Annotated in this window: 234 protein-coding genes, 1 tRNA gene and 5 pseudogenes (2 of these 240 cut by a window edge); 126 read left to right on the forward strand and 114 right to left on the reverse strand. The window is 66.6% G+C overall.

Features of this window, described 5'->3' with window-relative positions:
* From G6N18_RS02305 to G6N18_RS02325, 5 genes are all read left to right on the forward strand, one after another.
* Positions 1-127: the final stretch of a TetR/AcrR family transcriptional regulator gene (locus tag G6N18_RS02305; RefSeq protein ID WP_179962404.1), read on the forward strand. The gene continues 467 nt to the left of window position 1, outside the view; only the last 127 of its 594 coding nucleotides appear in the window; its start codon lies beyond the left edge, outside the window; the stop codon is at positions 125-127.
* 48 nt (positions 128-175) lie between these two features.
* Positions 176-616 carry a PaaI family thioesterase gene (locus G6N18_RS02310; RefSeq protein WP_083000660.1) on the forward strand — a complete coding sequence of 147 codons (441 nt, stop codon included), beginning with the start codon at positions 176-178 and terminating at the stop codon, positions 614-616.
* Between the two features lie 52 nt (positions 617-668).
* Positions 669-1,568 carry an alpha/beta fold hydrolase gene (locus tag G6N18_RS02315; protein ID WP_083000659.1) on the forward strand — a complete coding sequence of 300 codons (900 nt, stop codon included), beginning with the start codon at positions 669-671 and terminating at the stop codon, positions 1,566-1,568.
* Between the two features lie 436 nt (positions 1,569-2,004).
* Positions 2,005-2,430 carry an MmpS family transport accessory protein gene (locus G6N18_RS02320; RefSeq protein WP_011893906.1) on the forward strand — a complete coding sequence of 142 codons (426 nt, stop codon included), beginning with the start codon at positions 2,005-2,007 and terminating at the stop codon, positions 2,428-2,430.
* Positions 2,427-5,306, forward strand: a complete 2,880-nt coding sequence (locus tag G6N18_RS02325) for an MMPL/RND family transporter (RefSeq protein ID WP_083000656.1) — start codon at positions 2,427-2,429, stop codon at positions 5,304-5,306. The genes G6N18_RS02320 and G6N18_RS02325 overlap by 4 nt, the downstream gene beginning before the upstream one ends.
* A gap of 97 nt (positions 5,307-5,403) precedes the next feature.
* Here G6N18_RS02325 and G6N18_RS02330 read toward each other — a convergent pair.
* A pseudogene (locus G6N18_RS02330) lies at positions 5,404-5,643 on the reverse strand (phage portal protein); the annotation flags it as partial.
* The gene (locus G6N18_RS02335; RefSeq protein WP_083000654.1) at positions 5,640-7,109 is read right to left on the reverse strand and encodes a terminase large subunit domain-containing protein; all 1,470 of its coding nucleotides are present in this window, start codon (positions 7,107-7,109) and stop codon (positions 5,640-5,642) included. The gene G6N18_RS02335 and the pseudogene G6N18_RS02330, both read right to left, overlap by 4 nt.
* Before the next feature lie 14 nt (positions 7,110-7,123).
* Between G6N18_RS02335 and G6N18_RS02340 the strand changes: the two genes are divergently transcribed.
* Entirely contained in the window at positions 7,124-7,336 is a 213-nt protein-coding gene (locus G6N18_RS02340) for a hypothetical protein (protein ID WP_083000652.1), read from the forward strand.
* Positions 7,337-7,338: 2 nt separating this feature from the next.
* Here the strand turns inward: G6N18_RS02340 and G6N18_RS02345 are convergent, their stop codons facing one another.
* From G6N18_RS02345 to G6N18_RS02375, 7 genes are all read right to left on the reverse strand, one after another.
* Complete coding sequence (locus G6N18_RS02345; protein ID WP_083000651.1) at positions 7,339-7,833, reverse strand: HNH endonuclease; 495 nt, start codon at positions 7,831-7,833, stop codon at positions 7,339-7,341.
* Complete coding sequence (locus G6N18_RS02350) at positions 7,830-8,171, reverse strand: hypothetical protein (protein WP_083000649.1); 342 nt, start codon at positions 8,169-8,171, stop codon at positions 7,830-7,832. Before G6N18_RS02350 ends, G6N18_RS02345 begins: the two co-directional genes overlap by 4 nt.
* On the reverse strand, positions 8,168-8,449 hold the full coding sequence (locus G6N18_RS02355; protein WP_083000648.1) for a hypothetical protein: 282 nt from the start codon (positions 8,447-8,449) through the stop codon (positions 8,168-8,170). The genes G6N18_RS02350 and G6N18_RS02355 overlap by 4 nt, the downstream gene beginning before the upstream one ends.
* A 196-nt stretch (positions 8,450-8,645) precedes the next feature.
* Positions 8,646-10,049 (reverse strand): hypothetical protein, encoded by a 1,404-nt coding sequence (locus G6N18_RS02360; protein ID WP_133052444.1) that lies wholly within the window; start codon positions 10,047-10,049, stop codon positions 8,646-8,648.
* Complete coding sequence (locus G6N18_RS02365) at positions 10,046-10,333, reverse strand: hypothetical protein (RefSeq protein ID WP_133052443.1); 288 nt, start codon at positions 10,331-10,333, stop codon at positions 10,046-10,048. Before G6N18_RS02365 ends, G6N18_RS02360 begins: the two co-directional genes overlap by 4 nt.
* Positions 10,326-10,739, reverse strand: coding sequence for a hypothetical protein (locus G6N18_RS02370; RefSeq protein WP_163689785.1), 414 nt, complete (start codon positions 10,737-10,739; stop codon positions 10,326-10,328). Before G6N18_RS02370 ends, G6N18_RS02365 begins: the two co-directional genes overlap by 8 nt.
* A 104-nt stretch (positions 10,740-10,843) precedes the next feature.
* Positions 10,844-11,059 carry a helix-turn-helix transcriptional regulator gene (locus G6N18_RS02375; RefSeq protein ID WP_083000643.1) on the reverse strand — a complete coding sequence of 72 codons (216 nt, stop codon included), beginning with the start codon at positions 11,057-11,059 and terminating at the stop codon, positions 10,844-10,846.
* A 126-nt stretch (positions 11,060-11,185) separates the two neighbouring features.
* Here G6N18_RS02375 and G6N18_RS02380 point away from each other — a divergent pair, with 126 nt between their 5' ends.
* Together G6N18_RS02380 and G6N18_RS02385 are read left to right on the forward strand one after the other, a co-directional pair.
* Positions 11,186-11,713 carry a hypothetical protein gene (locus G6N18_RS02380; protein WP_083000641.1) on the forward strand — a complete coding sequence of 176 codons (528 nt, stop codon included), beginning with the start codon at positions 11,186-11,188 and terminating at the stop codon, positions 11,711-11,713.
* Positions 11,700-12,848, forward strand: a complete 1,149-nt coding sequence (locus G6N18_RS02385; RefSeq protein ID WP_083000640.1) for a site-specific integrase — start codon at positions 11,700-11,702, stop codon at positions 12,846-12,848. The genes G6N18_RS02380 and G6N18_RS02385 overlap by 14 nt, the downstream gene beginning before the upstream one ends.
* A 27-nt stretch (positions 12,849-12,875) precedes the next feature.
* Here the strand turns inward: G6N18_RS02385 and G6N18_RS02390 are convergent.
* Positions 12,876-12,961: transfer RNA gene (locus G6N18_RS02390), tRNA-Leu, on the reverse strand.
* An 80-nt stretch (positions 12,962-13,041) separates the two neighbouring features.
* Here G6N18_RS02390 and G6N18_RS02395 point away from each other — a divergent pair.
* The 3 genes from G6N18_RS02395 to G6N18_RS24710 all read left to right on the forward strand — a co-directional run bounded on the left by G6N18_RS02395 (position 13,042) and on the right by G6N18_RS24710 (position 15,163).
* Positions 13,042-14,376, forward strand: coding sequence for a M20/M25/M40 family metallo-hydrolase (locus G6N18_RS02395; protein ID WP_109749390.1), 1,335 nt, complete (start codon positions 13,042-13,044; stop codon positions 14,374-14,376).
* A 17-nt stretch (positions 14,377-14,393) separates the two neighbouring features.
* Positions 14,394-14,930: a YbhB/YbcL family Raf kinase inhibitor-like protein gene (locus G6N18_RS02400; protein ID WP_083000637.1), complete on the forward strand. Its 537-nt coding sequence runs from the start codon at positions 14,394-14,396 to the stop codon at positions 14,928-14,930.
* 104 nt (positions 14,931-15,034) lie between these two features.
* Positions 15,035-15,163, forward strand: a complete 129-nt coding sequence (locus G6N18_RS24710; protein ID WP_264007154.1) for a hypothetical protein — start codon at positions 15,035-15,037, stop codon at positions 15,161-15,163.
* Here the strand turns inward: G6N18_RS24710 and G6N18_RS02405 are convergent.
* Genes G6N18_RS02405 through G6N18_RS02415 form a run of 3 tightly spaced genes read right to left on the reverse strand, consistent with a single transcriptional unit; the run spans position 15,156 to position 17,522 of the window.
* Positions 15,156-16,217, reverse strand: coding sequence for a quinone-dependent dihydroorotate dehydrogenase (locus tag G6N18_RS02405; protein WP_179962405.1), 1,062 nt, complete (start codon positions 16,215-16,217; stop codon positions 15,156-15,158). The two genes, G6N18_RS24710 and G6N18_RS02405, sit on opposite strands and share 8 nt — an antisense overlap.
* 7 nt (positions 16,218-16,224) lie before the next feature.
* Positions 16,225-16,482, reverse strand: a complete 258-nt coding sequence (locus G6N18_RS02410) for a DUF5703 family protein (RefSeq protein ID WP_067222702.1) — start codon at positions 16,480-16,482, stop codon at positions 16,225-16,227.
* Positions 16,479-17,522, reverse strand: coding sequence for a YncE family protein (locus tag G6N18_RS02415; protein ID WP_179962354.1), 1,044 nt, complete (start codon positions 17,520-17,522; stop codon positions 16,479-16,481). The genes G6N18_RS02410 and G6N18_RS02415 overlap by 4 nt, the downstream gene beginning before the upstream one ends.
* 129 nt (positions 17,523-17,651) lie before the next feature.
* Here G6N18_RS02415 and G6N18_RS02420 point away from each other — a divergent pair, with 129 nt between their 5' ends.
* Genes G6N18_RS02420 through G6N18_RS02455 form a run of 8 tightly spaced genes read left to right on the forward strand, consistent with a single transcriptional unit; the run spans position 17,652 to position 24,014 of the window.
* Complete coding sequence (locus tag G6N18_RS02420) at positions 17,652-17,963, forward strand: hypothetical protein (protein WP_083000633.1); 312 nt, start codon at positions 17,652-17,654, stop codon at positions 17,961-17,963.
* 44 nt (positions 17,964-18,007) lie between these two features.
* On the forward strand, positions 18,008-18,838 hold the full coding sequence (locus G6N18_RS02425) for an undecaprenyl-diphosphate phosphatase (protein WP_067223053.1): 831 nt from the start codon (positions 18,008-18,010) through the stop codon (positions 18,836-18,838).
* Positions 18,835-19,551, forward strand: coding sequence for a histidine phosphatase family protein (locus G6N18_RS02430; protein WP_083000631.1), 717 nt, complete (start codon positions 18,835-18,837; stop codon positions 19,549-19,551). The genes G6N18_RS02425 and G6N18_RS02430 overlap by 4 nt, the downstream gene beginning before the upstream one ends.
* A gap of 46 nt (positions 19,552-19,597) precedes the next feature.
* Complete coding sequence (locus tag G6N18_RS02435; protein ID WP_059164231.1) at positions 19,598-20,185, forward strand: Rv2134c family protein; 588 nt, start codon at positions 19,598-19,600, stop codon at positions 20,183-20,185.
* Entirely contained in the window at positions 20,169-21,002 is an 834-nt protein-coding gene (locus G6N18_RS02440; protein WP_083000629.1) for an Rv2133c family protein, read from the forward strand. The genes G6N18_RS02435 and G6N18_RS02440 overlap by 17 nt, the downstream gene beginning before the upstream one ends.
* A gap of 3 nt (positions 21,003-21,005) precedes the next feature.
* On the forward strand, positions 21,006-21,785 hold the full coding sequence (locus G6N18_RS02445; protein WP_067222723.1) for a 3'(2'),5'-bisphosphate nucleotidase CysQ: 780 nt from the start codon (positions 21,006-21,008) through the stop codon (positions 21,783-21,785).
* 58 nt (positions 21,786-21,843) lie between these two features.
* Positions 21,844-23,082, forward strand: coding sequence for a cysteine--1-D-myo-inosityl 2-amino-2-deoxy-alpha-D-glucopyranoside ligase (mshC, locus tag G6N18_RS02450; protein WP_083000627.1), 1,239 nt, complete (start codon positions 21,844-21,846; stop codon positions 23,080-23,082).
* A 50-nt stretch (positions 23,083-23,132) separates the two neighbouring features.
* Complete coding sequence (locus G6N18_RS02455) at positions 23,133-24,014, forward strand: SDR family oxidoreductase (protein WP_083000626.1); 882 nt, start codon at positions 23,133-23,135, stop codon at positions 24,012-24,014.
* Here the strand turns inward: G6N18_RS02455 and G6N18_RS02460 are convergent.
* Complete coding sequence (locus G6N18_RS02460) at positions 24,011-24,901, reverse strand: PAC2 family protein (RefSeq protein WP_067222733.1); 891 nt, start codon at positions 24,899-24,901, stop codon at positions 24,011-24,013. The genes G6N18_RS02455 and G6N18_RS02460 overlap by 4 nt on opposite strands.
* A gap of 431 nt (positions 24,902-25,332) precedes the next feature.
* Between G6N18_RS02460 and metH the strand changes: the two genes are divergently transcribed.
* The gene (gene metH / locus G6N18_RS02465; protein WP_083000624.1) at positions 25,333-29,073 is read left to right on the forward strand and encodes a methionine synthase; all 3,741 of its coding nucleotides are present in this window, start codon (positions 25,333-25,335) and stop codon (positions 29,071-29,073) included.
* A 107-nt stretch (positions 29,074-29,180) separates the two neighbouring features.
* On the opposite strand, the gene G6N18_RS02470 is transcribed toward metH, so the two are convergent.
* Positions 29,181-29,978 carry an SDR family oxidoreductase gene (locus G6N18_RS02470; protein WP_083000823.1) on the reverse strand — a complete coding sequence of 266 codons (798 nt, stop codon included), beginning with the start codon at positions 29,976-29,978 and terminating at the stop codon, positions 29,181-29,183.
* A 40-nt stretch (positions 29,979-30,018) separates the two neighbouring features.
* Between G6N18_RS02470 and G6N18_RS02475 the strand changes: the two genes are divergently transcribed.
* The 6 genes from G6N18_RS02475 to G6N18_RS02500 are packed head-to-tail and all read left to right on the forward strand — an operon-like array spanning position 30,019 to position 35,323.
* Positions 30,019-30,702, forward strand: coding sequence for an HAD family hydrolase (locus tag G6N18_RS02475; protein ID WP_083000622.1), 684 nt, complete (start codon positions 30,019-30,021; stop codon positions 30,700-30,702).
* A gap of 56 nt (positions 30,703-30,758) precedes the next feature.
* The gene (locus G6N18_RS02480; protein WP_083000620.1) at positions 30,759-32,216 is read left to right on the forward strand and encodes a sugar porter family MFS transporter; all 1,458 of its coding nucleotides are present in this window, start codon (positions 30,759-30,761) and stop codon (positions 32,214-32,216) included.
* Between the two features lie 37 nt (positions 32,217-32,253).
* Entirely contained in the window at positions 32,254-32,535 is a 282-nt protein-coding gene (locus tag G6N18_RS02485) for a phosphoribosyl-ATP diphosphatase (RefSeq protein ID WP_083000619.1), read from the forward strand.
* A gap of 38 nt (positions 32,536-32,573) precedes the next feature.
* On the forward strand, positions 32,574-33,419 hold the full coding sequence (hisG, locus tag G6N18_RS02490; RefSeq protein ID WP_067223060.1) for an ATP phosphoribosyltransferase: 846 nt from the start codon (positions 32,574-32,576) through the stop codon (positions 33,417-33,419).
* Between the two features lie 42 nt (positions 33,420-33,461).
* On the forward strand, positions 33,462-33,944 hold the full coding sequence (locus tag G6N18_RS02495; protein WP_083000617.1) for a DUF4126 family protein: 483 nt from the start codon (positions 33,462-33,464) through the stop codon (positions 33,942-33,944).
* A gap of 8 nt (positions 33,945-33,952) precedes the next feature.
* Positions 33,953-35,323 carry an FAD-containing oxidoreductase gene (locus tag G6N18_RS02500; protein ID WP_083000822.1) on the forward strand — a complete coding sequence of 457 codons (1,371 nt, stop codon included), beginning with the start codon at positions 33,953-33,955 and terminating at the stop codon, positions 35,321-35,323.
* On the opposite strand, the gene G6N18_RS02505 is transcribed toward G6N18_RS02500, so the two are convergent.
* From G6N18_RS02505 to G6N18_RS02530, 6 genes are all read right to left on the reverse strand, one after another.
* Positions 35,320-35,676, reverse strand: coding sequence for a DoxX family protein (locus tag G6N18_RS02505; RefSeq protein WP_407663544.1), 357 nt, complete (start codon positions 35,674-35,676; stop codon positions 35,320-35,322). The two genes, G6N18_RS02500 and G6N18_RS02505, sit on opposite strands and share 4 nt — an antisense overlap.
* Positions 35,676-36,320: a flavodoxin family protein gene (locus G6N18_RS02510; RefSeq protein ID WP_109749389.1), complete on the reverse strand. Its 645-nt coding sequence runs from the start codon at positions 36,318-36,320 to the stop codon at positions 35,676-35,678. The genes G6N18_RS02505 and G6N18_RS02510 overlap by 1 nt, the downstream gene beginning before the upstream one ends.
* Before the next feature lies 1 nt (position 36,321).
* Positions 36,322-36,822, reverse strand: coding sequence for an SRPBCC family protein (locus G6N18_RS02515; RefSeq protein ID WP_083000616.1), 501 nt, complete (start codon positions 36,820-36,822; stop codon positions 36,322-36,324).
* The gene (locus G6N18_RS02520) at positions 36,819-37,130 is read right to left on the reverse strand and encodes an ArsR/SmtB family transcription factor (RefSeq protein ID WP_067222760.1); all 312 of its coding nucleotides are present in this window, start codon (positions 37,128-37,130) and stop codon (positions 36,819-36,821) included. The genes G6N18_RS02515 and G6N18_RS02520 overlap by 4 nt, the downstream gene beginning before the upstream one ends.
* A 115-nt stretch (positions 37,131-37,245) precedes the next feature.
* Positions 37,246-38,043, reverse strand: a complete 798-nt coding sequence (locus tag G6N18_RS02525) for a thioesterase family protein (RefSeq protein WP_067222764.1) — start codon at positions 38,041-38,043, stop codon at positions 37,246-37,248.
* Positions 38,040-38,933, reverse strand: coding sequence for a RecB family exonuclease (locus tag G6N18_RS02530; protein WP_083000614.1), 894 nt, complete (start codon positions 38,931-38,933; stop codon positions 38,040-38,042). Before G6N18_RS02530 ends, G6N18_RS02525 begins: the two co-directional genes overlap by 4 nt.
* Positions 38,934-39,007: 74 nt before the next feature.
* On the opposite strand from G6N18_RS02530, the gene G6N18_RS02535 reads away from it, so the two are divergent.
* Positions 39,008-39,841, forward strand: coding sequence for a tRNA (adenine-N1)-methyltransferase (locus G6N18_RS02535; RefSeq protein WP_083000612.1), 834 nt, complete (start codon positions 39,008-39,010; stop codon positions 39,839-39,841).
* A gap of 81 nt (positions 39,842-39,922) precedes the next feature.
* On the opposite strand, the gene G6N18_RS02540 is transcribed toward G6N18_RS02535, so the two are convergent.
* From G6N18_RS02540 to G6N18_RS02550, 3 genes are read right to left on the reverse strand one after another with little or no spacing between them, the layout of a single operon-like run.
* On the reverse strand, positions 39,923-40,216 hold the full coding sequence (locus tag G6N18_RS02540; protein WP_083000610.1) for a DUF503 domain-containing protein: 294 nt from the start codon (positions 40,214-40,216) through the stop codon (positions 39,923-39,925).
* Between the two features lie 9 nt (positions 40,217-40,225).
* On the reverse strand, positions 40,226-40,768 hold the full coding sequence (locus G6N18_RS02545; protein ID WP_234806113.1) for a lipoprotein LppK: 543 nt from the start codon (positions 40,766-40,768) through the stop codon (positions 40,226-40,228).
* 7 nt (positions 40,769-40,775) lie between these two features.
* The gene (locus G6N18_RS02550) at positions 40,776-41,267 is read right to left on the reverse strand and encodes an MTB12 family secreted protein (RefSeq protein ID WP_083000608.1); all 492 of its coding nucleotides are present in this window, start codon (positions 41,265-41,267) and stop codon (positions 40,776-40,778) included.
* A 146-nt stretch (positions 41,268-41,413) separates the two neighbouring features.
* Here G6N18_RS02550 and arc point away from each other — a divergent pair, with 146 nt between their 5' ends.
* Positions 41,414-43,255 carry a proteasome ATPase gene (gene arc / locus G6N18_RS02555; RefSeq protein ID WP_083000607.1) on the forward strand — a complete coding sequence of 614 codons (1,842 nt, stop codon included), beginning with the start codon at positions 41,414-41,416 and terminating at the stop codon, positions 43,253-43,255.
* Positions 43,256-43,350: 95 nt separating this feature from the next.
* Positions 43,351-43,714, forward strand: a pseudogene (locus G6N18_RS02560) (hypothetical protein); the annotation flags it as partial.
* Between the two features lie 114 nt (positions 43,715-43,828).
* Here G6N18_RS02560 and G6N18_RS02565 read toward each other — a convergent pair.
* On the reverse strand, positions 43,829-44,971 hold the full coding sequence (locus tag G6N18_RS02565; RefSeq protein WP_083000605.1) for a hypothetical protein: 1,143 nt from the start codon (positions 44,969-44,971) through the stop codon (positions 43,829-43,831).
* A gap of 67 nt (positions 44,972-45,038) precedes the next feature.
* On the opposite strand from G6N18_RS02565, the gene dop reads away from it, so the two are divergent.
* The 4 genes from dop to prcA all read left to right on the forward strand — a co-directional run bounded on the left by dop (position 45,039) and on the right by prcA (position 48,472).
* Complete coding sequence (gene dop / locus G6N18_RS02570; protein ID WP_067223077.1) at positions 45,039-46,535, forward strand: pup deamidase/depupylase; 1,497 nt, start codon at positions 45,039-45,041, stop codon at positions 46,533-46,535.
* A 115-nt stretch (positions 46,536-46,650) separates the two neighbouring features.
* Positions 46,651-46,845 carry a ubiquitin-like protein Pup gene (locus G6N18_RS02575; RefSeq protein ID WP_067223081.1) on the forward strand — a complete coding sequence of 65 codons (195 nt, stop codon included), beginning with the start codon at positions 46,651-46,653 and terminating at the stop codon, positions 46,843-46,845.
* Positions 46,842-47,735, forward strand: coding sequence for a proteasome subunit beta (prcB, locus tag G6N18_RS02580; protein ID WP_083000603.1), 894 nt, complete (start codon positions 46,842-46,844; stop codon positions 47,733-47,735). Before G6N18_RS02575 ends, prcB begins: the two co-directional genes overlap by 4 nt.
* Positions 47,732-48,472: a proteasome subunit alpha gene (gene prcA, locus G6N18_RS02585; RefSeq protein WP_083000602.1), complete on the forward strand. Its 741-nt coding sequence runs from the start codon at positions 47,732-47,734 to the stop codon at positions 48,470-48,472. The genes prcB and prcA overlap by 4 nt, the downstream gene beginning before the upstream one ends.
* A 22-nt stretch (positions 48,473-48,494) precedes the next feature.
* Here prcA and G6N18_RS02590 read toward each other — a convergent pair whose 3' ends face one another.
* Genes G6N18_RS02590 through G6N18_RS02600 form a run of 3 tightly spaced genes read right to left on the reverse strand, consistent with a single transcriptional unit; the run spans position 48,495 to position 51,243 of the window.
* On the reverse strand, positions 48,495-49,382 hold the full coding sequence (locus G6N18_RS02590; protein ID WP_083000600.1) for an alpha/beta fold hydrolase: 888 nt from the start codon (positions 49,380-49,382) through the stop codon (positions 48,495-48,497).
* Between the two features lie 20 nt (positions 49,383-49,402).
* Positions 49,403-50,971 (reverse strand): alpha/beta hydrolase, encoded by a 1,569-nt coding sequence (locus G6N18_RS02595; RefSeq protein ID WP_083000598.1) that lies wholly within the window; start codon positions 50,969-50,971, stop codon positions 49,403-49,405.
* The gene (locus G6N18_RS02600) at positions 50,968-51,243 is read right to left on the reverse strand and encodes a DUF7162 family protein (RefSeq protein WP_083000596.1); all 276 of its coding nucleotides are present in this window, start codon (positions 51,241-51,243) and stop codon (positions 50,968-50,970) included. The genes G6N18_RS02595 and G6N18_RS02600 overlap by 4 nt, the downstream gene beginning before the upstream one ends.
* A gap of 157 nt (positions 51,244-51,400) precedes the next feature.
* Here G6N18_RS02600 and pafA point away from each other — a divergent pair, with 157 nt between their 5' ends.
* From pafA to G6N18_RS02640, 8 genes are all read left to right on the forward strand, one after another.
* The gene (pafA, locus tag G6N18_RS02605) at positions 51,401-52,759 is read left to right on the forward strand and encodes a Pup--protein ligase (RefSeq protein ID WP_109749387.1); all 1,359 of its coding nucleotides are present in this window, start codon (positions 51,401-51,403) and stop codon (positions 52,757-52,759) included.
* 132 nt (positions 52,760-52,891) lie between these two features.
* Positions 52,892-53,779, forward strand: coding sequence for an endonuclease domain-containing protein (locus tag G6N18_RS02610; RefSeq protein ID WP_083000595.1), 888 nt, complete (start codon positions 52,892-52,894; stop codon positions 53,777-53,779).
* An 84-nt stretch (positions 53,780-53,863) separates the two neighbouring features.
* A complete protein-coding gene (locus G6N18_RS02615) occupies positions 53,864-54,853 on the forward strand; it encodes a helix-turn-helix transcriptional regulator (RefSeq protein ID WP_083000593.1) in 990 nt (329 codons plus the stop codon).
* Positions 54,850-55,806 carry a helix-turn-helix transcriptional regulator gene (locus G6N18_RS02620; RefSeq protein WP_067222821.1) on the forward strand — a complete coding sequence of 319 codons (957 nt, stop codon included), beginning with the start codon at positions 54,850-54,852 and terminating at the stop codon, positions 55,804-55,806. Before G6N18_RS02615 ends, G6N18_RS02620 begins: the two co-directional genes overlap by 4 nt.
* A gap of 29 nt (positions 55,807-55,835) precedes the next feature.
* A complete protein-coding gene (gene tatA, locus G6N18_RS02625) occupies positions 55,836-56,105 on the forward strand; it encodes a Sec-independent protein translocase subunit TatA (protein ID WP_067223084.1) in 270 nt (89 codons plus the stop codon).
* 51 nt (positions 56,106-56,156) lie between these two features.
* The gene (tatC, locus tag G6N18_RS02630) at positions 56,157-57,107 is read left to right on the forward strand and encodes a twin-arginine translocase subunit TatC (RefSeq protein WP_083000592.1); all 951 of its coding nucleotides are present in this window, start codon (positions 56,157-56,159) and stop codon (positions 57,105-57,107) included.
* Positions 57,091-59,868 carry a DEAD/DEAH box helicase gene (locus G6N18_RS02635; protein WP_083000590.1) on the forward strand — a complete coding sequence of 926 codons (2,778 nt, stop codon included), beginning with the start codon at positions 57,091-57,093 and terminating at the stop codon, positions 59,866-59,868. Before tatC ends, G6N18_RS02635 begins: the two co-directional genes overlap by 17 nt.
* Before the next feature lie 134 nt (positions 59,869-60,002).
* Positions 60,003-60,788 (forward strand): DUF4333 domain-containing protein, encoded by a 786-nt coding sequence (locus G6N18_RS02640; protein WP_083000588.1) that lies wholly within the window; start codon positions 60,003-60,005, stop codon positions 60,786-60,788.
* A gap of 15 nt (positions 60,789-60,803) precedes the next feature.
* Here G6N18_RS02640 and G6N18_RS02645 read toward each other — a convergent pair whose 3' ends face one another.
* Positions 60,804-61,769 carry a 5'-3' exonuclease gene (locus G6N18_RS02645; RefSeq protein WP_083000587.1) on the reverse strand — a complete coding sequence of 322 codons (966 nt, stop codon included), beginning with the start codon at positions 61,767-61,769 and terminating at the stop codon, positions 60,804-60,806.
* 37 nt (positions 61,770-61,806) lie between these two features.
* On the opposite strand from G6N18_RS02645, the gene G6N18_RS02650 reads away from it, so the two are divergent.
* The gene (locus G6N18_RS02650) at positions 61,807-62,937 is read left to right on the forward strand and encodes a M24 family metallopeptidase (RefSeq protein ID WP_083000585.1); all 1,131 of its coding nucleotides are present in this window, start codon (positions 61,807-61,809) and stop codon (positions 62,935-62,937) included.
* Here G6N18_RS02650 and G6N18_RS02655 read toward each other — a convergent pair.
* Positions 62,934-63,347, reverse strand: a complete 414-nt coding sequence (locus G6N18_RS02655) for a F420-dependent biliverdin reductase (RefSeq protein ID WP_067222842.1) — start codon at positions 63,345-63,347, stop codon at positions 62,934-62,936. The genes G6N18_RS02650 and G6N18_RS02655 overlap by 4 nt on opposite strands.
* 35 nt (positions 63,348-63,382) lie before the next feature.
* On the opposite strand from G6N18_RS02655, the gene G6N18_RS02660 reads away from it, so the two are divergent.
* The 4 genes from G6N18_RS02660 to G6N18_RS02675 are packed head-to-tail and all read left to right on the forward strand — an operon-like array spanning position 63,383 to position 66,799.
* The gene (locus G6N18_RS02660; protein WP_083000584.1) at positions 63,383-64,141 is read left to right on the forward strand and encodes an SDR family NAD(P)-dependent oxidoreductase; all 759 of its coding nucleotides are present in this window, start codon (positions 63,383-63,385) and stop codon (positions 64,139-64,141) included.
* Positions 64,138-65,316: a precorrin-6y C5,15-methyltransferase (decarboxylating) subunit CbiE gene (cbiE, locus tag G6N18_RS02665; protein ID WP_083000815.1), complete on the forward strand. Its 1,179-nt coding sequence runs from the start codon at positions 64,138-64,140 to the stop codon at positions 65,314-65,316. The genes G6N18_RS02660 and cbiE overlap by 4 nt, the downstream gene beginning before the upstream one ends.
* Positions 65,313-66,068 (forward strand): precorrin-4 C(11)-methyltransferase, encoded by a 756-nt coding sequence (gene cobM, locus G6N18_RS02670; protein ID WP_067222849.1) that lies wholly within the window; start codon positions 65,313-65,315, stop codon positions 66,066-66,068. Before cbiE ends, cobM begins: the two co-directional genes overlap by 4 nt.
* Positions 66,068-66,799, forward strand: coding sequence for a cobalt-precorrin-6A reductase (locus tag G6N18_RS02675; RefSeq protein ID WP_083000582.1), 732 nt, complete (start codon positions 66,068-66,070; stop codon positions 66,797-66,799). The genes cobM and G6N18_RS02675 overlap by 1 nt, the downstream gene beginning before the upstream one ends.
* Here G6N18_RS02675 and G6N18_RS02680 read toward each other — a convergent pair.
* Both G6N18_RS02680 and G6N18_RS02685 read right to left on the reverse strand, forming a co-directional pair.
* On the reverse strand, positions 66,777-67,844 hold the full coding sequence (locus G6N18_RS02680; protein ID WP_083000581.1) for a phosphotransferase family protein: 1,068 nt from the start codon (positions 67,842-67,844) through the stop codon (positions 66,777-66,779). The genes G6N18_RS02675 and G6N18_RS02680 overlap by 23 nt on opposite strands.
* A gap of 57 nt (positions 67,845-67,901) precedes the next feature.
* Entirely contained in the window at positions 67,902-68,660 is a 759-nt protein-coding gene (locus G6N18_RS02685; protein ID WP_083000813.1) for a DUF2249 domain-containing protein, read from the reverse strand.
* Between the two features lie 58 nt (positions 68,661-68,718).
* On the opposite strand from G6N18_RS02685, the gene G6N18_RS02690 reads away from it, so the two are divergent.
* Both G6N18_RS02690 and G6N18_RS02695 read left to right on the forward strand, forming a co-directional pair.
* Complete coding sequence (locus G6N18_RS02690) at positions 68,719-69,420, forward strand: helix-turn-helix transcriptional regulator (protein WP_083000579.1); 702 nt, start codon at positions 68,719-68,721, stop codon at positions 69,418-69,420.
* Between the two features lie 87 nt (positions 69,421-69,507).
* Positions 69,508-72,063 (forward strand): multicopper oxidase domain-containing protein, encoded by a 2,556-nt coding sequence (locus tag G6N18_RS02695; protein WP_083000578.1) that lies wholly within the window; start codon positions 69,508-69,510, stop codon positions 72,061-72,063.
* Here G6N18_RS02695 and G6N18_RS02700 read toward each other — a convergent pair.
* Genes G6N18_RS02700 through G6N18_RS02715 form a run of 4 tightly spaced genes read right to left on the reverse strand, consistent with a single transcriptional unit; the run spans position 72,051 to position 76,237 of the window.
* Positions 72,051-73,523, reverse strand: a complete 1,473-nt coding sequence (locus G6N18_RS02700; protein WP_083000577.1) for a precorrin-2 C(20)-methyltransferase — start codon at positions 73,521-73,523, stop codon at positions 72,051-72,053. The genes G6N18_RS02695 and G6N18_RS02700 overlap by 13 nt on opposite strands.
* Positions 73,520-74,146, reverse strand: coding sequence for a precorrin-8X methylmutase (locus tag G6N18_RS02705; RefSeq protein WP_083000576.1), 627 nt, complete (start codon positions 74,144-74,146; stop codon positions 73,520-73,522). The genes G6N18_RS02700 and G6N18_RS02705 overlap by 4 nt, the downstream gene beginning before the upstream one ends.
* Before the next feature lie 9 nt (positions 74,147-74,155).
* The gene (gene cobG / locus G6N18_RS02710; RefSeq protein ID WP_083000575.1) at positions 74,156-75,271 is read right to left on the reverse strand and encodes a precorrin-3B synthase; all 1,116 of its coding nucleotides are present in this window, start codon (positions 75,269-75,271) and stop codon (positions 74,156-74,158) included.
* A 42-nt stretch (positions 75,272-75,313) separates the two neighbouring features.
* Positions 75,314-76,237 (reverse strand): TauD/TfdA dioxygenase family protein, encoded by a 924-nt coding sequence (locus tag G6N18_RS02715; RefSeq protein ID WP_067222877.1) that lies wholly within the window; start codon positions 76,235-76,237, stop codon positions 75,314-75,316.
* A gap of 134 nt (positions 76,238-76,371) precedes the next feature.
* Here G6N18_RS02715 and G6N18_RS02720 point away from each other — a divergent pair, with 134 nt between their 5' ends.
* The 8 genes from G6N18_RS02720 to G6N18_RS02755 all read left to right on the forward strand — a co-directional run bounded on the left by G6N18_RS02720 (position 76,372) and on the right by G6N18_RS02755 (position 86,247).
* The gene (locus G6N18_RS02720) at positions 76,372-77,019 is read left to right on the forward strand and encodes an ABC transporter permease (protein WP_083000574.1); all 648 of its coding nucleotides are present in this window, start codon (positions 76,372-76,374) and stop codon (positions 77,017-77,019) included.
* Positions 77,016-78,203, forward strand: coding sequence for an ABC transporter ATP-binding protein (locus G6N18_RS02725; RefSeq protein ID WP_067222884.1), 1,188 nt, complete (start codon positions 77,016-77,018; stop codon positions 78,201-78,203). The genes G6N18_RS02720 and G6N18_RS02725 overlap by 4 nt, the downstream gene beginning before the upstream one ends.
* A complete protein-coding gene (locus tag G6N18_RS02730) occupies positions 78,200-78,970 on the forward strand; it encodes an ABC transporter permease (protein ID WP_067222888.1) in 771 nt (256 codons plus the stop codon). The genes G6N18_RS02725 and G6N18_RS02730 overlap by 4 nt, the downstream gene beginning before the upstream one ends.
* Positions 78,967-79,938 carry a glycine betaine ABC transporter substrate-binding protein gene (locus tag G6N18_RS02735; protein ID WP_083000573.1) on the forward strand — a complete coding sequence of 324 codons (972 nt, stop codon included), beginning with the start codon at positions 78,967-78,969 and terminating at the stop codon, positions 79,936-79,938. Before G6N18_RS02730 ends, G6N18_RS02735 begins: the two co-directional genes overlap by 4 nt.
* Positions 79,939-80,001: 63 nt before the next feature.
* Positions 80,002-81,459: a flavin-containing monooxygenase gene (locus G6N18_RS02740; protein WP_083000572.1), complete on the forward strand. Its 1,458-nt coding sequence runs from the start codon at positions 80,002-80,004 to the stop codon at positions 81,457-81,459.
* Between the two features lie 361 nt (positions 81,460-81,820).
* On the forward strand, positions 81,821-85,426 hold the full coding sequence (cobN, locus tag G6N18_RS02745; RefSeq protein WP_083000570.1) for a cobaltochelatase subunit CobN: 3,606 nt from the start codon (positions 81,821-81,823) through the stop codon (positions 85,424-85,426).
* A 39-nt stretch (positions 85,427-85,465) separates the two neighbouring features.
* Positions 85,466-85,846: a PPOX class F420-dependent oxidoreductase gene (locus tag G6N18_RS02750; RefSeq protein WP_083000568.1), complete on the forward strand. Its 381-nt coding sequence runs from the start codon at positions 85,466-85,468 to the stop codon at positions 85,844-85,846.
* 2 nt (positions 85,847-85,848) lie between these two features.
* Complete coding sequence (locus G6N18_RS02755) at positions 85,849-86,247, forward strand: PPOX class F420-dependent oxidoreductase (RefSeq protein ID WP_083000566.1); 399 nt, start codon at positions 85,849-85,851, stop codon at positions 86,245-86,247.
* Here G6N18_RS02755 and G6N18_RS02760 read toward each other — a convergent pair.
* On the reverse strand, positions 86,231-86,938 hold the full coding sequence (locus G6N18_RS02760; protein ID WP_083000565.1) for a dienelactone hydrolase family protein: 708 nt from the start codon (positions 86,936-86,938) through the stop codon (positions 86,231-86,233). The genes G6N18_RS02755 and G6N18_RS02760 overlap by 17 nt on opposite strands.
* A 47-nt stretch (positions 86,939-86,985) precedes the next feature.
* Between G6N18_RS02760 and G6N18_RS02765 the strand changes: the two genes are divergently transcribed.
* From G6N18_RS02765 to G6N18_RS02780, 4 genes are read left to right on the forward strand one after another with little or no spacing between them, the layout of a single operon-like run.
* The gene (locus tag G6N18_RS02765; RefSeq protein WP_083000563.1) at positions 86,986-87,498 is read left to right on the forward strand and encodes an FxsA family protein; all 513 of its coding nucleotides are present in this window, start codon (positions 86,986-86,988) and stop codon (positions 87,496-87,498) included.
* Complete coding sequence (locus G6N18_RS02770) at positions 87,499-89,085, forward strand: amidohydrolase (RefSeq protein WP_067222915.1); 1,587 nt, start codon at positions 87,499-87,501, stop codon at positions 89,083-89,085. It abuts the gene before it with no gap.
* On the forward strand, positions 89,078-90,718 hold the full coding sequence (gene lnt / locus G6N18_RS02775) for an apolipoprotein N-acyltransferase (protein ID WP_067222920.1): 1,641 nt from the start codon (positions 89,078-89,080) through the stop codon (positions 90,716-90,718). Before G6N18_RS02770 ends, lnt begins: the two co-directional genes overlap by 8 nt.
* Positions 90,715-91,491 carry a polyprenol monophosphomannose synthase gene (locus G6N18_RS02780; protein ID WP_067222923.1) on the forward strand — a complete coding sequence of 259 codons (777 nt, stop codon included), beginning with the start codon at positions 90,715-90,717 and terminating at the stop codon, positions 91,489-91,491. The genes lnt and G6N18_RS02780 overlap by 4 nt, the downstream gene beginning before the upstream one ends.
* A gap of 4 nt (positions 91,492-91,495) precedes the next feature.
* On the opposite strand, the gene rbpA is transcribed toward G6N18_RS02780, so the two are convergent.
* Positions 91,496-91,831: an RNA polymerase-binding protein RbpA gene (gene rbpA / locus G6N18_RS02785; protein WP_059102195.1), complete on the reverse strand. Its 336-nt coding sequence runs from the start codon at positions 91,829-91,831 to the stop codon at positions 91,496-91,498.
* 137 nt (positions 91,832-91,968) lie between these two features.
* On the opposite strand from rbpA, the gene G6N18_RS02790 reads away from it, so the two are divergent.
* Together G6N18_RS02790 and G6N18_RS02795 are read left to right on the forward strand one after the other, a co-directional pair.
* A complete protein-coding gene (locus G6N18_RS02790) occupies positions 91,969-92,298 on the forward strand; it encodes a hypothetical protein (RefSeq protein ID WP_082949374.1) in 330 nt (109 codons plus the stop codon).
* A 95-nt stretch (positions 92,299-92,393) separates the two neighbouring features.
* Positions 92,394-92,771: a hypothetical protein gene (locus G6N18_RS02795; RefSeq protein ID WP_083000561.1), complete on the forward strand. Its 378-nt coding sequence runs from the start codon at positions 92,394-92,396 to the stop codon at positions 92,769-92,771.
* Between the two features lie 24 nt (positions 92,772-92,795).
* Here G6N18_RS02795 and G6N18_RS02800 read toward each other — a convergent pair whose 3' ends face one another.
* A complete protein-coding gene (locus tag G6N18_RS02800; protein ID WP_067222933.1) occupies positions 92,796-93,479 on the reverse strand; it encodes a hypothetical protein in 684 nt (227 codons plus the stop codon).
* A 71-nt stretch (positions 93,480-93,550) separates the two neighbouring features.
* On the opposite strand from G6N18_RS02800, the gene G6N18_RS02805 reads away from it, so the two are divergent.
* Together G6N18_RS02805 and G6N18_RS02810 are read left to right on the forward strand one after the other, a co-directional pair.
* Complete coding sequence (locus G6N18_RS02805) at positions 93,551-95,059, forward strand: carboxylesterase/lipase family protein (protein ID WP_067222936.1); 1,509 nt, start codon at positions 93,551-93,553, stop codon at positions 95,057-95,059.
* A gap of 35 nt (positions 95,060-95,094) precedes the next feature.
* Positions 95,095-97,050 (forward strand): DUF7064 domain-containing protein, encoded by a 1,956-nt coding sequence (locus G6N18_RS02810; protein ID WP_083000560.1) that lies wholly within the window; start codon positions 95,095-95,097, stop codon positions 97,048-97,050.
* A 112-nt stretch (positions 97,051-97,162) separates the two neighbouring features.
* Here G6N18_RS02810 and G6N18_RS02815 read toward each other — a convergent pair whose 3' ends face one another.
* The 3 genes from G6N18_RS02815 to G6N18_RS02825 form a co-directional block, all read right to left on the reverse strand.
* Positions 97,163-97,489 carry a YnfA family protein gene (locus G6N18_RS02815; protein WP_059162743.1) on the reverse strand — a complete coding sequence of 109 codons (327 nt, stop codon included), beginning with the start codon at positions 97,487-97,489 and terminating at the stop codon, positions 97,163-97,165.
* A 115-nt stretch (positions 97,490-97,604) separates the two neighbouring features.
* On the reverse strand, positions 97,605-98,489 hold the full coding sequence (locus G6N18_RS02820) for an SCO6745 family protein (protein WP_067222943.1): 885 nt from the start codon (positions 98,487-98,489) through the stop codon (positions 97,605-97,607).
* A 106-nt stretch (positions 98,490-98,595) separates the two neighbouring features.
* Positions 98,596-99,309 carry a FadR/GntR family transcriptional regulator gene (locus G6N18_RS02825; RefSeq protein ID WP_109749385.1) on the reverse strand — a complete coding sequence of 238 codons (714 nt, stop codon included), beginning with the start codon at positions 99,307-99,309 and terminating at the stop codon, positions 98,596-98,598.
* 125 nt (positions 99,310-99,434) lie between these two features.
* Here G6N18_RS02825 and G6N18_RS02830 point away from each other — a divergent pair, with 125 nt between their 5' ends.
* A complete protein-coding gene (locus tag G6N18_RS02830; protein ID WP_083000556.1) occupies positions 99,435-99,950 on the forward strand; it encodes a gluconokinase in 516 nt (171 codons plus the stop codon).
* Positions 99,947-101,398 carry a GntP family permease gene (locus G6N18_RS02835; RefSeq protein ID WP_083000554.1) on the forward strand — a complete coding sequence of 484 codons (1,452 nt, stop codon included), beginning with the start codon at positions 99,947-99,949 and terminating at the stop codon, positions 101,396-101,398. Before G6N18_RS02830 ends, G6N18_RS02835 begins: the two co-directional genes overlap by 4 nt.
* A 15-nt stretch (positions 101,399-101,413) precedes the next feature.
* Here the strand turns inward: G6N18_RS02835 and G6N18_RS02840 are convergent, their stop codons facing one another.
* The 4 genes from G6N18_RS02840 to G6N18_RS02855 form a co-directional block, all read right to left on the reverse strand.
* Positions 101,414-101,890 carry an RDD family protein gene (locus G6N18_RS02840; RefSeq protein ID WP_083000812.1) on the reverse strand — a complete coding sequence of 159 codons (477 nt, stop codon included), beginning with the start codon at positions 101,888-101,890 and terminating at the stop codon, positions 101,414-101,416.
* A 63-nt stretch (positions 101,891-101,953) separates the two neighbouring features.
* A complete protein-coding gene (locus G6N18_RS02845; RefSeq protein WP_067222956.1) occupies positions 101,954-102,883 on the reverse strand; it encodes a DoxX family protein in 930 nt (309 codons plus the stop codon).
* Positions 102,884-102,905: 22 nt separating this feature from the next.
* Entirely contained in the window at positions 102,906-103,427 is a 522-nt protein-coding gene (locus tag G6N18_RS02850; protein ID WP_083000552.1) for a DUF6328 family protein, read from the reverse strand.
* Positions 103,428-103,487: 60 nt separating this feature from the next.
* Entirely contained in the window at positions 103,488-104,108 is a 621-nt protein-coding gene (locus G6N18_RS02855) for a PaaI family thioesterase (protein WP_083000550.1), read from the reverse strand.
* 98 nt (positions 104,109-104,206) lie between these two features.
* Here G6N18_RS02855 and G6N18_RS02860 point away from each other — a divergent pair, with 98 nt between their 5' ends.
* Positions 104,207-104,872, forward strand: coding sequence for a PadR family transcriptional regulator (locus G6N18_RS02860; protein WP_067222965.1), 666 nt, complete (start codon positions 104,207-104,209; stop codon positions 104,870-104,872).
* On the opposite strand, the gene G6N18_RS02865 is transcribed toward G6N18_RS02860, so the two are convergent.
* Positions 104,873-106,579 carry a 3-ketosteroid-delta-1-dehydrogenase gene (locus tag G6N18_RS02865; RefSeq protein ID WP_083000549.1) on the reverse strand — a complete coding sequence of 569 codons (1,707 nt, stop codon included), beginning with the start codon at positions 106,577-106,579 and terminating at the stop codon, positions 104,873-104,875.
* Positions 106,580-106,678: 99 nt separating this feature from the next.
* Here G6N18_RS02865 and G6N18_RS02870 point away from each other — a divergent pair, with 99 nt between their 5' ends.
* Positions 106,679-107,809: a 3-ketosteroid-9-alpha-monooxygenase, oxygenase component gene (locus tag G6N18_RS02870; protein WP_083000547.1), complete on the forward strand. Its 1,131-nt coding sequence runs from the start codon at positions 106,679-106,681 to the stop codon at positions 107,807-107,809.
* Positions 107,810-107,816: 7 nt separating this feature from the next.
* Entirely contained in the window at positions 107,817-108,095 is a 279-nt protein-coding gene (locus G6N18_RS02875; protein ID WP_083000545.1) for a ferredoxin, read from the forward strand.
* Here the strand turns inward: G6N18_RS02875 and G6N18_RS02880 are convergent.
* The gene (locus tag G6N18_RS02880) at positions 108,092-109,006 is read right to left on the reverse strand and encodes a helix-turn-helix domain-containing protein (RefSeq protein ID WP_083000543.1); all 915 of its coding nucleotides are present in this window, start codon (positions 109,004-109,006) and stop codon (positions 108,092-108,094) included. The two genes, G6N18_RS02875 and G6N18_RS02880, sit on opposite strands and share 4 nt — an antisense overlap.
* 59 nt (positions 109,007-109,065) lie before the next feature.
* Between G6N18_RS02880 and G6N18_RS02885 the strand changes: the two genes are divergently transcribed.
* From G6N18_RS02885 to G6N18_RS02905, 5 genes are read left to right on the forward strand one after another with little or no spacing between them, the layout of a single operon-like run.
* On the forward strand, positions 109,066-110,319 hold the full coding sequence (locus tag G6N18_RS02885; protein WP_083000541.1) for a sulfotransferase family protein: 1,254 nt from the start codon (positions 109,066-109,068) through the stop codon (positions 110,317-110,319).
* A gap of 2 nt (positions 110,320-110,321) precedes the next feature.
* Entirely contained in the window at positions 110,322-111,566 is a 1,245-nt protein-coding gene (locus tag G6N18_RS02890) for an MBL fold metallo-hydrolase (protein ID WP_083000810.1), read from the forward strand.
* Entirely contained in the window at positions 111,563-112,309 is a 747-nt protein-coding gene (locus G6N18_RS02895; RefSeq protein ID WP_083000539.1) for an SDR family NAD(P)-dependent oxidoreductase, read from the forward strand. Before G6N18_RS02890 ends, G6N18_RS02895 begins: the two co-directional genes overlap by 4 nt.
* Before the next feature lie 13 nt (positions 112,310-112,322).
* Positions 112,323-113,330, forward strand: coding sequence for a zinc-dependent alcohol dehydrogenase (locus G6N18_RS02900; RefSeq protein WP_083000537.1), 1,008 nt, complete (start codon positions 112,323-112,325; stop codon positions 113,328-113,330).
* 34 nt (positions 113,331-113,364) lie between these two features.
* Positions 113,365-114,177 (forward strand): SDR family NAD(P)-dependent oxidoreductase, encoded by an 813-nt coding sequence (locus tag G6N18_RS02905; RefSeq protein ID WP_083000535.1) that lies wholly within the window; start codon positions 113,365-113,367, stop codon positions 114,175-114,177.
* Positions 114,178-114,315: 138 nt separating this feature from the next.
* Here the strand turns inward: G6N18_RS02905 and G6N18_RS02910 are convergent, their stop codons facing one another.
* The 5 genes from G6N18_RS02910 to G6N18_RS02930 form a co-directional block, all read right to left on the reverse strand.
* Positions 114,316-115,098 carry an SDR family NAD(P)-dependent oxidoreductase gene (locus G6N18_RS02910; protein ID WP_083000533.1) on the reverse strand — a complete coding sequence of 261 codons (783 nt, stop codon included), beginning with the start codon at positions 115,096-115,098 and terminating at the stop codon, positions 114,316-114,318.
* A gap of 18 nt (positions 115,099-115,116) precedes the next feature.
* On the reverse strand, positions 115,117-116,193 hold the full coding sequence (locus tag G6N18_RS02915) for a hypothetical protein (protein WP_083000531.1): 1,077 nt from the start codon (positions 116,191-116,193) through the stop codon (positions 115,117-115,119).
* Between the two features lie 144 nt (positions 116,194-116,337).
* Entirely contained in the window at positions 116,338-117,282 is a 945-nt protein-coding gene (locus G6N18_RS02920; RefSeq protein ID WP_083000529.1) for an alpha/beta hydrolase, read from the reverse strand.
* Positions 117,279-118,130 carry an SDR family oxidoreductase gene (locus G6N18_RS02925; protein WP_083000527.1) on the reverse strand — a complete coding sequence of 284 codons (852 nt, stop codon included), beginning with the start codon at positions 118,128-118,130 and terminating at the stop codon, positions 117,279-117,281. Before G6N18_RS02925 ends, G6N18_RS02920 begins: the two co-directional genes overlap by 4 nt.
* Positions 118,131-118,134: 4 nt before the next feature.
* Positions 118,135-118,617: a nuclear transport factor 2 family protein gene (locus G6N18_RS02930; RefSeq protein ID WP_083000525.1), complete on the reverse strand. Its 483-nt coding sequence runs from the start codon at positions 118,615-118,617 to the stop codon at positions 118,135-118,137.
* A gap of 187 nt (positions 118,618-118,804) precedes the next feature.
* On the opposite strand from G6N18_RS02930, the gene G6N18_RS02935 reads away from it, so the two are divergent.
* Entirely contained in the window at positions 118,805-120,244 is a 1,440-nt protein-coding gene (locus G6N18_RS02935; protein ID WP_083000524.1) for an HNH endonuclease signature motif containing protein, read from the forward strand.
* Positions 120,245-120,330: 86 nt separating this feature from the next.
* Here G6N18_RS02935 and G6N18_RS02940 read toward each other — a convergent pair whose 3' ends face one another.
* The 4 genes from G6N18_RS02940 to G6N18_RS02955 form a co-directional block, all read right to left on the reverse strand.
* The gene (locus G6N18_RS02940; RefSeq protein ID WP_234806112.1) at positions 120,331-121,347 is read right to left on the reverse strand and encodes an acyl-CoA dehydrogenase family protein; all 1,017 of its coding nucleotides are present in this window, start codon (positions 121,345-121,347) and stop codon (positions 120,331-120,333) included.
* Entirely contained in the window at positions 121,344-122,501 is a 1,158-nt protein-coding gene (locus G6N18_RS02945) for an acyl-CoA dehydrogenase family protein (RefSeq protein WP_234806111.1), read from the reverse strand. Before G6N18_RS02945 ends, G6N18_RS02940 begins: the two co-directional genes overlap by 4 nt.
* A 140-nt stretch (positions 122,502-122,641) precedes the next feature.
* Positions 122,642-123,748 carry a zinc-binding dehydrogenase gene (locus G6N18_RS02950; RefSeq protein ID WP_407663549.1) on the reverse strand — a complete coding sequence of 369 codons (1,107 nt, stop codon included), beginning with the start codon at positions 123,746-123,748 and terminating at the stop codon, positions 122,642-122,644.
* Positions 123,749-123,764: 16 nt separating this feature from the next.
* Positions 123,765-125,342, reverse strand: a complete 1,578-nt coding sequence (locus tag G6N18_RS02955; RefSeq protein ID WP_083000520.1) for an acyl-CoA synthetase — start codon at positions 125,340-125,342, stop codon at positions 123,765-123,767.
* Between the two features lie 100 nt (positions 125,343-125,442).
* Between G6N18_RS02955 and G6N18_RS02960 the strand changes: the two genes are divergently transcribed.
* From G6N18_RS02960 to G6N18_RS02970, 3 genes are all read left to right on the forward strand, one after another.
* Positions 125,443-127,371: a flavin-containing monooxygenase gene (locus tag G6N18_RS02960; RefSeq protein WP_083000519.1), complete on the forward strand. Its 1,929-nt coding sequence runs from the start codon at positions 125,443-125,445 to the stop codon at positions 127,369-127,371.
* Complete coding sequence (locus G6N18_RS02965) at positions 127,368-128,255, forward strand: SDR family NAD(P)-dependent oxidoreductase (RefSeq protein ID WP_083000517.1); 888 nt, start codon at positions 127,368-127,370, stop codon at positions 128,253-128,255. The genes G6N18_RS02960 and G6N18_RS02965 overlap by 4 nt, the downstream gene beginning before the upstream one ends.
* 95 nt (positions 128,256-128,350) lie before the next feature.
* Positions 128,351-129,433: an IS110 family RNA-guided transposase gene (locus G6N18_RS02970; protein WP_456152525.1), complete on the forward strand. Its 1,083-nt coding sequence runs from the start codon at positions 128,351-128,353 to the stop codon at positions 129,431-129,433.
* A 351-nt stretch (positions 129,434-129,784) separates the two neighbouring features.
* On the opposite strand, the gene G6N18_RS02975 is transcribed toward G6N18_RS02970, so the two are convergent.
* The 3 genes from G6N18_RS02975 to G6N18_RS02985 are packed head-to-tail and all read right to left on the reverse strand — an operon-like array spanning position 129,785 to position 131,179.
* Positions 129,785-130,222, reverse strand: a complete 438-nt coding sequence (locus tag G6N18_RS02975; RefSeq protein WP_083007279.1) for a nuclear transport factor 2 family protein — start codon at positions 130,220-130,222, stop codon at positions 129,785-129,787.
* Positions 130,219-130,845 carry a Dabb family protein gene (locus G6N18_RS02980; RefSeq protein ID WP_109749597.1) on the reverse strand — a complete coding sequence of 209 codons (627 nt, stop codon included), beginning with the start codon at positions 130,843-130,845 and terminating at the stop codon, positions 130,219-130,221. The genes G6N18_RS02975 and G6N18_RS02980 overlap by 4 nt, the downstream gene beginning before the upstream one ends.
* Entirely contained in the window at positions 130,838-131,179 is a 342-nt protein-coding gene (locus G6N18_RS02985) for a hypothetical protein (protein WP_067223108.1), read from the reverse strand. Before G6N18_RS02985 ends, G6N18_RS02980 begins: the two co-directional genes overlap by 8 nt.
* A gap of 99 nt (positions 131,180-131,278) precedes the next feature.
* Between G6N18_RS02985 and G6N18_RS02990 the strand changes: the two genes are divergently transcribed.
* Positions 131,279-132,490, forward strand: coding sequence for an NADH:flavin oxidoreductase (locus tag G6N18_RS02990; RefSeq protein WP_083007277.1), 1,212 nt, complete (start codon positions 131,279-131,281; stop codon positions 132,488-132,490).
* Here the strand turns inward: G6N18_RS02990 and G6N18_RS02995 are convergent.
* From G6N18_RS02995 to G6N18_RS03025, 7 genes are all read right to left on the reverse strand, one after another.
* Positions 132,445-133,395, reverse strand: coding sequence for a LipP1 family hormone-sensitive lipase (locus G6N18_RS02995; protein WP_083007275.1), 951 nt, complete (start codon positions 133,393-133,395; stop codon positions 132,445-132,447). The genes G6N18_RS02990 and G6N18_RS02995 overlap by 46 nt on opposite strands.
* Positions 133,392-134,231 carry an IclR family transcriptional regulator gene (locus G6N18_RS03000; RefSeq protein WP_083007272.1) on the reverse strand — a complete coding sequence of 280 codons (840 nt, stop codon included), beginning with the start codon at positions 134,229-134,231 and terminating at the stop codon, positions 133,392-133,394. The genes G6N18_RS02995 and G6N18_RS03000 overlap by 4 nt, the downstream gene beginning before the upstream one ends.
* Before the next feature lie 144 nt (positions 134,232-134,375).
* Positions 134,376-135,533, reverse strand: a complete 1,158-nt coding sequence (locus tag G6N18_RS03005) for a zinc-binding dehydrogenase (RefSeq protein ID WP_083007270.1) — start codon at positions 135,531-135,533, stop codon at positions 134,376-134,378.
* Positions 135,534-135,576: 43 nt separating this feature from the next.
* Positions 135,577-137,040 carry an FAD-dependent oxidoreductase gene (locus tag G6N18_RS03010; RefSeq protein ID WP_083007284.1) on the reverse strand — a complete coding sequence of 488 codons (1,464 nt, stop codon included), beginning with the start codon at positions 137,038-137,040 and terminating at the stop codon, positions 135,577-135,579.
* Positions 137,037-137,945: a biphenyl-2,3-diol 1,2-dioxygenase gene (bphC, locus tag G6N18_RS03015; RefSeq protein ID WP_083007287.1), complete on the reverse strand. Its 909-nt coding sequence runs from the start codon at positions 137,943-137,945 to the stop codon at positions 137,037-137,039. The genes G6N18_RS03010 and bphC overlap by 4 nt, the downstream gene beginning before the upstream one ends.
* Positions 137,946-137,956: 11 nt before the next feature.
* On the reverse strand, positions 137,957-139,138 hold the full coding sequence (locus G6N18_RS03020; RefSeq protein WP_067223034.1) for an acyl-CoA dehydrogenase family protein: 1,182 nt from the start codon (positions 139,136-139,138) through the stop codon (positions 137,957-137,959).
* A gap of 92 nt (positions 139,139-139,230) precedes the next feature.
* Positions 139,231-139,533: a 2Fe-2S iron-sulfur cluster-binding protein gene (locus G6N18_RS03025; RefSeq protein ID WP_083007267.1), complete on the reverse strand. Its 303-nt coding sequence runs from the start codon at positions 139,531-139,533 to the stop codon at positions 139,231-139,233.
* A gap of 129 nt (positions 139,534-139,662) precedes the next feature.
* Here G6N18_RS03025 and G6N18_RS03030 point away from each other — a divergent pair, with 129 nt between their 5' ends.
* Genes G6N18_RS03030 through G6N18_RS03040 form a run of 3 tightly spaced genes read left to right on the forward strand, consistent with a single transcriptional unit; the run spans position 139,663 to position 142,916 of the window.
* Complete coding sequence (locus G6N18_RS03030; protein WP_083007282.1) at positions 139,663-141,279, forward strand: flavin-containing monooxygenase; 1,617 nt, start codon at positions 139,663-139,665, stop codon at positions 141,277-141,279.
* On the forward strand, positions 141,280-142,086 hold the full coding sequence (locus G6N18_RS03035; RefSeq protein WP_083007265.1) for a mycofactocin-coupled SDR family oxidoreductase: 807 nt from the start codon (positions 141,280-141,282) through the stop codon (positions 142,084-142,086). It abuts the gene before it with no gap.
* Positions 142,083-142,916, forward strand: coding sequence for a mycofactocin-coupled SDR family oxidoreductase (locus G6N18_RS03040; protein ID WP_083007262.1), 834 nt, complete (start codon positions 142,083-142,085; stop codon positions 142,914-142,916). Before G6N18_RS03035 ends, G6N18_RS03040 begins: the two co-directional genes overlap by 4 nt.
* Here G6N18_RS03040 and G6N18_RS03045 read toward each other — a convergent pair whose 3' ends face one another.
* Complete coding sequence (locus tag G6N18_RS03045) at positions 142,917-143,789, reverse strand: alpha/beta fold hydrolase (RefSeq protein WP_067223118.1); 873 nt, start codon at positions 143,787-143,789, stop codon at positions 142,917-142,919.
* 233 nt (positions 143,790-144,022) lie between these two features.
* Between G6N18_RS03045 and G6N18_RS03050 the strand changes: the two genes are divergently transcribed.
* The 8 genes from G6N18_RS03050 to G6N18_RS03085 are packed head-to-tail and all read left to right on the forward strand — an operon-like array spanning position 144,023 to position 153,236.
* Positions 144,023-144,766 (forward strand): MlaE family ABC transporter permease, encoded by a 744-nt coding sequence (locus tag G6N18_RS03050; protein WP_228768705.1) that lies wholly within the window; start codon positions 144,023-144,025, stop codon positions 144,764-144,766.
* A 13-nt stretch (positions 144,767-144,779) separates the two neighbouring features.
* A complete protein-coding gene (locus G6N18_RS03055) occupies positions 144,780-145,637 on the forward strand; it encodes an MlaE family ABC transporter permease (protein ID WP_163689771.1) in 858 nt (285 codons plus the stop codon).
* 8 nt (positions 145,638-145,645) lie between these two features.
* Entirely contained in the window at positions 145,646-146,866 is a 1,221-nt protein-coding gene (locus G6N18_RS03060; RefSeq protein ID WP_179962355.1) for an MCE family protein, read from the forward strand.
* Positions 146,863-147,885 (forward strand): MCE family protein, encoded by a 1,023-nt coding sequence (locus G6N18_RS03065; RefSeq protein ID WP_083007006.1) that lies wholly within the window; start codon positions 146,863-146,865, stop codon positions 147,883-147,885. The genes G6N18_RS03060 and G6N18_RS03065 overlap by 4 nt, the downstream gene beginning before the upstream one ends.
* Positions 147,885-148,967: an MCE family protein gene (locus tag G6N18_RS03070; RefSeq protein ID WP_083007041.1), complete on the forward strand. Its 1,083-nt coding sequence runs from the start codon at positions 147,885-147,887 to the stop codon at positions 148,965-148,967. Before G6N18_RS03065 ends, G6N18_RS03070 begins: the two co-directional genes overlap by 1 nt.
* A complete protein-coding gene (locus G6N18_RS03075; protein WP_083007008.1) occupies positions 148,964-150,421 on the forward strand; it encodes an MCE family protein in 1,458 nt (485 codons plus the stop codon). Before G6N18_RS03070 ends, G6N18_RS03075 begins: the two co-directional genes overlap by 4 nt.
* Positions 150,418-151,698 carry an MCE family protein gene (locus G6N18_RS03080; protein WP_082949213.1) on the forward strand — a complete coding sequence of 427 codons (1,281 nt, stop codon included), beginning with the start codon at positions 150,418-150,420 and terminating at the stop codon, positions 151,696-151,698. Before G6N18_RS03075 ends, G6N18_RS03080 begins: the two co-directional genes overlap by 4 nt.
* A complete protein-coding gene (locus G6N18_RS03085; RefSeq protein ID WP_083007010.1) occupies positions 151,698-153,236 on the forward strand; it encodes an MCE family protein in 1,539 nt (512 codons plus the stop codon). The genes G6N18_RS03080 and G6N18_RS03085 overlap by 1 nt, the downstream gene beginning before the upstream one ends.
* Positions 153,237-153,239: 3 nt before the next feature.
* Here the strand turns inward: G6N18_RS03085 and G6N18_RS03090 are convergent, their stop codons facing one another.
* Positions 153,240-153,758 carry an Rv2253/PknI dimerization domain-containing protein gene (locus G6N18_RS03090; RefSeq protein WP_234806270.1) on the reverse strand — a complete coding sequence of 173 codons (519 nt, stop codon included), beginning with the start codon at positions 153,756-153,758 and terminating at the stop codon, positions 153,240-153,242.
* A 302-nt stretch (positions 153,759-154,060) separates the two neighbouring features.
* Between G6N18_RS03090 and G6N18_RS03095 the strand changes: the two genes are divergently transcribed.
* The gene (locus tag G6N18_RS03095) at positions 154,061-154,495 is read left to right on the forward strand and encodes a hypothetical protein (RefSeq protein ID WP_234806271.1); all 435 of its coding nucleotides are present in this window, start codon (positions 154,061-154,063) and stop codon (positions 154,493-154,495) included.
* A 92-nt stretch (positions 154,496-154,587) separates the two neighbouring features.
* On the opposite strand, the gene G6N18_RS03100 is transcribed toward G6N18_RS03095, so the two are convergent.
* From G6N18_RS03100 to G6N18_RS03115, 4 genes are read right to left on the reverse strand one after another with little or no spacing between them, the layout of a single operon-like run.
* The gene (locus G6N18_RS03100; protein WP_083007013.1) at positions 154,588-155,433 is read right to left on the reverse strand and encodes an ABC transporter permease; all 846 of its coding nucleotides are present in this window, start codon (positions 155,431-155,433) and stop codon (positions 154,588-154,590) included.
* Complete coding sequence (locus G6N18_RS03105) at positions 155,430-156,305, reverse strand: ABC transporter permease (protein ID WP_083007015.1); 876 nt, start codon at positions 156,303-156,305, stop codon at positions 155,430-155,432. Before G6N18_RS03105 ends, G6N18_RS03100 begins: the two co-directional genes overlap by 4 nt.
* A 3-nt stretch (positions 156,306-156,308) precedes the next feature.
* The gene (locus G6N18_RS03110; protein WP_083007047.1) at positions 156,309-157,475 is read right to left on the reverse strand and encodes a polyamine ABC transporter substrate-binding protein; all 1,167 of its coding nucleotides are present in this window, start codon (positions 157,473-157,475) and stop codon (positions 156,309-156,311) included.
* Between the two features lie 51 nt (positions 157,476-157,526).
* Positions 157,527-158,642 (reverse strand): ABC transporter ATP-binding protein, encoded by a 1,116-nt coding sequence (locus G6N18_RS03115; protein WP_083007018.1) that lies wholly within the window; start codon positions 158,640-158,642, stop codon positions 157,527-157,529.
* 194 nt (positions 158,643-158,836) lie between these two features.
* Between G6N18_RS03115 and G6N18_RS03120 the strand changes: the two genes are divergently transcribed.
* Positions 158,837-159,265: a type II toxin-antitoxin system Rv0910 family toxin gene (locus G6N18_RS03120; RefSeq protein WP_067217203.1), complete on the forward strand. Its 429-nt coding sequence runs from the start codon at positions 158,837-158,839 to the stop codon at positions 159,263-159,265.
* Between the two features lie 15 nt (positions 159,266-159,280).
* Here the strand turns inward: G6N18_RS03120 and G6N18_RS03125 are convergent, their stop codons facing one another.
* Genes G6N18_RS03125 through G6N18_RS03135 form a run of 3 tightly spaced genes read right to left on the reverse strand, consistent with a single transcriptional unit; the run spans position 159,281 to position 162,168 of the window.
* Positions 159,281-160,753, reverse strand: coding sequence for an MFS transporter (locus G6N18_RS03125; protein WP_083007020.1), 1,473 nt, complete (start codon positions 160,751-160,753; stop codon positions 159,281-159,283).
* A 39-nt stretch (positions 160,754-160,792) separates the two neighbouring features.
* Positions 160,793-161,677, reverse strand: coding sequence for an alpha/beta fold hydrolase (locus G6N18_RS03130; RefSeq protein ID WP_083007023.1), 885 nt, complete (start codon positions 161,675-161,677; stop codon positions 160,793-160,795).
* Positions 161,674-162,168 (reverse strand): MerR family transcriptional regulator, encoded by a 495-nt coding sequence (locus tag G6N18_RS03135; RefSeq protein ID WP_082949215.1) that lies wholly within the window; start codon positions 162,166-162,168, stop codon positions 161,674-161,676. The genes G6N18_RS03130 and G6N18_RS03135 overlap by 4 nt, the downstream gene beginning before the upstream one ends.
* A 46-nt stretch (positions 162,169-162,214) precedes the next feature.
* On the opposite strand from G6N18_RS03135, the gene G6N18_RS03140 reads away from it, so the two are divergent.
* Genes G6N18_RS03140 through G6N18_RS03160 form a run of 5 tightly spaced genes read left to right on the forward strand, consistent with a single transcriptional unit; the run spans position 162,215 to position 166,181 of the window.
* Positions 162,215-162,829, forward strand: a complete 615-nt coding sequence (locus G6N18_RS03140; protein WP_083007025.1) for a class I SAM-dependent methyltransferase — start codon at positions 162,215-162,217, stop codon at positions 162,827-162,829.
* Between the two features lie 18 nt (positions 162,830-162,847).
* Entirely contained in the window at positions 162,848-163,963 is a 1,116-nt protein-coding gene (locus G6N18_RS03145) for a CapA family protein (RefSeq protein WP_083007028.1), read from the forward strand.
* A 53-nt stretch (positions 163,964-164,016) separates the two neighbouring features.
* The gene (locus G6N18_RS03150) at positions 164,017-164,616 is read left to right on the forward strand and encodes a TetR/AcrR family transcriptional regulator (RefSeq protein WP_109749590.1); all 600 of its coding nucleotides are present in this window, start codon (positions 164,017-164,019) and stop codon (positions 164,614-164,616) included.
* Between the two features lie 4 nt (positions 164,617-164,620).
* Positions 164,621-165,322 carry an SDR family NAD(P)-dependent oxidoreductase gene (locus tag G6N18_RS03155; RefSeq protein WP_083007031.1) on the forward strand — a complete coding sequence of 234 codons (702 nt, stop codon included), beginning with the start codon at positions 164,621-164,623 and terminating at the stop codon, positions 165,320-165,322.
* Positions 165,323-165,359: 37 nt separating this feature from the next.
* Positions 165,360-166,181, forward strand: a complete 822-nt coding sequence (locus G6N18_RS03160) for a thioesterase family protein (protein WP_083007034.1) — start codon at positions 165,360-165,362, stop codon at positions 166,179-166,181.
* A 21-nt stretch (positions 166,182-166,202) separates the two neighbouring features.
* Here G6N18_RS03160 and G6N18_RS03165 read toward each other — a convergent pair whose 3' ends face one another.
* The 6 genes and pseudogenes from G6N18_RS03165 to G6N18_RS24850 all read right to left on the reverse strand — a co-directional run.
* Positions 166,203-166,607, reverse strand: a complete 405-nt coding sequence (locus G6N18_RS03165; RefSeq protein WP_083007037.1) for a hypothetical protein — start codon at positions 166,605-166,607, stop codon at positions 166,203-166,205.
* A 204-nt stretch (positions 166,608-166,811) separates the two neighbouring features.
* Positions 166,812-168,431, reverse strand: coding sequence for an FAD-binding oxidoreductase (locus tag G6N18_RS03170; RefSeq protein ID WP_083007053.1), 1,620 nt, complete (start codon positions 168,429-168,431; stop codon positions 166,812-166,814).
* A gap of 125 nt (positions 168,432-168,556) precedes the next feature.
* Entirely contained in the window at positions 168,557-168,913 is a 357-nt protein-coding gene (locus G6N18_RS03175) for a VOC family protein (RefSeq protein ID WP_067217226.1), read from the reverse strand.
* Between the two features lie 2 nt (positions 168,914-168,915).
* Positions 168,916-169,371, reverse strand: a complete 456-nt coding sequence (locus tag G6N18_RS03180; protein ID WP_067217229.1) for an SRPBCC family protein — start codon at positions 169,369-169,371, stop codon at positions 168,916-168,918.
* A gap of 2 nt (positions 169,372-169,373) precedes the next feature.
* Entirely contained in the window at positions 169,374-169,703 is a 330-nt protein-coding gene (locus tag G6N18_RS03185) for an ArsR/SmtB family transcription factor (protein WP_067217233.1), read from the reverse strand.
* 366 nt (positions 169,704-170,069) lie between these two features.
* Positions 170,070-170,153, reverse strand: a pseudogene (locus G6N18_RS24850) (IS21-like element ISAau2 family helper ATPase IstB); the annotation flags it as partial.
* Positions 170,154-170,455: 302 nt separating this feature from the next.
* On the opposite strand from G6N18_RS24850, the gene G6N18_RS03195 reads away from it, so the two are divergent.
* From G6N18_RS03195 to G6N18_RS24480, 4 genes and pseudogenes are all read left to right on the forward strand, one after another.
* Complete coding sequence (locus G6N18_RS03195; RefSeq protein ID WP_244960083.1) at positions 170,456-170,872, forward strand: helix-turn-helix domain-containing protein; 417 nt, start codon at positions 170,456-170,458, stop codon at positions 170,870-170,872.
* Positions 170,869-171,195, forward strand: coding sequence for a hypothetical protein (locus G6N18_RS03200; protein ID WP_083007421.1), 327 nt, complete (start codon positions 170,869-170,871; stop codon positions 171,193-171,195). Before G6N18_RS03195 ends, G6N18_RS03200 begins: the two co-directional genes overlap by 4 nt.
* Positions 171,196-171,215: 20 nt before the next feature.
* A pseudogene (locus G6N18_RS24855) lies at positions 171,216-171,323 on the forward strand (hypothetical protein); the annotation flags it as partial.
* A 52-nt stretch (positions 171,324-171,375) separates the two neighbouring features.
* Positions 171,376-172,029: pseudogene (locus G6N18_RS24480) on the forward strand (recombinase family protein); the annotation flags it as partial.
* A gap of 417 nt (positions 172,030-172,446) precedes the next feature.
* Here the strand turns inward: G6N18_RS24480 and G6N18_RS24860 are convergent.
* The 3 genes from G6N18_RS24860 to istA all read right to left on the reverse strand — a co-directional run bounded on the left by G6N18_RS24860 (position 172,447) and on the right by istA (position 174,800).
* Positions 172,447-172,653, reverse strand: coding sequence for a hypothetical protein (locus G6N18_RS24860; protein ID WP_163689794.1), 207 nt, complete (start codon positions 172,651-172,653; stop codon positions 172,447-172,449).
* A 147-nt stretch (positions 172,654-172,800) separates the two neighbouring features.
* On the reverse strand, positions 172,801-173,559 hold the full coding sequence (gene istB / locus G6N18_RS03215) for an IS21-like element helper ATPase IstB (RefSeq protein ID WP_163689796.1): 759 nt from the start codon (positions 173,557-173,559) through the stop codon (positions 172,801-172,803).
* Positions 173,559-174,800 (reverse strand): IS21 family transposase, encoded by a 1,242-nt coding sequence (gene istA, locus G6N18_RS03220; protein ID WP_163689798.1) that lies wholly within the window; start codon positions 174,798-174,800, stop codon positions 173,559-173,561. Before istA ends, istB begins: the two co-directional genes overlap by 1 nt.
* A 394-nt stretch (positions 174,801-175,194) precedes the next feature.
* Between istA and G6N18_RS03225 the strand changes: the two genes are divergently transcribed.
* Both G6N18_RS03225 and G6N18_RS03230 read left to right on the forward strand, forming a co-directional pair.
* Entirely contained in the window at positions 175,195-175,470 is a 276-nt protein-coding gene (locus G6N18_RS03225) for a type II toxin-antitoxin system Phd/YefM family antitoxin (RefSeq protein ID WP_067217392.1), read from the forward strand.
* Positions 175,467-175,748: a type II toxin-antitoxin system RelE family toxin gene (locus tag G6N18_RS03230; RefSeq protein WP_067217236.1), complete on the forward strand. Its 282-nt coding sequence runs from the start codon at positions 175,467-175,469 to the stop codon at positions 175,746-175,748. Before G6N18_RS03225 ends, G6N18_RS03230 begins: the two co-directional genes overlap by 4 nt.
* A gap of 613 nt (positions 175,749-176,361) precedes the next feature.
* On the opposite strand, the gene G6N18_RS03235 is transcribed toward G6N18_RS03230, so the two are convergent.
* Positions 176,362-177,195, reverse strand: a complete 834-nt coding sequence (locus tag G6N18_RS03235; protein ID WP_083002849.1) for a class I SAM-dependent methyltransferase — start codon at positions 177,193-177,195, stop codon at positions 176,362-176,364.
* A gap of 104 nt (positions 177,196-177,299) precedes the next feature.
* Here G6N18_RS03235 and G6N18_RS03240 point away from each other — a divergent pair, with 104 nt between their 5' ends.
* Positions 177,300-177,611: a VOC family protein gene (locus G6N18_RS03240; protein WP_234806178.1), complete on the forward strand. Its 312-nt coding sequence runs from the start codon at positions 177,300-177,302 to the stop codon at positions 177,609-177,611.
* 250 nt (positions 177,612-177,861) lie between these two features.
* Here G6N18_RS03240 and G6N18_RS03245 read toward each other — a convergent pair whose 3' ends face one another.
* The 3 genes from G6N18_RS03245 to G6N18_RS03255 form a co-directional block, all read right to left on the reverse strand.
* Positions 177,862-179,643, reverse strand: coding sequence for an acyl-CoA dehydrogenase family protein (locus G6N18_RS03245; RefSeq protein ID WP_083002811.1), 1,782 nt, complete (start codon positions 179,641-179,643; stop codon positions 177,862-177,864).
* Between the two features lie 404 nt (positions 179,644-180,047).
* A complete protein-coding gene (locus G6N18_RS03250) occupies positions 180,048-180,518 on the reverse strand; it encodes a nuclear transport factor 2-like protein (protein ID WP_083002807.1) in 471 nt (156 codons plus the stop codon).
* Positions 180,519-180,700: 182 nt separating this feature from the next.
* Positions 180,701-181,435, reverse strand: coding sequence for an SDR family NAD(P)-dependent oxidoreductase (locus tag G6N18_RS03255; protein ID WP_083002846.1), 735 nt, complete (start codon positions 181,433-181,435; stop codon positions 180,701-180,703).
* Between the two features lie 127 nt (positions 181,436-181,562).
* Between G6N18_RS03255 and G6N18_RS03260 the strand changes: the two genes are divergently transcribed.
* Positions 181,563-182,213, forward strand: a complete 651-nt coding sequence (locus G6N18_RS03260) for a TetR/AcrR family transcriptional regulator (RefSeq protein ID WP_083002804.1) — start codon at positions 181,563-181,565, stop codon at positions 182,211-182,213.
* A gap of 206 nt (positions 182,214-182,419) precedes the next feature.
* Here G6N18_RS03260 and G6N18_RS03265 read toward each other — a convergent pair whose 3' ends face one another.
* Together G6N18_RS03265 and G6N18_RS03270 are read right to left on the reverse strand one after the other, a co-directional pair.
* Entirely contained in the window at positions 182,420-183,364 is a 945-nt protein-coding gene (locus G6N18_RS03265; protein ID WP_083002801.1) for an SDR family oxidoreductase, read from the reverse strand.
* 38 nt (positions 183,365-183,402) lie between these two features.
* Positions 183,403-184,035, reverse strand: a complete 633-nt coding sequence (locus G6N18_RS03270) for an NADPH-dependent F420 reductase (protein ID WP_083002797.1) — start codon at positions 184,033-184,035, stop codon at positions 183,403-183,405.
* A 96-nt stretch (positions 184,036-184,131) separates the two neighbouring features.
* Between G6N18_RS03270 and G6N18_RS03275 the strand changes: the two genes are divergently transcribed.
* Entirely contained in the window at positions 184,132-184,614 is a 483-nt protein-coding gene (locus tag G6N18_RS03275; RefSeq protein WP_083002793.1) for a MarR family winged helix-turn-helix transcriptional regulator, read from the forward strand.
* Between the two features lie 141 nt (positions 184,615-184,755).
* Here the strand turns inward: G6N18_RS03275 and G6N18_RS03280 are convergent, their stop codons facing one another.
* Both G6N18_RS03280 and G6N18_RS03285 read right to left on the reverse strand, forming a co-directional pair.
* A complete protein-coding gene (locus tag G6N18_RS03280) occupies positions 184,756-185,085 on the reverse strand; it encodes a carboxymuconolactone decarboxylase family protein (protein WP_083002790.1) in 330 nt (109 codons plus the stop codon).
* Positions 185,086-185,087: 2 nt separating this feature from the next.
* On the reverse strand, positions 185,088-185,714 hold the full coding sequence (locus tag G6N18_RS03285; RefSeq protein ID WP_083002787.1) for a class I SAM-dependent methyltransferase: 627 nt from the start codon (positions 185,712-185,714) through the stop codon (positions 185,088-185,090).
* Between the two features lie 92 nt (positions 185,715-185,806).
* Between G6N18_RS03285 and G6N18_RS03290 the strand changes: the two genes are divergently transcribed.
* The 3 genes from G6N18_RS03290 to G6N18_RS03300 all read left to right on the forward strand — a co-directional run bounded on the left by G6N18_RS03290 (position 185,807) and on the right by G6N18_RS03300 (position 187,385).
* The gene (locus tag G6N18_RS03290; protein WP_083002785.1) at positions 185,807-186,190 is read left to right on the forward strand and encodes a VOC family protein; all 384 of its coding nucleotides are present in this window, start codon (positions 185,807-185,809) and stop codon (positions 186,188-186,190) included.
* A 78-nt stretch (positions 186,191-186,268) separates the two neighbouring features.
* Positions 186,269-186,700, forward strand: a complete 432-nt coding sequence (locus G6N18_RS03295; RefSeq protein WP_083002782.1) for a nitroreductase/quinone reductase family protein — start codon at positions 186,269-186,271, stop codon at positions 186,698-186,700.
* Between the two features lie 37 nt (positions 186,701-186,737).
* Positions 186,738-187,385: an FKBP-type peptidyl-prolyl cis-trans isomerase gene (locus tag G6N18_RS03300; protein WP_179962356.1), complete on the forward strand. Its 648-nt coding sequence runs from the start codon at positions 186,738-186,740 to the stop codon at positions 187,383-187,385.
* A 14-nt stretch (positions 187,386-187,399) separates the two neighbouring features.
* On the opposite strand, the gene G6N18_RS03305 is transcribed toward G6N18_RS03300, so the two are convergent.
* The 4 genes from G6N18_RS03305 to G6N18_RS03320 all read right to left on the reverse strand — a co-directional run bounded on the left by G6N18_RS03305 (position 187,400) and on the right by G6N18_RS03320 (position 190,480).
* A complete protein-coding gene (locus G6N18_RS03305; RefSeq protein WP_083002777.1) occupies positions 187,400-187,729 on the reverse strand; it encodes a hypothetical protein in 330 nt (109 codons plus the stop codon).
* Positions 187,730-187,810: 81 nt separating this feature from the next.
* Positions 187,811-189,388 carry a threonine/serine exporter family protein gene (locus tag G6N18_RS03310; RefSeq protein ID WP_083002773.1) on the reverse strand — a complete coding sequence of 526 codons (1,578 nt, stop codon included), beginning with the start codon at positions 189,386-189,388 and terminating at the stop codon, positions 187,811-187,813.
* A gap of 50 nt (positions 189,389-189,438) precedes the next feature.
* Positions 189,439-189,954 carry a hypothetical protein gene (locus G6N18_RS03315; protein WP_083002770.1) on the reverse strand — a complete coding sequence of 172 codons (516 nt, stop codon included), beginning with the start codon at positions 189,952-189,954 and terminating at the stop codon, positions 189,439-189,441.
* 118 nt (positions 189,955-190,072) lie between these two features.
* Positions 190,073-190,480 (reverse strand): hypothetical protein, encoded by a 408-nt coding sequence (locus G6N18_RS03320; RefSeq protein ID WP_133052461.1) that lies wholly within the window; start codon positions 190,478-190,480, stop codon positions 190,073-190,075.
* A 166-nt stretch (positions 190,481-190,646) separates the two neighbouring features.
* Between G6N18_RS03320 and G6N18_RS03325 the strand changes: the two genes are divergently transcribed.
* Positions 190,647-190,787 (forward strand): hypothetical protein, encoded by a 141-nt coding sequence (locus G6N18_RS03325; RefSeq protein WP_163689800.1) that lies wholly within the window; start codon positions 190,647-190,649, stop codon positions 190,785-190,787.
* A gap of 29 nt (positions 190,788-190,816) precedes the next feature.
* Here the strand turns inward: G6N18_RS03325 and G6N18_RS03330 are convergent, their stop codons facing one another.
* Positions 190,817-191,251 (reverse strand): DUF4383 domain-containing protein, encoded by a 435-nt coding sequence (locus G6N18_RS03330; RefSeq protein WP_083002768.1) that lies wholly within the window; start codon positions 191,249-191,251, stop codon positions 190,817-190,819.
* 127 nt (positions 191,252-191,378) lie between these two features.
* Between G6N18_RS03330 and G6N18_RS03335 the strand changes: the two genes are divergently transcribed.
* The 4 genes from G6N18_RS03335 (at position 191,379) to G6N18_RS03350 (ending at position 195,905) form a co-directional block, all read left to right on the forward strand.
* A complete protein-coding gene (locus tag G6N18_RS03335) occupies positions 191,379-192,026 on the forward strand; it encodes an MOSC domain-containing protein (RefSeq protein ID WP_179962406.1) in 648 nt (215 codons plus the stop codon).
* Between the two features lie 330 nt (positions 192,027-192,356).
* Positions 192,357-193,316 carry an esterase family protein gene (locus G6N18_RS03340; RefSeq protein WP_083002843.1) on the forward strand — a complete coding sequence of 320 codons (960 nt, stop codon included), beginning with the start codon at positions 192,357-192,359 and terminating at the stop codon, positions 193,314-193,316.
* A 67-nt stretch (positions 193,317-193,383) separates the two neighbouring features.
* Complete coding sequence (locus tag G6N18_RS03345; protein WP_109749472.1) at positions 193,384-194,940, forward strand: class I adenylate-forming enzyme family protein; 1,557 nt, start codon at positions 193,384-193,386, stop codon at positions 194,938-194,940.
* Between the two features lie 5 nt (positions 194,941-194,945).
* A complete protein-coding gene (locus G6N18_RS03350; protein ID WP_083002840.1) occupies positions 194,946-195,905 on the forward strand; it encodes a haloalkane dehalogenase in 960 nt (319 codons plus the stop codon).
* Here the strand turns inward: G6N18_RS03350 and G6N18_RS03355 are convergent, their stop codons facing one another.
* Entirely contained in the window at positions 195,906-197,039 is a 1,134-nt protein-coding gene (locus G6N18_RS03355) for an acyl-CoA dehydrogenase family protein (RefSeq protein ID WP_109749478.1), read from the reverse strand.
* Here G6N18_RS03355 and G6N18_RS03360 point away from each other — a divergent pair.
* The 3 genes from G6N18_RS03360 to G6N18_RS03370 all read left to right on the forward strand — a co-directional run bounded on the left by G6N18_RS03360 (position 197,038) and on the right by G6N18_RS03370 (position 199,425).
* Complete coding sequence (locus G6N18_RS03360) at positions 197,038-197,301, forward strand: hypothetical protein (RefSeq protein WP_133052460.1); 264 nt, start codon at positions 197,038-197,040, stop codon at positions 197,299-197,301. The genes G6N18_RS03355 and G6N18_RS03360 overlap by 2 nt on opposite strands.
* 178 nt (positions 197,302-197,479) lie before the next feature.
* Entirely contained in the window at positions 197,480-198,535 is a 1,056-nt protein-coding gene (locus G6N18_RS03365; RefSeq protein ID WP_308215052.1) for an NAD(P)/FAD-dependent oxidoreductase, read from the forward strand.
* Positions 198,532-199,425, forward strand: a complete 894-nt coding sequence (locus tag G6N18_RS03370) for an RNA polymerase sigma-70 factor (protein ID WP_083002838.1) — start codon at positions 198,532-198,534, stop codon at positions 199,423-199,425. Before G6N18_RS03365 ends, G6N18_RS03370 begins: the two co-directional genes overlap by 4 nt.
* Before the next feature lie 11 nt (positions 199,426-199,436).
* Here the strand turns inward: G6N18_RS03370 and ripD are convergent, their stop codons facing one another.
* Positions 199,437-199,979 carry an NlpC/P60 family peptidoglycan-binding protein RipD gene (ripD, locus tag G6N18_RS03375; protein ID WP_067217295.1) on the reverse strand — a complete coding sequence of 181 codons (543 nt, stop codon included), beginning with the start codon at positions 199,977-199,979 and terminating at the stop codon, positions 199,437-199,439.
* A gap of 162 nt (positions 199,980-200,141) precedes the next feature.
* On the opposite strand from ripD, the gene lhgO reads away from it, so the two are divergent.
* Positions 200,142-201,365, forward strand: coding sequence for an L-2-hydroxyglutarate dehydrogenase (lhgO, locus tag G6N18_RS03380; protein WP_083002755.1), 1,224 nt, complete (start codon positions 200,142-200,144; stop codon positions 201,363-201,365).
* Here lhgO and G6N18_RS03385 read toward each other — a convergent pair.
* Positions 201,334-202,011, reverse strand: a complete 678-nt coding sequence (locus G6N18_RS03385; RefSeq protein ID WP_083002752.1) for a class I SAM-dependent methyltransferase — start codon at positions 202,009-202,011, stop codon at positions 201,334-201,336. The genes lhgO and G6N18_RS03385 overlap by 32 nt on opposite strands.
* Positions 202,012-202,425: 414 nt before the next feature.
* On the opposite strand from G6N18_RS03385, the gene G6N18_RS24865 reads away from it, so the two are divergent.
* The 3 genes from G6N18_RS24865 (at position 202,426) to G6N18_RS03400 (ending at position 206,014) form a co-directional block, all read left to right on the forward strand.
* On the forward strand, positions 202,426-202,578 hold the full coding sequence (locus G6N18_RS24865; RefSeq protein ID WP_407663550.1) for a helix-turn-helix domain-containing protein: 153 nt from the start codon (positions 202,426-202,428) through the stop codon (positions 202,576-202,578).
* 41 nt (positions 202,579-202,619) lie between these two features.
* Positions 202,620-204,917, forward strand: coding sequence for an isocitrate lyase ICL2 (gene aceA, locus G6N18_RS03395; protein WP_067217311.1), 2,298 nt, complete (start codon positions 202,620-202,622; stop codon positions 204,915-204,917).
* Positions 204,918-205,024: 107 nt separating this feature from the next.
* A complete protein-coding gene (locus tag G6N18_RS03400; RefSeq protein WP_083002749.1) occupies positions 205,025-206,014 on the forward strand; it encodes an IS481 family transposase in 990 nt (329 codons plus the stop codon).
* A 9-nt stretch (positions 206,015-206,023) separates the two neighbouring features.
* Here the strand turns inward: G6N18_RS03400 and G6N18_RS03405 are convergent, their stop codons facing one another.
* The 5 genes from G6N18_RS03405 to G6N18_RS03425 form a co-directional block, all read right to left on the reverse strand.
* Positions 206,024-207,373 (reverse strand): aldehyde dehydrogenase family protein, encoded by a 1,350-nt coding sequence (locus G6N18_RS03405; RefSeq protein WP_179962357.1) that lies wholly within the window; start codon positions 207,371-207,373, stop codon positions 206,024-206,026.
* 61 nt (positions 207,374-207,434) lie between these two features.
* Positions 207,435-207,866, reverse strand: a complete 432-nt coding sequence (locus G6N18_RS03410) for a type II toxin-antitoxin system Rv0910 family toxin (RefSeq protein WP_067217319.1) — start codon at positions 207,864-207,866, stop codon at positions 207,435-207,437.
* Between the two features lie 18 nt (positions 207,867-207,884).
* Entirely contained in the window at positions 207,885-209,237 is a 1,353-nt protein-coding gene (locus tag G6N18_RS03415) for a sensor histidine kinase (RefSeq protein WP_083002746.1), read from the reverse strand.
* Positions 209,237-209,929, reverse strand: coding sequence for an Rv0518 family GDSL lipase (locus tag G6N18_RS03420; protein WP_067217409.1), 693 nt, complete (start codon positions 209,927-209,929; stop codon positions 209,237-209,239). Before G6N18_RS03420 ends, G6N18_RS03415 begins: the two co-directional genes overlap by 1 nt.
* Before the next feature lie 50 nt (positions 209,930-209,979).
* Positions 209,980-211,191, reverse strand: a complete 1,212-nt coding sequence (locus G6N18_RS03425; RefSeq protein WP_083002742.1) for an acyltransferase family protein — start codon at positions 211,189-211,191, stop codon at positions 209,980-209,982.
* Between the two features lie 287 nt (positions 211,192-211,478).
* On the opposite strand from G6N18_RS03425, the gene G6N18_RS03430 reads away from it, so the two are divergent.
* Both G6N18_RS03430 and katG read left to right on the forward strand, forming a co-directional pair.
* Positions 211,479-211,934, forward strand: coding sequence for a Fur family transcriptional regulator (locus G6N18_RS03430; protein ID WP_067217332.1), 456 nt, complete (start codon positions 211,479-211,481; stop codon positions 211,932-211,934).
* A 33-nt stretch (positions 211,935-211,967) separates the two neighbouring features.
* Complete coding sequence (gene katG, locus G6N18_RS03435; RefSeq protein ID WP_083002739.1) at positions 211,968-214,211, forward strand: catalase/peroxidase HPI; 2,244 nt, start codon at positions 211,968-211,970, stop codon at positions 214,209-214,211.
* A 58-nt stretch (positions 214,212-214,269) separates the two neighbouring features.
* On the opposite strand, the gene G6N18_RS03440 is transcribed toward katG, so the two are convergent.
* Together G6N18_RS03440 and G6N18_RS03445 are read right to left on the reverse strand one after the other, a co-directional pair.
* The gene (locus G6N18_RS03440; RefSeq protein ID WP_067217338.1) at positions 214,270-214,587 is read right to left on the reverse strand and encodes a type II toxin-antitoxin system PemK/MazF family toxin; all 318 of its coding nucleotides are present in this window, start codon (positions 214,585-214,587) and stop codon (positions 214,270-214,272) included.
* Positions 214,577-214,807 (reverse strand): hypothetical protein, encoded by a 231-nt coding sequence (locus G6N18_RS03445; protein ID WP_067217344.1) that lies wholly within the window; start codon positions 214,805-214,807, stop codon positions 214,577-214,579. Before G6N18_RS03445 ends, G6N18_RS03440 begins: the two co-directional genes overlap by 11 nt.
* A gap of 116 nt (positions 214,808-214,923) precedes the next feature.
* Between G6N18_RS03445 and G6N18_RS03450 the strand changes: the two genes are divergently transcribed.
* Together G6N18_RS03450 and G6N18_RS03455 are read left to right on the forward strand one after the other, a co-directional pair.
* Entirely contained in the window at positions 214,924-215,679 is a 756-nt protein-coding gene (locus tag G6N18_RS03450; RefSeq protein WP_083002735.1) for a glutamine amidotransferase, read from the forward strand.
* Between the two features lie 43 nt (positions 215,680-215,722).
* Positions 215,723-216,376: an alpha/beta hydrolase family protein gene (locus G6N18_RS03455; protein ID WP_234806177.1), complete on the forward strand. Its 654-nt coding sequence runs from the start codon at positions 215,723-215,725 to the stop codon at positions 216,374-216,376.
* On the opposite strand, the gene G6N18_RS03460 is transcribed toward G6N18_RS03455, so the two are convergent.
* Positions 216,377-216,751, reverse strand: a complete 375-nt coding sequence (locus G6N18_RS03460; RefSeq protein WP_067217350.1) for a hypothetical protein — start codon at positions 216,749-216,751, stop codon at positions 216,377-216,379.
* An 81-nt stretch (positions 216,752-216,832) separates the two neighbouring features.
* On the opposite strand from G6N18_RS03460, the gene G6N18_RS03465 reads away from it, so the two are divergent.
* Positions 216,833-217,495 (forward strand): MBL fold metallo-hydrolase, encoded by a 663-nt coding sequence (locus G6N18_RS03465; protein ID WP_109749471.1) that lies wholly within the window; start codon positions 216,833-216,835, stop codon positions 217,493-217,495.
* A gap of 102 nt (positions 217,496-217,597) precedes the next feature.
* Here G6N18_RS03465 and G6N18_RS03470 read toward each other — a convergent pair whose 3' ends face one another.
* The 5 genes from G6N18_RS03470 to G6N18_RS03490 all read right to left on the reverse strand — a co-directional run.
* Positions 217,598-218,368: a DUF899 domain-containing protein gene (locus tag G6N18_RS03470; RefSeq protein WP_083002732.1), complete on the reverse strand. Its 771-nt coding sequence runs from the start codon at positions 218,366-218,368 to the stop codon at positions 217,598-217,600.
* Between the two features lie 17 nt (positions 218,369-218,385).
* Positions 218,386-219,102, reverse strand: coding sequence for a DUF899 family protein (locus tag G6N18_RS03475; RefSeq protein ID WP_308215051.1), 717 nt, complete (start codon positions 219,100-219,102; stop codon positions 218,386-218,388).
* Between the two features lie 5 nt (positions 219,103-219,107).
* Positions 219,108-219,878 carry an ArsR/SmtB family transcription factor gene (locus tag G6N18_RS03480; protein ID WP_067225177.1) on the reverse strand — a complete coding sequence of 257 codons (771 nt, stop codon included), beginning with the start codon at positions 219,876-219,878 and terminating at the stop codon, positions 219,108-219,110.
* 133 nt (positions 219,879-220,011) lie between these two features.
* Entirely contained in the window at positions 220,012-220,578 is a 567-nt protein-coding gene (locus G6N18_RS03485; RefSeq protein WP_067225170.1) for a dihydrofolate reductase family protein, read from the reverse strand.
* A gap of 219 nt (positions 220,579-220,797) precedes the next feature.
* On the reverse strand, positions 220,798-225,223 hold the 3' portion of the coding sequence (locus tag G6N18_RS03490) for a BTAD domain-containing putative transcriptional regulator (RefSeq protein WP_234806176.1). Its footprint extends 7,925 nt past the window's final position; 4,426 of the gene's 12,351 nt are visible here — the last part of the coding sequence; the start codon falls outside the window, past its right edge; its stop codon occupies positions 220,798-220,800.

A 225,223-nucleotide genomic window follows, 5' to 3' on the forward strand; every position in this document is an offset into this window, starting at 1 on the left:
CTTGCTGTCGGTTCGCGGCCCCCGGCACCGCAGCCCCGAAGGCCTCGACGCGTTTTTGCGCCGATTCCTGCTTCCCGCTCTACTGGCCGACACCCAGCGTTGCGTCACTGCGACAATTGCGGAGTAGTGTCTCAACCATGGCATCGGTACCGGTGAGCGAAACGAGGCGCTGACCATGGACTTCCCGCACTTCAACCAGGACATTGCCGAGGAGCTCCAACACGCGGCGGGAACCTCGGGAGGGCTGTCCAAGTACCTGGATTTCCGCCACACCGAGTTCTCCGCCGGGCGGCTGGTGGTGGAAATGGATGCCCGGGCCGATTTGTTGACTCCCTTCGGCACCCTGCATGGCGGATGCCTGTCAGCGATGGTCGACCACTGCTTGGGCGTGGTGTTCTATCCGGTGATTCCTCCTGGATCATGGGTCGCCACAACCGAATTCAAACTGAACCTGCTGCAGCCCGTGTCCAGCGGAGTATGCGTTGCCGTCACCGAGATCATCGCGCTGGGTAAGCGCAGCGGCGTCGCCAGGATCGACATCACCAACGCCGGGCGCGCGGTGTGCGCCGCGCAGGGAACAGTGACCGTCGTCGGCCAGAGGGCAGGCACCTCGTGATCAGCGCGCGAAACGAGAGTGCCGTCCGACGTGACCGTCGAGGCCACACCAAATGACCTCTACCTTCGAGCGCGTCCGCACCGAAGACGGAACCGCCCTTGCAGCCGATATCTACCGACACAAAACCGCCCGTGCAGTTGTCATACTGCTGCACGGTGGTGGGCAAAACCGCCACGCCTGGGCGACCACGGCGCGCCGCTTACACGCGCGCGGGTATACCGTCGTCGCCTATGACGCGCGCGGTCACGGCGACAGCGAGTGGGACCCTGATGGTCGATACGATCTCGACCGACTCGCATCCGACCTGCTAGCCGTTCGCAGACATGTCAGCGATGGCCGCCCGCCGGCTGTCGTTGGCGCATCCTTGGGCGGCATGACCGTGTTGGGAACGCATTTGGTGGCGCCCGCCGATCTGTGGGGCGCCGTCGTCCTGGTCGACATCACTCCGCGAATGGAGTTTCACGGAGCACGCCGCGTCGTGTCTTTCATGGCCGCCCATCCCGACGGATTCAAAACGCTCGACGCCGCCGCGGACGTCATCGCCGAGTACAACCGCCATCGCGCCCGTCCCAAAAACCTGGACGGGCTTCGCAAAGTCTTGCGTCAGCGCGATGACGGTCGGTGGATCTGGCGATGGGATCCGGCCTTCATAACCTCCAACTTGGAGTTCCTGCGGGGTGACCGCGCGGTCGGCGCCGAACAGTTCGGCGCCATCAGCGAACTGCTCATCGAAGGGGCCCGCCGCGTGCAAGCGCCAACGCTTGTGGTCCGCGGCGTCCACTCGGATGTGACATCGCAGCAGTCGGTCGAGGAGTTCCTCGAAGTCGTACCGCACGCCCAGGCGGCGGACGTTTCCGGCGCGGGCCACATGGTTGCGGGCGATGACAACGACGCCTTCACCGCGGCGGTCGCCGAATTTCTCGACCGCACGATAAGCAATTCGGCGGATTGACCTGAACGTAGATGATGGAGGCCGGTCACATGAGGGTGTTCCGCAAGCGAGCGCTGGACGGCGGGGGCCGCTTGCTGCACGAATCGCCGAGCCACCCCAACGGCACACTTCTGCTCAATGTCTGGGCTGAAGTGCTGGTTCTTACAATTTGTGCGGCCGGCGACTTCCTGCACAGAGCGACGAAATCCTCGGATCCGAGAGGGCAATCATTTGACCTGACCGTGAGCAAACTCGCGGGGCATCGGGAACGCCTCCGTGCTGCGCGCCGCGTCCTGTGCACCGTCGGACGTGGTTCGTTGTCGGACTGGAACGGGTTGCGGTGAGTGTTTGTCATAGCGGATTGACCCCATCCACTTCACCCGTTTAGGTTGGCTATCTAAATGTAAATGGTTCAGTGCTCCCTTCACTTCCGGCCCGCAAGAAAGCAGGTGTTGGCGTGATCACCGTGGTTAAGCGCGTGTGGCTACCCGTGCTGATCGTGGTGGCGTTGGCGATCGGCTTCGTCAGTATTTCCTACTTGCGGTCGGTCTTCGGATCGAATGGGGCCGTGGTCACGCCGGTGGGCTCGGACACCGCGGAGGATTTCAACCCCACGGTCGTCACCTACGAGGTGTTCGGCACCGGCAGCTTCGCAGTTATCAACTACACGGACCTGGACGGGTTGCCGCAACGCACGGGGCAGGTCAGTTTGCCCTGGACACTGACCCTCGAGACCACCATCCCTTCGGTCAGGCCGGATCTCCTTGCACAGGGCAACGGCCAGTTCATCGGTTGCCGGGTCACCGTCGACGGCGAAGTGGAGGACGAAAGGACCGCTGAGGGCGTGAACGCGGCTACTTACTGCTTGGTGAAGGCGGCATGACGACTCACATCGACGACACGTTAACCGACGACCTTCCTCCTGCGCATAAACTGCATCGGTCGCGGCTGGCACGGTTTATCCGGACCTTCGCCATTCCCATCGTCCTGGCGTGGATTGCGATCGTCGCCATCCTGAACGTCTCCGTGCCGCAGCTCGAAGACGTCGGCGAGATGCGCGCGGTCTCGATGAGCCCCGATGACGCGCCCGCCCTCATCGCCACCAAGCGTGTCGGCGCCGTCTTTGAGGAGTACACCACCAGCAGCTCGGTGATGATCGTGCTCGAGGGTGACGAACCCCTGGGCGCCGACGCGCACACGTTCTACGACGAAATTGTGCGCCAGTTACGCGCCGACGCCGCCCACGTTCAGCACGTCCAGGACTTCTGGGGCGATCCTTTGACCTCGTCAGGCGCCCAGAGCATGGATGGCAAGGCTGCCTACGTGCAGGTCTACATTGCCGGTGACCAAGGCGAGTCACTGGCCAACGAGTCGGTCCAGGCGGTGCGCGACATCATCGCCGGAATCGAGCCGCCCGCCGGTGTGCAGGCCTACGTGACCGGGCCTGCGGCGTCGACGGCGGATCAGCGCGCCGTCGGCGACGCCAGCATGCGGACGATCGAGGCTCTGACGTTCGCCGTCATCATCACCATGTTGCTGCTGGTCTATCGCTCGATCGTCACGATGGTGATCACGATAGGGATGGTGGTCATCGGACTGCTCTCCGCGCGGGGGAGCGTCGCGTTCCTCGGCTATCACGAGGTCTTCGGGCTCACGACGTTCGCCACCAACTTGCTGGTGACGCTGTCAATCGCCGCCGCCACCGACTACGCCATCTTCCTCATTGGGCGATATCAGGAGGCGAGAAGGGCAGGTGAGGATCGAGAGTCGGCCTACTACACCATGTTTCACGGCACCGCGCACGTGGTGCTGGCATCGGGCTTGACGATAGCGGGCGCGGCGGCGTGCCTGCACTTCACCCGCCTGCCGTACTTCAACACCATGGGCTTCCCGTTGTCCATCGGCATGGTGGTCGTGGTGGCCGCTGCGCTGACGCTGGGTCCAGCGGTGATCTCGATCCTGACGCGTTTCGGGCGAGTCCTGGAGCCCAAGGGCATGAAGCGGGCCCGTGGGTGGCGGCGCATCGGAGCGGCCACGGTGCGTTGGCCTGGCGCGGTGCTCGTCATGGCGGTGGTTTTGGCTTTGGTGGGCCTTTTGACGCTGCCCGGCTACCACACCACGTATAACGACCGCATCTTCCAGCCCCCCGACGTGCCGGCCAACGTCGGCTACGCGGCCGCCAATCGGCATTTCTCAGAGGCCAAGATGAATCCCGAACTGGTCATGGTGGAGGCCGATCACGACCTACGCAACCCCGCCGACTTCCTGGTGATCGACAAGATCGCCAAGGCGATGGCCCGTGTGCACGGGATCGCCCAGGTGCAGGCGATCACGCGGCCCGACGGCAAGCCGATCGAGCACGCGTCGCTCCCCTACGTCGTCAGCCAGAGCGGCACGGGCCAGATCATGAGCAACGATTACCAGCAGAAGGTGCTCGAGAACACGCTCAAGCAGGCCGACGACCTGCAGGTCAGCATCGATGCGATGAAGCGGATGCACAGTCTCACTTTGCAGATGGCCGACGTTTCGCGGCGAATGGCCGACAAGATGAGGACGACCTCCGAGCACACCAGCGACGTTCGCGACCATCTGGCCGATTTCGACGACTTCTTCCGGCCGATCCGCAACTACTTCTACTGGGAGCCGCACTGCTACGACATCCCGGTCTGCTGGGCGTTGCGGTCGATCTTCGACAGCCTCGACGGCATCAACACGTTGTCCGACGACTTCCAGGACCTGGTGCCCGACGTCGAAGAGTTGGCGACTTTGACGCCACAGCTGGCCGCCTTGTTGCCTGCGCAGATCCAGACGCTGCAGAACCAGAAGCAGCTGCTGCTCAACCAGTACCAGGCGCAGAAAGCGCAGCAGGATCACACCATGGCGGCGCAGGAGAACGCCACCGCGATGGGCGAGGCGTTCGACGTCGCCATGATCGACGACACCTTCTACCTGCCGCCCGAGGCATTCGAGACGGCGGACTTCCAGCGCGGCATCAAACTGTTCCTCTCGCCAGACGGTCACGCCGTCCGGTTCACGGTGTTCCACCAGGGCGACCCATTGAGCGAGGAGGGCACCTCGCACATTGAACCGTTGCGGGTCGCCGCCGTCGATGCCATCAAGGGCACGCCGTTGGAAGGTTCGACGGTCTACGTCGGTGGCAGCGCCGCCACCTATAAGGACATGCAACAGGGCGCGGACTACGATCTGCTCATCGCGGCGGTCGCCTCGCTGATCCTCATCTTCCTCATCATGGTCGTGCTCACCCGGGCAATCGTCGCCGCAGCAGTCATCGTCGGCACCGTGGTGCTGAGTCTTGGTGCGTCGTTCGGCCTTTCGGTTCTGCTCTGGCAGCACCTCATCGGGATTCCGCTGCACTGGATGGTGCTGCCGATGGCGGTCATCGTCCTGCTCGCCGTCGGCGCGGACTACAACCTGCTTTTGGTCTCGCGGATGAAGGAGGAGATCTACGCCGGCCTGAACACCGGCATCATCCGGTCGATGGCGGGCAGCGGATCGGTGGTCACTGCGGCCGGCATGGTGTTCGCATTCACGATGATCTCCATGGCGGTCAGCAATCTGACCGTCATCGGACAGGTCGGTACCACCATCGGTCTGGGCCTCCTGTTCGACACGTTCGTGGTGCGCTCACTCATGACGCCATCGCTGGCGGCCCTGTTCGGAAAGTGGTTCTGGTGGCCCATGCACGTTCGCCAGCGTCCTCGGGCGCGGCCGTGGCCTACACTTCGATCCCCCCAATAGACATGGGGCCGGTCGGGCATCCAGGCAGTTGACCTCGATACCAGTAAAGAAAGTTCTCACATCGCAGGTCAGCGGTCAGGCGGGCGTTGGTCGCGCCGTAATCCGGCCACACATCGACGCCGGTGAATCCGGTCACCCGTAGCCGTTCGGTGAGGCTGGTCACCGCCACCCTGGGGATGTTGGTGGCCATGCGGCCGAACCTTGTGCCCAGCGCGGCCTTGGACTCCGGCGACAGGAACGCCAAGGCTTGCATTCCGGCGTAATACTGTTCGAGTTCACCGTATTTCGCGGTCGGCTCGTCGAGTTTTTGCAGCAGCAGTGTGAGTGTGTCGGTCATTTGAATCCTCGCGCTTTCTTTCGTGTTTTGTGGGTTGCGCGCCAGGTGGCGCGACTGTGTGCCATGACGAGGCAGGCGGCCAGGTCGATCTTTCGAGCAGCCCGGGAGCGGGATGCTTTCGACAACCGCATACCGCGCGCGTCGTCGATAATCAGCGCAGCCGCAACATGTTCGGCGAGCTGCCTATCTCCGCTGTGGGACATGTGGCCGTTCACCGCAGCGGAATACAGGTCGGTGGTCGCCGCGGTCAACCGGGACGGGCTGTGCGGGAACTCCACGATGGGCAGCCTCTCGGCTTCCAGCGCTTGCAGCGTGCGAGTCCACCGGAACGGGTCGGCGATAATCTCCAGCACCCGCCACCGCTTGCAGCAGGCCCGTATCTCGTCTTCCACCTCGGCGATGGGCACCCGGTAGTTCTCGTCGCCCGGTGGGCGTTGCCACACCCGCACCTTGTCGAAATGCGGCTCCGGCGAGACTGCCCCAACGAGCAGCGCGGTCGTGTCATCGGAAAATGAACCGTCCAGCGCAACCACGACTTCGGCGCCATCAGGCACCGGATGACCGGTCGACAAGCCTTCCCACACACCGGGCGGCAGAAATGCGCCATCGGTGTCCACCGGAAGCTGACACAACCGGGCACGGCGAAACGTCGCCTCACGAGTTTTCGGCGGCAACAGAGCGTGCAGAGCGTCACGGTGCAGAAAGTCGTCCAGCGCAGGATTGCTCAGCTCCCAGCAATGCGGGCAATCAACGTCGTGGTCCTCGAACCCGGCCGCGGAGAACTCACGCCACACCAAACTCTTGTCCTCGGGATGCTCAGCCGCATAGGCGCGTAGGTCCAGCAGCACCTGGTCCTCGAGGTTCGGCCCCGGCGTACCGATACACACCAGCGTCGAGGTCTCCCGCTTGCCCTGCGCCAGCGTCAGCACCTCGTAGCTGTCGCGGTTCGCCACCCCGGCCTCATCGAGGATGGCCAGCGTGTAGTCCAAACCCTCCAGACGCTTCGGCTCAGCCGGTAGGCAATGAAACGAGCTGTCGGTATGCGGGATATACAACCGTTCCTTGAACACCTGACACCGCGAAGCAAGGTCGTCGTCGAGCTCCACCATGCGCCGCGCGATGTTGTACACGACGCCGGCCTGCCGCTCGTCGACCGCCACGACGCACACCACCGAACCCTCACCGCCAGTGAACAGCTCGTAGACACCCCACGCGGCCATCAGCGACGACTTACCGTTACCGCGTCCCAACATCCAGCCCGCGGTACGCGGACGCGGCTGCGAATCGAGCACCGACCCCACCAGCTCGCGCTGCCAATCCCGCAGCCGCAACGGCGTCTTCGCCCCGGTGCCCTTCGGCACCTTCACGAACTTCTGACAGAAGCTGGCGAACCGAGCAGAACCCGACGACCGAGGACGCCACGGCAACGCAGAATCGTCGACAGCACCCTTCGGACCGGCCTTCATGGCAAACTCCCGATATGGCGTTCACAATCCACTACATGCGGGCCGACCGCGTCAGCAGCGACCGCTATGACGATTCGCACTCCCTCGTCGTCAAAGACTGGGGCCTCATCGAGGTCACCAAGGACGGCGAACAAGTCAAGCTCTACAGCCCCAACTACTGGTCCTACGTCACGCCAGGAGAGCCGCCTAAGACGGCTTCTCCGCGCACCGGAGGCACCATCTACTGACATCACGCACACCCCCTACCGGTGTGTATCGCCTCCTGCGCCTTGCCTACCGGTCGGAACGCGGCGGTCAAGGGGTCTATCCCCTGGTGTACGGCTCGCTGGGCGACGTTCACACGCTCTCTGCCTGACTTGGTGGGTCGGCGGTTGTAGGCGCTCTCAAGGCGTCTGAGCACTGCTGCTGCCTCGGTGTGGCTGAACTTGTTGCCGCGCTTGCCGTTACAGGGACGGCACAGCACTCGGCAGTTTTCGGCGGCGTAGGCCAGTTCGGGGTAGTCGTGGACGGGCAGCAGGTGGTCGACGGTCAGGTCGTCGGCGGTGCCGCAGTGCTCGCAGAACGGGGCCAGGCGGCGTAGCCGTTTGGAGAAGGCTTTCCAGCGGGCACCGTTGCGCCAGGCGACGTGCTCGCGGTCGGTGCGGGTGTCTGCGGGTTTGCAGTCGGTGCAGTAGCTTCCGGTCGGGATGACTTCACCGCATCCGATGCAGGGGCGGGCGATCATATGTCGCCGCCGAGGTCTCGGTGTGCGTCGTCGGAGGCTTGGTGCAGGCCGGGGCGTAGGTCGGTGCCGAGTTGGGCGGTGACGTCGAGGGTGGGTGCGAGGACGTGGCGCGTCATCAGCGACAGGGCTGCTGCGCACAGGTAGCCGAAGTAGTCGGGGTCGTGGGTGCTGGCCCACTTGATGCTGACCTGGTCGGTGGCGGTGTCGTTGCCTGCGGCGGCTGCCATTTCGTACATCAGCAGTGTGGCGTCGGCTTGCAGTTGGTCGATGTTGATGTGGCCGAGAGGCAGCCCGTTGTCGCCGACGATGAACGCTTCGGGCGGGGTGTTGGTTGTCACTGGTCGTCTCCGTTGATGGCGTGGGCGCGGTCGCGGAGGGCTGCGAGCTGGTCTGGGGGTAGCGCCATCAGTTCACCGAGGAATCGGTGCAGCCCTTCAATTTGGCTGGGGGCGAGCGCGACTAGGAAGTGGCCGAGAATCTCGTCTCGGAATTGGATGCCGATGCCCAACGTGTTGTTGGGTGCGGCGAATAGGCGGCCTTCGAGATCGTGAGGGGCCAGGACGATCACGTCGTCGGGGAACTCGACGGCGGCCGGGTCGTGGAAGTTAGTTGTCATGTTCGGTCCTTTCCGGTGACGCGGGGGTCGAGGATGTTTTCGATGGCTGGGATGTGCGGGCACTCAGGAAAGGTGAGTTCGTCACACGTACAGGTCCAGTCCTCTCGTGGTCCCCAGCGGACTGCGTAGTCGTCGACGATCGCGAGAACAGTTGGTTGTCGAGATCGGACCCCGAGGACTCGCAGGATTTGTATGTTCATGCGGTTCGTTCTCCTGTTTGCTGGGTGTTGCGGCACTTGCCGCGGGTTCGTTGTCGGCGGCGCGGTCTGCCTGTGGCTGTGATACCGGCGGCCGTTGGTACACCTGTACTTTTGGTACAGGTGTCATCGTCTCTGGTAGATGCCTGTTTTTGAGCCCTGTGCCGTTGGTACACCTGTACCTTCTGTGTTCCGCTCTGTCCTGCGGAAATGGTGATTTCGCCGGCCTCCGCTAGCTCGTCAGCGGCGGCGTCGAAGTAGTCCCGGAGGTCCACCTTCAGTGCCGACCGGAGTCGATTGCGTGGTTGCTGGCGGTCGTCGTCGAGCCTCCGCAAGATCGCCTGTTTCGCCCGCTTGAGTTTCCGATCAGAGACGATTTCCTCACGCTCTGCCGCTGCCAGTGCACGGGCGGTGTTCTGTCTTTGGGACTGCTGGGCCAGCGCTCGGCGACATCGCTCGCGAGTGTCGGCGCTGACGCCCATCACGTAGCCCGACAGTTTCCAGTCGAGATCGTCGACGATCGTGCGGCCGTCGAGCGCCATCAGCGCGACGGCCACCTTCAACCGGCACAACAGACTGTGCCCGTCGAGCGGATCGACGTTCTGATCCTCCCGGAGCACGGCTAGGCGGTAGTTGTCGATCGCTGTGCGGGCCGACTCTGGCACATCGAGATCAGCGTTGCCGCCGACCACGTGGAGGTGGCCCACACCGCGACCCCACGATGGGGTCTGTATCTTCCACACGCCGGGATCTTCGGGGGGATCGTCGGGTGCGTCGGGTTCGGTGACGGGGAGCCACGTAAACCGTTGCGGCAATCCACCATCGGCGGCACCGAGGAGGATCTGCGACCGAAGCGGCTGGACACCTGCGATCAGGCAGGCCCGGTAGCTGTGGGCCTCAACGATGACACGGGTGTCCTTGCCCGCGTTGCCGAATCCGAGTTGTTCCCCGGAGTAGAGCTTGCGGGTCTCTGCTGAGAGGGTGGCACCAGACCGTGCAGCGAGCGCTGCCCACGTGTCGATCTCGGCGCAGGTGAAGATCACGTTGGTGATCGGGTTGGCGTCGTCGGGTTTGGTGCCGACTGGCCGGAAGGTCCGGGCGATGCCCTCTCCGGTGCCGATCGGTACCTGATCGGTGCGGGGGCCGCCGAAGTGGATGCCGGCTGCGGACGCGGCGTCAGCGGCACCCTTACCGGAACCAGACGGGCCAACCGACGCGATGAACAGGTTCAGCGACATACGTCCACCGACCAGGCCCGGAATGGTGATGTTCGGGGGGATCGTGGCGACGGCGCGGGCCATCGCGTTGCCGAGAACGGCCCAAGGGCCGACCCTGCGGGCACGCGCTACGGTGAGCGCGTGTTGCAGGACCGGCCTGGCCGACCAGAAATGGCCGTCAATCAAGCTGCTACCTCCCATCTTTCGGCGACGCGGCGGGCAAGGCGCTGATCATCTCCACCTCGACGCCACATCACGCGCAACGCCAGGACGTTCGGTGCCGGTGTCAGACCTTGATCGAGCAGGTGCTGCGCAGCGTCGCGGTAGCCGTCGACGTACCGATCGGTGATCTCGTCGGGGTTCCAGCAGCGGCAGGTCCACGGGTCGGTGCAGCGCCCGCACGAGATGAATCTGCATGTGTGGGCGTAGGCCCGACGGCGACGCAACTGCACGGCCACCGGTTCAGACATTGGGATACACCTCGTTCGGCCATCGCGACATGAAGTCGTACGTCCAATGGCTGTCCGGGTAGACGTCGGTGATGATCTCCCACTCATGCCTCAGGGAGTTGGCGACGAACGCCAGGCACGCAAGGGAATCGACGTCGAAGGCGACGGCGTCGCAGGTGCCGGCGGAGTCTTCTAGGCCGTCGATGCGGGCCTCGTAGCCCACCTGGCCGTCGCTCGATACCCACCGGACGAGTTGGCCGATGACTGGACCGGCGTCGCTGGTCACCATGACGTGCCAGATGCATTCCTCACCTTCAAATGCGACGTAATCAGGCTTGGGCGCGAAGTGACGCCAGATACCCGGCCGTAGGCATTTCGGTGGAAACAACGTCGCGGGGTCGTTGTCCACAAGGGTTTGTGTCATCATGAGGGTGGATTCCTTCCTTAGTTGGGGTTGGGGTTCGCAGCGGCTCCCGCCCGACGCGGCAACGTCGGGGTAAACGGGGGCCGTTGACGTTTTGAGGGTGTGGGTCATGCAGCACCAGGCCGATCGTCGGTGCGCTGAAAGGTGTTTGACGCGATCCACTGATGCACGTCGTCCCAGTCGTAGAAGACCCTCTTGCCTAGCTTCTTGAACTTGGGACCGGTGCCGCGATAGCGCTCTTGCGCTAGTGCCGCCTCTGATGTGCGGCGGTACACCGCGACCTCTGCCGGTGTGGCCAGCGGTCGAGGCGGGAGATCAGCCATGTGACTGTATCCTTTCTATCTCGGGAGAGATCCAAACGATCGCTCTCGCCATAATCGTGCATCACGATTCCTCACTCTGTCAAGTGAATCGCTTGCGCGATCCAAAAGATCGCCTATGCTGTCGCCATGGCAGCAGACCAAGAGGCTGAGAAAGCGCTGACGAAGAACCCCCTCGGGGCGAGCGGTGAGGCGGTCGCCGCCAACGTCGAGCGCCTGCTGAAGGATCAGAACCTAACGTTTGCGGCTCTGTCGGATCGCCTCGCGAAGATCGGCCGCGCGATCCCACCACTTGGGTTGCGGAAAATCGTCAAGAGAACGCGCCGAGTAGACGCGGATGATCTGATCGGGCTTGCTGTCGCCCTTGGTGTTTCGCCCGTCACGTTGCTGATGCCCGAAACCCACGACGCCGACGAAATGGTGAGTACCACGGGCGCTGATGAGGACCTGACGGCGCAGCAGTTGTGGGACTGGTTGCGCGGTAGCCATCCGCTTCCGGGCGATGAGAGGTTGACCCTCGTATTTAGGGCGGCGGCATGGCCCGGATGGCGCCTAACAGATCAGGTTCAGCAGGATAGGAAAACCCAGGCGGCTTGGCTGGCGGCTCGTCGGGCTCAGCTTCGGGGACAGGAGCCGATGTCCGATGGCGACGATTAAGCGCTACACGACGGCAACTGGGGAACGGTGGGAAGTCCGGTATCGCCAGCCGAACGGGATCACCTCGCGTAAGCGCGGATTCAGCACCAAGCGCGACGCGGCGGCGTGGGCGTCGAAGGTGGAGACCTCCAAGGCCGAGGGTGCGTATGTGTCACCGGCACGGGGCCGGGTCACGGTCGGCGATGTGTCGGTCGGATGGCTGGCCCGCCAGCAGCAAGCGCTTTCGCCGTCGTACTACCGCACGATTTCCTATGCCTACGGCAAACACGTCGCACCCAAGTGGGCACGCGTGCCGGTGGGCAAGGTGGACAGTCTCGATGTGAAAGCGTGGGCCGCTGCGATGACCCGCGACGGTTCTAGCGCCACCGTGGTTAACCGTGCGGTCGGCATCCTGGCGGGCATCCTCGACGACGCGGTCGAGCACCGGGCGCTGGCGTTCAACCCAGCGCGCCGGTTCAAGCGGGGAGAGAAGCCGAGGCCGTCGCCGAAGCGCCACGTCTATCTCACTGAGGCGGATGTGTGCCGATTGGCCGAGGAATCCGGCCGTCACGCCGACCTCGTACTCGTTCTCGGATTCACGGGCCTGCGGTGGGGTGAGGCAATCGCGCTGACCGTCGCCGACCTCGAATTCCTGAAGCGCCGTATCTCGGTTCACCGCAACGCCGTCCAGGTCGGGCAGGAGTTCGAGGTCGGGCAGACGAAGGGCAAAGACAACCGGACAGTGCCGGTGGCGGCGTCGGTGCTGTCCCGGCTTGCGGCACGGTGCGAAGGCCGCGTCGCGGACGATCTGCTGTTTCCAGCGCGCAGCGGCGGATACTTGAAACGCCCGTCGTATGACTCGACGGGGTGGTTCAACCGAGCCGTTGAGCGGGCGAAGGTGCAGACGATCACGCCGCACGATCTGCGGCACACCGCGGCCAGCCTGGCGATCAGCGCTGGCGCGAATGTCCTTGCGGTGTCGCGGATGCTGGGCCATAAGGATCCCAGCGTGACGCTGCGAATCTATGCCGATCTGTTTGACTCAGACCTCGATGCGGTGGCCGTAAGTCTGGACGCGCGGATAGAAAAGTGTGTCCAAAGCGTGTCCAAGGCGCCTGTTGACCGCCGCCGTAAGCGCACCAAAACCGCTATCTAGCTGCGGTGATGCGGTCGCCGGGTGTTGTGTCCGAGGGGGGACTTGAACCCCCACGCCCGTTAATAGGGCACTAGCACCTCAAGCTAGCGCGTCTGCCATTCCGCCACTCGGACCTGTTGTGGGCAGCTAAGGCTATCGGATCACCGAGGCCGGACCCAAACCCAGCAGCCAGGTCAATGGTACGAATGGTGGCGTGACTGGTCCTGTCAATGCCGAGGCGGAGGTCGTCGACCTCGTCAGCGCGCTGATCCGGTTCGACACGTCCAACACCGGCGACCCCGCCACCACGAAGGGCGAGGCAGAATGCGCGCGCTGGGTCGCCGAGCAACTCGAGGAGGTCGGTTACGCGACCGAGTACGTCGAGGCGGGAGCGCCGGGGCGGGGCAATCTGTTCGCCCGGTTGGAGGGCGCCGACCGTTCGCGCGGCGCATTGCTGCTGCACGGGCACCTCGACGTGGTGCCCGCCGAGGCGTCCGACTGGAGCGTGCACCCGTTCTCCGGAGCGGTCACCGACGGTTACGTGTGGGGCCGCGGCGCCGTCGACATGAAGGACATGTGCGGCATGCTGATCGCGATCGCACGGCACTTCAAGCGCGCCGGGATCACCCCGCCGCGCGACCTGGTCTTCGCATTCCTGTCCGACGAGGAGGCCGGGGGCAAGTTCGGATCGCACTGGCTGGTCAACAACCGGCCCGACCTCTTCGAGGGCGTCACCGAGGCGGTCGGCGAGGTCGGCGGCTTCTCGTTGACCGTGCCCCGCAAAGACGGCGGCGAACGACGCCTCTACCTGGTCGAGACGGCCGAGAAGTCGATGATGTGGATGAAACTGACCGCGCGCAGCCACGCCGGCCACGGCTCCATGATCCACGACAGCAACTCCGTCACCGCGGTCGCGGAAGCGGTGGCCAAACTGGGCCGCCACGAATTCCCGCTGGTGATGACTGACGCCGTCGGCCAGTTCCTGCAGGCCGTCACCGAGGAGACCGGGTACTCGTTCGACATCGACTCGCAGGATCTGCCCGGCGCCATCGCCAAGCTGGGCCCGATCGCGCGCGTCGTCGGCGCCACGCTGCGCGACACCGCCAACCCGACGATGCTCAAGGCCGGGTACAAGGCCAATGTCATCCCGGCGTCCGCCGAAGCGGTGGTGGACTGCCGCATCCTGCCGGGCCGCCAGGCCGCCTTCGAGCGGGAGGTCGACGAGCTGATCGGGCCCCACGTCACCCGCGAATGGATCACCGAGCTGCCGTCCTACGAGACCACCTTCGACGGCGACCTGGTCGACGCGATGAACGGCGCGATCCTGTCGGCGGATCCCGACGCCCGCATCGTGCCGTACATGCTCTCCGGAGGCACGGACGCAAAAGCGTTCGCGCAGTTGGGAATCCGTTGCTTCGGCTTCGCGCCGCTGCAGCTGCCGCCGGACTTGGACTTCACCGCGTTGTTCCACGGCGTCGACGAACGGGTACCCGTTGACGCGTTGAAGTTCGGTACCCAGGTTCTCGAGCACTTCCTGTTGCACTGCTGATTACGAAAGGACGAGTCATGGCGTTTGACTACAACCCGTACGAGTTCCTCCCCGAGTTACCGTCGTTCACGCTGAGCTCCGACACATTCAGCGACGGCCAGGCGTGGGGTAACGACCAGGTCAGCGGCATCATGGGCGCCGGAGGCAGCGACGTATCGCCGCACCTGAAGTGGTCCGGCTTCCCCGAGCAGACCCGTAGCTTCGCCGTCACGGTGTACGACCCCGACGCACCGACCGCCTCCGGCTTCTGGCACTGGGCGGTGGCGAACCTGCCCGCCACCGTGACCGAACTGCCCGCCGGTGTGGGCGACGGCAGCAGTAGCGGATTTCCTGGCGATGCGCTCACGCTGCGCAACGACGCCGGGCTCAAGCGCTTCATCGGCGCCGCCCCGCCGCCCGGGCACGGCGTGCACCGCTACTTCGTCGCCGTGCATGCCGTCGACGTCGAAAAGTTGGATCTGCCCGAGGATGCGACGCCGGCCTATCTCGGTTTCAACCTTTTCCAGCACGCCATCGCGCGGGCGTTGATCCACGGCACTTACGAGCAGAAGTAGCGAAATAACCTCTGCCGGAGTCGGTTATCTGCACGGCTGGCTTTTTCCAGGAACTCACGTATGGTCGCGATTGAGTGATTGCCACTTCTGTCCAAGGAGCGACAATGGCTGATAAGAAACCGGGCAAGAACCTGAAGAAGGCCGAACGGTCCCTCAAGGAGCGGCGCGCTGAAAAGCGTCAGCGCGAGGCCGAGGCGGGTGAGTTCATCCGCAAGCGCAAGCGCGTCAGTTAACCGCTGACCCCACCGCGTCGGTCAAGGACGCAAAACCTCCCTCGTGTAGGCGGCGGGCGATGCCGGCGTGGATACGCCTGGCCCACAGCCCGCCGCCGTATACGAAGCCCGTGTAGCCCTGCAGCAGCGAGGCGCCGGAGGTGATGCGGTCCCAGGCGTCGTCGGCGGTTTCGATGCCGCCGACGCTGACCAGCACAAGCCGGTCGCCGACGCGGCGGTAGAGCCTGCGCAGCACCTCCGTCGAGCGGCGCGCGACCGGAGGCCCGGAGATGCCACCGGGGCCGAGTCCGTCGACGCCGGGAGTGGCCAGCCCCTCGCGCGACACCGTGGTGTTGGTGGCGACGATGCCGGCCAGGCCGAGTTCGACTGCCAGATCGGCGATCTCGTCGACGTCCTGGTCGGACAGGTCCGGCGCGATCTTCACCAGAACCGGTGTCGACGTCTCCTTCTGCACGGCGGTCAGGATCGGCCGCAACGCCTCCACCGCCTGCAGGTCGCGCAATCCCGGGGTGTTCGGCGAACTGACGTTGACCACCATGAACGACGCGAGCGGTCCCAGCAGGCGGGCGGACGTGGCGTAGTCCTGCACGGCGTCCTCCGGCGGGGTGACCTTGGTCTTGCCGATGTTCACGCCGATCGGCACGTCGGGGACGTGGCGTGTCAGCTTCACGGCCAGTTCACCGGCGCCGTGGTTGTTGAAACCCATCCGGTTCAGCAGCGCACGGTCCTGTGGCAGCCGGAACATCCGCGGTTCGGCATTGCCGGGCTGGGCCTGCGCAGTCACGGTTCCGATCTCGGCATATCCGAAGCCGAGCGCCCCCCACGTGCACAGGCCGCTGCCGTTCTTGTCGAAGCCGGCGGCCAGGCCGAGCGGCCCGGGAAATCTGACCCCGAACACGGTGGAGGCCAGCACCGGATCCCGCGGCCCCAACCAGCGTTTCAGCGCGCGTCGCGGCCACGGCAGGTAGGTGGCGGCGCGCAACAGGGCGAACACCCATGTGTGAATTCGTTCGGGCGCAACCAGAAACAACGCCCGCCGCAGCGCGCCGTACATCATCGAGTCACTGCGGAAGCTGCTCGGGGACGCCCGCCCGGTCGGCCGCGGTCTTCTTGCGCCGCAGTAAGACCCGCCGTGAGCCGTCGGTGTACAGCCGTACGCGGGTGAGTTCCCAGCCCCGGTACTCGGCCTCGATGGACAACCGGGTTGACGCGCTGACACGGGTCACATCGGGCGGCAGCCGCAACGGAATCCACTCGTAATCCTCGGAGAGGTCCTGATCCCACCCGGCAGGCAGGCGTCCGCGGTGGATGGCACTCACGGGCGCCCACTCGCGGCGTCGGTGATCACCTGCACACCCGCTCCCACTCCGGACACGACATACAGCGTGCCAGAGGATTCGTCATACGCCAGGGAGTTCGGTTGCTGCACGGTTCGATATCGCACCTTCTCGACGGGGATGCCGGTGGCCAGATCGTAGCCAACGACCGTGTTCGCCGCCGTCTGCGACACCCAGGCCAGCGTCGAGGACCCGGCCAGGCCGTAGGGGGCGTCGGGCACCGGGTAGCGCTGCCGAAGGATCAGCGGGTTCGTACCGAAGACCAGCAGCCCGTCGCCGCGGGTGTCGGCGACCAGCACCCGGCCGGCGGGGTCTGCGACCATCGTCGTCGCTCCCTCCCCGGCCCGCAGCGCCTGCTCCTGCTCGGTGCCGCTTTCGGACACCGCCGTCACCGAGGTCTGCCCGCGGTCCAATACGACGGTCGTATTGCCTTGCGTAACAAGGGCATCGACGCGAGCGAAGATCTTCAGCTGGGCGGCGACCGAGCCGTCCGAGCCGAGCGTGTACACCGCGCCGTCCCCGCTGCCGAGGACCAGCCTGCCGTCCGCGCGTCGGGCGATCGCGGTGAACTCGGTGTCGCTTTGTCCGACGACATCGAACTTGGTGGCGGTACCCGTCGAGAGGTCGATGCGAAAATAGCCGCCGCGGGTCGCGGCGTAGGCGTGCCCGTCGTCGTCGCCGGTCAACGCGGTCGCGGCGGCGGGCAGCGGCGCCGTCGCGACGACGTCACCGGCCCTCGAGAACACGGTGAGCTGCGAGTGCCCGGCCGGGCGGGGGGCCAGCACCGCCAACGAGCCGCTCGCCGCGTCGACGATCGCCGCCTGGGCGCGGCCCGCCAGCGGCCGCACGACGCCGTCCGGCCTGCCGGTGACCGGTGGCGAATCAGCGGCCGACGCGGGCGCGATGGTCGGCGGCGCCACCTCCGCGGCCTCGGACGAGCAGCCGCCGACGGTCACGACAATTGCCAGCGACACCACGATCCAGCGAATCAGCTGATTCGAGGCGTTTATGGGCGGCGGCAAGGGGTAGCTCTCGGTCGTGGGTACGGAATATCGACTGAATGGCCAGTCTAGGCAGCCGGCTCGCCAGGAGTTTCCAGCCGCTCGACGTGCCCTCCCAAGCGGCGGGCGGCTCGGAGGTATGGTGCGACCATGACCCTCGCCGCAGACCGAGAACTGGGCAGCCAAGAGTTTGCTATAGAGGACATCACCACTGGTGTGCGCGCCAGCGGGTTTGGCCAAGTCGGCGACGGCCGCAGCTTTTCGTTCCACGTCGAGCGCCAGGCTCTGGTCGTCGAGATCTATCGTCCCCGGCTCGCCGGGCCGGTCCCGGTCGCAGAGGACGTGGTGGCGACGGCCACCCGCAAGCTGACCGACATCGACCTCACCGACCAGCGCAGCGTGGGCGCGGCGGTGCGAGATGCGGTGGCCGACGCCCAGCCGGTGGCGCGAACCGGTCGCTGACAACCGCCCGCGGTACGGTCGTCGTCGTGACGGACGTGCCGGCGATGTCGTGGGTGCAGGTTGTCGTTCTCGCGGTACTGCAGGGGCTGACCGAATTTCTGCCGGTCTCGTCCTCGGGACATCTCGCGATCGCCTCACGCGTGTTCTTCGCCGACGACGCGGGGGCGTCGTTCACCGCCGTGACCCAGCTCGGCACCGAGTTCGCGGTGCTGCTGTACTTCGCCAAAGACATCGGCCGCATCATCAAGGCCTGGCTTCACGGGCTATTCGTCGCCACGCAGCGCAGCGCCGACTACCGGCTCGGTTGGTACGTGATCATCGGCACCATCCCCATCGGGGTGGTCGGGCTGTTGTTCAAGGACGAAATCCGCACGGGCGCACGCAATCTCTGGGCGATCGCGATTGCGTTGATCGCGTTCTCGGCCGTCATCGCCGCCGCCGAGTACTTCGGCAGGCAGACCCGAAACGTCGAGCAGCTGACATGGAAGGACGGCATAGTCGTCGGCCTCACGCAGTGCCTCGCGCTGCTGCCCGGGGTGTCCCGCTCGGGCGCGACGATCAGCGCAGGGCTTTTCCTCGGGCTCAACCGCGAACTCGCGGCCCGGTTCGGATTCCTGCTCGCCATCCCGGCGGTGTTCGCCTCGGGGCTGTATTCGCTACCCGACGCCTTCCATCCCGTCGGTGAGGGGATGAGCGCCAGCGGCCCGCAGTTGCTGGTGGCGACGGTGATCGCGTTCGCCGTCGGATTCGCGGCGGTGGCGTGGTTCCTGCGGTTCCTGGTCCGGCACAGCATGTACTGGTTCGTCGGTTACCGGGTGGTGCTGGGGACGGTGGTGCTGGCCCTGTTGGGCACCGGAGTGGTGGCCGCGACATGACGGTGATCCTGTTGCGGCACGGCCGCTCGACGTCGAACACGGCGCACACCCTCGCGGGCCGCTCCGAGGGCGTCGACCTCGACGACAAGGGGCGCGAACAGGCGCAGTCGGTGGTGGCCAGGGTCGGCTCGCTGCCGATCCGCGCGATCGTGCGCTCGCCGTTGCTGCGGTGCGAACGAACCGTGGAACCGCTGGCCGCCGCGTTGGGGCTGACACCGATCGTCGACGACCGGATCTCGGAGGTCGACTACGGGGCCTGGACCGGCCGCAAGATCGCGGACCTGGTCTCCGAGCCGCTGTGGACGGTGGTGCAACACCAGCCGAGCGCTGCGGTCTTCCCCGACGGCGAGGGCCTGGCGCAGGTGCAGGCCCGCGCGGTCGCCGCGGTACGCGAGCACGACCGCCGGGTGGCGGACGAGCATGACGGCGACGTGCTGTGGCTGGCCTGCACCCACGGCGATGTGATCAAAGCCGTCATCGCCGACGCGCTCGGCACCCATCTGGACAGCTTCCAGCGGATCACCGCCGACCCGGGGTCGATGAGCGTGATCCGGTACACGGCGGTGCGACCGTTCGTGATCCACGTCAACCACACCGGAGACCAACTGACCGCGGGGCTGCTCCCCAAACCGGCCAAGAGCGACGGCCGAGCCGACTCCGAAGACGGGGAGGTGCCGCCGGAGGATGCCGTCGTGGGCGGGTCGACCGGCTAGTCGCGATTACGGCTGACGAGCCCGTACCGGTATTTTGGAAAGTGCCATGGCCCGCGCAATTCACGTCTTCCGCACACCCGACCGCTTCGTGGCCGGGACCGTCGGCCAGCCCGGCAACCGCACGTTCTACCTGCAGGCCGTTCACGACAAGCGCGTGGTGTCGGTGGTGCTGGAGAAGCAGCAGGTTGCCGTGCTCGCCGAGCGGATTGCCGCGCTGCTGCTCGAGATCAACCGCCGGTTCGGCACCCCGATCCCGCCGGACACCGGTGAGATCGAGGATCTCAGCCCGCTGATCACCCCGGTCGACGCGGAGTTCCGGGTGGGGACGATGGGCCTGGGCTGGGACTCCGAGGCGCAGACCGTCGTCGTCGAGTTGCTCGCGGTGTCGGAAACCGAATTCGACGCATCGGTGGTGCTCGACGATGCGGAGGAGGGGCCCGACGCGGTGCGCGTCTTCCTCACGCCCGAGTCCGCCCGCGAGTTCGCGACGCGCTCCAACCGGGTCATCTCGGCAGGCAGACCGCCCTGCCCGTTGTGTGACGAGCCGCTGGACCCCGACGGTCACATCTGCGTGCGCACCAACGGCTACCGGCGCGGCGCCTTCGCCGAGTCCGACGATGACGTCGACATCTGACCCCGGGGCCCACGCCGCTCCCGAAGACGTCCTGCAGCGCGGCGAGCTCATCGTCATCGGCCGCATCCGCTCGGCGAGCAATGCGACGTTCCTGTGCGAGGCGAATCTCGGTGACCAGCAGGTACATTGCGTCTACAAGCCGATCGCCGGCGAGGCGCCGCTGTGGGATTTTCCCGACGGCACGCTGGCCGGCCGTGAACGAAGCGCATATCTGGTGTCGGCGGCCTTGGGTTGGAACCTGGTGCCCCACACCATTATTCGGCACGGGCCTGCCGGCGAGGGCATGGTGCAGTTGTGGGTGGACCAGCCCGGCGACGAGGTCGACGACGAAATGCCGTCCGGGCCCGACCTCATTGATCTGCTGCCCGCCGGGAGAATCCCGCCGGGGTTCCTGCCCATCCTGGCGGCCTACGACTACGCAGGCGACGAGGTCGTGCTGGTCCACGCCGACGACGACCGGTTACGCCGGATGGCGGTGTTCGACGTGCTGGTCAACAACGCCGACCGCAAGGGCGGCCACATCCTGTCCGGGGTGGACGGCCGGGTGTACGGCGTGGACCACGGGGTGACGCTGCACGTCGATGACAAGTTGCGCACTGTGCTGTGGGGCTGGGCCGGTAAACCCGTCGACGACCAGACGCTGGAGGCGGTCACCGCGCTGCGTGATCAACTGTGCGACGGGCTCTCCGACCGGCTGTGCGTTCACATCACCGAACGCGAGGTCGCCGCGCTGCTCGCGAGAACCGTTGCGCTACTCAATGATCCGGTGATGCCGACGCCCGACCGGCACCGCCCTATCCCATGGCCGGCGTTCTGATCGATGACCCAGACCGATGCGGCGCTGGCCGCCGAGGTGGCCGTTGAGGCCGGCGAACTGCTGCTGCAGGTGCGCGAGGAGCTCAGTTTCTACGACCCGTACGACCTCGGTGACGCCGGCGACATGCGGGCCAACAAGCTGATCCTGCAGCGCCTGCGCGAGCGGCGGCCCGACGATGCGGTGCTCTCCGAGGAGGCCGTCGACGACGTGTCGCGGGTGCACGCCGATCGCGTCTGGATCGTCGACCCCGTCGACGGCACCTGGGAGTTCTCCCTGCCGGGTCGCACGGACTGGGCGGTGCACATCGCGCTCTGGCAGCGCGACGGCAGCCCCAACGGTCGCATCACCGACGCGGCCGTCGCGCTGCCGGCGCGCAAGGAGGTCTACCGGACCGACACCGTGAAACCACCGCCGCCGCGCGCCGACGGCCCGATCCTGATCACAGCGAGCGCCAACCGGCCGCCGCCGGTGCTGTGGTGGCTGCGGGAGCGGATGGACATCCAGCTGGTGCGGATCGGCTCCGCGGGAGCCAAGGCGATGGCCGTGGTGCGCGGCGACGTCGACGCCTACCTGCACGCCGGCGGTCAGTGGGAGTGGGATTCGGCGGCCCCGGCCGGGGTGGTGCAGGCGGCCGGCCTGCACGCGTCGCGGCTGGACGGCTCCGAGCTGATCTACAACCGGCGCGACCCATACCTGCCCGACCTGCTGATGTGTCGGCCGGAACTGAGTGAACCGCTGCTCGAGGGGATCCGCTCGGCGTACCAGAGCCGGTGGAGGGATTGAACCGGGAATGAAACAGGCGCCCGCCTTGTCGGTCACCGCGATGCCTAGAGTCGACGCTATGAATTCGTGGCCGGCGCCCGCCGTCCCGGCGCTGCCGGGTCGCGGCCCGCAGCTGCGCCTCTACGACAGCGCCGACCGGCAGGTGCGTCCGGTCAGTGCAGGAGACACCGCCACGATGTACGTGTGCGGCATCACGCCGTACGACGCCACTCACCTCGGCCACGCGGCCACCTACCTCGCGTTCGACCTCGTGCACCGCATCTGGCTGGACGCCGGCCACCGGGTGCACTACGTGCAGAACATCACCGACGTCGACGATCCGCTGTTCGAGCGCGCGCAGCGCGACGGTGTCGACTGGCGTGAGCTCGCCGACCGCGAGACCGACCTGTTCCGCGAGGACATGGCGGCGCTGCGGGTGCTGCCCCCACACGACTACGTCGCGGCCACCGATGCCATCGCCGAGGTCATCGAGGTCGTCGAGAAGCTGCTGGCCTCGGGTGCGGCCTACGTCGTCGAGGACGCCGAGTTCCCCGACGTCTACTTCCGCGCCGACGCCACCGCCCAGTTCGGCTACGAGTCCGGCTACGACCGCGACACCATGCGGCGGCTGTTCGCCGAACGCGGCGGTGACCCCGCCCGTCCCGGGAAGGGCGACGAACTCGACGCGCTGCTGTGGCGGGCGCAACGGCCGGGGGAGCCGAGTTGGCCGTCGCCGTTCGGGCCGGGCCGGCCCGGTTGGCATGTGGAGTGCGCCGCCATCGCGCTCAGCCGGATCGGCACCGGCCTCGACATCCAGGGCGGCGGCAGCGACCTGACCTTCCCGCACCACGAGTTCTCGGCCGCTCACGCCGAATCCCTCACCGGCGAGCGGAGATTCGCCCGCCACTACGTGCATGCCGGGATGATCGGCTGGAACGGCCACAAGATGAGCAAGAGCCGGGGGAACCTGGTGCTGGTGTCGCGGCTGCGCGCCGACGGCGTCGACACCTCGGCGATCCGGCTGGGTCTGTTCGCCGGTCACTACCGCTCCGACAGGTACTGGAGCGACGCGGTGCTCGCCGAGGCCGTCGAGCGGCTGGACCGTTGGCGCACCGCCGTCGCGCTGCCCGCCGCGCCGGACGCGTCCGACGTCGTGGGCCGGGTGCGCCGTTATCTCGCCGACGATCTCGACACCCCGAAAGCGCTTGCGGCTCTGGACGGTTGGAGCACCGACGCGTTGACCTACGGCGGCCACGATCCCGATGCGGGCCGCACGGTGGCGACCGCCGTCGACGCGCTGCTGGGCATCCGGCTGTAGAACTTCGGGACCCCGCCCGCTGCGGCGCCGACCCAGGTACGTTGACCGCCATGGGTTCTGTGAACGGGAAAGTCGCGCTGATCACCGGTGGCGCCAACGGAATCGGCGAAGAGGTGGCCCGGCGCCTGCACGACAAGGGCGCCAAGCTGGTGCTGACCGACCTCGACGGTGACAGGCTGGCGAAGGTCGCCGCCGGGCTCGGCAACGAGGGCGTACTGACCGCAGTCGCCGATGTGCGCGATCTGGCAGCGATGGAATCCGCCGTCGCCAAGGGCGTCGAGCGGTTCGGCGGCATCGACATCGTGATGGCCAATGCGGGCATCGCGACCTACGGTTCGGTGCTGCAGGTCGACCCGCAGGCGTTTCGGACGCTCATCGACGTCAACGTCGTCGGCGTGTTCCACACCGTGCGGGCCGCGCTGGCGTCCGTCATCGACAGACGCGGCTACGTGCTGATCGTGTCCTCGGCGGCGGCCTACGCGGCGTCCGCCGGCATGGCGCCCTACGACGCTTCCAAGGCCGCTGTCGAGCATTTCGCCAACGCACTGCGCCTGGAGGTGGCGCATCGGGGCGTGGACGTCGGGTCGGCGCACATGCTGTGGATCGACACGCCGCTGGTGCAGGAGACCAAGTCGGATCTTGCGAGCGCCCGGGAAATGCTGAACTCGCTGCCCGGACCGCTGGGCAAGACCACCTCGGTGCGCAAGTGCGCGGAGTTGTTCGTCAAGGGCATCGAGGAGCGCAAACGACAGATCAACTGCCCGCGTTTCGTGGGCCTGCTGCGCTTCCTCAAGCCGGTGCTGTCGTCGCGGCTGGGGGAGCGCGCCACGCTCAAGTCGGTGCCCGAGCTGTTGCCGAAAATGGATGCGGAGGTGGCCGCCCTCGGCCGCTCGATGAGCGCACGCACCGAAGCACTGGAAAAGCGCGGTTAGCTGCGGAAGCCGGGACCTCGCCGACGCAGGTAGCGCTCGAACTCCGCGGCCAACGCGTCGCCGTCGATCTTGCCGAGCGCCTCGTGCATGTCGACCTCGGCGTCGCCGCGTTCCTCCAGCGAATGCACGTACTCGGCGATCTCGTCGTCCTCAGCGGTCATCTCCGACACCGCCTGCTCCCACTCCTCGGCCGCCGACGGCAGGTCGGCCAGCGGCACCTCGATGTCGAGCACGTCCTCGACACGGCGCAGCAGCGCCACCGTCGCCTTGGGATTCGGCGGCTGGGAGACGTAATGCGGAACCGCGGCCCAGAACGTCACCGCGGGGATACCCGCCTGCACGCAGGCATCCTGGAACACCCCGGCGATGCCGGTCGGGCCTTCGTATCGCGTCTCCTCCAGTCCGAACACCTTGGCGGTGTCCGATGAGTAGGCCGCTCCCGACACGGGCACCGGGCGGGTGTGCGGCGTGTCGGCCAGCAGCGCGCCGAGGATGACCACCGTCGCCACGTTGAGCTTGTCGGCGATCGCCAACAGCTCGCCGCAGAAGGTGCGCCAGCGCATGTTGGGCTCGACGCCGTGCATCAGCACGATGTCGCGGTCAGACCCGGGTGGGCGGCAGTGCGAAATCCGCATCGACGGCCACACCAGTTCGCGGGTCACCCCGTCGACCAGCCGGATCACCGGCCGGTTCACCTGGTAGTCGTAGTACGCCTCGTCGTCGATCTCGACGATCGTGTCGGCCTCCCAGATGGCGTCCAGGTGCTCCAGAGCGTCGCTGGCCGCGTCACCGGCGTCGTTCCAGCCTTCGAAAGCTGCGACGACGATCGTGTCGTTCAGTTCGGGCAGGTCGGGCGGTTTGAAACCGCTCGCATCCGACAAGGTCACAACGCCAGCGTAAGCCCTGTGCGGCGGGTACGAGCGCCATCGCCACACGGGGTGATTTGATCCGGCGACTACCCTGTATTCGTGGCTGATGGGAAACATCACACGTACGACACCGATTTGCTCGACGACGAGACGCAGCCGGATGTCATCAAGACGAAACACCTTCGGCTGCAATCTGGTTAACCAAGGTGGCTAGAACTTGCCCAAGACATTGCCGACACGATTCGCAAGCTGTCGCTCAACGGCGCCGCGACCGCCAAGCTGGTCGGGTTCGATCGCCGCGTCGAGGCGGGCGTCCAGGCGTCGAGCGGGTGACGACGTAGACTTTTCACCGTCGAGAGGCGTTGCAACGGTTACTGGAGGGGCCGCGTCCCCGGTATCCGCCACGCTCGGCGAAGTCAAGGACGCCTTCCGTTACGGAAGGAGCGCACGTGAACGCCCTTGAATCAAACATCGGGGAACCCAACATCCGCCCTGACTGCACCGACGAGCTGACGGCCGCTCTCGGACAGCGGATCATGGTGATCGACGGCGCGATGGGCACGGCGATCCAGCGGGACCGGCCGGACGAGGCCGGCTACCGCGGCGAGCGGTTCAAGGACTGGCCCAGCGATCTCCAGGGCAACAACGACCTGCTCAACCTGACGCAGCCGCAGATCATCGAGGCGATCCACCGCGAGTACCTCGAGGCGGGCGCCGACATCCTGGAGACCAACACGTTCAACGCGAACGCGATCTCGCTCTCCGATTACGACATGGCGGAGCTGAGCTACGAACTGAACTATGCCGGTGCCGCCCTGGCGCGGGCGGCCTGCGACGAGTTCAGCACACCCGAGAAGCCCCGCTACGTCGCCGGCGCGCTCGGGCCGACGACGCGAACCGCGTCGATCTCGCCGGACGTCAACGACCCCGGAGCCCGCAACGTCGCCTATGACCAGCTGGTCGCCGCTTACCTCGAAGCTGCCAACGGCCTGGTCGACGGTGGTTCGGACCTCATCATCGTCGAGACGATCTTCGACACGCTGAACGCCAAGGCCGCGGTGTTCGCCCTCGAGACGCTGTTCGAGGACCGCGGACGCCGCTGGCCGGTGATCATCTCGGGCACCATCACCGATGCTTCCGGACGGACGCTGTCCGGTCAGGTCACCGAAGCATTCTGGAACTCGATCAGGCACGCGAAGCCGATCGCGGTCGGCCTCAACTGCGCGCTGGGCGCACCGGAGATGAGGCCCTATATCGCCGAGATGGCGAGGATCGCCGACACCTTCGTCTCCTGCTACCCGAACGCCGGCCTGCCCAACGCCTTCGCCGAGTACGACGAGTCCCCGGAGCGTCAGGCCGGTTATATCGCCGAGTTCGCCGAGGCGGGCCTGCTGAACTTGGCGGGGGGTTGCTGCGGAACGACGCCGGCGCACATCGCCGAGATCGCCAAGGTGGTCGACGGCAAACCGCCGCGGAAGGTGCCCGACATTCCGGTGGCCACCCGGCTCTCGGGCCTGGAGCCGCTCAACATCACCGAAGACTCGCTGTTCGTGAACATCGGTGAGCGCACCAACATCACCGGTTCCGCCCGATTCCGCAACCTGATCAAGGCCGAGGACTACGACACCGCGCTGTCGGTCGCCCTGCAGCAGGTCGAGGTCGGGGCGCAGGTCATCGACATCAACATGGACGAGGGCATGATCGACGGCGTCGCCGCGATGGACCGGTTCACCAAGCTGATCGCGTCCGAGCCGGACATCAGCCGCGTCCCGGTGATGATCGACTCCTCCAAGTGGGACGTCATCGAGGCGGGCCTGAAAAACGTGCAGGGCAAGCCGATCGTCAACTCGATCTCCATGAAGGAGGGCGAGGAGAAGTTCATCCGCGAGGCAAGGCTGTGCCGCAAGTACGGCGCCGCCGTGGTCGTGATGGCCTTCGACGAGCAGGGCCAGGCCGACAACCTGCAGCGCCGTAAGGAGATCTGCGGGCGCGCCTACCGGATCCTGACCGAAGAGGTCGGCTTCCCGGCCGAGGACATCATCTTCGACCCGAACTGCTTCGCGCTGGCGACGGGCATCGAGGAGCACGCGACGTATGGGATCGACTTCATCGAGGCCTGCGCCTGGATCAAGGAGAACCTTCCCGGCGTGCACATCTCCGGCGGCATCTCGAACGTGTCGTTTTCGTTCCGGGGCAACAACCCCGTCCGCGAGGCGATCCACGCGGTTTTCCTGTACCACGCCATCAAGGCGGGCCTGGACATGGGCATCGTCAACGCCGGCGCGCTGGTGCCCTACGACTCGATCGACCCCGAGTTGCGGGACCGAATCGAAGACGTCGTCCTGAACCGTCGCGAGGATGCAGCCGAGCGGCTCCTGGAGATCGCGGAACGGTTCAACAAGTCCGAGAAGGGCGAGGATCCCGCGGCGGCCGAATGGCGCAGCCTCCCGGTCCGCGAGCGGATCACCCACGCCCTGGTCAAGGGCATCGACGCCGACGTCGAGGCGGACACCGAGGAATTGCGGGCCGAGATCGCCGCCGCCGGTGGGCGTCCGATCGAGGTGATCGAGGGCCCGCTGATGGACGGTATGAACGTCGTCGGCGATCTCTTCGGCTCGGGCAAGATGTTTTTGCCCCAGGTCGTGAAGTCGGCCCGGGTGATGAAGAAGGCAGTTGCGTACCTGCTGCCGTTCATCGAGGCGGAGAAGCAGCCGGGTGACGTCGAGAGCACCAACGGCACGATCGTGATGGCCACGGTGAAGGGCGACGTCCACGACATCGGCAAGAACATCGTCGGGGTCGTGCTGCAGTGCAACAACTACACCGTGATCGACCTCGGCGTGATGGTGCCTGCCCAGAAGATCCTGGACGCAGCCAAGGAACACGACGCCGACATCATCGGGCTGTCCGGGCTGATCACTCCGTCGCTGGACGAGATGTCCAACTTCGCCGTCGAGATGGAACGCGAGGGACTGGAGATCCCGCTGCTGATCGGTGGCGCGACCACATCGCGCGCTCACACGGCGGTGAAAATATCGCCGCGGCGCAGCGGTCCGGTGGTCTGGGTCAAAGACGCTTCCCGCTCGGTGCCGGTCGCGGCCGCGCTGCTGGACGACAAGCAGCGGCCGGCCTTACTGGAGGCCACCGAGAAGGATTACGCATCTCTTCGCGAACGGCACGCCCAGAAGAACGAGCGGCCGATGCTGACCCTGGAGAAAGCCCGCGCGAACCGCACGCCGATCGAGTGGGACGGCTACACGCCGCCGGCGCCCGCCCAGGGCCTCGGGGTACGGGAGTTTCTCGACTACGACCTCGCCGAGCTGCGCGAGTACATCGACTGGCAGCCGTTCTTCAACGCCTGGGAGATGAAGGGCCGCTTCCCCGACATCCTCAACAACCCGGCCACGGGCGAGACCGCCCGCAAGCTGTACGACGACGCCCAGGAGATGCTCGACACCCTGATCAAGGAGAAGTGGCTGACCGCAAACGGGGTGATCGGTTTCTTCCCGGCGAACGCGGTCGGCGACGATATCGAGGTCTACACCGACGAGACCCGGACCGAGGTGCTGACCACGTTGCACAACCTGCGCCAGCAGGGCGAGCACCGGGCCGGTATCCCGAACCGGAGCCTCGGCGACTACATCGCCCCCAAAGAAACGGGCCTCCGGGACTACGTCGGCGCGTTCGCGGTCACCGCCGGACTCGGCAGCCAGGACAAGATCATGGAGTTCAAGGCAGCCCTCGACGACTACAGCGCCATCCTGCTGGAGTCGATCGCCGACCGGTTGGCAGAGGCGTTCGCCGAACGGATGCACCAACGGGTCCGCACGGAGTTCTGGGGATACCAACCGGACGAGCAGCTGGACAACGAGGCGCTCATCGGGGAGAAGTACGTCGGAATCCGCCCGGCTCCCGGCTACCCGGCGTGCCCGGAGCACACCGAGAAGGCAACGCTCTGGGAGTTGATGGACGTCCATCAGCGGACCGGCATCGAGCTGACCGAGTCAATGGCGATGTGGCCCGGTGCCGCCGTCAGCGGCTGGTACTTCTCGCATCCGCAGTCTCAGTACTTCGTGGTCGGCCGGGTGGCCCAGGACCAGGTCGCCGACTACGCGACCCGCAAGGGCTGGACTCTGCGGGAAGCCGAGCGCTGGCTGGGCTCCAACCTCAGCTACAACCCGGAGGACTGAGCCCCAATGCCAACGCCTAACGGGTTGATTGCCGCCACCAGGTGCGTGCGATCAACCCGTTAACGCACAGCGCCGGTGGGGGCCGCAGTCGGTCACACGGTACTGAGTCAACGGAACAATTCGGCGTTGCGGGCGGCCCACCGGGCGACGGACTCCGCGGGCGTCCCGGTGAGCTCGGCGACCAGTTGGTTGGCCTGCTGCGGCTCGGCGTCCTTCATCAGCTCGAGGTACCAGTCGACCTCATCGCCCATCACCGGCCGCAGTCGGTCACGCGCCTCGTCCAAGCCGCACTTTTCGAACCTGACCTCGGCGCCGATGCCGACCCCTATCTGCTCGGCGATCTGCGCGCGGGTCAGCGCTTCGGGACCGGTGAGCTCGTACATCTGACCGAAGTGCGTTTGCTCCGGTTTGACCAGCAGCGTCGCCGCCACTCTGGCGATGTCGGACATCGAAATCGGCGCCTCGACCATTCCCGGATAGGGCTCTCGCACTGTGCGGCTGGCCATGATCGGTTCGGACCACATGGCGAAGTTCTCCAGGAACTCGCCCGGCCCCAGCTGGGTGTTCACGAGGCCGGATACGGCGATGGTGTCTGTGTACTCCTGCCAATGCGCGCCGCCAGACAGCGCGACGACGTACTGCACGCCGGCTTTCTCGGCCAGCTCGAGAGTGACGTCCAAGGTCGGCGGGAACGGTGCCAGATACATCCGCTCCACCCCCTCCAGGGCGGCGGGCAGCGTTTCCGGGTCGCCGAGATAACCCGTGATCGCCGCCACTTCGTCCGGCAGGTTCGCCTTTGCGGGGTTCTTGGTCAGCGCGCGGATGTCGTTGGCGCCCAATCCGTTCAGATGATCAACAACAAGGCGGCCGATGTTTCCAGTGGCTCCGGTCACAAGAATCGTCATGATTTTCACCGTACGTGCCCCCTCTGACAGAATCGGGGGCATGCGTGCGGTCCTCTTCGATATGGACGGCACCCTCGTCGACACCGAAAAGCTCTGGGACATCTCACTGGCGGCGATGTATGACCACCACGGCGGTCATCTCACCTCCGAGATGCGTGCGTCGCTGGTGGGCAGCTCGGCCGAGAACACCATCACGACGGTGTATGCCGACCTCGGTCTCGATCCGGATCCCGTGGCCATGGCCGAATCGAACCGCTGGCTGCACGACTACACCGCGGAGTTGTTCGATGGCGGGCTGCAATGGTGCGACGGTGCCCGCGAGTTGTTGGAATCCCTTGCCGCCGAAGGGATTCCGATGGCCCTGGTTACCAACACGCAGCGGGCGTTGACCGATCGCGCATTGAACAGCATTGGGCAACACTACTTTTCGGTGACCGTATGCGGTGACGAGGTGGCCCGCGGCAAACCCGCTCCCGACGTGTATCTGCAAGCGGCAGAGTTGCTGGGCCTGCGGCCGGCAGCTTGTCTGGCGGTCGAGGATTCGGTCACCGGCACGGCGGCCGCCGAGAGCGCCGGATGCCCGGTACTGGTGGTGCCCAACGATGTAGCGGTGCCGGGCGGCCCGCGGCGTCGCCACGTTTCGTCGCTCGTGGGACTGCGCACCGCCGATCTGCGCAGTGTCCATTACGACCTGACCGCGCGCAGGCAAGACCGCACCGCCTGACCGCCGCCTGTGATTGAATGTGACGTCCATCACCCAAATCTGCAGAAGGGTGTCGCATGGCCCACGGTCCCGTCGGTGATTCCTCGTCAGGTTTGGATTACGAAGAATCCGAACACAGCGGCCGCGTCATCCGGATCGCCTCCGTAGCGGCCCTGGGCGGCCTGCTTTTCGGCTATGACAGCGCCGTCATCAACGGGGCGGTATCGGCGGTCGAGGACCACTTCCAGATCAGCAAGACCGTGACGGGCGTCGCCGTCGCGGCCGCGCTGATCGGTGCGGCCCTCGGTGCGGTGGTCGCCGGTCGGCTGGCCGACAAGATCGGCCGGCTGTCGGTGATGAAGATCGCCGCGCTGCTGTTCCTCATCAGCGCCTTCGGCACCGGCCTGGCCGTCAACGTCTGGATGTTCGGGATGTTCCGCGTCGTCGGCGGCCTCGGCGTCGGCGTGGCCTCCGTCATCGCCCCGGCGTACATCGCGGAGACCTCGCCGCCACGGATCCGCGGTCGGCTGGGCTCACTGCAACAACTGGCCATCGTCACCGGAATCTTCGTATCGCTGGCGATCGACGCACTGCTGGCGCATCTCGCGGGCGGGTCCCGTGAAGAACTGTGGCTGGGCATGCAGGCGTGGCGTTGGATGTTCCTCGTCATGGCGGTGCCCGCAGTGCTCTACGGCGGCCTGGTGTTCACGATCCCGGAGTCTCCTCGCTATCTCGTTGCCACATACCGGATTCCGGAGGCGCGGCGGGTGCTGAACACGTTGCTGGGGGAGAAGAACCTCGAGCTGACGATCACCCGCATCAAGGAATCGCTGAAGTCGGAGAAGCCGCCGTCGTGGAGCGATCTGCGCAAGCCCACCGGCGGGCTCTACGGCATCGTCTGGGTCGGTGTGCTGCTGTCGGTGTTCCAGCAGTTCGTCGGCATCAACGTGATCTTCTACTACTCGAACGTGTTGTGGGAAGCCGTCGGTTTCGGGGAAGGCCAGGCGTTCATCATCACCGTGATCACGTCGGTGACCAACATCGTCACCACGCTGATCGCGATCGCGCTGATCGACAAGGTCGGCCGCAAGCCGTTGCTGCTGGTCGGGTCGACCGGCATGGCCGTGACGCTGGGCGCGATGGCGATCGTCTTCGGCACCGCGCCGGTGATCGACGGCCAGCCACACCTCACCGGCGCCGCAGGACCCATCGCGCTGGTCGCCGCCAACCTGTTCGTGGTGTCCTTCGGCATGTCGTGGGGACCGGTGGTCTGGGTGCTGCTCGGCGAGATGTTCCCCAACCGCATCCGCGGTGCCGCGCTCGGCCTCGCCGCCGCCGCGCAGTGGCTCGCCAACTGCGCGATCACCGCCTCATTCCCGGCACTCGGTGATTTCTCGTTGGGAATCGCCTACGGCATCTACGCCGTCTGCGCGGTGCTGTCATTCCTGTTCGTATGGCGGTTTGTCGCTGAAACCAAGGGTAAGCACCTCGAGGACATGGGCAGCGAGGTGCCGCATCAGCAGGAGCCGGTCTGAGCACCGCCGCAATCCGCGTGACCCCGGGGCGGCAAGCGTGACACAATCGCCTGCCGTGAAGACCTTCGACGCCTTGTTCGCCGAACTCGGCGAACGCGCCCGGACCCGCCCCGCCGGCAGCGGCACCGTCGCCGCGCTCGACGGCGGTGTTCACGGGCTCGGCAAGAAGATCCTCGAGGAGGCCGGCGAGGTGTGGCTGGCCGCCGAACACGAGAGCGACGAGGCCCTGGCCGAAGAGATCAGCCAGCTCCTGTACTGGACGCAGGTGTTGATGATCGCGCGCGGCCTCACCCTCGACGACGTTTACGAGAAGCTCTGATGTCTGCTCTTCGCCCGAGCGGCTCATCGCCGAGCCGCGTGCTGCGCGTCGCCGTCCCCAACAAGGGCACCCTGTCTGAACCGGCGAGCGAGATCCTGTCCGAGGCGGGTTACCGGCGCCGCACCGATCCGAAGGACCTCACGGTCGTCGACCCGGCCAACAACGTCGAATTCTTCTTTCTGCGCCCCAAGGACATCGCGATCTATGTCGGCTCGGGGCAGCTGGATTTCGGCATCACCGGGCGCGACCTGGCCGCAGAATCGGATGCACCCGTGCGCGAGCGGCTCGCGCTGGGCTTCGGGTCGTCGACGTTCCGGTACGCGGCGCCGGCCGGGCGTCAGTGGCGCGTCGAGGACCTCGCCGGCAAGCGAATCGCGACCGCGTTTCCGAACCTGGTCCGGAAAGACCTTGCCGCGCACGGTATTGACGCGACGGTGATCCGCCTCGACGGTGCGGTGGAAATATCTGTGCAACTCGGTGTCGCCGATGCGATCGCCGACGTGGTCGGCTCCGGCCGCACGCTCGGCCTGCACAACCTGGTCGCGTTCGGTGATTCCCTGTGTGACTCCGAGGCGGTGCTCATCGAGCGCGAAGGCGCCCCGGACAGCCCTACCGGCGGCCAGTTGGTGGCTCGCGTGCAAGGTGTGGTGTTCGGGCAGCAGTACCTGATGCTCGACTACGACTGCCCACGCAGTGTGCTCGACGAGGCGACCGCGGTCACCCCCGGACTGGAGTCGCCCACCATCGCTCCGCTCGCCGACCCGGCGTGGGTGGCGGTGCGCGCGTTGGTGCCCCGGCGCGATGTCAACGCGATCATGGACGAGCTCGCCGCCATCGGAGCGAAGGCGATCCTGGCATCCGACATCCGGTTCTGCCGCTTCTGATTCAACCTGAAGTGGCCGCTCAGGCGTGTTAGCGTCCCGGGCATGACGCTAGCGTTCGTTCTGTTGCTCGCCCTGCTGATCGGTGTGATCGCCGGTCTGCGCGCGCTGACGGCCCCCGCGGTGGTCGCCTGGGGCGCCGCTCTCGGCTGGATCGACGTCGACGGCAAATGGTCGGAGTGGATGGCGCACCCGATCACCGTCGCGGTGCTGACGGTCTTCCTGCTCGTCGAACTCGTCACCGACCAGCTGCCCACCTTGCCGAGTCGCAGGACCGCGCCGCAGTTCATCACCCGGATCATCATGGGCGCATTCGCCGGTGCCGTCATCGGCAGCTCGCACTTTCACACGTTCAGCGCGATGGGCACCGGCATGATCGGTGCGGTGCTCGGTACATTGGTCGGGGCGGCGGCGCGCCAACGCTTCGCCGACGCCCGCAAAGGACAGGACCGCCCGGGGGCGATCATCGAGGACATCGTCGCGGTCGGCGGGGGATTCCTGATCGCGTTCCTGGTCAGCCTGGTGTGAACGGCGCTGTGACACAGCGGTTCGACGCGATCATCGTCGGCGCCGGTCAGGCCGGGCCGCCGCTGGCCGGCCGGCTCACCCAGGCAGGGCAGAAGGTCGCGGTGATCGAGCGCAAACTCGTCGGCGGCACCTGCGTGAATTACGGCTGTATACCGACCAAGACGCTCGTCGCCAGCGCGCACGCCGCCCATCTGGCCCGCCGCGGTGCCGAATACGGCGTCGGCACAGGCGAAATCAGCATCGACATGGCGAAAGTCAAGGCGCGCAAGGACAAGATCGTGCTCGGCGACCGCGACGGTGTCGAATCCTGGCTCAACGGCATGGACGGGTGCACATTCATCCGCGGCCACGCACGGTTCGAGGACCCGCACACGATTCGCGTCGACGACCACGTGCTGCACGCCGACAGGATCTTCCTCAACGTCGGCGGCCGTGCCGTGGCACCCGACCTACCAGGCCTCGCCGAGATCGACTACCTGACCAACGTCGGCATGCTCGAACTCGACACCGTCCCCGAACATCTCGTCATCATCGGGGGCAGCTACATCGCACTCGAATTCGCGCAGATGTACCGCCGCTTCGGGGCCCGTGTCACCGTGATCGAGAAGGGGCCCAGGTTGACGTCCCGCGAGGACGAGGACGTCTCGGCTGCGATCAAGGACATCCTCGAGAGCGAAGGTGTCGATGTTGTACTGGACGCCGACGCGATCCGATTCAGCAAGACCGACAACGGCTTCGACGTGGTTCCCGCCGATGGTGCGGCACCGATCGCGGGAAGCCATGCGCTCATCGCGGTCGGGCGAACGCCCAACACCGACGACCTCGGGCTCGACAAGGCCGGCGTCGAGACCGACGCCCGGGGCCATATCGTCGTCGACGACCAGTTGCGCACCAACGTCGAGCACATCTGGGCGATGGGCGACTGCAACGGCAAGGGCGCGTTCACCCACACGTCGTACAACGATTTCGAGATCGTCGCGGCCAACCTCCTCGACGACGACCCGCGCCGCGTCAGCGACCGGATCACCACCTATGCGCTCTACATCGACCCGCCGCTGGGCCGGGCCGGGATGTCGGTGGCCGAAGTTCGCAAGTCGGGCCGAAAGGCGTTGATCGGCAAGCGCCCCATGACAAGGGTCGGTCGCGCGGTGGAGAAGGGCGAGACGCACGGCTTCATGAAGGTGGTCGTGGACGCGGAGACCGAGCAGATCCTCGGCGCGGCGATCCTCGGGGTAGGCGGCGACGAGGTGATCCACGCCATTCTCGACATCATGACCGCCAAGAAGCCCTACACCGCGATCTCGCGCACGATGCACATCCATCCGACGGTCAGCGAATTGGTGCCTACGATGCTGCAGGAGATGACGCCGCTCGATTAGAGCCGCGCCAAGTCAAGCGCGAGTGTCGCCACCGCCAGCGCGAGAAAGGCCGCCGGGTAGGCGATGTTGCCGAACACCCGATAGCGGATGTGGAAAGCGACCGCGCCGATGAAGAACAGTACGAGGCCGACCGCCGCCGCGAGGCCGATCACCGGGACACCGAACAATCCGACGATCAGGCCGGCCGCTCCGGCGGCTTTGAGCACACCGAGCGGTACGATGGAGCGGTCCGAGAGGTGCACTGCGGCAGCGTTGTCGAGCACGAATTGGGCACGGGCGAAGTCCGCGACGGCCGCTGCGAGGTTGACGCTGGCGGTGACCACCGTGACGACGACGTACGCGGTGGCCAGCATCAGCGAGCCGCCGACGAAACTGCAGGAGACGATGCCGCTGGAGTGACGGACCGGCCGACCTTGAGTTGGCGGGTCACGATCGCCACCCGCCAGCCGAGGTGCCGGAAGGTCTGCACATCGGACGGATGCACCTGGTCGGGGTTGGCGTCGACGTCGGTCTGCGCGCCGGCGCCGAGCCAGAAGCCCAGCCGGTTGAGATCGCTGTCGCTACTGCCGGAACTGTTCCAACCCGGCCCCAAACCCAAACTGACCCAATGCATATGGTGCTGGGTCGCGAAGACCGCCATCGACACCAGCGTGTTGAGCTTGTCGCCGCTTTTGGCGCCGGAGTTGGTGAACCCCGCCGCGACCTTGTCGCGCCAGTCGCCGTTGGCGCACCGCCGCCCCGTCTTCTCGGCGAACGCCTGGAAGCCGGCCGACAGATTGCCCATGTATGTGGCGCTGCCGAAGATGATGCCGTCCGCCCCGTCGAGAACGTCCCAATCCGCGTCGGTCATCTGGTCCACGGGCAGCATCGTGACCGCGGCGCCGGCTTCGCGCGCACCAGCGGCCACCGCGTCGGCGAGCGTGGCGGTGTGACCGAAGCGGGAGTGATAGGCGATCGCAATCGCAGGCGCGGCGATATCGGATCCGTTGTGAGACATGTCAGTTCGCCTCCGCGTACGCCTGGTTGACTTCCTCACGGCGGCGGACCCAGTCGGGCAACTCGGTGCCGGACAGGTAGGCCTGTAGCCGGTCCAGGTAGGCATGCGTGCCACCGATGAAGCCGCTGGCGTTGCGCACCCCCAGCCCGCGGTGGGTGAATTTCAGTAGCGTGCCGGCGCCCTCGGCGGTCAACTCGTAGCGCACCACACCGTCCTCGACGATCGGTTGCCGCCACTCGTGTTCAAACACGTGGGGTGGGTCCCAGACCAGAATCCGACCCGTCATCCGCTTGCGGTCCGGTGGCAGGGGAGGACCCGTCGCCACCATCTCGATCGACCCGCCCGCGCGCGGGTCCAGCGTCGTCGCGCCGAACCATTCCTTGCGCTCGTCGGGGTCGGTGATCGCCGACCACACCGCCTCGATGGGAAACGGCAGCCTGCGCTCGAAGGTCAGCACGGCACGGTCACCGTCGATCGTCAGTCGTCCGTCACGATCGCTCATCGTGTCTCCTTGTTCCTCAAGTGGCGTTCCAGGGCATCGAGATGGTCGGTCCAGTAACGGCGGTAGCGGGTGATCCAATCGTCGATCGCGATCAGTCCGTCGGCGCGTAACGCATAGATGCGACGTTGCGCGTCGGGTCGGACCTCGACGAGTCCGACCTCGCGCAGCACCCGCAGATGCCGTGACACCGTCGGCTGGGTCAACTCGGGCAACGTCGCGACCAGTTCACCCGCGGTGCGTTCGCCGTCGATCAGCGCGTCGAGCAGCGCCCGGCGGCTGGGTTCGGCGACCGCTTCGAAGACGTCCATGCGGCCAGTATTGCATCACATCTATATAGATGCAACCCTATATAGACGCGCCAGCGACTAAGAGCGTAGGAAGAACTACCCGACCTGCTTGAAACGCCCTCGGGCTATTCGACATTCATGGGCGGCGCTGCACCAGCAAGGTCTGCGCCGAGGTTCCGATGAACCCCTGCCGGTCGAACAGGTCGGCGGTCGTCACGCCGATGCCGTCGGGTCCGATCGAGCCACGAGCTCGCACCGCGAAGTCGTCGCCGACCGGCAGGCGGTGCAGATGGACGGCGGTGTCGGTGTTCATGAACACGAACCGCTGCGGGTCCAGCGCCGCGCCCGCGCCGTTGGCGCTGTCGACCACCATCGCCAGCCGTTGCAGATCCGTCGTCGGCTCCGAATCGACCAGCGCGACAAGCGGACTCATCCAGACCACATTTCCGGCCTCACCGGTCTCGGGCTGGCGCCGCCAGCTCACCGTCTCGAGGTAGCCTTTCGCGCCGACCCAGCCGTGCGGCACCGGCACAGATTCACCCTCGATCAGCGGGGGATAGCGGTCGGTCACCGCGTCGGCGGTGTCACTCGTTTTCAACAGCCAGGCGGTGACGCGGGCAACCGCGCGTTGACCGCCGCCTGCCCTGTCCGCTGACATCTCCGCCACCATCAGCGAGATCCGTGCGCCCGGGCGGTCGACCCAGGCACGCACCCGCACCCGGGCGACCGGAATCGCGCCCAGGATGTCGAGAGTCAACCGGCCGATGCGCAGACCCGAATCACCGGCCAACTCCTCGATCCGTTTCGTCATCAGAGCCAGCGGCGGTGAGCCGTGCTGAATCTCTGGATCCCAGTTGCTGCGCGTCCCGTCGGTGGACTCGAAGACGTCGAACTCGCCCTCGGCGCCGACGCGCCGGTAGTGGCAGTCGATCACGCCGCCGGCTCCGCCGCGGCTCGCAGTACCGGCTCCTCGACGGAATCCGATCCTTCGTCGGGTGCCTCGGGCCAACCGGGATACGGCGGCGGGGTGCCACCGAACACCGGGCAGTGGGCATGGTGTGCGCACCAGTCGCACAGCGCAGACGGATGCGGTCGGAAATCGCCTGTGGCACCGGCGTTCTGGATAGCCCGCCAGATCGCCGTCAGCGTCTTCTCGAACCTCGACAGTTCCTCGCGGTCGGGGGTGTAGTCGAGGATCTGGCCGTCGGCGAGGTAGATCAACCGCAGCCGGGCGGGCAGCACGCCACGCGAACGAAACAGCGCCACGGCGTAGAACTTCATCTGGAACATGGCCTTGAACTCGGCGAGCGCACGAGCCTCCGGCGGCGCCTTGCCGGTCTTGTAGTCGACCACCCTCAGTTCACCGGTCGGCGCGACGTCGATGCGGTCGACGAACCCGCGCAGCAGCGTCCCGTCCTCGAGCTCGACCTCGACGCGCTGTTCGCAGCCCTGCGGGTCGAATCGGGTGGGATCCTCCAGCCGGTAGTAGCCGGCCAACAGGGCGCGCGCCTCGGCCAGCAGTGCCGCCCGCACCTCGGGTGCGAACTCATCGGCGACGGCTGGTTGCTCGGCTACCACCGCGTCCCAGGCCGGGTCGACGAGCGTCAGCGCGGCATCGGGACCGCGATCTGCAGCGGGTAACGCGTACAGCTTCTCCAGCGCGGCGTGCACGACCGAACCGCGGACCTGGGCGACCGATACCGGCTCCGGCAGCCGGTCGATGGCGCGGAATCGGTAGAGCAGCGGACACTGCTTGAAGTCGGCGGCCCGCGACGGGGACAGCGCCGGGCGCCGCCGCGTCGGCTCACCACGCTCGTCGGTCATAGGGGCAGCCTAGGACCGGACCCCGACAACCCCGCGCACCCGCGGCGGCGGGTCAACTGGCAGGCTGATGGGCTGTGCCAAGAACCGGTCCGTTCGCCGTCGGCGATCGAGTGCAACTGACCGACGCCAAGGGCCGTCACTACACGATGGTGCTGACCCCGGGCGGGGAGTTCCACACTCATCGCGGCATCATCGCGCTCGACACCGTGATCGGGCTGCCCGAGGGCAGCGTGGTCAAATCCACCAGCGGTGACCAGTTCCTCGTGTTGCGCCCGCTGCTGGTCGACTACGTGATGTCGATGCCCCGCGGCGCGCAGGTCGTCTACCCGAAGGACGCCGCGCAGATCGTGCACGAGGGTGACATCTTCCCGGGCGCCCGCGTGCTGGAGGCGGGTGCCGGATCCGGTGCGCTGACGTGCTCGCTGCTGCGTGCCGTCGGCTCCGACGGGCGGGTGGTGTCCTACGAGGTCCGCGCGGACCACGCCGAACACGCCGAACGCAATGTCGTGACGTTCTTCGGTGCGCGCCCGGCCAATTGGGAGCTGGTCGTGGCAGATCTCACCGAATACTCGGGTCCAGAAGTCGACCGCGTGGTGCTCGACATGCTGGCGCCGTGGGAGGTGCTCGGCACGGTGGCCGACGTGCTGGTGGCCGGCGGGGTGCTGATGATCTACGTCGCCACGGTCACCCAACTGTCGCGTGCGGTGGAGGCGCTGCGCGAACAGCAGTGCTGGACCGAGCCGCGGGCCTGGGAGAGCATGCAGCGCGGCTGGCACGTCGTCGGCCTGGCGGTGCGCCCACAACACACGATGCGAGGGCATACCGCGTTTCTCATCAGCGCGCGAAAGTTGGCGCCGGGCGCGGTGGCGCCGATGCCCGCGCGACGCAAGCGCCAGATCGGAATTTAGTAGCGATCGCCCCAAACCGACGCAATGGTCGAAATCCGCGTGCGGAAACGACCAAAGCGTCGGTTTCGGCGCTAGGTCCGCTCAGTCGGTGTTGCGGCGCAAGCCGCGGGTCGCAGACAGCAGTTCCATCTCCGGCCGCGCGGCCACCAACCGCTCGGCGGCGTCGAGGACCTCGACCACATGGCCGCGGTCGGCGGCCACCAGGGCGACACCGACATTCGCGCGCCGATGCAGATCCTGCGCGCCGGTCTCGGCTGCCGAGACGGCGAATCTGCGGTGCAGTTCAGCGATCACCGGACGGATCGCGGAGCGTTTCTGTTTGAGCGACCGCACGTCGCCCAACAGCAGGTCGAATTCGATCCAGCCGATCCACATATCGGCGGGTCAGGGCGTCGGCGTGGGCGCGGGATTCTCGCCGAGGGGCAGCAGCGCGTCGGCAGTCCCGCGGGTCAACTGCCAGTGATTGTCGGCGAAGCGGAACTCCATCGGGAACGTGAAGTCGCCCGCCTGCGGGTCGGCGGCCTTGGCGGTCACGGTCGCCAGCACGACGCCGTTGGCGCCGTCGGCCCATGCGAGGTCCTTCGCCTCGAAGGTGGCCGGCGCGTAGCCGCCATCGCGCAGGGCCGTTGCGAACTTGTCCATCGCCGCGCCGTCGGCGGGTGTGGCGTTCTCGACGAGGTCGAGCTTGTCGGCGCCAGGGATGTTCGCGTCGGCCATCCGCGCCAGGACGTCGGTGAGCGCATTCGGAGGCGGCAGCGGGGCGATCGTCGACGGCGGTTGCGCGGCGGGCACCGGCGACGACTCGGTGGCCGGGGGTACGACTGGCGCCGGCTGGCTACCGGGCTCTTCGGCACCACATGCACATAGCCCGAGCGCCGTCGCAATCGCGACGGCGCTCAAGGCTGCGGCACGGGTGGTGCGGTGCACCGGGCTCCTAGCCGACGGAGGACAGCAGCGCCATGAGCGACTGCTTGGACATCTGCCAGCCGGTGGGGCTCGGACCGGGTACGAACTGGATGTTCTGGCTGGCCGTGCCGCCGGTGGCAGCGGTCGCGGTCACGTCGGCCGACACCACGGCGCCGTTCTGGTCGATGTTCGCCACCGAGAAGGTCAACGGGAATTTGCCCTCGGCGGCAGCCTCACGAAGCTTGCTGTCGGCGAGTCGGCCCTCGATACGTCCGATGCCGCCCTGAACGTAGGGCGCCTTGCCGGCGGAAGTGCCGCCGGAGCCGAGCGCCTGCAGGGTCTGCAGCAGCGGCCCTTCGAGATCGGGGGCGGGCGCCTGCGGCATCGGGACGTCCCATACGACCGGGGTGACGGCCGGTGCGGAGGCGACGCTGGAGGATGCAATGGATGTCACACCTGCCGCGGCACCGCCGACGACAGCGACCGCTGCGACGCCGGTAACGAGGGATTTCAGGAGCACGATTTTCCTTTCGATGGGCCCAACTCAGCAGAGAGGTTAACAAGTGGTGCAGGTGTGTCGAATTGCTACACCGCACACAATGGCTGAATCGCCGGTAGCGTTGATGTTGTTACTGCACCAACTCTCGGTGCGGGGAGGGGCGCAACATGAGTGAATCAGAGCGTTCTGAAGCCTACCCAGAAGGCTTCGACACCCACGAATCAGGCATGTCCAGCGAGGATGCGGCCGAGCTCGAGGAGCTCCGCCGCGAGGCCGCAATTCTGCGCGAGCAGTTGGAGAACGCGGTCGGCCCGCAAAGTGGTCTGCGTAGCGCCCGAGATGTCCACCAGCTCGAGGCGCGGATCGACTCACTCGCCGCCCGCAACGCCAAGCTGATGGAAACCCTCAAGGAGGCCCGTCAGCAGCTGCTCGCATTGCGCGAAGAGGTCGATCGACTGGGACAGCCGCCGAGTGGTTACGGGGTGCTGCTGGGCGTTCAGGACGACGACACCGTCGACGTGTTCACCTCCGGGCGCAAGATGCGGCTGACCTGCTCACCGAACATCGACGCCAAGGCGCTCAAGCAGGGCCAGACCGTCCGCCTCAACGAGGCCCTGACGGTCGTCGAGGCCGGCAACTTCGAAGCGGTGGGCGAAATCAGCACGCTGCGCGAGATCCTGTCCGACGGGCACCGCGCGCTGGTGGTCGGCCATGCCGACGAGGAGCGCATCGTCTGGCTGGCCGAGCCGCTGGTCTCGGCCGAGCACCTGCCCGACGGATACGACGACGACGACCTCGACGACAGCCGGCCCCGCAAGCTGCGTCCGGGCGACTCGCTGCTGGTCGACACCAAGGCCGGTTATGCGTTCGAGCGCATTCCGAAGGCCGAGGTCGAGGATCTGGTGCTCGAAGAGGTGCCCGACGTCAGCTACAACGACATCGGCGGCCTGGGCCGGCAGATCGAGCAGATCCGCGACGCGGTCGAACTGCCCTTCCTGCACAAGGAGTTGTACCGGGAGTACTCGCTGCGGCCGCCCAAGGGTGTGCTGCTCTACGGTCCGCCCGGCTGCGGTAAGACGCTGATCGCCAAGGCGGTGGCCAACTCGCTGGCCAAGAAGATGGCCGAGGTCCGAGGTGACGACGCCCGCGAGGCGAAGAGCTACTTCCTCAACATCAAGGGGCCGGAACTGCTGAACAAGTTTGTCGGCGAAACCGAGCGTCACATCCGGCTGATCTTCCAGCGCGCCCGGGAAAAGGCGTCCGAAGGCACGCCGGTGATCGTGTTCTTCGACGAGATGGATTCGATCTTCCGCACCCGCGGTACCGGCGTCTCGTCGGACGTCGAAACGACGGTCGTCCCGCAGCTGCTTTCGGAGATCGACGGCGTGGAGGGCCTGGAGAACGTCATCGTGATCGGCGCGTCCAACCGCGAGGACATGATCGATCCGGCGATCCTGCGGCCCGGCAGACTCGACGTCAAGATCAAGATCGAGCGGCCGGATGCCGAAGCGGCACAGGACATCTTCAGCAAGTACCTCACCGAGCAGCTGCCGGTCAACGAAGACGATCTGGCGGAGTTCGGCGGCGACCGGCCGCTGACCATCAAGGCGATGATCGAGAAGGTCGTCGACCGGATGTACGCCGAGATCGACGACAACCGCTTCCTCGAGGTGACCTACGCCAACGGCGACAAAGAGGTCATGTACTTCAAGGACTTCAACTCCGGCGCGATGATTCAGAATGTCGTCGACCGGGCCAAGAAGTACGCGATCAAGTCGGTGCTGGAGACGGGCAAGCGGGGGCTGCGAATCCAGCATCTGCTGGACTCGATCGTCGATGAGTTCGCCGAGAACGAGGACCTGCCCAACACCACCAATCCCGATGACTGGGCACGGATCTCGGGCAAGAAGGGCGAGCGGATCGTCTACATCCGCACGTTGGTCACCGGCAAGAGTTCGTCGGCCAGCCGTGCCATCGACACTGAGAGCAACCTGGGCCAGTACCTGTAGGTCTCTTCTGCCGCGACAGTGCGTGCTTGCACACGACACGCCGGTCTGCGCATGCATTTGCGCACGCTCGCGGCCGTCGAGACACATTGGAGCGCAAGAGCTTCGGCGGAATCGAGATGCTGCGGCAGGCCACCGCCAAGCTCGCCTCGATGAAACCGGCGCCGTACCAACTGAACCGCGTGGATCGCAAGGCTGTCTTCACCTTCGACGTCGGACGCGAGATATACGAAACTCGTCGACCCCGACGGAAGGCGCTGGGTCATGCAGAAGTACAGCCAGACGGTGAACCCGTCGCTGTCCTTGGCCGACCTTGCCGGCCTGGCCGACAAGCTGTCGTTGCCCGCGGGATGGTCCTACCAACCGCGCACGCTCACATCGCCGCTGGTTGTCGACATCGCCACCAAGGATGCCTGTGTCACGGAGGACGATCTCGCCAACAGCTACTCAGTGCAGGCGTAGGGCTCCGTCAGTACACGCACACTCGTACATGCGTGAGCGTGCGCAGATGTCTGCATTTGCGCGGCGTGTCGTCGACAAACACGCACGCTCGCGTCAACAGGAGGGGAGGGGCGGTCACCGCGCCGGTACGGCCGCCCGGTACCGGTTGCGGGCAGTCAGCGTGAGCCGTAACCCGTCGATCAGCGGGGTGACGAAGCGGTCGCGGTAAGCCTCGTCGCCGACCGCGCGGGCGCTCACATACATGAACGTCAACGCGCCGAGGAACAGCGTGACCTGGATCAGCGCCTCGGGCACCGGGATCGTCATGCCGAGGAAACGTCCGTCGCTGGACCCGTTACGCGTCCACGCCGCAAGCAGTTCGGGGGAAAGCAGGATCAAACCCAACATGAAGAACAACAGCGCCGTCACCACCGCCACCACCAGGATCTGGGCCAGTTGTGACACCGCCAGCACGAAGTACACGTTCAGCCGCTCGGCGCGGCCCAGCGGCTTCACCTCCGCGGGATCCGGCATCGTCGCGAAGGGTGTGTCATCCAGCTTCGCGACGTGTTGCGTGTCGGGTTCGGCCGCGTTGATCATCGGCCGCATCCGGTCGACGGTCACCGACACGACGAATGCGACCGCCACAGCTCCGAGAAACCACAGCGCCAACCACAGGCGGGTGCGCGAGACCGTGGCCGCCATCAGCCAGACCGGCGAGTTGAAGAAGACCAGGATGGTCAGCAGCAGCACGGGCAGTGCACGCAGCAGCAGCGACCCCGCCGCGGCGAGATGGCTCAGCGTGACATGAGCGGCCCAACCCAGTATCGAGCCGACACCGGATGCGGTCAGCGCCAACATGACTGCGACCGAAACCGCCACCAGCACCAGATTGTTCGACAGATACGAACTCGGGCCGCCGAAGACGGCGCCGACGACGGAAACGGCGGCGGCGCCCGCCGCGGCGAGCAGGCGGCCCCTCTGCGCCACGATCTTTGACACCCACCAGCCGACGGCCGCCGCCACCGGCAGCACCAGCACCAGCAACGCCAGCACGAACCACTCGGCACGCGTCGGCCGACCGTCGATGTCCACGGCATGTTTGCCGGTCACCGCCACGACCACCACCGAGGTCGCCATCAGAACGGCGAAACCCGCCAGGGCCGGCGCAGATCGTGACCACAGCCGGCGCACCAGGCGGCCCGGGCGTAGCACCGCCGGCAGCCCGTGCGCGAGGAACCAGCGGTCGGCCGCGCGTCGTTGCGCCGCGTCGATCATGGAAGGATCCGCCCTATCGGAAGGCACGGTCGCAGGCTACTTCGCGTCGTCACCTACGCTTGGCGACATGCAACGGATTATCGGTACGGAAGTCGAGTACGGCATCTCGTCGCCGTCCGATCCGACCGCCAATCCGATCCTCACCTCCACCCAGGCGGTGCTGGCGTACGCGGCCGCCGCAGGGATCCAGCGCGCCAAGCGCACGCGCTGGGACTATGAGGTGGAGTCACCGCTGCGCGACGCCCGGGGATTCGATCTCAGCCGGTCGGCCGGCCCGCCGCCGGTGGTCGATGCCGACGAGGTCGGCGCGGCGAACATGATCCTGACCAACGGCGCGCGGCTGTACGTCGACCACGCCCATCCGGAGTACTCCGCGCCGGAGTGCACCGATCCGCTCGACGCCGTGATCTGGGACAAGGCCGGCGAACGGGTGATGGAGGCCGCCGCTCGGCACGTCGCAAGCGTGCCCGGCGCCGCGAAGCTGCAGCTCTACAAGAACAACGTGGACGGCAAGGGCGCGTCGTACGGGTCGCACGAGAACTATCTGATGAGTCGGCAGACCCCGTTCTCCGCCGTGATCGCGGGGCTGACCCCGTTCCTGGTGTCACGGCAGGTGATCACCGGCTCGGGCCGGGTGGGCATCGGTCCCTCGGGCGACGAGCCGGGGTTCCAGCTGTCGCAGCGCTCGGACTACATCGAGGTCGAGGTCGGTCTGGAGACGACGCTCAAGCGCGGCATCATCAACACCCGCGACGAGCCGCACGCCGACGCCGACAAGTACCGCAGGCTGCACGTGATCATCGGCGATGCGAACCTGTCCGAAACCTCGACGTATCTCAAGCTCGGTACGACGGCGCTGGTGCTGGATCTGATCGAGGAGGGCATGGAGCTCAGCGATTTCGCGCTGGCCCGGCCTGTGCACGCCGTCCATGTGATCAGCCGCGACCCCTCGCTGCGCGCCACCGTCGCACTGGCCGACGGCCGCGAAGTGACCGCCCTTGCGCTGCAACGCATGTACCTCGACCGGGTGGCCAAGCTCGTGGACAGCCGCGACCCGGACCCCCGTGCCAACGACATCGTCGAGACCTGGGCGAAGGTGCTCGACCTCTTGGAGCGCGACCCGATGGACTGCGCGGACCTGCTGGACTGGCCCGCCAAGCTGCGCCTGCTCGAAGGTTTCCGGCACCGGGAGAACCTGGGTTGGTCGGCGCCGCGGCTGCACCTGGTCGATCTGCAGTACTCCGACGTCCGGCTGGACAAGGGCCTTTACAACCGGCTGGTGGCCCGCGGATCGATGAAGCGGCTGATCACCGAGCAGCAGGTGCTCGACGCGGTCGACAACCCGCCGACCGACACCCGCGCCTACTTCCGCGGCGAGTGCCTGCGCCGGTTCGGGGCCGATATCGCCGCGGCCAGCTGGGACTCCGTGATCTTCGATCTCGGTGGTGATTCGCTCGTCCGAATCCCGACGCTGGAACCGCTGCGGGGCAGCAAGGCACACGTCGGGGCCCTGCTGGACTCGGTGGACAGCGCCGTCGAGCTGGTGGAACAGCTCACCACGTAGATTGTGCTCACCCACGTCACGGGGCGCGCTATCGCAGGAATTCCGCGCGGCGACCGGTAATGTGGAGTGACGGCGGGCAGCAGTGAGCCGCCGATGACATACGCAGGAGGCAGCGATGGCTCAGGAGCAGACCAAGCGTGGCGGTGGCGGCGGCGATGACGACGACCCCACCGGCAGCACGGCCGCCGGGCAGGAGCGTCGCGAGAAGTTGGCTGAGGACACCGACGACCTGCTGGACGAGATCGACGACGTTCTCGAGGAGAACGCCGAGGACTTCGTCCGCGCGTACGTCCAGAAAGGTGGACAGTGACCTGGCCGCACCGCGATCAGCTGGCCTTTCCCGCATCCCTACCAGGAGCTTTCTCCGTACCCGTGGACTTGTCGTCCTTTTCTGAACTGCTGCGCCGACAGGCGCCCGAACTCCTGCCCGTCAACGAGCACGCCGTCGCCACGGATGCGCTGCCGCACGGCACCACGATCGTCGCGCTGAAGTACCCCGGCGGCGTGGTGATGGCCGGTGACCGCCGCGCCACCCAGGGCAACATGATCGCCAGCCGCGATGTGCAGAAGGTCTACATCACCGACGACTACACCGCGACCGGCATTGCCGGGACGGCGGCGATCGCGGTGGAGTTCGCCCGGCTATACGCCGTAGAACTCGAGCACTACGAAAAACTCGAAGGCATCGCGCTGACCTTCTCCGGCAAGGTCAACCGGCTCGCCACCATGGTGCGCGGCAACCTCGGCGCAGCCCTGCAGGGTTTTGTCGCGCTGCCGTTGCTCGCGGGCTACGACCTCGACGACGCAAACCCCGAGGCAGCCGGGCGGATCGTGTCCTTCGACGCGGCGGGCGGCTGGAACATCGAGGAAGAGGGTTACCAGTCGGTGGGATCCGGCTCGATCTTCGCGAAGTCGTCGATGAAGAAGTTGTATTCGCAGGTGACCGACCGGGATTCAGCGCTGCGGGTGGCCATCGAGGCGCTGTACGACGCCGCCGACGACGATTCGGCGACCGGCGGACCCGACCTGGTGCGCGGCATCTATCCGACCGCCGTGATCATCGGTGCCGACGGCGCCGAGGAGGTGTCCGAGGAACGCATCGCCGAGTTCGCCCGGCAGGTGATCGAAAACCGTTCGCGCGCTGACACCTTCGGCCCGGACGCCGTCCACCGTTCGACAGACGCGCGGGGAGATTCGTGAGCTTTCCCTATTTCATCTCGCCCGAGCAGGCGATGCGCGAGCGTTCTGAGCTCGCGCGCAAAGGCATCGCCAGGGGACGCAGCGTGGTGGCGCTGGCGTATGCCGACGGCGTGCTGTTCGTCGCCGAGAACCCGTCTCGGTCACTGCAGAAGGTCAGTGAGCTCTACGACAGGGTCGGTTTCGCGGCCGTCGGGCGGTTCAACGAGTTCGACAGCTTGCGGCGTGGCGGCATTCAGCTCGCCGACACCCAGGGCTATGCCTATTCTCGGCGGGACGTCACCGGCCGCCAGCTCGCCAACAGGTATGCGCAGGCGCTCGGCAGCATCTTCACCGAGCAGGCCAAGCCCTACGAGGTCGAGTTGTGCGTGGCGGAGGTCGCCCACTACGGCGAGACCAAACCGCCCGAGATGTACCGCATCACCTACGACGGATCGATCGCCGACGAACCGCATTTCGTGGTGATGGGTGGTACGACCGACCCGATCACTGCGGCGCTCAAGGAGTCCTACACCGAGAACGCCGGGTTGCAGGACGCGGTGAAGATCGCCGTCGACGCATTGAAGGCCGATGGCAACGGCGGTTCGGAACAGCGCACGCTAGGGCCGTCGACGCTCGAGGTGGCCATCCTGGACGCCAACCGGCCGCGCCGAGCATTCCGCCGGATCACCGGTGCCGCACTGGAATCGTTGCTCCCACCCGAGGCGACTTCGGAGAAGTCCGAGAGCCCAGGCGAGTAGCTCCCGACTCGTCCCGACGCGGTCAACCAGCGGCCGGTGCGGGCCGAGCCCGGATGAGAATCAGCTCGGCGAACTGTTCGGGGCACTCGAGCGGTGTGAAATGCCCTGCGTCATAAGCGAAGTACAGCTCCACGTCGGTGAAGTAGTGCCCCAGCCGATCGGACCACTCGTGCGGGAACAGGGGGTCATTGCGTGGCCACACCACATCGGTGGGCACATGAATCTTGATGGCTCGATCCGGCGGCAGTTCGGTCAACGACTGGGCGATCATGCCCGCACCCGCGCGGTACCACGCGATCGAGGCGGTGAACGCACCGGGCAGGCCGTAGTCGGACACCAGCCGCTCCAGATCATCATCGGAGACAGTGAAGTTCGGACCCGACCAGTGCGTCCAGAAATGCCGCAGGTAGTCACGGACGAGGTCGGGATTGCCGTCGATCAGCTGCGCCGCCAGCGGCAGCTGATGGAACGCCTGATACCAGAACTCGCTCTGCGCCTTCGCCGTCAGGACGCGGTCCCCGGCGCCGGGCAGCGGCGGAGACAGCACCAGTGAGCGCACCAGATCCGGCTGCATGCGGGCGACGCTTTGGGCGACCCGACTGCCGACGTCGTAGCCGGTGAGCACCACCTCCGACAGCTCCAGCTCCTTGATCAGGCCGATGACGCTGCCCGCCTGCGCGGTGGCGCTGTAGAAATGCCGGATCGCGACGGCGTGTTTGTCCGAGCCGCCGAACCCGCGCAGGTCCGGCACCACGACATCGGCGGCGTCACCGAGCAGAGGCACCACCCGGCGGTAGTCCTGGCGATTGCCCGGCCAACCGTGCAGCAGAACCACCGGCGGGGCGCCCCTGGTGCCGTACCGGTCGTAGGCGAGCCGGAACCCGTCGACGGGAGCGCTGCGGGACCACATCGGCTCATTCTGGCCGGATGTCAACCCGCTTGTTGCGAGGTTGCGCCATCCCTTCCGAGATCGCCGGTGATCACCGAAAGGATCGCCCGCCACGAATCCGACGGAGCGTTGAGCACGTCGGAGTGGGCGCCCGGACCGGCCATCGGCCGCCCGTCGTCGTAACGTCCGGTCGGTAACTGGATCACACCCGGCATCTCGTCGGGGTCGGCGCCGTGCGGGCCGCCGGGAATGCCCTGCACCAGCGCGATGAGGTCGCCCGGCGGCGTCATCGAGAAGCGCAGCACATCCGGGTTCCGGTTGTGCCAGTCACCGGGATCGTCGACCCCGACACCCGCCCCGGCCGCCGCCACGTACAACGTGCGATCGGAGGTCAGTCCCAGCGACTCCGCGGTGCCCACGATCGACCCGCCGTAGGAGTGCCCGATGACCGTGACCGGCACCCGGCGGCCGGTCGCGTCCACCGTGCGGTCGACGTCCTCGCTGAACGCGACCAGTCGCGGCGCCATGGCGAGCCCATATCGCGGATCGGCCGCAGCCGCCAGCGCGCTCGCCAGATTGTCGCCGCGCGGAAACGGGCCACCGAGGTAGGTGATCGCCGCGGTGTCGCCGTGGGTCGCCGAGACGAACCGGCGCGCGGTCCTCGCATTCGCCGCCGAACCCTCGATCGTCGTGTTCAGACCCGGCACCAGCACCGCGACGCTCGACGCCGACGCGACGTCGCCGTGCAGTTCGACCAGGGACGCCCGGCCCGGATCGAACGCCAGCAGCTGACGGTCGATGCGGCCGTGTTCGCCTGCCGGGTCGTCGATTTCGGCCAGCAGGTTTTGGTACAGCGCGAGGCGGTCGGGATCGCGTTCACGCAGCACGGCCTGTGCGACGTTGGTCCGGTTCGCCTCGATGCGCATCTCCCACGGCAGTCCGTCGGTATTACCGACCTGCGAAGGGAACGCTTCGACCAACCGCTGCCGCTGCTCGGGCGTCATCGCCGCGATCTGCTCGGCGATCCGGTCCTGACTCGAGGTCGGCCACGCCGCGACGACGTCGCCCCCGGCTAGCGCGTCGCCGGCGGCCGGCAGCACGAACGCCTCCGCGATATCGCTCGCGGCGTCGGCGTCTGCGGCGTCCAGGCGATCGAGCGCCTGACCGAGCCGGCCGGTCAGCTCGGCCGCCCGCACGGCGAGCATCTGTGCGGCGACGGCCGGGACGCCGCCGGACAGCGCGACCAGCAGCTCGGAGGGTCCCGACTGCACGGATACCGATCCGGTGTCGTCGACGGCGAACCCGTCAGCGGTGGCCGCGGAGACCAACGCCGTGACGTCCGCGCGGGCCGAGGCAAGCTGGGCCGCTCCGTCGCGCGCCGCGGCGGCCCCCAGTACAAGGGCGCGAGCGATCGCATCAGCCGATGCCACAACGGTTTTCGCCTCTATACGTGCCGCGTCGGCGGCAGCGCCGGACCAGAAGCTGAACTCGGCGGCCAGGGTGTCGGCCTGCGCCGACACGAGCCGGGCGTGGCGGTCCCATCCGGCTGCCAACAGGTGCAGCGCCTCGGGACGCCAGGCTTCGGCCTGGCCGATGGTCGGCCGTGTCACCGTCCGAGGCGGTCGACGTTGCGTCGCTCCGTGCGCTCGAACGCATCAGCCGAACTCTCGGCGGCCAGGGCCCATCGGCGCATGTCGGCGACGACCCCGGCGAGCCGGGCGGCGACGAGCGCCGGCGCGGTGACGTTTCCGACCGCTGAACCGGGTAGGGCGTCTGGATCCAATTCGGCCCAACGTATCTCGGCGATCCGTTCGGCGGCGGTCATGACTCTGTCGGCGACGGTGCGCAGTTGCGACACGTCGACCTCAACGATTTCCCCCATGGCTCATGCTGACAGAACCGGGGCCAAGCGTGCCGAAGTTATCCACAGGCGCCGCGACGGACCGCGCCGACAGTGTCAACTTCGATGTCAACTCCGATGTCCACCTTCGGCGCGGCTTGCCCGACGTGGTCGCCGGGCAACCAGTAGTCTCGATGAGGTGCAGAGACGGATCATGGGCATCGAGACCGAATTCGGTGTCACCTGCACGTTCCACGGTCACCGGCGGCTGAGCCCCGATGAGGTGGCCCGCTACCTCTTCCGGCGGGTGGTGTCGTGGGGCCGCAGTTCGAACGTCTTCCTCCGCAACGGCGCCAGGCTCTACCTGGACGTGGGCAGCCACCCGGAGTACGCCACCGCCGAATGCGACAGCCTGAGCCAGTTGGTCACCCACGACCGGGCGGGTGAGCGGGTGCTCGAAGACCTGCTCATCGATGCCGAGCAACGGTTGGCCGACGAGGGCATCGGCGGCGACATCTACCTGTTCAAGAACAACACCGACTCGGCGGGCAACTCCTACGGCTGCCACGAGAACTACCTGATCGTGCGCGCGGGCGAGTTCTCGCGCATTTCCGATGTGCTGCTGCCGTTCCTGGTCACCCGTCAGTTGCTGTGCGGTGCGGGCAAGGTCCTGCAGACGCCGAAGGCGGCGACGTTCTGCCTGAGCCAGCGCGCCGAACACATCTGGGAAGGCGTGTCCAGCGCCACCACCCGCAGCAGGCCGATCATCAACACCCGCGACGAACCGCACGCCGACGCCGAGAAGTACCGCAGGCTGCACGTCATCGTCGGCGACTCGAACATGTGCGAGTCGACCACGATGCTCAAGGTCGGCACGGCGTCGCTGGTGCTGGAGATGATCGAGGCCGGGATCGCGTTCCGCGACTTCTCTTTGGACAACCCGATCCGCGCGATCCGGGAAGTCAGCCACGACCTGACCGGTCGGCGTCCGGTGCGACTCGCCGGCGGCCGGCAGGCCAGCGCGCTCGACATCCAGCGCGAGTACTACTCCCGCGCGGTGGAGTACGTGCAGACGCGGGAGCCGAATACGCAGATTCAGCAGGTCGTCGACCTGTGGGGACGCCAACTCGACGCCGTGGAGAGCCAGGACTTCGCCAAGGTCGACACCGAGATCGACTGGGTGATCAAGCGCAAGCTGTTCCAGCGCTACCAGGACCGCTACAACATGGAGCTGTCCGATCCGAAGATCAGCCAGCTGGATCTGGCGTATCACGACATCAAGCGTGGCCGCGGCGTGTTCGACCTGCTGCAGCGCAAGGGACTGGCCACTCGGATCACCACGGATGAGGACATCGAGGCCGCGGTCAACACACCGCCGCAGACCACTCGGGCCAAGCTGCGCGGGGAGTTCATCAGCGCTGCGCAGGAGGCGGGTCGCGACTTCACCGTCGACTGGGTGCACCTGAAGCTCAACGACCAGGCTCAGCGCACGGTGTTGTGCAAAGACCCGTTCCGCTCGGTCGACGAGCGCGTGAAGCGGCTCATCGCCTCGATGTAGGCCTTTCGACCTTTAGCGCGAGCGCTCAACCACGTACAGTTTCGGCGCGAAATTCTGTACCAGGGTGAGCGCTCGGCAGTTATCCACAGGCCTTGCTGGCGGTTTCGCGGCGGCGCAACCCACAATGCGGAAATGCCGCCAGAGCTCTGCGCCGTCTTCGCCGTGCAGGGCGGAGTCGCAACCTATTCGCAGATCGTGGATCACCTGAGCCGTCGCGGTATGCAGCGTCTACTGAGGACCGCCGAGCTGGTCAAGATCTTCCCAGGCATCTACAGCCGTGGTGCACCCGACGTGTTCACTAGGCTGCACGGGTTGGACCTCCGCTGCGGTGATCAGGTCGCCGTGTGTCTGGGCACCGCCGCCACGATCTTCGGCTTCGACACCGAAAGCGTCACTGACCTGCATGTTCTCAACCCGCAGAGCCGCCTTCTGCGGGACCAGGCGGGCCTTCGAGTGCATCGGCGGCAGGGCGCACCCATCACCAGCTATCGGGGTCGTCCGCTCACCACGCCGGGCTGGACCGCGGTCGAGGTGGCGCGAAGCCTGCACCGCCCGCGGGCCTTGGCGACGCTCGATGCCGCCTTGCGCAGTCAGACGTGCGATCGCCTCGACCTGCTCGCCGCCGCTGAGGCACAGGCCGGCAGGCGCGGCATCGTGACGGTTCGAGAGCTCATTCCGCTGGCCCGACCCGAGGCCGAGTCGCCGATGGAAAGCGAGGCCCGTCTCGTCATGCTCGACGGCGGATTACCACACCCCGTCCTGCAGCATGAAATTTTCGACCGAGACGGCCGGTTGTGGCGGGTCGACTTTGCCTGGCCGGATCGCAAGTTCGCCGTCGAGTTCGACGGATTCGATTACCACAGTTCGCGAGAATCGCTGCGGAAGGATCGCCAGAAGAGGGCTGCCCTCGAAGAAATCGACTGGGGGGTGATGTCGATCGTCAGCGACGATGTGCGAAGGCAGCCCGATGTGATGGTCCGCCGCATCCGTGCCCAGCTCACGCGAACGTTGGCGGCGTGAGCGCTCAACCACGTACGGTTTCGACGCGAAAATCCGTACCAGGGTGAGCGCTCGTCGCGGACCATCCACACTAGGCTGAGCCGAGTGGCGATCTCCAAAGTCGAGCGGCTGATGAACCTCGTGATCGCGCTGCTGTCGACGCGGAACTTCCTCACCGCCGAGCGGATCCGCGAAACGGTCTCCGGCTACTCCGACAGCCCCAGCGACGAAGCGTTCTCCCGCATGTTCGAGCGCGACAAGAACGAGTTGCGCGACCTCGGCATCCCGCTCGAAACCGGCCGTGTTTCGCAGTTCGATCCCACCGAGGGCTACAGGATCAACCGCGAGGCCTACGCGCTGCCCGCGGTCGAACTGACGCCCGACGAGGCGGCGGCGGTCGCCGTCGCCACCCAGCTGTGGGAGTCGCCCGAGCTGATCACCGCCACCCAGGGGGCGCTGCTGAAACTGCGCGCGGCCGGCATCGACATCGAGGCCGTCGACGCTGCTCCCGCGATCACGTCGACCGCGACGCTGCCGGGATTGCGCGGCTCGGAGGAGGTACTGGGAATCCTGTTGTCGGCCATCGATTCCGGACAGGCAGTGCAGTTCTCGCACCGGTCCTCGCGAAGCGAGCCGTACACCACTCGCACGGTGGAGCCCTGGGGCGTCGTCACCGACAAGGGCCGCTGGTATCTGGTGGGACATGACCGGGACCGGGACGCCGTGCGGACGTTCCGGCTGTCCCGGATCGGCGCCGAGGTCACGGCCATCGGACCGCCCGGCGCGGTACGACGACCACCCGACGTCGATCTACGGGAGATCGTCGGGCGCGCGGTGGGGGACTGGCCGTCGGGCGGGCAGGCCCGGGTGTGGATCGCCGAGGGCCGGGGCACCGCGCTGCGGCGACGGGCCGCCTCGGTCGCCCCGCACACGCACAACGGCCGTGCCGGTGAGGTGATCACCATCGACATCGGCACGTTCGACCGGTTGGCCCGCGAGGTCGCCAGCTACGGGCCCGACGCGGTGGCGTTGGAACCTGAGTCGCTGCGCGAGGACGTGCTGGCGCGGTTGCGGGCACAGGCGGATCGCGCATGACTACCGTGTCGACACGGCTGGTGCGGCTGCTCAACATGGTGCCGTATTTCCAGGCCAACCCGAGGATCACGTACGCCGAGGCCGCATCGGACCTCGGCGTCACCGTCAACCAGCTGCGCGACGATCTCAACCAGCTGTGGATGTGCGGCCTGCCGGGTTACGGGCCCGGTGACCTCATCGACTTCGAATTCTCCGGCGACACAATCGAAGTGACCTTCACCGCAGGTATCGACCACCCGCTGCGGCTGACCTCGCCGGAGGCGACCGGCGTGCTGGTCGCGTTGCGGGCGTTGGCCGACATACCGGGCATGGTCGACCCGGAGGCCGCGCGCAGCGCGATCGCGAAGATCGAGTCGGCCGCGGGGACCGTGGGCCACGGCGGCACGGCGGTCGACGAGCCCGCGCCCGTGGAGAGTGAGGCCGCCGCGGCGGTGCGGCAGGCGGTGCGCGACGGACGCGCGCTGTCGATCGAGTACTACTCGGCGTCGCACGACATGCTGACCAGCCGGGCCGTCGACCCGATCCGCGTCGTGCTGGTCGGCGACCACAGCTACCTGGAGGCCTGGTGCCGGTCGGCCGAGGGAGTGCGGCTGTTCCGATTCGACCGCATCGTCGACGCGCAGGTCCTCGACGAGCCGTCGGCGCCGCCCCCACCGGCCGTGCAGGCGGAACCGGACACCTCGCTGTTCGACGCTGACCCCTCGCTGCCGTCGGCGACGTTGCTGATCGACCGCTCGGCGGCCTGGATGTTCGACTACTACCCGTTGCGGGTCATCCGCGAGCTGCCCGACGGCGCCTGGGAGGCCGCGATGACGTATGCCTCCGACGACTGGATGGCCCGGTTCGTGCTCGGCTTCGGGTCGGCCGTGCGCGTGCTCGAGCCCGCCGAGCTGGCGGCCCGGGTACGCGACTCGGCCGCCGCGGCGCTGAGCGAGTACGGGGTCAACGAGTAGACTGGCCGCGACGTCTGGAGGTGACCAAATTGGGTGGTCTACAACCCTGGCACTGGGTGATCGTTATCGCTGTGTTCGTGCTGCTCTTCGGTGCCAAGAAGCTCCCGGACGCGGCGCGCTCGCTCGGCAAGTCGATGCGGATCTTCAAATCGGAGATCAAGGAGATGCAGGCCGATTCGAAATCGGACACGCGTGAGTCCGATGCCGCCGGCCGAGCGGCTCCGCCGACGCCGATCGCCTCGGAGCGGGTAGAGACGGCGCCGGAGACCGAGCAGCCGTCGGACAAACGTCCGGCCTGATCGTCACCGATCACCTAGCCGCGGCCGCGTCGCCGCGTCAGTAGGCATGCCGTGCAGACTCCAGGACTCATCAAGAAGCTCGATCCTCGCCGGCGGCGCTCCCGCGCCAATCCCGACGGCACGATGTCGCTGGTCGAGCACCTGCATGAGCTGCGCACCCGGCTGTTGATCGCGGCGGCCGCGGTCGTGGTCACGACGGTCCTGGGCTTCCTCTGGTACACCCACGGTGTCTTCGGGCTGCCCAGCCTCGGTGACTGGCTGCGTGGTCCGTACTGCGAACTGCCGGCCTCCGCGCGCGCTGACATCACCGCCGACGGGGCGTGTCGGTTGCTGGCAACCTCGCCGTTCGACCAGTTTCTTCTGCGCCTGAAAGTCGGTCTCACGGCAGGCATCGTGCTGGCCTGCCCGGTGTGGCTCTACCAGCTGTGGGCGTTCATCACCCCCGGGCTGTACAAGAAGGAGCGTCGGTTCGCGGTCGCGTTCGTCACCGTCGGCGCCGCGCTGTTCATCGCCGGCGCGGTACTGGCGTATGTGGTCCTGTCCACGGCACTTGGCTTTCTGCTCACCGTCGGTAGCGACGTGCAGGTCACGGCGTTGTCGGGCGACCAGTACTTCGGCTTTCTGATCAACCTGCTGCTGGTGTTCGGCTTCAGCTTCGAGTTTCCGCTGCTGATCGTGATGCTCAACGCGGTCGGTGTGCTGACCTATGAGCGGCTCAAGGCGTGGCGGCGCGGGCTGATCTTCGCGATGTTCGTGTTCGCCGCGCTCTTCACCCCGGGTTCGGATCCGTTCTCGATGCTGGCGCTGGCGTTCGCGTTGACGGTGCTGCTCGAGTTCGCGATCCAGATCGCGCGCCTTCACGACCGGCGCAAGGCGCGCCGCGCCGCGCTCGAGGAGGTGCCCGACGACGTCGCGGCGCCGATCGGCCCCGCCGAGCCCGTCGAGGCGCCCAGCACCGTGCCGACCTCGACGCGGCACGTGGTCGATGACGATGCCACCTAGCGAATTGGGCTGCGAGCTGGCCCGTTTCACCGAGCAGCTGACGTTTGCACTCGACGACTTCCAGCGTCGTTCATGTGAGGCGCTTCAGAACGGGCACGGCGTGCTGGTGTGCGCACCGACAGGCGCGGGCAAAACCGTCGTGGGCGAGTTCGCCGTGCATCTCGCGCTGGCCTCGGGCGGCAAGTGCTTCTACACGACGCCGATCAAGGCGCTGAGCAACCAGAAGCACAACGACCTCGTGGACCGCTACGGGCCGGACAAGATCGGGTTGCTCACCGGTGACCAGTCGATCAACGGCGACGCCGACGTGGTGGTCATGACCACCGAGGTGCTCCGCAACATGCTTTACGCCAACTCCCCGACGCTGCAGGGGCTTTCGTACGTCGTCATGGACGAGGTGCACTTCCTGGCCGACCGGATGCGCGGCGCGGTGTGGGAGGAGGTCATCCTGCACCTGCCCGACGAGGTACGCCTGGTGAGCCTGTCGGCGACGGTCAGCAACGCCGAGGAGTTCGGCGGCTGGATCCAGACGGTGCGCGGCGACACCACGGTGGTCGTCGACGAGCACCGGCCGGTTCCGCTGTGGCAGCACGTACTGGTCGGCAGGCGGCTGTTCGACCTGTTCGACTACCGCGCCACGCGCGCGTCCCGCGCTCCGAAAGCAGAGGGCCGGGAACTGCTCGTCGACCCGGAGCTGTTGCGACACATCGCACATCGGCGCGAAGCCGACCGGCTGGTCGACTGGCAGCCGCGCGGCCGCGGCCGCAACCGTGATCGACCGAGCATGTACCGCCCGCCGTCGCGTCCCGATGTGATCGGCACGCTGGACCGCGAAGGACTGCTGCCGGCGATCACGTTCATCTTCTCGCGCGCGGGTTGCGACTCTGCGGTCAGGCAGTGCCTGCGGTCCTCACTTCGGCTGACCACCGACGAGGAACGGGTTCGCATCGCCGAGGTGGTCGACCGCCGCTGTGGCGACCTGCCCGAAGCCGACCTGATCGTCCTCGACTACCACGAGTGGCGCGAGGGCCTGCTGCGCGGACTGGCGGCCCATCACGCCGGGATGCTGCCGGTGTTCCGCCACACCGTCGAGGAGCTGTTCTCCGCCGGGCTGGTGAAGGCGGTATTCGCCACGGAGACACTGGCTTTGGGTATCAACATGCCCGCGCGCACGGTGGTGCTGGAGCGGCTGGTCAAGTTCAACGGCGAGCAGCATGTGCCGTTGACGCCGGGGGAGTACACCCAGTTGACCGGGCGCGCGGGCCGCCGCGGCATCGACGTCGAGGGCCACGCGGTGGTGCTGTGGACGCCGGACGTCGAACCAGCCGAGGTGGCCGGGCTGGCGTCGACGCGGACCTTCCCGTTGCGTAGTTCGTTCGCGCCGTCGTACAACATGACCATCAACCTCGTTCAGCAGATGGGGCCGGCCCAAGCGCACAAACTGTTGGAGAGCTCGTTCGCGCAGTACCAGGCCGACCGGTCGGTGGTGGGCCTGCGGCGAGGCATCGAGCGCGGTGAGCGGATGCTCGACGAGATCGCCGCCGAACTCGCCGGCGGCCGCGATGCCGGTGTTCTCGACTACGTCCGGCTGCGGCTACAGATCTCCGAACGTGAACGCGCCCAGTCGCGGGCGTCGCGGCTGCAGCGGCGCCGGGCAGCCAACGAAGCGCTGGCTGCGCTGCGCCGCGGCGACATCATCACGATCACCCACGGTCGCCGCGGTGGGCTGGCCGTCGTGCTCGAACCGGCGCGCGACGACGACGATCCGCGACCGCTGGTGTTGACCGAACACCGGTGGGCCGGACGGATTTCGTCCGCCGACTACTCGGGCACCTCGGCGCCACTGGGCTCGATGCCGCTGCCCAAGCGGGTCGAGCACCGCAATCCGCGTGCTCGGCGCGACCTGGCGTCGGCGCTGAACTCCGCGGCGGCGCGCCTCGACATCCCGGCAGGCAAAGCCAAGCGCAGCGGCAAAGCCGGCGAGGAACGCGACATCGACCCCGAATTAGCCGCGCTCCGAGAACAATTGCGCACCCACCCAGCCCACCAGTTGCCCGACCGGGAGGAGAAGGCCCGGCTGGCCGAGCGGTACCTGCGCATCGAGCGCGACAACGAACAGATCCGGCAGAAGGTGGCGGCCGCGACGAACTCGTTGGCGCGCACGTTCGACCGGATCGTGGTGCTGCTGACCGAACGCGGTTTCATCACCGGGCCTGCGGAGGACCCCGAGGTGACCGACGACGGTCGGCTGCTGGCCCGGATCTACAGCGAGAGTGATTTGTTGGTGGCGGAGGCGTTGCGCACCGGCATCTGGGAGGGGCTCGACGCGGCCGAACTGGCTGGTGTGCTCTCGGCCGTGCTCTACGAATCCCGCGGCGACACGCCGGGCGGACGCGACGGGGCCGACATTCCGACCGGCAAGCTGCGGCGGGCGCTGAACCATACCCGGCGGTTGTGGACGGAACTGCGCGCCGACGAGCAACGTCACCGCATCAACCAGAGCCGCGAGCCCGACGACGGCTTCGTCGCGGCGATCTTCCGGTGGGCCACCACCGGCGACCTGACCAGCGCGCTGGCCGCCTCCGACGCGGCGGGCAGCGGTTCGCCGTTGTCGGCGGGCGATTTCGTCCGGTGGTGCCGTCAAGTGCTCGACCTGCTCGACCAGGTGCGCAACGCCGCACCGACCCCGGCGCTGCGGACCACGGCGAAACGCGCGATCAACGACATTCGCCGCGGCGTCGTGGCGGTCGACACCGGTTAGATCAGTCGGGGCACGAAGAAGTCGAGGCCGCTGCGCCCGCCTGAATATGTCATCGCAAGTGCATGCAACGGTAGGGTGTTGAAGCACGACACCGGATGTACTCGCGGCTCGGCCGCGGTCGATCAAGGAGTGAGATGAGCGGACCGCAGGGATCTGATCCGACGCAGTCATGGCCCGGCCAGCAGCCGGACCAGCCGACGGACCAGCCGTCCAGCGAGTCGTCGGCCAACCAGCCGTGGCAGCCGCAGCCGCAGAGCAGCGAACCGACGCAGGCCGCGCCGCAGTGGCAGCCACCCGCCTACGACCCGTCACAGGCGCAGCAGTACCCGGGGTACCAGCAGCCCGCGTACCAGCCGCCGCAGCAGTATCCGGCGACCGAGCCGCAGTACGGCCAGCAGCCCGGCGAGTACAACCCGCAGGCCTACCAGCAGCCCGGTCAGTACGGGCAGCCGCAGTACGGCCAGTACGGGCAGCAGCCGGGCCAGCCGCAGTACGGCCAGCCGCCCACGGGGCAGTACGGGCAGCCGGGCCAGTACGGTCAGTACCCGCAGTACCAGCAGCCGGGCGCCGAGGATGGCTCGAAGCGCTCGATGGCGGTGATCGGCGGCGTGATCGGCCTGCTGGCCGCGGTGATCGTCGCGGTGGTGTTGGTGCTGGGGTTCTGGAAGCCCGGGTTCTTCGTCACCACCAAGCTCGACATCGACGCCGCACAGTCCGGGGTGCAGCAGGTCCTCACCGACGAGGCGAACGGTTACGGTGCCAAGAACGTCAAGGACGTCAAGTGCAACGACGGCCAGAACCCGACCGTCGAGAAGGGCGCGACGTTCGACTGCGAGGTCAGCATCGACGGCACCAAGCGTCAGGTGACCGTCACGTTCCAGGACGACGACGGCACCTACGAGGTGGGCAGGCCCAAGTAGCGGGCCGGCGGCGGCTCAGCCGTCGGGTAGCCCGTCGAGGGCCTTCTGCAGCCGGCCTATCGACGACGTGACGCCGTAGGTCTCGGCGAGCTTGACGACCTTGCGTGGATGTTCGGCGGCCAGCGGCAGCGCGTCCGACGGCGTCGACCAGTCCAGATCGGCGTCGGTGGCGACCTTGACCACCGGGCCGGCCGCCTCGATGTAGTCGGCCGCGTTGCGCAGCTTCGTCCGATACGCCTTGCTCATCTTCGATTTCGGGTCGTTGGCCGCGGCGAGGATCTTCTCCAGTGAGCCGTGCTGCGCCAGCAGCGTCGCGGCCGTCTTCTCGCCGATTCCCGGCACGCCGGGCAGGCCGTCGCTCGGGTCGCCGCGCAGCAGCGCGAGCTCGGCGTATGCGGGCCCGGCGCGCTCGACCGGCACACCGTACTTCTCGGCGACCTCCGTCGGCCCCCACTTGGTGGCCTTGGCCAACCCGCTGCCGAGGTAGAGCACCCGGACCGGTACCGGCTCGTCGCGCACCAGCTGCAGCAGATCCCGGTCGCCGCTGACCACCACGACGGGATCGCGTTGTTCGCGGGCGACCAGGGTGCCGAGCACGTCGTCGGCCTCACACTCGGCCGCTCCGGCGGTGGGGATGCCGAACGCGTCGAGAATCTCGAAGATCATGTCGACCTGCGGCGTGAGGTCGTCGGGCACCACCTCGACATCGGGCTCGCCGTCGGGGTGCTCCTCGAGCACCCGGTGCGACTTGTAGGACGGGATGAGGTCGACGCGCCACTGCGGTCGCCAGTCGTCGTCGCGGCACACCACCAGCCGCGAGGGACGTTCGCGGGTGATCACGGTCGCGACGGCGTCGAGGAAGCCGCGCAGCGCGTTGACCGGGCGGCCGTCGGGCGCCTTGATCTTGTCCGGGATTCCGAAATACGAGCGGAACCACATGCTGGCGCCGTCGAGCAGCACGAGGGATGACATGCGAGCCATCCTGCCAGTGCATCCGTCGCCGGATTAGCCTCATGGCATGAGCGCCAGTCGATTCAGCTCCGATGTCTACGCGCACCGACTCGCCGCGGCGGCGTCCGCGGCGGCCGATGCCGGCCTCGCGGGCCTGGTCATCACGCCGGGCTACGACCTGCGCTACCTGGTCGGCTCGCGGGCGCAGACCTTCGAGCGGCTCACCGCGCTGGTGCTGCCCGCCGACGGCGACCCGACCATCGTGGTGCCGCGCCTGGAGTTGGCGGCGCTCAAACACTCCGCGGTACCCGAACTCGGCCTGGCGGTGCAGGACTGGGTCGACGGCGACGACCCGTACGCGCTCGTCGGGCAGGCGCTCGGCAGCGGCAAGGCCGTCGCGGTGACCGACTCGATGCCCGCACTGCATCTGCTGCCGCTCGCCGATGTGCTGGGCGCGGTGCCGGTGCTGGCCACCGGCGTGCTGCGGCGGCTGCGGATGATCAAGGACGCCGCCGAGATCGATGCGTTGCGCAAGGCCGGCGCGGCCATCGACCGGGTGCACGCGCGGGTGCCGCAGTTCCTGGCGCCCGGCCGCACCGAGGCCGACGTCGCTGCCGACATCGCCGAATCCATTGTCGCTGAGGGGCATTCGGCGGTGGCGTTCATCATCGTCGGGTCGGGCCCGCACGGGGCCGACCCGCACCACGAGTGTTCGGACCGAGAACTGCGGGCCGGCGACATCGTCGTCGTGGACATCGGCGGGCCGTATGAGCCCGGCTACAACTCCGACTCCACCCGCACGTACAGCATCGGCGAGCCGGATCCCGACGTGGCGCGGCGCTACGCGGTGCTGCAGCGCGCGCAGCAGGCCGCGGTCGCGGCGGTCCGGCCCGGGGTGACCGCCGAGCAGGTCGACGCCGCGGCGCGCGACGTGCTGGCCGCCGAGGGGCTGGCCGACGCGTTCGTGCACCGCACCGGCCACGGCATCGGGCTGTCAGTGCACGAGGAGCCCTACATCGTGGCGGGCAACACGCTCACGCTCGAAGAGGGCATGGCCTTCTCCGTCGAGCCCGGTATCTATTTCCCCGGCGAGTGGGGCGCGCGCATCGAGGACATCGTGGTCGTCACCGCCGACGGTGCCATGGCGCTCAACACCCGGCCACACGAGCTGGTGGTGGTGCCCACGGGCGCGAGTTAGGCCTCGACCCGGTCCAGCAGGTCCGACGACCCGAGCACCCGCTCGACCCGGACCTCGATGACGACGCGTTTCGGGTTGACCCGGGGTGTGCGGTAGCGCTGCGCATACCGCAGCTCGGCGTCACGGACGGCGTCGGGATCCGCGTTGACCTTGGCCTTGCCCTCCAGCGACAGCCAGCGGGCGCCGTCGACCTGGCTCAGCACCGCGACGCCCTGCCCATCGGCGTTCACCGCCTTCTGGGACCCGCCGCTGGTGATGACGCGGGCGATGTGGGTCTTCGGGTCGAACGTGAAGCCGACGGCGACGACGTGCGGTGAATTGTCCGATCGCAGCGTCGTCAGCATGGCCAGATGACGCTCGGACAGAAATGCCAGCGCGTCATCGGTCAGCCGGGTAGTTGCCTTCGCCATCGGGCTTCACCGTAGCGCAGGACATAATCGCTGCCATGACAGACACGGCTGACACCCGTCCGGCATTGGTCGTGGTTTTCGGCGGTCGCAGCGAGATCGGCGTCGAGGTGGCGACCCGGTTGGCGCCGGGAGCGACGGTGTTGCTGGCGGCCCGGCGCGCCCATGACCTCCAGGCGCAGGCGGCGGCCGTTCGCGCGGCGGGCGCCACGGCCGTGCACGTGCGTGAGTTCGACGCCGATGACCTCGCGTCGCACGGTCCGGTGGTCGACGCGATCATCGCCGAGCACGGGCCGATGGGCACCGCGGTGCTGGCCTTCGGCGTGCTCGGCGACCAGGCGCTCGCGGAGAAGGATGCCGCTCACGCCGCGGCGATTCTGCACACCGACTTCGTCGCACAGGCCAGCCTGCTGACGGTGCTCGCCGCGGCGATGCGCGGCGCAGGATCCGGGTCGATCGTCACGTTCTCGTCGATCGCCGGCGTGCGAGTGCGCCGCGCCAACTACGTGTACGGGTCCGCCAAGGCCGGGCTGGACGGCTTCTGCCGCGGGCTGGCCGACGCCCTGCACGGTTCGGGGGTGCACCTGCTGTTGGTGCGGCCCGGATTTGTGATCGGGCGGATGACGGCGGGCATGTCGCCGGCGCCGCTGTCGACCACACCGGCGAAGGTCGCCGACGCGACCGTCCGCGCACTCCGCAGAAGGCGAGGCGTGGTGTGGGTGCCCGCGCCGCTCGCACTGCTGGCATTCGCGTTCCGGGTCACGCCGCGGTTCGTGTGGCGGAGGATGCCGCGATGATCGTCGTGGTCGGTATCGGCGCCGACGGGATGGCCGGACTGTCACCGGATTCGAAGTCCGAACTACAAAGGGCAACAGTGGTTTACGGTTCGCGGCGCCAACTCGCGCTGCTGGACGACACCGTCACCGCGGCGCGCCGGGAGTGGCCCACACCGATGCTGCCCGCCCTGCAGGCGCTGCTGGAGGGCGTCGACGGAGACGTGCACGTGGTGGCGAGCGGCGACCCGCTGCTGCACGGCGTGGGTAGCTCGCTGATTCGCCTCTACGGCGCCGAGCGGGTGACCGTGCTGCCGCACGTGTCGTCGGTGACACTGGCCTGTTCGCGGCTGGGGTGGGCGGTGCAGGAGATCGAGGTCATCAGCCTGGTGCAGGGCGACCCGCACACCGCGGTGCGCCGCGGCGGGCAGGCCGTCGTGATGTCGCGCGACGGCGCGACCCCTGCGGCGCTGGCACGCCTGCTCACCGACACCGGTCGCGGCGACTCCGAGGTCAGCGTGCTCGAGCAACTCGGCGGTCCTGCAGAGCGCCGCCGAACCGCCACCGCACGCGACTGGGCGGCGCGGCCCCCGGACGACGTCGACGACCTCAACGTGGTCGCGGTGCGCTACCTGCCCGACGAGCGGCAACTCGGGGTGCTGCCCGACGAGATGTTCGCCAACGACGGCCAGCTCACCAAGCAACCGGTGCGGGCGGTGACGCTGGCGGCGCTGGCGCCGCGGCCCGGTCAACTGCTGTGGGATGTCGGCGCCGGATCGGGCAGCGTCGCGATCGAATGGTGTCGCAGCGGCGCCGGGTGTCGGGCGATCGCCTTCGAACGCGACGAACAACGCCGCAACCGCATCACCGACAACGTGGTCGCGTTCGGCGCGCGGGTGGAGGTGCAGTGCGCCGCGCCCGAGTCGTTCGAGTCCGTCCCCGCGCCCGACGCGGTCTTCGTGGGCGGCGGCCTGACGCAGCCGGGGCTGCTGGAGGCGTGCTTCGACCGGCTGCCCCCCGGCGGCAGGCTGGTCGTCAACGCCGTCACGGTGGAGACTGAAGCGCTTGTCGCCCAGTGGTATTCACAACAGGGTGGTGAGCTCCGGCGCTTCGAGCACCACCGCGGCGAGCCGCTCGGCGGGTTCACCGGATGGCGTCCGGCGATGCCGATCACGCAGTGGGCGGTGACCAGAAGATGACCGTCTACTTCATCGGCGCCGGACCGGGCGCGGCGGACCTCATCACCGTGCGTGGTCACCGACTGCTGAGCCGCTGCCCGGTCTGCCTCTACGCGGGTTCGATCATGCCCGAGGACTTGCTGGCGCTGTGCCCGCCGGACGCCCGCGTCGTCGACACCGGCCCGTTGACGCTCGAACAGATCGTCACCGAACTCGCCGATGCCCACGCCGCCGGCCTCGACGTGGCGCGGTTGCATTCCGGCGATCCGTCGATCTACAGCGCGCTCGCCGAGCAATGCCGCCGCCTCGTGGATCTCGGTGTCGACTACGAAATCGTGCCGGGAGTACCGGCTTTCGCCGCGGCCGCTGCCGTGTTGGGCCGCGAGCTCACCGTTCCCGGTGTCGCGCAGACGGTCACGTTGACCCGGGTGGCGACGCTGTCGACCGCGATGCCGGACGGTGAAGATCTGTCGACGCTGTCGGCGCCCGGTGCCACGCTGGTGCTGCATCTCGCGGCCGCGCAGATCGACGCGATCGTCCCGCAGCTGCTGGCCGGCGGGTACCAGCCCGAAACACCCTGCGCCGTGGTGGCGTTCGCGAGCTGGCCGCAGCAGCAGGTGGTGCGGTGCACGCTCGCGGACTTGGCGGTGCAGACGAAGGCGGCGGGCATCACCCGCACCGCGGTGATCATCGTGGGAGACGTGCTGGCGGCCGAGGGGTTCACCGACAGCTACCTGTACTCGTCGGATCGGATTCGGCGGGGCCGACACTGATGCGAATACTGCTGCTGGGCGGAACATCTGAAGCCCGCTCGCTGGCCGCTCGACTGCATCCCGACATCGAAGTGCTCAGTTCGCTCGCCGGCCGGGTGCCCCACCCCGCGTTACCGGTGGGCGAGGTGCGCATCGGCGGCTTCGGCGGCGTCGACGGGCTGCGGCGCTGGCTGTCCGACAACGGGGTCGACGCAGTCGTCGATGCCACGCACCCGTACGCGGCGACAATGACCGCCCACGCTGCTGTCGTCTGCGCCGAGTTGCGTCTGCCGCATCTGGTGTTGGTGCGGCCGGCCTGGCCGACCGGTGACGCGCTCGTCGTGAGCTCTGATGTCGAGGCGGCGAAAACCGTTGCCGCCGAGCCGTTCAGGCGGGTGTTTCTGACCACCGGGCGCTCCGGCGCCGCGGCGTTCAAGGACGTCGACGCGTGGTTTCTGATTCGGGCCGTCACGCCGCCCGACGCCCAGGATCTGCCGCGTCGTCACCAGGTGGTGCTGTCGCGCGGGCCGTACCGCTACGACGACGAACTGACGCTGCTGCGTGAGCACGGCATCGACGCGTTGGTCACCAAGAACAGTGGCGGGCAGATGACCCGCCCGAAACTGGATGCGGCTGCGGCCCTTGGAATTGCGGTGGTCATGGTGGACCGCCCGCCGCTGCCGTCCGGGGTGGCGACGGTCGCCACCGTCGACGACGCGGTCACGTGGGTCAGGGCGATGGGTACGACTTGATCAGCTCGAGGGTCTCGAGCTCCCGAATCGCCTGACAGCCCCTGCTCAACATGGTGAGGATCATCTCGTCACCGCGCTCGGTCGACGAGGCAAATGCGTATCCGAGTGCCGTGAGCACGGGAGCCTGTACCGCTCCCAACCGGTAGTCGCGCCAACAGGTGTCGAGGGCGTAATCCTTGACACCGTGACTTGCGAGCGCCTCATGGTAGACCTGCACGAGGTCCTTTTCGACGGTTGACCGGATCTGCGGTGTCAGGCTGGTCGCGGTGAAGTACGCAAGGTCGCGGGCAGGCAGGCCGACCCCGACTGTCTGCCAGTCGACGATGCTGATGCGCCTGCGGTCAGGGTCGAACAGCATGTTGTCGAGGCGGTAATCGCCATGCATCACCGCGAACCGGCCAGGCTCTGCCAACAGCCACGGAGTCACCAACGCCATTGCCGAGGCGAGGGTTTCGCGGTCCTCGGCGCTCATCGAGTCGCCGAGCTTGTCGATGGTGATCTCGGCCGCCATCCGGCACACCTCACCCATGCCGGTGGCCGCCGCCTCGTCGCCGGGTTTGGGCATCGCGATCCCCGACAGCTGCAGCCAGACACCGTCGCACCAGGTGGGGCCGTGCAGGCCCGCGAGGGCCTCGACCGCCAGCCGGGCCTCCCGCTCGGTGCATCCGGCGATCTGATCGCCCTGCACGGCGGGTGCCATATCGGCGAGTATCAGGACGAAATCAGTTCCGTCGTCGGTGATGTCGCTGTGAAAGCATTCGGGGACCGGGATGGCCACCTTGTCGGCGACGTCGGTGTAGAACTCGACCTCGGAGCGGTAACCGAGCGCCACGCGTTCACGAACGGCATCGTCCTGCGCAGGCAGCTTGACCGCGAAGGTGGCAGGCAGCGCGGTCTGCTCCGTGGAGTACGTCACCGCCACCCGATACGTGGCGCCGGTCTGGCCGGTGCCGATCGGCATCACGTCAACGGCTTCGACGTCAACGCCCAGCACCGAACCGAGCCAGCCCGGCGTCACATCTGCCGGACCGCGGGGAATGGTCATGCGCCGAAACGCTATCGGTAGGGGCGACAGTCGTCAACGAGGCTGGGCGGCAGCCAGTCAGAGTCGCGAGAGGCGCAGCCGCCACGCCTCTGGTCCGCGCTCGAGATAGTCCACCGAGATCCGCCCCGACGTGCGGTCGTGCAGCTGCCGCAGCAACGGCACCGGGTCGTGCGGCGCGACCAGCACCATGCTGGCGCCGACCGGAACGGCGTCGAATGCGCCGAAGACGGTCGCGTGGCGGATCGAGTGTGGAACCTCGCGCACGTCGAGCACGGGCTCCCCGGCGTCGGACTCGCAGCCGCACCTGTGCCCGCCCTCGACGCCGTGATGGCCGCCGAGCAACTCGTGCATCCCACCGAGGGCGTCCGCGAGGGAGACGTGTGGGTCGGCGGCCACGATCGGCAGGATCCGATCGTTCTCGTCGACGAGGTGGGTATCGAACAGCACCCGCAGCGCATGACCGGCCGCGGCGGCGCGCATTGGTGACGTCTCGGTCTGAATCCGGTCCACCAGGCCGCCGATGATGTGGTGCACGGCGATCATCGACTCGATCAACGGTCTGGCGCGCTCCGTGTTGGCGGCCGCGGGATACAGACGGGCCTCTTCAGCTGCGGCGTGTGGTAGCAGCTCACCGGTCAGAAACTCCGTTGCGGCCGCACGCGCCGCCTCGAAGTCGGCGCCGCGCTCGGCGGCCGACAGCATCGCCTCCGTGAGCGCCTGCATACGTCCGGCCAGCTCGGCGTGATGGTTCCTGACCGTATCGGCCGCCTCCGCGTCGGCAGATGTGGTCGCGACGATCACCTCATTGATGGTCATGATGGGTTCCTTTCCGGTGCGCTGGTCCAACTACTCGCAATTTACTACAATAATTTCCGTGGTAAATAGTGCATCGCCTCTCGGCCCCGCGCCGGTGCCCTCGGCGACCGGCCAGGTGCCGCTGTCCGGGCAGCGGCTGCGGGTGCTCGAGCACGTGCGATCCCACGCCCCGGTCCGGACAATCGACGCGGCCGCCGCGCTGGGGTTGCATCAGAACACCGTCCGCGAACACCTGGACGCGCTGGTTGACCTCGGACTCGTCGAGCGCGCCACCGAACCCGCCGTCGGACGCGGGCGGCCGGCCGCCCTGTATCGGCCGTCCGCCGCCGATCCCACCCTGCTGGCCCGCGACTATGCGGGCCTTGCCACTGCGCTGGCCGGGCATCTGGCCCGCACCAGCGCCGACCCGGAGCGCGACGCGCGCGCCGCCGGCGTCGAGTGGGGACGCGAGCTGGTCGAGGGGACCACCCGCTCCGACGGCGACCCGCGGACGACAGTGCTCGACGCGCTGACCCGGCTGGGCTTCGCTCCCGACGACGACGACGGCGCCGAGCGCGGTGTGGCACTGCGCCGCTGTCCGCTGCTCGACGCCGCCCGCCGCTATCCGAGCGTGGTCTGCCAAGTCCACCTCGGCATCGTCGAGGGATTGCTGCAGAGCATCGACGCGCGCACGGGGCCGGGCCTCGACCTGATCCCTTTCGCCGAGCCCGGTGCCTGCCGGCTGTTCCTGCCGGACCACGCGGTGAAACAGCATGACTGACAAGAGAATTCCATCACCGGCGGCGCTGTTGGCGCCCGGAGGCTTCGCGCTGCTGGCCGCCACGGCCCAGCCGGTCGGGGTACCCGCATGAACCGCAGTCGATGGCATCTGCGAGTCGGGTCGATCGTATTCGCCTGGCTTGCAGCGCTTGTCGTGGTGGCACTGGTGCACCGATCCGTGCCGATATCCGGCTGGTTGCTGATCCATCTGCTCGGACTGGGGGCGGCAGGCAACGCGATCCTCATCTGGAGCCGCCACTTCACCGATGCGCTGCTGCGCCGGCCGCCGGATCCGTCGCGGGCCGGGCAGGCCTGGCGCATCGGGGTTTTCAACGTCGGTGCGGTCGCGGTGGTCGCCGGCATGATCGTCGACCTCTGGCCGGTAATACTGGCCGGTGGCGTCGCGGTCGGCGCCGTCGCGCTGATCCACGCGGTCACGCTGATCCGGCAACTGCGCCGCGCACTGCCTTCGCGCTTCGGGGACACCGTGCGTTATTACGTCGCTGCGGCAGCGCTGCTTTCGGTCGGCGCCGGCCTGGGCGTGGCCATGGCGAACCCAGCATTGCCTGGCACCAGCCATGACCGGTTCGTCATCGCCCATGCGGCGGTGAACCTGTTCGGGTTTGTCGGGCTTTCGGTGCTCGGCACGTTGGTCACGCTGTGGCCGACGATGCTGCGCACCCGGATGGCCGACGGTGTCGAGGTGGCCGCCCGGCGCGGATTGCCTGTTCTGGTAGCCGGATTGGGTGTGGGGGCGTTGGGGGCGGTGGCCGGCTCACCGGTGCTGACCGCCGCAGGCGCGCTCGGCTACCTCGCCGCGGCCGGTTATGTGCTCATGCCTCACCTCGACGAGGTGCGCCGCAAGCGGCCGGGCAGCTTCGCGACGCTGTCGGTGTTTTCCGGAGTGGTGTGGCTACTGGGTTCGCTGAGTTATGCCGTCGTCGCCTTCGCCACCGCACCGACGTGGCCTGCGGTGCTCGACAGGGCCGGCCCGCTCACCGTCGCGGTGCTCGCCGGCTTCCTGGTGCAGGTTCTGCTGGGCTCGCTCTCGTATCTGACGACCATCGTGGTCGGCGGTCGCGCTTCGGCGATCGCGGCGACAACGGAACTGGAGCGCGGTGCGCCGTGGCGGCTGGCGGTCGCCAACTTCGCGCTGCTGCTGTGTGTGCTGCCGACGCCGAGCTTGGTGCGGATGGCTGCGTCGGTGTTGGTGCTGGCGGCGTACGCCGCGTTCCTGCCGCTGCTGGTGCGGGCGGTGTGGCTGGCACGGAAGAATCGCGATACGCCGTCGACGCCGGGTCCGCCCCCGGCAGGACCGTCGGCTCGGCACCGGCTCGGAGTCGCGGCAGCCGGGCTGGGTGTGGTGGTGCTGACGGCCGCAGCCGCCGTGGCCGCCGACCCCGCCGCGGTCGGTATCTCCACGGCCCCAACAGCGTCGGTGACTGCGACGGGCCAGACCACCGAGGTCGAGGTGCACGTCGAGGGCATGCGCTATGTGCCCGACACCATCGAGGTGCCCGCCGGAAACCGTTTGGTGGTCACACTCGTCAACACCGGTTCCGACCGCCACGATCTGGTGCTGTCGAACGGGACACGCACCGGGCGCCTCACGCCGGGAGAGACGGCTGTGCTCGACGCCGGGGTGATCGGCACCGACCTGGACGGCTGGTGTTCGGTGGCCGGGCACCGCCAGATGGGCATGACCATGGCGGTGCGGACAGGTGGTGCCCCGGCACAGGAAACGGTCGCCCCGACGATCAGCGCCGACGACATCGCGCGCAGCCTCACCGCGCACCCGGGCGCGGGTTTCGTGCCGCACGACCCAGTGCTGGCGGCGGCGACGCCGGACCACCGCATCACCTTGTCGGTCACCGAGACCGAGCGGGAGGTGTCACCCGGAATCACCCAGCGGCTGTGGACATTTGGCGGCAAGGCGCCGGGACCGACGCTGCGGGGCAAGGTCGGCGACGTCTTCGAGATCACCCTCGTCAACGACGGCACCATCGGGCACTCGATCGACTTCCACGCCGGGGCGCTGGCCCCCGACGTGCCGATGCGCACGATCCAACCAGGCGAACGACTGGTCTACCGGTTCACCGCGCCGCGCGCCGGGGTGTGGCTGTATCACTGTTCGACGATGCCGATGTCGGTACACATCGCCAACGGCATGTTCGGCGCGGTGATCGTCGATCCGCCGGACCTGGCACCGGTCCACCGCGAATACCTGCTGGTGCAGTCCGAGTACTACCTCGGTCCGCCGGGCGGTGAAGTCGACGCCGCCAAAGTCGCCACCGACGAGCCAGACCTGGTGGTCTTCAACGGCTACGCCAACCAGTACGACCACGCGCCGCTGACCGCCCGGGTCGGGGAGCGGGTTCGGATCTGGGTGCTGGCCGCCGGACCGAACCGCGGCAGCTCCTTCCACGTCGTCGGCGGCCAGTTCGACACCGTGTGGTCGGAGGGCGACTATCGGTTGCGACGGGGTCCCGGCGGCGCGCAGACGCTCGGATTGTCCGCGGCCCAAGGCGGATTCGTGGAGCTGAGCTTCGAGCAGCCGGGGCACTACCCGTTCGTGACGCACGCGATGGTCGACGCCGAACGCGGCGCGCACGGGGTCATCGCGGTCACCGCTCAGCCGGGGTAGCGGCGCGGCGTGAAGACCCGGTCGCCGTCGCCGGAATACCACTGCGTCTGCGAGGAGCCGACGATCAGCAGGCAGCGCATGTCGACGTCGGCGGGGTTCAAGTCGGCCAGTCGCACCACCGTGACCTGTTCGCGGGGTCCGGACACGTCGCGGCCGATCACCACCGGAGTGCCGGGGTCGCGATGCTCGAGCAGCAGCTCTCGCATCGCCCCGACCTGCCAGGTGCGGGTCTTCGAGGCCGGGTTGTAGATCGCCAGCACCAGGTCGGCCGCCGCGGCCGCGGTCAGCCGCGCGGCGATCACGTCCCACGGCTTGAGCCGGTCCGACAGCGAGAGCACCGCATAGTCGTGGCCCAGCGGGGCGCCGACGCGGCTGGCGACGGCCTGCGCGGCCGTCATCGCCGGGATCACCCGCACGTCGACGTCAGGCCACTGTTTGGCTTCTTCCAGCACGGCGGTGGCCATCGCGAACACGCCGGGGTCACCGGAGGACACCACCGCGACCGCGCGGCCCTGTTCGGCCAGCGTGCAGGCCAACCGCGCGCGGGCCGGCTCGTCGGTGTTGTCGCTCGGATGTTTGCGCTGATCGTCGCGGGCGGCGATGCGGTCGAGGTAGGGGCCGTAGCCGATGAGGTCGGTGGCCGCGGCCAGCTCGCGCCGCGACTGCGGGGTCATCCAGTTCGGGTCGCCGGGTCCCAGGCCCACGACGGCGACGCTGCCGGTGGTCTGTGCGTGACGCGGTCGCCCCGGCAACATCGCCAGCGAGAAATACGGGACCGATTCGTCATCGACGTCGCCTGCGCCAAGCACCCGCTGCCGCGGCGTGCTCGCACGCTCGACGTAGAAGGCTTCGTCCAACCGGCCGGTCGCCGAAAGAGCTTTGCGCACAGCAGGATACGAGCGACCCAACTTGAGCATCACCGCTGCGTCGGTGTCGGCGAGCCTGCGCTCGAGCTCATCGGCGGGCAGTGTGCCGGGCAGGATCGTCAACACCTCGTCGCCCTGGACCAGGGGAGTGGCCACCGCTGCCGAAGCCGCGCTCACCGACGTCACCCCCGGCACGATGACCGCGTCGAACCGCTCGGTCAACCGGGTGTGCATGTGCATGTAGGAGCTGTAGAACAGCGGGTCGCCCTCGGCGAGGAGGGCCACGTTGCGGCCGACCTCCAGGTGGGCGGCGATGCGGTCGGCGGACTCGCGGTAGAAGTCCTCGATCGCTCCCGCGTAGCCGCCGGGGTGATCGGTGGTTTCGGTGGTGACCGGGTAGACCAGGTGCTCCTCGATCTGGCCCGGCCGCAGATACGGCTCCGCGATGCCGCGCGCGATGCTGTTGCCGTGCCGCGCGCTGTGGTACGCCACGACGTCGGCCTCTCCGATCACCCGTGCCGCCTTGACGGTGACGAGTTCAGGGTCGCCGGGTCCGAGCCCGACGCCCCACAGCGTTCCCCTGGTGTCGCTCATTCTCGTTCGTTGGCAATCGCGTTCACGGCCGCGGCGGCCATCGCACTGCCGCCGCGACGGCCCGTCACCACGAGATACGACATTCCGCGGGGCCGGTCGACGAGTTCCTGCTTGGACTGCGCGGAGCCGACGAAGCCGACCGGTCCGCCCAGCACCGCGGCGGGCGTCGGGGCGCCGTCGTCGAGGAGTTCGAGCAGCCGGAACAGCGCGGTCGGCGCGTTGCCGATGGCCAGCACGGCACCGCCGAGCCGGTCGGCCCAGAGGTCCACGGCGGCCGCCGACCGGGTGGTGCCCAGGCGGTCGGCCAGGTCAGGCGCTCGCTCGTCGGCCACCAGCGAGACCACTTCGTTTCCGGCTGGCAGGCGCGAGCGGGTGATGCCCGCGGCGACCATCGAGGAATCACACAGCACCGGCGCCCCGGCGGCCAGTGCGGCGTGGGTCTTGGCGACCACGTCCGGGCTGAACGCCACGTGGTCGGTGACGTCGACCTGTCCGCAGGTGTGGATCAGCCGGACGACCACGCGCGCCACGTCGTCGGGGAACCGAGCCAGGTCCGCCTCGTCGCGAATCGTCGCGAACGATTGCCGGTAGATCTCCCCGGCGTCGCGGATGTAGTCGAGCACGCGATCACCCTACGGGGGCGTGTCGCGCGCCTGGTATCCGTCTCCGGTCGCCACCAGCACCTCACCCGCAGGCGGGCTGCCGCAGGCCCTGTCGCAGCCCACGAAATGGCGGTGGACTGGGCTTGGATCGGCAGCCGCGGCGGCGGCGTCTGCGCGGACATCGGCCCTCGAGTGCTCACAGCCCGGGCTTCCCGTGCACGCGCTGACCGAAAGCCAGGGGGAGTTCTCGTCGAACACGAGTCCCAGGGGCGCGAGGACGCGCAGGGCGACGTCGGCGGCTTCCTCGTCGAGGTCGAAGACGAGGATCGAGCGCCACGGCGTGATCGCCATCGGCGCCCCGATCGCGGTCAGGTACTCGGCGGTCCGGGCGGGCAGCACGCCGAGCGGAACCGCGGCGCCCAACGTGACGCGGCCGTCGTGCTGGACGAGCCAACCGACGGGCGGCCGCGTGACCGCTGGCCACGTCGCTCCCGGCGCTTCGGACGGGATCAGATCGCCGAGCAGAGCGTCGGCATCGACGAGTTCCTTGACGCGCCAAGCGGTTCCGCGGCCGGCGGCGAATCGCCGCGCCACCGCGACCATCGCGGGCACCACATCGTTCAGCGCCAGGCGAACACCGGTGTCGCGGCCCGCCAATAGCAGCGCGGCGGTATCAGACTGGACGTGGACGCCGACGTCCGCGCCTAGGCCCGAGATGTCGGCGCGGCCGTCGTCGATGCCGAACAGGAACCGGCCACCCAGAGCGGCCAGTTCCGGATCGGCGCAGATCGCCTCGTCGAGGTCGGTGATCAGCGCACGGATGTCGGCGGCCGGCCCGACCCGCCCGGACAGCGGTGAGGCGACGATGTTGCGCACGCGTTCGTGGGTCGGCGACGGCAGCAGACCGGCGGACGCCGCGGCGTCGGCGACCGCAGCCGTGTCGGTGACGCCACGGATCTGGAGGTTGCCCCTCGAGGTCAGTTCGAGCGTGCCCGCAGCCCAGTCGGTGGCCGCCCGCGCGAGCGTCTCCAACTGCACGGTCGTGATGGCGCCGCCCGGTAACCGCATCCGCGCCAGCGCACCGTCCGCGGCCCGATGCACCTGCAGCGCACCGGGGCAGGCGTCCTGCTCGCGGGTCCTGGCCACCCGTTCACGGTACGCCCGCAACCCTTCGGGCCGAAGTCGTCGTCAGCTGGCCAGCGCGACAGGACTGACCACTTCGGAGTAGGTCGAGGCGTCACCGACGACGGAGCGGCTGCGGCGGCCGTGAACGTCGACCGGGACGTCGCCGGCCAAAGTGATGCGATTGAGCCGTCGATACTGGTCATCGTAGTCGGCGACGGCGTAGTGCTGCGTAGCGCGGTTGTCCCAGAGCGCGACATCGCCGGGCCGCCAGTCCCATCGAATAGTGTGCTCGAGCTTGGTGATTCGCTTCTGCAGCAGATCGAACAACGCTGCCGACTCCGTCGTGCCGAGTCCCACGAACTTCTCGACGAAATGGCCGAGCAGCAGCACTCGCTTGCCGGTCTCGGGATGCACGCGGACCACGGGATGCTCGGTTTCGTAGACGTCGGAGACGAATTCCTCTCGGTAGGACCGCTGTTCGGTGGTCGGTGACGTGTTCGGCTCGTCGTGCAGCGACGCGTAATCGTATCGATTGGTGTGCACCGCCCAGAGGCTTTCGGTCAACGCGCGCAACGCTGTTGGAAGGCGGTCGTACGCGGCCTCGGTGGACGCCCACGTCGTCGTGCCGCCGTAACGCGGCAGGGTGACGGCCCGCAGGATCGATGCCTTCGGGATCCGGTCGACGAACGTGACATCGGTGTGCCAACTGTTCGCCTTGTCGTAGCGGGAATCGATGGGCAGCAGCCGGTCCCCGCGCGAAGTGACCGTCGGGTGTGCGGCCGTGGGGGTGCCCAACGCCCGCGCGAAGGCCAGCTGAGCGTCGTCGTCGACCTTGTGCTGATTACGGAAGAAGACGACTTTGTGTTCGAGCATGGCGGCATTGATCGCGTTCGCAATTTCCGGATCGATCCCCGCGCTGAGATCGACACCGTCGACACGGGCGCCGATGTGGGCGCCGAGCTTTTTCACCCTCAGAGATGACGGCACGTGGGTAACCTCCAGACGATGCGTGAATCAAGTCGCTACGTTCGCGGTCCGAAGGTGCGACGACAAGCTTTCTGCTCAACGCGAATCGAACCGGGCGCCGTTTCGGTCCGATCAAGATCGGGTAGTGCAGCGCCGTGAGAGCACTGTGGGAGTACGTCACCGCCCACTACGCGCAGTTGGTGTTCGACTCGTACCAACACCTCAGCGCGGTCGTTCAGAGCGTTCTCATCGCGACGATCGTCGGGGTGGTGGTCGGGGTGCTGACCTACCGCAACCCGCTGGCAGCCAACCTCGCGACAGCGACGTCCAGCGTGATCCTGACCGTGCCGGCATTCGCTCTGCTCGGTCTGCTGATCCCGCTCTTCGGGCTCGGGGTGGTGCCCAGCATCGCCGCCCTGGTGCTGTACTCACTGCTGCCGATCGTGCGCAACACCATCGTCGGCCTCAACGCGGTCGATCCCGCGCTCACCGACGCGGCGCGGGGCATCGGGATGAGCAGGCTCGACACCCTGGCCCGGGTGGAACTCCGATTGGTGTGGCCGTCGATCCTGTCCGCGATGCGGATCAGCACGCAGATGTCGATGGGCGTGCTGGCCATTGCCGCCTACGTCAAGGGACCCGGTCTGGGCAACCTGATCTTCACCGGCTTGGCTCGCGTCGGCAGCCCGACCGCCGTTCCGATGGCGCTGACCGGCACGCTGCTCATCGTCGTTCTCGCGCTGGCGCTGGACGCCATTCTCGTGCTCGTCGGTCGCCTCACCACTTCGAAAGGCATTCGATGACAACGCAAATCGCACGCGAGGACACCGAATCGCACGGTAGCACTGGTGTGCGCATCGTGCTCGACCACGTGTCCAAGGTCTATCCCGGTGCCGACCGCCCGGCGGTGGACGACGTGTCGCTCGACATCCCCGCCGGGGAGATCGTGGTGTTCGTCGGCCCGTCCGGCTGTGGCAAGACCACGATGATGCGGATGATCAACCGGCTGTCGGAACCGACATCGGGCAAGATCATGATCGGCGACAACGATGCGTTGTCGATCCGGCCCACGGAGCTGCGCCGCTCGATCGGCTACTCCATTCAGCAGGCCGGCCTGTTCCCGCACATGACGATTCGCCAGAACGTGGGACTGGTGCCCGGACTGCTGCGCTGGGACCGCAAGCGCATCGCCGATCGCGTCGACGAACTGCTCGACATGGTCGGTCTGGAACCCGCGCAGTACGCCGAAAGATATCCGCGTCAACTCTCCGGCGGGCAGCAGCAGCGCGTAGGTGTCGCGCGTGCGCTGGCCGCCGATCCGCCGGTTCTGCTGATGGACGAACCGTTCGGTGCGGTCGACCCGATCACGCGCAGCACGTTGCAGGACGAACTGCTGCGGCTGCAAGGCGAACTGCGCAAGACAATCGTTTTCGTCACCCACGACTTCGGCGAGGCGGTCAAGCTCGGTGACCGGATCACGGTGCTGGGCAATCAGTCCAAGGTGCTGCAGTACGACACGCCGCAGAACATCCTCGCCAGTCCGGCCGACGACACGGTCGCCGGATTCGTCGGTTCCGGCGCATCGCTGCGCCAACTCGGCCTGATGCGGATCAAGGACGTCGAGCTGCGACCGCATCCTTCGGTGCGCCAGACGGATTCGATCGATGAAGTGCGAAACACCCTGGCCGGCAGCGAGTTCGACTGGGCCGTGGTGCTCGACAACCGTGGCCGCCCGGTCAGCTGGGTCCGGGAGAGCAAGCTCGCCAACGCCACCTCGCTGGCCGATGCCACCGAATCGCTCGACGTGGTGAGCACACAGTCGACGTTGGAGGACGCGCTGGAGGCGATCCTGGCCGAACAGCACGCCTCGGCCGTGGTGACCGGCGCGGGCAGCCGGTACGAGGGTGTGGTCACGCTCGACACGCTCATCGACACGATCACCTGGCTGCGCGCCTCGGCGGAGGCGAGCACGGACGGGCAGCCGTGACCGCCCTCGCGGACACCACGCAGTCGGCCCGCGCCGACCCGGGCGAGCGCAGAAGGCTGCTCATCCAGCCCGTGCTGGTGCTGATTGTCGCTGCAGCAGTGCTGTTCTGGGCGTTCAATCGCGACCTGACCGCCACGCAGCAGGAGAACATCAACCCCGGTAACATCGCGACGCTTATCTGGCAGCATCTGCTGATCACGATTGCGGTCACCGCGATCGTGCTCGCCGTCGGCGTTCCGCTCGGTGTGCTCGTCACGCGCCCCGGAGCCAAACTGTTGCGGCCCGTGTTCATGGGCGTCGCCAATGTCGGGCAGGCGGCGCCGGCGATCGGTCTGCTGGTGCTGCTGTTCCTGTGGACCGGTAGGACCGGGTTTTGGATCGGTGTCCTGCCGATCGCGCTGTACTCACTGCTGCCGGTGCTGGCCAGCACCATTCTTGGCATCAGTCAGGTGGACCGCTCGCTGGTCGACGCCGGACTGGGGCAGGGCATGTCCCGACGCTCGGTGCTGACGCGGGTCGAGATGCCGCTGGCGATCCCGTACATCCTTGCCGGCCTTCGCACGTCGCTGGTACTGGCAGTGGGGACCGCGACGCTGTCGTTCCTCGTCAACGCCGGCGGGCTGGGCATACTCATCGACACCGGATACAAGCTGCAGGACAACGTGACCCTGATCCTGGGCAGTGTGCTGGCCGTGTGCCTGGCCCTGCTGGTCGACTGGCTCGGCGGGCTGGCCGAGTTCTACCTCAACCCCAAGGGTCTTCGATGATCCGCCGCAGGATCGGCGTCGCGATGGCGTGTGCGCTGCTGCTGGCCGGTTGCGGCCTCGGCGCGGGTGGCGCGGTGCCGCTCAAGGTCGGGCCGGGTTCGATTCAACCGCACCCAGCGTTGGATGGCGTGCCAATCACGGTGGGCTCCAAGGAATACACCGAACAGGTGATCCTCGGTTACATCCTCGAGTACACGTTGGTGGCCGCCGGCGCCGACGTGCGCGACCTCACCGGCATCGTCGGCTCGCGCAGCACCCGGGAGGCGCAATTGTCGGGCCAGGTCGACGTCGCCTACGAATTCACCGGCAACGCGTGGATCAACTACCTCGGCCATGAGAAGCCGATCCCCGACAGCCGCGCGCAGTTCGAAGCGGTCCGCGAGGAGGACCTGGCCCGCAACGACATGGTGTGGTTGAAACCCGGGCCGATGGACGACACGTACGCGTTGGCGGCCAGCCGGGCGGTGGCCGAGCGGACCGGGGTGCGCACGCTGTCGCAGTACGCCGAGCTGGTCAGGCGAAACCCGGCCGCGGCTCGCACCTGTGTCGACACCGAATTCCGCGCCCGCCAGGACGGTTTCCCCGGGATGGCGGCGGCCTACGGGTTCGACCCCGCGCGTGCGCAGACCCCGGTGCTGCAGGTCGGCATCATCTATCAGGCGACCGCGGACGCGACACAGTGCGACTTCGGTGAGGTGTTCACCACCGACGGCCGCATCGCCGCGCTCGATCTCGTCGTGCTCACCGACGACAAGCAGTTCTTCGCCCACTACAACCCGTCGGTGACGATGAAACGCGCCTTCTACGAGGCACATCCGCAGATCGCCGAGGTGACGGCGCCGGTCACCGCGGCACTGACGAATGACGCGATCATCGAGATGAACAAGCAGGTCGACGTCGAGGGCCGCGACGCGAGCGTGGTGGCCCGCGACTGGATGGTGGCGCAGGGTTTCGTGACCGCGCAATAGCGGCGATCGCGTCAATAACCGCCCGATTCCGGCGTACGCTTTGCTCTCGCCGAAGGAGGCCTGATGGCAGAGAAGCGGGCGGTGAAGGTCGCGATCGTCGGTGCGGGCATGTCGGGCATCTGCATGGCGATCAAGCTGCAAGAGGCGGGCATCGACGACTACGTCATCTACGAATCGGCCGATGACGTCGGCGGGACCTGGCGCGACAACACCTATCCGGGGCTGACGTGCGATGTGCCATCGCGGTTCTACTCCTATTCCTTCAAGCCCAATCCGAATTCGTCGCGGTTCATGGCGCCCGGTCCCGAAATCCACTCGTACTTTCGGCAGGTCGCCAACGAACGCGGCATCCGCTCCCGCATCCGGTTCGGCACCGAGGTGACGTCTGCTCATCACCGCGACGGCCGGTGGTGGGTGGGCACCTCGGCCGGTGAAGAGCCATTCGATGTCCTCGTCACCGCGACCGGCGTGCTGCGCGTGCCGCGGTGTCCCGACATCGCAGGGCTTGAAACCTTTGCGGGGCCGTCGTTTCATTCCTCACGGTGGGACCATTCATTGTCACTGAGCGACAAGAGAATCGGGTTGATCGGGACCGGATCAACGGGTGTGCAGATCACCTCGGAACTCGGCGGTAAGGTGCGCGAGCTCACCGTCTTCCAGCGCACGCCGCAGTGGGTTTACCCGTCGCCGAATATGCGCTATCGCCCGATAACCAAAGCGGCGCTACAACGTTGGCCGATTCTCAACAGACTGGGTTATCGCTTCTGGCAGACCTACATCGAGAACTCGTTGGGCCGCGCGACGGTTGAGCGGTGCTGGCAGCGACGGTTGATGTCGGCGATGTGTCGCTGGAACTTGCGGCTGTCCGTGCGCGACCCGGAACTGCGTCGCAAGTTGACCCCCGACTACCAGCCCATGTGCAAGCGCATCGTGCTATCCGGTCACTACTACCAGTCGATCCAGAAACCGGGCGTGCATCTGGTCACCGAGGCGATCGACCATATTGAACCCGGTGGCGTCGTGACCGCCGATGGCGCGCGCCATGAACTGGACGTGCTGGTGTTCGCCACCGGGTTCGACGCTCACGCATACGTCCGCCCGATGGAGATCGTCGGCCCGGATGGCAGCACGCTCGATGAGTTGTGGGAAAACGGCGCGCACGCGTACCGGTCGGTCGCATTACCCGGCTTTCCGAACCTGTTCATGCTGATGGGCCCGCATTCGCCGGTCGGCAACCAGTCGCTGGTCATCATCGCCGAAGATCAGGCCGATTACGTGATGTGGTGGATCAATCAGATCCACGACGGCCGGGTGTTGACGGCGGCGCCGACCGAGGCGGCCACCAAGGAATACAACGAAGACATGAAAGCCGCTATGCCACAAACGGTTTGGCTGACCGGATGCAACAGCTGGTATCTCGGCAAGGACGGCCTACCTGAGCTGTTCCCCTGGCGGCCGAGCCGGCACCGCGAGCTGCTGCAGGTGCCCGATGTCGCCGACTTCGAGGTTCGCACCGGCTGAGTAGTGACGGTCGTCACATCGATGGATCGAGTGATCCGTGCCACACACAACGGTCACAAATGGGCGCTGACGTCGTAAGTTCCGGATTACTGCACGTGTGTGCAGTAAGCGATGTCAGGAAGGAACAACGATGTTCGAACTCATCGTTTTCGCCGCTCTTCTGGTTGTGCTCGTCGCCGCCCTCGGGCTGCCGTATCCGCAGAGCACCTACGGCCGCTGGAACCGGCGCTAACCCGATCGGGGCGTTGCCGCACGTTCAGTGGGTGTCGAGCGTGCGCACCCTGCTGTCGCGGGGCGGCGTGTCTTGTGCAGACTCGCACGCTCGCGGAACGAGGTGACGGGCGTGGGGTAGTAATGGTGGGTGGCTCAGCCGTTTCGCAATCCCACCGTCCTCCTCCTGTCCACCTCTGACACCGACCTGATCACCGCACGTGCCAGCGGTGCGCACTACCGGTGGGCCAACCCGTCGCGGCTCGTCGACGGCGAGCTCGAGGACCTGCTGCGCGGCGCCGACGTCGTAGTGGTTCGGATCCTCGGCGGATACCGCGCATGGCAGGACGGCATCGACATGGCGGTGGCCAGCGGCGTGCCGACCGTCGTGGTCAGCGGTGAACAGACGCCCGACGCCGAACTGATGGGCCACTCGACGACGCCCGCGGGCGTCGCCCTGCAGTCGCACGTGTATCTGGCCCAGGGCGGTGTGTCCAACCTGCGCCATCTGCACGCGTTCCTTTGCGACACGCTGCTGATGACCGGTTTTGGCTTCAACCGCCCCGAGAGCACCCCGAACTGGGGCGTGACGCACCGCGACGGCGGCTCTGACGACGGCACCACCGTGGCGGTGCTGTACTACCGCGCCCAGCACCTGGCGGGCAACACCGCTTACGTCGATGCACTGTGTGAGGCGATCGAGGAGGCCGGGGGACGCGCCCTGCCGGTTTTCTGCGCATCGCTGCGCACCGCCGACGCTGAACTGCTCGAACTGCTCGGCACCGCCGACGCGCTCATCACCACCGTGCTCGCCGCGGGTGGCGCGACCCCGGCCTCCGTGTCGGCCGGCGGCACCGACGACAGCTGGGACGTCGCGCATCTGGCCGCCCTGGATGTCCCGATCCTGCAGGGGTTGTGCCTGACGAGCTCCCGGGCGCAGTGGGAGGACAACGACGACGGGCTCTCGCCGCTGGATGTCGCGTCCCAGGTCGCCGTGCCGGAATTCGACGGCCGAATCATCACGGTGCCGTTCTCGTTCAAGGAGATCGACGACGAGGGCCTGATCTCCTACGTGCCCGACCCGGAGCGCTGCGCCCGCGTCGCCGGGCTCGCCGTGCGGCACGCGCGGCTGCGCGCGATCCCGGTGGCCGACAAGCGGATCGCGGTGGTGTTCTCGGCCTACCCGACCAAGCACGCCCGTATCGGCAACGCCGTCGGACTGGACACTCCGGCCAGCGCGGTGAAGCTGCTGCGCGCGATGCGCGAGCACGGTTACCGCATCGACGACGCGCCCGGAGCCGGCGACCTCGGCACGATCATCGCCTCCGGCGATGGTGACGCGCTCATCCACGCGCTGATCGAACGGGGCGGACAGGATCCCGACTGGCTCTCCGAAGGCAAGCTCGAGGGTAACCCGATTCGAGTGTCCGCCAAGGACTATCGCGCCTGGTTCGCCACGCTGCCTGCCCAGTTGGCCGACGCGATCGTCGAGCACTGGGGCCCGCCGCCGGGCGAGTTGTTCGTCGACCGCAGCGCCGATCCCGAGGGCGAGATCGTGATCGCGGCACTGCAGGCAGGCAACGTCGTGCTGATGGTCCAGCCACCGCGCGGCTTCGGCGAGAACCCGGTCGCCATCTACCACGATCCCGACCTGCCGCCCAGTCACCACTACCTGGCGGCCTACCACTGGATCGACACCAAGTTCGGCGCTGATGCGATCGTCCACCTGGGCAAGCACGGCAACCTGGAGTGGTTGCCGGGCAAGACGCTGGGCATGTCGGCGGCGTGCGGCTCCGACGCCGCGCTGGGCGACCTGCCGTTGATCTATCCGTTCCTGGTCAACGATCCGGGGGAGGGCACGCAGGCCAAGCGTCGCGCGCACGCCACCCTCGTCGACCACCTGATCCCGCCGATGGCCCGCGCCGAAACCTATGGCGACATCGCGCGTTTGGAACAACTGCTCGACGAGCACGCCAATGTCTCAGCACTCGACCCCGGCAAGCTGCCCGCGATCCGCCAGCAGATCTGGACGCTGATGCGCGCGGCGAAGATGGACCACGATCTCGGGTTGCAGGAGCGGCCGGAAGAGGACTCGTTTGACGACATGCTGCTGCACGTCGACGGCTGGCTGTGCGAGATCAAAGACGTCCAGATCCGCGACGGGCTGCACATCCTCGGCCAGACGCCCAGCGGTGAGGAGGAACTGGACCTCGTGCTGGCCATCCTGCGGGCCCGACAGTTGTTCGGCGGCGAGCACTCGGTGCCCGGGCTGCGACAGGCGCTCGGTTTGGCAGAGGACGGCAACGACGAGCGCACCGCCGTCGACGCAGCCGAGGCGAGCGCCCGCGAACTCGTTGCGGCGCTGCAGGATTCGGGATGGAATCCCGACGTGGTCGACATGTTGACCGACAACGCCGACGTCGCTGCGGTGCTGCGGTTCGCCGCCACCGAGGTGGTGCCCAGGCTGGCGGGCACGGCCGAGGAGATCGTGCACATCCTGCGGGCGCTCGACGGTCGCTTCATCGCCTCGGGCCCGTCGGGTTCACCTCTGCGCGGGTTGGTCAACGTGCTGCCCACGGGTCGCAACTTCTACTCGGTCGACCCCAAAGCGGTGCCGTCCCGTCTGGCGTGGGAAACCGGTGTGGCGATGGCCGATTCGCTGCTGGAGCGCTACCGAACCGACTACGGCGACTGGCCGCGGTCGGTCGGCCTGTCGGTGTGGGGCACGTCCGCGATGCGTACCGCCGGCGACGACATCGCCGAAGTCCTTGCGTTGCTGGGTGTGCGGCCGGTGTGGGATGAGGCCTCGCGGCGAGTGGTCAATCTCGAACCGATCACGCTCGCCGATCTCGGCAGGCCGCGCATCGACGTCACGGTGCGCATCTCCGGGTTCTTTCGCGACGCGTTCCCGCACGTCGTCACGATGCTCGACGACGCCGTATCGCTCGTCGCGAACCTCGACGAACCCGACGCGGACAACTATGTCCGCGCCCACGCCGAGGCCGACCTGGCCGAACACGGCGACCAACGCCGCGCCACCACAAGGATTTTCGGCTCCAAGCCGGGCACCTACGGGGCGGGCCTGCTGCAGCTGATCGACAGCCGCAACTGGCGCGACGACCGAGATCTCGCCGAGGTCTACACCGCCTGGGGCGGCTTCGCCTACGGCCGCGGGTTGAACGGCTCCGCCGCCAGTGATGACATGAGCCGGCAATACCGTCGAATCGCGGTCGCGGCGAAGAACACCGACACTCGTGAGCACGACATCGCCGACTCCGACGACTATTTCCAGTACCACGGCGGCATGGTGGCCACCGTGCGGGCGCTGACCGGCAAGGACCCGGCCGCCTACATCGGCGACAACACCCGTCCGGACGCCGTGCGGACCCGCACCCTTTCGGAGGAGACCACCCGGGTGTTCCGCGCCCGCGTGGTCAACCCGCGGTGGATCAACGCCATGCGCAGGCACGGCTACAAGGGCGCATTCGAGATGGCCGCCACGGTCGACTACCTGTTCGGCTACGACGCGACCGCCGGGGTGATGGCCGACTGGATGTACGAGCGGCTGTCTGCGGAATACGTCCTCGACGACGAGAACCGCAAGTTCATGGCGGAATCCAATCCGTGGGCGTTGCACGGTATGGCCGAACGGTTGTTGGAGGCGGCGGACCGGGGCATGTGGGCCGCGCCGGAGAAGGCCACCCTCGACGGATTGCGCCGGGTGCTGCTGGAGGCCGAAGGCGATCTCGAGGGCTGATCCGAGCAGAGTCGACGTCGGCACAGTATCTTCGGTGGCGTGCCTGCCACCTTTGCCGATGTCGCGAAGTCCGAATACATCCTGCTCACCACCTTCACCAAGGACGGCAGGCCCAAGCCGACAGCGATCTGGGCGGCGTCCGACGGCGGCGCGCTGGTGGCGATCACGCAGGAAAAGTCGTGGAAGGTCAAGCGGATTCGCTACACCCCGCGGGTGACCATCGCGCCGTGCGACGTGCGCGGCAACCCCAAAGGTGAGCCGGTCGAGGCGGTCGCGACGGTCCTGGACAAATCGGCCAACGGCGCGACCTACGACGCGATCGGCAAGCGCTACGGGCTGCTGGGCAAGACCTTCAACTTCTTCTCCAAGCTGCGCGGCGGAATGAAGAACAACGTGACCATCGAGATCAAGCCCCGGTGACAATGGCGGACTCCTTCGATGACATCGCGAACTCGAAGTACATCCTGCTGACGACGTTCACCAAGGACGGCAGGCCCAAGCCGACACCGATCTGGGGTGCTCCCGACGGCGACAAGCTGCTGGTCATCACCGACGACGGCTCGTGGAAGACCAAGCGCATCGCCAACACCCCACGGGTGACCATCCAGAAGTCCGGCGTGCTGGGCAAGCCGAAGGGCGAACCTGTCGAGGCCGTCGCCCGGGTACTGCCCAAAACGGAAACCCGCCGTGTCTTCGACAGGGTGACCAAGCGTTACTGGTACCACGCGTGGTGGTGGATCCCGCAGGCGCTGTTTCGCGGCGGCATCGACAAGGTGCACATCGGCATCGAAATCGAGCCGGTGGTCAAGCCCGCGGTGTAGCCGTCAGGTGCTCGCCGAAGAATGAGAACACGCGATTCCAGGCGTCGTTGGTGGCGGCCTCGTTGTAGCCGAAGCCGGTGATCCGCAGCAGCGGTTGGGCGGGCAGCTTGTTGGCGAAGCTGTGCCCGGCATCCTGATAGACCTTGATGTCTGCAGGGATGCCTTTGTCTTGCAGAACTTTTCGGAGCTTGTCTGCGGCTCCGATGCCCGCCGGGTCTCGCCGGCCGAAGCTGGCGACGATCGGGCACGCGCCGGTCAGCGTCTTGTCCAACGGGCGGGGCAGCGGCGTGCCGTAGAACGGTGCCGAAGCGCCGAACCCCTTCGGCGACATCACCAAGGCGAACTGTCCGCCCATGCAGAACCCCGCGATCCCCACGGCGCCCGTGCACTGCGGCATCGCGAGCACGTGATCGCGTGCGGCCAACACATCGTCGAGAGCGCGGCCGCGCTTGGTGAGCAACTCGCGAAAGACCCGCGTGATGCAGCGCGCCCGCCCGCCGCGCGAGTACAGATTCGGCGAGATCGCGAGAAAGCCCGCAGCGGCCACTCGCGCCGAGATCGCCTCGTTGTCCGGGCGGTAGCCGATCGCGTCGTGCACCACCACGACCGCAGGCCACGGCCCCTGGCCGTCCGGGACACCGAGCAACGCGTCGATCGGGCCGTCCGGGGTGTCGATCTTGATCGTCGTCACGTGGTCAATCTACGGAACCGAACGGGTCGTCCGGACGTTTACCGCGTATGGCAATTCGGCTGTTCCTGCTCTACGTGGTCATCGAGATCGCGGTCGTGGCGGCCCTGGTGTCGACGATCGGCGTCGGTTGGACGCTGCTGCTGTTGCTCGCGACGTTCGTGGTCGGCTTCGTCCTGGCCGGATCGCAGGTGAGGCGTCATCTCGGCCGGCTGCGAAGGGGTCTTACCCCGGCGAACCTGCACGGAGCCGCCGCCGACAGCGTGCTGGTCGCGCTCGGCACGGTGCTCGTCGTGATCCCGGGTTTGGCCAGTTCGGTGGCCGGTGCGCTGTTGCTGTTGCCGCCGACGCGCGCGGCGGCCCGCCCACTGCTGACCGCGCTCGCTGCGCGCCGGATGCCGCTGATCACCGCTAGTGTCGCGGGCTACGGGGCGGCCAGGACGCGGCGGGACTACATCGACGGCGAGGTTGTCGATGTCGTCGACGTCGAACCGCCCGCGGTGGAGGGCGCGCCCCGCACCGCCTCGCACCGCGCCGACGAGGGGCGTGAGAACCTCCCGTAGGTGACAACCCTTCTGCTCAACGGGCGGGTGTACAGCCCCGCCATGCCCGACGCCACGGCACTCGCCGTCCGCGACGGTGTGATCGCATGGCTGGGCAGCGATGACGTGGGCCGCAATCAATTCCCCGACGCGCAGGTCGTCGACCTCGGCGGCGCATTCGTCGCGCCGGCCTTCGTCGACAGCCACATCCACCTCACCGCCACCGGTCTTGCCCTGTCCGGGCTCGACCTGCGGCCCGCCACCTCGCTGCGGCACTGCTTGCAACTGCTCGGCGACTACGCCCGCGCCCATCCGGACGACTCGATCTGGGCACACGGGTGGGACGAGTCGAACTGGCCCGAGTCCATCCCGCCCGGCACCGACGACGTCGACGCGGTCGTCGGTGACCGGCCGGCCTACCTGGCGCGGGTCGACGTCCACTCGGCCACGGCGTCCACCGCGCTGCGCCGGTTGGCGCCGCGCTTGCCCGAGACCTCCGGCTTCACCCCGCAAGGACCGCTGACCGGCGACGCGCACCATCTGGTCCGCGCCGCCGCACGAGCCCGGCTGACCCCGGCGCAGCGCGCCCACGCGCGATCGGCGGCGCTGAACGCGGCGGCGGCGGCGGGCATCGTCGCCGTGCACGAATGCGCCGGACCGGACATCGGCGGCCTCGACGACTGGGACGAGATCCGCGCCCTCGACCACGGCGTCGAGATCGTCGGGTACTGGGGCGAAGCGGTCACCACGGCCGGTCAGGCGCGCGAGCTGATCGAGCGCACCGGTGCCCGGGGACTGGCGGGCGACCTCTTCGTCGACGGGGCGCTCGGGTCGCGCACGGCCTGGCTGCAGGGGCCGTACGCCGACGCGCCCGACTGCGTGGGCAACACCTATCTGGACCGGGAGGCCATCGCGGCTCACCTGCACGCCTGTACGGAGGCGGGCATCACGGCGGGCTTCCACGTGATCGGCGACGCGGCGGTCGCCGCGGTGGTCGAGGCGTTCGAGTCCGTCGTCGCGACGTTCGGCGCTCCCGCGCTCGCCCGCTGCGGGCACCGGCTCGAGCATCTGGAGATGATCACCGAAGAACAGGCCCGGAGGCTCGGCGCGTGGGGCGTGCTCGCCAGCATGCAGCCGAACTTCGATGAGCTCTGGGGCGGCGAAACCGGTATGTACGCCCAGCGGCTCGGCGCCGACCGCGCCCGATCGTTGAACCCGTTCGCGCTGTTAGCATCTCAAGGCGTGCCACTTGCATTCGGCTCGGACAGCCCGGTCACCGGCATGGACCCGTGGGCGACGGTGCGCGCAGCGGCGCGTCACCGGACGCCGGGCAGTGCGTTGTCGCCGCGGGCGGCGTTCGCGGCGCTCACTCGCGGTGCCTGGCGCGCCGCCGGGGTGCGGGACGGGGTAACCGGCACCCTCGTTCCCGGCGCGCCGGCGTCGTATGCGATTTGGGAGGCCGACGAACTCGAGGTGAGCGCCCCGGCCGACGCGGTGCAGCGCTGGTCAACCGACCAGCGGTCGCGTGTGCCACCGCTGCCGCGGCTCGACGGCCCGTCGCCGCGATGCCGGCAGACGGTCCACCGGGGTGTCGTCCTCCATGGTTGAAAACGATTCCAGGGCAAGACGGTTCGGTCGGGCCGTGGTGGACCGGCTCCCGCAGCTCGGTGTGGCGATCGTTGCGGGCCTGCTGTTGTGCCTGAGCTTCCCGCCGTTCGGCTGGTGGTATCTGGGTTTCGTCGCATTTGCGCTGCTGGCCTGGGTGCTGACCCGCGAAACCACAACGGTGCGTGGCGGTTTCGGGTACGGCTTTTTGTTCGGCGCGGCGTTCTACCTGCCGCTACTGCCGTGGGTCGGTGCGTTCGTCGGCCCGTTACCGTGGATCGGATTGTCGCTCGTGGAGGCGCTGTTTCCCGCGCTGTTCGGCGCCGCCGCGGTAGCAGTGCGCAGGTTGCCTGGCTGGCCGCTGTGGTTCGCCGGGCTGTGGGCGGCACAGGAGTGGCTCAAGTCGACGGTGCCGTTCGGTGGGTTCCCCTGGGGCGTCGTCGCCTACGGCCAGACCGAGAGCCCGCTGCGTTCGATCGCACAACTGGGCGGACCGCCGCTGCTGTCCTTCGCCGTCGTGCTCGTCGGGTTCGCCTTGGCGGCAATGGTTCTCGAGGTGGTGCAGTGGTGGCGGCGGGACACCGGGCGCAACGCAGCGCCGCCCGCCGTGGTGGTGCCGGGCGTGTGCATCAGCGTGGTGCTGTTGGTCACCGCGCTGACGTGGCCGCACGTTCGTCAGTCCGGCGCCGGCGCCGGCGACCACCAGTCGATCACCGTCGCGGTCGTGCAGGGCAACGTGCCGCGACTCGGGTTGGACTTCAACGCCCAGCGGCGCGCCGTGCTCGACAACCACGTGCGCGAGACGATGCGACTGGCCGAGGACGTGCGTGCCGGGCGGGCGCCCCGGCCGCTGTTCGTCGTCTGGCCGGAGAACTCCTCAGACATCGACCCGTTGGCGAACCCCGATGCGCGCGAACTGATCTCCGACGCCGCGGCGGCGATCGACGCGCCGATCCTGGTCGGTGCAGTGGTCGAGGCCCCCGGCGCCACCCGTGAAAATCCCACCTCGACGAACTCGGTGATCGTGTGGAATCCGGGCACCGGGCCCGTTGAGCGTCACGACAAACAGATCGTGCAACCCTTCGGCGAGTATCTGCCGTGGCGCGGTTTCTTCCGCCATTTCTCGGAACATGCGGATCGCGCCGGGTACTTCATTCCGGGCGACGGCACCGGGGTGGTGCACGCCGCTGGTGTGCCGGTGGGGGTGACCACCTGCTGGGAGGTGATCTTCGACCGGGCGCCCCGCGAGGCGGTGCGCAACGGCGCGCAACTGCTCGTGGTGCCCAGCAACAACGCGACCTTCACCGAGTCGATGAGCGAGCAGCAACTCGCGTTCGCCCGCTTACGCGCGATCGAACACGACCGCTACGTCGTGGTGGCGGGAACGACGGGCATCAGCGCGTTCATCGCCCCGGATGGACGGGAACTGGCCCGCACCGCGTTCTACGAACCGGCGTACCTCGACCGCGCGGTGAGGCTGAAAACGCAGCTCACGGCGGCAACCCGATGGGGTCCCCTGGTGGAAGGGCTGCTCATCGCCGTCGGCGTCGGCAGTCTGCTCGCCGCGATGCTGCACAATGGGGGCTTTGTGCGTCGTCGACTGAGCGGCGACAACAAAGGTAGAGGAGCTACATGACGACGGGCCGGGTCCCGGGGGAAAGCCCAAGCCAGCGCACGCTGGTCATCATCCCCACCTACAACGAGCGGGAGAACCTGCCGTTGATCGTCGGTCGCGTTCAGCAGGCGCGCCCAGAAGTCCACGTCCTGATCGTCGACGACGGCAGTCCCGACGGCACCGGCGCGTTGGCCGACGAGCTGGCGCTCGCCGACCCGGACCGCATCCACGTCATGCACCGCACCGCCAAGGGCGGCCTCGGCGCGGCCTATCTGGCCGGGTTCGCGTGGGGATTGAGCCGTGAGTACGCCGTGCTCGTCGAGATGGACGCGGACGGCAGTCATCCGCCCGAGCAGCTGTACCGGTTGCTCGACGCCGTCGACGCCGGCGCCGACCTGGTAATCGGCTCGCGCTACGTGCCCGGGGGCGAGGTGCGCAACTGGCCGCGCCGACGCTTGGTGCTGTCGCGGACCGCCAACGGCTACTCCCGCATCCTGCTCGGCGTGGACATCCACGACATCACCGCCGGCTACCGCGCCTACCGTCGCGAGGTCCTGGAGAAGATCGACCTGAGCGCGGTCGATTCGAAGGGGTACTGCTTCCAGATCGATCTGACCTGGCGCACGATCAACAACGGGTTCGTCGTCGTCGAGGTGCCGATCACCTTCACCGAACGTGAATTCGGTCAGTCCAAGATGAGCGGGTCCAACATCCGCGAAGCCCTGTTCAAGGTGGCGGAGTGGGGCATCCGCGGCCGCTTCAACCGCGCCCGCGGGGTCGGCGTCACACGCTGAGCGCTTAGCCTCGCCGGCGGGCCTTGATGATGTCGAGGCGCTCTTTGAGAAGCTCCTCGAGCTCCTCGACCGACCGGCGCTCGAGCAGCATGTCCCAGTGCGTGCGCGGCGGCTTGGTCTTCTTCGGCTCGGGGGCGTCACCCTCGATGAGGGTGCCCTCCATGCCGTTGCGGCACAGCCAGGTGTGGGGAATCTCGGCGTCGTCGGCGAACGGGACGTCGAACTCCTCACCGTTGTCGGTGCGGTAGCGCGCGACCTGACGCGGCGCCAAGTCGTGGTTGCGGTCGGTCTCGTAGCTCACGGCTCCGAGGCGACTTCCCCTCAAGACACGATCAGCCATCGTCAAACACTCCTCGATCAGCGCGTAAAGATTCGGTCAAACAACGCAGCAACACGCTGTGAAGTTCCCGACTCGACCGTCCATGCTACCGGGAATCGCCGGAGCCGCGGTTTACAGTCACGGCCGTGGCACCCGGGATCAAGAAGCGTCTACGCCCCCAATCATGTCGCTGGTGCGGCCGTGTGGTCGACGACGTGGGGCTGGGCAGGCGCCGACAGTACTGCAGGCAGTCCTGCCGGCAACGCGCGTACGAGCAGCGCAGCCTGATCAAGGGCACCTCGCTGGCCCCCGATGCGGTCGTCCTCAGCCCCGAGGAGGCCGCCGAGCTCTCCGACCGGGTCTACCAGGTCAGATGCGCCGCCGAAGACGTTGCGACGGCGATCGAGGAAGGCGCCGACACCGGCGAATTGCGGGAACTGTGCGACGCGCTGATGCAGGCTGCGAAGGCCGCCGACGGTTGGCGATGACGCACCGGCCTCCCCGGTAGTCCACTGCGCCCTCGGACTGCAGGCTCGCTGGCTTGTCGCTACGATGAGCAGCAAACAAAAGGGGAAAGCAAGAAGTGAAACACCTCACCGTCGCCGGAGGACTCGTAGCCGCAGCGCTCGTCACCGCAGCGCCGGCACCCGCCGACACCGGCGAAGTCAGTTGCTCACCGTGCGCACACACAACCGGCGGCAACAGCTACACCGGGCAACTCGTCGAGGGCTGGACCGAAGCCCCCGGCAAGATGGTCCAGGGCTGGGCGGAGGCGCCCGGCAAACTGGTTCAGGGTTGGGCGGAGGCGCCCGGCAAACTGGTTCAGGGCTGGGCGGAGGCGCCCGGAAAGCTCGTTCAGGGCTGGTCGGAAATCCCGAGCAAGTTGGGGCCGCAGAGTTGGGCGGGCAACACCGATGACGCGGGCACCGACGAAGGCGGCGAAGCAGGGTCGGAAGAATGACCCGCTACCGGATGGCGACACGGGTCAGCAGCTGAACTTCTCGCCCGTCTGCGGCGGCGCGGTGACCGGCTGCAGGCACCCGAACGGTTCGATGCCGGCGTCGCTGAACTTCACCGCCGACCGGTTCGCGTAATTGACGCAGAACAGCCCGACGGAATCGGCGCGGCAGCGGTAGTCGCCGAACGCCAAGGTCTGGCCGTACGGCAGCTCGGGACCGTCACCGACGGTGAACCGGCCGGGATCGCCGTGCACGGACCCGACTGTCAGGTTGCTGCCGTCGTAGTCGACCCAGCCGCCTTTCCACTCGCCGTAGGCGTTCGCCGGGCGCGGCGGCGGGTCGAGCAGGTCCACCAGACAGGCCAGGGCGCCGTCGCTGTAGTCGGCGTCGGTCATGCAGCTGGTCTTGCCGGACGGCGTCGTGAACGCGACGTCGTCGCCGAGCTGTGTGGTCTGGCCGTCGCGGGTGGCCGTGTGGTAGCGCGCGTCATCAGCGGGCTCGCCCGCCTCGATCCAGGCGATCACGGCGTTGAGCGGCGCGCCCGGTGCGGGCGGGGCGACGGGTTTGGTGGTGCTCGGCGTGGTCGTGGTGGCAGAGGGCGAACTCGCCGAGGGGTCCGGCGGAATCGGCTCGATTCGTTCGGCCTGCCCGCCGGTTGTCGAGGAACATCCTGCTACCAGCACACACGCGATCAGCACAGCCATTCGCATACGGCCAGGCTAACGGTCCGACACGCAATCCATGACCAGGCGCGGCGGAAGACGATTGCTACCGTCGGGTGATGCACGAACACACCGTCCGCGCAACGATCTCCTCCGGCACGGTCGAGGGTTTCACCCGCGACGGGGTGAACCGGTGGCGAGCCATTCCCTATGCCCGCCCACCGGTGGGTCCGCTGCGACTGCGCGCGCCCCAACCGGTGCAGCCATGGCGCGGTGTGCGGTACTGCCACGGCTACGGCAACTGCGCGCCGCAGCAACGCATGTACACGATGCTGGCGCCCGGCAAGTACCAGCCGATGAGCGAGGACTGCCTGACGCTCAACGTGGTGAGCCCGAAGAAGCGATCGGAGTCGGCGCTGCCGGTGATGGTCTTCATCCACGGTGGCGGTTACTTCATGGGCAGTTCGGCCACGCCGATCTACGACGGTGCGGCGTTGGCACGCAATGGTTGTGTCTATGTCTCGGTCAACTACCGGTTGGGTGCGCTCGGGTGCCTGGACCTGTCGTCGTTGTCGAACAAGGACGTCACGTTCGACGACAACCTGTACCTGCGCGACCTGGTGATGGCGCTGACCTGGGTCCGCGACAACATCGCGGTGTTCGGCGGCGACCCCGACAAGGTGACGATCTTCGGTGAGAGCGCCGGTGCGCATGCCGTGGCGACATTGCTCGCCGTACCCGCGGCCAAAGGTCTGTTCGCCCAGGCGATTTCGGAGAGTCCGGCGGCGGGAATGGTCCGCACCCCGGAGGTGGCGGCCCAGTACGCGACGAGGTTCGCGGCGCTGCTCGGGGCGGGGGAGCACGACGGCGCCGACACGGTGATGGCGGCCCGCCCGGCCGCCCTGGTGAACGCGTTCGAACGGCTCGTCAAACAGGGGCAGCGCGAGATGCTCGGCGCCTTCGCCGCGGGGCCCACCAGTGGAACCGACTATCTGCCGCTGGATCCGATCGAGGCGATGCGCAGCGGCAAGGCGCACCGGGTGCCGCTCATCGTCGGAACGAACGCCGAGGAGGCGCGGCTGTTCGGCCGCTTCCTCAAGCTGCTGCCGATGTCGGAGCCGATGATCGAGCGGCTGCTCGCCGAAACCGAACCCGAAGAGCGCGAACGGATCACGGCGGCGTATCCGGGGTATCCGGATCAGACCGCCTGCATCCAATTCGGCAGCGACTTCGCGTTCGGCTCGGCCGCGTGGCAGATCGCCGAGGCGCACAGCCGCCATGCCCCGACCTACCTGTACCGCTACGACTACGCGCCGCGCCCGTTGCGTTGGTCGGGGCTGGGTGCCACGCACGCCACCGAACTGCTGGCCGTCTTCGACGTGTACCGCACGAAGTTCGGTCGACTGCTCACCGCGGTCGGCGATCGCCGCACCGCGCTGCGCGTCAGCAATGACGTGCAGCACCGTTGGCGCGAGTTCGCCCGCACGGGTGTACCCGGTGCCGACTGGCCCGCCTACACCACCGCCGACCGTGCTGTGCGAGTGTTTGATCAGCGTCCACGCATTGAGTACGACCCCCATGCCGCTCGCAGGGAGGCGTGGGAAGGCTTCTCGCTGGCCGCGCGATAAGAGGCCACCCGGCCCATGTCACACGGAGGTGACCAGTGCCCACGACCGACGTCGTCGAGCGACCCGCAGACTTGACCGCCGACTGGCTGACATCGTCGCTTGGCGCACCGGTTGCGGAGTTCTCCTACGAGCGCATCGGCACGGGCCAGATGAGCGAGTGCTACCGCGTCGCGCTGACGTATACGGACGGCGACGACGGGCCGGCGTCGGTTGTGCTCAAGGTCGCCGCCAGCGACCCGGTCAGCAGGCAGACCGGGTTGGCCCTCGGCCTCTACGAACGCGAGGTGCGGTTCTACACCGACATCGCGCCACGCATCGGCGGACCGGTCGCACCCTGCTTCTCGTCCGCCTTCAACGCCGACACCGGCGCGTTCCATCTCTTGCTCGGCGACGCGGGGCCCGCGATCGTCGGCGACGAAATCCGCGGCGCATCAGCCGAACAGGCCATGCTGGCGCTGGCCGAACTCGGCCGGTTGCACGGCCCGCTGCTGGGCGACGCGGCGGCGGCCAGCGCCGACTGGCTCAACCGTGACGCACCGGTCGACCAGGCGCTGATCTCTGGGCTGTACGCCGGGTTCGCCGAGCGCTACGCCGACAAGATCACGCCCGAGCACCGCCTGGTGTGCGAACGGTTGGTCGGCAGCTTCGACGGGTATCTGGGCGCGGAGGCTGCGGCCGACCGCGTCAGAGGACTCGTGCACGGCGACTACCGCCTCGACAACATGCTGTTCGGTCAACCCGGCGCCGACCGACCGCTCACCGTCGTGGACTGGCAGACCGTCACATGGGGTCCAGCGATGACGGACGTCGCCTACTTCTTGGGTTGCGCGCTACCCGTCGAGGTGCGTCGCGAGCACTACGACGCGCTGCTCGGCGCCTACCACCGGGCGCTCGGACCGGACGCGCCGATCAGCCTCGACGACGTCCGCGACGGCGTGCGCAGGCAGAGTTTCTTCGGGGTGATGATGGCGATCATCTCCTCGATGCTGGTCGAGCGGACCGACCGCGGCGACGAGATGTTCATGACCATGCTGACGCGCCACTGCGAGCACGTTCTCGACGTCAACGCGCTCAGCGTGTTGCCCGAACCGGTTGTCCCAGAACCGCTTTGCCCATCGGTAGACGATGAAGGCGAACATCCCGCCGGGGATGAGCCGCTATGGAACGAAAGTTGGTACTACGACTTCGTCGACCCGCAACAGGAGGTTGGGGGATGGGTGCGGCTCGGGCTGTACCCGAACCTGAAGACGTCGTGGGTCAACGGATTGGTGTGCGGTCCCGGTATCCCGACCTACGCGCTGCTCGACTTCGAGGACACCGGCGCCATCGAACTGGTACTCACGGCCACCGAACCGCTGAAGACCTACCGCGTCACCATGCGCGGACGCGGTCAGGCGTACGACGATCCGGCCGCACTGCTGCGTGACGAGCCGGGCAGACCGGTCGAGGTGTCGATGGAATTGGAGTGGACGACCGCGGGCACACCGTATCTGTACCGGATGACCCCGCGCTACGAGATCCCGTGCACGGTGTCTGGCGCCGTTCGGGTCGACGGCCGCGAGTTCACGTTCACCGACGTGCCCGGGCAGCGCGACCATTCTTGGGGGGTCCGCGACTGGTGGGCGATGGACTGGGTGTGGAGCGCGTTGCACCTCGACGACGGCACCCATCTGCACGGCGTCGACATCCGCATTCCCGGCGCGCCGCCGATCGGAATCGGCTATGTGCAAGCGCCCGACGAGCCGTTGGTTGAACTGCAAACCGTCACGGCGCGAGAGACGTTCGGCGACAACGGTTTACCGCTGCAGACAACGCTCACTCTCGCTCCCGGTGACGTCACCGCGACGGTGGAGGTCCGCGGCCACGCACCCGTTCTGCTGACTTCGCCCGACGGCCGCATCAGCCACTTCCCGCGCGCATGGGCCACGGTGACGACGGCCGACGGCCGTACGGGCGTGGGCTGGCTGGAGTGGAACCGCAACCAACCGTAGGCATGCCAGCTCCCGCGCGAGCCCACTTTCATTGCGCGAGCGTGCGTGTTTGCACACGACACGCCGCGAAAATCCAGCGCTTCGTGCACGCTCGCGAGGCGACGAGCGTGCGTTACCGCGGCGCGTACATGATCATGCCCACGCCGACGAGGCAGATCAGTGCACCCGCAACGTCCCATCGGTCGGGCCGGAAGCCGTCGGCGACCATGCCCCAGGCGAGCGAACCGGCGATGAAGACCCCGCCGTAGGCCGCCAACACGCGGCCGAAGTGGGCGTCGGGTTGAAACGCGGCGACGAAACCGTAAGCGCCGAGCGCCATCACACCCGCGCCGATCCACCACCAGCCGCGGTGCTCGCGCACGCCTTGCCACACCAGCCATGCTCCGCCGATCTCGAGCACTGCGGCGAGGGCGAACAGCACTACCGATTTGAGCACTATCACGACACTCAGCGTGCCGTGATAGTGCGCAAAATGTCGTCAGAGCGCGGCGTGTCGTGTGCAAACACGCACGCTCGCGACGCAGAGGGGGCGGGGCAGAGGTACCCCGCGACGACTACGCGAGGTGGGCGCTGTCGTCGTCGAGGTCGTCGCGGCTGAGACCCATCGGCGTCGCGACGGGCAGGTCGCCGCCCGCGATCACCTTGCGGGTGATCGGGGTCAAGGCGCGAAACAGCGCCTCGACCTCGTCATCGTCCAAGGCGTCGAGTGCGGGCAGAGCAAGTGTGTCGGTGCAGTCTTCGATCCGCTGCTTGAGGTCCCGACCGGCGTCGGTGAGGCCGCCGCCGCGGAGGAGCCCGCGGCTCGCAAGCCGGTCCTCGTAGAACCGCCACTGCTCGTCGTCGTAGTCGCGGCTGCGCATGATCATCTCCCTTGGCACCCGGCCAGCCGCGGCGTGCAGGACATTGCTCTCGCGCCCCGATATCCCATGGGCGAGGAGCACCGCGACGTGGCCGTCGCCGCGCTGTTCCCGCAGCAGGGTGGTCGCGTGCCACAGCTTGGCCAACGGCTCGTCCGGCCACGGCAGCGCCGCATTGGCGGCGAACAAGGGGCGACCGTCCACCGAGGCGTTGCGGGCAACCTCGGCCGCCAGATCCGCCGCGACGGTCACGTCGTCGCCGTCGCCCACGCCGTACCGCTTCAGCGCCGCTACCGCGGATTCCAGCCGAGCGCGCAGCGCGTCGGCCGGCGCAGCGACATCCCATGCCGCGGGCAAGGCTTTGGCGACGCGGTGCGGCGCGAAGTTGTAGAACGCGGCCGTCACCACTTCGGCGGGCACCACCCCTAACGGTGCCGACCGGGCCGCGAAGTAGCCCATCCAGAAGCTCTTGTAGCCAAGGCCGTCGAGCGCTGAGCGAGCCTCGGGAGCGAAATAGGTGATGGCGTGCACGGGTTCGAGTCGCTCGAAGAATCGGCGCGCCAGTGTTGGTTGCCTGTCCACGTCGGAAGTTAACCATGAGCCTCCCGGACGGGTTGCCGGGGACCGCGCACAAAACTCGAACACCGGGAACGACTCCTGAAGACGGCGCCAACATGCGGCTCGCGGTCTAGCTCGGCTCTGAAAACTCCTCAGATACAGCCGAACTCGCCTCGTCGATGATTGCCCGCATCGCCTTCTCGGCGGCTACTTCGTCGCGCATCCTGATCGCTCGTGCGACCTCGTCATGCAGATCGATGGCGGCCGGGTTCGGTGTCTCGGGCATCATGCCATGATGCGTTCGTCCGGTGAGCACCTCGGCGACCACGCCGTCCAGTGCACGGAACATCTCGTTTCCGCTGGCATCCAGCAAAGTGCGATGGAACAGCTTGTCGGCCTCCAGATAGGCGTCGAGGTCACCGGCCCGCCCGTGCACCACCATGTCCGAAACGGCGGCTGCCATGGCGCGGCACTGATCTGGATCGGCCCTGCGCGCGGCCAACGCCGCAGCGGCGGGTTCGAAGCCGCGGCGCAGCTCTGAAAGCGAAACCAGTTGGGCGGCGCGGTCACCGGCATCCAACCGCCACCGAATCAGCCGGGGGTCGAATACGTTCCACTTGTCGGCGGGCTGAATCGTGATGCCGACCCTGCGCCGCGATTCCACCATGCCCATCGACTCGAGCACGCGGATCACCTCGCGCGCGACGCTGCGCGACAGCCCGTGCCGCGCGCTCACGCCGTCGAGGGTCAGCACCGCACCGGCGGGGTACTCACCCGAGACGATCGCCGTCCCCAGCGCAGTGAGTAGACCGCCGTGCAACGCGCCGACGATTGGTTCAGGCATCACGTATACATCTTTTCATAGCTTTTCCCGCATGCTTAAAGACATATCTTTGTGTGATGGTATTGCAATAGTATGCCTTTTAAGGCAAGCTGTGTGACGCCAAACACAACTAGGTAGGTGGATCAATGGCCTCACCGATCGTCGTCATGGGCGTCTCGGGCTCGGGGAAATCGACCGTCGGCGCTGCGCTGGCGCAGCGCCTGCGCGTTCCGTTCGCCGACGCGGACGACTTCCATCCGCCGGCGAACGTCGCGAAGATGACCGCCGGTGAACCGCTGAACGACGACGACCGCTATCCGTGGCTGGAAGCGATCGGTGAGTGGCTGGCCGAGCGGTGCGCCACCGGCGGGGTGATGAGCTGTTCGGCGCTCAAGCGCAAGTATCGCGATCAGCTACGGCGTCACTGTCCCGACATCGAAATGCTGCATCTCGCTGGAACACCGGAGGTCATCGGCAGGCGTCAGGCCAGCCGACCCGGTCACTTCATGCCCGCCTCACTGCTGGCCTCGCAATTCGACACGCTCGAACCACTGGAACCCGATGAGCGCGGCGTGGACATCGATGTCGACCAGAGCATCGATGCCATCATCGAAAGTTACATCGCCTCAACTGATACGCGCGGAACCGAGGAGAACCGATGAACGTGACACTCGCCGTGCTGGCGGCCGACACCGAGTTGCCTGAGCCCGTCGCGTCGGGGTGGCAGCTGATCGCCGCGGCGTTGGTCGGTATCGCGCTCATCGTCGTGCTCATCACGGTCGCGAAGCTCCATCCCTTCCTCGCGTTGATCTTCGGCGCGTTGGCCGTCGGTGTGGTCGCCGGTGTGAACATCGGTGACGTGCTCGACTCCTTCGGCGACGGTTTCGGCACCACCGCTGCCGGCGTCGGCATCCTGATCGCGCTGGGGGCGATGTTCGCCAAGCTGCTCGCCGACTCCGGAGGCGCCGACGAGATCGTCGACACGATCGTGGGACGCGCCTCCCCGAGGGCGCTTCCGTGGGCGATGGCGTTGGTAGGCGCGATCATCGGCTTACCGATGTTCTTCGAGATTGGCGTGGTTCTGCTGATGCCGGTCATCTATCTGGTCGCCAAGCGGTCCGGCCTCTCGCTGATAACCATCGGGATACCTGCGCTGGCGGGCCTTTCCGCGATGCACGGGTTGGTGCCCCCGCATCCAGGCCCGTTGACCGCAATCGACCTGTTGGACGCTGACCTCGGCATTACGCTGGCTTTGGGTGTGGCCGTTGCGATTCCGACCGTCATCGTCGCGGGGCCGCTATTCGGCAAGCTCGCAGGCCGCTGGGTCGTCATCGACATTCCAGACCGGTTCGAGGCCGACGACATCGGTGGCAGCGGTGGTGGCGGCGCGCAAACCGCACAGGTCGAAGGCGGCGTTGCGACGCAGACGGCGACCCGTATCCGGCCGAAATTCGGTATCACGTTGTTCTCAGTACTGCTGCCGGTAGGTCTGATGATGGGCAAGGCGCTCGCCGACATCTTCATCGACGACGAGAGCAATGTGCTGCGACAGGCTTTCGACATTCTGGGCCGCCCTCTGATGGCGCTGCTGATCGCGGTCATCGTCGGAATCTTCACCCTCGGCCGGGGCGCCGCGATGACCCGCGCTCAGATCACCAAGTGCATCGAATCGTCGCTGCCGCCGGTCGCAGGCATCATCCTCATCGTCGCGGCGGGTGGCGGCTTCAAGCAGGTGCTGGTCGACACCGGTATCGGCACCCAATTGGCCGAGTGGGCCAAGGGCGCCAACGTCTCGGTGATCCTGCTGGCTTGGGTGCTGGCCGTGTTGATCCGATTGGCAACGGGTTCGGCGACGGTCGCCACGATCACCGCATCTTCTTTGATGCTCGGCCTGGTCGAGGGCATGAGCACCGGCGAGGTGTCGTTGGTGGTGCTCGCCGTAGGCGCGGGTTCGCTGTTCTTCTCACACGTCAACGACGCGGGCTTCTGGCTGATCAAGGAGTTCTTCGGCATGACGGTGGGGCAGACCATCAAGTCCTGGTCGATCATGGAGACCGTGCTGTCGGTGACCGGCCTGGTACTGGTGCTGATACTCGGGCTGCTCATCTGACGTCCCGAGTCGTTGTCAGCGCTTGACGACCTGAGTGCCGCCTGCGAGCTCGTCGTGCTTGCCCTGCTTGGTCGGGCTGCCGCTGATCGTGACCGCGATGACGACGATCGCGATGAACCCGAGCAGGCCTCCGACAAACGGGATGACCGGAAGCAGCGTCCAGGAATTGCGGATGGCCGATTGGGCGGCGGTCGGCTTGGGCGCCCCTCCGGGGCCTCGGACGCTGAGCCCGAGGATCTTCTTGCCCGGCGTCCAGCCTTGGATGGTCTCGAAGGCGAAGAAGTAGAGGAACATCAGGACGCCGGTGAACAGCCCGGTGACCATGGTGTTGGAGGCGCTGTCGGTCGCGAAGGCGAGCAGCCAGCTCACGATCCCGACGAGGATCCCGTCGATGAGCCGGGCGAGCCAGCGTAGGAGCAGGCCACCGGGTTGCCCGCTCGTCGAATAGCCGCCGTACTGGCCGGGCTCGGGCCCGAAGTTTCCGCTAGTCACCTGGGTCAATGTACCGGTGACCGGCACCGGTAAGGGCCGCTTTGGTGCGCGCCGGTGAAGGCCTCAGCGAAGCTTGCGCTGTTGGCGTTTGGCCTCTTTGCGCGCCTGCTCGGCCTGCTTGCGCGCGGTCTCGGCTTGCTTGCGCGCGGTCTCGGCGAGCTCCGCGGCACGACCGCGGGCGGTCTCGGCCAGTTCGGGTGCGCGGTCGCGAGCCACATCCGCGAACTCCGAGCCGCGCTCGCGCGCCACGTCGGCGAGGACCGCTCCGCGTTTGCGTGCGACCTCGGCAATTTCCGGTCCGCGTTCGCGCGCGACCTCGGCCAGTTCCGCTCCGCGTTTGCGTGCGACTTCGGCGATCTCCGGTCCGCGTTCGCGCGCGACCTCGGCGAGTTCGGCACCGCGTTCGCGGGCGACGGAGGCGAGCTCGCGGCCCCGTTCGGCGCCGACATGAAGACCGTGGCCGACCTTGTCCGCGAGTGCGCTGTCGGCGAGTGTGCCGCCGGCGGCCGCGCCGACGGGCAGCGCCGCGGTGACCGCTTCGGACACCTTGTGCGCCGCGCGTCGACCCCGCCACCCGAGCGAGGGTTTGCCTTCGGTGTCGACCGCGGCGATGATCAGCCCGCCGATCAAGCTGACGTCGGTGATGAACGCGCGGCGTTCGTCGGCTTTGCGCTGCGGATCTGTCTCGCTCCAGAACGTATGCCCGCCAAGGCTGCCCGGCACCACGCTGAGCGCGAGCGCCGCCGAAGCCAATCGTGGCAGTTTGCCGGTGGCCAGGAGGAGTCCGCCACCGATCTGGACGGCCGCAGTGGCGCGGGCGACCGTCTCGGCGTTAGCGGGCACGTTGGTGCCGACCGGATCGGGCAGCTTGCTCAAGCCCTCCAGGGTCGGGCGTGCGGCGTCGGCCGCCGGTTTCGGGCTACGTAATGCCTCGACACCTCTTGCGATGAAGGCTGCTGACAGCATCGGGCGCGCGATACGTCGAATCAACATGGCCCAGGAGTTCCCAAGCGGATCAGAGCGCAAACGTCAATATGATGTGGCCGTCGGAGCCACGTCGGCGCATCGGCAGCGCGTACCAGAACAGCGCGAGCGCGAGCAGAGAGACGCCACCGGCGATCCAGGCCGGGGTCCGCCCGACGACGGTGTCGAAGATGATCGTCGCCACGCCGGCGAGGGCGACGCCCAGCAGCAGCATGCCGACGAGCGCGTAGGTGTGCGCGGAGGACACCAACGCTCCCATGCGGCGACGGCGGAACAACAGTCGGTGCATGCTGACGGGGGCGATCAGCAGTATGGTCGCCCCGATCGAGCAGGCCACGGTGAGCAGATACACCCTCTGCATGACCACGTCGAGCTCGTAGAAGCGGTCGGTGAACGGCAAGATCAGCAGAAAGCCGGTGAGCAGCTGGACTCCGGTCTGGGCGACCCGCAACTCCTGCAGAAGGCTCGCCCAATTGCGGTCCAACCGTTGGGTTTCCGTCTCGTTGCGGCCGTCGTCCCCACGCTTGTGCGCTTCCGGGTGTTCGATGTCCACAGCTGATTCTGGCAGCCTGCGCGGCGGACGGCCCGTCGAATAGCGGTTTTCCGGTCGGGTCTAGCGGTTTCCGTCGTCACGATTGTTTGTCCTCGGGTGAATGAAGATGCCCTCGGCCTCGACGGTGACGCCCTCGTCGTCGGCGATGTGTCCGATCGCGAAAGTCTTGACACCATCGACGCGCTCGACGTGCGCCTCGGCGCGCAGCGGTAGTCCCAGTCGGGTGCCGCGACGATAGCGCAGCGTCAACGTGCCGGTGACCGCGGGCATTCCAGGTTGGTGCGCGGTGGCGCCGAGAACATGATCGAGCAGCATCGCGCACACCCCGCCGTGCACGTGTCCGGCCGGGCCTTCGAATGCCGCGCCGAGCACGAACTCCGCCCACGCGGATCCGTCGGGTTCGTGGTGCACGACCAGCGGGGGAGCGACGGGGTTGCGCACTCCCATCACGACGTTGCCCCATGCCATGAGCTGTCCGTCTCCGGTGTGCTCCAGGCCGAACGAGCCCTCGCGCAGCGCGGCGGTCTCGAGTTCCGCTGTCGCGCCGTCGATCTTGTCAATCACGGACTTCACCGACGACTCATCCGCTTGGGAGCGGATGCTGACGTCGATGAGTCGGCGTACCGACTGTGCCAGCGGCTCGTAGACCGACCGCAGCTGCTCGAGCTCAGAAGTCGTCACCGCCTCAGCGTGCGGAATTCGGCGGCGGGTCGCAACACCACGTCCCGGCCAGTGGTGAGGCGACGACCTATCTGACCTGCCGTTGTTAGGCTGGGCAAATGACCGACGACGCGTCTGGCGCCAAGCCGAACCTGGCGGCGACCAGTTTTGCGCTGCTGGGCATGCTGTCCTACGAGTACGAACTCTCGGGCTACGACATCCGCAAGTGGATCGACTGGAGCATGCGCTTCTACTACGGAAGCCCCGCCTACAGCCAGATCTACACCGAGCTCAAGAAGTTGGAGAAACTCGGTCTGGTGACCTCGCGCTCGGACGACACGGGTGCGCGAAACCGCCGGTTGTACAAGATCACCGAAGCGGGTCTCGATGCGGTCACGCGTTGGGCGAATGAAGCGCCGGTGGATCCACCGAACCTCAAGCACGCGCCGCTGCTGCGGGTGACGTTGGGACATCTGACGACGCCCGAACGGCTCAAGGAGGTGCTGCAGGAACACGTGGCGTATGCCGACGAGATGCACCGCAACGCCGCCAAGGACGCGCGATGGGCCGGCGCGGATCCGTCCTGGGCATACGCCCGGGTGGCGCTGCAGTGGGCCGAGCGGTACTACGCCAATGAGCGCGAACTGGCGTTGAAGATGATCAAAGAGCTTGACGAGGCTCAAGCTTCGTTCCCCAAGGCGGGGGAAGGCGGCCGGACGAAGGTTCCGTGGCCGGCACCCGAGTACTGGTACGAGATCGAGAAGAAGGCCGAAGCCGACGACTGACTATCCCGCGGCCGCGTCGTGAGCCGCGATGTAGCCGTACACCAAGCCTTGCGCAATCGTCGCGCCGGCGCCGGGGTAGGTGGCCCCGAACGCGTTGGCGGCGGTGTTCCCGATCGCATACAGCCCGTCGATTGCGGTGCCGTCCTCGCGTAGCACCCGGGCCCGCTCATCGGCGCGCAGGCCGCCGCAGGTGCCCAGGTCACTGAGTACCATCTTCACGGCGTAGTAGGGGCCGCGGACGAGCGCACGGAGGTTCGGATTCGGCGTCACTGTCAGATCGCCGTAGTAGCGGTCGTAGGCGCTGCGGCCGCGTCCGAAGTCGGAATCCTGTCCGGCATAGGCCATTTCGTTGAACCGCTGCATGGTCGCGACGAACTGTGATTCCGATACGCCGATCTTGCGGCCGAGGTCGGCTAGATTGCCGGCGCGGTGCGCGATGCCGGCGTCGTACCACGCCGCGGGAATGGCCATCCGTGGGTACAGGTCGGCGGCGAAGACATAACTGTTGCGATACTTCTGGTCGAACACGATCCACATGGATTCGACCGGGTTGCCCGCGCGTTCACGTTCCAGCACCCGTTGGCCGAACGACATGTAATCCGTCGCTTCGTTGACGAACCGGCTACCCGTCTGGTCGACGATCAGCGATCCGGGCAGTGACCGTTCGGCCAGCATCACCTTGGGCGCACCGCCGGGCAGTGCAGCGACCGCCGGGAACCACCACGACTGGTCCATGAGAACGATTGCGGCGCCGACGTCTTGGCCGACGCGGATCGCGTCGCCGGTGTTGGTCTCCGCGCCGAGGCTTGCATGTTCGCCGAGCGATTCCGACTGGAACTTCCAACGCATGTCCATGCTGTGGTCGAAGCCGCCGGCCGCGAGCACGACGCCGCGGCGGGCGACGGCGGTGATCGTATGGCCTCGGTGGTCGAGGACCGCACCCGTCACGCGGCCGTCGTCATCGGTGGTGAGGCGCCGCAACGACGTTGCGGTCCAGATCGGGATGCCGGCCTCGAGCACACCGGCGAACAGTCCGGCCGCCAGGGCTTGACCACCCGCGGCGTATCGACGGCCCAACAGCAGACCGCCGACGCCTTGGCCGAGTCGTTTCACCACCAGCGGCAAACCTTTTCGGGGCACCCGCGACATCAGGTTGAGCCAGCGGTAGTCGGCGCCCGTCGTCGGCATCGGGATCTTCACTTCCATGACACCGGGACGCAGTCGCGAGCGGTACTCGCCGAGCAAGGCGGTGTCCAGCGGGCGGCACTCGCATGTCCGGCCCGCCGCGGAACCGCCGGGCGCCTCGGGGTGATAGTCCGAGTAGTCCCTCGCCCAGAACAGCCGCATCCGCGTGGTCCGCCGCAGCAGCTCCACGGTCGCATCGACGTGGGCGAGAAATGCCGCGGATCGCTGTGCCGGTGCGGTGCCATCGACCACCGCATCGAGATACGTCTGAGCCCGCTGCGCGGTGTCGCCGCCACCGCTCTCTTCGAGCACCCGGCTGGCGGGAAACCACAGCGCCCCACCGGAGCGTGCAGTCGAACCGCCGACGTAATCGGACTTCTCGACGATCAGGACGCTCAGGCCCTGCTCGTGGGCCGCCAGCGCGGCTGCCATCCCCGTACCGGATCCCACCACCAGAAGGTCGACGGTGCTGTCCTCAACGGTCACGCTCGAGGGGATGGCGGGGTGCGGCGCAGTGGTCACGACCTGAAGCTAGGCCGTCTCGGCGCCCGAGGGCACCAGGCGTCCTGATGAGCGGAACGCTCGGTGTTGCGCCCTGGCGTACGGGAGTACAAAGGTCCAATGACGTTAGAGTCCGATGTCGAGGTCCGACAGATCGAAGCTGGGGCGGCGCCAACCCGGTTCGCCAGGGGTTGGCATTGCCTGGGGCTCATCCGTGATTTCGGTGACGGCCAACCGCATTCGGTGAGCGCGTTCGGTCAGAAGTTGGTGGTGTTCCGCAGCGGCGACGGAAAGATCAACGTCCTCGACGCCTACTGCCGGCATATGGGCGGCGACCTCAGTCAGGGAACGGTCAAGGGCAACGAGATCGCATGTCCCTTCCATGACTGGCGGTGGGGCGGTGACGGCCGGTGCAAGCGGGTCCCCTACAGCAAGCGCACACCGCGCCTGGCGCGCACCGCGACGTGGACGACGCTCGAGCAGGACGGGATGTTGTTCGTCTGGAACGACCCCGAGGGCAGTCCGCCGCCCGCTGACGTGACCATTCCGCGCATCGAGGGCGCCACGAGCGACGAGTGGACCGACTGGCACTGGTACACCACGGTGGTCAACACGAACTGCCGCGAGATCATCGACAACGTCGTCGACATGGCGCACTTCTTCTACATCCACGGCTCGATGCCGACGCACTTCAAGAACATCTTCGAAGGGCACCTTGCGACGCAGTACATGAACAGCGGTTCCCGCGGGGACATCCCGGATCCGGAGGGCCAGCCGCGACTGCTCGGCACGACCTCGGTGGCGTCGTACTACGGCCCCTCATTCATGATCGACGACCTCACCTACCACTTCGAGACGGACGACCAGAACACGATCCTGATCAACTGCCATTACCCGATCGACGCCAATTCGTTTGTCCTGCAGTACGGCATCATCGTCAAGAAGTCGGCCAACCTTCCCGAGGACGCGGCGATGCAGGCCGCGATCGCGCTCGGTGACTGGGTCAAGGTCGGATTCGAGCAGGATGTGCAGATCTGGAAGAACAAGGCGCGCATCGACAACCCGCTGCTGTGCGAGGAGGACGGGCCGGTATATCAGCTGCGCCGCTGGTATGAGCAGTTCTACGTCGATGTCGCCCACGTGGCACCGGACATGGTGGACCGGTTCGAATACGAGATCGACGTCACCCGCCCACGCGAAGCGTGGCAGCAGGAGGTCGAAGCGAACATCGCACAGGCGGCCAACGGGTAAGACTCATATGGGTACTCGCACCGACAACCGTTTGCAGGACTCACCGCTGGTTCCTGTCGATTGCCGCAACTGCGGTGCTCGCGTACTGGTTCGCAAGAGCAGCTGGGAGCAGACCAGCGTCCAGTGGGACGCCGACGCGATGGCCAGCTGCCCGGAACTGCGCGAGGCCGAGGCGCTCAAGCATCACGGGTGTGGCCTGGTCCTGGCCTGCGCGGCGCTTCGCGAGTCGATCGAGAACGCAGCGCGCCGCGGTTCAGTCCCGATACTCGACGAAATCGTCGACTAGCGTGTGCTGCCGGCGTGCTGCGAAACCAGCGGTCGGACAGCTTCCGCGAAGGCGAGGACCTGCGCCCCGATGTCGCGGACCGCGCCCGCGCCGAGCCGTCGATATGGCTGAGCCGATACCGACATGACGACGGCGTCGGTGGTGTCGAAGATGGGTGCTGAGATCGTCGCCAGCGGGTATTGAGCTGCGTCGTCTAGTTCGTCGGGCAGCAAGTCCACGACCGTCAGATCGGCGACCGCGCCCGCCAGCCGCGTCGAGACGGCGTCCGGTGCGCTACCCGTGTCCAGCGCCTGCATCGCGGTGTACACCCGTAACAGGGGATCGCTCAGTCGTTCGATGCCGTAGCCACGTCGACGGATCTCTTTGAGCACCTTCGAAATTCGAGCACGGAACACATCGTTGACGGGGCCCGCGCGGTCCACCCATGCTTTCCGTTCGTCGGCGGCCGCCCACGCCACGAATTCTCGGCCGAAGGGAGCGACGAACGGCAGACGCAGGCCGGAAGCCACGGACGGGCGCGCACCACCGGGCGCGACCGAATCAACGACGAGAATCGATTCGGCATTGACCTCGGATATGCACACCGGCATGTCGATCGACACACAGAGGCGGTGTAGCGGTTCGCGCAGCGTCTGCGGCAGTGATGCGGGCAGGCGCGACAGCGCCGCGAGGGCCGGTCCCACCGAGTACCTCCCGCTCAGCGGGTCACGCAATGCCCATCTCCTGGCGCACATCGTGAGCAAGATCGCGTGACACGTCGATCGGCTGATCCGCAGCTCACGGCAGATATCGGCCAGCGACAGCCCGGTGCCGCCGTGCTCGGCCAGCAACTCGACGACGGCGATTACCCGGCTGGTCGGCGGCGAAGGGTCTTGACCCTGTGGTTCGGACCCGCCTAGCTTTAACGTCATATTTTCGGACAATACAACGAATATTCGACACCAGCGAGTTCAGGGCGGGAGGCACGCTCATGGCGGGGACCGATGTGATCATCGACGACCTTGTCTCACCTCGTCTCACCGCCACTCAGCGTCAGGTGCTCGATCATGTCGCCGGCTTGCGCATAGAGCTCGACCCCGACGCCCTCATCGCTGACGCGGTCGAGCGCACCGGCATGAGCGATTTCGGGCCCCTCGGATTCCGGTCGCGGCTCGACATGTACGCCGCGGCTGTCGATTCCGACTCCGGCAACACCAACCTCAACCGGCTGATCCTGCGGAACCGGATAGTGCGGCTGTTGAGCGCGCGCCTGCTACTCGTCGATCTGCTACGGCGATATCCAGAGATCCACGAGATCCAGATAGAGCAGCCGATCATCGTCGTTGGGTTACCGCGGTCGGGAACCACCCATCTGGTCAACCTGATCGCCGCCGACTCGCGGCGTCGCGCGTTGCCGTATTGGGAGAGCCAGGAGCCGTTTCCCCTGCGCGGCGAGGGGCCTGGCGTGGATGGGATGGATCCGAGGTATGCCCGATGCGCGGCCGAGTACGAGACGTCAAAAGCCATGACGCCGTTGATGGAGACGATGCACGATCGCTTTCCCGAAGCCATCGAGGAGGAGATCGAACTCCTGGATCTCGATTTCGCGAGCTATGTGCTGGAATGGCACGCCCGGGTGCCGCGCTGGCGCGACTACTATCTCGGGCTGGACCAGGACGAGCACTATGCGTTTCTGCGTACGGTCCTCAAGGCGCTGACGTTCCTGCGTGGCCCGCGCCGATGGGTACTCAAATCGCCGCAGCACGCCGAACAGCTCGGGCCACTGATCCGCACCTTCCCCGATGCGACGGTCGCGTTCACCCATCGTGATCCGGTGGCCGTCATCCAGTCGGCGGTGACGATGCTGGCCTACGGGGACCGCATGCGCCGCACGGACATCGATCCGGGAGGCCTTGTCGACTACTGGGTCGACCGCATCGAGCGGCTGCTTCGCGCCTGCGTGCGAGACCGCGAAGTCATCGGGGACGACCGCAGCGTCGACATCCGGTTCCACGAACTGGGCGGCAACGAGATGAGAATCCTTGAGCGACTCTATGACCTCAACGGTGAGGACCTGCCCCCCGGGGCCAGGGCGGCGCTGCAGCGCTATCTCGATGAAAATCCGCGCGGCAAACATGGCCGTATGCGCTATGACCTGAGACGAGACTTCGACCGCTCGCCTGACGAAATCCGTTCTCGCTTCGACTTCTACTTCGAGCGGTTCGATGTGAAGGAGGAGGCGTGACTATCTACGAACCGATCTATCGCACCCGTCCCGGCGCCGATGCGATCGCCGGTGCCGACGCACCCGCGGCGCAGGAGGTGTCTGCAGGCGTGTGGATGTCGCCCGGCCTGTCCAACTCCTACCTGCTGGCGACCCCCGACGGCCGCATCGTCGTCAACACCGGTATGGGGTTCGAGGGCCCGGTCCACCGTGCGAACTACGACGCGGTCGACACATCCCCAATTCGGTACGTCATCCTCACCCAGGGCCATTACGACCACGTCGGTGGTACGGACGTCTTCATCGAGCCTGGCACCGATGTTGTCGCCCAGGCCAACTGGGAGACATGGCGACGCGACAACGAGCTGTTGGCGCCCTTCAGGGTGGCGAACTCCGCCTTCGCGTTCGCCGACACCGTTGCGAGCGCGATCGCCAACGCCACCGCACGCACAGGTACCGCACCGGCCCCGCAGAGCGTTCCCACTCCCACGATCGTCGTGGATGACGAGCTCCAAATCACCCTTGGCGGGCGCCACCTCGAGCTGTACGCCACCCCGGGAGGGGAAACGACCGACAGCCTCGTGATCTGGCTGCCCGAGGAACGGGTGTGCCTGTGCGGCAACGTCTTCGGTGCGCTATTCGGCCATATCCCGAATCTCGTGACGATGCGGGGTGACCGTTATCGAGACGCGTTGACCGTGATCGAATCGATCGAGAAGGTTCGCGGCCTCGATGCCGAGGTACTCCTCACCGGCCACTTCGGACCCATCAACGGCCGAGAGCGCATCCGCGCCGAGCTCACCAGATTGCGGGACGCGGTGGCCTACATCCATGATCAGACCGTCGCGGGCATGAACGCCGGCAAGGACGTACACACACTGATGCGGGAGATCACGTTGCCGCCGGAGTTGGAAGTGGGCGAGGGCTACGGGATGGTGCGCTGGAACGTGCGCGCCGTGTGGGAGAGCTACGCCGGTTGGTTCCATCACCGCTCCACCACGGAGTTGTATCCCTCTGCGCCGGCGTCCATCTCGTCCGACCTGGTCGAGCTGGCAGGCGCGGAGGCGATCGTGCGTCGGGCGCAGGCGCTGCTCGCGGCCGAAGATCCCCTACGAGCGATTCGTCTCGCCGAGATCGTCAACCAGACCCAGCCAGACAACGCGGCCAAAAGGGTGTTGATCGCCGCCCACGAACGGTTGCTGAAGGCGAGTACCAACTTCTGGGAGGCTGCCTGGCTCCGCAAGCAGATCGCCGAGCTGTCCGCATGAACGGGCTGCGGTTCGATTTCACCGGAAGCACCGCTCTGGTCACCGGCGGCACCAGCGGAATCGGCCACGCCACAGCGGCATTGCTGCGAGACAGCGGCGCGCAGGTGACGGTCACCGGTACGAAGCAGGGGCCCGAGGACTACGACGTGGACCTCGACGGCATGTCGTACCGCCAGCTGGCAATGACCGATGCCGAGGGCGTCGGCGCGCTGGCCGCGTCGATCGCCGAGTTGGACATCCTGATCAACAACGCGGGCGGCACTTTTCCCGGCGGACTGGACGAAGCGACTGTTGACGGGTATGCGGCGTCGGTCGACCTGAACCTGCTGGCTCCGTTCCGGCTGACCACCGCGTGCCACGATGCTCTGAAGAAGTCGCGGGCGGTCGGAGGGGCGAGCGTCGTCATGCTCGCGTCGATGGCGGCAATCCGCGCCGTACCGATCGTGCCCGGATATGGCTCGGCGAAGGCGAGTGTGCTGTCCCTGACGCGCAACCTCGCGGTGCGATGGGCGGGCGACGGCATCCGAGTCAACGCAGTCGTGCCCGGCGTCGTCGCCACCCGGATGACGGCCGCGATGGATTACGCCCCCGAAGTCAAACAACAACAACTCGACCATATTCCGTTCGGCAGGTTCGCAGAGCCGGCCGAGATCGCCGGCCCGATCCTGTTCCTGTGCAGCGAAAGCGCTTCGTACTGCACAGGATCGGCGATGGTGATTGACGGCGGCTACAGCGTGGTATAGGAGGCGGCAGCAGATGAAGGCTTCAATCGTCACGGGACCCGGCGAAACAAATGTCGTCGAGGCGCCCACGCCGGCGGCCGGACCCGACGACGTCCTGGTCGAGATGCGGGCCTGCGGCATCTGTGGTTCCGATCTGTTCTACATTGCCGCGGGCGGGTTGCCGCCGCGTCAGGGCAGCATGCCGCTCGGTCACGAACCCGCCGGCGTGGTCATCGACGTCGGCGCCGCCGTCACGGAAATCACCGTCGGCGACCACGTCGTCGTCAACCCGATGGCGGCGCCCGGTGGCATCATCGGCAACGGAGGTCCGGCGGGCGCGCTCGCGGAGTACCTTCTTGTCGAGAACGCCGTGCGCGGCAAGAGCCTCGAGGTCGTGCCCGACCACATCCCGTTCGAGGTGGCCGCCCTCAACGAGCCGATGGCGGTGGCCCGCCACGCCATAAATCAGGTGACGCCGGGGCCCGCCGACAGGGTCGTCGTGTTCGGTGCGGGACCGATCGGGCTCGGCGCCACAATCGGATTGAAGTCGCAAGGGGTCGACCATGTGGTCGTCGTCGATATCCTGGCGGCGCGCCTGGACAAGGCGCTCGCCGTCGGCGCCGACGCAGTGATCAACTCCGCCGACGAGGACGTCGTCCAGCGGCTCCTCGCTTTGCATGGTGCTGGTGAATCGATCTGGCCGGACAAGGCGGGCACCGACATCTACCTCGATGCGGCCGGTGTTCCCGCGGTCATCGACACGGCTTTGGCCGCCGCCAAGACCGGCGCCAAACTGGGCATAGTCGCCGTGCACAAGGAGCCGGTCAGCGTCGATCTCATGAACGTCATGGGCAACGAGCTGACCATCGTCGGTTCCATGGGCTATCCGACCGAGATCTTCGACGTGACAGGCGACATCGTGGCGAACTGGGAGAAATACAAGACGATCGTCAGCCACACCTTCTCGTTCGAGGACGTCGGTGCGGCGCTACAGGCCGCCTCCACCCCTGGGGCGACCGACAAGGTCGTCGTCACCTTCTAGCGAGACGGGGCACATCGCGCCGTAGTCTCGTCTGATGACCAAAAACGTCGACGCACCGATCGCTGTCGTGACGGGTGCGAGCCGCGGGGCCGGTCGGGGTATCGCCCGGGCACTGCTCGCGCGAGGCTGGCGGGTCTATACGACGGGTCGGACCGTGACCGATGCCGGCGACGGAGCGATCGCGGTACAGGTCGACCACCGCGACGACGCTGCGACCGCTGCGCTGTTCGCGCGGGTGGCCGACGAGTGCGGCGGTCTTGACCTGCTGGTCAACAACGCCGCCGCGGTTCACGACGCGCTGACCGATCCGAAGCCGTTCTGGGAGAAGGACGTTGAACTCGTCGACATCCTCGATGTCGGGTTACGTTCGGCGTATGTCGCGTCGTACTACGCCGCGCCGCTGATGCTGAATCGACCGCGCGGGCTGATCGCGTTCACGTCCTCGCCCGGGTCCGTCTGCTACATGCACGGCCCGGCGTACGGCGCGCAGAAGGCCGGCATCGACAAGATGGCGGCCGATATGGCGGTCGACTTCCGGGGCACGCGGGTGAGCACCGCGTCGATCTGGATGGGCATCCTGCTGACCGAGAAGATGCGTGGCGCGTTCGACGGCAAGCCGGATGCCTTGGCCGCCATGGCCGAACACGCCGAAACGCCCGAGTTCACCGGGCGTGTGATCGACGCGCTGTACCGCGATCCCGAGCTCGACGCGTTCAGCGGTCACACCCTGATCGGTGCCGAACTCGCGCAGCGCTACGACATCACCGATGACGATGGCCGGCAACCACCGTCGCACCGGGAGATGCTGGGCTCACCGCGGGTGCCCAGCGACGTGGTGGTGCGCTGAGCGATTGGCCGCCTAAGGCGGAGTTGTCACACCGATCCACGTTTTGCAGACGTCTACTCGGACTTCTGCTGGAAAACGTGGCGCTATGAGACTGGTGAGTTTGGCTGGCCGACGAGCGACGTGGTGGTGCGCTGAGCGCTAGGCGTGCGCGCCGCCATCGATGCGGATCTCGGTACCGGTGATGAAGGCGCCATCGTCGGACGCGACCATGGCGATCACCGACGCCACCGCACTCGGGTCACCCAAGATCTCGTTCTCGCGGCCGTGCAGCAGCGGCGTCTGCTTCGCCCATAGCCCCAGGTCGTAGCCGTCGGGCATTTTGTCCAGTGTCGAGTTCGCCAAAGCCGTTGCCACCCCACCGGGTTGGATGTTGACCGCACGCAGGCCCTGCTTGGAATACTCCAGAGCCAGGGAGTGCGTGAACGCCAGCACCCCGCCCTTGCTCGCCGCATACGCGGCCATGTAGGGGTGCGCGAACGACGCTGCGGTGGAGGTGAAGTTGACCACCACGCCGCGACCGGAATCAAGCAATGCGGGAAGGGCGCGCCGAGTCATCAGGAAGGTGCCGGTGAGGTTGACGGCCAGCGTGGCGTTCCAGTCCTGAAGCGTGTGCTCATGAGTGTGGGCGCAGCGCTGGATGGCCGCGGCGTTCACCAGCACATCGAGCCCACCCAGTTCGGTGACCGCGGCATCGACGGCCTCCGCCACCGCAGCCTCGTCCGAGACGTCTAGAACCGCAGTGGTCAACCGTTTACCGATGCCGGCGTCGTCGGCCGCAGAGGTCGTCGCCGCCAGGCCGTCCGGTGAGACGTCACAGCCGACGACCGTTCCACCCTCCTCGAGCAATCGGGCGACCGTCGCCGCGCCGATGCCCGAACCGGCACCGGTCACGATGATCCGCCGATCGTTGAAGCGCTCCATGCTCAAAGGCCTTTCTACTCAGGCGAGTTGGAACGCAGAGATCGGGGCTTCGTCAGGGTATTGCGATGGCCCGCCGAGGTCGTAGACCGCATTGAGCGCTCCAATGAACTCCGGATCGTGCAGCGGCTCGCTGGGAACGTTCAGCTTGACGCCCTTCTTGCCGGCGTCGTCGACGAGCATGTCGATGGCCTTGGCGACCGTCAGGTCGTCGCTGCCGTCCATGTTCTTCTTCAGTTCGTCGAAGTCGGTGAACACCTCGGCCGACCAGTGCACCAGGAATCGCAGTTCGTCGGTGTGGTGACGGGCGATGACGTCCTCGCCGTTCTTCAGCAGCCAGTGGTCGCGATCGGTGGGGTCGCCGGTGAACACCGTGTCGAACGCCAGCCCCGCAGGCACCTGCTGCCCGAGCGGGCCGTTGGCCTCACCGCGGTGCACCATCATCTCGTTCTGCACCAGCACACCGCGGTTGTAGACCGGCGGCAGAAGGCGCTGCGGTGGCTTGAGCGGGCCGTCCGGCCAGTAGGTGAAGCCGCTGCTCTCGTCGTGCGAGAACCATGTGATGACCTGAGCCATCTTGATCAGGTAGTCCTGGAACAGCCCGGACTTGCCCATCACGCTGGTGAGCCATGTCGGAGCGTTCTCGTGGCGCACACCGCGGAAGCTGGGGGAGTCGAGGTGGCCGGGATCGCGGTTGGCGCACGGCCCGTTGATGTTGAACAACATCATCTCCGGCTTGGCGTACTCGGCGTTCCAGTAGCTCTTCGCGTAGTCCACGAACCGCTGGTTGTAGAAGCAGTCGTGCAATTCGGGGTAGAGCACGGTGCCGTAATTCGCCAGGTAGCCTCGGAATGTCGGCGTCAGGAACAAGTCGAGTGAGGGTTCGAAGCCCTCGGGGAACATGCCGCTCATCGTGGCCATCAGTTCCTCCGCCGAGGCGAAGTGCTGAGCGATGATCAGCCGCCACGGACCCTGGGTGCGAACCACGTCGAGTAGACGCTCGCGCTGATCGTCGGTGTAGACGTTGTCGATCTCACGCGGCGGCGAGGCGGGCCGCAGAACGTCGGAAAGCTCCATGCGCTGCTGTTCGGTAAGCATGGCTCGATTGTGGTGCGGTCGCGGACATTCGGTTCGCCACCTGTCCAGTGATCGGGACACGCATTCCCCGCCGAGACTACGGTTATTGACGAAAATCGACCGAAATCCCTCAGAAGCCGTTGTCTCGGCGCATTCCTGCTCGCGCTAGAACGGCAGTGGGTTGGCGAACTTGGCACGCATCAGCGCGCCGATTTCGGCCACCGCCAAGCGGCCTCGCGCGGTGACGTCCGAGCGCATCAGAAAGCCGTGATACGCACCGGGATAACGGGTTACGGTGGTCTGCACTCCGGCGTCCTGCAGTCGCTGGGCGTAAAGCTCGCCCCAGTCGCGAATGGGGTCGGCCGCCGCGGTCACCACAATGGCTTGCGGCAGCCCGGACAGGTCATTCGCATGTGCGGGTACCGCGTACGGATGATCGGGGCCGTGGGCCAGCTCATGCATGTACTCGATGTCGACGAGGGAGAGCATCGGAGCGTTGGGCTGGGCTCTGACCGACGGCACCGTCAGATCCTTGTCGAGGCCCGGATACATCAGCACCTGGGCGAACAGGCTCGGCCCGCCGCGATCCCGGGCGGCCAGCGCAACGGCGGCGGCCAGGGTGCCGCCCGCGCTGTCGCCGGCCACCGCCAGTCGACTCGCATCGATGCCGAGTTCGCCGGCGTGTGCCGCTACCCATGACGTCGCGGTGTACGCATCGTCGAACTGGGCCGGCGGAGGTGCCTCGGGCGCGAGGTGGTATTCGACGGAAACCACGGTGCCGCCGGACTTGTCGGCGAGATTGCGCGCCAACGGTTCGAACGAGTGGTTCGAACCGAGCACCATGCCGCCGCCGTGAAAGTACACCATCGCCGGGGCCGCCGGATCCGGGCGAGGCCGGTAGATACGCAGCGGTATCTCACCGACCGGCCCGTCGATCATCCGGTCTTCCACCTCGGCCATCTCCGGCATGGGCGGGCGGGGAGCCGATTCCAGCGCGTCGCGGACCGCGGCGAGTCCGCGTTGACGCATCGGAGGCACCACACCGAACTCCGCGACGCGTGCGGCGGCGTCCCGATCCAGCATCGGCGCAGCTGCCTTCGATGTGGTCATCGATGTGCCGGATCGAATCGACGCTTGGTGCGCAATACCGGCGGACGGCGGTTGGCAAGGATGTCGGCGCGCTCGGCCATCGCGTTGCCGACGTATTCGGGCTGGGTCAGCAGATAGAAGTCGCCGGCGGCCGACTGTTCGAACACCACTCGTGCCGCCTCGATCGGGTCCATCGCCTCGGCCTTGATGTCCATCATGGCCGACCGCTGCGACTCGGCCGCCCGGACATCACCACCGTCGACGCCGCCCGCCGCATCGAAGATGTTCGACTTCACGGCCCCGGGCAGCACCGCCTGAACATGGATCCGGTCGGCGTGACCGGCCGATTCCACTTCCAGGCGTAGGCATTCGGTGAGTGCGAGCACCGCATGCTTGCTCATGATGTACGGCGCCTGCAACGGCACGGCCGCCACGCCACCGATCGACGACAGATTCCACACCCACGACGGTGTGTCGGCAGCCAGCATGTGCGGCAGGAACGCGCGCACCCCGTAGAACACGCCGCTGATGTTGATCGCCACCAACCGATCCCAATTGGCGACGGGCGTGTCCCACAGGTAGCCGAACTGCTCCACGCCGGCGTTGTTGACCAACAACCGCACCGGCCCGACCTCGGAGTACACCCGGGCGGCAAGTCTTTCCATGGCATCGGCGTCGCGCACGTCGCACACCATGTCGACCGCGCCGGGCAGTTCGTCGCGAAGGGCGGCGATCGCGGCAGCGTCGATGTCGACCAATACCACCGTCATCGCCAACTCGGCGGCATGGCGGGCCAGACCGGCACCGATCCCGTTACCGGCGCCGGTGATGACCGCAACGCCGCCGGAGAAGGTCTCGCGAGCGGTCACCGAACTAGCTGCCGGATGCTGCGGTCTCGGCGGCGAGTTCGGAGAGCAGCACCGAGTTGGTGGTGTCGAGAACCATCTCCATCTCGGTGAACTCGAGCCCGCTGGCGCCGCGGCGCACCGCGACTTCGGCGACACCGCTGGACACCGCGAACGGCACGAAGTTCGCGATCTGGTTGACGAAGATATAGAAGCGGGCGCGGGTGGCCCCGCCGTCGGTGCCGGTGCGGTGCAGGTTGGTGGCGTGGTGACGCAGCGGGTAGGGGCTCTGCTTGCGGTGGTCGGTGAGCCACTCCATGACGGCGTCGCGGCCGTGCAGTTCGGGCGACATCAGCTCCTCGAATGGGCTTGCACCCGAATCGCTGCGGGTGATGAACCGCATGTCCTCGGCCTTAGCCGCCGCCATCTCGTCGTAGTGCGCCTCGTCGTAGGCGTACCAGTAGGCGGCGATGAACTCCTGCAGTTCGGACAGTGAAATCTCGTTGCTCACCGTTGCAGTGAACCGCCAAAGGCTCTGGGGCGACACCGTGGTGTCCGGTCAGCGGAACGTCGCCACTCACTCGCAACGCTGTCGGCAAGCTCGGCTCCGAAGCGTTGGAACAATTTGCGGCGGCCTCTCATGGAACTTTTCAGAAATACGTCGCGGACTTCTTAAAATTCGCACATATGTTCGAGTCATGAATTCGGAAGCGGTGCAGGCCACAGTTGCCGCGCTGCGCGCCGCATACGACGAACTGGCCGCGTTGCCCATCGAGGCGCTCACCAAGTCTGACCTGATCGACGCGCTCGACGAACTCGAAACCCTCGGCTGCCGCCTGCCGGCGCAGAGCCATCGCATGTTGGCGCGTCTGCAAACCGAGACCACCGCCACCGAAATGGGGGCCAAGTCTTGGCGCGACGTGCTGGCGATCCGGTGGCGCATCTCGACCAGCGAGGCTGGCCGCCGGCTCGACGAGGCCGCCCAGTTGGCGCCACGCCGCACACTGACCGGTGAACCGCTCGAGCCGGAGTTGCCCTGCACCGCGCTAGCCCAAGCCCACGGGTCGATCAACCGCGAGCATGTCAAGGTCGTGTGCGAGGCGATGGAGCGCATCCCGGCCGCCGTCGACGCTCACACCCGCGCCCAGATCGAAGTCGATCTGGTGCGCACCGCGATCGGCGTGGGACCGAAGGAATTGAAGGACAACGCCGAGCGCATCTTGTTCCTGCTCGACCAGGATGGTCCCGAACCCGATGACACCGAGCGCGCGCGGCGTCGCGGCGTGTCGAAGGGACCGCAGGGATCCGACAAGATGGTCCCGTTCAGAGGCAATCTGACTCCCGAAGCTTGGGCGATATATGAGGCGATCTTCGCGAAGTGGGCGGCGCCGGGCATGTGCAACCCTGACGACGAGCAGCCCTGCGTTTCGGGTACGCCGACACAGGCCCAGATCGATAACGACCGCCGCAGTCTGGCGCAGCGTCAGCACGACGCGCTGGTCGCGGTCGGGCGCAGCGTGCTGGAAAGCGGTGAGTTGGGCCAGCACAACGGGTTACCGGCCGCGATCATCGTCCGCACCACACTGCAGGAATTGGAGAGCCGGGCTGGAGTTGGCGTCACCGGTGGGGGCACCGTCATCCCCATCGCCGACGTGATCCGGATGGCCGCACACGCCAACCATTACCTGGCGGTGTTCGACAAGGCGACCGGGTCGGCGCTGGACTTGTTTCGCGCTCGGCGCGTGGCCTCGCCGGCTCAGCGGATCGTGCTCATCGCCCGCGACGGCGGCTGCACGAAGCCGGGCTGCACCGTGCCCGCCTATGGTTGCCAAGCCCATCACGCGGATCGCGACTGGGCCGACGACGGACAAACAAATGTCGACGAACTCGGTTTGGCGTGTGGTCCCGATAACCGCATGGTCGGCCCAGGCGGTTGGCAAACACGGATCAACGAAGACAACGACGTCGAGTGGATCCCACCCCCACAGCTCGACACAGGGCAAGCCCGCGTCAACGAATACCATCGGCCCGAGCGTCTTCACCGACCGCCCGACGACATAACCGACGAAGTCGTCGACGGACGGACCTCGAACGGCGACAACGAAGGTCGGGCAGGACCGACACCCGACGCCGCGTGACAACGCCGCGATCGGTATAGACAGCCGATTGGGGCTCGAGTACTTGCTGTGATGGGCGCGCGTTCCGCTGACCTTGATTCGTCGAGTCAGCCGGTGACCAGGTTCCACAGACCGGACGCGCCCGCCGCCAGCGCTGCGTCGGTCACCCGCTGGTCCCAGTACCGGACTGAACCGAACTCCGAGCGCCAGGCCAGCGCCGCCCGGGTGAACTCGTGCAACCGGTGCTCCTGCGTGGTGCCAATCGCGCCGTGCACCTGGTGCGCGTTGCGCACCACGACCGACGTCGCATGTCCGGCGCACGAACGGGCCGCGGCGACACGGAACTCGAGGCTTTGTCCCGACCAGTCGGTGCTCACGGCCGTCGTCAGTGCGGCCTCGGTCGCCGCCCGAGCAAGTGCGGCCTCGGCGGCGAGATCGGCGATCAGATGCTGCACGGCCTGGAAGCGGGCCAACGGGCGACCGAACTGAACACGCGACGTCGCATGCTCGACGGACAGCTGCACTATCCGATCGAGCGCCGCGCACACCTGAATCGCCCGCACGAGTGCCGACTTCAGCCACAGCTGAGTGACGAGGTCCGCGGGCACGGATGTCCCGTCCAGGATCGAGACGTCGGCGGTGACGGTGTCGCGCGGTTCGCCGATCGTGTTGAAGCCTGCAGTGACGGCCAGCCTTTCGGTGTCGACGTCGGCGGCACGGTACTCGCCGCCGGCATTCCACACCACCACGATCCGCTCAGCGCCCGCCGCCCATGGCACACCGCGGGACGCGCCGTGCTCGTCCAGCAGACACACCGTGCGCACGGCGCCGGTGCTGGGCAGCCCGGTCGCGTCCAACAGCCAGCACGCCAGCAAGTCGTGTTCGGCCAACGGAACTCGCACGCCGTGACGGGCCGCGGCGGACAGCAATTCGGCGGCCTCGTACCAGCCGGCCCCGCTACCGCCGGCCTCCTCCGGTCCGGTCAGCCGCGCCAGTCCAAGCTCGACGAGTTGTCGCGACAGTCGATCGTCTGCCTGCGGCTGAGTCCCGCGATACTCGGCGAAGACGGCATCCATCATGTCGACCAGGGCCCGGTCGACGCCGATCATCGAGCTCTCGGTCATCGCAGACCCAATCCGCGCGCGATCACGCCGCGCAGCACTTCGTTGGTTCCGCCACGCAGCGTGAAACCCGGCCGCTGATCCGCCGCAGCCGAAACCAGTTCCGTGAACGCCGGATCGATGTCGCCGTCGTCGAACTCGCCCGCGAACTCGGCGATATCGCCCTCGGTGGTGGTGCCGAGTACCTTGACGACAGCCGCGGGCACATCGGCGGGGGCGTGTCGCTCCAGTGCACCTGCCACCGCGGTCGACATCTGGTGCAGGCCGGCGATGCGTGCCACGAGCCACCCGAGGTCGGCATCGGGGGAGATGCGCTGCGACGCCATGTGTTCGGCGCACGAGGCGAGCAGCACGAACGTGGACAGGAACCGCTCGGGTCCGCTGCGCTCGAAGGCCAGTTCCGAAGTCACCTGTCGCCAGCCGTCGCCGATGGCACCGAACACCATTGCGTCGGGCACGAAAGCCGCATCGAGGACCACCTCGTTGAAGTGGTGGGCACCGTTCATCGAGATGATCGGCCGGATCTCCACTCCCGGCGCGCGGAGATCAATGATGAACTGGCTCAGTCCGGCGTGCCGATTGTCGGGATCCACCGGCGCGGTGCGTGCCAGCGCGATGAACGCGTGCGCGTGGTGGGCCCCGGAGGTCCACACCTTGGTGCCGGTCAGCTTCCAACCACCGTCGACGCGAACCGCTTTCGTCCGCACGCTCGCCAGGTCAGAACCGGAGTCGGGCTCGCTCATCCCGATGCCGAAGTAGCACTCGCCGCGCACGATCTTCGGCAGGAACTCCGACTTCTGCAGTTCGGTGCCGTACTTCAACAGCGACGGCACGATCTGCCGATCGGCGATCCAGTGCGCGGCCACGGGTGCCCCGGCGGCGAGCAGTTCCTCGGTCACCACGAAGCGTTCGACGAACGAGCGCCCGTGGCCGCCGTACTCGACGGGCACCGTCATACCGAGCCAGCCCTTGGCGGCGAGCGCGGCCGTGAACTTCTCGTCCCACCCGGTCAGCCAGGCATCGACTGACGGGCTGAACGTGCCCGCGGCGCGCTGCTCGGCCAGGAAGGCGCGGACCTCGGCGCGCAGGGGTTCCGTGGTTGCCGGCTCGACGGTGGCGGGCGGTACCAGCCGGGGGAGCGAAACCTGCGACGTCACTGGCTCCTCCACTTCTGGGTCACTGGTGGCTCCGCCACCGGCTGATGCGCTGCCTGTGCCGTGATTCTTGCAGCAGGGTCTTTCCATGGCGTCGATGGACAGCGTTTTACGCGGGTAGTCGTGCATGATCTTGTCAACGGTCAGGGGACGATGCTGGCGCGGACGTCGCGCTTGCCGTCCGCGGCCGCGAACGCCTCGTTGATGTCGTCGAGCGGATAGTGCGCTGCTGCAAGGCGTTCCAGTGGCAGCTTGTCCTGATGTTGCTCCAGGAAGGTGAGTGCGCGGGAGAGCACAGGCGGGTCGTAGAGCGAGACGCCGACCATCGTCTTGTTGGCGAACACGAACCGGGACGGATCGAATTCGAATGTCTTGCCCACGTTGATGTTGCCGATCTCCACATAGCGGCCGAACTGGCCGAGCATCTTGAGACCTTCGTCGATGGCCGACGGATGGCCGACCACCTCGACGACCACGTCGGCGCCGTGCCCGTCCGTCAGCCTGCGCACGATCTTCGCCCGATCCTTCACCGTGGCGGCCTCGTTGATGTCGATCACCGCGTCGGCGCCGAACGCCGTCGCCAACTCCAGGCGCTCGGGCACTCCATCGATCGCGATAACGAGGCTCGCTCCGCGCGCCTTCGCCACGGCGACGGCGTACAAGCCGAGCGCGCCGGCGCCCTGCACCACAACGACTTCTCCAAGCTGCTGATCGACGCGCTCGAAGCCGTACATCACCTGGGACAAAGCACAGTTCGCGCCCGAAGCGATCTCGTCGGACACGGTGTCGGGCACGGTGTAGACCACCGCGCCGCTGGGCAGCAGGAAGTAGTCGCCGTAGCCGCCCACGAAATACGGTGGTTCGTCGGCGCGGCCCAGCATCGCCATCGTGAGGTTCAGGCAGGCATTGCGCCGACCCTTCAGACAGTTGCGGCAGTGGTGACACGAGAAGAAGTAGGGAAACACGACCCTTGTACCGCGTTGTAGCGGCATGCCGTTGGAGTCGGCGGTGACGCCGTGGCCGAGAGCCTCGACTTCACCGACCATTTCGTGGCCCAGCACGGTGGGCAGCTGACCACCGAGTCCGGTTGTCGCGAAGGTTCCGTGCCAGGCGTGCAGATCGGATCCGCAGATGTTGGTGCGGGTGACCCTGATCAGAATCTCGCCTGGCCCGGCCTCGGGCAAGCTGACGGTTTCGATCTCGAACGGTTGTCCGGGCGCGTCGAACCGTGCGATACGTCCTGTGAACACAGCCGGGGTGATCCCTTCAGTGGGTGAGCGTTTCAGAGCCGAAGCGTTCGCGCAGTTGGCGTTTCAGCAGCTTGCCACTCGGGTTCTTGGGAAGCGTGTCGACGAAGAAGACGTGTTTGGGCGTCTTGAAGCCGGCGAGATGTTCGCGGCAGTGCGCGATGACGTCGTCCTCGGTCAGCGTGACGCCGTTGCGTGCCACCACCGCGGCCACCACGGATTCCACCCAGGTCGCGTGCGGGACACCGAACACGGCTGCTTCCTGTACTCCGCTGTGCCGGTAGAGGATTTCCTCGACCTCGCGACTGGCGACATTCTCACCGCCGGTCTTGATCATGTCCTTCTTGCGGTCCACCACGTGCAGCAGGCCGTGCTCGTCGTAGTACCCGAGATCACCGGAGTGGAACCAGCCGCCGCGGAACGCTTGGGCCGTCTTGGCGGGCTCGTCGAGGTAGCCCAACATCAGATGTGGGCTGCGGTGGGCGATCTCACCGACGACGCCCGTTCCGACGTGCTGGTCGTGCTCGTCGAGGATGGTCGTCTCGACGTTGACCACCGGGCGCCCGGCCGCGCCGCCGTGTGCCTCCTGTTCGTCGGGTCCCAGTGCGGACGCCAGCGGCGCCATCTCGGTCTGCCCGTAGAAGTTCCACAACCGCAGGTTCGGCAGTCGCTCCCGGATCTCGTTGAGGATCTCGATCGGCATGGCCGAGGCGCCGTAGTAGCCCTTGCGCAGGCTGGACAGATCCACCGCGTCGAACAGGGGGCAGCGCAGCAGGCTGATCCACACAGTCGGCGGCGCGAAGTAGTTGGTCACCCCGTAGCGGGCGATCGTGCGCAGCACCGTCTCGGGGTCTGGCCTGGGCAGGATGATGCTGGTGGCGCCGAGGTAGATGTCGGTGGCGAGGAAGTTGTCGAGTTGCGCGCAGTGGTAGAGCGGCAGCGAGTGGATCTCGACGTCGTCACCCGACATCGAACCGGCCACGATCGTGCTGATGTACTGCCACATCAGGCTGCGGCTGGTGTGCATCACGCCCTTCGGACGCGACTCGGTTCCGCTGGTGTACATCAGCCGCAGCAGCTGGTCGTCCTCGATGGGCGGTGCCGGGGCGGCCGTGGTGGTGGTCAGCCATTGCGCGAAGTCGCCCCAGCCTTTTGGTGCGGGTTGGCCGGCGGGCATCAGCGCGACCGTCGTGCGCACCTCACCGCCGAGCCGCATCGCCTGTTCGGCCGTCGGGATCAGATCGGCTTCGCCGATGAATCCGCTGGCCTTGCTGTGGGCCAGGATGTAGGAGATCTCCTCGGCCGTGAGCATGAAGTTGATCGGGACGAGCACCACTGCGGCGCGGGCGGTGGCGAACGCCAGCACGGCGTACTGCCAGCAGTTGTGCGCCAACAGCGCCACTCGGTCGCCCGGGGAGAAACCGTTGTCCCGCAACGCCGCCGCTGCTCTATCCACCAGGTGGTCGAATTCGGCGAACGTCAGGGCGACGTCGCCGTCGATGATCGCGACCTTGTCCGGCTGCTTACGGGCCGACCGGCGGGGGATGTCGCCCAGCGTGTGACGGCGCGCCTGGTCTACCACCGTGTCCGGTTGCATGGCCGCAGCGTATGGCCGGCGCCGGTGCGTCACCGGCTGGTGTCCCGCTCAGTAGGCAGGACGGTGCTCGCCGGACTGTTGCGCTCCGATACTCGACGACGTGACTGCTGATGCTCAAGCCAGGCCGACGCACCCGGAGTCGACGGTCGACCGCGACGAACTGAGGGCGCACCTGCGCGATGCGGACGCTGGTGTGCTGGTCGCGGTGCTCGCGCAGCTGACGGGCGATCCATCAGTCGTCGACCGGTACGGACCCAAGATCACCCACGTGCCGGATCCGCCCGAGCGCGCGGGCACCACCGATGCCGACACCAGGGACGCGCTCGTCACGGCCGTGATCGAGGCGATCGACTCTCCGCGGCCTCCAGACGCCCCGGCGCCCGACGACCCGGTACTGTTCGCCCGGCTGTTGCCGCTGGCACTCGGTTCCGACGTCGAGGACGAGTTCGTTCCACTGCTGCTCGAACAGGGCGGTTTCCAACTGTCCCAACCGACGCTGCCGCGCACGGTGCCGATCCCGGAGACCACGACAGTGGCGATCATCGGCGCCGGGATCGCCGGCATCATCACCGCGCTCGCCGCCGCCGACGCTGGTGTGCGCTACCAGATCTTCGACCGCAACGACGAAGTCGGCGGCACCTGGCTGACGACCAGGTATCCCGGGATCGGGGTGGACACTCCGTCGGCGTACTACTCGCTGTCGCGGGAAGTGAATCCCGACTGGTCGAGCTACTACCCGCAGGGCGCGGAGTACCAGAGCTATTTGGTTGCCCTCGCCGACAAGTACGGCCTGCGCGAGCACACCCGGTTCGGTACCGAGGTGGAAGCTCTGTGGTGGGACGACGAGCGCAAGCAATGGCAGATCCACGCGGTCGACCGGAACGGCAACCGCGACGTCAGCCACGCCACGGTGGTGGTCACGGCCGCGGGCTACCTCAACCGCCCGCGGTGGCCGGACCTCAAGGGGCGGGAGACCTTCGAGGGCATCAGCATTCACTCGGCGCAGTGGGACCCGTCGCTCGACCTGACCGGCAAGCGGGTGGCGATCATCGGCGCAGGATGCACTGCCGTGCAGATCGTCGACGCCTGCGTGAACGAGGTCGAGCATCTGACGGTCTTCCAACGACAGCCGCACTGGGTCGCGCCGCGCAAGCGGCCGTCCGACGACGTTCCGGAGCACCGTCGATTCCTGGGCCGCCACCTGCCGTACTACGCGAACTGGCACCGGCTGAAGTCGTACTGGGCTACCGCCGACAACAACTATCCCGTCATCCTGCGGGATCCCGAGTGGGCCAAGGACCACCTGTCGATCTCGCAGGCCAACGACGTACTTCTGCAGATGTGCCTGACCTACATCACCGAAACCTTCGGTGAGGGAACCGAACTGGCGAAGAAGGTGACACCGGATTTCGCGCCCTACGGTAAGCGGATCATTCGCGACCCGGGCGGCTACTACGCGGCGCTGACGCGAGACCACGTCGACGTGGAGGCCAGCGAACCGGCCGCGGTGAACCCGAAAGGCATTGTCACGCAGGACGGCAGGCAGATCGACGTGGACGTCATCATCTACGCCACCGGATACCATCTCGACTTCCTGTCCACGGTTGACATCCGTGGTCGCGGCGGTCGGACGTTGCAAGATGAGTGGCGCGACAGCCCACGCGCGTACCGCGGCGGCACGGTGCCCGGTTTTCCCAACATGTTCATCAATTCGGCGCCGAATTACAGTCCCGGTCACGGGGCCGGCGCGAACTTCTCGATGGAAGTGATGGCGCACTACATCATCGAATGCCTGCATCTGATGGCGCTGCGTGAGGCCTCCGCCATGGAGGTCACGCGCGAGGCCTACGACGAGTACGTCGACCAGATCGACGACGCAATGTCCCGGACAGTGTGGTGCCACACGCCGAACGCACACACCTACTACCGGTCGGGTTCGGGCCGTGTCGTGGTAGCCACGCCGTATCGCCTGGTCGACGTGTGGCACCAGCATCGGGCGCCCATCGAAGAACACTTCGAGCTGTCATGACTGGATTGCTGGAAGGTAGGACAGCGCTCGTCACGGGCAGCAGCCGTGGCATCGGGCGTGCTGTGGCGCAACGACTCGCGGCCGAAGGCGCCACGGTCGTCGTGACGGCCCGTTCGTTCGAACCCTCGGCGTCGGTGCGCGGTGGCGCGGTGACTGCGTTGCCGGGCACAATCGCCGAGACCATCGAGTTGATCGAGCACGCTGGTGGCAAAGCGCTCGGGATCGCCGCCGACCTCGAAAACCCCGAGCAGCGCGAGCGTTTGGTCGACGAGGTCGTCGAACACACCGGTGGACTCGACATCCTGGTCAACAATGCGGGCTTCGCCGACTACGCGCGGGTCGAGGACATGGCTCTCGACACTTTCGACCGCACCCTCGAGCACTACCTACGCACGCCGTTCGTGCTTACCAAGACCGCCGTGCCACACATGCGCAAGCAGGGCGCGGGCTGGATCGTCAACATCGGGTCGGTGACCGGCATCGCACCGGTGCGGCCGTACCGGGAATACAACAAGACGTCGGGCGACGTCATCTACGCGTCGTGCAAAGCCGCGCTGCACCGGTTCACCCAGGGTGTTGCGGCCGAACTGCTCGACGACGACATCGCGGTCAACTGCGTCGGCCCGTCCACCGCGATTCGTACACCCGGTGCGTCCCAACTGATTCCCGACTCCTTTCCGACCGAACCGGTGGAGTACCTGGCCGAGACGGTGCTGGCGATGTGCCACCGGCCGGCGGCCGAACGCACCGGTCTGGTCGCGTTCAGCCTGCACTATCCGTGGTCGCAACGGCTTGCGGTGCACAGCCTCGACGGTGCGACGGTGCTGCCGCCGCTGGAACCGCCCGCGACGGCGAACCCCAACATCCTCCCGGCTGGCATGTAGACGGTATGGGGGGCTGGGGCCTCGCTCACATGTGAACGTGGGTTGCCGTCAGGAAGTGGTCCTGGCCGGTAGAGCCACAGATGTGGGAGGCCCCAGTGAAGGTTCAGCGTACGAGTGTTGGTTTGGATGTGCACGCACGTTCGGTGGTTGCGTGCGGTCTTGATGGTGACACCGGAGAGCTCTTCGAGCGGCGATTGACCCCGGATCACGGCGAGATCGTGGCGTGGCTGAACGACCTTCCGGGTCCGGTGGCCGCGACCTACGAGTCCGGCCCGACGGGGTTTGTGTTGGCGCGCAGCATCAACGCCGCCGGGATCAGGTGTTCGGTCGCCGCGTCGTCGAAGCTGCAGCGTCCGGTCGGTGATCGAGTCAAGACCGATAAACGCGATGCTCGCCATCTGGCCCGGTTGTTACATTTGGGCGAAATTGTGGAAGTCGAGATCCCTAGTGTTGAGCAGGAATCCGCACGCGATCTGTTCCGCGCGCGTGAGGCCTGCCGCAAAGATCTGATGGCCGCACGCAACCGGCTCTCGAAGCTGCTGCTGCGCCGGGGCATCGTCTACTACGGCGGGACGGCCTGGTCGCGCAATCACGAGCGATGGCTGCAAAGCCAGCGGTTCGACGACCCCGCGCTGGCGATCGCCTACGACACCGCCTTCGACACGATGCTGACCACCACCGCTCGCCGTGACCGCCTCGATGCAGCCATCACCGCGATGGCCGCCGATTCCACGTTCACCCCGGTGGTGACGCGGCTGGGGTGTCTGCGCGGTGTTTCCACGTTGACGGCGTTCGGGTTGGCCACCGAAATCGGTGACTGGCATCGGCTGACCGGCCGCTCGATCGGCGCCTATCTCGGGCTGGTGCCCTGCGAGTACTCCACGGGAGACAATCGGACCCAGGGCGGGCTGACCCGTACCGGCAACACCCACGCACGCCGGTTGCTGATCGAGGCGGCCTGGCATCACCGGCCAGCGTATCGGCCCGGCGAGGTGATGCGACGACGCTGGGATGCCGCCTCGGCGGCGGCACGGGCCCGCGGCCAGCACGCCAACCGACGACTGCACGCCCGCTGGGTGCGATTCAACGAACGCCGCAAACGCCCCGTGGTGGCCAACGCCGCCATCGCTCGCGAGCTGGCCGGCTGGTGCTGGTCATTGGCCGTCATGGAGGACTGAGGCCACCGATCGTCCAGGTGGGCGTATCGAGGTGTCGGCAAGCGTCTTGGAGTGACCCGCGAAAATCGCTATGAGCAATCATGTTGCCCTGCAAGTTGATCACGCTCGATCAGTAGACCTGCGATCCACTCCGACTCGAAGACCCGTCCTGCGGTAACCAACCCGCGCATATCAGACTGACACGCGTCGATAAGACACGCTCGACACCAACGGCTGCTCACCTGGTCAACGAAGCGGCGGCCGCGACGACGGTTGCGGCCGCCGCCTCACCCTGCCCACTTGACAAACCGCCCCCCATATCAGCGATTTCGGTGCGCTACCGGTCGCTGAGCGAGTGGTAAGGCACCGAAATCACCCGCCGAAGACGCTCTCGAGCGGGCCGACGTGTGCGCGGTTGACCTTGATGCGCTCGACGATTCGCCACCGGCCCGCCCGCCGTTCCCAGCGGTCGCGATAGTCGCCCATGGTGTAGAAGCGCTCCGCACCGTCGGCGGACAGATGCAGGTCGTGAACGTAAGCCCGCGAAACCGCGGAGTCACCCGCGACGTCGACGATCACGTTGCCCAGCAGATGCTGGGTCGGACCGCAGGCGTCGAGATAGCTCCGAATGAGCGCGACGATGGCGCCACTGCCGACGAGCGGTCCCGTGCCAAGGTCGCCCGTCGCGTCATCGGCGAACACCTCGGCGACAGCCGACCAGTCATGGTCGTCCATCGCCCGTGCGGTGGTGTAGAGCGCGCGCTCGATGTCGCGCTCGTCGAGAAGACGCTGCAGCGCATCAGGATTCATCGTGACTCACTCCGACGATCGCAGAAGCTGTGGCAGACGCGGTCACGCACGATGACCTCAGGGCATTCCGGGTCGAACCAGCGATCGACGTAGGCCCAGTGGATCGGATGCATGAGATACGGGCCCATCAGACTCTCGACATCGGTGAACTCCTGCTCGAAGACATGGGTCCACGGCGAGGTTCCGACCGCCGACTCGACACGGCTGAGTTGCCATGTGCAGATCGACGTGACATATCGGGGGAGTAGCCGAAGATCGGCTTCGAACCGCGCGACTGTCGCCTCATCGGTGTCCGGTTGCACCCGCAACAGCAGCGTCCGGTAGACGCTGCCTCGGCATTCCGAAGCGGTGATCGCGCTGCCGGTATAGGTGGCGCCGTTGACCTGGCCAACCGCAGGCCCCGACAGCATGGCGTCGAATGACGCAGCAATCGAGGCCCATTCGGCCGCACGTCGAAACCGCAGATGCATGAGGAGATCGCCGCCGTTGCGCACGCCGGGCAGCGTCGGCTGAACCAGCGCCCGCTCCGCACCGCTGTTGCTCGCCGCATCGCGCAGTTCCTCAACCAGGCGGTCGCGGGCCGTGTCGTCCGCGGTGTCGATCAGTCGGACGACGTTAAACATCGCCCATCCCGTCGACGTCGTCGGCCGCCGCCGCGACATTGCGGGTTCGCTCCACAATCAACTCGGCAACGCCCTCCCACCACTGCCCGATTGACGGGTCCGGCCGGCCCTGCCACGTCATCTCCCACCAGGCCCGCGGGCTGGGCAGCGTCCAGGTCGCCGTGACGACGTTCGACTGGTCCTCGAACCAAATCGGCGGGCTGACCAGGATCTCGCGCAACGTCATCCCGCGTTCTCTTGCCCCTGGCGCGTATTCGGCGAGGTAAGTGTCGACGAACTCTCGGGCGCACCCCGGCCGGGTGATGACGCGATCGACGACATAAACGGCGCCCATGGGTCCGACGATATGCGGGCCCAGCGGCATGATGCTGTCCGTTCCCATCCATCGGGATTGCCCCGTTCGGATGCCTGATCCGGACGGCATCGTGGTGCCATGAATCCGTTCGACCCGGCACGGCTCGGGCCGGTGACGCTGCGCAATCGCGTGATCAAAGCGGCGACCTCCGAGGGCCGATCGCCCGACGGCATGGTCACCGACGATCTGATCGACTTCCACGTCGCGTTCGCCGAGGGCGGCGTGGGTATGACGACGGTTGCGTACTGCTGCGTGTCGAAACAAGGTGCCAGTGCGCCCGGACAGATCGTGATGAGCCCGGCGGCGCTGCCGGGGCTTCGGAGGCTCGCTGACGCGGTGCACGGCGCGGGTGCGGCGATCTCGGCGCAACTCGGCCACGCCGGCGTCGTCGCGCAGAAGCGGCTGACCGGCGTCACCGCGGTGGCCCCCAGCCGGTTCGTCAACCCGACGTCGTTCGCGTACTGCCGAGAGATCACGCGCGACGAGATCACCGCCGTCACGGAACAATTCGCAGCAGCAGCACAGGTGGCGGTCGACGCTGGGTTCGACGCCGTCGAACTCCATTTCGGGCATCTCTACCTGCCGAGCTCCTTCCTGAGCCCGTTGATCAACCGGCGCAAAGACGGCTACGGCGGCTCGATCGACAACCGGTCGCGGTTCGTGCGTGAGATCGCGGCGCGGGTGCGTGAGGTCGTGGGGGACCAGATCGCCGTGACCGCGAAGCTGAACATGGACGACGGCATGCCCGGCGGCATCTGGATCGACGAGGCGCTACGCACGGTTCAGTTGCTTGACGGCGATGCCACGCTCGACGCTATCGAGCTCACCCAGGGCTCGTCGGTGTACAAGCCGATGTACTTGTTCCGCGGCGACGTGCCGGTCAAGGAGTTCGCAAAGGTGATGCCGAATGCGCTGCGCCCGGGCGTCCGGTTGGCGGGTAAGCGCGTCATGGGCAGCTATCCGTACCGCGACCTCTACATGCTCGACGCGGCACGGCAGTTCGTGCCCGTGGTCCGCTATACCAAACTGATTCTGCTGGGCGGTATCACGAACCGCGACCACATTCAAACAGGTCTGCACGAGGGCTTCGACTTCGTCGCGATGGGCCGAGCGTTGTTGCGCGAGCCTGATCTCGTCAACACGATGATCGCCGATCCCGGTGCGCGCAGTCGGTGTACGCACAACAACAAGTGCATGGTCACGGTGTTCGGGCGCACGCACTGCGTGCTCGATCCCGATCAGCGCTACAGGGCGACGGCCGAGCTATCCGGCGAGCCGGCGAGCAACTGACGCAGTTCCCGGCCCGCCCGCCGCCGGGCCTCGTGCGCGATGTCGAGCATCGGCATCGTCATGAATCCGTGGATGCCGCCGTCGAAGTCGCATCGCACGGTCGCAACGCCCGCGGCCGCCAACGCGTCCGCATATGCGGCGCCTTCGTCGCGCAGCGGATCGTGACCCGCGATCACGACCACCGCTGGCGGCAGGCCATCGAGGTTCGCGTGCAGCGGCGAGGCGTAAGGATGCGTGCGGTCCGAGTGCGACGGGACATATTGGTCCCAGTACCACTGCAGCGCAGGCCGCGGATTGTAGAAACCCTTGCCGTACAAGCGATACGACTCTGTGTCGAAGTCGGCAGCGATCATCGGATACAGCAGTAGCTGAGCGGCCAGCGCCGGCGCGCCGCGGTCCCGGGCCATCAGCGCTGCCACCGCCGCGAGATTGCCACCCGCGCTGTCGCCGCCGACGACGATGCGGTTCGCGTCGCCACCGATCTCTGCGGCGTTGTCCGCCACCCACCGCGTCGCCGCGTACAGGTCTTCGGCCGCGGCGGGCCAGCGGTGGTCCGGAGCAAGCCGGTAGTCGACCGAGACAACCACGGCGGAAACGAGATTCGCGAGACTTCGGCACAAGCCATCGTGACTGTCGAGGTCGCAGAACACGAAACCTCCGCCGTGCGCATACACCACCACGGGCAACGGCCGCGCCGCGGACGGCCGGTATATCCGCACCGCGATCGGGCCGTCGGCGCCGGCAATCTGCAAGTCCTTTACCGCGCCAACCGGTTCGGGGTCCGCCGGAGGAACCAGACGCGCTCGAATCGCCGCACGCGCTTCGGCGCCGGTCATCGTGTGCACGGGCGGAAACCCGGAGTCGAGCGCCTCGATCAGCGAGGCGATCTGGGGGTCGAGGTTCACGCGTACTGCAGCGCCGGTTCCCGCCCGGCCACCGGCCGCAATGTCGGTCCGCCACGAAGCGGTCGAGCTTGCTGCAGCGTCGGGGCCACGCGCTTGGGGCCGTCTTCGACGTTGCGCCAGATCCCCATCGCGGTCATCCGCACCGGCGCCACCAGACGTTGGTCGAACGCCATCCTGCTCATCGGTCCGCATACCGACACGGCGGCGACCGCATCGTTCGGTCCGCCGATAGCCGCTGCCACACAACCGAATCCGGCCAGCGACTCTTCGCGGTCGAACGCGACCCCGTGCGCCCGCACCTTTGCCAGTTCGGTCGACAGCTGCGCCGCCGTGCTGATGGAGTACCGGGTGCGGCGGTTCGAGAGGTCGACCCCGTCCCAGGCGTCGGTGTTGAAGGCCAGCATCGCCTTGCCGACGGCCGAACAGTGTGCCGGCTGGCGCCCGCCTACACGGCTGGGCAGCGCCGCGCTCATCCCGTCGCCGATCTTCTCCAGATACACGACGTCGGATCCGTCGAGGACGGCCAAGTGGACGACGAGGCCGGTCGCACGATGCAGATCGTGCAGCAATGGGACCGCGGCGCGGTGCATCCGATCCTGATGCACGGCCAGCGAGCCCAGTTCCACCAGGCGCATGCCCAGTTCGTAGTCCCGTCCACTGCGGCGAAGCCAGCGCAGTTGGACCAGGCGCTCGAGCATGCGGTGCGCCGAGGAGCGGGGCAGCCCGGTGCGCCGGACGATCTGGGCCAGCGTCAACCGGCCAGGACCGTCGAAGGCGTCGAGAACGAGCGATACGCGATCGATCACTGCGCTGGGGGTTTCAACAGGCGGTGTCATGAGGCCTCCGGGCGGCTGCTGTAACGACGATTCACATTCCTAATAGGAATATGACTATTTGTAGCACAAATGTGCAGCCTGTCACACGTTCGGTGGCGGTGTGTCGTCGAACACGCGCCTGAGCTGGGGATTCTGGACGACGGCCTAGGGTGCGACAGCCGTGCTCCGCGGATCGATGAGGATCTTCGCGTGGGCCTCGGCGGTTCCGAGCACCTCGAAGGCCCGAGCCACACCGTTCAGTCCGACCGTGCCGGTGACGAGCACCGAGGCGTCCAGTTTGCCGTCGGCGAGCATGTGCAGCGTGTCGCGGAACTCCAGCGGCGTGTATCCGAACACGAACCGCATGTCGATCTCCTTGCCGATCGCCATGGCGGGCCGGATCGCATCTGTGCCCATGCACACCCCGACCACGACGACCCGGGTCTGCACGGGTACCGCGCCGACGATGCCGTCGATCACGCCGGGCACGCCGACACATTCGAAGACCACTGGACGCTTCGGACTCGCAGCGCCGACAGCGTCGGCCATGCGGTAGAGGTGCGACCAACCGGGCAGTCGGCGCAACTTCTCCATCGAGCCCACGCCCAATTCATAGAGTTCTGGAGCCCGGGTGATGGCGCCGGATTGTTCGGTGGCAGCGTATGGAGATTCGACGCCGGGATCCACCACGACGTGCGCACCGCAGAGCGACGCCATCTCGCGGCGGGTGGTGGAGAAGTCGCTCGCGACGATCGTCTGCACGCCGAGCGCCTTCAGGTGGCAGATCACCGCGAGGCCGACCGGCCCGCAGCCGATCACGATCGCGGTGTCGCGGCGGCGAATCTCACTGCGGCGCACCGCATGTAGCGCTACTGCCATCGGCTCCGTCAGCGCCGCGGTGTCCACGTCCAGCCCGTTCGGGACGACGAAGCTCATCGCGGCCTCGACGAGAACCCGCTCGGCGTAGCCGCCCGGCGCCAGCGGTGACAACCCGGTCAGGTGTACCCCGCCGGATGCGCGCAACAACGGGAAAGAGACCACCGCGGTGCCCGCCTTGAACTCCTTGGCGGCACCTCGGCCGCGCTCGAGGACCTCGCCGCAGAACTCGTGGCCCAACACGACAGGCGTGTCGCCGCGCATGAAGTCGGGATAGCCCATCTCGTCCATCACGCCGGTCAGTTCATCGGCGTGGTCCTTCGCATGGAGGTCCGATCCGCAGATCCCGCATCGTCGCACCTCGAGCAACAGTTGCCCGCGCGCGGGTTGCGGTGTCGCCAGGTCGACGACCGACAGGTTCCCGTGCTCACAGCTGACGGCTTTCATCCGTGCATCCTCTCCCATACGCGCGGCAGAGGACCCGCGAATCTCAGGCCCGGGCGGCGCTGCGTCCCGCCCGGCGGCCGTAGAAGCTGCCGTCGCCGAGCGACACGCCACTCGCGTAGCCCCACGCAGCCAGGCCAGCGGTGCAGCGGCCGGCGGCGAACAATCCCGCGATGGGTTCGCCGCTGACGTGAAGCACCTCGCCGGCCAACGAGGTCAGCAGTCCGCCGAGCGTGAAGCCGCCCGTGCTGTCGCGAAGGTCGATCGCGCCCACGGGCGTTCCGATCGGACGCAGCCACTGCGGCTTCTTGTGCAGCAGCGGGTCTTCGCCGTTGGCCGCCCCCGCGTTGTAAGCCGCCACGGTCGCCTGCAGCGAGCCGGGCGCCAGGCCGATCTCGGCTTCGAGTTCGGCGACGGTGTCGCACACCCAGCTGGCGGGACGCATCATCATCTGCGGCGACAGGGATGCCATCGCCTCTTCCTGCGCATCGCCGTCGATGACCAGGTACGCGGTGTTGTCCTGGTGATAGAGGGTGAGTTGGCCGACGCGTCCGGGGTAGGTGTCCTCGGCGACATAGCGTTGCCCGCGGCCGTTGACCAGAACCCCGCGGACCAACTGTTGCGGATCGATGAAGATCGCGACCTCGGTGGCGTCCATGTGCGCGAGATCGGCGCCCAGCGCCTGCGCCATCCGGATGGCCTGCCCGTCGTGCTGCTCGATCGACGCGGCGGGACGCCCGGCTATGCGTGGGGCGTACTGCGCGACCATCGCCTCGTTGTAGGCGAAGCTGCCCATGGCCAGCACCACACCGCGGCGCGCCCGAATGGCGACGTCCTCGCCGTAGCGGCGTGCGACGACGCCGACCACGCGGCCGTCGGACTCGACAATCAATCGCTGCACCCGCACGTCGTACAACGCCCGCGCCCCTGCGCCCGTGGCCGTTTCGACGATTGGCTTCATCAACATGTACCCGGCGCTCGACTCGCCCTGCACCTTGTTCGACATCTGCGGGACGTGGCCGCGCGGCGCCGGCATGGCGATGGTGTTGAAGGGGTAGGAGTTCTCACCGCCGCTGAACATCAGGCCCTGGTCGCCCATCGGCTCCCATCCGGGCTCGCCGAAGAATTCGGGCTTGAACACCACGCCGTTCTCGACCAACCAGTCGAAGTGGTCCAGGCTGCCCTCGCAGTAGTCGGCGATGCGCTTTTCGTCGGCACCGGGCCCCATCGCGACGTTGAGGAATGCCATCATGTTTTCGACGGAATCATCGAAGCCACAAGCTTTTTGGATCGGAGTACCGCCGCCGAGGTAGATGAAGCCACCGGCCATCGACGCCGCGCCACCCCACGACCCGGTGCGTTCGAGGACCAGGACGTCGGCACCGTGACGGGTGGCCTCGACCGCCGCGGCGGCACCGGCGATACCGAATCCGGCGACGACGACATCGGCCTCGTCGTCCCAGCGCGCGATCTCCGAAGCGGGCAGGGGAGTGACGTCGTCGACGGTCATGGCCGCATGGCCGCCGGCAGGTCCGACACCCATTCATGGCCCCAGTAGCTGTCGGCCGTGATTTCCTCAGCGGTGTAATGATTTTCATCGACGCGCATGCCGTCGGTGCCGAACTCGATGTCCCAGTCGCCGGGTGCGCGCACGTAGAACGACACCATCTTGTCGTTGGTGTGCCTGCCCAGCGTCGAGGACAACTGGAAGCCGTCCTTGTTCACCCGGTCCAGCGCTTGGCCGACGGCGTCGAGGCTGTCGACCTCCACCATGAGATGAATCACGCCGGGATCGCGCAGCGTCATCGCGGGGCAGATCGCCAGGCTGTGGTGGCGCTCGTTGATGCCGAGGAACCGGACGCGAAGCGGGCCGAACTCCGGTGGTGTCGGCACCCGGAACGCGCCGCGGGACTTGAATCCGAGGACTTCCGTGTAGAAGTCGAACAGTCCCGGCACATCGAGGGCGGGCAGCACCACATGGCCGAGTCCTTGGTCAGCGGTGACGAACCGGGCGCCGAACGGCGTCACCACGGGGCTGTGGTCGAGGACTGCGCCGTGGAAGACCTCCGTCGACGTGCCCGCGGGATCGTCGAATGCGATCACTTCTTCCACGCGCCGGGCATCGGCCTCGGCCAGAGAAAGTTCCTTGACCGCCACACCCGCGCCTTCCAGCGTGGCCTTGACCCGCTTCAACGCGGCGTGGTCGCGCACTTCCCAACCGACCGTGACGATCTTGTCCACGTCGCCGGGCACCACGATGATGCGGGCGGCGCGCTCGTCCATTCGCAGGTACAGGGCGTCGTTGTCCGGGCCCGAACCCTCGGCGAAGCCGAGCACCTTGAAGGCGAAATGACGCCACCGCTCGATGTCGGTGGCCTGAACCTTAACGTAGCCAAGGCTTTTCAGATCGCTCATCGGGATCCCCACTAGATCAGCGCCCGCAGCGGGCCCTGCGGGTCCACGCCCAGCGAGCTCAGTGCCGACGCGTGGTACACGGTGCCGGGCACATGGATTGCGTGGGCCTGCCCGACGTGCGCGTCGCGCCAGTACCGCTGCAGCGGCTTGTCCATGCGTGCGGCGTTACCGCCCGAGCGGGCGAAGATCTCGTCGACCGCCGACACCGCGCGCCAGACCGCCCGCACCTGCGTGCGGCGACCGGCGGCGCGGTCCTCGAAGCTGACTTCCTTACCCGCGGCGACCATGTCGTAGATGCGATCGGCGTTGGTCAGCAACTCCTGGCGCGCGGCGTAGATGTCCGCGGCCGCCTCGCCGATGGCGTACATGACGTACGGATCGTCCTTGATCGCCACCCCGCTGGAGTTGACCCGCTCACGCTGGTAATCCAGGTGCGCGGCCAGAGCGCCCTCGGCGATCCCGATCGTCGCGGCCGAGATGCCCAACGGGAACATCGTCGACCACGGCATCAGGTAGAGCGGTTCGGTCATGCCCGCTTCGCGCTGGGCGGTTCCGTCCATCACCTTCGTCGCGTCCATCGTGCGGTATTCCGGCACGAAGGCGTCGCGCACGATGACGTCCTTGGAACCCGTGCCGCGCAGGCCCACCACGTCCCAGGAGTCCTCGACGATCTCGTAGTCCGAGCGCGGCAGGATCATGTGCAGCATCTGCGGCGGCATCAACGGCTTGCCGTCGGCGTCGCCCAGCATGGCGCCCAAGATGATCCAGTCACACGCGTCGGTGCCGGAACTGAACTGCCACCGGCCGTTGAAGAGATAGCCGCCATCGACCGGCTTCGCGACACCCTGCGGCGCGTACGGCGATGCCATCCACGTGTCGATGTCGTCGGCCCAGACCTCTTCGCCCACCCGCGGGTCGGCATAGGCGAGCTGATACGGATGCACCCCCACCACACCGTTGATCCAGCCCGCCGCGGGGTCCAGCGCCGCGGTCGCCATCACCGTCTCGGCGAACTCCCGCGGATGGGCCTCGTAGCCGCCGTGCTTCTTCGGTTGCAGCAGGCGGATCGAGCCCGCGGCCTTCATCGCCTTGACCGTGGTGTCGGTCAACCGCCCGATCTTCTCGGCCTCGACCGCTTGTTCTGTGAACTGGTCGGCCATCTCAATCACCCGGTCGAGTACGCGCTCGCTCATGCTGATGTCCTAACTGTGTGGGCCTGATTGATGGTCTATCGCAGACGGCGTCCGTACGGGGCCGAATCCCGGTCAGCGGACGAGAATCGGCGTCAGTATTCGATCCGGACCTCATCGCTGACCGGTCGGGCCTGGCAGCCCAGGATGAGGCCTTCGGCGAGATCCGCGGGTTCGAGGATGTCGCACGTGTCCATGTCGACCTCGCCGGACACCACGGTCGCAACACACGACCCGCAGTGCCCTTCGCGACACGAGTGGGGCGCGTCGATGCCCGCATCGAGCAACACGTCGACGAGGGTCCTGTCGCGCGGCCATCGCAGCTGGTGGCGAGCGCCGTCCAGGTCGACGGCGACGGTGGCGTCGACTCGCGTGCCACACGCTTCGGCTCGAGACATGTGGAGATCCTGACGGTTGACGTCGCGCGGGTCGACGAGCAGTTCCGATGGACGGACGACTCCGCCGGAATTGTCCGGTCAACGGGAAATCGACCCGGGCGTGGAGGTGTAACGGCCTACCGTGATGGCGTGAGCATCTCGGGTGAACATGCTGTCGTCGACGCGGTCGTGGTCGGTGCGGGGTTCGCGGGGCTGTACGCGTTGCACAAGCTGCGTTCGCAAGGCCTGTCGGTGCGGGTGTTCGAAGCGGCTCCCGAGATCGGCGGAACCTGGTATTACAACCGCTACCCGGGCGCGCGGTGCGACGTGGAGAGTGTCGACTACTGCTACTCGTTCTCATCCGAACTCGAGCAGGAGTGGGACTGGTCGGAGAAGTACGCCACCCAGGCCGAGATCCTGCGGTACCTGAACTGGGTGGCCGACAAGCTCGACCTGCGCGACGGCATCACGCTCAACACCAGGGTCGTTTCCGCGGTGCTCGACAACGACACCTTGCGGTGGACCGTGTCGACAGACGGCGGCCAGGTCCTCACCGCCCGGTTCTGCATCATGGCGACCGGCCCACTGTCGGCCGCGCTGACCCCGGACTTTCCCGGCCTGGGCGGTTTCGCCGGCGAGCTGTACCACACCGCTCATTGGCCGCATGAACCCGTCGACTTCACCGGTAAGCGCGTGGCCGTGATCGGTACGGGATCATCTGGCATCCAGTCGATTCCGGTCATCGCTGAGCAGGCCGCACAGCTCTACGTCTTCCAGCGCACCCCCAATTACAGTGTGCCTGCCGGCAATCGGCCGCTGTCCGATGAGGACCGCGCGCAGATCAAGGCCACTTATGCCGAACGGCGTCGGCTGTCCTGGCGCAGCGGCGGCGGCTCCCCGCACATCGCGCACCCGAAGCTGACGATGGAGGCCAGCGCCGAGGAACGCAGGCAGGCTTTCGAGAAGCGTTGGCAGCTGGGTGGAGTGCTGTTCTCCAAGACCTTCAGCGACCAGATGATCGACATGGCGGCCAACGACGAGGCGCGCAGGTTCTACGAGGAGAAGGTGCGTGCCGTCATCGACGATCCGCAGGTGGCCGAACTCCTGATTCCCAACGACCACCCGATCGGTACCAAGCGAATCTGCACCGACACCAACTACTTCGAGACGTTCAACAAGCCGCACGTGAAGTTGGTGAGCGTCCGCACGACTCCCATTGTGTCGATCGACGCGGCCGGTATCAACACCTCTGACGCACACTACGACCTGGACGCCATCGTGCTCGCCACGGGTTTCGACGCGATGACGGGCGCACTGGCCAAGATCGACATCGTCGGGCGCGACGGGAAGAGGCTGCGCGACAACTGGGTTGACGGGCCACGCACCTATCTGGGACTCGGTGTGGACGGGTTTCCCAACCTCTTCGTGGTCTCGGGCCCCGGCGCGCCCGCTGTGCTGGCCAACATGGTTCTGCACGCCGAGGCCCACGTGAACTGGATCGCCGACGCCATCGCCCACCTCGACGAGTACGGATACACCGGGCTCGAGGCGACCTCCCACGCGGTAGACAACTGGGCAGCCGAACTCAACCAGCGCGCCGAGGCCACGTTGTTCACGAAGGCGAACTCCTGGTACATGGGCGCCAACGTGCCGGGCAAACCACGCGGATTCATGCTGTTCCTCGGCGGGTTCGCAACCTACCTCGACATCTGCAACGAGGTGGCCAACGCGGGTTACAAGGGATTCAACCTGCTCAAGGCGTCGTAAGTGTCGGGACTGAACGGCAAGGTCGTCGTCGTCACCGGCGCAGCGAGGGGCACGGGACGCGTGCACTGTGAGCGTTTCGCCGACGCGGGCGCCGACGTGATCGCGATGGACACCGCAGCCAATGCCGACGAATTGCAAACCACCGCAGCAGAAGTGCAATCCCGAGGCCGCCGATGTGCGGCGGGCGTGGCCGACGTCCGCGACCTGCCCTCCGTGGAGGCCGCGGTGCGCGACGGGGCAGCGCGCCTCGGCCGTGTGGACGTCGTCATCGCGAACGCCGGTATTCACACCGCCGGCGCGCCGGCGTGGGAGCTGGACGAGGACACGTGGCGCCACACGCTCGATGTCAACCTGACCGGGGTGTGGCACACCGTGCGCGCCTGCGTGCCTCACATCGGCGAGGCCGGCGGATCCGTCGTGATCATCAGCTCCACCAACGGTTTACGCGGCACCGCCAACACCGCCCACTACACGGCCAGCAAGCACGCCGTCGTCGGTCTGGCGCGCACGCTCGCCAACGAACTGGGGCCCCGTGGCATCCGGGTGAACACCGTCCATCCCGGTGCGGTGGCCACGCCGATGGTACTGAACGAGGCGACGTTCAAGCGACTGCGCCCCGACCTCCCCAACCCGACGGCCCAAGACGCCGCCGAGGTGCTGGCGGCCCGCAATCTGCTTCCGGTGCCGTGGGTGGAGCCTGTCGACATCGCCAATGCGGTCGTCTTCCTCGCCTCCGAGGAGGCGCGCTACATCACCGGCACGCAGATCGTCGTCGACGCCGGACTGACGCAGAAGACGACGGCATGACGGGGCGATTGGCCGGCAAGGTCGCGCTGATCACCGGCGCTGCTCGGGGTATCGGCCGGGCTGAGGCCGTGCGGTTCTCCGCGGAGGGCGCCGACGTGATCGCGCTCGACGTCTGCGGTCCCGTCGACACCGTCGTCGTACCCGCGGCGACGCCGGCGGATTTGGAGGAGACGGCGCGCATGGTCCGCGCCAACGGTCGCAACATCGTCACCGGCATCGTGGATGTGCGTGACCCCGAGAGACTGCAGGAGGCCACCGATAGCGCGGTCGCCGAACTGGGTGGACTTGACATCGTCTGCGCCACCGCGGGTATCACGTCGCGGGGGATGGCGACGGAGCTCAGCGAGGCGGCGTGGCAGACGATGCTCGATGTGAACCTGACCGGTGTGTGGCGGACATGCAAGGTCGCCGTCCCGCATCTGATCAGGCGCGGATCGGGATCGGTCGTCTTGGTCAGTTCCATTGCTGGACTTCGTGGGTTGGTCGGTGTGGCGCACTATACCGCGGCCAAGCACGGCGTCGTCGGGTTGATGCGCAGCTTGGCGCATGACCTGGCTCCGTACGGCATCAGGGCCAATTCGGTGCATCCGACCAACGTGGACACGCCGATGATCCAGAACGACGCGGTGGCAAGTGCATTCCGGCCGGATCTCGACCGGCCGCCCAGCCGAGAGGAATTCGCGCAAGCGGCCCGGACGATGAACATGCTCGACATCCCGTGGGTCGACCCCGTCGATGTGGCGAACGCCAGCCTCTTCCTCGCCTCCGACGAGGCCCGCTACATCACCGCCGCTACGCTGCCGGTGGACGCCGGAGCGACGCAACGATAGTCAGGGACGGGCCAGGAACCCGAGGACGGTGCTCTCGAACGCTTCCTTGGCCTCGATCATCGCCCAGTGCCCGCAGTTCGGGAACACGTGCAGTTCGGCGTTGGGAATGCTGCGCATCGGAATCAGCGCCATATCAAGGGGACTGACTCGGTCGTCGCGTCCCCACGTCAGCAGCGTGGGGGCCGCGACCCTGTGCATCTGCGCCCACGGCAACGAGGCGTCGCTGCTGCGCATGAACGCCATCATCTGCGCGAAAGCCGCTTTGCCGTACATGCGCCGCGCAGCGGCAAGCGTCTCCGGGTCAGTCGCCAGGCGCCACCGCTCCTCGATCAACTGCTCGGTGACCAGCGACTGGTCGTAGACCATCGAGTTGAGCCAGTCGACGAGCCGCTGCCGGGTCGGATCCTCGGTGAACTCCTGCAGGAGTCGAATGCCCTCACTCGGCCCGGGACTGAAGATGTTCGTGCCGATACCACCGATGGTCACCAGCTTGCCGATACGGTCGGGATTGTTGATCGCGAAGTTGATTCCGACGCCGCCGCCCATGGAATTGCCCACGATGTCGACGCGATCGACTCCCAACGCGTCGAGGAACGGCACAACGGCGCCCTGAGCGGTGACCATCGGATGACCACCGAAGTCGTCGCTGACCCCGAATCCCGGGAATTCGAGGATCAGACAACGGAAGCGCTCGGCGAAGGTCGGGAGCCCCCCTCGGAAATTGCGCCACCCGGTGACCCCGGGGCCGGAACCGTGCAGGAACAGCAGGACGGGTCCCTCACCCACGTCGTAGTAGCGCAGCACGCCGGAAGGCGTCGGCGCTTCGCGGAGGTCGTTCTCGACTCGGGCGGTGAAGGCGGCGGTGTCGGTCACGATGTCAGCCTGCCATGCGAGGCCGCCATGGCGTCGCACTGTTCCGCTGATCGGACCTCCCGGTAAGCGGGACGCTCACTGTGTGGCCGGGATATTCACTGCGACGCTTGCCCGTCGAGGCATGGGCGTCCGCTTCGCGATGTGCACATTGAAAGGTGTTGGGGTCAGTGGCGATTAGCGCACCGGAGCGGTGGTCTGCTGGGTTGCCGCCGTTGCGGAGTCTGGCGGGGCCGATGCAGGCGGTTGGTGCGTTGTTTGCGATGTCGGCTGATGCGGTGCGGTTTGTGTTTCGGCGGCCGTTTCAGTGGCGGGAGTTTTTGGAGCAGTGTTGGTTCATTGCGCGGGTGTCGTTGGCGCCGACGTTGTTGGTGGCGATTCCGTTCACGGTGTTGGTCAGTTTCACGCTCAATATTTTGTTGCGGGAGTTGGGTGCGGCTGATTTGAGCGGGGCGGGTGCGGCCTTTGGTGCGGTGACGCAGGTGGGTCCGATCGTGACGGTGTTGATCGTGGCCGGTGCGGGTGCGACGGCGATGTGTGCTGATCTGGGGTCGCGCACGATCCGTGAGGAGATTGATGCGATGGAGGTGTTGGGCATCAATCCGGTGCAGCGGTTGGTGACGCCGCGGATGTTGGCTTCGGGGTTGGTGGCGTTGTTGCTCAACAGTTTGGTGGTGATCATCGGGATCTTGGGGGGTTACACGTTTTCGGTGTTCATTCAGGATGTGAATCCGGGGGCGTTCGCGGCGGGGATCACGTTGTTGACCGGGGTGCCCGAGGTGATCATTTCGTGTGTCAAGGCGGCGTTGTTCGGGTTGATCGCGGGTTTGGTGGCGTGTTTTCGGGGGTTGACGATCACCGGTGGTGGGGCCAAGGCGGTGGGTAATGCGGTCAACGAGACGGTGGTGTATGCGTTCATGGCGTTGTTCGTGATCAACGTGGTGGTCACCGCGATCGGTATCCGGATGACGACGGGCTGAGGGCGGGTTGTCGATGGGCACAGTGGCGGTGATCCGTAGCACCTATCCGCGGTTGACGCGCGGGGCGCGGCGGCCGGTGGAGTTTTTGGGTCGCATCGGCGATCACATGTTGTTTTATCTGCGGGCGTTGGCCGGGGTGCCGCATGCGGCGGTGCATTTCCGTAAGGAGATCGTGCGGTTGATCGCCGAGATCTCCATGGGGGCGGGCACGTTGGCGATGATCGGCGGCACGGTCGCGATCGTGGGGTTTTTGACGTTGGCCGCCGGCGGCACGCTGGCGGTGCAGGGCTATTCGTCGTTGGGCGATATCGGGATCGAGGCGCTGACCGGGTTTTTGGCGGCGTTCATCAACGTGCGGATCGCCGCGCCGGTGGTGGCCGGGATCGGGTTGGCGGCCACGTTCGGGGCCGGGGTGACCGCGCAGTTGGGCGCGATGCGCATCAATGAGGAGATCGACGCGCTGGAATCGATGGCGATCCGGCCGGTGGAATACCTCGTCAGTACCCGGATCGTGGCCGGGATGGTGGCGATCACGCCGCTGTATTCGATCGCGGTCATCTTGAGCTTCGTCGCGTCGCAGTTCACCACGGTGGTGTTGTTCGGTCAGTCCGGTGGCCTCTATGACCACTACTTCGACACCTTCTTGAACCCGATCGATCTGTTGTGGTCGTTCCTGCAGGCGGTGCTGATGGCGATCACCATCTTGTTGATCCACACCTACTTCGGCTACTTCGCCTCCGGGGGCCCCTCCGGTGTCGGCGTCGCGGTCGGCAACGCGGTACGCACCTCACTGGTCGTCGTCGTCTCGGTCACCCTGCTGGTCTCGCTGTCCATCTACGGTTCCAACGGCAACTTCAACCTCTCGGGCTAGGTAGGACGTTGACAATCATCGAGGAGCCATCACCTGCGCATGGTCCGCGCAACTACGCGCGACCCGCGGCCGGTCTCGCCACCGTCGTGGCCATCGGGGCGATCATCGCCCTGGCCGTCGCGTTGTTCCGCGGAGACTTCACCGACACCGAGCCGGTCACAGTCATTGCCGACCGCGCTGGACTGGTGATGAACCCCGACGCGAGGGTCAAATTGCATGGCGCACAGGTCGGTACGGTCGACTCGATCGACTCCCTGCCCAACGGGCAAGCCGCCATCCACCTCGCGATAGACCCTTCGGCGATGGAGTTGATCCCGGCCAACGTGCGTGTCGACATCACCTCGTCGACGGTCTTCGGCGCGAAATCTGTGGCGCTGGTGCCACCGTCGAACCCCTCGCCGCAGTCGTTGCGCGCTGGGCAGGTCCTCGACGCCGATCACGTGACCGTCGAGATCAACACGATCTTCGAGCAACTGGTCGCCATGCTGTCCAAGATCGAACCGGCCAAGCTGAACGAGACATTGGGCGCATTCGCCTCGGCGGTCAACGGCCGCGGCGACAAGTTCGGCCAGATGTTGTCCGATATGGACACGATGTTGGCCAAGCTCAATCCGAGCCTGGGCAATCTGAGTGCCGACATCGCGGTGGCACCCCAGGTGCTCAACGCCTACGCCGACGCTGCTCCCGATCTGGTCACCCTCGCCGACAGCGCCAGCCGGCTCAGCGACACCATCGTCGAAAAGCACCAGGACCTGGACGCCCTGCTGTTGAGCGCCATCGGATTCGCCGAGATCGGCAACGACGTGATCGGCGGCAACCGACAACAGATCACCGAAGTCATGCGTCTGCTGGTGCCGACCACGGACCTGACCAACGAATACAACGCGGCACTGAATTGCGCTTTGGCGGGTATGGTTCCGCTGGCCACCGCGCCCCCGTCACCGGTTCCCGGTGTGCTGCTGCTGGACTCGTTCGTGTTGGGCTCCGAACGCTACCGGTACCCAGGAAACCTGCCGAAGGTTGCCGCGACCGGCGGTCCCCAGTGCGGCGGACTTCCGGACATCGGATACGAGACCCGGGCGCCGTACGTCGTCACCGACATCGACGCCAACCGGGCGCAGTACGGAAACCAAGGCATTCTGCTCAATTCCGGCGCACTGAAGCAGGCCCTCTTCGGCCCGATCGACGGCCCGCCCCGCAACACCGCGCAGACAGGTATGCCGGGATGAGGAATATGGGGACCGCGCTCAAGCTGGGTGCCTTCGTTACCGTGATGCTGATCTTGACCGGCGCACTGTTCGTCATCTTCGGGCAGTACCGCAGCGGGCCCTCGTGCGGGTACTCCGCAGTGTTCACCGACGTGTCCAGCCTGAAGCGCGGTGACTCGGTGCGGGTTTCGGGGATCCGGGTCGGCACTGTCAACGACGTCGCGCTGCAACCGGACAACACGGTGGTGGTCGAATTCGACGCCTCACCCGACGTCGTGCTCACCACCGGGACCACTGCGGCGGTCCGCTACCTCAACCTGGTGGGGGACAGGTATCTCGAACTCCTCGACGGGCCCGGCTCGACCAAGATACAGCCGCCGGGAACACAGATTCCACGCGAGCGCACCGAACCCGCGTTGGATCTGGACCTGCTGCTCGGTGGGCTGAAACCCGTTATCCGCGGACTGAATCCACAGGATGTCAACGCGTTGACGAACTCGCTGATCCAGATCCTGCAGGGGGAGAGCGGCAATGTCGAATCGCTGTTCGCCAAGACGTCGTCGTTCACCAACGCGATCGCCGACAACGGCCACACGGTCAGGCAGTTGATCGACAACCTCAACGCGGTGATGGCCACCATCGCCAAGGACGGCGACAAGTTCTCCGGCGCAGTCGACCGCCTGGAGAAGCTGATCTCCGGCCTGGCGGAAAACCGCGATCCGATCGGCGAGGCCATCACGGCCCTCGACAACGGCACCGCGTCGCTCGCGGACCTGCTCACCCAGGCGCGTCCGCCGCTGGCCGGAGGCGTCGACCAGCTCAACCGGGTCGCCCCGCTGCTCGAGAAAGACACACCGCTGCTGGACATCTCGCTGCAGAAGGCGCCGCAGAACTACAAGAAGCTGGTCCGGCTCGGCGCTTACGGCAGCTTCCTCAACCAATACCTGTGCGGCATGTCGGTGCGGGTGACCGATCTGCAAGGCCGCACCGCCTACTTCCCGTGGATCATCCAGAACACCGGACGATGCGGGGAGCCCTGATGCTGAAATACCGTGGGTCTTCGCTCGTCCGCGCCGGTTTCATCGGCGTGGTGTTGATCGTGCTGATCATCGCCATCGGGCTGCAGCCCGAACGGTTGTGGTCGCTGGCCACGTCGATCAAGTATCAGGCCCTGTTCGTCGAGGCAGGCGGGCTGACGCCGGGCAACGACGTGAAAGTGTCCGGCATGAAAGTCGGTTCGGTGTCCGATGTCGCGCTGAGCAAGGGCAAGGCGCTGGTCACCTTCAGCGTCGACAGCGGGGTGCGACTCGGCTCGCAGACCACCGCTCACATCCGCACCGGGACGTTGCTCGGTGAGCGCATGCTGACCCTGGAGCCCGCGGGCGACGGCCGGATGAGCGCCTCGGATCTGATACCGCTGCCGCGGACCGCGTCGCCATATACATTGACCGACGCCGTCAGCGAGTTCACGGCCAACACCGCGGCGACCGACACCGCGTCGCTGAACCATTCGCTCGATACCTTGTCGGAGACGATCGATCGGATCGCCCCACAACTGGGACCCACCTTCGACGGGTTGAGCCGGTTGTCACAGTCGCTGAACGGGCGCGACGAGACATTGGGCAAGCTGCTTGACAGCGCCGCGGACGTCACCGGTGTGTTGTCCGAACGGAGTAAGCAACTCAACACGCTGATCCTCAACGCCAACGATTTCATGGAGGTTTTGGAAGTGCGGCGGCACGCCATCGTCACGCTGCTGGCCAACACCTCGGCGGTCGCCCAACACCTGACCGGCATGGTGCACGACAACGAGCAGGAGCTCGCCCCGACCCTGGAGAAGCTGAACTCGGTCTACGAGATGCTGGAACGCAACCGCGACAACATCGTCAAGGCGCTCGACGGTCTGGCCAAATACCAGGTAACCCAGGGAGAAGCGGTCAACAACGGCTTCTACTACAACGCGTTCGTCGGTAACCTGCTGCCCGGCCAGGCGCTGCAACCGTTCCTGGACTACATCTGGGGCTATCGACGGGGTGTCAATGCCGGTCAGCCGCCGGACAACGCGGGGCCCCGAGCTGAATTCCCGTTCCCCTCCAACGGCATTCCGGGAGGGTCGCGATGATTGGCCGTAAGCGGCTGACAGCCGTGCTTCTGGTGGTACTGTCCGGCCTCCTCGTCGCGGGGGCGGCCGTTGTGGTGCACCAGGTCTACTTCGCGCCGAAGACCATCACGGCATACTTCACCTCCGCAACCGCCATCTATCCCGGCGACGAGGTGCGGGTCGCCGGCGTCGAAGTGGGCAGGATCGAATCCATCGAACCGGACGGGGCGCAGGCCCGGATGCGGCTCTCGGTCGACCACGACGTCCCGATCCCCGCCGACGCCAAGGCTGTCATCGTCGCGCAGAACCTGGTCTCGGCGCGGTATGTGCAACTCGCGCCCGCCTATGAGACGAGCGGACCCACCATGCCCGACGGCGCCGTGATCGGCGTCGACCGCACTGCCGTGCCCGTGGAATGGGACGAAGTCAAGGATCAACTCACGCGGCTGGCAACGGAACTGGGCCCTCGGAAGGGCGTGTCCGGCACATCCGTCTCGCGGTTCATCGACAGCGCCGCCAACGCGATGCACGGCAATGGGGACAAACTGCGCGAGACGATCCGGCAGCTGTCGCAAGTCGGCCGCATCCTGGCCGACGGCAGCGGGAACATCGTCGACATCATCAAAAACCTCGAAACCTTCGTCACAGCCTTACGCGACAGCAACACCCAGATCGTGCAATTCCAGGACCGGCTGGCCACGGTCACCAGCGTGGTGGACGCCAGCAAGTCAGATCTCGACGCTGCGTTGACCAACCTGTCGGAAGCGGTCGGTGAGGTGACGCGGTTCATCGAGGGCAGCAGGGACCAGACCGCCGAACAGATCCAGCGGTTGGCCGCCGTCACGCAGAACCTCGCGGACAACCGACTGACATTGGAAAACGTGCTGCACGTTGCGCCTAACGCGATCGGCAACGGCTACAACATCTACAATCCCGACACCGGGACCATGATCGGCGCCTTCGCCATGTCGAATTTTTCCAACCCCGTGCAACTCGTCTGCTCGTCGATCGCGGCCGTGAAGAACGCCACCGCGCCCGAATCGGCCAAACTGTGCGCCGAGTACCTGGGACCCGCACTGCGCCTGCTCAACTTCAACTACCTGCCGATGCCGGTCAACGCTTACCTGCAAAAGTCGCCCAGCCCCGGAAATCTCGTGTACTCCGACCCGAACCTGGCGCCGGGTGGCGCTGGCGGCGCCCCGCTGCCGCCGGAGATCTCGCCGGTGGTGTCGGCCTACACCGGCGCCGGCGACGTGCCACCCCCGGCGGGCTCGGGGACGCCGCCCGGACCGTCGGGAGCCTACGCGCCGAACGGACTGCCCGCGCCGCCGCAGCCGGCGTTGTTCCCGGGTGCGCCGATTCCGCCTGGACTGCCCGCGGCACCCGCTCCGGAGCCGAAGAGCTTGCGGGACATGCTGTTACCGGCCGAGGCACCGACATCGGCAACACCGCCTACGGCAGGGGCACCGTCGTGACCGCACCGAAAGCACTGCGTCGCCTGGTGCTGTTCGCGGCCAGTGTCGCTCTGACCGTGACCGGATGCTCGTTCGACGGGCTGAACTCGCTGGCGCTGCCGGGCACCGTGGGCCGCGGCCAGGACGCGGTCGTCTACCACGCGACACTAGCCAATGTCGGTACGCTCGAGCCGAATTCACCGGTCATGATCGGTGACGTCGTCGTCGGTTCGGTCAGCGGAATGAGGGTCCGCAACTTCACCGCCGATGTCGAGATCTCCGTTCGCCCCGATGTCGTCATCCCGGCGAACGCGGTGGCCACCGTCGGTCAGACCAGCCTGCTCGGCTCGATGCATCTGGCGCTGAACCCGCCACCGGGCCAGGCACCGACTGGCAGGCTGGAGAAGGGCTCGACGCTCGGGCTGAACCAGTCATCGACCTATCCGTCCACCGAGCAGACCCTGTCGTCGCTGTCGGTCGTCGTCAACGGTGGGGGACTCGGGCAGGTCGGCGACATCGTCAGGGAGTTCAACGCGGCGCTCAACGGACGCGAAAGCCAGATCAGGGATCTGCTGATGCGTCTGAACGACTTCGTCGGCATGCTCGACACCCAGCGCGACGACATCAATGCCTCCATCACAGCGATGCACCGGATGTCCGCCACATTCGCTGACCATCGCGATGCGATCAGCGCTGCGCTGCAACGGATTCCGCCCGCGCTGGATGTCTTGGTCGCAGAGCGCCCGCGCATCACCGAGGCGTTGGAAAAACTCGGGCGGTTCAGTGACACCGCCAGCGGGTTGATCAACGACTCCCAGGCCGACATTGTGCGCAATCTGGAGAACCTCGAGCCGACGCTACGGGCGCTCGCCGACGTCGGGCCGGACCTCGGCACGGTGCTGTCCTACGCGCCGACCTTCCCCTACACGCAGAGCTTCATCGACCGCGCCATTCGCGGCGACTACATGAACCAGTTCATCGTCTTCGACTTCACCATTCCGAGGCTCAAGCGAGGCCTGTTCCTGGGTACGCGGTGGGGACAGGAAGGCGCCCCCATGGTTCCTGCGCCGGGCGACCCCTGGTATCTGACCTACACACTCGACCCGCTGAACGCCCCGATCACACCCGCTCCGACAGAGGTGGCCGATATTCCGCAGCTGGTGGATGCTCCACCGCACGAACAGGATTCAGGGGTGACCGACCACGCGTCGGGGGGAGCGCCCGAGCCAGTACCGGACCCAAATATGCAGCCGGCGCGACCGCTGCCCGGGCCCGCACCCGCTGAGGGAGGCAACTGATGCTCACCCGTTTCGTCAGGAACCAGCTGATCATCTTCGCCATCGCATCGGTGGTCGGCGTGGCGGTCATGGTGTTCAGCTACATGCAGGTTCCGACCCTGCTCGGCATCGGGCGGATCACGGTGACGCTCGAACTACCCGGCACCGGAGGCTTGTACCGGTTCTCCAACGTGACCTATCGCGGCGTGCAGGTCGGCAAGGTTCTCGAAGTGCGGCCCACGCGGGAAGGTGCCGTCGCCACGCTCTCGCTGGCCACCTCACCGAAGATCCCCGCCGATACCCGGGCGGATGTGCGTAGCGTCTCGGCGGTCGGCGAGCAGTACGTCGACCTGAACCCCGACGACGCGAACGGCCCCTATCTGGCAGACGGTTCGGTCATCCCGAAGCAGCACACGACGCTTCCGCAGGCGGTCGGCCCGATGCTGGATCAGGCCAGCCTGTTGCTCGACAGCATTCCCAAAGACCGGATCAGCGATCTGCTCGACGAGTCGTTCAAAGGCCTCAACGGCGCCGGCTACGACTTCGGCTCGCTGTTGGACTCGTCGGCGACGATCGTCGGCGACGCGAACGCGGTCGCCGATCGTACCCGGAACTTGATCGACGACAGCCGACCGCTGCTGGAAGGCCAAGCGCAGTCCGCCGACGCGATCCGGACCTGGGCGCGCAGCGTAGCGGGCATCGCCGCCCAACTCGAGGCCAACGACCCACAGGTGCGGACCATCCTGGACGTCGGACCCGACGCCGCCGATGAGGCGTCACGGTTGTTCAACGACGTGAAAGCCGCCCTGCCCGTCCTGCTGGCGAACCTCACCGCGATCGGCGAGGTGGGGGTGACCTACAACGCCTCCCTCGAGCAACTGCTCGTGTTGTTCCCGCCCTACGTCGCCGCGACCCAGACCGTCGGTGTGTCCCGGAACAATCCAACGGGTATGGCGTTGGGCGACTTCACCGCGGTGATGAACGACCCACCCGCGTGCACGGTCGGCTTCCTGCCGCCGAGCATGTGGCGATCGCCGGAAGACGAGACGATCGTCGACACCCCGGAGGGCCTGTACTGCAAGCTGCCGCAGGATTCGCCGATCGGGGTTCGCGGCGCCAGGAACTACCCCTGCATGGGACAACCCGGGAAGCGCGCGGCGACCGTCGAGCAATGCAAGAGCGACAAGCCTTTCGAACCGCTGGCGATGCGCCAGCACGTGCTCGGTCCCTATCCGATCAACCCCAACCTGATCGCCCAGGGGATTCCGCCCGACGACCGGGTGGACTTCGGTGAGCGCATCCACGCACCGGTGGAAGGCACACCGATGCCGCCGGCGGTACCGCCGGAAGCCGCTCCACCCGCGGCGCAACCCCCGCCCGCTGCGACCCCAAGCGCCTTCGCGCCGAGTACATCTGGCGGCCCTTCGGTGGCATTCGCCACCTACGACCCGCAAACGGGCCAGTACGCCACACCGGACGGGCAGGTGTTCCGCAAGGCGGACCTCGCGGCCACCGCCGGTCCGCGGTCGTGGCAGGATTTCTTCGTGACGTCCGGGTGAGGGTCAGGTGCCGGCTTTGACGAGCTTGAACGGCATGTTGATGAAGACGGCCTTGCTGACACCGCACGCGCCGCTGAGCCCGGTTGTCTGATCCTCACCCGCCAGCGTCGTCGACGCCGGATCGGTCATGCTGCCGTCCTCGACGACCGGCACGAACCGGAACACCTGCAAGCCGGGTGCCGCCGTGCCATCGGGGCAGGGCACCCAGTTCTCGACGGTGTGTTTGACGTACCACACGCCGCCCGTCTTGTAGATCGGTGCGGTCCAACCGAAGTCACTGGCGACAGTGCCGGTGCACTCGGTCGGATAGCTGCATTCCGTCGAGATGGTCCAGGTGCTGCGCAGGCTCGCCTGATCACGGAACACCTCGTTCGTCTTGGACCATTCGCCGTTCGACGTAGCGATGTAGGTGCCGTTGAGACCCCATTCGTCGTCGGAGGCATGCGCGCCCGGCGTAGCTACAACTGAGATGGCGCCCGTGACCAGTGCCGTCGCCAACCCCGCCGCTCGGAAGAACCGCATGCCTGCTCCTCACCACTGGTCACCGCCGACACTACAAAGTAAGTGCGCCGTCGTGAGCGAATTGAATCACCGCCCGCTCAGCGGGAAACCGGTCGCCGACTCGAGAATCGCTGACAGAGTGGGGCGTCGATGTGAAGGGTGAAGGATGAGAACAGTTGTGCCACGGAGCCGAAAGCGGTGTGGCGCAGGTGACCGGTCTCGACAAGGAGTTGTTCCGTCCACCGGGACAGTCCTGCGGCACCGGCGCCGACGTCGCCGACGATGGTCATGACTATGACACCGCTTGACCACTCGGAGGCGCCGTGAGAGCCGCACTGTTGGGTGCCGCCCTGACAGTCGCCGCCCTGATCACTCCCGGCGCTGCCCACGCCGACACTCCCTACGGCAACTTCCACCTGGTGATCGAGGGTCGTTACGACTTCCACACATGGCTGTGGGCGATTTCCCGGTGCCCGGGCAAATGCCTGCGCATTCAGGCGATACCGCAGCCCAACGCAAGAGCGTTTCCCTACCGCGGGGATGCCCGGCTCGCCGGCGGACGTTACACCTTGACCGTCGATGTCCCGGACGGGTTGAGGTGCGGGAACGTGTATTACGGGCCGGTCATTCCTACGCGTGATGTCTACTCCTGGAATGCGGCGACGCGCGCCGGCACGCTCGAATCGTCCTTCGCCAGAGGTTGCGACGGCGCGCCGGGCGGCACCTTCAGCTACCCGTTCGCCCTGGCGCGGCTCTGACCAAGCGGGTTGGCGGCCGACGAGCGTGCACAAACCGCCGAAAAAACGCGGCGTGTCGTGTGCTGACACGCACGCTCGCGCAAAGTAAGGGGTTACGCGGCGATCCGCTTGCGGCGGTAGAGGGTTCCGCCCGCCAGCAGGACGAGGCTGATCACCAGGATCGCCGTCGCGAGCACATTGATCTGCGGCGGTACCGCAGCCTTGACGGCCGCATTCACATACAGCGGATAAGTCACCGTCGAACCGCTGACGAAGTAGGTGATGATGAAGTCGTCGAGCGACAACGCGAACGACAGCATGCCCGCCGCGACGACGCCCGGGACGATCAGCGGCAGCGTCACCCGGAAAAAGGTGCGTGCAGGGCCGGCGCCCAGATCCATGGATGCATCTTCGAGTGTCCAGTCGAAGCCCCGCACCCGGGCGCGCACGGTCATCGCGATGAAGCTGACCTCGAACGCGATGTGCGCCAACACGATCGTCAGGTAGCCGGTGGCCCAACCCAGGTCGAGGAACAGCACCAGCAGCGCCGCACCCATCACGACTTCGGGGGCGGTCAGCGGGAGCACCAGAAAGGTGTCCACCGCGCGTCGTCCCCACCACCGTTGGCGCACAAGCGCTATCGCCACCAGCGAGCCCAACACCAGCGCGACTGCTGTCGAGACCGCCGCCACGTTGATGCTCAACCGCAGCGCCTCGGTCAGCGCCGGGTACTTGAACGGATCGGCCCAGTTGTCGAGCGTGAATCCCTGCCAGCTGTAGTTGAACTTGCCCTTGGGGTCGTTGAAGGAGAACAGCACGATCACGAAGATCGGCAGGAACAGATACAGCAGGACCAGGCCCGCGACGATCCGCAGCAGCATGTCGCCCCATCGCGCAGATCCCTTGACCCGCTTGGCCGGCGCCGGACTCGTCGCGGCGTTCATCGCCTGCAGCGTCATACGAGTTCCTCCGTGCCCAGCGTCGTCGTGTACAGCAGGACGCCCGCCAAGATGATGCCCATCAGCACCATGCTCAGCGCCGCCGCGGCCGGATAATCCTTGACCACCAGGAACTGCTGCTGGATCACGTTGCCGATCATCGTCGTCTGCGTGCTGCCCAGATACTCGGCGTTGATGAAGTCGCCCGCGGCGGGGATGAAGACCAGCAGGCTGCCGGCCAGCAGGCCCGGCATCGACAGCGGCAGGATCACTTTCGTGAAGCTACGGGCGTTCGATGAGTACAGGTCCCTGGCGGCTTCGATCAACCGCGGTTCGATCTTCTCCAGGCTGACGTACAACGGCAGGATCATGAAGATGATCCAGTTGTAGGTGAGTCCACCGATGACGGCCCAACTGGTCGACAACAGCCGCCCCTCGGCGGGCAGCAGCCCGATCGCGTCCAGCGCGTCGACCAACCAACCGTCGTCGGCCAGGATGGTTTTCCACGCGATGGTGCGGATCAGGAACGTCACGAAGAACGGCAGGATCACCAGGCCGAGGATGAGGTTCTTGAACCTGCCGGCCTTGAATGCGATCACGTAGGCAAGCGGGAAAGACAGCAGCATGCACAGCACCGTCGCCGTGGCGGCGTAGCCGAATGACCGTAGAATCTGGTCCTGATACTTGCCGAACACCTCGGAGTAGTTCGCGAAGTCCCACGAAAATGTCAGCGTCGGAAGGAAGATCGAGCCGCTCGTCGTCGACAGCGATGTCCGGGCCAAGGAGACGAACGGCACGACGAAGAACACCGCAAGGTAGACCATCGCGGGCAGGATCATCAGATACGGTGCGATCCTGCTGCGCTGTCGACCGCTGTCGGCGACGTCTGCCATGCCTCAACCGCCGGTGACGGCTGCATACATCGTGGCGTACTGCTGCTTCTGCTCGTCCTCGAGCGGCGCCCAGGCCTTGATCCGGTCGAGCGTGGCCTGCGGCGGGTTGATCAGTTCATTCCTGGCCAGGTTCGGGTCGATCTTGTCGAGCTCGGCCGTCATGTCCGAGAGCACCGGCACGAACTGCGTGAAGGCGATCAGCTTGGCGTAGTTGGCCCGGTCGTAGACGAAGTCGATCCACGCCTCGGCGGCCTTCTGGTTCTGCGTCGTGTACGGGATCACCATGGTGTCGACGAAGTCGGTGCCGCCGGAATCGGGGACCACGAATTGCAGGTCGGGGTTGTCGGCCTGCAGCTGCACTACGTCGCCCGAATAGGCCTGTGCTATCACGACATTGCCTGCGGCCAGGTCGGGGGCGTAGTCGTTTCCGGTGAACCGCCGGATCTGCCCCTTGTCCTTCTGCTCACGGACGAGGTCGACCGCCTTCTGCACCGACTCGGTGTTCGGCGACGCCGGGTCGGCGCCCTGCGACTGCATGATCATGCCCAGGCCGTCCTGGAAATCCGAGAGCAGGCTGACGCGCCCCTTGAATGCCGGATCCCACAGGTCGTCGATCCTGGTGATCTCGCGCCCGGTGGCGGCGCGGTTGTAGGCGAGGCCGACCATGCCCGTCACGTACGGAGCGCTGAATTTGCGACCGGGGTCCATCTGCGCGTCGAGCATGTCGCGACGCAGGTTCTTCTTGTTCGGTATACCGCCTTCACTGAAATCGTTGAGCCAGTTCAGGTTGCGGACCTGGGTTGCCATGAACGCCGTCGGCACCACGAGGTCGGCGCCGATGTCCTGCTTGCGTGACAGCGGTTCCTTGACCTTGGCGAACCATTCCTCGTTGTCGTTGAAGTCCTCCTTGTAGTCGACGGTGATGCCCGAGGCCTGCTGGAAGGCCGCGATGAATCCGTCGGCCATGTACAGCGGCCAGTTCGAGATCCGCAGCGTGCCGTTCGCCGGTCCGCCGTCCTCGGTGGTGGTGCCTGAGGGGCTGGTGTCGGAACCGCACGCCGCCAGGAAGGACGGACCGAGCGCGAGTGCGGCCGCCGCCGCGGTGCCCCCGCCGATGAAGCGTCGACGTGACACGCGGTGAGACTCTGCTGCTTCCATGCGAGCGGACATGACGGCTGTGCCTTTCATCGGAGGGAGGGGAGGAGGTCGACAGCCTTCGACTCAGGAGTCGTCGAGCATCTCCTCGAGGTCCTCGGCGGTGGGGATGTCGGCCGCGGGAAGGACCAGCGAGGCATCGGGCGCCCAGCAGACGTGGACCTCGTCGCCCGGCCGCAGCAGCGGCAGATCCTGTTCGGGGCCGACATGGGCGACGATCGTCGAATCGTCGGGTGCGGCCAGCGTCAGCCGCACCACAGGTCCCTGGAAGGTGAGGCCGGTGACGGTCGCGCGCACAGCCGCGACGTCGCCCGTCGGCGCATCGATCGAGACGCGGACGCGCTCCGGGCGCACCATCAGCGTCGCCTGCCCGCCGGGTTCGATCGCGGTCTCGCCGGCCCGGGCCGTCAACCGGGCCCCGAGCGCCTCGATGTCGACGAAGTCGCTGTGGACGGGGCCGGTCTGCGTCCCCGCCCACAGGTTCGCCTGCCCGATGAAACTCGCGACGAAAACAGTTGCGGGTCGGTCGTAGATCTCGGTGGGGGTGCCGATCTGGTCGACGTTGCCGGCATTCATGACCGCGATGCGGTCACTCATGGTCAGCGCTTCCTCCTGGTCGTGGGTGACATAGACGAACGTGATGCCGACTTCGCGCTGGAGGCGCTTGAGCTCGTGCTGCATCGCGTGACGGAGTTTGAGGTCCAGCGCGCCGAGTGGTTCGTCGAGCAGCAGTGCGCTCGGATAGTTCACCAACGCCCGGGCCAGCGCGACGCGTTGCTGTTGGCCGCCGGAGAGTTGTGCGGGTCTGCGGTCGGCGAAATCGGTCAGCCGCACGATCTCCAAGAGTTCGCCGACCCGTTTACGGATGGTGCCTTTCCCGTGCGCCTTGTCCAGCTTCCTGCTGCGCGGGCCATAAGCGACGTTGTCCCACACCGACATGTGCGGAAACAGCGCATAGTGCTGAAACACCGTGTTGACATTGCGTTTGTGCGGCGGCACCCGGGACACGTCGGCGCCCTCGAGGCGGATCGCGCCGGCGCTGAGGCTTTCGAACCCGGCGATCATCCGCAGCGTGGTGGTCTTGCCGCAGCCAGACGGACCGAGGATCGAAAAGAACTCGCCCGATGCGATGGAGAAGTCCGCGTCGGCCACAGCGACATCGGCGCCGAACTGTTTCGTCACGTGGTCGAGTTCGATGACCGGGGCGCCTGTGGGACGGGTCGCCTCGCCATGGCCCGATGATCGGTCAACCGCTGTGGTGTGTGAGCCGGTCAGTGCGGATCCTCCTCCGGTGTCTCGGTCAGTTTTCCAGTCGAAGGCGCTGGTCGGGGGAAATACCGTTTACCCGTCCCGCTTCGCCGGGTACCGCATTGGGCATGGCAGCAGTGGATGTTTCGGTGTCATCGGATCTGGAGCCGCACAAGGCGTGGGAATTGGCCTCGGATCTGAGCCGGTTCGACGAATGGCTGACGATCTTCGGTGGTTGGCGCGGCGACGTGCCGTCGGAGATCGAGGTCGGTACCTGTGTGTCCTCGTTGATCAAGGTCAAAGGGTTCCGCAATACGATTCACTGGCGCGTCACCCGCTATGACGAGCCGAAGGTCATCGAGATGGTCGGCCGTGGCAGGCCGGGTATCCGCATCTGCATGACTCTCTGCGTCCGCGACGAGAAACCGGGTTCGACGTTCCAGGTGGTCGCCGACCTGTCCGGCGGACTGTTGAACACCCGCATCGGCAAGCTGGTCGCCAAGGTGATCGAGTCCGACGTGCGTAAGTCGGTCACCAACCTCGCCGCGCTGCGCTGAATCACAGCCGGGTCATCAGCCCCATTCGTGGTTCATGGCGCGCGACTCGTAGCGCGCCTCGACGGAATCGATGCGCCGTGGCGTCGGTCGTGACACCGCGATCAACACCAACGCCAACATGGCCGTCACCGCGCCCGAAAGGAAGATCGCGAAGAAGCTGCTCTCCATCGGTACACCGGTGCCGGGCACCGACCGGCTGAGCAGCATGGCGACGAGCGCCGCGGCCATCGAACTGCCGATCGTGCGTGCGATCGCGTTCATACTGGTCGCCACACCGGTTTCGCCGGCGCCGACCTCGCTGACGACCAGCGCCGGCAGCGCGCCGTAGCCGAGGCTGATGTAGGCGTTGGCGAGGATGCCGGCGACGATGACCTGCCAGGTGTGGGAGTGGGCGAACGTGATGAACAGGAACCCGGCGAGGCCCGCCACAGCCGCCACCATGAGCACCGGCCGGGCACCGAAGCGGTCGATGTAGCGCCCGCTGACCAACGCGACGACAAATCCGGTGAACGCGCCGGGCAACAGATAGACGACGCTGGCTTCCAACACCGTCGCACCGAAGCCGTAACCCGCACCGTCACGAGGTATTTGGACGAACAGGGTCAACCCGAGGAATGCGAAGTACAGCCCCATCCCGACGAAGATCGTGGCGAGGTTGGTGAGCATGATCGGCCGCCGGGTGAGCATCGTCGTCGACACCAGCGGTTGTCTCGCCCGCCGCTCCCAGCGCCACCAGCCGGTGAGCACGGCCAAACCGCCCAATGTGCAGCCGAGCGCGGCAGGTGACGTCCACCCCCACGTCTGGCCCTGCGTGATCGCCAGCAGCAGTGCCGACAGGCCCACCGCCAACCCGGTGGCGCCAAGCCAGTCGATGGATCCGGCGACACTGCGCGGGCGCCGCGGCACCACCAGAAGCACGATGGCGATCACCATCACGGTGAACGCAGTCGTCAACCAGAACACCCGGTGATAGCCGGCGTCACCGCTCATCAGCAACCCGACCACGACAAGGCCCGTCCCGCCGCCGAACCCCAACGTGCCGGACAGCACCGCCATTGCCGACATCAGCCGCTCGGAGGACAGTTCCTCGCGCAGGATGGCGATGCTGATCGGATACAGGGCGTAGGACGCCGCCTGCAGCACACGGGCGATGATGAGCAGTTCGAGCGACGACGTGGTGGCCGCGAGCAGCGATCCGGCCAGCACGACGACGAGCACGCCGAGCAGCACCCGGTGCTTACTGTGCAGGTCGGCGAGCCGGCCGAGCAGCGGGGTGGTGGCGACGGCGGCGAGCAGGTTCGCGGTGACCGCCCAGCTCACCCCGACGATGGACGCGTCCAGCTGGTCGGCGATGATGCCGAGCACGGGAACGACGGCGGTCTGCAGGACCGCGACGGTGAGCACGACGATGGACAGCCCGGCGACCAGCAGGCGCGGCGATTGCAGCGGCGGGCGACCGGTCGAGCGCGTCGCGTCGGTGTCGACCACGCCCGCTCCGATCGTTAGCCCATCTTGGTGTTCCGCTGATTATGTCGGGTGGTCCGCGGGCGCCGGTGCCGGGTGTGCACCGTCGCGCGTCGTGGTGATGAAGTCGTCGAGCAGATCCGCCACCTCACTGGGGCGTTCCACGTGCGGGAAGTGGCCGACGCCTTCGAGCACTTCGAGCCGGCATTCGGGTCGCGCCTCCTGCGCCACGTACGCGTGGTCGACCGGGATGATGCGGTCCTGATCACCCCAGATGGCCATGATGGGCATCTCCGATGCGACGTGCAGCCTGTTCAGGGCGCTGACCGCCTGCCCGCGATAGTCGACGACGGAGCGCAGCGTGCGAAGGAAGGCGTGGCGGGTCTGGGCGTCCGCCAATGACGAGTAGGCGCTCCACATCTCCGCGCCTCGGGGCGATTGGATGCCGGCGGTGGAGAACCAGTTGCGCAACCTGTTGCCCGCGGCCAGCACCGCCCGCGGAGCGATGAGCGGGAGAAGGAACTCCGAACCCGGTGCCGACAGCAGCCGCAGCGTCCAACCCACATCGGGGCCCAGACCGCCGCTGCTGATGAGCACCAGCCGTTGACAACGGTCCGGGTGTTGATAGACGAACTGCATGGCCACGCCGCCGCCGAGCGATTGCCCGACCACCGTGACACGGGAGATTTTCAGCTCGTCGAGTAGATCGCGCAACCACACCGCAAAGGCGCCCAGGGAGTAGTCGCCGCGCGGCTTGTCGGATTGACCGTGTCCCAACAGGTCGGGCGCGATCACACGGTATTTCCGCGACAACTGGGGAATGACGCCCCGCCACGTCTCGGAACTGCCGGCCATCCCGTGGATCAGCAACAACGCCTCTTCGCCGTCGCCGACGTCTCGATAGGCGACGCGGTCACCGTGCAGCTCGAGAAAGTTGATGTTGCTCATGCGTGACTGGCCCCTTCACGGTCGTCCACAGTGCCTACCCCGAAACCGCGGCGGGTATAGCCTGCGTCACCGCCGCGCTCGGACGCTAGTTCCTCGACCGACATGCCGTCGACCAGCCGGTCCAGTGCGCCGGTCATCGTCGGGCACTCGCGCACGGGGTGATCCGTCGGACAATGCAGTGCGTGGGTGAGGAAGTCCTGCGCGCCGCGGGCTTGGGCGATGACGCCGTCCAGGTGGGCGATCTGCTCGCGCACGAGGTCGCGCCACTGTGGGCTGGGCGCGTCGAGGACCGCGGCGGCGGTATCGAGCGGCAGCCCCAGTCGGTGAAAGATTTTGAGGAACGCCAACCGGCGAAGCTCCTCTGGCCCGTACATGCGCCTGCCGGCCCGGCGCGCCCGCGGGCACACCAGGCCGCGCTCGTCGTAGTAGCGCAGCGCGGACGACGTCATCTGCAGCCGGGCCGCAGCCTCGCCGATCGGGATCGATTCCATAACGCCATTTGACTTCAAGCCGACTTGAACCGGCAAGCTCGGGTTCATGAAATCTCCCGTGGAAATGCCCACCAACCACCACGCCGACCACCCGGGCTTCTCCGGCGCCGTGGGAGCGTTGTGCGGGCTTGCCTTTCTGATCCTGGGTCGTGCCAATGCCCGCTTGGCCGCCGACGCCGCCGGGGTGTCCAGACAGGACAGGGTGGTCGACATCGGTTGCGGCCCCGGCACGGCCGTGCGCGAGGCCGCGCGGCGCGGCGCGACGGCGACCGGCGTCGACCCCGCCCCGGTGATGCTGCGGCTGGCCCGCCTCTGCACGCGCGACGCGGCGATCGACTGGCGACAGGGCGTCGCCGAACACGTGCCGCTGCCGGATGGTTCGGCCACGGTGGTGTGGTCGCTGGCGACGGTGCACCACTGGAAGGACGTGGAGGCCGGGCTGAGCGAGGCGCACCGGCTGTTGGCCCCGGGTGGCCGACTGCTCGCCGTCGAGCGTCAATCCCCGGCGGGAGCGACGGGCATCGCCAGTCACGGATGGACGCGGCAGCAGGTCGATTCCTTTGTGGCGCAGTGCCGCTCCGCGGGCTTCGGTGACATCGAGGCCGAGGCCCGGAAAGCGGGCAGACGCGACATGTGGGTGGTGCGTGCCCGTCGACCCTGACCGGCGGACAATGAAACGGTGTCACGCGCGACTGGCTCCGATGCCGTCGTCTTCCTCACCGGAGACGTGATGACCGGCCGCGGGATCGATCAGATCCTGCCGCATCCGGGGGACCCGACGCTGCGCGAATCGGTGGTCTCCGACGCCCGAACCTACGTGCGGCTCGCCGAGCGCACCAACGGACCCGTTCCCGCGCCGGTCGACGTCAGCTGGCCGTGGGGAGATGCGCTGTCGATCCTCGACGAGATGAATCCCGACGTTCGCGTGCTCAATCTGGAAACGAGTGTCACGACAAGCAGCGAGTTCGCACCCCGAAAAGCGGTGCATTACCGGATGCATCCGCACAATATCGGTTGCCTCACCGCGATCCGACCCGACGTCTGCGTGCTCGCGAACAACCACAGTCTCGACTTCGGTCATGCCGGGCTGGCCGAAACGTTGCGCGTCGTCGGACATGAAACACGTTGCGCCGGAGCCGGATCAGACATCAGGACGGCGGAGCGCCCGGTGATCGTACCGATCGCCGATGGCACCCGCGTAGTGGTGAGCGCGATCGGTTTCCCCTCGAGCGGCATCCCCTTGGGCTGGGGCGCAACGGACAGCCGGCCCGGTTTGGCACTAGTTTCCGAACCGTCTGACCGCGCCGCCACGGCGGTGGCCGGCCGAACCCTGGCCGAGAAGCGGCTGGGCGACATCGCCGTCGTATCGATGCACTGGGGTTCGAATTGGGGCTACGAGGTCGACGAGGCGCAAATCCGCTTCGCGCATCGGCTCATCGACGAGGGCATCGATGTCGTACACGGCCATTCGTCACACCATCCGCGACCCATCGAGGTGTATCGGGGCAAGCTGATCCTCTACGGGTGCGGCGACACGATCGACGACTACGAGGGCATCGCCACCTACGAGGCGTTCCGGCACGAGCTGCGGTTGCTCTATTTCGCGTCGATCGACCGCCACAGCGGCCGTCTCACCCAGCTGACACTGGTGCCGTTGAGGATGCGCCGGATGCGGCTCGAGCGCGCCACGGGCCCGGATGCCGAATGGCTGCGCGCATCGGTCGAGCGGATGAGCGCTCGGTTCGAGACGAGGGTGCGGGGGAAGCCGGACGGGTCATTGGCGGTCGTCTGGTAGCTTTACGATCGACTAGTAAAAACTTGACGATCGTAAAGCAGACGGATTTGGTGATGGCGACCGCCGCGATGGACAGAAGCGACGCCACGGACACCCGGCAGCGGCTCATCGACGCCGCGGTCACGCTGTTCACCCGGCACAGCTTCGCCGGGACGTCACTACAGATGATCGCCGATGAACTCGGCTTCACGAAAGCCGCGATATACCACCATTTTCGGACCCGTGAGGAGCTTCTCGGTGCGGTACTCGAGCCGATACTGGGGAAGTTGCGCTCGGTGGTCGAAGCGGCCGAAACACGAAGCACCCCACATGCCAGGGCGGAATGGATGCTGAGTGGTTACGCCGATGTGGCGGTGCGTAACCGCGGGCTCGTGGCGGTGCTGGCCGCCGACCCCAGCGTGGCCACCGCGCTGCAAAAACGTCGCGACTGGAGCGATCTGATCACCCGGCAGCTGAGGTTGCTCGCCGATGTCGAACCGGGCCCGGCGGGGCAGATCAAGGCGGCGATGGTCTTCGCGGGCATGGCCGGAGCGGTGGGACCGATGTGGGTGCAGTTCGACGACGATGCGCTGGCCACACATCTGATGGACGCGGGTAGACGAACGCTGGGATTGCGAACGCCACGGCGCAGAACGCATCGACGAAAGGGATGAGCAGATGAAGACAGCGGTGGTCACGGGCGGCGGCTCGGGGATCGGACGCGCGATCGTGGACAGGCTGCGCGCCGGCGGGTACCACGTCGCGGTCGTCGACCTGACGCCGAACGACGACGAGTTGGCCTTCACCGCCGATGTGACCGACCGTTCACAGGTCGACGCAGCGCTCTCGGCCGTCCGCACCCGCCTCGGGCCGGTGACGATCCTGGTCAACGCCGCCGGCCTCGACGGGTTCTCCCGGTTCAGCGACATCACATTCGAGCAGTGGCAGCGCGTCATCGACGTCAACCTCAACGGCGTGTTCCACTGCGTCCAGGCGGTGTTGCCCGACATGGTCGAAGCGGGCTGGGGGCGAATCGTCAACATCTCGTCCTCGAGCACCCACTCCGGGGCGCCGTACATGGCGCACTATGTGGCGGCGAAATCGGCGGTCAACGGGCTGACCAAGACGCTGGCGCTGGAGTACGGCCCGGCCGGCATCACGGTGAACGCCGTGCCGCCCGGCTTCATCGACACCCCGATGCTGCGCGCGGCCGAGGCGCGCGGCAACCTCGGCGATATCCAGGCCACCATCGATGCGACACCCGTGCGCCGCATGGGCAAGCCCGAAGACATCGCGGCGGCATGCGCTTTCCTGATCTCCGATGAGGCCGGCTACATCACCGGGCAGATCCTCGGCGTCAACGGCGGCCGCAATACCTGACCGTCGACCCGCCGACGCCCTGTGCGAAGATCCGCCAATGACCACCGAGCCTGCCTATTTCAGCCCAACCGCGGACGGTGGACTCATGCCGACCAGGTTCGCCCAAAGCCATTGGGGCGATGACCACCTCAACGGTCCGGCCATCGTCGGGTTGGCTGCGCAGGCGCTGGAGAACCACCACGGTTCAGCCGAGTTCATGCCGACGCGGCTCACGGTGGACCTGTTTCGGGCCGCGCGAAACGTCCCCACCACCGTCGAGGTTCGGCTGATACGGGACGGACGCCGGGTGCGCAACGCGGAATGCGATGTGGTGCAGGACGGCCGCCCAGTGGCACATGCCACCCTCGTGCAGTACCGGCGGTCGTCGCAGCCACCCGGACAGCAATGGGCCACCCCGGATTCCGTTCCCGAGTTGCCTCAGCCGGACGACGCGCTGGCGCCTTACATCGGCAGCGACGACGGCGGATGGACACGGTCGCCTGCGGCGCACCAGAACACCTCCCGCAAGCGCTTTTACTTTTCGAGCGCGAACATCATTGCCGGCGAGAAGGTTTCGTCCTTCGTCCGGGCTGTCACGGTAGCGGAGTCGACCAGCCTGGTGACCAACCTCGGCACCGACGGAATCGGCTACATCAACGGGGATCTGACTGTCGCGATGGCGCGCCTGCCGGTCGACGACTGGATTCTCGTGCAGGGCGACTCGCACTGGGCCGCCGACGGCATCGCAGTGGGCACCGCGACGCTGTTCGACCGCCAGGGCGCGTTCGGGTCCGGCATGGTGACGGCGGTGGCGAATCCGTCGGCGCAGATCGACTTCAGAAATCGACCGTTTCCCAGGGGCGAGATCAACTACGAGTGATCGCGGCTCACAAGGCTGCGGTCAGGACTTTTTGCGCGTCGTCCGGCCTGCTGAGGATTTGTTGCTCGGCGGCTGGCTCGAACCTCGACTCGCGAACCGGCCGACGGTGGAAACCCCTGGGATACGCGACACGGAGTTGTACACGTCGTTTCCGGTCGCCACGAGCGCCTCGAGTTGCGGCAGGATCGAATCCATGGTCCGGATCATCGGGTCGGCCAACGCGAGATAGCGTTCCGCGCGGTCGATCGCCGCGTTGAGGCGCTCTGTTGCAGCGGCCAGATTCTCGATGAGATCCGGCATCTGACTGGCCAGCTGTATCGACGCCGGCGGGATGCGCATGGCTTCGTTCGCGAGGGACTGTGCGGTCTCGGCAGCCGATTGCGCGGCTTCCTTGATCTCCTTGGGGGTGGGAACCTTTGGGCTCATGTGACAACGATGCCGCACGGTGATCAGGTTGTCCGTTGATTGGGCAAACGCATACCGTACGGGGCCTGAGGAGGCTGCGTCACACCGGCGTAGCGCTAACGAACAGTGGGAGAGCGGGGGCACCAGTGTTGCCGGAAAGCCTCTGCCACTTCTCGTTTCCGGTCCGGCGCGTGTTGACGTTTCGTTCAGTTGTACCGGTGACGCCTATGGGTGACGGGGCGGGCTCGGGAGCACGGCGCCCGGGTTGAGAACACCAGCTGGGTCGACGATGCTCTTGGCGGCGGTCAGCGCCGCCGCGAACGGTTCTGGACGCTGCCGGTCGTACCATACTCGATGGTTGCGGCCGACGGCATGATGATGGGTGATGGTGCCGTCGTTGGCGATGATGGCCTCGGATACGGCGGCCTTGATCTCATCCCATTGCGTGACGGTGCCGCCCCAGCGGCCCCCGGCGTAGATGCCGTAGTAGGGGGCGGGCCCGTCGGGATAGACGTGGGTGAACCGGCAGGTGACGACCCCGGCACCACAGACCTTGGCGATCGCCGTGCGTGCCGCTTCGGTGACGGCGCGGTGAAGTGCCTCGAAGTGGTCCCAGGTGCAGGCTGTTTCGAATGTCTCGACAATCATCGAGCGTCGAGCCAGCGCGTCTCGCTGGTAGGGCATCCGCAGAAACGAGGAGCGCCACGTCGCTGCTGCTTCCCGACTGCCGTCCGCTGCCGAATGCTCAGTCGCGGCGTCCCTGCTGCGTCGTGAACTGACGGTGCCGCCGTGGTCGGCGGCCAACTGCACGGCGCGGTCGAGCCAGCTGTCCACGGGATGATCGGCGGACTCGAATGCGACCAGCAGCAGCCCGCCACCGACCGTCACGCCGGCGTTGATGAACGCTTCGGCGGCGTCAAGGAGTCGGCAGTTCGATGGGTACAGGCCGGCTTGGGCGATCGCCCGGGTGGCGCCCACCGCGCGGTGGTAGTCATCGAAGGCGATGGAGGCGCTCACCTGCCACACCGGCCGGCGCTGCAGCCGCATCCACGCCTCGGTGATCACGCCGAGAATGCCTTCGGAGCCAAGAAACATGCGGTCCGGCGACGGGCCGGCGCCCGAACCCGGCATGCGCCGAGACTCATTGACGCCCACGGGTGTGACAACGCGCATCGACTCCGTCAGGTCGTCTATATGCGTGTAGAGGGTGGCGAAGTGCCCGCCCGCGCGGGTGGCCAACCAGCCGCCGAGAGTGGAATACGCGAATGACTGCGGGTAGTGGCGCAGCGTCAGGCCGTGCGGCCGCAGCTGGCTCTCCAGCGCGGGGCCGTAGATGCCGGCCTGGATGCGTGCGGCGCGGCTGGTGGCGTCGATGTCGAGGACTTGGTTCAGATGGCACAAGTCGAGTGAGACCGCCGGCCCGTCGAACCGAGGCTCGACACCGCCGACCACCGAGCTACCTCCGCCGTAGGGAATCACCGGCGTTGCGGTCGCTGAGCACCAGTCCAGCACGTCGACCACGTCGCGTTCGGTGCGGGGCCGAGCGACTATGTCCGGAATGTGCTCGATCTGACCGAGCAAGTTGCGCACCACATCCCGGAAAGCTTTACCGCGCGCGTGAGACAACCGGTCGACGGGGTCAGTGCTGCACAGGTCGGAAAGGGCGGCCGGTGGACGAATGCGGGACGGTGCGATGCCGAGTGCGCTTGGCTGCGGCGGTGCATGGTCGGTGAAATCGTGATCGGGCAGCATCGCCTTTGTCCGAGAGACCAACTCGGCGGCCTCGGCCGGCGACAGCGCCTCGGCGCTGGTTCCCCAACCCCACCATGAACGTTGCCCTGTCATCGTCATAACCGCCTTCAGCTCAATGGAGTTCGGTGTGGAGCGTAGCGCTGCGAGGGATTGCGGCGAGTTACCCGTGGCGCAGCGGGGAGTGTTCCGCATCGATACAGAGCCGCGCAGCGTCCTAGTTAGTACTTCACCCGGAAGTTGCCGACCAGCTGAATCATGTTGTTGTCGGGATCGGTGATCGGAAATAGTCGTACGCCCTTGTTGGCGTCGATGATCTCGCCAGTGCCAAGACCCATCTCGCGAAGTTCGCGAACGCCTTCCTCGAAGTCAGACAGGGCCAAGTTGAGCATGCCGTTGCCCGCACGCGCGGGGTCCTCGGTCACCTGCACCCAGCCGCCGTCGGTGACCTGCCATTCGACCAGGTTCGGCATCGGGTTGTTGTCGGGTTCGCGTCCGAACAGCGTGGTGTACCAGGCCCGGCCGGCGTCGATATGACTGACCGCGACGACGGCCAGGACGAACTCAACATGCGCCATGGTCAGTGCTCCTTTGAATCAGCGACTGCGGCGAATTCCGCTGCCAGGGTGTCTAATTGCTGCGCGGTTCCGTGTTCTCTCCACTCGGGCTGCTCCTGTCCGGGTAGATAGACTCCGTGCTCGGTCAGCACCACCCAGGTGTTGGCATCTTCTGCCCGGAACTCGACACTGGTTACCGAGACCGTCGACAGTCGGTCCTCGGTGTGCAGGGTCGACGTCGTGAGAATTCGTTCGTTGAGCACGATTTCGGCGTAGCGCGCCTCATAGGTGAGAGCACGACCTTCTCCATCGAACCCCTTGACCGTCTCGAGTCCGCCTACCACAAAGTCCTGAGAGTGCTCGGCCCCTTGGGCCATCCAGCGTCTCCGCGCTTTTGGATCCGCCCAAGCCTGAAAGACCCGCTCGACCGAGGCCGGATAGCGACGCTCCAGGGTGAACGTCGAGTGGGTTATCTCCATGATCAATTTCCCTTCAGATAGTCATCGAGCTGATCAAGCTGCCGTTCCCGCTCCGTTCGTTGGCGGCCGAGCCACTGCTCGGCTTCACGCAACGCCTTGGGTTCGATCCGGCAGCTACGCACTCGGCCGACCTTCTCGGTGACGATCACGCCGGCTGCCTCGAGCACTTGCAGGTGCTGCATCACCGCGGGCAGCGACATCGTGAGCGGCTCGGCCAGCGCCTTGACCGACGCTGGGCGGCGCACCAGCCGCTCGACGATCGCCCGTCGGGTCGGGTCCGCGAGCGCCTGGAACACGCGGCCGATCCGATCGGAAGCGGATTGGTTAGGCACATACTTAACTATTGCGGCCGACCGCTGGAAAGTCAAGCAACTTCTTAACCATGCAGACGCATCGACGTAGCCGGGTTGGCGCAGCCGCGCTCGGCGAGGCGGGAGGAAATTGCTCGGCTCCTGGCCGACCATTCAATTCAAAGCATGTCGCGTCAATAAGCCGGCGCCACAAGCCAATTCGTCACAGTGACGTATCGTCGGTGGAATAGGGGAGACGGGGAGCGGGTGAACGGCGAGCCGTCGTGGGCGAGCCGGAAGCCGAGCCGTACTGCGCCCAGGTCTCGGCGCGGCGACTGTCGACGGCGGCTGAAAATTGACCCCCTGGCGGCAGGTGAAAATTGACCCCCTGCCGGTGGTGGTTGGTGATTATTCCTCAGTGGTGGTGGTCGCGGCAGGTGTGCGGCCAAGGTCTCGGTCTTTGAGTCGGTAGCTGTCTCCTTTCAGGGCCACCGACGGAACGCAAAGCTGCAGTTGACCGTCGTTCTGGCTCCGGCGGAGGCTGTCCCCGGGTTGTATGTGCATCCTGATCACCGCCGTCGACGGCGGCGGCCGGTTGTTCGGAGTGAGTTGGATGTCTAGTGATGATGACCGCATATCTAGTGTTATATGCCGCATGAGTCGCTGTATTTGGGATATTGATCGCTATCTCGCTGTATCTACAGTCGTCGATCGCCGACACGCGGCAGTAAATAATAGACGCCACGGATGGAGGGGCTTAGGCTCGGGCGTGGGAGGTGAGGCCGGTGAGCGACATGACACGGCTTCGGGCGCTGACCGAGGCGGGGTTGTTGCATCCGAATCCGGATGGGGTGTTGGCGCCGTTGTTCACCGGCGAGTCAGGTTTCTTTCTGGCCTCCGACAAGGTGCAGGTGAAGTACGAGATGTTGCGGGCGCGTCTGGTGGACGGCCTGCCGGTATCGGAAGTTGCTGCAGCACACGGCTATTCGCGCGCAGCGTTCTATCTGGTGGCGGCGGCGTTCGACCAGTCGGGGATGGCCGGACTGGTGGACGAGCGGCGGGGCCGTCGCGGACCGATCAAGCTGCGCCCGGAGATCGTGGAGTTCATCCGCGCCGACGCCGGGTCGGGGGCCCAGATCGCCGAACAGGTGGCCGACCGGTTCGGGGTGCGGTTGCACCGGCGCACCATCGAGCGGGTGCGCGACCGGTGAGCGCCCGGTCGTTCTGGCCGCCGGTCGAAGCGGCGCAGGTCGACTACGAAACACTGCGCGCGCACGTGCTCGAGCACTCCCGGCTACCGGCAGGTCTGGCTGCGGCCCGGTTCGCCCGCCGCGGCCTGACGGGGTTGATCGCGTGGCCCAGCGCCGAGCCGGTGTTCGTCGCCGAACTCCTCGCCGCTGCCCGTCCGGCATGGACACCGCACGAGGATCCGCGCGTGTCGGCACTGGCCGCGGGCTATCAGTTCCTGCTCGACGCCGCCGCACGCGTGGATTCGGTTGCTGCACTGGCACTACCGGGGACAGGCCTGCGGTGAGGGCGGCGCTGTATGCGCGGGTGTCCACCGAGCGCCAAGCCGATCGCGGCACCATCGGCTCACAGCTGGCGCTGCTGCGCGATCACATCACCGCCGCCGGTGACGAGCTGGTTGGCGAGTACGTCGACGACGGGCATTCCGGCGCCCGACTGGACCGCCCCGGCCTGGACGCGTTACGTGATGCCGCCGAGGTCCGGGCTCGTGGAACGGGTGTGGTGCCTGTCGCCGGACCGGCTCGCCCGCGCCTACGCATACCAGGTGCTGGTGCTCGACGAGCTGGACCGCTTCGGGGTCACCGTGGCATTCACCGACTCGCCTGGGCTGGCCGCCGACGACCCGCAAGCCACCCTGCTCACCCAGGTCCAAGGCGTGATCGCCGAATACGAGAAAGCCAAGATCGCCGAACGATACCGGCGCGGCAAACTGTTCCGAGCCCGCGCCGGCGAGATCGTCACCTGGAAAGCCTCCTACGGCTACCGCCGCATTCCCCGCAGCCCCGCCACCGGCCAGGCCCACCACGAGGTCTACGAGCCCGAGGCCGCGGTGGTGCGGCGGATCTTCACCGACCGCGCCGCCGGCATCACCGTGCGCGAAATCTGTCGCCGGCTCAACGCCGACGGGGTGCCCTCGCCGACCGGCAAACCCACCTGGGGCCATTCCACGCTCAGCCGGCTGCTGCGCAACGAGGCCTACATCGGCCGGGTGTACTACAACCGCACCGAATCGGTGCCCGACCGGCGCCCCACCCGCCGCAACCGACAGGTCCCGCGCGACCGCGACGAATGGATCCCCATCGAATGCCCCCGGATCATCTCCGACGAGCTGTTCCAGGCCGCAAGCCGAGTCGCCACCGACAACAGCAAGTGGAGCCCGCGCCGCGCCGAACCCGGCCAGTGGCTGCTCAAAGGCCTTGTCAAATGCGGTGTTTGCGGTGTCGGCACCAACTGCCACAAGATGCGCGGCCGCAACGGATCTGGCACCGCTACTACTACTGCCGCAACCACGACCCGCTGCGCGCCGGCGGCGAACAACACCGCTGCCCCGAACGCAACATCCGCGCCGACGCGCTCGACACATTCGTGTTCGACCACATTCGCGCCGCGATCACCCACCCGACCAACTACTGGCCGGCGAACAAGCGGTCACCCTGCACACGCCCATCCCCGACGACGAACTCCTCAGCGCCGAACTGGCCCGGCTGGACCGAAAGATCGACGCCGCCGACGCCGAACGGCGCCGCCTGATCGACCTCTACCAGGGTGGGTTTATCGAACTTCCCGAAATGCAGCGCCGCGCCACCGAAGTCGCCGCACGCCGAAAGAGCTGCAGCACAAGCGAACCAGCCTCGCTCACGAACGAACTGCGCTCGCCCGCGACAACCAGCTCCGCCGCCGCGTCCACGATTTCGCCGCCCGCATCCACGCCGTCATCGACACTCTCGACGACATCCAGAAACAACAGCTGTTGCGCCTACTCGTCGAAGACGTACGGGTCACCGGCTGGCACGTCCAGATCCGGCTCCGCATCGCGCTGGACCCGCCACCACCCGACCCGCCACAGCCGACCAGCCCAACAGGCAAACCGTTGCCAGTCCCGCACCCAGTGTCAACCCAAGACCGTTTGCGTTCCGTTAGTGAAGATGACTTCGGCGTGGTGCACGAGGCGGTCGATCATGGCGGCGGCCACGACGTCGTCACCGAACACTTCGCCCCAGCGGCCGAAGGCCTTGTTGGAAGTGACGATCAGGCTGGCCCGTTCGTAGCGGGCCGAGACCAGTTGGAAGAACAGGTTGGCGGCCTCGGGTTCGAATGGGATGTAGCCGACTTCGTCGATGACGAGCAGCGGGTAGCGCCCGAGTCGGGTCAGTTCGGCGTGGATGCGCCCGGCGTGGTGGGCTTCGGCCAGTCGCGCTACCCATTCGGCGGCGGTGGCGAACAGGACCCGGTGGCCGGCTTGGCAGGCCCGCATGGCCAGTCCGATCGCCAGGTGGGTTTTGCCGGTGCCGGGTGGGCCGAGGAAGACTACATTGTCGCGGGCGGCGACGAAGTCCAGGGTGCCCAGGTGAGCGATGGCGTCGCGTTTGAGTCCGCGGGCATGGTCGAAGTCGAATTCCTCCAATGACTTTCGGGCCGGGAATCGGGCGGCGCGGATGCGTCCTTCACCGCCATGGGATTCGCGGGCCGAAACCTCGCGTTGCAGACAGGCCGCCAGGTATTCCTCATGGGTCCAGTTCTCCGCCCGGGCCCGCTCGGCTAGCCGGGCAATCGAGTCGCGCAGGGTCGGGGCTTTAAGTGCGCGAGTCAGATAGGCCAGCTCGCCGGCGACGTCCCGGCCGGCCGCAGTGGTGGTTTTGGTAGTCCCCATCAGGCTGCCCCACCATCGAGATCGACCCCGAACGCGGTGTCATAGGACGACAGCTCGCGCACCGGCACCTCGGATTCTAATGGCGGTGTCGGGGTCTGGATTCTTCTACGCCGCAACACCTTGGCCGCCTCCACATGCACCGGATCAGAGATCGTCTGATGGGTCGCCCAGATTCGCGCATGCTCGGCCACCGGTTGGCCGTCGCAGACCACGTGCACCCGTTGCAGGTCGGCGCGCACCAACACCCGGCGCCCGACTGCGGCAGGGTGCACCGAGTAGTCGTTGCCGTCAAGGCGGATGTAGTGATCACGTGGCAGCCGCAACGACGAACACCAGCCGGTGGCCGGTGCCACCGGCGGTAATCCCAGCATCGCCGCCCGATCCGCCTCGATCCGGTCGGTCGGGGCGCAGCCAAGCGCTCGGCGGGTGCGGGTGTTGACCACGGCCAGCCAATCGGTCATCTGGGTGTTGAAATCGGCCGGCGAGGCGAAGGTGCGGCCAGGTAGAAACGAACGCTCCAGGTAGTCATGGGCTCGTTCGATAAGCCCTTTGGCTTCCGGGTCGGCGGGCTTGCAGACGATGACCTTGGTGGCCAGCACCCCGCGAAAGGCCTGACATTCCTTGGTCAGCTCAACGCGCCCCGCGCGCCAACGCCCGATCGCACCCTCACCGTCCCACACCAAGGCTCGCGGCACCGCGCCGAGCCGGCTGATCAGCTCCCACCACCCAGCGAACAGATCCTCAGCACGCCGGGTGGGGAGCAAGATGGCCATCAGCCATCGCGAGTAGGCACTGATCATCGTCAGTACCGGCAACCGGGTGGCGGTGCGGGTCTGGCCAAAGCCGACCGCGATCTCTACCGGCGGGAACCACAGATCGCACTGGGCGATCTCTCCGGCGGCATAGGCGGTGCGCGAGGCCGGATCTGGCGGCAGATACACCGGCCGCAACTCAGCCACCCGCGCCGAGAGCACCCGGATCGAGCGGGTCCAGCCGATCCGCTCGGCGATCACCGTCGCCGGCATCCGTGGATAGGCCTGCAGCAGTTCGCGGATCCGCGGTACAGCCTCATCGACGATCGAACCCCGCGGTGGCCGTTCGTACTTCGGCGGCACATCCGAGGCCAACGCCGACTTCACGGTGTTCTTCGAAACCCCCAGCACCCGCGCGATCACCTTGATCGGCAGGCCCTCGGCACGGCGCAGACGACGGATCTCGGCCCAATCTTCCACAGACAACATTCCCTTCTGGTCCTCCTGGCTCGACTAGAGCCAGGCCACCGGACCAGGGGGTCAAAATTCAGTTGCCGCGCCGGGGTCAGTTTTCACGTGCCGCTGACAGCGACAAGACGACGTCCTCGGCGCAGATTCAATGAGAAAGGTGTCGGCTGGCGCAGATATGCAGATTTGTTGAGGCCCGAAAACACTTCCCATCGAATTCGACGCTCGACGGGCCAGGCAAAACCATAGCACCGAATAGCACTGTGCCACAGTGCAACTCGCGCCGGTGCCGGTAACGGTGCGTGCTCAAGAGGTGCGAATTGCGGGGGAGTGGAGCATGCGCACATCGCAGCGTCCGGAGCGTGGCCATATCTCAGGCTAGTTTACGGCTAGATGTGTGGCTATAATGGGCCGCATGCGATCGATTCCGCTCGGCGAGGCCAAAGACAAGCTGTCGGCGCTGGTCGATGACGCCGAAGCCACGCACGACATCATTACCATCACCAAGCACGGGCGACCTGCGGCCGTCCTGATGTCGGCCGATGACCTCGAATCGCTGCAGGAGACTGTGTATTGGCTTTCACAGCCCGGGATCCGCGACACCATCGTCGCGGCCGAACGCGAATACGCAGAGGGCTCGACAGTCGACGGCGATGCGCTGCGTGACGAGTTCGGCCTTCCGCCACGGTGACCACAAAGGACCGCCCGTACCACGTCGACGTAGCCGGGTCCGCACGCCGTGACTTGCGGCGCCCCTCAGGCAAGATCGCCATGGCGATCATCGAGTTCATCACCGGCCCGCTTGCTGAGAACCCACAGCGGCTCAGCAAGGTCCTGCGGGGCGAACTGGCGGCTTACCGCAGCGCCCGCCGAGGCGATTACCGGGTGCTGTTTCGCATCGACGATGACAAGCACGCCATCGTCATCGTTGCGATCGATCACCGTGCCCAGATCTACCGCCCGCGCTGAAGCCGGCTGCGGATATTGCGGGGCCGGTGCGTTCCTTCGATCCGATCAAAAAGCGTTGATTACGAGCAGGATTCGCACGTGGAATCCATACAGCGAGCCATGGGCAATTCGTCACAGTGACGAAAGAGTGTCAGTTGGACCCCCTGGATGTAGCGAGGGGTATTCGCTGCCGGCGCGCGGGCAGGTAGTACTCCCGGGCGCGACAGGTTGAGTGGACGCATCGCCCATAACCCCGTGAGAACGCTTTCACCACAGTCGTGTGGAGATGCAGTCGCGCGGAGATGCGACGTCGAGTGCACGCTCCAGGTGCGGAAAAGCACCACAGAGGTACGTGAGGCGTGCACTCGGCGGCAAAAGAACCAGGCACTACAAAGTGCCGATAAGCCACATTATGTCAAGTTGGATGCCGGACCCTCCGCAATGGTCCTCCGGGCAAAACAGGACTACTACTTACTAGACCCATCGACTCTTCTGCGGCGAAGCCCTTCCCCGACTGGCCACCATCGGCTGAAGTTCCGTCAACTCACATACTCGACCCAGTGCAGCGTGGGTATACACCGCAGTGATTTCAACTGCGCGACCCCGATGACAACGGCGGCCTCGTCGAGCGGCGTTAGAACGCGTAGCGGAGAATTCGCGCCTTACGGGCCCCGGTCTTGGTCTGGCCCATCAGCTTCGTCGCGATACGTACCCAGCCGGGAAAGAGGTCGACCTCCGGCTGGTGCGCAAGACTGGCCTCCTCGACCAGCTTCATCCGCGGATTCCAAGTCTGTGGATGATGTGCATCCTTGAAGCCGGCGTAGCCCCACTGATTTCCGACATCCTTGAACATTTTCTGCGGAGCCAGCTTGATCGCGAGCCGACTGGCTAGGCCGATCCCGCCGTAGTCGTTGAACGCGAGTTCGCCGGAACGGAAGTACTCGGTGATGCGGCGGAAGATGTCCACGATCACCGGCTCGGTCAAAAAGGCGAAAAGTCCGTCGGCGACCAGCATGGTGGGCCGTTCGTTCGGGATCGCCTCGGCCCAGCGCTTGTCGGCCAGCGACACCGGCACCGAATGCGACTGCGGGTTGGCCGGTAGAACCTCGTCGCGCACCGCCATGATCCCCGGCAGGTCCACGTTGTACCAGTCCACCGACGAAGGAGGACCAATCCGGTAGAAGCGGCTGTCGAGCCCGGCCCCGAGATCGACTACTACCGCATTCGGGTGCCGCCCGACGAAGCCGCGTACCCGGTCATCGAGCAACTTCGCGCGCAGCGCGGTCTGGCAAACGACGCTGGTCTGCACGCCGAGACCCGCAAAGTCGTAGTCGATCTTGCCCACCACGTCGCTCGCGAGCGTGTCGCCGAGGATCGGTTGGCGCCAGCGACTGTCGAGTGCTCTGGCGTAGACAGTGAGAAGCGCGGTCTGTTCGACTGGACTCAGTTCGGTGGCGGCATTTCTCATGACCGCGAACATACACCTCTTCTCAGGGTGAACGGATCGCCGAAACCGTTCAGCCCGTCGTGATTACGCGCCTAAGCGGTGATTACGTACTGGCCGTGCTCGCTGTGAGCGACATCGAGGCCGGCAGGTCCTGGTACACAAATCTGTTCGGCCGCGAACCTGACAACAATCCGATGTCGAATCTGATCGAATGGCAGGTCACCAACGGCGCCTGGGTGCAGGTTACCGAGGATCGCCAGCTTGCCGGCAACGGGATGCTCAACCTAGCCGTGTCGGACATCGAGGAAGGCGCTCGGGAACTCCGCGAGATCGGTTTGGACCCAGGCGAAATCATCGAAGCGAATCAGGGCTACGACTGTGGCCAATCACCGATACGGATAACAACCAGTTTCAGCTCGTCGGCAACTTTCGAGTGAAATACTGACGAACTGATCGGCTAACTCAAACAAACGATCGACTATCGGGCTGTTGCCGGAAATACGGGCAGGATCCACCCGGTCGAGCCGGCCGAAACGTCCTCACCTGCCACCTACAACCGAAGGAATACGACCAGGTCGAATATGGCGGGTTACCGATAAATTCGGGTGCCCCGGAGGCGGTGCGCTGCAGGGCGTCGCTGCGGTACGGGTTTGTAGAGGTGATGCCCAGCTAATTACCTCTTGCCCACTAAAGCCTCAGTGCCCCCTCGGCCAGTTCGTCGAAACGCTCTATAACCTCGTCGTTTTCGGCGTCGATGCCGCGCAGCGGTCCGCGGTCGGCCAGGTACCGCTGCGCGTACAACCGCGCCACCAGCGCCTTGCGGTCCCCGCGCCCAGAATCGCGCTCCCAGGCGGCCTGCTCGATGAGCAACGCACCGGCGTACACGTCGCCCATGAACTGGGCGAGCGGGAACAGCCGCGCCTCCGCCACCGCGCCGTCCAGTTTCGTCCACGCGGTAATTGCTGCGTCGAGATCTTCGATGCGCTGCGACACCAAACGTGTTGTGACTCCATCACTCGAGTCGTCTGATACTGACACCGCGTCGTGTAGCCGCTGCAGCAGTGGCTCGTGTGCATTGGCCTTCTCGATCCCCCGCTTCACGTCCAGACAGAGGATGTTGTCGGGGCCCTCCCAGATGGTGTTCACCTGTGCGTCGCGCAGCAGCCGGGCCACCGGCCAGGACTCGATATAGCCGTTGCCACCGTGGATTTCGATCGCGTCGGATGCCATGGTTATGCCCAGCCGGCAGGCTTTGAGCTTCGTAACGGGAACCGCGATGCGCTGGCGCACCCGGCGCGGCTGCCGGTGGTTGGCGAACCCCATGCCGTCGAAAACCAGCGCCTGGGCGGCTTCGACGTCGACGATCATCTCGGCCAGCTTTCGGCGCATCAACGGCTTGTCAATCAGCTTGTCGCCGAACGCCTGCCGACTTCGGGTATAGCACAGCGACTCGACCAGTGCCCGCCGCGCATTGCCCAAAGCAAACTGCGCGATACCCAGTCGCGCTGCGTTCGTCAGCTCCATCATGCGGCCCAGACCTTTGCCGTCGGCCGCGCCCGCATCGGCGGTGGGCTCGCCGGAAAGCAGGAACGCCTCGGCGTCAACAAATTCCACCTCGCCGGAAGCAACCGAGCGAGTGCCGAGCTTGTCCTTCAGCCGGCGGATCCGCACGCCATTGCGGGAACCGTCGCGTCGAGTGCGCAGCACCAGGAAGTTGGCGACGCCGCGGCCGGAGTCGGGCGCACCCTCCGGTTTTGCCAGCACGATGAACGCCTCACCGTTGCAGTTCGAGGCAAACCACTTGAAGCCGTTGAGCAGCCACGCATCGCCGTGCCGCGTCGCCGTCGTCTCCAGCGCTCCGAGATCCGAACCGCCGGTGCGCTCGGTCAACAGCTGCGCGGTCTCCCCCGCCCACTCGCCGGACGCGAACTTGGCGAGCACATGGTCGCGCACATCGGACGGCGCGTACGCCGCGACCAAGGCTTGCACCATCCCGCCGCCAGTGCCCAACGCGCATCCCATCCCGATGTCGGCCTGGTCGAGTAGGTAATTGGACGTGAACAGCATCAGCGTGGGGTTCACCCCGGCGCGGCGGGCATCCTCGCGCAACTCGGCCTGGGCGTTGAGCACCGCGCGCTTGGACTCGACGAATGACGGCGGCATGACCACCCGGCTGATGTCGTGGCCCCACCGGTCGTAACGCTCGAGGCGCGGCGGGTTGCGGTCGGTCTCCTCGGCCCACCGCGCGACGGGGCCACCCATGAGTTCACCGATGCGCGACAGCAGCGGTTCGGCAAACGCCAGCTCGTCGGGCTGCAGATAGTAGGCCATCGTCGCTTGCAGCGTGGGATCGCTGGTGTACCAGTTCAGGCCCACGGCGCCCTGGTAGTTCTCGGTCCGATAGCGCTCTGATTTCTCCGCGGACGCGAAGGGAAGCCGATCCACCGCCTCGATGTCGTAGTCGGTCACATCGCAACGTTATTACACTTGCCATGCCAGGTGTCGACGAATTGTAATCCTGTTTTGTAGCGGTACCGCCAGCTGACCACTTGTCACGGATCTCGCCGCTCAAGCGACACGCATCAGAATCTCGTGGATAACTGCTGTTATTCATGAAACTCGTGCGGACATTGCGTCTTCCGCCGGTCCACACGTCTCCCCTTCCCCGTTTTCAGCAACCGAGGTCGCGGCGGTACAGCGAGTCGCATCGATCACATGCTTTGCGGGGGCATCGATCCAAACTGTACGGACGTGTCATCTCGAGCTGGACAGTTCGACTCGAGACTATCCGAATAATCTTGGCATACAACCAGTTTGGTCATGAGAACTAGATCCGGGAATAGACACTTGTCAACCACGTCGGCCCCTCTCGTCTAGCCTCCTCCAGTACGTCGAAATGCTTGGCGGTCGAACCTGACGGACTCCGTATCTGTCAGAAGTTTCCAGGGCGGCATTCCGAGGAGACCAGCAAGGCGCCCCTGCATCTGGACGCCGGACGGCAGCGGGCGCCACCATATGGTCACCTCGGCGATCTTGCCGTCCGCATTGAGCAGGATGTAATCCATTCCGTTGACCACGGTGTCTTCGATCTGCAGCCGGAAGTACGCGGCATGGTGCGTCTCACCGCTGAGGACTTCCTTGTAGGTGAGGTCGGTCGCCACCGTGCCGACCGACCGCATGGCTTCCAGGACTGCCTCGCGCCCGGTGAGTGGCTCATCGTCGAGCGGGCCATACAGCACCACGTTCTCGGCGAGGATTCCGGAAAGAGCGTCGTTGTCTGCGCCGCCGTGCATGCAGTCGACAAAGAATTCCACGGCGTCGCGATTCGGGGCGAACGTGGGCATGGTTACTCCTTATTCGTTTGTTGCTTGTGGTTTGTGAGACCTGATCGGTTGGGCTCATCCGTGCGACGACCCGAATGGGCCCACGCCAGAACGGTCTCCGGAAATCGGAAGGACGGTACTCTTCTGCGCTGGTCGCCGCGGTTCGGCACGTTTGTGTCGGCATACATGCCGTCGTCACTCGCTCATATCACTGTGGTGCCGCCGTCGACCACCAACTCCATGCCGTTGACATAGCTCGAGTCGTCGGAGGCGAGGAACAACGCGGCCGACGCGATCTCCTCGGGGCGGCCCATCTTTCGCCGTGGGATCACCGACTCGAACTGTGCCTTCATCTCCTCGTCCATCACCTCCGCCAACATCGGCGAGGCGACCTGGCCGGGGGTCAGCACGTTCACCCGGATCTTCCTGTCCCTCAACTCGGACACCCACACCCGAGCGTAGGCGGGCAGCACGGCCTTGCTCCCCGCGTACACACTCCAATTCGGGTAGCCCCGCAGCGATGCGTTCGACCCGGTCATGAAGATCGAGCCGCCATCGTTGAATAGCGGCAGCGCCTTCTGGACCGTGAAGAGCGTGCCGCGCGCGTTCAGCCAGAAGGCGTCGTGGAAGTCCTCCTCGGTGATCTCGCCGAGCCTGTTCTGTCTGCCTGTCCCGGCGCTTGCCCACAACACATCGATCGCGCCCTTTTCCTGTTTGACCGTGTCGAACAAACGGTCTAGGTCATCGAGGTCGGCCGAATCGCCCTGCACGCCGGTCACATTCCGCCCGATCTGTTCGACGGCCTGGTCCAGCGCGTCCTTCCGTCGGCCCGAGATGAAGACGTGGGCTCCCTCGTCGACGAACAACTTGGCTCCGGACAGCGCCATACCGCTTGTCGCGCCGGTGATCACCGCGACCTTGCCATCAAGCTTTCCCACGATCGCTCCATCCATCCGATAGCGCCGATGTTATGTACACCGATCTGAGTGCTTAACGTACTCGACGGCTGAGTAAAGCGCAAGCTATGTACACCAATCCGTACCCAATTTGGGCTACGCTGAACGCATGACGGAGTTGGAGAAGGGGCCGCGAGGCCTGCGCCGCGGCAGGGGCGCACGAGAGCGCATCCTCGGCGCTTCACGACAACTGTTCCGCGATCAAGGCATAAACAACACTGGCCTGGACCAGCTCTGCGCGGTGGCCCAGGTGTCCAAACGCACCTTCTACCAACACTTCACCGGCAAGGATGAGCTGATCGCCGAACACCTACGCCGATTCGATCCCGAAATTCTTCCCGAGGTGTTCGACCGCACTGACCTGACGCCTCGCGAACGGCTCCTCGCCGCCTTCGACATTCAGGCGCCTCTGTGTCCGTTCATCGCGGCGGCCGTCGAAATCAACGACGCGGGTCACCCGGCACGCGTACACGCCCGCGACTACAAGAAGGCCTTCGCCGCGCGGCTTACCGAAACCGCGCGCGAGGCCGGCGCCACCGACCCCGAACAGCTCGGCGAACAACTGGCGCTGCTCTTGGATGGCGCCTCGGCCCGCAACCGGATCCTCGGCACCGAAACCTTCGCCACCGCCGCCGCCATCGCAGTCGTCCTCATAGACAACGCCATCCCCGCGGGAACGGAAGCGCCCGGCGCAGGCGGGAACTGTCGACCGGGACGGGGTCGCGCGCCCAATCCGGCGGCGAGCTCAGCCCCAGTTTGACGATGAGTATGCGGAATCTGCAGGGTAGCCGATAGTCCCCCTCTGTCGAAAACTATTGTGCCCCAAGGTTTTCTAACGAACGCCAGCAAATGTCCGTCACTCCCCGTTCGTGCGCAGTTCCCGGGACCGCATGCCGATGAAATCCGCAAGGTTCCGCTGCAGCGCAACGCCGGACGGCAGAGGTGTCTGACACATGGTGGTCACGACTAGGCCGTCAGCCGGCTGGAGAAGTAATTGCCGTTGTCCAGGTCGGCGAGCAGATTTGGCTGAGCGGGTTCCCAGCCGAGCGTCCGGCGCGTGATGAGGTTGCTCGCCGGAATGTCCATCGTGACCAGATTCGCAAGGAACCCAAAGTATCCCGGCAGCATCATGACGTCGGCGGGAACGCTCACGGTGGGCAGGCCCAGACGGTTGCCAATGGCCTCGGCGATCTCGCGGAACGGGATGCCCCCGTCCTCAATCGCGTGCCAATATTTGCCGGCCGGGCCCTTCTCCAGCGCCAAGCGGAACAAGGAGGCGACATCGCGGATGTGCACGGCGCCCCACAGGTTCGCGCCGTCTCCGGGGTAGCCGGCGAAGCCCTTCTCCTGCGCGAGCGCGATCAGCGAGGGGAGGAAACCGGCACGATCGGTCGTGCTGTGCGCGATGGTGGGAAGCCGCACGATCGAAGACCGGACTCCCTGCTCGGCGAGGCCGACTACGGCGCGCTCTACGACGTTACGAACCCGCAGAGTGCCCTTGAACTCATCGCCGCCGGGAAGGGCAGGGTCCTCCTCGGTGGCCGGCCGGCCCAGTGTCCCGGGCGAGCCCATACTGCCGGCCGCGACCAGTGGCTTTCCGGTGCCCGCCAGCGCCTCGCCGTACGCGAGGACGACCGGCAGCTCCGCGGCGGCCACGGCGTCGATCCCGCCGGACGGAAGCAGGTCTTGCCTGTGTGCGACGTGGATGACGCCGTCGGAGTCTGCGGCCGCCTCCTTGAGCCCGTCGAGATCCTCGAGGCTGCCGCGACGCACCTTCGCGCCGAGCGCGGACACCGCCGCCGCAGCCGTGTCCGACCGGGCCAGGCCGGTGACCTCGTGCCCGGCGGCGACGAGCTCGGGGATGATGTACGAACCGGAATGGCCGGTCCCGCCAGTGACGAAAACTCGCATGCTGCTGTCCTTTTGAGGGTAGGTGGTGGTGCGGGTGCTCAGCGCAGAATGCTGACGCCGAGGACGAAGTCGGTGTGCTTGACGGAGTGGGCGACGAGGCCCAGCTGCATCAGGGCGACGTTCTCCAGGGCACGCGCCATTGCCAGCTGACCGGTATCCATCGGGCGCAGTCCGAGGCTCTCGATGAATGTCGACACGCGTGCCTTTGCCTGCGCGTCGTCGCCGGCGATGAACACATCCAGTGGGCGATCCCCGGCTGGGCCGGTCGCCAAGACGCCGGAGAACAGTGTGTTGAACGCCTTGACGACATGCGCGCCGGCGGGGGCGGCCTTGGCGATCTCCTGCGCCCCGGAACTGCCCTCTGGTGTGACGAAGCCCGTGAAATCGGGGGTGACGGGGTTGGTGATGTCGACGATGACTTTGCCGCGCAGGGAATCCCCGTACTCGCCAATTACCGTCGCGGCGTTGGTGTACGGCACGGTGAGGATGACGATGTCCCCCGCCGGCGTGGTCCCGGCCGTCCCGACAGTGGCGCCGTCGAGCACGGCGGCCAATTTCTTGGCTTTGGCCGGGTCGCGGCCGACAATCTCGACTGCGTTGCCGCCAGCGAGCGCCCGGCCGGCCAGGGCGCTGGCCATGTTGCCGGTGCCGATGATGCTGATGCTGCTCATGACATATCCCGTCTTGGTTGGCTATCAGAAATGTTGACGCGTCAACCATATGCCCAGAATGTTGATGCGTCAACCAATCGGGTAGCATGGAGGCCGATGGAGCCGAACTGGTTGAACGCTCGTGAAGACCGCGCCTGGCGGGCGTTCATACACGCGCATCAACAGATCGAAGTCCACCTGAGCCGCCGCCTGCAGAAATCGGGCCTGTCCGGGGCCGACTACGAGGTCCTGGCGGCGCTTTCGGCTCACGACGCAGGCCGCATGCCCGCCCAAGCCCTGTGCAACGCACTGGCCTGGGAGAAGAGCCGTCTCTCCCACCATGTGCGGCGCATGCAGAAGGACGGGCTGATCAGCCGCGAGCCCAACCCAAACGACGCCCGCAGCACCATGGTCTGTCTGCTGCCAGCGGGACGCGCCGCTATCGAGGAGGCGGCACCGAGCCACGTAGAGGACGTCCGCCGCAACTTCATCGACCTGTTCACCCCGGCTGAGCTCGACATGATCACCACCCTCAACGAACGAGTGCTGCACCACCTGGGCACAAATGACGACTCCCCCGCCGACGAAGAGCCTTCGTAACCTCCATCAGCTCAACGTATTTCGCCCATCTAGACTGCTACACCAGGGGTATTTGCCAGTTCACCTTGCCGGTAATGCTCAACTACGCCAGGGCCGAACTTGCGTGTCCAACCATCAGTGCACGGTCAATGCGCAGGCCGATCACTCGCTGTCGGCGATGCTCCTCATGGCCTTCCAACCATGAGTCACCCCGCCTCCGGCACGCAATGCTGCCGCGACCATCACGGCCTCGGCGACATCCGACTTCGTCGCTCCCGCCTGCACGGCTCGCTTTGCATGATCGGCAATGCAGTATGGGCACTGCGTTGTGACGGCCACTCCCACCGCGATGAGCTCACGGGTGGCGAGTTCAAGGTTGCCTGAGTTCTTACCGAACACAGCCTTGTCGAAACCAAAGAAGGCAGAGACCATCTCGGGAGCCGACTCACGCAGGTCGCTCATGAACTGCACGTCCTCTTCGTGCGAATGCATCGCTACACCTTTCTCATTCCGGCCCGGTCGATCGGGAGGTTTCTCCAGGTCAACGCATAGCGAAACATTGGCAGCCGTCGCCATTGCACACCGGGAAGCTCCTCTGCCGCACACTGGCGCGCTTCCGAATACGAGTGAGGTGGCGGCCATGCGATCGGCGCTGTGTGCTGCCAATAGCCTCGGCGCCACGACAGCCACCGGTGCTGGACGACACCGAGGACGTCGATAGCGAAGTCGCGGGGACGTGTCGAGCGCGCCAGGCCTACCACAACCAGAACACCCCCGGGTGATGTCAACTCCGCGAAACGTCGCAGAGCGGACCTGAGATCAGGCAGGTGGTGCAACGCTGCGACGGATGCGACCACGTCGAACGTGCGCTGGAATCGGTAGGCCATGACATCGCCGAGAATCCAGTCGACATCGTCTACTTCCTCGCGCGCGGCTGCCAGCACGTCGTCATCCACGTCGATCGCCACGACCTCCGGGACTTTCTGACTTAGATCGGCGGCGAGCAATCCGTTCCCCGTCCCCACGTCGAGCGCGGAGCAAGCTTCCACAGGCACGGCATCGAGTACGAGCCGGTGGTAGTGAATGTTGTGGTTCCAGCGCTGCGGCCGCTCTGCTCCCACAAGCGCGACGCTAACACCGGTAAGCCGATCGGCGTGCCGGCGACTTGGTGGCACGGCGATGAGTCTCGGTCTGCGGCGCAGTCTTACTGAGCATGACGATGACAACGAGAGTGCTGAGTGTGTCGGTTCCGGTGGCTGACCAGGACGCCGCGCTGAAGTTTTACACCGAGGTGTTGGGTTTCGAACTCCGCACCGACGTGGAGGTTTGGCCGGGTGCGCGAATGATCGAGGTCGTGCCGCCGGGCTCGAGTGTCGCCCTGGTGCTTCTGCCGCCGGACAGCCAGATCCCGGTCGCGATCCGGTTGGGCACCACGGATGCCCAACAAGCCCACGACACGATCCGTAAGGCGGGGGTCACCCTGCACAATGAAACGCTGGTCCTGATGGAGGGAGTGCCGGCGATGTTCTCCTTCACCGACCCCGACGGCAACGGCTTGGTCTACCTGGAGGACAGCGACGAGTCCAAGTCTCGATGACCAATCGGCACACCGTCATAGGGTCGGTATAGACAACCTCGACGACCATCTGAGCACCGAGCACGGGAGTACACCACGATGAGCGCACCTGATGACTGGAACACCCAGATAATCAACGAGTTCCGCGCCAACGGCGGTCGGGTGGGCGGCAACTTCGAGGGCGCTCCAATGGTCCTCGTCCACCACACCGGCCGCAAAACCGGCAAGCAGAGCGTCACGCCCATGATGTACCTGCCAGACGACGACGACGATCCTGACACCATCTACGTCTTCGCCTCCAAGGCAGGCGCACCGACCAATCCTGCGTGGTACTACAACCTCACCGCGGCCGGAACCGCGCAGATCGAACTCGGTACCGACACCCACACCGTCAGCGTCAGCGAGGTCACCGGCGCCGACCGCGATCGCATCTTCAGCGAACAAGCCCGTCGCTATCCTGGTTTCGCCGACTACGAAAAGAAGACCGCGGGTATCCGCACCATCCCGGTTCTCGCACTCAAGCGCACCTAGCGGCGGCGTTGTTGCGGCTGTCGGTAGCGTGACGGCCGTGAACCTATCTCGTGTGTCTTCTTCCGTGGCGCTCGCGGCCTGTGCTGCCTCCTTGACCATGACGCTCGCTGCGTGCGGCTCCGATACGGAAGCTTCGTCGACAACCACCACGTCATCGACCACCACGTCCTCCCTCGCCGACGAGTTCATCCCGTCGGTCACCGAAACGGCCGACCCGGCCGCCGCAACGTGTCCGACGGCGCCGCCGCAAGACGGTGGCACGCCGGAGTGGACGTTCAACGGGGACACCGGCAGCGTCGCGGTCACCGGTTCCACCGCGACGGCGGCACCGCTCATCAAGGTCGAGCCACCGTTCAGCGTGAGTGAGACCCAGGTGCACACGTTGCAGCCCGGCGACGGACCGGTCGTCGCAGACACGGCGACGGTCTTCGTCTGCTACATGGGCGTCAACGGACGCGACGGGTCCGTGTTCGACAACAGCTACGAACGCGGCATGCCGGTCGATTTCCCCCTTGACGGCGTCGTGCCGGGCTTCCAGAAGGCGATCGCCGGACAGAAGGTCGGATCGACGGTCGCCGTCGCGATGACGTCTGCCGACGGCTATCCCGAAGGTCAGCCGGCCGCTGGGATCCAGCCCGGCGACTCACTGATCTTCGCGATCAAAATCCTGGACGCCTCGAGCTGATTCTCGAGACGGGGTCAGCCGCCACCGGTGACGACGTTTGACGACAGCGTGATGAACTGACCGTTCTTCCACACACCCCAACGTCCGCCCCAGCCGGAGATCCATACGACGGGCTCGCCGATCCAGAACTCGGCGGGTTTCGGCGGCGCCCAGGGCGGAACCGGTTCGCCGGGCGGCGGCGCCGGGCGCGGTGCCGCCTGGGGCGACTCTGCCGCCAGCGCCGGCGGCGCGGGCGGCGGTGGCGGCGGCGGCTGGGCGCTTGCCGGAGCACCCAGGCCGAGAACTCCTGCGGTCAGCCCACCTGCGACTGCCACCGCAGGTAGAGCGGTCTTGAGAAAGCTCATGAGCACGCCTCCAGCGTTGAGACCGAATCGGATACTTGAATTTATAACCTTCTTCGAAAGTGGCCAAACGCCACTCTAGTTTCACTGCTTCTCGGCTTCGTCGCTGTCGGGCGCGTCGCCGCTTTCGTCGTCGGGGCCATCGGTCGGCGCCGGTTCCAGCGCCACGCTTCGCGTCCTCGGCACCCCGGTCGTCGGATGGCTTTCGGCGGGCCGAAGCCGAACGACACGGCCAACGGCCCGGCGGAGGCCTGGCGGTCCCTCCTTGCGGAGGAAGTCGCCGATCCGGCCGGCGCGGTAACGCAGCGGTGAACCGAGGAACTCCCCCAGCACCACACCGCTGCCGAGGGCGAGAGCTATGGCGATCGCCGACATCATCTGGCGCAGGCCATTGTCGACGTCACCGTCGACGGCGAACGAGAACACGGCGCGGAAAACCGCAAGGCCCGGCAGCATCGGCATGATGCCCGCGGTGGCCGTCACCAAGGCGGGAGCTTGCCGCCGGATCGAGATCAGCGTGGCGACCAGACCCACACCGACCGCGGCGACCCCGCTGGCGAAAATCTGACCGAATCCTGCCTTGCTCAATGCGACCAGCACAGCCTCGGCGAGCCCGGCCGCGAGTCCGGCGGTGGCGATGGCTCGCAGCGGTGCGTAGCTCGCCACGGTCAGGCATGCGCCCGCCAGCGCCGCACCGAAGACGGCCAAGGAGATCGGCAACGCTCCGCTCGGAGCGATGAAGGATTCGGTCGCATCCACGTGCAGCGAAATCGAGATGCCTGCGATTTCGGCGATCTGCAGTCCCGCGATGATGCCCACGACGATTCCGGATGTCAGCAACACCGCTTCGCCGAGCCGGGCGATCGAGGTCAACATGTAGCCCGTCACCGCGTCCTGCATCGCGCCGACCAACGTCAATCCGGACAGCAGCATCACGATGCCGGTGGCAACCAGCGCGGTCGGTCCCAGATCGGCATAGAGGTAAGCCGCCACGGCGACCGACGTGGCGATCGCCGCACCGGTGACGTGCTGGAAGAAGAACGGTGTGCCGATGCGGTTGAGACGCCTGCCTACCTGGTCGATGACCGCCGACGTCGCAGCGGCCAACAAGCAGGTCAACCAGCCGCCCCCGAGGAGCATGGCGATGCCCAGAGCGAAGCCGGCCCACCCCGCTGTCGCCAGCCAGCGGGGGTACGGGTGCGGCCGTTCGGTGAGCTCGTCCATGGCTTCGTGGGCCTGGTCGACGGTCACACCGCCGGAGGTGATCCGCTGAACGAGTCGGTCGAGTTCACCGAGTCGGGTGTAGTCGGTCGACCGGTTGTGCACGGCTCGCACGATGGTGACGGGAGGGCTGTCGGCGGTCGGCAACGCCGACACGATCACGGTAGTGACGAAGATGTCGACGACACAGTCGGTCAGTCGGTACGCCTGAGCCACGTCCTGGGCGGTGGCGACGACGTCCGCTGTTCCTGACCCCGATGAGAGCATCACCTCTGCGAGGCGGATCGTGAGGTCGAGAACCTTGCGGGTGTGCACGTCACCCATTCCGTCCGAAGACCGCCGCCGCTGGCCGGCAATGGGTGCCGGATCGCGGCGGCCCCGCAGTGCATTTCGCAAGCCGCGGCGGACGCGACCGGTGTCGGGCGTTCGATCAAGCGCCATTGACGTGCAGGATACTGTCGTCGCCTCACAGCGACGCATCCAGCGCTGTGCTAGTCGCCGGCGATCGTCATCTGCGCCGGCCCTCGGGCGGACATCATGGCCCAGGCGGCCACTCCCCCTGCGGTGCCCGAGAGGATGTGCCAAGCGCCGTGGTACTGCCACAGGCTGTCCGGTCGACACAGCGGCGAGCCGGATCGTCCTGCCACGTAGGCCGCCACGCCGAGCGCGAGAATGCCTGCCGCTGTGAACCAGGCCGACCGCCGCTTCCCGCGTACGCCGCGGACCAAGCCGACCGTGTACACCGCCGCCGCGGCGACGATGGGCCAGTCGTGAACCAGACCCGCCCACTCCGGCTGGGGCCCGTGGTAGGCGATGCTGCCGAAGCCCACTGCGACAAGCGTGCCGCCTGCCGCTGCCGCCAACACTCCCCTGCCCCGCAGTGCCCAGCACAGAACGGCCACGCCGGCGGCTACGTACGCCAAACTGGTGAGCGCCAGGACGGGTTGTGCCAACACTCCGTCCGCGATGCGCTCGCAGTCCGAGTGACCGAAGGCCGAGTGCGGCATGGCGATTAACCATACCGGCGATCGCCGCCAATGACGCGCTTGTTCACCGCTTGGCTGTATCGACTCCGCCGGTGAGTGTATTACGTTGCTACGCAACGATGTCCGGCTTCGCGCGGTCTTAGGGGCACGGCCCGGGAAGGAAAAGTGACCAGCACCAGCCCGGCGGCAACGGCGGAGTGAAGTTGGGCGGCGGCGGAGGTGGCGGCGGTGGCGCCGCTCCCTCGAAGATGTTCTGGGCGACGTTGCCCTGCCCGTGGTAGACGTACCAGTAAGTGTGGCAAACGGTTTGGTCCCATACCACCGGGTTGACCCGCAGATTGCCGGTCTGCACCGGCGGGTCCCCCGGACACCAGCGACATGGACCCGCGGGGCTTTCCTCCGGACACCCGGGCCAGGCCTGCATCGGCACCGGCCGGCCTGGAAGCGCTTGGGCAGTGCCCGTCGCCAATCCGACACCGGCGATCGCAACGCCGACCGACATCAATGCCACGCCAAGCGTTCGCCTCGTCTTGAGAATTGTGGTCATGGCCGGTCCCTCGTGTTCATCGTCGCCGACGCTCGGCGCCGTCGCGGCAATTGCACGAAGTCTGTTCGGCTACCGATCACAACAAGCGAGTGTGTGGCGCCGGCGTTTCCCGGGTCGGCCGCTGGGTATCGCAGTGCAGGAAGCCTTATGGACCAGGAGAGAATCGATGAGCTCACCCGAACCTCCCCGGGAGGAAACCTCACAGGGCGATGACGTTGGACAGTCGGTGCCGCCGACCGCTCCGGCGTATTCCACGCCTCCGCCGGAAGGCGTGCCCTCGGCCGACGATCAGGACGCTTCGGGCTGATCCGTCATCGAAATGAACCGATTCACGGGTCAGGGTCCCCGACGCAGATCGGCAAGCGAGTTGCGTAAGCCGCCATCCATGCGGATCTGAATACCGGCCACCGCCACCATCACCGCGGCGGTCACCAGGTGCACGACCGCGTCGGTGATGTTGTTGGGAAACGTGAACACATAGGCGACTTGGTGCGAGAAGAACGCCCAGACGCCCGGCAGCGCGCCCGCCACCGCCGCGGCGAGCAGGTACAGCACCGACCACGACTTACGCATCGCGAAAATCAGTCCCGGCCCGAACAGTGCCAGCCCGGCGACCGCATGCCAGCCGTTGTAATCCATTCCGAGGATCTGCGCGGTCGGCGCGTCCGGGCCGGTCGCAAAACTCGGTTCGACGATGAACCCGATCACCGCCTGGATGACGTGAAAGGTGGCAATGATCAGCAGACCGACCTGGGCGAAACTCCACTTCACGGCACACACCTCGATTGGAGTCGGCGGCTTCGCGATGAATACTACGCTACGTAGTAGAAATCGTGAAGTCGCTATTCTCGAACCGCGTCGCCGCACCGGCCGCCGTTACTCTGTGCGGGTGACGAAAGTGCTGTCGGTGAATGTCGCTCGAGTGCGGGTGAATCCGGACGCGCCGTCGAGGTCGACGGGCATCGACAAGGTGGCCGCCGACGACGAGGTGATGGTGCGCGCGCCTGGCCCGATGAGGGGCGGTCTGGGCAGCGGACTCGTCGGCGACACCATCGGTAATCCGAAGCTGCACGGCGGGGATGACCAAGCGGTGTACGCATACGCACGAGAAGACCTCGACGAGTGGGAAACCCGGCTGGATCGCCCGCTCATCAACGGCATGTTCGGCGAGAACCTCACCACGTCAGGGGTCGACGTCACGCAGGCGCGGATCGGCGAACGCTGGCGCGTCGGCACCGACGGACTGCTGCTCGAAGTGTCGGCGCCCCGCACGCCGTGTCGCACCTTCTCGGCCTTCCTGCAACTGGACCGTTGGATCAAGACCTTCACCGAAGCCGCGAAACCCGGTGCGTATCTTCGGGTTATCACACCCGGAACGGTGCGCGCGGGCGACGAGATCTACGTCGAGGACCGCCCCGAACACGACGTCACCATCGAGATGGCCTTCCGAGCTCGGATGTCCGACCCGTCGCTGCTTCCACAGTTGCTCACCGCCGACGCCCTGTCGGCCGAACTCAAGGCCTACGCGCTTAGGCGTCACGGCTAGCGCCCGGCGTTCGGATCGCTCCATCCCTCCCAGAACAACAGGTGTCATCTCGACAACTTCGTCTCGGCACCACCGACGCTATTCGCCGCACGGGTGCACCGGAGAAAGTCGCCGATTACCGAACGGTGACGCTCACAGCTTCGATTGCACGGTTTCCGTAACGCGGTGTTGTCCGGGGCCGACAAACAGTCAGCAGCGGTTGCGCGGCGGTTCTCGCCGTACGCGGCAGGTGTGAAGCAGCAGCATCTGGTCGGCGGCCGGCCACCGGCGCCGGTCCGGCACGTCCGCGACGACCGCTCGGCGGTATCCCTCAACACGAAAGTCCAGGCGATGACATTGCTACACAGTTGGGCGCGCCGGCTGATGGCCGGCGCCATGGTGGCCCTGATGATTCCGGCCCTGGTCGCAGTAGCGGGCGGATCGTCCACCGCTGCGGCGTATTCGCGACCGGGTCTGCCGGTCGAGACGCTCATGGTCCCGTCGGCCGCGATGGGCCGCGACATCCCGGTCAAATTCCAGGGCGGCGGCACCCATGCGGTGTACCTGCTCGACGGGTTGCGTGCCCGTGACGACAACAGCGGCTGGGACATCGAGACCGCGGCGTTCGAGAACTATTTCGAGTCGGGGCTGTCGGTCGTGATGCCTGTCGGCGGCATGTCAAGCTTCTACACCAACTGGCAGAGTCCGGCGGTGGGCAACGGCGGCACCTACACCTATCAGTGGGAGACCTTCCTCACCTCGGAGTTGCCGGCATATCTCGCCGCCAACAAAGGCATCTCGTCCAGCGGCAACGCCGTCGTGGGGTTGTCGATGTCGGGCAGTGCGGCGCTGATCCTGGCCGCCTACCACCCGGGCCAGTTCCGCTACGCGGCATCGCTGTCGGGCTTCCTGAACCTCTCCGAGGGCGTCTGGCCGCTGCTGGTCGGCGTCGCGATGCGCGACGCGGGCGGCTTCAGCGCCACCGCGATGTGGGGCCCGCCCGGCGGACCGGCGTGGCAGCGCAATGATCCGACGGTCAACGTCGGCCGGTTGGTGAGCAACGGCACCCGCATCTGGGTGTACTGCGGCAACGGCGTCCCGTCGGAACTCGGCGGTGGCGGCGACATCGCCGGCCAGTTCCTCGAGACCATCACGCTGGACAGCAACAAGAACTTCCAGGCCGCCTACGAGGCCGCGGGCGGAAGCAACGGCACGTTCAACTTCCCGGCCAACGGCACCCACGGGTGGGGCTACTGGGGTTCGCAACTGAACGCGATGAAGGGCGACATCCAGGCCACGCTGGGCGCCTGAGGTCAGCAGACGCCGCTGGGCGGCCGCCTTGTGCGGTCGCCCAGCGCGCGTCGGAGACAATCACTGCGTGACGCAGCAGCCACGCCCGACAATCCCCAAGCTCCTCGAGCGCGCCTGCGAAGAGTTCGGCGAGCACCTCTACCTGATCACCCCGGCGGATCGGCTCACCTACCGAGAGGCGCAGCAGCGCTCGGCGCGCCTTGCGCAATGGCTGCTGCGCGCGGGCGTCGGCAAAGGCACGCGCGTCGGGCTGTTCTTCCCGAACGGGGTCGACTGGGTCATCTGGTGGCTGGCGGTGTCGCGCATCGGCGCGATTGCCGTCCCCCTCAGCACTCTCTACACGCCAGCGGAGATCGCCAAAGTGGCGCGGCTGGCCGACATCGCGATCCTCATCGCTCCCAGGCGGGTACTGACCATCGACGTCGGCGAGCGCTTCGAGGCGGCCTGGCCCGAGTTGGCAAGCCAGCCGGCCGGACGGCTGGCCCTGGCGGCCGCGCCCTACCTGCGCCGCATCGTGTTCGTCGACGATCCGGTTCCCGGCTGGGCCACTCGTTGGGACAGCGATGCCGACGGTGTCCCTGCCGAGGTGCTGACCGCCGCCGAGGCCGAGGTCTCCCCTGCCGATCTCGCCGTCGTCATCCACACCTCGGGCTCGACCGCGGACCCGAAAGGCGTCATGCACACCCACGGCACGCTGGTGCGGCAGACGTCGACGTGGCCGGGCGCCATCCGCGCGCTGACCAAAAGTGAAGGGCCGCCGCGCATCCTGTGCGCGATGCCGTTCTTCTGGGTCGGCGGGCTGCTCGCCGCCACCGGGGCACTGCACGAACCCGTCACCGTGCTCGCGATGCCACGCCTGGACGCCGAGACTGCGCTGGACATGATCGAACGGGAGCGGGCTGCAGGGGTTGTCGGATGGCCGGCGTTCACCCAGCGGTTGCGTGAGCATCCCAGCTTCAGTGACCGCGATCTGAGCAGTGCGCCGGCGCTGTGCGACGGGCCGCTCGACATCGCGATGGTCGGCGTGCCCGACGGATTTCCCGTGCACCGCACCATGTCCGAGACGGCGGGCGGCTTCGCGTACACCGACATGCGCATCGTCGACGACGAGGGCAACGACGTCGCCGACGGGGCGGTCGGTGAACTGCTCGTCCGCGGCATCGGCGTGATGACGGGCTACAACAAACGGGAGCGGTGGGAGACGTTCGACGAAAACGGCTGGTACCACACCGGTGATCGCGTCTACCGCCGCGACGGCGACCCACGACTGTTCTACGTCGGGCGGACCACCGAGCTGATCAAGGCCGCGGGCGCCAACGTGTCGCCGCTGGAGGTCGAGGCCGTCGTCGCCGAATTCCCCGACGTGGCACAGTGTCTCGTGCTCGGCGTCGACGACCCCACGCGTGGGGAGGAAGTGTGTGCGGTCGTCGTGCCGGTCGGCGCGAGCATCGATTTCGATTCGCTGGCCGCCCACACCCGCGCGCACCTGTCGGCCTACAAGGTGCCCACACGCTGGATAGCGGCCTCCAGCGATCGTATCCCGATACTGCCCAGCGGGAAGTTCGACCGAAAGACGCTGCGCGCCATGATCGTTGACGGCGCCCTCGATTCCACCAGCAGGTGACCCCGATGGCCGTGATCAGGACTCCGGACGAGCGCTTCGCGGTGCTGCCCGACTATCCGTTCGAGCCCCGCTACGTCGAGGTCGAATCGCGCGGAACCGGCCCACTGCGGATGCATTACGTCGACGAAGGCCCGCCCGAGGCGCCTGTTGCCTTGCTGCTGCACGGTCAGCCCACCTGGTCGTATCTCTACCGGCACGTCATTGGCGTGCTGCTCGCCGCAGGACTACGAGTGATCGCGCCGGACCACATCGGCTACGGCCGGTCCGACAAGCTGACCGACCCGACGGACTACACGTTCGACCGGCACATCGACTGGTTGCACAGCGCGATCACCCGACTGGACCTGTCGGATGTCACGCTGGTCGTGCAGGACTGGGGCGGACCCATCGGGCTCAGCGTGCTGGCCCGCGATCCCGACCGGTTCGCGCGCGTCGTTGCGACGAATACCATCCTGCACACGTGCGACCCCGGCCTTGCGGGAAAGTTGGAGTGGCCCCACCACGCGGTCGGCGATGGACAGGTCATCCACCAGGAGACTCTGCTCGACTACGTGGCGTACTACCAACGCTCACCGGAACTGGTTCCGAGCTTCTTTCTCGACGCGGTGGCCGGGCCGTTGAGGCCAGATGTCCTCGCCGCCTACGACGCACCGTTTCCCGACCGCAGGTTCACGGCCGGGCTGCGCCAGATGATCGCGTTGATTCCGTTGACACGTAACGATCGCGGGGCCGCCATCGGTCGTACCACCATGGCCGCGCTGGGTGAGTGGCGGCGGCCGTTCCTCACCGCGTACTCCGACGGGGATCCGGCAACGCGCGGTTGGGACAAGGTGTTCACCGAGCACGTTCCGGGCGCGAAGGGCCAACCCCACACGACAGTGGCCGGTGCCGGCCATTTCGTCCAGGAGCAACAGGGTGAGGAACTCGGCCGCATCATCGCCGAGTTCGTCGCGCGCACAGGCTGACTAGAGGCCGAACTGGTCGTCGATGACGCCGAGCCAGATCTGGGCCGCGTCGATCGCTATTTTCTCGCTGATGAACGCGTGCTGGGTGCCGGTGTACATGTCGCGGAACGCTCGTTCCAGGCGGGTGCCCTCGCGAATCGAGCTGGTGCCCGCGACCAGATGTGCCCACTCCGCACACTGGCGGGCCACGTCGGTGGCGTAGACGGCGGCCACTCGCATGTCTGCGCGCAGCGCCGGGGTCAGAGCTTGCCCCGCTCCGACAGCGCTTTCGGCCGTCTCGAACGCGTCGAGCACCAGCAGCCGCGCTGCCCGCCACGCCGCGACGTGGTGGGCCAGCCCCTTCTGGAAGGTCGGCCGACTGGCCAGCGACGCCATGTCGCTCATCCGGAACTTTGTCTCGGCAAGCTCTTGGACGTCGTCGAGCATGCTCTTGGCCACCCCGAGCGCCCACGACGCATGACCGGCGGCGGTGACCGGCATCATTCCCATCCGCGTCGCGGGCGACGATCCGCGCAGCGGCTCACGGGTGAACAACGCGAAAGTCCGTTCAGCCGGCACGAACACGTCATCGACGCTGTAGTCGTAGGAGCCCGTCCCCTTGAGTCCCTGCACGTGCCACCCGTCGTTGAAGCTCACCTGCTCGCGCGGGAGCACCGCGACCTGCATGTCCGGCACCCCTTCGCTGACCCAGCGCATCTCGGTGCCGTCCATCGGCAGGAAGCCCGCGGCGACGTATTGCGAATGCCCGATTCCCGACCCGAAGCTCCACGACCCGGTCAGCCGGTAACCGCCCGGTACGGCGGTGCCCTGCCCATTGGGGAAGAACTGCCCGCCCATGGTCACGCGATTGTCGTGTGCGGTGAACACCTCGGCGAATCCGGCGTCGGGCAGGTAGGCGGCCGCGGCGAACGACGACGGCAGGTTGGCGATACCGACCCACCCGAACGAGCCGTCCTGCCAAGCCATTTCGATCCAGGTCTCGATCATCTCGGCGAACGACGGCTCTACCCCGCCCGCGGGTGCGGGGTTGAACGCCGTCATCAGCCCGGCATCCCACATCGCCTCGACGACCGCCGGGCTGAGCGTGCGCAGCCGCTCCGACTCACCGGCCTCGCCCAGTACGGTCTCGCGCATGGTGCGGACCCGCCCCGCGATGCTCTCGGCAGATCCCAATGTCGACGTCACCCGTCCTCTTTATCAGAAGACCGTCGCGGCGATGTTGGGATCGGTATCGGCGCCGGCACGATCTACTTCTCGCATGCAGATGAATGCCGCAGCAGTGATCGCGACGGTGGCGGCCGCGACCGAGGGCGACGGCGGGGTGCAAGCCGCAGCGGTGATCCCCGACCCGCTCAACCAGATCGGCAGCGCCGAGCTGCGCTTTTCCGTGCCATAGCGCCGACATGTCACAAATTGGGTGACCGGATACGTCTTGGGGTTGTCAACGGAGAACGAGAAAGGCAACACCATGTACGAGATCCTCATCCTCGGTGGTGGCTACACCGGTATGGCGGCGGCCACCGGCCTGGCCGGGCGCCTGAAGCGCCGCGACGACGTCCACATCACCCTGGTCAGTGCCCAGGCCCGGTTCACCGAACGGCTCCGGCTGCACCAAGTCGCGTCCGGGGCAGGCGCTGAAAGGCCTGCAGATTTCCGATCGGCTCGCCGGTACCGGCGTCGAGTTCGTCCAAGGCTGGGTGACGGGCATCGACGCAGAGGCGCAGACCATCCGCGTCGACGACACGACAACCCTGCGCTACGACACGCTGGTGTACGCGCTGGGCAGTGTCGCCGACACCGGCAGCGTGCCGGGTGCCGACGAGTTCGCCTACACGCTGGACAGCGCCGACGACGCCCAACTGCTCGCCGCGCAGCTGGACCGCCTCGGCGACGGCACCGTCGTGGTCGCCGGAGGCGGGCTCACGGGCATCGAGTCCGCAGCAGAGATCGCCGAGCAGCATCCCGAACTCGATGTGGTCCTGCTGAGCCGCCAGGTTCCCGGTTCGATGATGAGTGAGCGGGCGCGAGCGCGGGTGCACGCGGGGCTGGAGCGGCTAGGCGTGCGGGTACGCGCCGGCGTCGACATCGTGAAGGTGATGGCCGACGGCGTCGCGCTTGCCGACGGGGAAGTCGTCAGTGCGCGGGCGGTGCTGTGGACGACCGGCGTGCGGGTCTCCCCCCTGGCCGCGACCGCTGGGCTGGCTGTCGACGACCGCGGCCGCATCCTCACCGACGCGTCATTGCGCTCGGTCACCCGGCCGAACATCTACGCGGTCGGCGACGCGGCCGCCGTCCGCCAAGGCTACGGTGTCATCCACGGCACCTGCCAGAGCGGCATACCCACCGCGGTGCACGCCGCGGCGTCAATCGCCCGAGATCTGAAAGGCAAGAGCCCCAAGAGGTTCCGCTTCGGATATGTTCACCAACCGGTGAGCTTGGGCCGCCACGACGCTGTCATCCAGTTCACCCGCGCCGACGACGCCCCGGGACGGTTCTACTTGGCCGGCCCGGTCGCGGCGGCGTACAAAGAGACGGTGAGTTCGAGCCTGTGGATGACCTACCGCCTGTTGAAACTGGTCCCGGCAATCGGCGCAGCCATGTGGCGCCGCGGCGGCCGATCCACGAGATGAACGCCGACCAGCAGGCGTTCGCCGATCACCGCAACCTGCTCTTCTCCATCGCGTACCGCATCCTCGGTTCGGCCGCCGACGCCGAGGATGCGGTGCAGGACGCCTGGTTCAAGTGGTCGGCGGACGATCGGTCACAGGTGTCCGACCCGAAAGCGTATCTGGCTCGCATCGTGTCGAACCTGTCGATGGAGCGGCTACGTGCGACCCGCCGTCAGCGCGAAACCTATGTGGGACCATGGCTTCCGGAGCCGATCCTGACCGACGTCGACGCCGCCGACAACGTCGCCACCGCCGATTCGGTGTCCATGGCGATGCTCGTCGTGCTGGAGACGCTCAGCCCATTGGAACGCGCGGTGTTCGTGCTCAAGGACGTGTTCGACTTCAGTTACGCCGAGATCGCCGAAGCGGTCGAGCGTTCGGAGTCGGCGGTGCGCCAAGCCGCGCACCGGGCCCGTGAACACGTCCGGGCCCGCAGGCCGAGGTTCGAGGCGGATCGGGTCAGGAAGCGGCAGGCCACCGAACAATTCTTCTCCGCCACCGTCGGCGGTGACATCAACGCGCTCATGGAACTTCTCGCGCCGGAGGTCACGCTGTGGACCGATGGCGGCGGGAAGGTGCGTCAGGCGATGCGTCCGGTCATCGGCGCCGGAAACGTCGCCAGGTGGCTGGCCGGAAACGCCAGGCGGCCGTACGAGGGCGTCGAGATCAGCGACATGGCAGCAGAAGTCGTGGAGATCAACGGTGGGCCGGGCATGGTCCTGCGGGGTGCCGGCCGGATCATCGCGACTCTAACCGTCGATCTGGACGACGAGGGCCGCATCGCGACCATTCACAACGTCGCCAATCCCGACAAGCTGAGTGCCGTCGCAGACGGGATCCCCAGGCTCTGAGTTCGTCGCGCTTACTTGATGATGCGGACCAGGTACGGTGCCATGTTGGTGGTGCGCACCGCCGAGACCGTGACGGCGGGCTCGGTGGCCTCCAGCATCTGCCCGTTGCCGAGGTAAAGCGCGACGCTCTGATTTCCGTTGGGGCCGTAGAAGATCAAATCACCGGGCAATGCCTCCGACGGCAACACCTTCTGACCGACGGTGTACTGCGCGCCCGACGACCGCGGCAGCTTGACCCCGATGCCGGCGAAGGAATAGACCATCAGACCGGAGGCATCGAAACCGACGGTGCTGACTGCCGGGTTGAGCCCGACGACGTGACCCTCGCGGTCCAGCCCCGCGACGTTGTCGGCGGTGCCGCTACCCTTGGTGGGCCCGTTGGCGTCACCACCGCCGTACGAGAAGGGCACACCGCGCTGCGAAAGGCCGCGCGCGATCACGGAGTCAACGGCCTGCTGGTTGGCCGCGGACCGGGGGGACGGCGCGGCGGCGGCCACCCCAGGGATGGTCACCAACAGGGCGACACCGATCACCAAGGCGTAGATGCATCTCATGGGTAGGTCAACTTTCTCGACTGCGCGCATACCGATGGCGCTGTACTCACTTGTACCGTCAGAACCGCCGAAGATGCCAATTCGCGCATGGCTCAGAGTTAATGAGATGCAGTACCGTAACCGAACAGTGATTACTCCCCCGATGCCAGCGCTGGACTGGCTATGAGTGAACGGGTCGCGGTGGTCGGCGGCGGCATCCTCGGCGCCGCGGTGGCCCGGGAGATTCTGCGGCGCCGCCCGGACTGCGGGGTAACGCTGTTCGAGAAGGAAGACCGCCTCGCGTCACACCAGACCGGACGCAACAGCGGCGTGGTGCACGCGGGCCTGTACTACCAACCCGGTTCGCAGAAGGCGGTGCTCTGTCGTCGCGGGGTAAAGCTACTCGAGGCGTTCTGTGCCGAGCGCGGGATCCGTAGGGTCGCCTGCGGCAAGGTGTTGGTGGCACTCACCGACGAAGAGCGGGTGCGGCTTGCCGACATCGAGCAACGGGCACTGGCCAACGGTGTTCCGGGAGTACGGATCATCGGCGCGGGGGAACTTGGCGAACTCGAGCCCAATGTGCGAGGTCTCGCCGCGCTGCACTCGCCGTCCACGTCGATCGTCGACTACGCCGAGGTGACAAGGGCACTTGCCGCCGATGCCGTGGACTCAGGCGCGAAAGTACTTCTGGGACATGAGATAACGGACATACGGCCCGGCAATGCCCAAGTGGTGATCAGCGCCCGCACAGCGGCCGGCGGCGAAGAGGCCGCATTCGACCGGGTCGTCGTGTGTGGCGGTCTGCAGAGCGACCGGCTGGCCGAGATGGCCGGTGACGACCCGCATCCGGTGATCATGCCGTTCCGCGGCGAGTACTACACCTTGAAACCGCACCGGCGCGATCTCGTCAACGGACTGGTGTATCCCGTGCCCGACCCGCGCTATCCCTTCCTCGGAGTCCACCTCACCCCGCGGGTGGACGGCGAGGTGCTGATCGGACCCAACGCCGTGCTGGCACTCGCGCGAGAGGGCTATTCGTGGCGCACGGTGTCGATGCCGGATGCGGTCCAAATCGCGCGAACGCCGGCCTTCTGGCGGTTCGCCCGGCGGCACTGGCGCACGGGAATCCGGGAGGTGGCCGGTTCCTTGTCCAGGCGACGGTTCATCACGGCCGCCCGTGCCTATGTGCCTGCATTGCGTGACGACGACGTGGTGCCCGGCACCGCGGGCGTGCGGGCCCAGGCCCTCGACGCCGACGGCGGACTCGTCGACGACTTCCGGATCAGCATCCGCGATCGCGTTGTCCTACTCCGTAATGCGCCGTCGCCGGCCGCGACGTCCGCACTGGCGATCGCCGAACACATCGTCGCCACGCTCACGTCGGGCGAACAGCCCGGTAGTAGGTAAGCCTGCCGACCAAGCGATGCCGTTGAGTGTCGACCTCGCTGCAATCGAAGCCGACGCTGCGCAACAGCCGCGGAATCGCGTCGCCGAGATTGCCCGCGACATGTGCGCTGCGGAGCATGCGTCGTGCCGCCAGCCCGTCGTCGGCGGTCATGTCGCCTCCGACATCGACGAGGTACAGGCTGCCGCCGGGCCGTAGGACACGGAAGATTTCCCGTGCGGCTTCGCTTTTCACATCGCCATCCAGATGGTGCCACATCATCGACGACAGCACCCGGTCGAACTCGCCTTCGGCATACGGAAGCTTCTGGACGTAGCCCCGTTCGAACCGAATTCCCGTCAAGCCGCGAGCCTTTCGTTGAGCACGGGTAAGCGCTCGCGGGTCGGGATCGCAGCCGACGGTCGTCAGGGCCGGATAGCGGCGCTGCGCGCGGATACTGACATTTCCCGTCCCGCAACCGACTTCGAGCACCGACCTCGCGGCCGCGAGGTCGGCCTGGTTGATGAGGGCGTCGTAGACCCTGTTCATGCCCAACAATCGGGTCAGCAGGTCGTAGCCCGGCAGAAATGCATCGTGGCCCGCGGGGGGTAAATAGTCGTGTCGGTTACCCATGGCGCCGGTGACAGAGTTTGGATGATCTTCGGTCATGCTTCCATCGTGAACGCCTGCACCCTAGGTAAGTTGGGTGATTTTTGCAGAAACCAGGACTATCTTTCGTCATATGGCGCTGGCATCCCGGTTGGTCAGGCATCGAAGTGGCGTACCGATGTACCAGTATCCGACGGGTCCCGACACACCCCCCCGTCTCGGTGGTCCGCGCCGGCCGGGATGAGGTGCTCGAGCGGGGTCGCCACATCCACGACTTTCCCGCCTTGTGGTACGTCTCGTCGGCCGGGGTCGTCTATGTCGCAGCGGCCGGTGAGGTGCTCGATCCGAGCCGGGTGGACCGCTCCGGCGACGGTGTCGGAGTCTTCTTCGACCCCGTGGCGCTGGGCGAGGACGGGGAGTCGCCGTGGCCGGCGCACCGGGCGCACCGTGCAGGAGTGGATCATCGAACGGCGCATGGCCGAGAGCCGCCGGCTGCTGGCCGATACCGACCTGTCGATCCAGGAGGTGGCGCGTCAGGTCGGGATAGCGGATCCCGGCTACTTCTCCAGGCAGTTCCGCCGGATGCACGGCACCTCCCCGCGCAGTTGGCGCGGTCGGCCCGGCTGATAACGGCAGCGTCAGCCGAGCGGTCGCCGTAGGGTGAATTCATGGCCATCATCGAAGCGGATGCAGCGCCCCAGACACCGTTCGAGCGCGACGTTGCCGCCACTCAGCGATACTTCGACAGCCCGCGATTCGACGGGATCACCCGGCTCTACTCGGCCCGCCAAGTCGCTGAACAGCGCGGCACGATCCCCTCCGACTACATCGTGGCCCGTGAGGCCGCGACCGCGTTCTACGCGCGCCTTCGCGAACTGTTCGCGCAGAAGAAGAGCATCACCACGTTCGGCCCTTACTCGCCCGGGCAGGCCGTCACGATGAAACGAATGGGCATCGAGGGCATCTACCTCGGTGGCTGGGCGACGTCGGCCAAGGGGTCCACGACCGAGGACCCCGGGCCCGACTTGGCCAGCTACCCGCTGAGCCAGGTGCCCGAGGAGGCCGCCGGTCTGGTCCGCGCGCTGCTCACCGCGGACCGCAACCAGCAGTACCTGCGGATGCAGATGTCCGACAAGCAGCGCGACGCGACGCCTGCCGTCGACTTCCGCCCGTTCATCATCGCCGACGCCGACACCGGTCACGGTGGAGATCCGCACGTGCGCAACCTGATTCGCCGGTTTGTGGAGGCCGGGGTGCCCGGCTACCACATCGAGGACCAGCGCCCGGGCACCAAGAAGTGCGGCCATCAGGGTGGCAAGGTGCTGGTGCCGTCCGACGAGCAGATCAAACGGCTCAACACCGCGCGTTTCCAACTCGACATCATGAAGGTGCCCGGCATCATCGTGGCCCGCACAGACGCCGAGGCGGCCAACCTCATCGACAGCCGCGCCGACGAGCGCGACCAACCGTTCCTGCTGGGCGTGACGAACCTGAAGGTGCCGTCATACAAGTCCTGCTATCTGGCGATGATGCGCCGCTTCTACGAAGCGGGCGTCAGCGAACTCAACGGCCACCTGCTCTATGCGCTGCCCGACGGCGAGTACGCGACCGCCAACACGTGGTTGGACCGCCACGGCATCGGCGACGCGGTCGCGGAGGCGGCCTCGGCGTACCGAGAGCGGCCGGACAGCGCCATCGACGAGATCTTCGACGACGTCGAGTCGAAGTGCGTCGACGCCTGGCAGGTCGATGCCGGGCTGATGACCTATGGGGAGGCGGTGGCCGAGCTACTCGAGTTCCGCGAAAGTGAAGGCGAACAACTCGACATGAGTGTGGCGGAGTGGCGCGATTTCGCCCGGCTCGCACCGCTGTACACCGCGCGCGAGAAGGCCAGGGAGCTCGGCGCGGCCGTCGGTTGGGACTGCGAACTCGCCAAGACCCCGGAGGGCTACTACCAGGTCCGCGGTGGCATCCCGTACGCGATCGCCAAGTCGCTTGCCGCCGCGCCGTTCGCCGACATCCTTTGGATGGAGACCAAGACCGCCGACCTCGCCGACGCGCGCGAGTTCGCCGAGGCGGTCCACGCCGTGTTCCCCGAGAAGATGTTGGCCTACAACCTGTCCCCCTCTTTCAACTGGGACACCACCGGCATGACCGACGACGAGATGCGGGCGTTCCCTGCGGAACTCGGGAAGATGGGTTTCGTCTTCAACTTCATCACGTACGGCGGGCACCAGGTCGACGGCGTCGCATCCGAGGAGTTCGCCACCGCCCTGCGACAGGACGGCATGCTCGCGTTGGCGCGCCTGCAGCGCAAGATGCGACTGGTCGAATCTCCTTACCGCACACCGCAGACGCTCGTCGGCGGACCGCGAAGCGATGCCGCACTGGCCGCCTCGTCGGGCCGCCTGGCGACCACCAAGGCGATGGGCAAGGGCTCGACCCAGCATCAGCATCTGGTGCAGACCGAGGTGCCGAAGAAGCTGCTCGAGGAGTGGCTGGCGCTGTGGGGCGAGCACTACAAACTCGACGAGAAGTTGCGGGTGCAGCTACGGCCGACGCGGCCCGGGTCGGATGTGCTCGAACTCGGGATCTACGGCGAGCGTGACGGCGAGGACGAGAAGCTCGCCAACGTGATCGTCGACCCGATCAAGGACCGGCACGGCCGCAGCATCCTGACGGTGCGTGACCAGAACACCTTCGCCGAGAAGCTGCGCCAGAAGCGGCTGATGAGCGTCGTGCACCTGTGGCTGATCCACCGGTTCAAGGCCGAGATCGTGTATTACGTCACGCCGACCGAGGACAACATCTATCAAACCGAGAAGATGAAGTCGCACGGCATCTTCAGCGACGTCTACCAGGAGGTCGGCGAGATCATCGTGGCCGACGTCAATCAGCCGAGAATCGAGGAGCTGCTGGCCCCCGACCGGGAGGCACTGGGCCGGTTGATCCGCAAGGAGGACTAGATGTACTGACCACAGACGTTGGTGACGGCGTGGCGTGGTGACATGACGAAGACCTCCGAGTGAAGTGCGAGCTGTCTAGGAACACACCACTCACTCCGGAGGTCTTCGTGGTCCACGGTAATGCCCCGTTGTCGGAAACCGGTCGTTTGAGGCTGGCTCGTTGCATCGTTGAGGAAGGCTGGCCGTTGCGGCGGGCGGCCGAACGCTTCCAGGTCGCGGTGACCACCGCGGCCCGGTGGGCTGGCCGCTATCGTGAGCTTGGGGCCGCTGGAATGGCTGATCGCAGCTCACGGCCGCATCGCAGTCCAACCCAGACGCCGACGCGCACCGAACGTCGCATCATCAAAGTCCGGGTGATCCGCCGTTGGGGGCCAGCGCGTATCGGCTACCTGCTAGGACTTCATCCCTCCACCGTGCACCGGGTGCTGACCCGATATGGCCTGGCCAAGCTGCGCTGGCTGGACCGCCCGACCGACCGCGTCATCCGCCGGATCGAGTCGGCCGGCTGCGGCGAGATGGTGCACGTCGATGTCAAGAAACTTGGCAAGATCCCCGCCGGCGGTGGGTGGCGGATTCTGGGTAAACCGGTGGGCAGACACAACTCGCGTGCCGACAAGAGCAGCGGGCTCGTCGCTAAGTACGGCGAGACCGCGCGCGGCTATCACTTCTTGCACACCGCGATTGATGGGTACTCGCGGCTGGCCTACAGCGAGCTGTTGGCCGACGAACGAAAAGACACAGCAGCACAGTTCTGGCTGCGCGCCAACGCCTGGTTCTTCGAATGCGGGATAACGGTGCGAAATGTATTGACCGACAACGGAGCCTGTTACCGATCACGGCCCTTCGCAGAAGCGCTCGGTGAGATCCGACACCGCCGCACGCGTCCCTATCGGCCCCAGACCAACGGCAAGGTCGAACGATTCCACCGCACGCTGGCCGATGAATGGGCCTATGCCCGTCTCTACCGCAGCGACGCAGAACGCTGCGACGAGTTCAGCGTCTGGCTACACACCTACAATCACCACCGCGGCCACACTGCACTCGGCGGCCAACCACCCGCCACCCGCGTACCTAACCTCTGTGGTCAGTACAACTAGACCGCGGCCTCAACTGGGCGGCGGCGACCAGTGCACGACCTTCATCACGGTCATCTCGTCGAGCAGTTCCGGACCGAAGCCGAACCCGTTCCCGCTCGCGCGGCGCGGTTGCGACGCCCCGCCGGGCGCGCCGCCGAAGACGTCGTTGATCTTGACGGTGCCGACCGGCAGGGCCCGCCACGCCTCCTGCGCGTGCGCCATGTCGGGGGTCAGCACGGTGGCGGCCAACCCGTAGCGATCGTCGGCGGCTTCGCGCAGAGCGGTCTCGAAGTCGGGCACGACCCGCACCGGCGCGACGGGACCGAACGTCTCCTCCCGGAACACCCGCATCCCCGGTGTGCAGTCGGCCAGCACCGTCGGCGGGTAGAACGCACCCGGGCCGGGTCCCGGTTCACCGCCGATCAAGGCGCGCGCGCCGTTGGCGACCGCGTCATCGACGTGGTCCTGCACCACCGCACGCTGCTGCCGATCGACCATCGGCCCGATCCGCTCGCCCCACCCGCGCGCTTCTTCGACCAACGCGTCGAGGAACGCGTCGGCTATCGACTCGACCACGAAAACCCGTTCGACGGACACGCAGATCTGCCCGGCGTTCGCGTACGCGCCCAACGCGGTCTGCTCGGCCGCCCACCGCGGGTCCACCCCGTCGTCGACGATCAGCGCGTCGTTCCCACCGTTCTCCAGCACGGTCTTGGCTCCGCGCTCCGCGCACGCCCGCGCGATCGCCCGCCCGGCCGCACTGCTGCCCACATGTGCCACCACGTCGACGTCCTGCGCCGAGGCCAGCTGGGCGCCGACCGTTCCGTCGCCGTCGAGGATTTCCAGCACACCGTCGGGAAGCTGCTCGGCCAGCAGCTCGGCGAACCGTCGACCGGTTGCCGGGCACCGTTCACTTGGCTTGTGCACCACCGTGTTTCCGGTCACCAGCGCCGCGCCGAGCAGGCCCGCCGCCACGGCCACCGGGTCATTCCACGGGGTCAGCACCGCCACGACACCGCGCGGCTCCGGAACCATCAGGTCGGTCGCCGCCCATGACCCGTGCAAGCTGCGGCCGCGGTGCACCGGGCCGAGTTCGGCGTACTGCACCAACGTGCCCGCGCCGGCGTCGACTCCGCCCACCGCGTCGTCCCGCAGCTTGCCGGTCTCACGCTCGTTGAGCTCGGCCAGTTCGGCCGCCGCTTCGCGGACCGCTGCGGCCGCCCTCGTCAGCGCCTCGGCGCGCTCCGCGGCGGGGGTGCGCGCCCACGTCAGCGCCGCCGCGCGCGCTCGCGCTACGGCTTCGCCACAGGCCGCCGGGTCGGTGATCGGAATCCGGGTCACCATGTCCCCGGTACGAGGGTCCAGAACAGTCAGATCCATGGTTTGTGACACGAAAGGGTCGTACCCGGTTCAAGACCGATCAACCCGTCAGGCCCAACCGTCAGGAGTAGAGCTCCTCGAACTTGCGGATGGATCGGTCGATATCGCCCTTGACCGCCCGCGCGGCCGCGGACCCGATCGGCCCGAACAGCGGCGCTCCGCCGAGATTGAGGGTGAGGGTGAACGCGCTGCCCGTCTTCGTCGGCGCCACGGTCATCGTCAGCCCATACCTGGTGCCGCCCACGCCGTTTCCGCTCACCTCGATGAGCTGGGGCGGGTCGAACTTCTTGATGGTCCAGGTGACCCTGTTGCGCAGACCTTTGGCGCCGGCCACCCCGACGATCGTGGTGCCTACCGACAGTTCGTCGGGCAACTCGCTTCGCCAACCTTCGTGCATCACCAGCCAGTCCCCCAGCGAGTTGAGGTCGGAGACGTGTTCCCACGCGTCCTGTGGGCTCAACGCCAATTCGCGCGACAACTCGAGTTTCGCCATCTCGGGATGGTATCCAGCTCAGCTCGGGGCGGGCAGGCTCAGCACCAGCCGCGCGCCGCCCAGCCGGCTGGTCTCCATCGTCGCGGTTCCGCCGTGCAGCTCGGCCTGCTGGGCCACCAGCGCCAACCCCAGCCCCGAACCGGCGCGCGCCGCGGTCGAGCCGCGCGAGAACCGTTCGAAAACAGCGGCCCGTTCCTCCTCCGGTATCCCCGAGCCGTTGTCGTCGACGGTGATTCTCACGCCTTCGCCCGAGCTCTCGGCGCCGAGCTGGATCTCGGTAGCGCCGCCGTGCTTGATCGCATTGGTGATCGCGTTGTCGACGACGAGCCGCAGCCCGGCCGGCAGCCCCACCATGAGCACCGTCGTCGACGAGGCCAGCGACACCCGCAGACCGGGATAGTTGCGCATCGCGTCGTGCGCGGCCCGGTCCAATAGTTCGGTGATGTCGACGGGCACGAAGTCGTCGACGGTCGTCAGCTCGCCCTGGGCCAGACGCTCCAGCGCGGTGAGCGTCGCCTCGATGCGACTCTGGGTGCGCATCACGTCGGCGATCACCTCCTGGCGCTGCTCGTCGCGCATCTGCAACGTGGACAGCACCTCGAGATTGGTGCGCATCGCGGTCAGCGGGGTGCGAAGTTCGTGCGACGCCACCGCGGCGAAGTCGCGTGCCGATTCCAGTGCCGCCCTGGTGCGTTGCTGTTCATCGCCGATGCGGGCAAGCATTCCTTCGACCGCCTCGGCGATCTCGACGGCCTCCTGCACGCCGCGCACCACCTGGACCTCGTCTGGTTTCGACTGCGCGTTGATTGCGCGCGCCTGCTGGGCGAGCAGGCGGAACGGGTTGATCATGATCGACCACATCACCCAGCCGACGAGCACGGTGCCGACGATCACGCCGCCGCAGATCAGCAGCACCCGGCGGTGCAACTCGTCGATCCGGCGCTGGGTCTCGGCCAGCGGTGCGCCGATCGCGATCAACGCGTCACCGGCGGCGAAAGTGCGCACGCGGTATTCGACGCCATCGATGGTCGTGTCGGCGTAGCCGATGTCGAACTTCGGCAACACGATGTCCTCGGGTATCGAGACGGTGACGCCGTCAACCCGCGCCGTGCGCACCAGCCCGCCGTCCGGGATGGGCGGGTCGACGTCGGCCTGCTGGGCGGTGCGCAGCAGCGTGCTGATGTCGCCGAGGCTGCTGACTGAGTCCAGGCGGCGATCCAGCTGGCTGTACTGGTCGTTGGTGACGCCGAACCACACCCACGCGCCGAGGGTGATCACCAGCGCCACCACCGACAGCGCCGCCACGATCACGATGATCCGCAGCGACAACACCCGGGTCAGCAGCTGGTACAGGCGTCCGCCGAGGCGCATCAGATGCCGCGCGGCAGTTGCGCGCCGATGAGCGGCGCAATCTTCTCGGCCATATAGGTGTGGCCCGCGTCGGTGGGGTGGACGCCGTCGGAGCCGATCAGCTCGGGCCTGTCCACGAACCAGCGCGCGGCGATCGGGTCGATGAACGTCGCACCCGCCAGCTCGGCCTGGTACTCGAGGGTGTCGCGGATACGTATCACCTCAGGGGGGACGTCGGCTGTCGGCCACGGCGGCCCGATCACCAGCAGGCGCGCCGACGGTGCGATCCGACGCGCCAACTGGAATGTGCCGTAGATGAGGATCGACAGCTGGGTGGGCTCGACACCCTGATCGTTGCGAGAACCGAAGAACACCACGAGCGTGTCGTCGGGCTTCACTGTGGCGGCGGTCAGATCCTCGAACAGGCTGCCGCGGTTACCACGGATGCCGTAGCCGGCCCCGCCTTCGGCGCCGACGTCGGCGGTGGTGGCCACCCCTTGTCGGGCCAGGATCTGCCACGCCTGTGTCGGCCATCCTTTCGCGTCGAGCCCGCCCTGGTCGCTGCCGGTCGTGTACGAGTCGCCGATCACCGCGATGCGGTTGACCGCGAAGTTGAGTTCGACGATCTCTTTGTCGCGCAGCGGTTCCCGGTGCTGACATCCCGCGACGATCAAGAGTGCGATCGAAACCACAACCGTCACCACGCGCCTCACCGCTCCAGCGTAGGGCTGCGACGAGGCCAGCACAGCAGCGACTCGCGTGGTCATCCCGCGCGGGCCGAGAACACCTCTGCTCGTTCGCGCGGGTGCAACACGGTCGGCAACTTGCCAGGGGTATCCGAACGCGTGGGGGCGCTCATCATGCCGCGCATCCATTTCCGGGCAGGCTCCTCGACGAAGTGGTACAGCATGACCGCGCCGGTCAGCGCGGCACCGAGCAAGGCAACCATTATCAACTTGCCCGTGAAGTCCGGCGACAGGTGCAGCTCGAACTGCGCCACCAACCAGTTCCAGGTGGTGTGCACCAGCTCATGGACCATGTAAAGGCTGAACGACACGTGTCCCAGGTACACGATCGGCTGCAGCGACAGCAGCCAGGGCAAGGTGCCCGACCCGATGGCCAGCGTGAACAGCAAGGGCACGAACAGCACATCGACCAACCCCGCACCGTCGGTGATCTTGGGCAACGGATGCGCGTCGAGCAGGTAGAGGATGACGACGATCGCCCCGCCCAGCAGGACTGCGGCGTACCCCGCGGCGCGTCGGGCCCGGTCGCTGGGTTGCAGCTTGCGGACCGCGGCGCACACCAGCGCGCCGGCGGTGAACTGCATGACGATTCGCGGCAGCCAACTCCACGGTGTGTAGAACAGGCCGGTTGCCAGCAGCAGCAAAATCGGCGGCATGGTGGCGACGAAGGCCAGCGCGATCAAGCCCCGCGCCCGCGTCGCTCGCGCGATCCGGAAGATCACCAGGATCAGCGCGCCGAACAGGAGATAGGCCAGCCATTCGGCGCTGATCGACCAGGCCGGCCCGTCCCAGCTGGAACCGTCGAAGAACGGCACGAACCACAGCTGGACCATCAGCGCCTGGCGGATGTAGTTCGTGGCGGTCAAGGTGTCGGCCGCCGGGGACGGCACATGGCCGATGTGCAGGGTGAAGATGATCCACAGCGCCGCCAGATGCATGGTCACCAGGTACACCGGCCACACCCGGGCCAAGCGCAACCAGAGGAAGCGCAGGGTCGCCCGCCACGAGAATGACGGGCCCATGCGATCGAGATAGTTCCACGTGAGTACGAACCCGCTGAGCATGAAGAACAGGTCCACGCCCTGCGCACCGCAGTTGAGCAGCGGCGCCAGCGCCGAGCGGAAGCCCGGCACCGATTCCTCCAGAAGCGGTCGGAAGTGAAACAGCACCACCCACACGGCGGCGACGATGCGCAGGCCGGAAAGGGCTCTGATTTCGCCGGTGCGCACAACACTCTCTTCGCGGAAGTCCGTAGCTGTCGGGTCTCGCCGGGTGGTCCACCTCCGCCTGACCACAGACGGGTCACGACCCGGCAGCTTCGGAACAGTACCAGCAGCGCCGCTGCCCGGAACACGCGCGAAATCACTGTGAAACGGCCCCTGCGACGTCGAAAAGCATTGGCGACGAGGCACTTCGGTCAGTGCAGCAACGGGTCTGCCCAAATTCGCGACACGCCGCAGAATCAGGTGTCGAATCAAGTCTTGACTCATTCCAGATAACGCGGCATATTGACAACGTGCCTTCGACGCCCGACTACGCGGAACGGCTGCGCGCAGTCGATCTCCGCGTGACCCGCCCGCGACTCGCGGTGCTGGAGGCGGTCTACGGCAACCCCCACGCCGACACCGAAACGATCTTCGGCGCGGTGCGCCTCGCTCTGCCGGACGTCTCGCGGCAGGCCGTGTACGACGTGCTCGCCGCGCTGACCAGCGCCGGGTTGGTTCGTCGAATCCAGCCCTCGGGTTCGCTCGCCCGGTATGAGTCACGCGTCGGCGACAACCACCACCACGTCGTGTGCCGATCGTGCGGTGTCATCGCGGATGTGGACTGCGCCGTCGGCGAAGCGCCCTGCCTGACGCCATCGGATCCCGATGGCGCGCTGGACGGCTTCGTGCTCGATGAGGCCGAGGTCATCTACTGGGGTCTGTGCCCTGACTGCTCGGTATCGCAAGTTTCCCGATCACGACCGTGATCACAGCCCAATCAACCCACCGGAAGGAACGCTGTGTCTGATACCTCTGACGCTCGCCCCCCTCACGCCGACTCCAAGACGGCCAGTGACAGTGAGAGCGAGAACCCGGTTATCGATTCGCCGAAGCCGAAGGCGCACGCTCCGCTGACGAACCGGGACTGGTGGCCCGAACAGGTCGACGTGTCGGTGCTGCACAAGCAGAACGAAAAAGGCAACCCGCTCGGCGCGGACTTCAATTACGCCGAGGAGTTCAAGAAACTCGACCTCGAGGCGTTCAAGCGCGACGTCTTCGAATTGATCAACACCTCGCAGGACTGGTGGCCCGCCGACTACGGCAGCTATGCCGGCCTGTTCATCCGGATGAGCTGGCACGCCGCGGGCACCTACCGGATCTTCGACGGCCGCGGCGGCGCCGGACAGGGCGCCCAGCGGTTCGCCCCGCTCAACAGCTGGCCGGACAACGCGAGCCTGGACAAGGCCCGCCGGCTGCTGTGGCCGATCAAGCAGAAGTACGGCAACAAGATCTCCTGGGCCGACCTGATCTCGTACGCCGGAAACGCCGCACTGGAGCAGTCGGGCTTCAAGACGATGGGTTTTGCGTTCGGTCGCGAGGACATCTGGGAGCCCGAGGAGATGTTGTGGGGCCAGGAGGACACCTGGCTGGGCACCGACAAGCGCTACGGCGGGACCAACGACAGCGACCGCCAGCTGGCCGAGCCCTTCGGGGCGACGACCATGGGCCTGATCTACGTCAACCCCGAAGGCCCGGAGGGCAAGCCGGATCCGTTGGCCGCAGCACACGACATCCGCGAGACGTTCGGCCGGATGGCGATGAACGACGAGGAGACCGCGGCGCTGATCGTCGGTGGCCACACGCTGGGCAAGACCCACGGTGCGGGCTCGGACGAAGGCATGGGACCCGAGCCCGAGGGCGCCCCGATCGAACAGATGGGGTTGGGCTGGAAGTGCCCGTTCGGCTCCGGTAAGGGTCCTGACACCGTCACCAGCGGCCTCGAGGTCGTCTGGACGCCCACCCCGACCAAGTGGGACAACAGTTACCTCCAGACGCTCTACGGCTACGAGTACGAGCTGACCAAGAGCCCCGCCGGTGCGTGGCAGTTCGAGGCCAAGGATGCCGAGGCGATCATCCCCGACCCGTTCGGCGGCCCGCCGCGCAAGCCGACGATGTTGGTCACCGACCTCTCGATGCGGATCGACCCGATCTACGGCGAGATCACCCGCCGCTGGCTCGACCATCCCGAAGAGATGGACGAGGCCTTCGCCAAGGCCTGGTTCAAGCTGATGCACCGCGACATGGGCCCGATCAGCCGCTACCTCGGGCCGTGGATTCCCGAGCCGCAGCTGTGGCAGGACCCGGTTCCGCAGGTGGACCACGAACTGGTCGACGAGCAGGACATCGCCCAGCTCAAATCGAAGCTGCTCGACTCGGGCCTGACCGTGCAGCAGCTGGTGAAGACGGCCTGGTCGTCGGCATCGAGCTTCCGCGGTACCGACAAGCGGGGCGGCGCCAACGGCGCACGGATCCGGCTGCAGCCGCAGAAGAACTGGGAAGCCAACGAGCCCGCTGAGTTGGCTCAGGTGCTGCCGGTGCTCGAGCGCATCCAGCAGGAGTTCAACTCCTCGGCCACCGGAGGCAAGAAGATCTCGCTGGCCGACGTGATCGTGTTGGGCGGTTCGGCGGCGATCGAAAAGGCCGCCCGCGACGGCGGTTTCGAGATCGACGTGCACTTCGCGCCGGGCCGCACCGACGCCTCCCAGGAGGACACCGACGTGGAGTCGTTCGCGGTGCTCGAACCGCGAGCGGACGGGTTCCGCAACTTCGTGCGGCCGGGCGAGAAGAATCCGTTGGAGCAACTGCTGGTTGAGCGGGCGTACATGCTCGACCTGACGGCTCCGGAGCTGGCGGTGCTGATCGGCGGCCTTCGGGTGCTGAACGTCAACCATGGCGGCAGCAAGCACGGCGTGTTCACCGACAGGCCAGGCGTGCTGAGCAACGACTTCTTCGTCAACCTGGTCGATATGAGCACGGAGTGGAAGCCGTCGGAGACGACCGAGAACGTTTACGAGGGCCGGGACCGTTCCTCAGGGGCGGCCAAGTGGACGGCCACCGCCAACGATCTGGTGTTCGGTTCGAACTCGGTGCTTCGTGGCATCGCCGAGGTCTACGCGCAGGACGACAGCAAGGACAAGTTCGTCGAGGACTTCGTGGCCGCCTGGGTGAAGGTCATGAACAACGATCGGTTCGAACTGGACTGATCGTCCGCATAACAACGACAACGCCCCGCGAGTTACGGCTCGCGGGGCGTTGTCGTTGTCAGTCAAGAGCGAGCATGGCTCGAAGGGCTTCGTCCACCGCTTGCATTTCAACGGTGTCGAGTCGACCGACGAACTCTCCAAGGCGATGTTGCGGATCGACAACGGTGAGCTGTTCGACCATCACGCGGGTCTTGGTGCCGCTGATCTCGATCTCGGGTCGAAACGTGGCTGCGCGCCGGCCTGTCGACGTTGGCGCGATGATCCATGTGGACAGAGGCAGATCATCTGATTGCACGACGACGGCGTACCGAGATCCGGCCTGCTCATGGCCGCGGACATCCTTCGGCGCTTTCAGGCGATAGAGGTCACCACGCACGGATGGCGTCCATCTCGGCGGCGAGCTCCCGTGAGGCCGCAACGTCGTCCGGATCGTTGCGCAGTTCCTCGGCCTCGGCCCGCATGCGTGCGCGGCGGCGAGCACGCTCTGCCTCCAGGATTGCTGCGCGAGCAACCTCGGAACGCGACTGCCCTTCGCTGGTGAGCGAAGCCAGCGCACGCTCGACCTCCGGATCAGTGCGAATCGTAAGTGTTCCCATAAGACAAATCGTAGTGCAAATTGCAGTCGATCTGTATTGTGCGATTGAAAACACGCACGTCATTGATCGGCGTCTGCTCGCTGCGCTGCGCTTAGGTTTCACTCGTGGAGACAAGAATGGCGCCAGAAACTACGCCCGCGCCCTTCCTACTGCTGTCCATCCGCGGCGAGGACGAGGCCGCCGACGACGAGTACCGGGCGATGATGCGCTTCGCCGGCCTGAACACCTCCGGCATGCGGCGCATCCGGTTGACCCACGAATCGCTGGGCCGCATCGATCTCGCCGACTGGTCCGGAATCATCCTCGGCGGCGGGCCATACAACGTCAGCGACACGGCCGAGTCGAAGTCGGCGACGCAGCGGCGGGTCGAGTCCGAGTTACTGGACCTCATCGGCCGCCTCGTCGACCAGGATTTCCCCTTCCTCGGCTGCTGTTACGGCGTCGGCACCCTCGGCACGGTCATCGGCGCCACGGTGGACCGGACACACCCCGAACCGGTCGGCGGGGTCACCGTCACGGTCACACCCGAGGGCCGCAGCGACGAGTTGTTCGCCGAGGTGCCCGACGTCTTCGACGCGTTCGGTGGGCACCGGGAGGGTGCGACCTCGCTTCCGTCGGACACCGTGCGTCTCGCCTCGTCGCCGGACTGCCCGGTGCAGGCGTTCCGGGTCGGACGCCACGTGTACGCCACCCAGTTCCATCCCGAACTGGATCTCGACGGCATGTTGACCCGCATCGAGGTCTACAAGGACCACGGCTACTTTCCGCCCGAGTCGGCAGAAACGCTGAAATCGGCTGCCCGCCAATGGGATGTCCGATACCCGCGGACCATCCTGAAGCGATTCGTCGACAGGTATGCGCGCCGGCGGTGACAGGCGCGATTGGCGCCGGGATCATCGGGGCACTCCATAGTCCGTGCACACCGTCGAGTACTCCCCCGGCCGATCCGCCGACGTCTTCGGAGACGCGTCCCAACCGACAGTCCTGATGTGGCACGGCGCGCAGACCGATTCGCGCACCGCGATGCGGCCGCTGGCCGAACGGGTACACGAACGGGGGCTTGCGGTTGTGCTCGCCGACTGGGACTCGCACGCCGACGACCGTGGCCGGGCGGACCTGCTGGCGTCGGCCGGCTATGCGCGCGAACGCGCCGACGACAAGCCGTTGATAGTTGTCGGCTGGTCGATGGGTGGGCTCGCGGCGGCGGGCCTGGCAATCCACGCTCGACAGTTCGGTGTGACCCACACCGTCTGTCTCGCAGGCGCATTCATGGTTCCCGATCCGATTTCCGGGGATCGGCTACCGAAGCAGTTGGGTGGCGACCCGGTACCGTTCACACTGTTGCACGGCGAGCACGACGACGTCGTACCCCCCGAGGTGAGCCGCGGGTTCGCCGAGACGCTCGAGCGCAGCGGATGGCCGGTCGACTGTGTGGTGCTGCCCGCAGACCACGGCTCGATAGCGGGCGCGACGTATGACCCGGCGGCCGACCGGTATCACCCGGCCACCGATCCAGCGACGCTCGAGGTCGCTGCCGACGTGGCGGTCCGAATCGCCGCCACACTCTGATCACTCCGCGGTGTCGATGCGGTGCGCCCACCGCAGGTGGCCGCCGCCCATGTCGGCACACACGAAGGCCACCCCGTCGGAGCCTTGAGCCGACAGATTCCGCTCCGGACAGTCCATCGCGACGTTGTGCACCCCGACCAGTGGACCGGCAGCGGTCCAGACCCCGATCTTGTTGCAGACGAACGTCGCGCCGGTGGGGCCGAGTCCGTAGTTGAAGTACTTTCCGGGTTTGCACGGCGCGCCTTCGATGACGTTGCGCGCCACGTTGGGTACGCACTCGGCGGAGTAGCAGACCGCTGAGGCATTGGGCGCGAACACGATCGACGCGGCGACGGCCGCCACGGCTGCCGTGGCGGCTATGTGTGAGTGCGCCATCTGTTGATGGTGGCACCTGGCATCGAAGTTCGGGGAGAAATGACTTGACCTCAACATTAGTTGAGGTCGCAGGGTTGTGGCATGGCTACTTCAACGACGCAGGAAATGCTCCAACTACGCGATGACCTCTGGCAGACCCGGATGGACACGCCACTTCCCGGACTCACGACGCACGCCTATCTGTGGCGTGGTCCGTGCGGGAATGTGCTGTTCTACAGTCCGGCCACGGAAGCGGATTTCGACGCAATCGACGCCCTCGGCGGGGTCGCTGCACAGTACCTGTCGCACCTCGACGAGGCGGGTCCGAACTTGGCGCGGATCGAGAAGCGGTTCGGCCGCCGACTGTACGCGCCGGAAGCCGAGATCGACGCCATCGCGAAACATGGCCGCGTCGACGTGCCCGTCGGCACTACGCGCCATGTCGACGCGAACGGTGTCGAGGTGATTCCCACACCGGGCCATTCACCCGGTAGCACAAGCTATCTGGTCACCGGCACCAGCGGTGAAAAATACCTGTTCACCGGCGACACCATGTTCCCCACCGCTGAAGGCACGTGGGCCACCTTCCTGGTACCGGGCCGTGGTGACGCCGACGCGCTCCGAGCAAGTGTCGCGCTGTTGGGCAGCCTCGCACCCGATCTCGTGATCTCCAGCGCCTTCGGGGGTGAGACAGCGTGGACGGCCGTCGACGAGGACCGGTGGGTCGAATGCGTGGCTCAGGCGCTGGCGAGCGTGCCGTCCTAGTCGTTTTCGTCGTTGGTCGCTGATCGGGGCGCCCCGTGTGAAACCTTGGCGGAAAATCGTGTGAAAAATCGCCACAGATTCACAATTTGAGCGAGGCCTGTCCTAGTCGCTGCGCGGCGGTCGCTGGTCGTCGGGATTGTCGGGGTCGGGATCGCCGAACCACCGCGACGGCTCGTGTGTGCCGTATTCGTCGTGCCAGTCCCACCATTCGTAGGGTGGGGTCTGCGGATAGTCCTCCGGCGAATCCTCCCAATCCTCTTGGCGCCCCAATGCGGTCATGTCGAGGTAGCCCCAGGTCGTGACAAACGCCTCGTCGCCACGCTCGTTGATGAAGTACGTGCGGAAGACGCGATCGCCGTCACGAATGAACGCATTGTGACCGTGCCACTCGTCTACGCCGAAGTCCTTGTCGAAAGCTCCGTCCTTTCCGGGCAGGAAGGTGTACCACGGGATGTGCTCCCAACCCATCCGCGCCTTCAGTCGTGCGATGTCTGCCTGCGGCGCCGGCGAGACGTAGACGAGCGTGGTGTCGCGGGCGTTGAGATGGGCGAGGGTGGGGACGTGGTCGGCCATCAAGGAGCAGCCGCAGCAGGCGTGATCGGGCCACCCTTGATCGGCGGGCCCATGGAAAACTTTCGGCCCAAAGAACGCCCGGTAGACGATCAGCTGTCGGCGGCCTTGGAATAGGTCTAGGAGGCTCGCCTTGCCGTCGGGCCCTTCGAACACGTACTCCTTCTGGACAGGTGTCCAGGGCATCCGCCGACGCTGCGCCGCCAACGCGTCTCGCGCGCGGGTGAGCTCCTTTTCCTTGACGAGCATTTCCTTCAGCGCGGCGTCCCATTCCTGCGCCGATACAATTGGTGGTGTTTTCATTTACTCTCTCTCCCTGTCTATTTCGGCGCTAGATCATCCGAGCGACCTGCTGTCAGTCGCGACCATTGGGCGATCGGACGTCCGTTACTGCGCATTGGTTGGCCGTCCTCGGCGAGCGGGAATATTGGCCAGCCCGCTGGCGAGTCCTCCCACGCCTCCTGCCGTCCGTACACGGTGAGATCCATGAGCGCGAGGCTGTAGTCCATGGCCTCTACGCCGCGGTAGTTCGTCCAATACGTTTCGAAGACGCGGTCGCCATCCCGCAGATAGCACACGAGGTGCATGAGTCCTTGTTGGCGTCCGATGAGCAGGGTGTCCAGGGACTCCTGTGCCGAGTACCAGGGCATCTTCCAACCCATGAAGTCGCGGTAGCGACGGCTTTCGCCGTAGGGACCCTGACAGAACACGGCGTAGGTGATGTCACGCGAATGGAGGTAGGACAACTCGGTGACCTGGCTGGTGCACCACGTGCAGCCTTCACACTGCTGGGGTGCTGGATGGCCCGGGTACCACATGAAGTAATACGCGATCAGTTGGCTGCGGCCCTCGAACGTGTCTAGAACCGTGACCGGTCCGTGCGGGCCGAGTAGCTTTGTCGTGGCGTCGATTTCGACCATGGGGAGCCGTCGACGAGCCGCGGCGATCGTGTCACCCTCACGGGTGTGTTCCTTCTCCCGGATACGCAGCGCATCGATTTCCGCTTGCCACGTCGCCCGGTCGGTGATGGCAGGCATGCCCGTCATGACTGCTCGAGTTCTGATTTGAGGTTGGCGAGCTTCCACGGCCAGCCACCGGAGATCAGTTCGCGGACCGTGCTTTCCGGTGGGAAGTCGTCGTGCACGACGGTCAGCTTGACCTGGCCCTCGTCGACCGGCTCGATCTCGAAAGTCACCTTCGACCGGCGTTCATTCGCGGCTTTCTCGATCGTCTCGGAGTCGAGTCCCAGTTCGGTGAGTTCAGGAACGAACGTATGGAAAGTGAAGGCCAGCCGGCGGTACGGATCGGATTCGAGGATGACCTGATCGGGGTGGGCGATCTCGAGCCCATGGTCTGCCCACACGTAGGTCGAGCCCTTCTCCCAGTCCGAGACAATGGCATGGCCCATATAGCGGTCCGAGAAGGCCGGGTCGGTGATGGCCTGCCACAACCGTTCAGGTGTGGTCCGGATGTAGGTGGTGTACACGAACTCTTTGCTGCTCATCGGTTGGGTCTCCAATGCGGTTTTGAGGTCCGCGAGGGTCTGCACCCGTGCGCGGTCGTACTGAGTGATCCAGCGGTCGGCGATCGCGTTGATCGGTTCGGCGTTGAGGTAGTGCAGCTTCTCTCTCCCCCGCCGCACAGTGGTGATGAGATTGGCCTCCTCCAGCACGGCGAGGTGCTTGCTCACCGACTGGCGTGCCATCGACACCCCCGAGCACAGATCCCGCAAGGTCTGGCCGTTGCGGGCGTTGAGGCTGTCGAGAAGCAGGCGCCGGTTCGGGTCGGCCAATGCCCGGAAAACGTCGTCCATCCCCGCCATCTCCGATATGCAGCCGGATGGCTGCATGTCTGACGATAGGCAGCCAGATGGCTGCGTGTCAACCGCGGTATTGACCGTGCAGTTCGCAGTAGTGCATCCGCAGCTCGCGGCTGGGTATGTCCGATCAGTCGTGTTTCGCCTCGTAGCGCAGCAGGACCGTGCCACCCGGGAAGGTGCGGTTCTCCAACAGTCGCATCGAGATCCATGACGGCAGGGTCGGGAAGAACGGGGTGCCGCCGCCCACGGCGGTGGGCGTGACCACGATCCGGTATTCGTCCACCAGTCCGGCTTGCACGATCGGTGCGGCCAGCGTCGCGCCGGCCACCTCGAGTCTGCCGTCGGTTTCGGCTTTCAGCTTCGTCACCACCTCGACAGGGTCGCCGCGTTCCAGGCGGGAATTCCAGTCGACGGATTCCAGGGTGCGCGAGAACACGACCTTGGGCATGTCGCGCCAGATGCGCGCGTAGTCGACGATCATCGGGGTGGCATCCGGGGCCTTGTCAGCGGTCGGCCAGTACGCAGACATCAGTTCGTAGAGCCGGCGGCCGTAGAACGACAGGGCGGTCTCCCGCTCGAAGTCGTTCCAGTACTGGTGCAGTTCTTCACTCGGATCGCTGAAGTCGATGTTGCCTTGTGCGTCGGCGATGTACCCGTCCACCGACACGTTGAAGCCATAGATGAGTTTGCCCATGCAGATCAGACTGCACCGGAGGGCACAACTCATCGCGACGCCACACCAGAGATTGTTGAACTCCTCGTGGATGGGCGAGCGCGAGGCGGCCTCGTTGGTAGTGGACGATCGACCGGTCTTCCGATGAATCCTGTTGTAACTCGAATCTGTAACGCCGCGGCAATTCCCTCGCCGGCCGTTGAACCCGGCGCGTATTGCCAAAAGTCGACTCCAAATAGTCTAGGCCGCGTTGAGTTCCCTGAATCGAGCAAGGGCCGAGCCGCGCTGGTCGGCGTCGAAGGTCTCGACACGGCTGATCTCATCACCATCGAATAGGACGACTATGACGAGCGGAAGCTCAATCGGCGCCCCCTCGGTTGACGTCCCCTTCACGACAACGTAGGACACGACGCCCAAAGCGGAGTGCGAGAGGATCTCGGCCGGCTCAAGCCAGAGATCAGGAACGAGTGAAGCCAACATACGGATAGACGAGATGTAGTCGGCGATCGTATCCGCGCCGACTGCCAGCTGTCGGTGTCCGACATACGCTGCGCCAGCGCTGAGCATTGCGAACGTATCCCAGTCATGTTGGTTAGCAATGTCGACGAGCAGCCGACGGTGTGCCTCGATGATTTCGGGATGCTCGACCACGCCGGAAGCGACCCAGCGAGCGGTGAGCTCAGTCATCGCGCCGTTGATATCGTCGGGGTCGAAAACTACGAAGCGGGTCATCAATCCGTCATCGGTCACTTCGGCAAGAACCAACGTCTCCACGGCGATCGGGCGCTCGACCTCGCTGTGATCGCGAAAAACCACGCGGCACAACGCCAGGCGAGGTTCCCTGATAGCGACTGGCTCAACCTCCGCCTGCCAACTCGTAGCCGCCTCAAAGAACAAGGTGCGCGCGAAGTCCGGCTTGATCGTGCCCTCGTCGCGCAGCCCTTTGCGCCGGTCTTCGTACCGTCCGTCTGCAGCGACAACCGCTAGATAGGTGTCAAGGTCGCGGCGGTTGAAAGCAGCCATCGCACGTGCGAGAACTCGCGTTGCTGCATTCTCGAGTTGAGGCGCTGATGCACTGAGCGCATCGAAGCGGACGAGCGCCGTATCGAGGTCGGCTTCGCCGAACAGATTGCAGCGATTCGTGTCGCCTTTGAGCGTCAGGAGGGCAATCATCCGCCATTCGGCATAGAAGCCTTCCTGCGAAGTTCCGTAGGCCGCGTGTGTGACGACTGCGCCGAAGTGGTTCAACCGGTGGACGCACTCGACGTACTGCGTGGTGTTCGGTGCGACATCCCATCCCGAACGGATGTACGCGGCGAGGTCGCCTTCGGAGAAGGTTTCGCGCACCCTGTGGTCGATGGTCACCCAGTTCGACAATGGCGGGACCTCTTGCCCATTGAACATCGCGTAGGTGTCCGCGAAGCCCGACCACACCTGCGCGTACTCGGCCGCCTCGCCGGCGAGGTAGCGGGCGTCGAGTTCCGCCAACGCGGCGCCGATGTCATCGAGGTCGAAGTTGACTATGTCGCCAACCAACTCGTCATCGCTGACTTCCACGACTGACATGAGCTCTACGGTGATCGGTCGGTCGGCTTCTGCGGTGTCACGGTAGGTCTGCCGGATCAGTGCGAGGTTTGAGCCTCTCACCGCGAGAGGAGCAATGTCCGTCCGCCAGCTCTCGGGCACTTCGAACAGTGCATCCGCTGCTTTCCGGCGCTCTATCCCGGCGTGGCGGGCACCCAAGCCCTTCCGGCGGTCGTCAACTCGTCCGTTTGGAGAAGTCGCATCAAAGAATGCGCGTCGGTCGCGACGATTGAACGCATCTACTGCGCGCGCCCACGCCCTTACCGCCGTGTTATCGAGTTGTCCCGTCGGCCGGCTGAGTTCGTCGAACCGGGCGAGCGCGGCGTCGATGTCGGCCGCATCGAACAGTTCGGCACGGTTGACCAATTCGCCGTCGACCGTCACGAGACAGAGCTCGCGCCATTCGACCTCGAACCCCTGCTGCGAAGAGCCGTTTGAAATCTGTGTGAAGACGGCCCCCCGGTCGCTGAGCCGATGCACGTCCTCGATGTAGACGGTGATGTCGGGAGTGATGTCCCACGATGAATGGATGTATGCGGCCAGGTCACCGGGCTCGAATGATGCCCCTCGACGGTGATCGATGGTCACCCAGTCGGGTGTCGCCGAGGGGAACTCGTGACGGTTGAACGCTGCGTAGTTCCGCGCGATGAGTGACCATGTGCGTGCATGAGCGGTGGCTTCGACTGCGGCATAGCGGTTGTCGAGCTCTTGGAAGGCAGCATCGACGTCGTCAGGGTCGAAAACAACGTGTGTCGATACCTTGTTGTTGGTGTCGATTTCGAAGACAAAGAGTATGTCCGTGGGGAAACCCTCGGGCGCTTGATCGCCGCCCGTGTAGAGCGCGCGCTTGAGGACAAGCCGCTCGCCGCGAGTCGCAATAATTTCCGACGTCACGTTCGACATCCCGAAGTCGACTAACGCCTGGCTATTTGTTATCACGGCGTCTCGACCTTGTTGGACAAACCCCCCTATCACTCGACGCCGATCGTCCGTTGAAATGTCGTCGGCGAATATCTGTGTTAGCGCCTCCCATCTACGGGTGGCCCAGTACTCAAAGCAACGGTCGGACACTCGGCTCGCCGCGTTTTCGAGCTGCGGCATCGGCTGACTGAGCTCGTCAAAGCGGGCAAGTGCGGCTTCGAGATCGTCCTCGTCAAAGACTTCACCTCGGTTGATGCAGTCGCCCTCGAACATCATGATGCTGATTTCTCGCCACTCGACGCCGAAGCCTTCTTGCGAGGTTCCATACGCCACATAAGTAAAGACAATTCCCAAGTCGCTCAAACGATGAACAGCCTCGATGTAGGTACTGGCATGCGGTGTGACTTCCCAGCCAGCACTGAGGTAGGCGGGCAGATCGCCGGCTTGGGCCGTGGCGAGATGCCGATGGTCAATGTGTATCCAATCGGGTGATGTTGGAGGAACTTTGTGCTGGTTCAACCCGGCGAAAACCCTTACCGTGGCAGACCACGTCTGAGCGTGGGCGGCGGCCTCGCCGGCGAGGTATCGGGCATCGAGCTCCTGGAAGGCAGCATCGACGTCGTCAGGGTCGAAAACGACGCACGCTGTGAACTTATCGTCGGCGTCGATCTCGATGAGCTGAAGGACATCAAGTTGAGCTGCCTCCGGGTCGTGGGCCGAGGCGCGAAAATAGTTGAGTGCGAGCCGTCCGCCGCGGGTCCCAATAACGGTGAACGATAGATTCGCCCACAACCCGACGTCGACGACCGCGCGGATGTCTTCGATCGCGCTATTGCGACCGTGTCGCATCCCAGAGTTCACAGTTCGACGGCGATCGTCCTGGGAATAGCCGGCGGCGAACAGGTTGGCCATCGAGCCCCACTCGTGGGCCGCGAAGTGCGCCAGGAAGCGCTCCCCTACCCGGCTTGCCGCGTTTTCCAGCTTCGGCGTCCGCGGTTGCAACTCTTCGAACCTCGCGAGCGCGGCGTCGAGGTCATCCTCGTCGAAAAGCTCCACTCTGTCGATCAACTCGCCATCTACGGTGACTAGGGTCAGTACTCGCCATTCGCCGCTGAATCCGGCTTGGGAGGTTCCTATTGATGCCCGCGTGACCACCGCACCACGGTGGTTCAACCGATGCACGGTCTCGACGTAGTTGCGAATGTCGGGCACGAGATCCCAGGAAGCGCGAACGTACGCGTACAGATCACCGGGCGCGTGCGTGGTCACGTGGCGGTTGTCGATATTGACCCAGTTACGCGTAGTTGGCGGCAGCTCGTGCCGATTGAACCCAGCGAAGGCCTTGGCGAGGAACGACCATGTGGAGGCGTACTCGGCCGCATCGCCTGCGAGATACCGAGCGTCGAGTTCCTCGAATGCGGCGTCGATGTCGTCGAGGTCGAACGCGACGCTTGCGACGACCCGGTTATCGGCGTTGATCTCGACGATGCATAGGACTTCGGTGCGGAACGCCGCCTCTGGTCCTTGATCGCGACTCGAGTAGAAGCGGGCACGCATGAGGATGAGACGTTCCCCACGAGTTGCAATCACTGTTGGTGTCACGCTCGCGGGCCAAAGGTCGGCGATCGCCTGCATGTCTGCGATCGTGGATTCTTGACCGTGTTGGACGCCCGCGCCCACAAGCCGACGACGATCGTCATTGGAAAAGTCGGCAACCAACATCTCTGCCATCGCATCCCAGTCGCGAGCCGCGAATCGTTCCAGATAGCGTCTGGCAACTATGCTTGCCGCGTTCTCCAGCCGCGGCGCCCTGACGAGTTCGTCGAACCTTGCGAGGGCGGCATCGAGGTCTGCCTCCTCGAAGACTTCAATGCGGTTGATCAAATCGCCGTCGATGGTGAGAAGGACAGCGTCCCGCCACTCGGCGTCGAAGCCGTCGTGTGTAGTGCCACGCACCACTTGGGCGAAGACAGTTCCGAGATCGCTCAACCGATGCACTGCCTCGATGTAGACATTCATGGCCGGCGCGACCTCCCACGTCGCACGGATGTAGGACGCCATGTGGCCGGGTTCGAACGCCGGACCGCGACGGTGATCGACGTTGACCCAGTCCGGTGTCGTTGTTGGGGGCTCGCCCCGATTGAACGCCGCGATGTTTCGG

The organism is Mycolicibacterium celeriflavum (genome assembly GCF_010731795.1).
GTDB classification, from domain to species: domain Bacteria; phylum Actinomycetota; class Actinomycetes; order Mycobacteriales; family Mycobacteriaceae; genus Mycobacterium; species Mycobacterium celeriflavum.

Excerpts from the sequence above, each read along its gene's own strand:
- G6N18_RS02310 (WP_083000660.1), top strand. The coding sequence starts at position 176 with ATGGACTTCCCGCACTTCAACCAGGACATTGCCGAGGAGCTCCAACAC.
- G6N18_RS02315 (WP_083000659.1), top strand. The coding sequence starts at position 669 with ATGACCTCTACCTTCGAGCGCGTCCGCACCGAAGACGGAACCGCCCTT.
- G6N18_RS02325 (WP_083000656.1), top strand. The coding sequence starts at position 2,427 with ATGACGACTCACATCGACGACACGTTAACCGACGACCTTCCTCCTGCG.
- G6N18_RS02335 (WP_083000654.1), bottom strand. The coding sequence starts at position 7,109 with ATGAAGGCCGGTCCGAAGGGTGCTGTCGACGATTCTGCGTTGCCGTGG.
- G6N18_RS02340 (WP_083000652.1), top strand. The coding sequence starts at position 7,124 with ATGGCGTTCACAATCCACTACATGCGGGCCGACCGCGTCAGCAGCGAC.
- G6N18_RS02345 (WP_083000651.1), bottom strand. The coding sequence starts at position 7,833 with ATGATCGCCCGCCCCTGCATCGGATGCGGTGAAGTCATCCCGACCGGA.
- G6N18_RS02355 (WP_083000648.1), bottom strand. The coding sequence starts at position 8,449 with ATGACAACTAACTTCCACGACCCGGCCGCCGTCGAGTTCCCCGACGAC.
- G6N18_RS02365 (WP_133052443.1), bottom strand. The coding sequence starts at position 10,333 with ATGTCTGAACCGGTGGCCGTGCAGTTGCGTCGCCGTCGGGCCTACGCC.
- G6N18_RS02370 (WP_163689785.1), bottom strand. The coding sequence starts at position 10,739 with ATGATGACACAAACCCTTGTGGACAACGACCCCGCGACGTTGTTTCCA.
- G6N18_RS02375 (WP_083000643.1), bottom strand. The coding sequence starts at position 11,059 with ATGGCTGATCTCCCGCCTCGACCGCTGGCCACACCGGCAGAGGTCGCG.
- G6N18_RS02380 (WP_083000641.1), top strand. The coding sequence starts at position 11,186 with ATGGCAGCAGACCAAGAGGCTGAGAAAGCGCTGACGAAGAACCCCCTC.
- G6N18_RS02385 (WP_083000640.1), top strand. The coding sequence starts at position 11,700 with ATGGCGACGATTAAGCGCTACACGACGGCAACTGGGGAACGGTGGGAA.
- G6N18_RS02400 (WP_083000637.1), top strand. The coding sequence starts at position 14,394 with ATGGCGTTTGACTACAACCCGTACGAGTTCCTCCCCGAGTTACCGTCG.
- G6N18_RS24710 (WP_264007154.1), top strand. The coding sequence starts at position 15,035 with ATGGCTGATAAGAAACCGGGCAAGAACCTGAAGAAGGCCGAACGGTCC.
- G6N18_RS02405 (WP_179962405.1), bottom strand. The coding sequence starts at position 16,217 with ATGTACGGCGCGCTGCGGCGGGCGTTGTTTCTGGTTGCGCCCGAACGA.
- G6N18_RS02420 (WP_083000633.1), top strand. The coding sequence starts at position 17,652 with ATGACCCTCGCCGCAGACCGAGAACTGGGCAGCCAAGAGTTTGCTATA.
- G6N18_RS02425 (WP_067223053.1), top strand. The coding sequence starts at position 18,008 with ATGTCGTGGGTGCAGGTTGTCGTTCTCGCGGTACTGCAGGGGCTGACC.
- G6N18_RS02430 (WP_083000631.1), top strand. The coding sequence starts at position 18,835 with ATGACGGTGATCCTGTTGCGGCACGGCCGCTCGACGTCGAACACGGCG.
- G6N18_RS02435 (WP_059164231.1), top strand. The coding sequence starts at position 19,598 with ATGGCCCGCGCAATTCACGTCTTCCGCACACCCGACCGCTTCGTGGCC.
- G6N18_RS02440 (WP_083000629.1), top strand. The coding sequence starts at position 20,169 with ATGACGTCGACATCTGACCCCGGGGCCCACGCCGCTCCCGAAGACGTC.
- G6N18_RS02445 (WP_067222723.1), top strand. The coding sequence starts at position 21,006 with ATGACCCAGACCGATGCGGCGCTGGCCGCCGAGGTGGCCGTTGAGGCC.
- mshC (WP_083000627.1), top strand. The coding sequence starts at position 21,844 with ATGAATTCGTGGCCGGCGCCCGCCGTCCCGGCGCTGCCGGGTCGCGGC.
- G6N18_RS02455 (WP_083000626.1), top strand. The coding sequence starts at position 23,133 with ATGGGTTCTGTGAACGGGAAAGTCGCGCTGATCACCGGTGGCGCCAAC.
- G6N18_RS02470 (WP_083000823.1), bottom strand. The coding sequence starts at position 29,978 with ATGACGATTCTTGTGACCGGAGCCACTGGAAACATCGGCCGCCTTGTT.
- G6N18_RS02475 (WP_083000622.1), top strand. The coding sequence starts at position 30,019 with ATGCGTGCGGTCCTCTTCGATATGGACGGCACCCTCGTCGACACCGAA.
- G6N18_RS02480 (WP_083000620.1), top strand. The coding sequence starts at position 30,759 with ATGGCCCACGGTCCCGTCGGTGATTCCTCGTCAGGTTTGGATTACGAA.
- G6N18_RS02495 (WP_083000617.1), top strand. The coding sequence starts at position 33,462 with ATGACGCTAGCGTTCGTTCTGTTGCTCGCCCTGCTGATCGGTGTGATC.
- G6N18_RS02505 (WP_407663544.1), bottom strand. The coding sequence starts at position 35,676 with ATGCTGGCCACCGCGTACGTCGTCGTCACGGTGGTCACCGCCAGCGTC.
- G6N18_RS02510 (WP_109749389.1), bottom strand. The coding sequence starts at position 36,320 with ATGTCTCACAACGGATCCGATATCGCCGCGCCTGCGATTGCGATCGCC.
- G6N18_RS02515 (WP_083000616.1), bottom strand. The coding sequence starts at position 36,822 with ATGAGCGATCGTGACGGACGACTGACGATCGACGGTGACCGTGCCGTG.
- G6N18_RS02520 (WP_067222760.1), bottom strand. The coding sequence starts at position 37,130 with ATGGACGTCTTCGAAGCGGTCGCCGAACCCAGCCGCCGGGCGCTGCTC.
- G6N18_RS02530 (WP_083000614.1), bottom strand. The coding sequence starts at position 38,933 with ATGACCGACGAGCGTGGTGAGCCGACGCGGCGGCGCCCGGCGCTGTCC.
- G6N18_RS02540 (WP_083000610.1), bottom strand. The coding sequence starts at position 40,216 with ATGTGGATCGGCTGGATCGAATTCGACCTGCTGTTGGGCGACGTGCGG.
- arc (WP_083000607.1), top strand. The coding sequence starts at position 41,414 with ATGAGTGAATCAGAGCGTTCTGAAGCCTACCCAGAAGGCTTCGACACC.
- G6N18_RS02565 (WP_083000605.1), bottom strand. The coding sequence starts at position 44,971 with ATGATCGACGCGGCGCAACGACGCGCGGCCGACCGCTGGTTCCTCGCG.
- dop (WP_067223077.1), top strand. The coding sequence starts at position 45,039 with ATGCAACGGATTATCGGTACGGAAGTCGAGTACGGCATCTCGTCGCCG.
- G6N18_RS02575 (WP_067223081.1), top strand. The coding sequence starts at position 46,651 with ATGGCTCAGGAGCAGACCAAGCGTGGCGGTGGCGGCGGCGATGACGAC.
- G6N18_RS02590 (WP_083000600.1), bottom strand. The coding sequence starts at position 49,382 with ATGTGGTCCCGCAGCGCTCCCGTCGACGGGTTCCGGCTCGCCTACGAC.
- G6N18_RS02600 (WP_083000596.1), bottom strand. The coding sequence starts at position 51,243 with ATGGGGGAAATCGTTGAGGTCGACGTGTCGCAACTGCGCACCGTCGCC.
- G6N18_RS02610 (WP_083000595.1), top strand. The coding sequence starts at position 52,892 with ATGCCGCCAGAGCTCTGCGCCGTCTTCGCCGTGCAGGGCGGAGTCGCA.
- G6N18_RS02620 (WP_067222821.1), top strand. The coding sequence starts at position 54,850 with ATGACTACCGTGTCGACACGGCTGGTGCGGCTGCTCAACATGGTGCCG.
- G6N18_RS02635 (WP_083000590.1), top strand. The coding sequence starts at position 57,091 with ATGACGATGCCACCTAGCGAATTGGGCTGCGAGCTGGCCCGTTTCACC.
- G6N18_RS02640 (WP_083000588.1), top strand. The coding sequence starts at position 60,003 with ATGAGCGGACCGCAGGGATCTGATCCGACGCAGTCATGGCCCGGCCAG.
- G6N18_RS02645 (WP_083000587.1), bottom strand. The coding sequence starts at position 61,769 with ATGGCTCGCATGTCATCCCTCGTGCTGCTCGACGGCGCCAGCATGTGG.
- G6N18_RS02650 (WP_083000585.1), top strand. The coding sequence starts at position 61,807 with ATGAGCGCCAGTCGATTCAGCTCCGATGTCTACGCGCACCGACTCGCC.
- G6N18_RS02655 (WP_067222842.1), bottom strand. The coding sequence starts at position 63,347 with ATGGCGAAGGCAACTACCCGGCTGACCGATGACGCGCTGGCATTTCTG.
- G6N18_RS02660 (WP_083000584.1), top strand. The coding sequence starts at position 63,383 with ATGACAGACACGGCTGACACCCGTCCGGCATTGGTCGTGGTTTTCGGC.
- cbiE (WP_083000815.1), top strand. The coding sequence starts at position 64,138 with ATGATCGTCGTGGTCGGTATCGGCGCCGACGGGATGGCCGGACTGTCA.
- cobM (WP_067222849.1), top strand. The coding sequence starts at position 65,313 with ATGACCGTCTACTTCATCGGCGCCGGACCGGGCGCGGCGGACCTCATC.
- G6N18_RS02675 (WP_083000582.1), top strand. The coding sequence starts at position 66,068 with ATGCGAATACTGCTGCTGGGCGGAACATCTGAAGCCCGCTCGCTGGCC.
- G6N18_RS02680 (WP_083000581.1), bottom strand. The coding sequence starts at position 67,844 with ATGACCATTCCCCGCGGTCCGGCAGATGTGACGCCGGGCTGGCTCGGT.
- G6N18_RS02685 (WP_083000813.1), bottom strand. The coding sequence starts at position 68,660 with ATGACCATCAATGAGGTGATCGTCGCGACCACATCTGCCGACGCGGAG.
- G6N18_RS02695 (WP_083000578.1), top strand. The coding sequence starts at position 69,508 with ATGAACCGCAGTCGATGGCATCTGCGAGTCGGGTCGATCGTATTCGCC.
- G6N18_RS02700 (WP_083000577.1), bottom strand. The coding sequence starts at position 73,523 with ATGAGCGACACCAGGGGAACGCTGTGGGGCGTCGGGCTCGGACCCGGC.
- G6N18_RS02725 (WP_067222884.1), top strand. The coding sequence starts at position 77,016 with ATGACAACGCAAATCGCACGCGAGGACACCGAATCGCACGGTAGCACT.
- G6N18_RS02735 (WP_083000573.1), top strand. The coding sequence starts at position 78,967 with ATGATCCGCCGCAGGATCGGCGTCGCGATGGCGTGTGCGCTGCTGCTG.
- G6N18_RS02740 (WP_083000572.1), top strand. The coding sequence starts at position 80,002 with ATGGCAGAGAAGCGGGCGGTGAAGGTCGCGATCGTCGGTGCGGGCATG.
- G6N18_RS02755 (WP_083000566.1), top strand. The coding sequence starts at position 85,849 with ATGGCGGACTCCTTCGATGACATCGCGAACTCGAAGTACATCCTGCTG.
- G6N18_RS02765 (WP_083000563.1), top strand. The coding sequence starts at position 86,986 with ATGGCAATTCGGCTGTTCCTGCTCTACGTGGTCATCGAGATCGCGGTC.
- lnt (WP_067222920.1), top strand. The coding sequence starts at position 89,078 with ATGGTTGAAAACGATTCCAGGGCAAGACGGTTCGGTCGGGCCGTGGTG.
- G6N18_RS02780 (WP_067222923.1), top strand. The coding sequence starts at position 90,715 with ATGACGACGGGCCGGGTCCCGGGGGAAAGCCCAAGCCAGCGCACGCTG.
- rbpA (WP_059102195.1), bottom strand. The coding sequence starts at position 91,831 with ATGGCTGATCGTGTCTTGAGGGGAAGTCGCCTCGGAGCCGTGAGCTAC.
- G6N18_RS02800 (WP_067222933.1), bottom strand. The coding sequence starts at position 93,479 with ATGCGAATGGCTGTGCTGATCGCGTGTGTGCTGGTAGCAGGATGTTCC.
- G6N18_RS02805 (WP_067222936.1), top strand. The coding sequence starts at position 93,551 with ATGCACGAACACACCGTCCGCGCAACGATCTCCTCCGGCACGGTCGAG.
- G6N18_RS02825 (WP_109749385.1), bottom strand. The coding sequence starts at position 99,309 with ATGCCTGAACCAATCGTCGGCGCGTTGCACGGCGGTCTACTCACTGCG.
- G6N18_RS02830 (WP_083000556.1), top strand. The coding sequence starts at position 99,435 with ATGGCCTCACCGATCGTCGTCATGGGCGTCTCGGGCTCGGGGAAATCG.
- G6N18_RS02835 (WP_083000554.1), top strand. The coding sequence starts at position 99,947 with ATGAACGTGACACTCGCCGTGCTGGCGGCCGACACCGAGTTGCCTGAG.
- G6N18_RS02845 (WP_067222956.1), bottom strand. The coding sequence starts at position 102,883 with ATGTTGATTCGACGTATCGCGCGCCCGATGCTGTCAGCAGCCTTCATC.
- G6N18_RS02860 (WP_067222965.1), top strand. The coding sequence starts at position 104,207 with ATGACCGACGACGCGTCTGGCGCCAAGCCGAACCTGGCGGCGACCAGT.
- G6N18_RS02870 (WP_083000547.1), top strand. The coding sequence starts at position 106,679 with ATGACGTTAGAGTCCGATGTCGAGGTCCGACAGATCGAAGCTGGGGCG.
- G6N18_RS02875 (WP_083000545.1), top strand. The coding sequence starts at position 107,817 with ATGGGTACTCGCACCGACAACCGTTTGCAGGACTCACCGCTGGTTCCT.
- G6N18_RS02880 (WP_083000543.1), bottom strand. The coding sequence starts at position 109,006 with ATGACGTTAAAGCTAGGCGGGTCCGAACCACAGGGTCAAGACCCTTCG.
- G6N18_RS02885 (WP_083000541.1), top strand. The coding sequence starts at position 109,066 with ATGGCGGGGACCGATGTGATCATCGACGACCTTGTCTCACCTCGTCTC.
- G6N18_RS02895 (WP_083000539.1), top strand. The coding sequence starts at position 111,563 with ATGAACGGGCTGCGGTTCGATTTCACCGGAAGCACCGCTCTGGTCACC.
- G6N18_RS02900 (WP_083000537.1), top strand. The coding sequence starts at position 112,323 with ATGAAGGCTTCAATCGTCACGGGACCCGGCGAAACAAATGTCGTCGAG.
- G6N18_RS02905 (WP_083000535.1), top strand. The coding sequence starts at position 113,365 with ATGACCAAAAACGTCGACGCACCGATCGCTGTCGTGACGGGTGCGAGC.
- G6N18_RS02910 (WP_083000533.1), bottom strand. The coding sequence starts at position 115,098 with ATGGAGCGCTTCAACGATCGGCGGATCATCGTGACCGGTGCCGGTTCG.
- G6N18_RS02915 (WP_083000531.1), bottom strand. The coding sequence starts at position 116,193 with ATGCTTACCGAACAGCAGCGCATGGAGCTTTCCGACGTTCTGCGGCCC.
- G6N18_RS02920 (WP_083000529.1), bottom strand. The coding sequence starts at position 117,282 with ATGACCACATCGAAGGCAGCTGCGCCGATGCTGGATCGGGACGCCGCC.
- G6N18_RS02935 (WP_083000524.1), top strand. The coding sequence starts at position 118,805 with ATGAATTCGGAAGCGGTGCAGGCCACAGTTGCCGCGCTGCGCGCCGCA.
- G6N18_RS02940 (WP_234806112.1), bottom strand. The coding sequence starts at position 121,347 with ATGACCGAGAGCTCGATGATCGGCGTCGACCGGGCCCTGGTCGACATG.
- G6N18_RS02955 (WP_083000520.1), bottom strand. The coding sequence starts at position 125,342 with ATGCAACCGGACACGGTGGTAGACCAGGCGCGCCGTCACACGCTGGGC.
- G6N18_RS02965 (WP_083000517.1), top strand. The coding sequence starts at position 127,368 with ATGACTGGATTGCTGGAAGGTAGGACAGCGCTCGTCACGGGCAGCAGC.
- G6N18_RS02975 (WP_083007279.1), bottom strand. The coding sequence starts at position 130,222 with ATGAATCCTGATGCGCTGCAGCGTCTTCTCGACGAGCGCGACATCGAG.
- G6N18_RS02980 (WP_109749597.1), bottom strand. The coding sequence starts at position 130,845 with ATGTTTAACGTCGTCCGACTGATCGACACCGCGGACGACACGGCCCGC.
- G6N18_RS02985 (WP_067223108.1), bottom strand. The coding sequence starts at position 131,179 with ATGGGCGCCGTTTATGTCGTCGATCGCGTCATCACCCGGCCGGGGTGC.
- G6N18_RS02990 (WP_083007277.1), top strand. The coding sequence starts at position 131,279 with ATGAATCCGTTCGACCCGGCACGGCTCGGGCCGGTGACGCTGCGCAAT.
- G6N18_RS03000 (WP_083007272.1), bottom strand. The coding sequence starts at position 134,231 with ATGACACCGCCTGTTGAAACCCCCAGCGCAGTGATCGATCGCGTATCG.
- G6N18_RS03005 (WP_083007270.1), bottom strand. The coding sequence starts at position 135,533 with ATGAAAGCCGTCAGCTGTGAGCACGGGAACCTGTCGGTCGTCGACCTG.
- G6N18_RS03010 (WP_083007284.1), bottom strand. The coding sequence starts at position 137,040 with ATGACCGTCGACGACGTCACTCCCCTGCCCGCTTCGGAGATCGCGCGC.
- bphC (WP_083007287.1), bottom strand. The coding sequence starts at position 137,945 with ATGAGCGATCTGAAAAGCCTTGGCTACGTTAAGGTTCAGGCCACCGAC.
- G6N18_RS03020 (WP_067223034.1), bottom strand. The coding sequence starts at position 139,138 with ATGAGCGAGCGCGTACTCGACCGGGTGATTGAGATGGCCGACCAGTTC.
- G6N18_RS03025 (WP_083007267.1), bottom strand. The coding sequence starts at position 139,533 with ATGTCTCGAGCCGAAGCGTGTGGCACGCGAGTCGACGCCACCGTCGCC.
- G6N18_RS03040 (WP_083007262.1), top strand. The coding sequence starts at position 142,083 with ATGACGGGGCGATTGGCCGGCAAGGTCGCGCTGATCACCGGCGCTGCT.
- G6N18_RS03050 (WP_228768705.1), top strand. The coding sequence starts at position 144,023 with ATGCAGGCGGTTGGTGCGTTGTTTGCGATGTCGGCTGATGCGGTGCGG.
- G6N18_RS03055 (WP_163689771.1), top strand. The coding sequence starts at position 144,780 with ATGGGCACAGTGGCGGTGATCCGTAGCACCTATCCGCGGTTGACGCGC.
- G6N18_RS03065 (WP_083007006.1), top strand. The coding sequence starts at position 146,863 with ATGAGGAATATGGGGACCGCGCTCAAGCTGGGTGCCTTCGTTACCGTG.
- G6N18_RS03070 (WP_083007041.1), top strand. The coding sequence starts at position 147,885 with ATGCTGAAATACCGTGGGTCTTCGCTCGTCCGCGCCGGTTTCATCGGC.
- G6N18_RS03075 (WP_083007008.1), top strand. The coding sequence starts at position 148,964 with ATGATTGGCCGTAAGCGGCTGACAGCCGTGCTTCTGGTGGTACTGTCC.
- G6N18_RS03085 (WP_083007010.1), top strand. The coding sequence starts at position 151,698 with ATGCTCACCCGTTTCGTCAGGAACCAGCTGATCATCTTCGCCATCGCA.
- G6N18_RS03090 (WP_234806270.1), bottom strand. The coding sequence starts at position 153,758 with ATGCGGTTCTTCCGAGCGGCGGGGTTGGCGACGGCACTGGTCACGGGC.
- G6N18_RS03100 (WP_083007013.1), bottom strand. The coding sequence starts at position 155,433 with ATGACGCTGCAGGCGATGAACGCCGCGACGAGTCCGGCGCCGGCCAAG.
- G6N18_RS03105 (WP_083007015.1), bottom strand. The coding sequence starts at position 156,305 with ATGGCAGACGTCGCCGACAGCGGTCGACAGCGCAGCAGGATCGCACCG.
- G6N18_RS03110 (WP_083007047.1), bottom strand. The coding sequence starts at position 157,475 with ATGTCCGCTCGCATGGAAGCAGCAGAGTCTCACCGCGTGTCACGTCGA.
- G6N18_RS03120 (WP_067217203.1), top strand. The coding sequence starts at position 158,837 with ATGGCAGCAGTGGATGTTTCGGTGTCATCGGATCTGGAGCCGCACAAG.
- G6N18_RS03130 (WP_083007023.1), bottom strand. The coding sequence starts at position 161,677 with ATGAGCAACATCAACTTTCTCGAGCTGCACGGTGACCGCGTCGCCTAT.
- G6N18_RS03135 (WP_082949215.1), bottom strand. The coding sequence starts at position 162,168 with ATGGAATCGATCCCGATCGGCGAGGCTGCGGCCCGGCTGCAGATGACG.
- G6N18_RS03140 (WP_083007025.1), top strand. The coding sequence starts at position 162,215 with ATGAAATCTCCCGTGGAAATGCCCACCAACCACCACGCCGACCACCCG.
- G6N18_RS03150 (WP_109749590.1), top strand. The coding sequence starts at position 164,017 with ATGGCGACCGCCGCGATGGACAGAAGCGACGCCACGGACACCCGGCAG.
- G6N18_RS03155 (WP_083007031.1), top strand. The coding sequence starts at position 164,621 with ATGAAGACAGCGGTGGTCACGGGCGGCGGCTCGGGGATCGGACGCGCG.
- G6N18_RS03160 (WP_083007034.1), top strand. The coding sequence starts at position 165,360 with ATGACCACCGAGCCTGCCTATTTCAGCCCAACCGCGGACGGTGGACTC.
- G6N18_RS03165 (WP_083007037.1), bottom strand. The coding sequence starts at position 166,607 with ATGAGCCCAAAGGTTCCCACCCCCAAGGAGATCAAGGAAGCCGCGCAA.
- G6N18_RS03170 (WP_083007053.1), bottom strand. The coding sequence starts at position 168,431 with ATGACAGGGCAACGTTCATGGTGGGGTTGGGGAACCAGCGCCGAGGCG.
- G6N18_RS03175 (WP_067217226.1), bottom strand. The coding sequence starts at position 168,913 with ATGGCGCATGTTGAGTTCGTCCTGGCCGTCGTCGCGGTCAGTCATATC.
- G6N18_RS03180 (WP_067217229.1), bottom strand. The coding sequence starts at position 169,371 with ATGGAGATAACCCACTCGACGTTCACCCTGGAGCGTCGCTATCCGGCC.
- G6N18_RS03195 (WP_244960083.1), top strand. The coding sequence starts at position 170,456 with ATGACACGGCTTCGGGCGCTGACCGAGGCGGGGTTGTTGCATCCGAAT.
- istB (WP_163689796.1), bottom strand. The coding sequence starts at position 173,559 with ATGGGGACTACCAAAACCACCACTGCGGCCGGCCGGGACGTCGCCGGC.
- istA (WP_163689798.1), bottom strand. The coding sequence starts at position 174,800 with ATGTTGTCTGTGGAAGATTGGGCCGAGATCCGTCGTCTGCGCCGTGCC.
- G6N18_RS03225 (WP_067217392.1), top strand. The coding sequence starts at position 175,195 with ATGCGATCGATTCCGCTCGGCGAGGCCAAAGACAAGCTGTCGGCGCTG.
- G6N18_RS03235 (WP_083002849.1), bottom strand. The coding sequence starts at position 177,195 with ATGAGAAATGCCGCCACCGAACTGAGTCCAGTCGAACAGACCGCGCTT.
- G6N18_RS03250 (WP_083002807.1), bottom strand. The coding sequence starts at position 180,518 with ATGCCCACGTTCGCCCCGAATCGCGACGCCGTGGAATTCTTTGTCGAC.
- G6N18_RS03260 (WP_083002804.1), top strand. The coding sequence starts at position 181,563 with ATGACGGAGTTGGAGAAGGGGCCGCGAGGCCTGCGCCGCGGCAGGGGC.
- G6N18_RS03265 (WP_083002801.1), bottom strand. The coding sequence starts at position 183,364 with ATGCGAGTTTTCGTCACTGGCGGGACCGGCCATTCCGGTTCGTACATC.
- G6N18_RS03270 (WP_083002797.1), bottom strand. The coding sequence starts at position 184,035 with ATGAGCAGCATCAGCATCATCGGCACCGGCAACATGGCCAGCGCCCTG.
- G6N18_RS03275 (WP_083002793.1), top strand. The coding sequence starts at position 184,132 with ATGGAGCCGAACTGGTTGAACGCTCGTGAAGACCGCGCCTGGCGGGCG.
- G6N18_RS03280 (WP_083002790.1), bottom strand. The coding sequence starts at position 185,085 with ATGCATTCGCACGAAGAGGACGTGCAGTTCATGAGCGACCTGCGTGAG.
- G6N18_RS03290 (WP_083002785.1), top strand. The coding sequence starts at position 185,807 with ATGACGATGACAACGAGAGTGCTGAGTGTGTCGGTTCCGGTGGCTGAC.
- G6N18_RS03295 (WP_083002782.1), top strand. The coding sequence starts at position 186,269 with ATGAGCGCACCTGATGACTGGAACACCCAGATAATCAACGAGTTCCGC.
- G6N18_RS03305 (WP_083002777.1), bottom strand. The coding sequence starts at position 187,729 with ATGAGCTTTCTCAAGACCGCTCTACCTGCGGTGGCAGTCGCAGGTGGG.
- G6N18_RS03310 (WP_083002773.1), bottom strand. The coding sequence starts at position 189,388 with ATGGCGCTTGATCGAACGCCCGACACCGGTCGCGTCCGCCGCGGCTTG.
- G6N18_RS03315 (WP_083002770.1), bottom strand. The coding sequence starts at position 189,954 with ATGCCGCACTCGGCCTTCGGTCACTCGGACTGCGAGCGCATCGCGGAC.
- G6N18_RS03320 (WP_133052461.1), bottom strand. The coding sequence starts at position 190,480 with ATGACCACAATTCTCAAGACGAGGCGAACGCTTGGCGTGGCATTGATG.
- G6N18_RS03325 (WP_163689800.1), top strand. The coding sequence starts at position 190,647 with ATGAGCTCACCCGAACCTCCCCGGGAGGAAACCTCACAGGGCGATGAC.
- G6N18_RS03340 (WP_083002843.1), top strand. The coding sequence starts at position 192,357 with ATGACATTGCTACACAGTTGGGCGCGCCGGCTGATGGCCGGCGCCATG.
- G6N18_RS03350 (WP_083002840.1), top strand. The coding sequence starts at position 194,946 with ATGGCCGTGATCAGGACTCCGGACGAGCGCTTCGCGGTGCTGCCCGAC.
- G6N18_RS03360 (WP_133052460.1), top strand. The coding sequence starts at position 197,038 with ATGGTGCGGACCCGCCCCGCGATGCTCTCGGCAGATCCCAATGTCGAC.
- G6N18_RS03355 (WP_109749478.1), bottom strand. The coding sequence starts at position 197,039 with ATGCGCGAGACCGTACTGGGCGAGGCCGGTGAGTCGGAGCGGCTGCGC.
- G6N18_RS03370 (WP_083002838.1), top strand. The coding sequence starts at position 198,532 with ATGAACGCCGACCAGCAGGCGTTCGCCGATCACCGCAACCTGCTCTTC.
- ripD (WP_067217295.1), bottom strand. The coding sequence starts at position 199,979 with ATGAGATGCATCTACGCCTTGGTGATCGGTGTCGCCCTGTTGGTGACC.
- lhgO (WP_083002755.1), top strand. The coding sequence starts at position 200,142 with ATGAGTGAACGGGTCGCGGTGGTCGGCGGCGGCATCCTCGGCGCCGCG.
- G6N18_RS03385 (WP_083002752.1), bottom strand. The coding sequence starts at position 202,011 with ATGACCGAAGATCATCCAAACTCTGTCACCGGCGCCATGGGTAACCGA.
- G6N18_RS24865 (WP_407663550.1), top strand. The coding sequence starts at position 202,426 with ATGGCCGAGAGCCGCCGGCTGCTGGCCGATACCGACCTGTCGATCCAG.
- aceA (WP_067217311.1), top strand. The coding sequence starts at position 202,620 with ATGGCCATCATCGAAGCGGATGCAGCGCCCCAGACACCGTTCGAGCGC.
- G6N18_RS03405 (WP_179962357.1), bottom strand. The coding sequence starts at position 207,373 with ATGGATCTGACTGTTCTGGACCCTCGTACCGGGGACATGGTGACCCGG.
- G6N18_RS03410 (WP_067217319.1), bottom strand. The coding sequence starts at position 207,866 with ATGGCGAAACTCGAGTTGTCGCGCGAATTGGCGTTGAGCCCACAGGAC.
- G6N18_RS03415 (WP_083002746.1), bottom strand. The coding sequence starts at position 209,237 with ATGCGCCTCGGCGGACGCCTGTACCAGCTGCTGACCCGGGTGTTGTCG.
- G6N18_RS03445 (WP_067217344.1), bottom strand. The coding sequence starts at position 214,807 with ATGGGAACACTTACGATTCGCACTGATCCGGAGGTCGAGCGTGCGCTG.
- G6N18_RS03450 (WP_083002735.1), top strand. The coding sequence starts at position 214,924 with ATGGCGCCAGAAACTACGCCCGCGCCCTTCCTACTGCTGTCCATCCGC.
- G6N18_RS03460 (WP_067217350.1), bottom strand. The coding sequence starts at position 216,751 with ATGGCGCACTCACACATAGCCGCCACGGCAGCCGTGGCGGCCGTCGCC.
- G6N18_RS03465 (WP_109749471.1), top strand. The coding sequence starts at position 216,833 with ATGGCTACTTCAACGACGCAGGAAATGCTCCAACTACGCGATGACCTC.
- G6N18_RS03470 (WP_083002732.1), bottom strand. The coding sequence starts at position 218,368 with ATGAAAACACCACCAATTGTATCGGCGCAGGAATGGGACGCCGCGCTG.
- G6N18_RS03475 (WP_308215051.1), bottom strand. The coding sequence starts at position 219,102 with ATGCCTGCCATCACCGACCGGGCGACGTGGCAAGCGGAAATCGATGCG.
- G6N18_RS03480 (WP_067225177.1), bottom strand. The coding sequence starts at position 219,878 with ATGGACGACGTTTTCCGGGCATTGGCCGACCCGAACCGGCGCCTGCTT.
- G6N18_RS03485 (WP_067225170.1), bottom strand. The coding sequence starts at position 220,578 with ATGGGCAAACTCATCTATGGCTTCAACGTGTCGGTGGACGGGTACATC.